The 226613-nt window shown below is 64.3% G+C and carries 195 protein-coding genes, 3 tRNA genes, 2 other RNA genes, 1 pseudogene and 1 riboswitch; of the genes and pseudogenes, 71 read left to right on the plus strand and 130 right to left on the minus strand.

Annotation, left to right across the window (positions count from 1 at the left end; genetic code table 11):
* Nucleotides 1-46 precede the first annotated feature (46 nt).
* Nucleotides 47-984: pseudogene (gene rihB, locus GT748_RS01245) on the minus strand (ribosylpyrimidine nucleosidase).
* Nucleotides 985-1101: 117 nt separating this feature from the next.
* On the opposite strand from rihB, the gene yeiL reads away from it, so the two are divergent.
* Entirely contained in the window at nt 1102-1785 is a 684-nt protein-coding gene (gene yeiL, locus GT748_RS01250; RefSeq protein WP_021660924.1) for a transcriptional regulator YeiL, read from the plus strand.
* A gap of 190 nt (nt 1786-1975) precedes the next feature.
* On the opposite strand, the gene GT748_RS01255 is transcribed toward yeiL, so the two are convergent.
* The 4 genes from GT748_RS01255 to GT748_RS01270 form a co-directional block, all read right to left on the minus strand.
* On the minus strand, nt 1976-2389 hold the full coding sequence (locus GT748_RS01255; protein ID WP_021660923.1) for a hypothetical protein: 414 nt from the start codon (nt 2387-2389) through the stop codon (nt 1976-1978).
* Between the two features lie 48 nt (nt 2390-2437).
* On the minus strand, nt 2438-3778 hold the full coding sequence (locus GT748_RS01260) for a glucose-6-phosphate isomerase (RefSeq protein WP_161213293.1): 1341 nt from the start codon (nt 3776-3778) through the stop codon (nt 2438-2440).
* Between the two features lie 100 nt (nt 3779-3878).
* Entirely contained in the window at nt 3879-5096 is a 1218-nt protein-coding gene (locus GT748_RS01265) for a D-alanyl-D-alanine carboxypeptidase family protein (RefSeq protein ID WP_021660921.1), read from the minus strand.
* A gap of 83 nt (nt 5097-5179) precedes the next feature.
* Nucleotides 5180-5410 (minus strand): HPr family phosphocarrier protein, encoded by a 231-nt coding sequence (locus GT748_RS01270; protein ID WP_021660920.1) that lies wholly within the window; start codon nt 5408-5410, stop codon nt 5180-5182.
* Between the two features lie 261 nt (nt 5411-5671).
* On the opposite strand from GT748_RS01270, the gene mtaB reads away from it, so the two are divergent.
* Nucleotides 5672-6961, plus strand: a complete 1290-nt coding sequence (gene mtaB / locus GT748_RS01275) for a tRNA (N(6)-L-threonylcarbamoyladenosine(37)-C(2))-methylthiotransferase MtaB (protein ID WP_021660918.1) — start codon at nt 5672-5674, stop codon at nt 6959-6961.
* A gap of 41 nt (nt 6962-7002) precedes the next feature.
* Here mtaB and GT748_RS01280 read toward each other — a convergent pair whose 3' ends face one another.
* The gene (locus tag GT748_RS01280) at nt 7003-7656 is read right to left on the minus strand and encodes a DUF3298 domain-containing protein (RefSeq protein ID WP_021660917.1); all 654 of its coding nucleotides are present in this window, start codon (nt 7654-7656) and stop codon (nt 7003-7005) included.
* 131 nt (nt 7657-7787) lie between these two features.
* Between GT748_RS01280 and GT748_RS01285 the strand changes: the two genes are divergently transcribed.
* Entirely contained in the window at nt 7788-8504 is a 717-nt protein-coding gene (locus GT748_RS01285; RefSeq protein WP_021660916.1) for a TVP38/TMEM64 family protein, read from the plus strand.
* 495 nt (nt 8505-8999) lie between these two features.
* Here GT748_RS01285 and GT748_RS01290 read toward each other — a convergent pair whose 3' ends face one another.
* Both GT748_RS01290 and GT748_RS01295 read right to left on the minus strand, forming a co-directional pair.
* Nucleotides 9000-9755, minus strand: coding sequence for an SDR family NAD(P)-dependent oxidoreductase (locus tag GT748_RS01290; protein WP_021660915.1), 756 nt, complete (start codon nt 9753-9755; stop codon nt 9000-9002).
* 1 nt (nt 9756) lies between these two features.
* Complete coding sequence (locus GT748_RS01295; protein WP_021660914.1) at nt 9757-10362, minus strand: TetR/AcrR family transcriptional regulator; 606 nt, start codon at nt 10360-10362, stop codon at nt 9757-9759.
* Nucleotides 10363-11637: 1275 nt separating this feature from the next.
* Here GT748_RS01295 and proC point away from each other — a divergent pair.
* A complete protein-coding gene (gene proC, locus GT748_RS01300; RefSeq protein ID WP_021660910.1) occupies nt 11638-12450 on the plus strand; it encodes a pyrroline-5-carboxylate reductase in 813 nt (270 codons plus the stop codon).
* 1235 nt (nt 12451-13685) lie between these two features.
* On the opposite strand, the gene GT748_RS01305 is transcribed toward proC, so the two are convergent.
* The 3 genes from GT748_RS01305 to GT748_RS01315 form a co-directional block, all read right to left on the minus strand.
* Complete coding sequence (locus GT748_RS01305) at nt 13686-14363, minus strand: peptidoglycan-binding domain-containing protein (RefSeq protein ID WP_021660908.1); 678 nt, start codon at nt 14361-14363, stop codon at nt 13686-13688.
* A 144-nt stretch (nt 14364-14507) separates the two neighbouring features.
* Nucleotides 14508-16928: an excinuclease ABC subunit UvrA gene (locus GT748_RS01310; RefSeq protein ID WP_073260927.1), complete on the minus strand. Its 2421-nt coding sequence runs from the start codon at nt 16926-16928 to the stop codon at nt 14508-14510.
* Nucleotides 16925-17422, minus strand: coding sequence for a GNAT family N-acetyltransferase (locus tag GT748_RS01315; protein ID WP_021659850.1), 498 nt, complete (start codon nt 17420-17422; stop codon nt 16925-16927). The genes GT748_RS01310 and GT748_RS01315 overlap by 4 nt, the downstream gene beginning before the upstream one ends.
* 172 nt (nt 17423-17594) lie before the next feature.
* Between GT748_RS01315 and GT748_RS01320 the strand changes: the two genes are divergently transcribed.
* The 3 genes from GT748_RS01320 (at nt 17595) to GT748_RS01330 (ending at nt 20830) form a co-directional block, all read left to right on the plus strand.
* Nucleotides 17595-18785: a CynX/NimT family MFS transporter gene (locus GT748_RS01320; protein ID WP_021659848.1), complete on the plus strand. Its 1191-nt coding sequence runs from the start codon at nt 17595-17597 to the stop codon at nt 18783-18785.
* A gap of 561 nt (nt 18786-19346) precedes the next feature.
* Nucleotides 19347-19655, plus strand: coding sequence for a PadR family transcriptional regulator (locus GT748_RS01325; protein WP_368033970.1), 309 nt, complete (start codon nt 19347-19349; stop codon nt 19653-19655).
* The gene (locus GT748_RS01330; RefSeq protein WP_073260925.1) at nt 19652-20830 is read left to right on the plus strand and encodes a DUF2812 domain-containing protein; all 1179 of its coding nucleotides are present in this window, start codon (nt 19652-19654) and stop codon (nt 20828-20830) included. Before GT748_RS01325 ends, GT748_RS01330 begins: the two co-directional genes overlap by 4 nt.
* 573 nt (nt 20831-21403) lie before the next feature.
* Here GT748_RS01330 and GT748_RS15325 read toward each other — a convergent pair.
* From GT748_RS15325 to pdxS, 13 genes are all read right to left on the minus strand, one after another.
* Nucleotides 21404-26518, minus strand: a complete 5115-nt coding sequence (locus tag GT748_RS15325) for an EAL domain-containing protein (protein ID WP_243147935.1) — start codon at nt 26516-26518, stop codon at nt 21404-21406.
* 225 nt (nt 26519-26743) lie between these two features.
* The gene (locus tag GT748_RS01345) at nt 26744-28102 is read right to left on the minus strand and encodes an amidohydrolase (protein WP_021658771.1); all 1359 of its coding nucleotides are present in this window, start codon (nt 28100-28102) and stop codon (nt 26744-26746) included.
* A gap of 297 nt (nt 28103-28399) precedes the next feature.
* Nucleotides 28400-28486: transfer RNA gene (locus GT748_RS01350), tRNA-Leu, on the minus strand.
* A gap of 47 nt (nt 28487-28533) precedes the next feature.
* Nucleotides 28534-29121 (minus strand): toprim domain-containing protein, encoded by a 588-nt coding sequence (locus GT748_RS01355; RefSeq protein WP_073260923.1) that lies wholly within the window; start codon nt 29119-29121, stop codon nt 28534-28536.
* A 13-nt stretch (nt 29122-29134) separates the two neighbouring features.
* Nucleotides 29135-30166 carry a DNA polymerase III subunit delta gene (gene holA, locus GT748_RS01360; protein WP_161213292.1) on the minus strand — a complete coding sequence of 344 codons (1032 nt, stop codon included), beginning with the start codon at nt 30164-30166 and terminating at the stop codon, nt 29135-29137.
* A 931-nt stretch (nt 30167-31097) separates the two neighbouring features.
* Entirely contained in the window at nt 31098-32270 is a 1173-nt protein-coding gene (locus GT748_RS01365) for an iron-containing alcohol dehydrogenase (RefSeq protein ID WP_021660287.1), read from the minus strand.
* A gap of 821 nt (nt 32271-33091) precedes the next feature.
* Entirely contained in the window at nt 33092-34615 is a 1524-nt protein-coding gene (locus tag GT748_RS15880; RefSeq protein WP_143161539.1) for a ComEC/Rec2 family competence protein, read from the minus strand.
* Between the two features lie 50 nt (nt 34616-34665).
* Nucleotides 34666-35205: a phosphoribosyltransferase family protein gene (locus GT748_RS01375; protein ID WP_021659837.1), complete on the minus strand. Its 540-nt coding sequence runs from the start codon at nt 35203-35205 to the stop codon at nt 34666-34668.
* Nucleotides 35206-35441: 236 nt separating this feature from the next.
* Entirely contained in the window at nt 35442-36179 is a 738-nt protein-coding gene (locus GT748_RS01380) for a gamma-glutamyl-gamma-aminobutyrate hydrolase family protein (protein WP_021659835.1), read from the minus strand.
* An 836-nt stretch (nt 36180-37015) separates the two neighbouring features.
* Nucleotides 37016-38233 carry a YibE/F family protein gene (locus tag GT748_RS01385; protein ID WP_073260919.1) on the minus strand — a complete coding sequence of 406 codons (1218 nt, stop codon included), beginning with the start codon at nt 38231-38233 and terminating at the stop codon, nt 37016-37018.
* Between the two features lie 995 nt (nt 38234-39228).
* The gene (locus tag GT748_RS01390; protein WP_021659829.1) at nt 39229-41112 is read right to left on the minus strand and encodes a DUF3825 domain-containing protein; all 1884 of its coding nucleotides are present in this window, start codon (nt 41110-41112) and stop codon (nt 39229-39231) included.
* Between the two features lie 430 nt (nt 41113-41542).
* Nucleotides 41543-42118 carry a pyridoxal 5'-phosphate synthase glutaminase subunit PdxT gene (gene pdxT / locus GT748_RS01395; RefSeq protein WP_073260917.1) on the minus strand — a complete coding sequence of 192 codons (576 nt, stop codon included), beginning with the start codon at nt 42116-42118 and terminating at the stop codon, nt 41543-41545.
* Nucleotide 42119: 1 nt separating this feature from the next.
* Complete coding sequence (pdxS, locus tag GT748_RS01400) at nt 42120-42998, minus strand: pyridoxal 5'-phosphate synthase lyase subunit PdxS (RefSeq protein WP_044993025.1); 879 nt, start codon at nt 42996-42998, stop codon at nt 42120-42122.
* 118 nt (nt 42999-43116) lie between these two features.
* On the opposite strand from pdxS, the gene GT748_RS01405 reads away from it, so the two are divergent.
* Both GT748_RS01405 and GT748_RS01410 read left to right on the plus strand, forming a co-directional pair.
* Nucleotides 43117-44484: a PLP-dependent aminotransferase family protein gene (locus GT748_RS01405; RefSeq protein WP_073260915.1), complete on the plus strand. Its 1368-nt coding sequence runs from the start codon at nt 43117-43119 to the stop codon at nt 44482-44484.
* A gap of 64 nt (nt 44485-44548) precedes the next feature.
* The gene (locus GT748_RS01410) at nt 44549-44878 is read left to right on the plus strand and encodes a rhodanese-like domain-containing protein (RefSeq protein WP_021659844.1); all 330 of its coding nucleotides are present in this window, start codon (nt 44549-44551) and stop codon (nt 44876-44878) included.
* A 972-nt stretch (nt 44879-45850) separates the two neighbouring features.
* Here GT748_RS01410 and putP read toward each other — a convergent pair.
* Nucleotides 45851-47344 (minus strand): sodium/proline symporter PutP, encoded by a 1494-nt coding sequence (gene putP / locus GT748_RS01415; RefSeq protein ID WP_021659841.1) that lies wholly within the window; start codon nt 47342-47344, stop codon nt 45851-45853.
* 165 nt (nt 47345-47509) lie between these two features.
* Here putP and GT748_RS01420 point away from each other — a divergent pair, with 165 nt between their 5' ends.
* Nucleotides 47510-47950, plus strand: coding sequence for a GNAT family N-acetyltransferase (locus GT748_RS01420; RefSeq protein WP_021659840.1), 441 nt, complete (start codon nt 47510-47512; stop codon nt 47948-47950).
* A 776-nt stretch (nt 47951-48726) separates the two neighbouring features.
* On the opposite strand, the gene GT748_RS01425 is transcribed toward GT748_RS01420, so the two are convergent.
* The 10 genes from GT748_RS01425 to GT748_RS01470 form a co-directional block, all read right to left on the minus strand.
* Nucleotides 48727-49284 carry a hypothetical protein gene (locus GT748_RS01425; protein ID WP_161213289.1) on the minus strand — a complete coding sequence of 186 codons (558 nt, stop codon included), beginning with the start codon at nt 49282-49284 and terminating at the stop codon, nt 48727-48729.
* Nucleotides 49285-49311: 27 nt separating this feature from the next.
* Nucleotides 49312-51666, minus strand: a complete 2355-nt coding sequence (locus tag GT748_RS01430) for an endonuclease MutS2 (RefSeq protein WP_161213288.1) — start codon at nt 51664-51666, stop codon at nt 49312-49314.
* A gap of 79 nt (nt 51667-51745) precedes the next feature.
* The gene (gene recO / locus GT748_RS01435) at nt 51746-52495 is read right to left on the minus strand and encodes a DNA repair protein RecO (RefSeq protein ID WP_021659322.1); all 750 of its coding nucleotides are present in this window, start codon (nt 52493-52495) and stop codon (nt 51746-51748) included.
* On the minus strand, nt 52443-52604 hold the full coding sequence (locus GT748_RS01440; RefSeq protein WP_154669079.1) for a hypothetical protein: 162 nt from the start codon (nt 52602-52604) through the stop codon (nt 52443-52445). Before GT748_RS01440 ends, recO begins: the two co-directional genes overlap by 53 nt.
* Nucleotides 52605-52764: 160 nt before the next feature.
* Nucleotides 52765-53676 carry a GTPase Era gene (gene era, locus GT748_RS01445; protein WP_021659323.1) on the minus strand — a complete coding sequence of 304 codons (912 nt, stop codon included), beginning with the start codon at nt 53674-53676 and terminating at the stop codon, nt 52765-52767.
* Nucleotides 53677-53685: 9 nt separating this feature from the next.
* Nucleotides 53686-54171 carry a diacylglycerol kinase family protein gene (locus GT748_RS01450; protein ID WP_205301314.1) on the minus strand — a complete coding sequence of 162 codons (486 nt, stop codon included), beginning with the start codon at nt 54169-54171 and terminating at the stop codon, nt 53686-53688.
* A gap of 2 nt (nt 54172-54173) precedes the next feature.
* A complete protein-coding gene (ybeY, locus tag GT748_RS01455) occupies nt 54174-54674 on the minus strand; it encodes an rRNA maturation RNase YbeY (RefSeq protein WP_044991953.1) in 501 nt (166 codons plus the stop codon).
* Between the two features lie 72 nt (nt 54675-54746).
* Complete coding sequence (locus GT748_RS01460; RefSeq protein ID WP_021658388.1) at nt 54747-55721, minus strand: PhoH family protein; 975 nt, start codon at nt 55719-55721, stop codon at nt 54747-54749.
* Nucleotides 55722-56002: 281 nt separating this feature from the next.
* Nucleotides 56003-57178, minus strand: coding sequence for a sporulation protein YqfD (locus GT748_RS01465; RefSeq protein ID WP_021658387.1), 1176 nt, complete (start codon nt 57176-57178; stop codon nt 56003-56005).
* Between the two features lie 21 nt (nt 57179-57199).
* Nucleotides 57200-57499 carry a YabP/YqfC family sporulation protein gene (locus GT748_RS01470; protein WP_021658386.1) on the minus strand — a complete coding sequence of 100 codons (300 nt, stop codon included), beginning with the start codon at nt 57497-57499 and terminating at the stop codon, nt 57200-57202.
* A 217-nt stretch (nt 57500-57716) separates the two neighbouring features.
* On the opposite strand from GT748_RS01470, the gene GT748_RS01475 reads away from it, so the two are divergent.
* Together GT748_RS01475 and GT748_RS01480 are read left to right on the plus strand one after the other, a co-directional pair.
* A complete protein-coding gene (locus GT748_RS01475) occupies nt 57717-58814 on the plus strand; it encodes a hypothetical protein (protein WP_021658384.1) in 1098 nt (365 codons plus the stop codon).
* 46 nt (nt 58815-58860) lie between these two features.
* Entirely contained in the window at nt 58861-59079 is a 219-nt protein-coding gene (locus GT748_RS01480; RefSeq protein ID WP_161222301.1) for a hypothetical protein, read from the plus strand.
* 1003 nt (nt 59080-60082) lie between these two features.
* Here GT748_RS01480 and GT748_RS01485 read toward each other — a convergent pair.
* Both GT748_RS01485 and GT748_RS01490 read right to left on the minus strand, forming a co-directional pair.
* Nucleotides 60083-60436 (minus strand): hypothetical protein, encoded by a 354-nt coding sequence (locus tag GT748_RS01485; protein ID WP_021658380.1) that lies wholly within the window; start codon nt 60434-60436, stop codon nt 60083-60085.
* Between the two features lie 39 nt (nt 60437-60475).
* A complete protein-coding gene (locus tag GT748_RS01490; protein WP_021658379.1) occupies nt 60476-61309 on the minus strand; it encodes an SGNH/GDSL hydrolase family protein in 834 nt (277 codons plus the stop codon).
* A gap of 140 nt (nt 61310-61449) precedes the next feature.
* Between GT748_RS01490 and GT748_RS01495 the strand changes: the two genes are divergently transcribed.
* Nucleotides 61450-61525 (plus strand) — tRNA-Thr (locus GT748_RS01495).
* 453 nt (nt 61526-61978) lie between these two features.
* Here GT748_RS01495 and GT748_RS01500 read toward each other — a convergent pair.
* The 3 genes from GT748_RS01500 to GT748_RS01510 all read right to left on the minus strand — a co-directional run bounded on the left by GT748_RS01500 (nt 61979) and on the right by GT748_RS01510 (nt 64286).
* Nucleotides 61979-62464 carry a pyridoxamine 5'-phosphate oxidase family protein gene (locus tag GT748_RS01500; protein ID WP_044991939.1) on the minus strand — a complete coding sequence of 162 codons (486 nt, stop codon included), beginning with the start codon at nt 62462-62464 and terminating at the stop codon, nt 61979-61981.
* Nucleotides 62465-62469: 5 nt separating this feature from the next.
* On the minus strand, nt 62470-63582 hold the full coding sequence (locus GT748_RS01505) for a nucleoside 2-deoxyribosyltransferase (RefSeq protein WP_021658377.1): 1113 nt from the start codon (nt 63580-63582) through the stop codon (nt 62470-62472).
* Nucleotides 63583-63746: 164 nt separating this feature from the next.
* Nucleotides 63747-64286, minus strand: a complete 540-nt coding sequence (locus GT748_RS01510; protein ID WP_161222302.1) for a dihydrofolate reductase family protein — start codon at nt 64284-64286, stop codon at nt 63747-63749.
* A gap of 457 nt (nt 64287-64743) precedes the next feature.
* Between GT748_RS01510 and ileS the strand changes: the two genes are divergently transcribed.
* Nucleotides 64744-67857, plus strand: a complete 3114-nt coding sequence (ileS, locus tag GT748_RS01515) for an isoleucine--tRNA ligase (protein ID WP_021658375.1) — start codon at nt 64744-64746, stop codon at nt 67855-67857.
* A gap of 638 nt (nt 67858-68495) precedes the next feature.
* Here ileS and GT748_RS01520 read toward each other — a convergent pair.
* Nucleotides 68496-69269, minus strand: a complete 774-nt coding sequence (locus GT748_RS01520; protein WP_021658371.1) for a type III pantothenate kinase — start codon at nt 69267-69269, stop codon at nt 68496-68498.
* A 250-nt stretch (nt 69270-69519) separates the two neighbouring features.
* Here GT748_RS01520 and GT748_RS01525 point away from each other — a divergent pair, with 250 nt between their 5' ends.
* The 3 genes from GT748_RS01525 (at nt 69520) to GT748_RS01535 (ending at nt 72352) form a co-directional block, all read left to right on the plus strand.
* A complete protein-coding gene (locus GT748_RS01525) occupies nt 69520-70161 on the plus strand; it encodes a hypothetical protein (RefSeq protein ID WP_143161538.1) in 642 nt (213 codons plus the stop codon).
* 288 nt (nt 70162-70449) lie between these two features.
* On the plus strand, nt 70450-70974 hold the full coding sequence (locus GT748_RS01530) for an RNA polymerase sigma factor (RefSeq protein ID WP_021658369.1): 525 nt from the start codon (nt 70450-70452) through the stop codon (nt 70972-70974).
* A complete protein-coding gene (locus tag GT748_RS01535) occupies nt 70967-72352 on the plus strand; it encodes a hypothetical protein (RefSeq protein ID WP_021658368.1) in 1386 nt (461 codons plus the stop codon). The genes GT748_RS01530 and GT748_RS01535 overlap by 8 nt, the downstream gene beginning before the upstream one ends.
* 62 nt (nt 72353-72414) lie before the next feature.
* Here the strand turns inward: GT748_RS01535 and GT748_RS01540 are convergent, their stop codons facing one another.
* From GT748_RS01540 to GT748_RS01600, 13 genes are all read right to left on the minus strand, one after another.
* On the minus strand, nt 72415-73335 hold the full coding sequence (locus GT748_RS01540) for a putative ABC transporter permease (protein WP_161213287.1): 921 nt from the start codon (nt 73333-73335) through the stop codon (nt 72415-72417).
* A gap of 36 nt (nt 73336-73371) precedes the next feature.
* Complete coding sequence (locus GT748_RS01545; RefSeq protein WP_021658366.1) at nt 73372-74691, minus strand: 2-hydroxyacyl-CoA dehydratase; 1320 nt, start codon at nt 74689-74691, stop codon at nt 73372-73374.
* Entirely contained in the window at nt 74678-77629 is a 2952-nt protein-coding gene (locus GT748_RS01550; protein WP_021658365.1) for an acyl-CoA dehydratase activase-related protein, read from the minus strand. The genes GT748_RS01545 and GT748_RS01550 overlap by 14 nt, the downstream gene beginning before the upstream one ends.
* Before the next feature lie 67 nt (nt 77630-77696).
* The gene (locus GT748_RS15650; RefSeq protein WP_052537591.1) at nt 77697-78254 is read right to left on the minus strand and encodes a TetR/AcrR family transcriptional regulator; all 558 of its coding nucleotides are present in this window, start codon (nt 78252-78254) and stop codon (nt 77697-77699) included.
* Between the two features lie 418 nt (nt 78255-78672).
* Nucleotides 78673-80910: a CehA/McbA family metallohydrolase gene (locus GT748_RS01560; RefSeq protein WP_161213286.1), complete on the minus strand. Its 2238-nt coding sequence runs from the start codon at nt 80908-80910 to the stop codon at nt 78673-78675.
* 40 nt (nt 80911-80950) lie between these two features.
* Nucleotides 80951-81868, minus strand: coding sequence for an ABC transporter permease (locus GT748_RS01565; protein WP_021658361.1), 918 nt, complete (start codon nt 81866-81868; stop codon nt 80951-80953).
* Between the two features lie 2 nt (nt 81869-81870).
* Nucleotides 81871-82971 (minus strand): ABC transporter permease, encoded by a 1101-nt coding sequence (locus GT748_RS01570; protein WP_021658360.1) that lies wholly within the window; start codon nt 82969-82971, stop codon nt 81871-81873.
* Nucleotides 82955-84499 carry an ABC transporter ATP-binding protein gene (locus tag GT748_RS01575; protein WP_243147934.1) on the minus strand — a complete coding sequence of 515 codons (1545 nt, stop codon included), beginning with the start codon at nt 84497-84499 and terminating at the stop codon, nt 82955-82957. The genes GT748_RS01570 and GT748_RS01575 overlap by 17 nt, the downstream gene beginning before the upstream one ends.
* A 90-nt stretch (nt 84500-84589) precedes the next feature.
* Nucleotides 84590-85690, minus strand: a complete 1101-nt coding sequence (locus GT748_RS01580; protein WP_021658358.1) for a BMP family ABC transporter substrate-binding protein — start codon at nt 85688-85690, stop codon at nt 84590-84592.
* A gap of 182 nt (nt 85691-85872) precedes the next feature.
* Nucleotides 85873-87300, minus strand: coding sequence for a helix-turn-helix domain-containing protein (locus GT748_RS01585; RefSeq protein WP_073260909.1), 1428 nt, complete (start codon nt 87298-87300; stop codon nt 85873-85875).
* Complete coding sequence (locus GT748_RS01590; protein ID WP_021659298.1) at nt 87297-89120, minus strand: sensor histidine kinase; 1824 nt, start codon at nt 89118-89120, stop codon at nt 87297-87299. The genes GT748_RS01585 and GT748_RS01590 overlap by 4 nt, the downstream gene beginning before the upstream one ends.
* Before the next feature lie 221 nt (nt 89121-89341).
* On the minus strand, nt 89342-90814 hold the full coding sequence (spoIVA, locus tag GT748_RS01595; protein ID WP_021659300.1) for a stage IV sporulation protein A: 1473 nt from the start codon (nt 90812-90814) through the stop codon (nt 89342-89344).
* A gap of 18 nt (nt 90815-90832) precedes the next feature.
* The gene (locus GT748_RS01600) at nt 90833-92371 is read right to left on the minus strand and encodes a DUF3794 and LysM peptidoglycan-binding domain-containing protein (RefSeq protein WP_021659301.1); all 1539 of its coding nucleotides are present in this window, start codon (nt 92369-92371) and stop codon (nt 90833-90835) included.
* A 329-nt stretch (nt 92372-92700) separates the two neighbouring features.
* On the opposite strand from GT748_RS01600, the gene GT748_RS01605 reads away from it, so the two are divergent.
* Nucleotides 92701-93345, plus strand: coding sequence for a helix-turn-helix transcriptional regulator (locus tag GT748_RS01605; RefSeq protein WP_243147933.1), 645 nt, complete (start codon nt 92701-92703; stop codon nt 93343-93345).
* A gap of 120 nt (nt 93346-93465) precedes the next feature.
* Here GT748_RS01605 and GT748_RS01610 read toward each other — a convergent pair whose 3' ends face one another.
* From GT748_RS01610 to GT748_RS01625, 4 genes are all read right to left on the minus strand, one after another.
* Nucleotides 93466-94578, minus strand: a complete 1113-nt coding sequence (locus GT748_RS01610) for a nucleoside 2-deoxyribosyltransferase (protein ID WP_044992445.1) — start codon at nt 94576-94578, stop codon at nt 93466-93468.
* A gap of 1330 nt (nt 94579-95908) precedes the next feature.
* Complete coding sequence (gene tsf / locus GT748_RS01615) at nt 95909-96817, minus strand: translation elongation factor Ts (protein WP_021659305.1); 909 nt, start codon at nt 96815-96817, stop codon at nt 95909-95911.
* A gap of 110 nt (nt 96818-96927) precedes the next feature.
* A complete protein-coding gene (gene rpsB / locus GT748_RS01620) occupies nt 96928-97653 on the minus strand; it encodes a 30S ribosomal protein S2 (RefSeq protein WP_044992446.1) in 726 nt (241 codons plus the stop codon).
* 143 nt (nt 97654-97796) lie between these two features.
* The gene (locus GT748_RS01625) at nt 97797-98087 is read right to left on the minus strand and encodes a YlmC/YmxH family sporulation protein (RefSeq protein ID WP_021659307.1); all 291 of its coding nucleotides are present in this window, start codon (nt 98085-98087) and stop codon (nt 97797-97799) included.
* A gap of 292 nt (nt 98088-98379) precedes the next feature.
* On the opposite strand from GT748_RS01625, the gene sdaAB reads away from it, so the two are divergent.
* The 4 genes from sdaAB (at nt 98380) to sigG (ending at nt 102788) form a co-directional block, all read left to right on the plus strand.
* On the plus strand, nt 98380-99051 hold the full coding sequence (gene sdaAB, locus GT748_RS01630; RefSeq protein WP_021659309.1) for an L-serine ammonia-lyase, iron-sulfur-dependent subunit beta: 672 nt from the start codon (nt 98380-98382) through the stop codon (nt 99049-99051).
* Between the two features lie 15 nt (nt 99052-99066).
* Nucleotides 99067-99939: an L-serine ammonia-lyase, iron-sulfur-dependent, subunit alpha gene (gene sdaAA / locus GT748_RS01635; protein WP_021659310.1), complete on the plus strand. Its 873-nt coding sequence runs from the start codon at nt 99067-99069 to the stop codon at nt 99937-99939.
* A 111-nt stretch (nt 99940-100050) separates the two neighbouring features.
* A complete protein-coding gene (locus GT748_RS01640) occupies nt 100051-101847 on the plus strand; it encodes a glycerophosphodiester phosphodiesterase family protein (RefSeq protein ID WP_073260907.1) in 1797 nt (598 codons plus the stop codon).
* A 167-nt stretch (nt 101848-102014) separates the two neighbouring features.
* Nucleotides 102015-102788: an RNA polymerase sporulation sigma factor SigG gene (gene sigG / locus GT748_RS01645; protein WP_044992518.1), complete on the plus strand. Its 774-nt coding sequence runs from the start codon at nt 102015-102017 to the stop codon at nt 102786-102788.
* Nucleotides 102789-102861: 73 nt separating this feature from the next.
* On the opposite strand, the gene GT748_RS15655 is transcribed toward sigG, so the two are convergent.
* From GT748_RS15655 to GT748_RS01660, 3 genes are read right to left on the minus strand one after another with little or no spacing between them, the layout of a single operon-like run.
* The gene (locus GT748_RS15655) at nt 102862-103350 is read right to left on the minus strand and encodes a hypothetical protein (protein WP_021659328.1); all 489 of its coding nucleotides are present in this window, start codon (nt 103348-103350) and stop codon (nt 102862-102864) included.
* A 16-nt stretch (nt 103351-103366) separates the two neighbouring features.
* Entirely contained in the window at nt 103367-103840 is a 474-nt protein-coding gene (locus GT748_RS01655) for a threonine/serine exporter family protein (RefSeq protein ID WP_242861774.1), read from the minus strand.
* The gene (locus GT748_RS01660) at nt 103837-104622 is read right to left on the minus strand and encodes a threonine/serine exporter family protein (RefSeq protein ID WP_021659330.1); all 786 of its coding nucleotides are present in this window, start codon (nt 104620-104622) and stop codon (nt 103837-103839) included. Before GT748_RS01660 ends, GT748_RS01655 begins: the two co-directional genes overlap by 4 nt.
* 291 nt (nt 104623-104913) lie before the next feature.
* On the opposite strand from GT748_RS01660, the gene GT748_RS01665 reads away from it, so the two are divergent.
* Entirely contained in the window at nt 104914-105987 is a 1074-nt protein-coding gene (locus tag GT748_RS01665) for a 6-phosphofructokinase (RefSeq protein ID WP_044992470.1), read from the plus strand.
* Nucleotides 105988-106271: 284 nt separating this feature from the next.
* Nucleotides 106272-106964, plus strand: coding sequence for a hypothetical protein (locus GT748_RS01670; protein ID WP_044992472.1), 693 nt, complete (start codon nt 106272-106274; stop codon nt 106962-106964).
* A 186-nt stretch (nt 106965-107150) separates the two neighbouring features.
* Here GT748_RS01670 and GT748_RS01675 read toward each other — a convergent pair whose 3' ends face one another.
* The 3 genes from GT748_RS01675 to htpG form a co-directional block, all read right to left on the minus strand.
* Nucleotides 107151-107537: a VOC family protein gene (locus tag GT748_RS01675; protein ID WP_021659334.1), complete on the minus strand. Its 387-nt coding sequence runs from the start codon at nt 107535-107537 to the stop codon at nt 107151-107153.
* Nucleotides 107534-108001 carry a pyridoxamine 5'-phosphate oxidase family protein gene (locus GT748_RS01680; protein WP_021659335.1) on the minus strand — a complete coding sequence of 156 codons (468 nt, stop codon included), beginning with the start codon at nt 107999-108001 and terminating at the stop codon, nt 107534-107536. The genes GT748_RS01675 and GT748_RS01680 overlap by 4 nt, the downstream gene beginning before the upstream one ends.
* 199 nt (nt 108002-108200) lie before the next feature.
* The gene (htpG, locus tag GT748_RS01685) at nt 108201-110108 is read right to left on the minus strand and encodes a molecular chaperone HtpG (protein WP_044992474.1); all 1908 of its coding nucleotides are present in this window, start codon (nt 110106-110108) and stop codon (nt 108201-108203) included.
* A gap of 203 nt (nt 110109-110311) precedes the next feature.
* Between htpG and GT748_RS01690 the strand changes: the two genes are divergently transcribed.
* Nucleotides 110312-110557, plus strand: coding sequence for a hypothetical protein (locus GT748_RS01690; protein ID WP_044992476.1), 246 nt, complete (start codon nt 110312-110314; stop codon nt 110555-110557).
* Nucleotides 110558-111112: 555 nt separating this feature from the next.
* Here the strand turns inward: GT748_RS01690 and GT748_RS01695 are convergent.
* The 4 genes from GT748_RS01695 to GT748_RS01710 form a co-directional block, all read right to left on the minus strand.
* Complete coding sequence (locus GT748_RS01695) at nt 111113-111322, minus strand: DUF6514 family protein (protein ID WP_021659338.1); 210 nt, start codon at nt 111320-111322, stop codon at nt 111113-111115.
* Between the two features lie 131 nt (nt 111323-111453).
* Nucleotides 111454-112812, minus strand: a complete 1359-nt coding sequence (locus GT748_RS01700; RefSeq protein ID WP_044992478.1) for an ATP-binding protein — start codon at nt 112810-112812, stop codon at nt 111454-111456.
* A gap of 535 nt (nt 112813-113347) precedes the next feature.
* On the minus strand, nt 113348-114163 hold the full coding sequence (locus GT748_RS01705; RefSeq protein ID WP_021659341.1) for a sporulation initiation factor Spo0A C-terminal domain-containing protein: 816 nt from the start codon (nt 114161-114163) through the stop codon (nt 113348-113350).
* A gap of 1053 nt (nt 114164-115216) precedes the next feature.
* Nucleotides 115217-116026, minus strand: coding sequence for a sporulation initiation factor Spo0A C-terminal domain-containing protein (locus GT748_RS01710; RefSeq protein ID WP_021659344.1), 810 nt, complete (start codon nt 116024-116026; stop codon nt 115217-115219).
* A gap of 261 nt (nt 116027-116287) precedes the next feature.
* Here GT748_RS01710 and GT748_RS01715 point away from each other — a divergent pair, with 261 nt between their 5' ends.
* Together GT748_RS01715 and GT748_RS01720 are read left to right on the plus strand one after the other, a co-directional pair.
* On the plus strand, nt 116288-117283 hold the full coding sequence (locus GT748_RS01715) for an adenosine deaminase family protein (RefSeq protein ID WP_021659346.1): 996 nt from the start codon (nt 116288-116290) through the stop codon (nt 117281-117283).
* 44 nt (nt 117284-117327) lie between these two features.
* Nucleotides 117328-118608 carry a metal-dependent hydrolase family protein gene (locus GT748_RS01720; protein WP_021659347.1) on the plus strand — a complete coding sequence of 427 codons (1281 nt, stop codon included), beginning with the start codon at nt 117328-117330 and terminating at the stop codon, nt 118606-118608.
* 164 nt (nt 118609-118772) lie between these two features.
* On the opposite strand, the gene GT748_RS01725 is transcribed toward GT748_RS01720, so the two are convergent.
* Nucleotides 118773-119210, minus strand: coding sequence for a ferritin-like domain-containing protein (locus GT748_RS01725; protein ID WP_021659348.1), 438 nt, complete (start codon nt 119208-119210; stop codon nt 118773-118775).
* A gap of 107 nt (nt 119211-119317) precedes the next feature.
* On the opposite strand from GT748_RS01725, the gene GT748_RS01730 reads away from it, so the two are divergent.
* Nucleotides 119318-119869 (plus strand): shikimate kinase, encoded by a 552-nt coding sequence (locus GT748_RS01730; protein WP_044992485.1) that lies wholly within the window; start codon nt 119318-119320, stop codon nt 119867-119869.
* Between the two features lie 984 nt (nt 119870-120853).
* Complete coding sequence (locus tag GT748_RS01735; protein ID WP_044992488.1) at nt 120854-121258, plus strand: GNAT family N-acetyltransferase; 405 nt, start codon at nt 120854-120856, stop codon at nt 121256-121258.
* Between the two features lie 60 nt (nt 121259-121318).
* On the opposite strand, the gene GT748_RS01740 is transcribed toward GT748_RS01735, so the two are convergent.
* Complete coding sequence (locus tag GT748_RS01740; protein WP_021659354.1) at nt 121319-123025, minus strand: DEAD/DEAH box helicase; 1707 nt, start codon at nt 123023-123025, stop codon at nt 121319-121321.
* A 327-nt stretch (nt 123026-123352) separates the two neighbouring features.
* The gene (locus GT748_RS01745; protein WP_021659356.1) at nt 123353-124465 is read right to left on the minus strand and encodes an FtsW/RodA/SpoVE family cell cycle protein; all 1113 of its coding nucleotides are present in this window, start codon (nt 124463-124465) and stop codon (nt 123353-123355) included.
* Nucleotides 124466-124696: 231 nt separating this feature from the next.
* Between GT748_RS01745 and GT748_RS01750 the strand changes: the two genes are divergently transcribed.
* The 6 genes from GT748_RS01750 to GT748_RS01775 all read left to right on the plus strand — a co-directional run bounded on the left by GT748_RS01750 (nt 124697) and on the right by GT748_RS01775 (nt 131942).
* A complete protein-coding gene (locus GT748_RS01750) occupies nt 124697-126364 on the plus strand; it encodes a formate--tetrahydrofolate ligase (RefSeq protein WP_021659358.1) in 1668 nt (555 codons plus the stop codon).
* A 16-nt stretch (nt 126365-126380) separates the two neighbouring features.
* Entirely contained in the window at nt 126381-126824 is a 444-nt protein-coding gene (gene tsaE, locus GT748_RS01755; protein WP_021659359.1) for a tRNA (adenosine(37)-N6)-threonylcarbamoyltransferase complex ATPase subunit type 1 TsaE, read from the plus strand.
* Nucleotides 126824-127537: a tRNA (adenosine(37)-N6)-threonylcarbamoyltransferase complex dimerization subunit type 1 TsaB gene (gene tsaB, locus GT748_RS01760; protein ID WP_021659360.1), complete on the plus strand. Its 714-nt coding sequence runs from the start codon at nt 126824-126826 to the stop codon at nt 127535-127537. The genes tsaE and tsaB overlap by 1 nt, the downstream gene beginning before the upstream one ends.
* 2 nt (nt 127538-127539) lie before the next feature.
* A complete protein-coding gene (rpiB, locus tag GT748_RS01765) occupies nt 127540-127980 on the plus strand; it encodes a ribose 5-phosphate isomerase B (protein WP_021659361.1) in 441 nt (146 codons plus the stop codon).
* Nucleotides 127981-128112: 132 nt separating this feature from the next.
* Nucleotides 128113-128745 (plus strand): uracil phosphoribosyltransferase, encoded by a 633-nt coding sequence (gene upp / locus GT748_RS01770; protein WP_021659362.1) that lies wholly within the window; start codon nt 128113-128115, stop codon nt 128743-128745.
* A gap of 725 nt (nt 128746-129470) precedes the next feature.
* Nucleotides 129471-131942, plus strand: a complete 2472-nt coding sequence (locus GT748_RS01775; protein ID WP_021659365.1) for an InlB B-repeat-containing protein — start codon at nt 129471-129473, stop codon at nt 131940-131942.
* Nucleotides 131943-132909: 967 nt separating this feature from the next.
* On the opposite strand, the gene GT748_RS01780 is transcribed toward GT748_RS01775, so the two are convergent.
* Entirely contained in the window at nt 132910-133236 is a 327-nt protein-coding gene (locus tag GT748_RS01780; RefSeq protein ID WP_021659367.1) for a helix-turn-helix domain-containing protein, read from the minus strand.
* Nucleotides 133237-133431: 195 nt separating this feature from the next.
* Between GT748_RS01780 and GT748_RS01785 the strand changes: the two genes are divergently transcribed.
* Entirely contained in the window at nt 133432-133677 is a 246-nt protein-coding gene (locus GT748_RS01785) for a hypothetical protein (protein WP_021659368.1), read from the plus strand.
* Between the two features lie 189 nt (nt 133678-133866).
* Nucleotides 133867-134415: a GNAT family N-acetyltransferase gene (locus GT748_RS01790; protein ID WP_021659369.1), complete on the plus strand. Its 549-nt coding sequence runs from the start codon at nt 133867-133869 to the stop codon at nt 134413-134415.
* 82 nt (nt 134416-134497) lie between these two features.
* Here the strand turns inward: GT748_RS01790 and GT748_RS01795 are convergent, their stop codons facing one another.
* Nucleotides 134498-135955: a GntR family transcriptional regulator gene (locus GT748_RS01795; protein ID WP_044992496.1), complete on the minus strand. Its 1458-nt coding sequence runs from the start codon at nt 135953-135955 to the stop codon at nt 134498-134500.
* A 219-nt stretch (nt 135956-136174) separates the two neighbouring features.
* On the opposite strand from GT748_RS01795, the gene GT748_RS15885 reads away from it, so the two are divergent.
* Entirely contained in the window at nt 136175-138382 is a 2208-nt protein-coding gene (locus GT748_RS15885; RefSeq protein ID WP_021659371.1) for a bifunctional diguanylate cyclase/phosphodiesterase, read from the plus strand.
* A gap of 62 nt (nt 138383-138444) precedes the next feature.
* On the opposite strand, the gene GT748_RS01805 is transcribed toward GT748_RS15885, so the two are convergent.
* Together GT748_RS01805 and GT748_RS01810 are read right to left on the minus strand one after the other, a co-directional pair.
* A complete protein-coding gene (locus GT748_RS01805; protein WP_021659372.1) occupies nt 138445-139902 on the minus strand; it encodes a nicotinate phosphoribosyltransferase in 1458 nt (485 codons plus the stop codon).
* A gap of 188 nt (nt 139903-140090) precedes the next feature.
* Entirely contained in the window at nt 140091-140789 is a 699-nt protein-coding gene (locus tag GT748_RS01810) for a peptidoglycan recognition protein family protein (protein WP_161213285.1), read from the minus strand.
* Nucleotides 140790-140995: 206 nt separating this feature from the next.
* On the opposite strand from GT748_RS01810, the gene GT748_RS01815 reads away from it, so the two are divergent.
* The 4 genes from GT748_RS01815 (at nt 140996) to GT748_RS01830 (ending at nt 145345) form a co-directional block, all read left to right on the plus strand.
* A complete protein-coding gene (locus GT748_RS01815; protein WP_021659375.1) occupies nt 140996-141979 on the plus strand; it encodes a nucleoside hydrolase in 984 nt (327 codons plus the stop codon).
* A gap of 197 nt (nt 141980-142176) precedes the next feature.
* Entirely contained in the window at nt 142177-142767 is a 591-nt protein-coding gene (locus tag GT748_RS01820) for a recombinase family protein (protein WP_021659376.1), read from the plus strand.
* Between the two features lie 232 nt (nt 142768-142999).
* On the plus strand, nt 143000-143254 hold the full coding sequence (locus GT748_RS01825) for a hypothetical protein (RefSeq protein ID WP_021659378.1): 255 nt from the start codon (nt 143000-143002) through the stop codon (nt 143252-143254).
* 900 nt (nt 143255-144154) lie between these two features.
* Nucleotides 144155-145345, plus strand: a complete 1191-nt coding sequence (locus tag GT748_RS01830) for a cation diffusion facilitator family transporter (RefSeq protein WP_021659380.1) — start codon at nt 144155-144157, stop codon at nt 145343-145345.
* A gap of 116 nt (nt 145346-145461) precedes the next feature.
* Here the strand turns inward: GT748_RS01830 and GT748_RS01835 are convergent, their stop codons facing one another.
* Nucleotides 145462-146361, minus strand: coding sequence for an EamA family transporter (locus tag GT748_RS01835; RefSeq protein WP_161213284.1), 900 nt, complete (start codon nt 146359-146361; stop codon nt 145462-145464).
* Between the two features lie 335 nt (nt 146362-146696).
* Here GT748_RS01835 and GT748_RS01840 point away from each other — a divergent pair, with 335 nt between their 5' ends.
* Together GT748_RS01840 and GT748_RS01845 are read left to right on the plus strand one after the other, a co-directional pair.
* Nucleotides 146697-146909, plus strand: a complete 213-nt coding sequence (locus tag GT748_RS01840; RefSeq protein WP_044992523.1) for a hypothetical protein — start codon at nt 146697-146699, stop codon at nt 146907-146909.
* Between the two features lie 81 nt (nt 146910-146990).
* Nucleotides 146991-147383 carry a pyridoxamine 5'-phosphate oxidase family protein gene (locus tag GT748_RS01845; RefSeq protein ID WP_021659384.1) on the plus strand — a complete coding sequence of 131 codons (393 nt, stop codon included), beginning with the start codon at nt 146991-146993 and terminating at the stop codon, nt 147381-147383.
* 64 nt (nt 147384-147447) lie between these two features.
* Here the strand turns inward: GT748_RS01845 and GT748_RS01850 are convergent, their stop codons facing one another.
* Nucleotides 147448-147795, minus strand: a complete 348-nt coding sequence (locus GT748_RS01850) for an ASCH domain-containing protein (RefSeq protein ID WP_021659385.1) — start codon at nt 147793-147795, stop codon at nt 147448-147450.
* 62 nt (nt 147796-147857) lie between these two features.
* Entirely contained in the window at nt 147858-148313 is a 456-nt protein-coding gene (locus GT748_RS01855) for a 3D domain-containing protein (protein ID WP_052537641.1), read from the minus strand.
* 224 nt (nt 148314-148537) lie between these two features.
* On the opposite strand from GT748_RS01855, the gene GT748_RS01860 reads away from it, so the two are divergent.
* Entirely contained in the window at nt 148538-148960 is a 423-nt protein-coding gene (locus tag GT748_RS01860) for an Hsp20/alpha crystallin family protein (RefSeq protein ID WP_161222303.1), read from the plus strand.
* 62 nt (nt 148961-149022) lie between these two features.
* Here GT748_RS01860 and GT748_RS01865 read toward each other — a convergent pair whose 3' ends face one another.
* Nucleotides 149023-149601, minus strand: a complete 579-nt coding sequence (locus GT748_RS01865; protein WP_052537642.1) for a rubrerythrin family protein — start codon at nt 149599-149601, stop codon at nt 149023-149025.
* A gap of 144 nt (nt 149602-149745) precedes the next feature.
* Here GT748_RS01865 and GT748_RS15125 point away from each other — a divergent pair, with 144 nt between their 5' ends.
* The gene (locus GT748_RS15125) at nt 149746-149892 is read left to right on the plus strand and encodes a hypothetical protein (RefSeq protein ID WP_185916121.1); all 147 of its coding nucleotides are present in this window, start codon (nt 149746-149748) and stop codon (nt 149890-149892) included.
* 72 nt (nt 149893-149964) lie between these two features.
* Here the strand turns inward: GT748_RS15125 and GT748_RS01870 are convergent, their stop codons facing one another.
* Nucleotides 149965-150558 carry an RICIN domain-containing protein gene (locus GT748_RS01870; RefSeq protein ID WP_021659391.1) on the minus strand — a complete coding sequence of 198 codons (594 nt, stop codon included), beginning with the start codon at nt 150556-150558 and terminating at the stop codon, nt 149965-149967.
* Nucleotides 150559-150953: 395 nt separating this feature from the next.
* Here GT748_RS01870 and GT748_RS01875 point away from each other — a divergent pair, with 395 nt between their 5' ends.
* Nucleotides 150954-152324 carry an MATE family efflux transporter gene (locus tag GT748_RS01875; protein WP_044992503.1) on the plus strand — a complete coding sequence of 457 codons (1371 nt, stop codon included), beginning with the start codon at nt 150954-150956 and terminating at the stop codon, nt 152322-152324.
* A gap of 35 nt (nt 152325-152359) precedes the next feature.
* Here the strand turns inward: GT748_RS01875 and GT748_RS01880 are convergent, their stop codons facing one another.
* Nucleotides 152360-153106 (minus strand): YaaA family protein, encoded by a 747-nt coding sequence (locus tag GT748_RS01880; RefSeq protein WP_021659394.1) that lies wholly within the window; start codon nt 153104-153106, stop codon nt 152360-152362.
* A gap of 76 nt (nt 153107-153182) precedes the next feature.
* The gene (locus GT748_RS01885; RefSeq protein WP_021659395.1) at nt 153183-153539 is read right to left on the minus strand and encodes a helix-turn-helix domain-containing protein; all 357 of its coding nucleotides are present in this window, start codon (nt 153537-153539) and stop codon (nt 153183-153185) included.
* Nucleotides 153540-154040: 501 nt separating this feature from the next.
* On the opposite strand from GT748_RS01885, the gene mgtA reads away from it, so the two are divergent.
* Entirely contained in the window at nt 154041-156689 is a 2649-nt protein-coding gene (mgtA, locus tag GT748_RS01890) for a magnesium-translocating P-type ATPase (protein WP_021659396.1), read from the plus strand.
* Between the two features lie 87 nt (nt 156690-156776).
* Here the strand turns inward: mgtA and GT748_RS01895 are convergent, their stop codons facing one another.
* From GT748_RS01895 to GT748_RS02010, 24 genes are all read right to left on the minus strand, one after another.
* Entirely contained in the window at nt 156777-157952 is a 1176-nt protein-coding gene (locus tag GT748_RS01895; protein WP_044992505.1) for a metal-dependent hydrolase family protein, read from the minus strand.
* A gap of 516 nt (nt 157953-158468) precedes the next feature.
* Nucleotides 158469-159224: an ABC transporter ATP-binding protein gene (locus tag GT748_RS01900; RefSeq protein WP_021659399.1), complete on the minus strand. Its 756-nt coding sequence runs from the start codon at nt 159222-159224 to the stop codon at nt 158469-158471.
* A gap of 11 nt (nt 159225-159235) precedes the next feature.
* On the minus strand, nt 159236-160237 hold the full coding sequence (locus GT748_RS01905; protein ID WP_021659400.1) for an ABC transporter substrate-binding protein: 1002 nt from the start codon (nt 160235-160237) through the stop codon (nt 159236-159238).
* A gap of 21 nt (nt 160238-160258) precedes the next feature.
* Nucleotides 160259-161029, minus strand: coding sequence for an ABC transporter permease (locus GT748_RS01910; protein ID WP_044992507.1), 771 nt, complete (start codon nt 161027-161029; stop codon nt 160259-160261).
* Nucleotides 160998-161306 carry a thiamine-binding protein gene (locus GT748_RS01915; RefSeq protein WP_021659402.1) on the minus strand — a complete coding sequence of 103 codons (309 nt, stop codon included), beginning with the start codon at nt 161304-161306 and terminating at the stop codon, nt 160998-161000. Before GT748_RS01915 ends, GT748_RS01910 begins: the two co-directional genes overlap by 32 nt.
* Nucleotides 161307-161380: 74 nt before the next feature.
* Nucleotides 161381-161490, minus strand: a riboswitch (TPP riboswitch).
* A gap of 71 nt (nt 161491-161561) precedes the next feature.
* Nucleotides 161562-162284: an amino acid ABC transporter ATP-binding protein gene (locus GT748_RS01920; RefSeq protein ID WP_073260905.1), complete on the minus strand. Its 723-nt coding sequence runs from the start codon at nt 162282-162284 to the stop codon at nt 161562-161564.
* Complete coding sequence (locus GT748_RS01925) at nt 162271-162945, minus strand: amino acid ABC transporter permease (RefSeq protein ID WP_044992508.1); 675 nt, start codon at nt 162943-162945, stop codon at nt 162271-162273. The genes GT748_RS01920 and GT748_RS01925 overlap by 14 nt, the downstream gene beginning before the upstream one ends.
* A 141-nt stretch (nt 162946-163086) precedes the next feature.
* Nucleotides 163087-163962 carry a transporter substrate-binding domain-containing protein gene (locus tag GT748_RS01930; protein ID WP_021659407.1) on the minus strand — a complete coding sequence of 292 codons (876 nt, stop codon included), beginning with the start codon at nt 163960-163962 and terminating at the stop codon, nt 163087-163089.
* Between the two features lie 189 nt (nt 163963-164151).
* Nucleotides 164152-165729 carry a citramalate synthase gene (gene cimA / locus GT748_RS01935; protein ID WP_073260903.1) on the minus strand — a complete coding sequence of 526 codons (1578 nt, stop codon included), beginning with the start codon at nt 165727-165729 and terminating at the stop codon, nt 164152-164154.
* Between the two features lie 183 nt (nt 165730-165912).
* Complete coding sequence (locus GT748_RS01940) at nt 165913-167091, minus strand: AI-2E family transporter (RefSeq protein WP_021659410.1); 1179 nt, start codon at nt 167089-167091, stop codon at nt 165913-165915.
* A gap of 151 nt (nt 167092-167242) precedes the next feature.
* On the minus strand, nt 167243-167563 hold the full coding sequence (gene trxA, locus GT748_RS01945) for a thioredoxin (RefSeq protein ID WP_044992510.1): 321 nt from the start codon (nt 167561-167563) through the stop codon (nt 167243-167245).
* 25 nt (nt 167564-167588) lie between these two features.
* Nucleotides 167589-168899, minus strand: a complete 1311-nt coding sequence (locus GT748_RS01950) for a redoxin family protein (protein ID WP_021659413.1) — start codon at nt 168897-168899, stop codon at nt 167589-167591.
* 41 nt (nt 168900-168940) lie between these two features.
* Entirely contained in the window at nt 168941-170314 is a 1374-nt protein-coding gene (locus tag GT748_RS01955) for an FAD-dependent oxidoreductase (protein WP_021659414.1), read from the minus strand.
* A gap of 106 nt (nt 170315-170420) precedes the next feature.
* Nucleotides 170421-170840: an RrF2 family transcriptional regulator gene (locus tag GT748_RS01960; RefSeq protein WP_021659415.1), complete on the minus strand. Its 420-nt coding sequence runs from the start codon at nt 170838-170840 to the stop codon at nt 170421-170423.
* A gap of 3 nt (nt 170841-170843) precedes the next feature.
* Nucleotides 170844-171266, minus strand: a complete 423-nt coding sequence (locus GT748_RS01965; RefSeq protein ID WP_021659416.1) for a rhodanese-like domain-containing protein — start codon at nt 171264-171266, stop codon at nt 170844-170846.
* A 569-nt stretch (nt 171267-171835) separates the two neighbouring features.
* A complete protein-coding gene (locus GT748_RS01970) occupies nt 171836-174175 on the minus strand; it encodes a hypothetical protein (RefSeq protein WP_021659418.1) in 2340 nt (779 codons plus the stop codon).
* 398 nt (nt 174176-174573) lie between these two features.
* Nucleotides 174574-174922, minus strand: a transfer-messenger RNA (tmRNA) gene (gene ssrA / locus GT748_RS01975).
* Nucleotides 174923-174965: 43 nt separating this feature from the next.
* Entirely contained in the window at nt 174966-175433 is a 468-nt protein-coding gene (gene smpB, locus GT748_RS01980; protein ID WP_021659421.1) for an SsrA-binding protein SmpB, read from the minus strand.
* A gap of 95 nt (nt 175434-175528) precedes the next feature.
* Nucleotides 175529-176128, minus strand: a complete 600-nt coding sequence (gene recR / locus GT748_RS01985) for a recombination mediator RecR (RefSeq protein ID WP_021659422.1) — start codon at nt 176126-176128, stop codon at nt 175529-175531.
* Nucleotides 176129-176131: 3 nt separating this feature from the next.
* The gene (locus GT748_RS01990) at nt 176132-176479 is read right to left on the minus strand and encodes a YbaB/EbfC family nucleoid-associated protein (protein WP_044992516.1); all 348 of its coding nucleotides are present in this window, start codon (nt 176477-176479) and stop codon (nt 176132-176134) included.
* A 49-nt stretch (nt 176480-176528) separates the two neighbouring features.
* Entirely contained in the window at nt 176529-178223 is a 1695-nt protein-coding gene (gene dnaX, locus GT748_RS01995; RefSeq protein WP_161213283.1) for a DNA polymerase III subunit gamma/tau, read from the minus strand.
* Between the two features lie 51 nt (nt 178224-178274).
* Nucleotides 178275-178374, minus strand: an RNA gene (gene ffs / locus GT748_RS02000) — signal recognition particle sRNA small type.
* A gap of 566 nt (nt 178375-178940) precedes the next feature.
* On the minus strand, nt 178941-179630 hold the full coding sequence (locus tag GT748_RS02005) for a response regulator (protein WP_021658408.1): 690 nt from the start codon (nt 179628-179630) through the stop codon (nt 178941-178943).
* A complete protein-coding gene (locus GT748_RS02010) occupies nt 179606-181153 on the minus strand; it encodes a DUF4118 domain-containing protein (RefSeq protein WP_021658407.1) in 1548 nt (515 codons plus the stop codon). The genes GT748_RS02005 and GT748_RS02010 overlap by 25 nt, the downstream gene beginning before the upstream one ends.
* Before the next feature lie 165 nt (nt 181154-181318).
* On the opposite strand from GT748_RS02010, the gene GT748_RS02015 reads away from it, so the two are divergent.
* The 3 genes from GT748_RS02015 (at nt 181319) to GT748_RS02025 (ending at nt 184444) form a co-directional block, all read left to right on the plus strand.
* On the plus strand, nt 181319-181843 hold the full coding sequence (locus tag GT748_RS02015) for a hypothetical protein (protein WP_021658406.1): 525 nt from the start codon (nt 181319-181321) through the stop codon (nt 181841-181843).
* Nucleotides 181844-182022: 179 nt separating this feature from the next.
* Nucleotides 182023-182691, plus strand: coding sequence for an orotate phosphoribosyltransferase (gene pyrE, locus GT748_RS02020; protein WP_044991961.1), 669 nt, complete (start codon nt 182023-182025; stop codon nt 182689-182691).
* A 253-nt stretch (nt 182692-182944) separates the two neighbouring features.
* Entirely contained in the window at nt 182945-184444 is a 1500-nt protein-coding gene (locus GT748_RS02025; protein WP_161213282.1) for a putative bifunctional diguanylate cyclase/phosphodiesterase, read from the plus strand.
* A gap of 47 nt (nt 184445-184491) precedes the next feature.
* Here the strand turns inward: GT748_RS02025 and GT748_RS02030 are convergent, their stop codons facing one another.
* Nucleotides 184492-184692: a hypothetical protein gene (locus GT748_RS02030; RefSeq protein ID WP_021658401.1), complete on the minus strand. Its 201-nt coding sequence runs from the start codon at nt 184690-184692 to the stop codon at nt 184492-184494.
* Nucleotides 184693-184972: 280 nt separating this feature from the next.
* On the opposite strand from GT748_RS02030, the gene GT748_RS02035 reads away from it, so the two are divergent.
* From GT748_RS02035 to GT748_RS02045, 3 genes are all read left to right on the plus strand, one after another.
* Complete coding sequence (locus tag GT748_RS02035) at nt 184973-186577, plus strand: MBL fold metallo-hydrolase RNA specificity domain-containing protein (RefSeq protein ID WP_021658399.1); 1605 nt, start codon at nt 184973-184975, stop codon at nt 186575-186577.
* Between the two features lie 94 nt (nt 186578-186671).
* A tRNA-Leu gene (locus tag GT748_RS02040) sits at nt 186672-186758 on the plus strand.
* A 135-nt stretch (nt 186759-186893) separates the two neighbouring features.
* Nucleotides 186894-187205: a helix-turn-helix domain-containing protein gene (locus GT748_RS02045; RefSeq protein WP_021658398.1), complete on the plus strand. Its 312-nt coding sequence runs from the start codon at nt 186894-186896 to the stop codon at nt 187203-187205.
* Nucleotides 187206-187326: 121 nt separating this feature from the next.
* On the opposite strand, the gene GT748_RS02050 is transcribed toward GT748_RS02045, so the two are convergent.
* From GT748_RS02050 to GT748_RS02065, 5 genes are all read right to left on the minus strand, one after another.
* Nucleotides 187327-187605, minus strand: a complete 279-nt coding sequence (locus tag GT748_RS02050) for a hypothetical protein (RefSeq protein ID WP_021658397.1) — start codon at nt 187603-187605, stop codon at nt 187327-187329.
* A gap of 354 nt (nt 187606-187959) precedes the next feature.
* Nucleotides 187960-188100 carry an OadG-related small transporter subunit gene (locus tag GT748_RS15130; RefSeq protein WP_021658326.1) on the minus strand — a complete coding sequence of 47 codons (141 nt, stop codon included), beginning with the start codon at nt 188098-188100 and terminating at the stop codon, nt 187960-187962.
* Between the two features lie 12 nt (nt 188101-188112).
* Nucleotides 188113-189237, minus strand: a complete 1125-nt coding sequence (locus GT748_RS02055; RefSeq protein ID WP_021658325.1) for a sodium ion-translocating decarboxylase subunit beta — start codon at nt 189235-189237, stop codon at nt 188113-188115.
* A gap of 271 nt (nt 189238-189508) precedes the next feature.
* The gene (locus tag GT748_RS02060) at nt 189509-189823 is read right to left on the minus strand and encodes a hypothetical protein (RefSeq protein ID WP_021658323.1); all 315 of its coding nucleotides are present in this window, start codon (nt 189821-189823) and stop codon (nt 189509-189511) included.
* Nucleotides 189824-190047: 224 nt separating this feature from the next.
* On the minus strand, nt 190048-191379 hold the full coding sequence (locus GT748_RS02065) for a hemolysin family protein (protein WP_021658322.1): 1332 nt from the start codon (nt 191377-191379) through the stop codon (nt 190048-190050).
* A 448-nt stretch (nt 191380-191827) separates the two neighbouring features.
* Between GT748_RS02065 and GT748_RS02070 the strand changes: the two genes are divergently transcribed.
* Both GT748_RS02070 and GT748_RS02075 read left to right on the plus strand, forming a co-directional pair.
* Nucleotides 191828-192667, plus strand: coding sequence for a DUF368 domain-containing protein (locus GT748_RS02070; RefSeq protein ID WP_021658319.1), 840 nt, complete (start codon nt 191828-191830; stop codon nt 192665-192667).
* An 88-nt stretch (nt 192668-192755) separates the two neighbouring features.
* Nucleotides 192756-193208, plus strand: a complete 453-nt coding sequence (locus GT748_RS02075; protein WP_021658318.1) for a hypothetical protein — start codon at nt 192756-192758, stop codon at nt 193206-193208.
* An 87-nt stretch (nt 193209-193295) separates the two neighbouring features.
* Here GT748_RS02075 and GT748_RS02080 read toward each other — a convergent pair whose 3' ends face one another.
* A complete protein-coding gene (locus GT748_RS02080) occupies nt 193296-193841 on the minus strand; it encodes a zinc-ribbon domain-containing protein (RefSeq protein WP_143161561.1) in 546 nt (181 codons plus the stop codon).
* A gap of 211 nt (nt 193842-194052) precedes the next feature.
* On the opposite strand from GT748_RS02080, the gene GT748_RS02085 reads away from it, so the two are divergent.
* The 6 genes from GT748_RS02085 to GT748_RS02110 all read left to right on the plus strand — a co-directional run bounded on the left by GT748_RS02085 (nt 194053) and on the right by GT748_RS02110 (nt 199886).
* Nucleotides 194053-195654 carry an ABC-F family ATP-binding cassette domain-containing protein gene (locus GT748_RS02085; RefSeq protein WP_044992459.1) on the plus strand — a complete coding sequence of 534 codons (1602 nt, stop codon included), beginning with the start codon at nt 194053-194055 and terminating at the stop codon, nt 195652-195654.
* Between the two features lie 163 nt (nt 195655-195817).
* A complete protein-coding gene (locus GT748_RS15890) occupies nt 195818-196111 on the plus strand; it encodes a helix-turn-helix domain-containing protein (protein ID WP_044992456.1) in 294 nt (97 codons plus the stop codon).
* Nucleotides 196112-196165: 54 nt separating this feature from the next.
* Nucleotides 196166-196465 (plus strand): helix-turn-helix domain-containing protein, encoded by a 300-nt coding sequence (locus GT748_RS02095; RefSeq protein ID WP_021659317.1) that lies wholly within the window; start codon nt 196166-196168, stop codon nt 196463-196465.
* 194 nt (nt 196466-196659) lie between these two features.
* Complete coding sequence (locus GT748_RS02100) at nt 196660-197607, plus strand: D-alanyl-D-alanine carboxypeptidase family protein (RefSeq protein ID WP_021659318.1); 948 nt, start codon at nt 196660-196662, stop codon at nt 197605-197607.
* A 58-nt stretch (nt 197608-197665) separates the two neighbouring features.
* Complete coding sequence (locus GT748_RS02105; protein WP_073260974.1) at nt 197666-199183, plus strand: NAD(P)H-hydrate dehydratase; 1518 nt, start codon at nt 197666-197668, stop codon at nt 199181-199183.
* A 31-nt stretch (nt 199184-199214) separates the two neighbouring features.
* Complete coding sequence (locus tag GT748_RS02110) at nt 199215-199886, plus strand: hypothetical protein (protein ID WP_073260976.1); 672 nt, start codon at nt 199215-199217, stop codon at nt 199884-199886.
* Nucleotides 199887-199949: 63 nt separating this feature from the next.
* Here GT748_RS02110 and GT748_RS02115 read toward each other — a convergent pair whose 3' ends face one another.
* Nucleotides 199950-201080, minus strand: coding sequence for a PfkB family carbohydrate kinase (locus GT748_RS02115; protein ID WP_161213280.1), 1131 nt, complete (start codon nt 201078-201080; stop codon nt 199950-199952).
* 125 nt (nt 201081-201205) lie between these two features.
* The gene (locus GT748_RS02120) at nt 201206-202933 is read right to left on the minus strand and encodes a B12-binding domain-containing radical SAM protein (RefSeq protein ID WP_161222304.1); all 1728 of its coding nucleotides are present in this window, start codon (nt 202931-202933) and stop codon (nt 201206-201208) included.
* Nucleotides 202934-203208: 275 nt separating this feature from the next.
* On the opposite strand from GT748_RS02120, the gene GT748_RS02125 reads away from it, so the two are divergent.
* Entirely contained in the window at nt 203209-203751 is a 543-nt protein-coding gene (locus GT748_RS02125; protein WP_161213279.1) for an NADH peroxidase, read from the plus strand.
* Between the two features lie 169 nt (nt 203752-203920).
* Here GT748_RS02125 and GT748_RS02130 read toward each other — a convergent pair whose 3' ends face one another.
* The 4 genes from GT748_RS02130 to GT748_RS02145 all read right to left on the minus strand — a co-directional run bounded on the left by GT748_RS02130 (nt 203921) and on the right by GT748_RS02145 (nt 205806).
* Nucleotides 203921-204274, minus strand: a complete 354-nt coding sequence (locus GT748_RS02130) for a helix-turn-helix domain-containing protein (protein WP_073260978.1) — start codon at nt 204272-204274, stop codon at nt 203921-203923.
* Nucleotides 204267-204617: a helix-turn-helix domain-containing protein gene (locus GT748_RS02135; protein ID WP_021659313.1), complete on the minus strand. Its 351-nt coding sequence runs from the start codon at nt 204615-204617 to the stop codon at nt 204267-204269. Before GT748_RS02135 ends, GT748_RS02130 begins: the two co-directional genes overlap by 8 nt.
* 495 nt (nt 204618-205112) lie before the next feature.
* Nucleotides 205113-205466 carry a helix-turn-helix domain-containing protein gene (locus tag GT748_RS02140; RefSeq protein WP_073260982.1) on the minus strand — a complete coding sequence of 118 codons (354 nt, stop codon included), beginning with the start codon at nt 205464-205466 and terminating at the stop codon, nt 205113-205115.
* Nucleotides 205459-205806, minus strand: coding sequence for a helix-turn-helix domain-containing protein (locus GT748_RS02145; RefSeq protein WP_021658519.1), 348 nt, complete (start codon nt 205804-205806; stop codon nt 205459-205461). Before GT748_RS02145 ends, GT748_RS02140 begins: the two co-directional genes overlap by 8 nt.
* 165 nt (nt 205807-205971) lie before the next feature.
* Here GT748_RS02145 and GT748_RS02150 point away from each other — a divergent pair, with 165 nt between their 5' ends.
* The 3 genes from GT748_RS02150 to GT748_RS02160 all read left to right on the plus strand — a co-directional run bounded on the left by GT748_RS02150 (nt 205972) and on the right by GT748_RS02160 (nt 209496).
* Nucleotides 205972-206661 (plus strand): hypothetical protein, encoded by a 690-nt coding sequence (locus tag GT748_RS02150; RefSeq protein WP_161213278.1) that lies wholly within the window; start codon nt 205972-205974, stop codon nt 206659-206661.
* A gap of 119 nt (nt 206662-206780) precedes the next feature.
* Nucleotides 206781-208058 (plus strand): DNA polymerase IV, encoded by a 1278-nt coding sequence (gene dinB / locus GT748_RS02155; protein ID WP_021658521.1) that lies wholly within the window; start codon nt 206781-206783, stop codon nt 208056-208058.
* Between the two features lie 223 nt (nt 208059-208281).
* Nucleotides 208282-209496, plus strand: coding sequence for a CPBP family glutamic-type intramembrane protease (locus GT748_RS02160; protein WP_021658522.1), 1215 nt, complete (start codon nt 208282-208284; stop codon nt 209494-209496).
* Between the two features lie 152 nt (nt 209497-209648).
* Here GT748_RS02160 and GT748_RS02165 read toward each other — a convergent pair whose 3' ends face one another.
* Complete coding sequence (locus GT748_RS02165; RefSeq protein WP_021658523.1) at nt 209649-209837, minus strand: DUF6440 family protein; 189 nt, start codon at nt 209835-209837, stop codon at nt 209649-209651.
* A 641-nt stretch (nt 209838-210478) separates the two neighbouring features.
* Here GT748_RS02165 and GT748_RS02170 point away from each other — a divergent pair.
* Nucleotides 210479-211897 carry a spore germination protein gene (locus GT748_RS02170; protein WP_161213276.1) on the plus strand — a complete coding sequence of 473 codons (1419 nt, stop codon included), beginning with the start codon at nt 210479-210481 and terminating at the stop codon, nt 211895-211897.
* A gap of 168 nt (nt 211898-212065) precedes the next feature.
* Nucleotides 212066-212944, plus strand: a complete 879-nt coding sequence (locus GT748_RS02175; RefSeq protein ID WP_021658526.1) for an AraC family transcriptional regulator — start codon at nt 212066-212068, stop codon at nt 212942-212944.
* A gap of 51 nt (nt 212945-212995) precedes the next feature.
* On the opposite strand, the gene GT748_RS02180 is transcribed toward GT748_RS02175, so the two are convergent.
* The 4 genes from GT748_RS02180 to GT748_RS02195 all read right to left on the minus strand — a co-directional run bounded on the left by GT748_RS02180 (nt 212996) and on the right by GT748_RS02195 (nt 216758).
* Nucleotides 212996-214249: a CCA tRNA nucleotidyltransferase gene (locus GT748_RS02180; protein WP_021658527.1), complete on the minus strand. Its 1254-nt coding sequence runs from the start codon at nt 214247-214249 to the stop codon at nt 212996-212998.
* A gap of 25 nt (nt 214250-214274) precedes the next feature.
* On the minus strand, nt 214275-215030 hold the full coding sequence (locus GT748_RS02185; protein WP_021658528.1) for an exodeoxyribonuclease III: 756 nt from the start codon (nt 215028-215030) through the stop codon (nt 214275-214277).
* Between the two features lie 308 nt (nt 215031-215338).
* Nucleotides 215339-216043 (minus strand): DUF4190 domain-containing protein, encoded by a 705-nt coding sequence (locus GT748_RS02190; protein WP_073260984.1) that lies wholly within the window; start codon nt 216041-216043, stop codon nt 215339-215341.
* Nucleotides 216044-216191: 148 nt separating this feature from the next.
* Nucleotides 216192-216758: a PduL/EutD family phosphate acyltransferase gene (locus GT748_RS02195; RefSeq protein ID WP_021658625.1), complete on the minus strand. Its 567-nt coding sequence runs from the start codon at nt 216756-216758 to the stop codon at nt 216192-216194.
* 360 nt (nt 216759-217118) lie between these two features.
* Here GT748_RS02195 and GT748_RS02200 point away from each other — a divergent pair, with 360 nt between their 5' ends.
* Both GT748_RS02200 and GT748_RS02205 read left to right on the plus strand, forming a co-directional pair.
* Nucleotides 217119-218213: a hypothetical protein gene (locus tag GT748_RS02200; protein ID WP_059004888.1), complete on the plus strand. Its 1095-nt coding sequence runs from the start codon at nt 217119-217121 to the stop codon at nt 218211-218213.
* Nucleotides 218214-218313: 100 nt separating this feature from the next.
* On the plus strand, nt 218314-218556 hold the full coding sequence (locus GT748_RS02205) for a hypothetical protein (protein WP_021658437.1): 243 nt from the start codon (nt 218314-218316) through the stop codon (nt 218554-218556).
* Between the two features lie 63 nt (nt 218557-218619).
* Here the strand turns inward: GT748_RS02205 and GT748_RS02210 are convergent, their stop codons facing one another.
* The 6 genes from GT748_RS02210 to GT748_RS02235 form a co-directional block, all read right to left on the minus strand.
* Nucleotides 218620-219762: a M20/M25/M40 family metallo-hydrolase gene (locus GT748_RS02210; RefSeq protein WP_021658438.1), complete on the minus strand. Its 1143-nt coding sequence runs from the start codon at nt 219760-219762 to the stop codon at nt 218620-218622.
* 169 nt (nt 219763-219931) lie between these two features.
* The gene (locus tag GT748_RS02215) at nt 219932-220123 is read right to left on the minus strand and encodes a hypothetical protein (RefSeq protein WP_021658439.1); all 192 of its coding nucleotides are present in this window, start codon (nt 220121-220123) and stop codon (nt 219932-219934) included.
* A 335-nt stretch (nt 220124-220458) separates the two neighbouring features.
* A complete protein-coding gene (locus GT748_RS02220) occupies nt 220459-221670 on the minus strand; it encodes a metal-dependent hydrolase family protein (protein ID WP_059004885.1) in 1212 nt (403 codons plus the stop codon).
* 50 nt (nt 221671-221720) lie between these two features.
* Nucleotides 221721-222935: a metal-dependent hydrolase family protein gene (locus GT748_RS02225; RefSeq protein WP_052537598.1), complete on the minus strand. Its 1215-nt coding sequence runs from the start codon at nt 222933-222935 to the stop codon at nt 221721-221723.
* A 136-nt stretch (nt 222936-223071) separates the two neighbouring features.
* Nucleotides 223072-224292: a metal-dependent hydrolase family protein gene (locus GT748_RS02230; protein WP_073260986.1), complete on the minus strand. Its 1221-nt coding sequence runs from the start codon at nt 224290-224292 to the stop codon at nt 223072-223074.
* 233 nt (nt 224293-224525) lie between these two features.
* Nucleotides 224526-225734: a hypothetical protein gene (locus tag GT748_RS02235; RefSeq protein WP_021658442.1), complete on the minus strand. Its 1209-nt coding sequence runs from the start codon at nt 225732-225734 to the stop codon at nt 224526-224528.
* Between the two features lie 314 nt (nt 225735-226048).
* On the opposite strand from GT748_RS02235, the gene GT748_RS02240 reads away from it, so the two are divergent.
* Nucleotides 226049-226510, plus strand: coding sequence for a GtrA family protein (locus tag GT748_RS02240; RefSeq protein WP_021658444.1), 462 nt, complete (start codon nt 226049-226051; stop codon nt 226508-226510).
* Nucleotides 226511-226613 lie beyond the last annotated feature (103 nt).

The following is a 226613-nucleotide window of genomic DNA, read 5'->3' on the forward strand; positions in this document are numbered from 1 at the left end:
GGGGGGGGGGTTGGGGGGGCCCCCCCCGGGGCGGGGAGGGAGGAGCTTAGTTGTACCGGGCCACGCAGTCGGCCACCAGGTCCCAGAAGCGGCCGCCGTCCAGGGTGATGCCCACCTGGCAGTTGGCGGGCTTGCCGGTGGTGCCGAAGTAGTCGCAGACGGTGCGGCCGTAGCTGGGGCCGCCGCTCCGGTCCACCTCCACATACATCTCCTTGAGGGTGAAGATGGTGGGGTCGATGAAGTAGGCCACACAGGTGACATCGTGCACCGGGCCCCCGTCCAGGCCGTAGGCCTCGTGCTGGGTCTTCCAGGTGAAGCGCATGATGTCGCCGAAGAGCCGGCCGCCCACGTTGTCAAACCCCTCCATCCGCTCAATGACGTCCATGGTGCAGGCGGTCTGGTTGGTCAGGTCCAGCCCCATCATCACGATGGGCACCCCGGAGGAGAACACCACGTGGGCGGCCTCGGGGTCGGCGTAGATGTTGAACTCGGCGGCGGGGGTGGTGTTGCCCAGCCCGTAAGCCCCGCCCATGAGGACGATGCGCTGGATCTTTTGCAGGATGCGGGGCTCGCTGCGGATGGCCACCGCGATGTTGGTGAGGGGCCCCACCGGCACCAGGGCAATGTCCCCGTCGGAGGCCAGCAGGGTGTCGATGAGGTAGCGCACCGCCGGGGTCTTTTCCGCCTGCCGGGTGAGGGGGCGAACACCGGGCCGTCCAACCCGCTCTCGCCGTGGATGTTGGCCGCCACCACCTGCTCGCGCACCAGGGGGCGGGGCATCCCCGCGTAGACCGGGACATCGAGCCCCAGGTGCTGGCAGAGGTGTAAGGCGTTGGGCAGGGTCTTCTCCAGCGTCTGGTTGCCCGCCACCACCGTGACCCCCAACAGTTCGATGGCCGGGTGCCGAGCCGCCACCATCAGGGCAATGGCGTCGTCGTGACCGGGGTCGCAGTCCAAAATGATTTTCTGTCGCATCATCAACATTCCTTCCTCTCTCGTCGGGCGCGGCCTGGCGGCTGCGCGGCTCTCTTTACAGTTGTAGTGTAGCAGTCCCCGCGCTATACTGGGTATGAGATTTCTCACATCAAGGAGGGATGCCCTGTGGTCTTGGTCGACGACCAGCCCCTGCTGGACCGTTTTTTGCGCCAGTCCGACTTTTTGGACTGCTTCTCCTTCCCCGCCCAACAGTATGCCCGGCTCTACCACCTGGAAGCCGGGGAGTACATCGTCGAGGAGGGGGTCCAGCCCGCCTTCCTCTACTACCTGGTCGCCGGGCGGGCCAAACTCTACATGACCCTGCCAAACGGCAAGGTCTCGCTCATCGACTTCTTTCGCGCCCCCTGCTTTGTGGGGGAGATGGAACTCATCGGGGTGCAGCGCAGTTCCCGGGCGGTGCAGGCCCTCTGCGGCTGCTACTGCCTGGCCCTGCCGGTCGAGGAGTGCCGGGAGCGGCTGTTGGGCGACCCCCGGTTTTTGCGGCGTCTCTGCGTCTATTTGGGGGGCAAGAATGTCCGCACCGTCCTCTCCCTCTCCCAAAACAAGGGCTTTCCTCTGGAAAACCGGCTGGCCCACTTTCTGCTGTTGGCCGCGCCGGACGGCTGGTACGCCGAAAAGCACACCCACGCCGCCGAATACCTGGGGGTCAGCTACCGCCACCTGCTCTACGTGTTGGCCGATTTCGTGTCCAGGGGGTACCTGAAAAAAGAGGGGGGCGGCTATCTGCTGACCGACCGGGCGGCGCTGGTCTCGTTGGCCCAGGGCCTTGAGCCGCCGGAGGGCGGGTAAGCGCCAGAAAGCCGGCGCGCCGGGACCACCGGTCGATTTTTCCTTTTATCCGTTTGATCTTTTGCTCTTTTGCTCAGACCCCTCTCGGGCGGGCGCCTCTCCCCCTCTCTCCAGCGCAGAAAAGAGCCCGCCCGGCGCGCATTTCGACGCGGCCCGGGCGGGCTCTGAAAGGGGTCTTATAAAACGGAGGTCACAGGTACTTTTTCATGTTCTCGGGGAGCGTGTTCTCGTCAGCGGAGACGGTGAAGACCAGGTTCACGTCCTTGATCTCGGCCACGCCGGAGAGTTTGTCGAACATGGCGCCCAGCCCCTCCAAGTCCTTCTCGGGGCCGCCCACCTTGAGGATGGAATCCACAAAGACATGGGTGATGTCGTAGTTGCCGGCCATCAGGCCCAGGATGAAGCCGTAGAAGATATCAAAACCGCAGATGCCGTAGGCGTCCATGTCCACCAGGCGGACATTGGAGTCCACATCGTACCGGAGTTTCAGGGTTTTGTCCAAGCATACCACATTTCCAGCTGAAGTTTTTGCTGCGTCGTTGATCTGCTCAAGGAGTTTTTTGGTCTTGCCCGAGCCTCTGCTGCCAACAATGAGTTTTATCATAGTGGTGTACCTCCTATATTTTGGTCCCGCCCCGGAATGGGGTGGGGACTATTCCTGAATTTCTTTGACCAGCTCTTCCCGCAGGTCCTCGTAGCCGGGTTTGCCCAGCAGGGCGAACATGTTCTTCTTGTAGCTCTCCACCCCGGGCTGGTCGAAGGGGTTGACCCCCAACAGGTAGCCGGAGATGGCGCAGGCCTTCTCCAAGAAGTAGACCAGGTAGCCAAAGGAGCGGGCGTCCATCTTGTCGATTTGGAGGACCACATTGGGGACGCCGCCCTTGACGTGGGCGAGGATGGTGCCCTGCATGGCCTTTTTGTTGACGTTGGACATGTTCTGCCCCGAGAGGAAGTTCAGCCCGTCGAGGTTTTCGGGGTCCTCGGGGATGAAGAAGTCGCTCTTGGGTTCGGCGAAGTCGATGACCGTCTCAAACAGCTGCCGCCGCCCGTCCTGGATGTACTGACCCAGGGAGTGCAGGTCGGTGGAGAAGATGACGCTGGAGGGGTAGAGGGCCTTGTGGTCCTTGCCCTCGCTCTCGCCGTAGAGCTGTTTGAACCACTCGTTCATCTGCCCGTAGGAGGGCTCGTAGCTGGCCATGATCTCGACCGAGTAGCCCTTGTTGTAGAGGATGTTGCGGATCGCCGCGTACTTGTAGCAGTCGTTTTTCGCAAGGTTGGGGTCGGTAAAGGCGTCCTGCGCCTCTTTGGCGCCGGCCATCACCGCGTCGATGTCGCAGCCCGCCACGGCGATGGGGAGCAGCCCCACCGGGGTGAGCACCGAGTAGCGGCCGCCCACGTCGTCGGGGATGACGAAGGTCTCGTAGCCGTTGCGGTCGGAGAGCTCTTTGAGGGTGCCGCGGGCCTTGTCGGTGGTGGAGTAGATGCGCTCCTTCGCGCCCTCGGGACCGTAGCGCTTTTCGAGCAGCTCTTTAAAGACCCGGAAGGCCAGGGCCGGCTCGGTGGTGGTGCCGGACTTGGAGATGACGTTGACCGAGAAGTCGACCCCCTCGCAGATGGCGAGGATGTCGTTTAAGTAGCTGGGCGAGATGGTGTTGCCCACAAAGTAGATCTGCGGGGTGTCCTTCGCCAGGGCGTTGTAGTTGTTGCTCCCAATGTACTCGATGGCGGCGCGGGCCCCCAGGTAGGAGCCGCCGATGCCGATGACCACCAGCACCTTGGACTGCTGCTGGATCTTCTTGGCAGCGGCCTTGATCCTCTCGAACTCGGCCTTGTCGTAGTTGGTGGGCAGGTCGACCCAGCCCAGGAAGTCGTTGCCCAGACCGGATTTTTCGTGGAGGGTCTGGTGGGCGGCGCAGACCAGGTGCTGCATCCCCTCGTACTCCTCCGGGCGGATAAAGTTTGCCAGGTAGTTGGTATTGCATTTCACTGCCATTTTACTTCCCCCTTATTGGTTGATTCGATTGTAATATATCTAAGCAATACTGTCAAGTATGCTTGTATGCAAAAGATATTTTTTGTAAAAAACCGCCAAATCAGCGCATCACAAATAAGTATTTCAGCAGAATTTGGTAGCCGGTCAAAAAGTCCATCTTGGCCACCGGGGCGGCGGCGGTGACCGGGTATTCGCCGATTTTTTCGCCGTCCAGCGAGAGTTCCACCACCCCCAGTTTCTGCCCTTCCTCCACCGGGGCGGTGACGTCCTCGGCGATCTGCACCGCCTGCACGATCTTGGCCCCGCTGCCCTTTTTCACCAAAAAGGTGCCGTCGCTGCCGTAGCGCAGGGGCACTTCGCCGGTGACCCCGCCCTTGACCTTCAGGGTGGTGGGGGCGGTTTCGGGCAGTTGCAGGGTGGCCATCTCGTAGTTGGCGAAGCCGTAGTCCAGCAGGGCCTTGGCGCCGTTGAAGCGGTCGTTGGAGGTGGGGCAGCCCATCACCACCGCCACCAGGGAGAGGCCGCCCCGCTCGGCCGCGGCCGAGAGGCAGCTGCCCGCCCCGTCGGTGGTGCCGGTCTTGAGGCCCACGCAGCCGTCGTAAAAGCGCACCAGCTTGTTGGTGTTGACCAGTTGGGTCGCCCCGCCCCGCAGGGAGTCCATCCAGACGGTGCTGTACTTTTTGATGTCCGGGTGCTTGAGGAGCTCACAGCTCATGATGGCGATGTCCCGGGCGGTGGAGACGTGGCCCACCGCGTCGAGGCCGTTGGGGTTTTCAAAGTGGGTGTTCGCCATCCCCAGTTCCTGGGCCCGCTGGTTCATCAGGGCCACAAAGGCCTCGGGAGAGCCGGCCACGTATTCGCCCAGGGCGGCGGCCGCGTCGTTGGCCGAGGAGATGGCGGTGGCCTTGATGAGGTCGTTCACGCTCATCTGCTCGCCGGGTTCCAGCCAGATCTGGCTGCCCCCCATCTTGCAGGCGTAGTCGCTGGCGCTGACCATGTCGTCGTAGCCGAACTTGCCGGCGTCGATGGCCTCCATCACCAAAAGGAGGGTCATCACCTTGGTGATGGACGCCGGGGGCATCGGCTCGTCGGCGGACTGCTCGTAGAGCACCTGCCCAGTGCTCTGCTCCAGCAAGATGGCCGACTTGGCGTTGATGTTGATGGCCCCTTCCGGCGCGGGGGAGGCGGCGACCACGGGCTGTTCGCCCCCCTCCCCCAGCAGGTCAAAATTGGTGGTGGTCACATCTTCGTATGCAAAGGCCGGCGCCGCGCTCAACAGCAGCGCCGCCGACACCAGGGCGGCTGCCAGTTTCTTCATTCCCTATCACCTCTTGCCAATGGATATGAGGCGAGGGGATGAAAAAGTCGCTTATAAACAGAAAAAATCGCCGCAAGGCGATTTTATTCCACAATGAATTGACGGATGTCGTCCAAGACCTCCGGGCAGTGGTCGCAGTCGATGGTCAGCAGCAGGGGCTTCGAGAGGTCCTGGCTGAAAATGCCGATGATGGACTTGGCGTTCACCCGGTTTTCAGGCTCTCCAATGGTGGCGGTCGCGTCGTATTTGGACAGGCTGTGGATAAAGCTCTTGATGTCGTCAGCCCTTTTGAAAAACACCTTTACTTGTGTCATCGTCTCGCTGCCTCCTTACTTCTTTCATCCATTATATACTACCCCCCTCCTTTTCGCAACCGACTTTGTTGTTTTCAGCTGCATTTTTATGTATAATAATAAGAACTGTTTTTTGGGCAGTTTGCAAAAGCCGCCCCCTCTTTTCGCCCCGGTGCGACCCCCTTCGACCGGGGGCGGCTGCAAGAAAAATGTAAGAAATCCGCTCGCTGTTTTGACCAAAAGAGCGGTTAGACTAATGACAAGGGAAAGTTGGTAGAGCAGATGAGAGTTTCCTTTTACACCCTGGGCTGCAAGGTCAACCAGTACGAGACCCAGGCCATTGCCGCCCAGTTTCAAAAGGCCGGCTTCGAGCTGGCCGGGCCGGAGGAAAAGGCCGATGTCTTTGTGGTCAACTCCTGCACGGTGACGGCCACCGGCGACAAGAAGACCCGCAACCGGCTGGCCCGCTTCCGCCGGGAAAACCCCGACGCGGTGGTGGTGCTCACCGGCTGTTTCCCCCAGGCCTTTCCCGAAAAGGCCAAGGCCCTGCCCGGCATCGATGTGGTCACCGGCGCGGGGAACAAAAACCGGCTCGTCGAGTTGACGCTGCGGGCCATCAGCGAGAAAAGCCGCATCGTCGAGATCGCCGAGCACACCCCCGGCGAGGGCTTTGAGGAGATGCAGGTGCAGGACTTTGGGGAGCACACCCGCGCCTTTGTCAAAATCCAGGACGGGTGCGACCACTACTGCTCCTACTGCATCATCCCCACCGCCCGGGGGCGGGTGCGCTCCAAACCGCTGGAGGCCATCCGCCGCGAGCTGTCGGTGCTGGCCCAAAACGGGTACCGGGAGGTGGTGCTGGTGGGCATCAACCTCCCCTGCTACGGCAAGGACCTGGGGCTGCGCCTCATCGACGCCGCCGAGTGCGCCTGCTCGGTGGAGGGCATCGAGCGGGTGCGGCTGGGCTCCCTCGAGCCGGAGCTGCTCACCGACGAGGACATGATGCGCCTGGCCGCCCAGCCCAAGTTCTGCCCCCAGTTTCACCTCTCGCTCCAGAGCGGGTGCGACGCCATCCTGCGGCAGATGAACCGCCACTACACCACTGAGGAGTACCTGGAGATCGTCCGCTTCATCCGCAACCACTTTGAAAACCCCTCCATCACCACCGACATCATCGTCGGCTTCCCCGGCGAGAGCGAGGAGCACTTCTTGCAGTCCCTGGCCTTTGTCAGAGAGGTGGGCTTTGCCCGGGTGCACTGTTTCCCCTACTCCCGGAGAGAGGGCACCCGGGCGGCCGCGCTGCCCGGCCAACTGCCCGCCCGGGTGAAGGAGGAGCGAAACCGCCGCCTGGCCGCCGAGGCCGAGCGCTGCAAGGCCGCCTTTTTAAAGGAACAGGTGGGCCGCACCGAGGAGGTGCTGCTGGAGCGGCAGCGGGAGAACGGCTCCTTCGAGGGCTACACCAAAAACTACACCCCGGTGCGCATCAAGGGCGAGGGACTCGCAACCGGCCAGATCGTTCTCTGCCGGCTGGACTGCTGCAGCGAGGAGCACTGCCTGGGCTGCGCGATCTAGGGCAAAAAAATGGACAGCCCCCAGGCTGTCCACCGTCGCACCTATCGGTATTCTTCTTTCAGCAGCCCCTGCAGGCGCTCGAGGGGGATGTTCACCTCGTGCTCCTGCCGCTGCATGGATTCCTGTTCCCCCGTCTTGCAGAGGACGACAAGCTGGGTATCGGTGAGGTAGAAGGGCTGGTCGCCCTCCAGTCCGGCCGGGTGGTCGAGTTGCCGTTCCATTTCATTTTTCACTATGCTCAGATAGTCACTTGAATCGGTAAACAAGTCGCCAAGGGCCAGGCGCTCGCCTGTGGTGAGGCTGTACACAGCCCCCGTCGCGTCGCTGTATACGGGCTGCCCCTCTACCGAGAAGCTGCGCGCACAGCGCACGCTGACAAATGCCGGGGTCTGCCGGGTGATCGTTTGGGTGTAGCTGCCTTCAGCCCGCTGGTCGGTGTAGGCCAGGGTATTGGCCTGGGCGTTGACCGACGCCAGGTTGTCAAAGGCCGCGTATTGGAGTTCGCTGTTGATTTTGCGGGCGGTCTCCTCCCCCACTTCCTCCCCCACCGAGACGGTGGTGGTTTTATAGGTGAGGTTGTAGTCCTCCAATCGGTCCTCCTGGCCGGGGGCGAAATACTCCGCCCGGGCGGTCCTGGGGACGATGAAGGCCAGCGCCAGCGCCGCCACGGCGCAAATTGCAAACCATTTTTTCATTCGGGACACCTCCCGCCGGGTGCGACGGTAGTATTGTCCCCCCAGGGTTCGGCAAAAACCCCTCAACTTTTTGGCTGGGCTGGCGAAGGCTGGCTGGCCGCCCCACAAATTCCAATTAAAGAAGGATCGGTATGAAAGAGACGACCAAAAACAGGGTGAATTCCCGCCACTTCAAAATCGCCGCGGTGCTGGTGGTGCTGGCCCTCTGCGGGCTGGCCCTCTGGGCCTTTGCCCCGGTGCTGGGGATGCTGGGCAAACCCGACGCCAGCGAGCTCATCCGCGAGTACATCGACGGCTTCGGCCCGGCCGGGGTCTTTGTCTTCCTGGCCATCCAAGTTTTGCAGATCGTGGTGGCCTTCATCCCCGGCGAGCCCATCGAGGTGCTGGCGGGGATGATGTACGGCACCGTCCCCGGGCTGCTGATGTGCATGCTGGGCTGCTTTATAGGCTCCATCTTGGTCTTCTTTTTGGTCAAGTGGCTGGGGCGGGACTTCGTGCACAACTTCTTCTCCGAGGAAAAGCTGCACAAACTAAAATTTTTGAACGACAAAAACAGCTTTGAAAAGCTGACCTTCCTCCTCTTCTTCATCCCCGGCACTCCCAAGGACATCCTCACCTATGTGGCCGGGCTGACCCCCATCCACCCGCTGCGGTTCTTCATCATCTCCTCCATCGCCCGCATCCCCTCCATCGTCACCTCGACCCTGGCGGGCTCCCTCCTCATCAAGGGACAGGCGGGCAACTCCATCATCGCCTTTGCGGTGGCGGGGGCGCTCTCCCTCATCGGCATCTTCATCTACAACCAAATCGTCAAGCGCTACAACGCCAAGCGGGAAAAACAGTCCTAAAACACAGAGGGCGCCCAGCGGACAGGCTCCGCCGGGCGCTCTTTTTTTGGTCATCTGAGAAAACGCCCGGCTGTGCTGGGGGCGCAGAAGGGCTTTCGCGATGCGTGAGAAAGGGAACTCCCGTTTGACACTGCAAAAGTGCGGTCTGCCAAAGGAAACCCAGTTGCAGACCGGCAGGCAGGAAGAGAACAGGTGGGCCCATTCACGGGCGGCAAGCAAAGATCCCCTCGCCGCTGGCAGGCCGGGCCAACGCCTTGGGGCATGGCCAGTATCGCGGGACGTTGCCCCCATATATGGGCTCCCCCATTCCGCTGGTGGACTCCTGTTGCCGCACAATAAAAACCGAAACGGCCCTGCCCGCCCCTCGCCGCCGGGACGGTGACCGGGGCGGACGGCAAAAAATTGGTCTCTGCGGCCGCAGCCCGGTGGTGGGCCACACGGCCGAAAAAGGGCTGCCTGGCGGCTCTTTTTTATTTCCCGGGAAAGAGGGGCAGCCTACTCCCCCTGCTCTGCGGCGCGGCGGAGCATCCGGTCCATCATCGCCCCCATCTTCAAAGGGAAGAGGTAGCACAGCCGCACCTGAAACTGCTGCGCCGGGGAGTGGCAGATGACGAAGCTCCGCTTCCCCAGCCGCCGGGCCAGCCCCTTCCCCACCGCTTCGGGGGCGGCGAAGAAGGCCTTGGGCACCGGCAAGGGGGCGGCGGAACGGGTGTCGGTCAGGGGCGGGTGGAGCAGGTGCATCCCCACGCCCCGCCCCGCCAGCTCGATGCGCAGGCACTTGGCCAGCGCCTCGATGGCCCCCTTGGAGGAGGCGTAGGGCGCGATCCCCCCAAAGCCGGTGACCCCCACCCCCGAACTGGTGAAGTAGAGGGCGCCCCCCGTCCGCTCCAAGTGGGGCAGGGCGCTTTTTGCCAGGTGGAGGGCGCCGAAGTAGTTGACCGCCAGCACCGCCCGATAGGTCTCCTCGCCGGTCTCCCCGGCGGGGGCAAAGGTGCAGAGGCAGGCGTTGTGCACCGCCCCGTCCAGCCCGCCCAGCAGCCGGGCCGCCTCGTCCACCGAGCGCGCCACCTCTTCCTCCTGGGAGACGTCGCAGAGGAGGGGCCACAGCCGGCCGGGAAAGCGGGCCGCCAGGGGGGCGAGGCCGTCCAGTTCCCGGTCGAGCACCGCCACGGCGTGCCCCCCTTCCAGCAGCCCCTCGGTCAGATAGTAGCCGATGCCCCGGTTGCCCCCGGTCACGATGTAGTTGCCCATTTCAGCAAGCTCCCCTTTCCATGGCGGCCAACTGCCGCCCCACCGCCGCCCCGAAGGCGGCCTTTTTCTCCTCGGTCAGCTCCCCCGAGAGGAGGTAGCGCTGGGTGTAAAAAAAGATGGGCGCGTAGTAGCGCACCGCCAGATCGGCCGCCGACCCGCCCGCCAGCAGCCCTAGCCGCTGCAACTGGGCGAAGGCCGCCTCCTGGATGCGCAGGGGGCGGTCGAAGAGCCACTCCCGGTAGAGGCGGCGCAGTTCGCCGTCGTGATGCTGCTCGATGGCCAACAGCCGCAGCACCCGGTTGCAAAAGGGGTCCATCAAATACCCCTCAAAGAAGCGGCGGGAGACCCCCTCCATCGAGACAGGGGCGGCGATCCCCTCCCCCAGGGCGGCAAAAAGGGTCTCGGTGAGCCCGTCGCCCTGCTCCTCAAACCGGGCGAGGATCGCCTGTAAGATGGCCCGCTTGTCGGCGAAGTGGTAGTAGACGGTGCCCTCCTTGATCCCCACCGCCCCGCAGATGTCGCGGATGGACACAGCCAGGTACCCCCGCTGGGCGAACTGCTCCAGCGCAGCCTGCAGGATGCGCTCCCCCGTCTTTTCCCGTTCCATGAGATCCCTCCTCTAACAGTCGTTCGATTCAGTTTATCAAACGACTGTTCAAATGTCAAGGGGCCTCCCCTCTTTCCTGCCGGGCGGGCGGACAGGGACAGGGAAAAGAGGGATGGAGAGAAGGTGGAGAGAAATAGGCGGGTGCAGGGGTGGAGAGGAAAATTGGGCAGACAGGGGCGAAGGGAAAAGGCAGACGGAGAAAGGCAGATGGGCAAACCATAGAGAACGGCGGGTGACAGGGGAAAGAAAAAGCGGACAGACAGAGGTGGAAAAAAGTGTGCAGACAGAGGCCAGAGGGAAAGAAGGGCGGACGAAAGCGGGGGAGAAAGACGGACGGCGAGAGGCGAAGGAAAAAACAGGCGGAGAGAAATCGGCGAAAAGGCAGGCTGCCAGAACACATAGAAAACGGCGGGCGACAGAGGTGGAAAGGAGAAGCGGACAGAGAGAGGTAGGGGAAAGACAGGCGGACAGAGGCGGAGGGAAAAGTAGGTGGAGAAGAAGCCGGAGAAAAAGATAGACGGACAGAACGTGTAGAAAACGGCGGGCGACAGCGGTGGAAAGGAGAAGCGGGCGGACAGAGGCAGGGTGTGCCGACAGAGCCCAGAGAGAACGGTGAGCACCAGAGGTGGAAAGGCAAAGGGGGGCAGGCGAAAGTGGAGAGAAAGACGAACAGGAGGGCGGACAGAGACAAGGGGAAAACAGGCCGACAGAGGCAAAGGGGGGAAACAGATGGAGGCGCAAAGAGGGCGACAGGCACAGAGGGCCGCCTCTGGCCAACAGCTGTTCCACCCCTCCCCCGCCGATGTCAAATCTCCTCCCCCACCGCCCCCAAAGCAGTGGGAAAACAAGCTGGCCGGGCCAAGAGCCGTCCCGGCAAAAAATCCTCCCATTTTTTTCTCGTCTGCCTTGACATTCCTCCCTGCAAATGCTATATTGAGAGCACAGAGTTAGTTAGTGCTAACCTCCAATCTCCCCTCCTCTGGGTGCTCTGCCGGCGGGAAGGGCGATTGCACGGCAGCTCTGGGCAGGCGTTCCCACACACGCCTGCGTGCAAAGTGTCAACCGGCCTTTGTGTTTCATTCCTCATGTTTCTTACCGGTCAGAAGCGGCGGCCCGCCGAGGGCCGCCGCTTCTGGCTGTTTTGCCGCCCGGCAAATTTGTCCCGGGGCGAGCGCCGCCCTTGTATTGCGCCCCAAATCCGTGTATCATTTGAACAGAGCTTCTGCGGCTGCGGGCCCCGTCCCCGGCCGCCCACAGAGAAAGGGAGAATGTGTGATGAAAACCATCGGATTCATCGGCGCCGGCAACATGGCCGAGGCCATTGTCAAGGGGATCGACCGCACCAAATTCCTGCCCCCGCAACAGATCGGGGTCACCGACGTGAACGTGCAGCGGCTGGAGCACTTTGCCGCCATGGGGCACCGCGCCTTTGCCGACTGCCGGGAGCTGGTGGCCTTTGCCGACTACCTGGTGCTCTCGGTCAAGCCCCAGCAGATGGCCGACGTGCTGGCCGAAGCGGCCCCCGCCCTGCGGGAGGGGACGGCGGTCATCTCCATCGCGGCGGGCATCTCCGCCGACTACATCCGCCGGGCGCTGGGACGGCCCGAGCTGGTGGTGATCCCGGTGATGCCCAACACCCCCCTGCTGATTGCCGAGGGGGCCACCGCCGTGGGGCGGGAGGAGGACACCCCCGCCGAGCAGCTGGCGTTTGTCAAGCAGATCTTCGCCGCCAGCGGCAAGGTGTGGGAGCTGCCGGCCGACAAGCTCAGCGAGGTGATCCCGGCCAACTCCAGCTCCCCCGCCTTCATCTACTACTACGCCAAGCTCTTCTGCGATCAGATCAGCCAGTACGGGCTGGAGCGGGAGATGGTCAAGGAGATGTTCTGTCAGACCCTGATCGGCGCGGCGCGGATGATGCTGGAGAGCGGCGAAGACATCGACGACCTCATCGCCAAAGTCTGCTCCAAGGGGGGCACCACCATCGCCGGCATCGAGGGCTTTCAGGCCAAGGGGCTAGACGCGGCGGTGGCCTACGGCATTCAGCGCTGCATCGAGCGCGCCCATGAGCTGGGGCAGGCCAACGGCTGACCCACTACCCCGACCGCCTCTCTCCCCTGCAAATTGGGATGTGAAAGGGCCGCCTCTGCCAGGGGGATGCGACGGAAAAATTTGACATCCGGCTGGCAGGGGCGGTTTTGTTGGAACGCTGCCCTTCGGCCAGGCAGTGCGCCGGGCGTCGGCCTGGGCGAGCGGGCTCCCCGACATGTCTTTGGCGCGGGAAGGCGGCGGGACAGCGTTCGCCAGACACCCGGTGACAAGGCAATCACACCTGTTGCGGTGGAGACTGTTGGGAAGGGGCCTTTCCCCACCCCGGCAGTTGTTTTGGCGGCTGCTGTCGGGGGGAAGGGCAACGTTTCATGCGCGTCCCCTCCCCTTCCCTGGGCTGAAGTGGGAAGGCGGCTGCGCGAAGGAAAGGGAAGAGGGCTGGGCGGCGAGTGCCCGGCTCTTTTTCTGTGGCAAGGTCGTCTCCCCTTGCGCGGCGGGTGCGAAGGGCAAGCAGACAGAAAACGCCCGGGCCCTTCGCACCGGGAAAACGCCAAAATCAGGGCGAAAAAAGGGTCGCTCAAGGGGTAGGCGGACAGGGCGGTTGACAGCAGATTGGGGAAGTTGTATGGTAAAGACAATTAAACAGTCTCCTTTTTTGGAGATGTTTGCTGTCTCCTCCTCGCGTAGGGGGAGTGGATTGAAATATGGAGCGGATGTATCAGAGGGGCTTTTGCCGGGTCTCCTCCTCGCGTAGGGGGAGTGGATTGAAATTGGCCCTGGATGGCCCCGCCGGTGTCTTGCACCGTCTCCCTCTCACGCAGGGGGAGTGGATTGAAATGAGCTTGACCGTCGTCGCACAGGCCGCGACCCCCGTCTCCCCCTCGCGTGGGGGGAATGGTTTGAAATCAGAGGTTGCTGTTGGCAACCAGAGTAGGGGTGTAGTCTCTCCTCGCTCGTGGGAGTGGGCATTGGCTAAAACCCGCTGCCTTGCGGCCCTCTACTCCCGGCTTTCAAGTCCTCTTCTGTCTTGAAAAAGTGGGTGGCAATCGGGCTCTCGGTGGCGCGCCCCTCCCCGCACAAGAAGGGCAACTCGCATCGCGGCTTTGGCCTCGGCGCTTTTGACGGTTTCGTCTTCCCCCTCCCGAGGAGCGATCCCGAGCTGCCGCTCCAAGGCCGGTGGGCGGTGCCGCGACCCCCACCATCGAAAACACCCACCAAACCCAAAGAGAGAGGGGAAACAAGCCGTTTCCCCTCTCTCTTTTTGTCGGCAGCCGGCCCTAGTCCACCACGCCGGGGGTGCGGCCGATGCCCACCACCTCGCTGACCAGGCGGCGCCAGGTGGCACAGCCGACGATGCCGTCGGCACTCAGCCCGTTGCGCCGCTGATAGTTCACCACGGCGGTGCGGGTGTTCTGGCCAAAGTAGCCGTCCAGCGAGCCCGCCCGGTAGCCCAGGGCGTTGAGGGCGTCCTGCAGCACCAGCACATAGGTGCCCGCGCTGCCCACCCGCTGCAGGGGGTAGCCCGCCGAGCAGGCCGGCGGGTTGGTGCGCTTGTCAAAGTGCACCCAGCTGGGGGTCATGCTCAGCGGCTCGACATAGACCCAGACCCCCAGGGACTGGGCCAGGTTGTGCAGCCACCGCCGGCAGGTGCTGCCCAGGTTCTGCCCCACGTCAAAGGAGACGCCGGCGTAGTGCTGGCTCTGCTGGCCGTGGCCGCCCTCCCAGATGCGCTTGAAGGCGTAGCCCACGTAGATCCCCTGCCCCCAGGAGCGGCGGGTGGCGTTCCAGGACTCCATGGCGGCGGTGTTGGTCCAGAGGGTGTTGGAGCGGGAGGAGCCCCGAAACTCCTTGACCAACAGGGTGCGCCCGTAGGAGTAGGGCATGGGGTCGTTTTCACCCCGATTGTAGGTCTCCATCCGGTTGGAGCCCACGTTGTATACCAAAATTCTAGCCATATCAATCACCTGTACCTTGTTTTGTGAAGTGGAGGATGCTCATCACCAGTCTATGTTTCCCTCCCCCAGGGGTGATTGCAGGCGAGAAAAGAGCAGGCGACGGGGTTTTCCCCGCCGCCTGCTCTCCTGTTCCCAGCCGCGTCTCTATTTGCTTGTCGGCAGTTTCATCCCCTGCAAAAAGGGGGCCAGATGCCGCCCGGTGAGGGAGGCGGGGGTCCGGGCCACCTCCTCCGGCGTGCCGGCCGCCACCAGCCGGCCCCCCTCCTCCCCGCCTCCGGGGCCCAGGTCGATGACCCAGTCGCAGGCGGCGATGAACTGCAGATCGTGCTCCACCACCACGGCGGTGGAGCCCCCCTCCACCAGCCGGGTCAACAGGCGCAAAAAGCCGTCCACGTCGGCCGGGTGCAGCCCGGCGGTGGGCTCGTCGATCAGGTAGAGGGCCTGCTCCCCCCGCCCCTCCCAGAGCTGACAGGCCAGTTTCAGCCGCTGGCACTCCCCGCCCGAGAGGGCGCTGGACGGCTGTCCCAGGGGCAGGTAGCCCAGCCCCGCCTCGGAGAGGAGCCCCAGGGGCCCGGCGACGGCGGGCAGGTCGGCAAAGAGGGCCGCCCCCTCGTCCACCGACAGCTCCAGCACCTGGCTGATGTCCTTCCCCCGGCAGCGCACCGCCAGCACCGGCGGCGAAAACCGCCGCCCCCCGCAGACCGGGCAGGGCAGTTGCAGGTCCTCAAAGAAGAGGAGGTTGCTGCTCACCTCCCCCAGCCCCTGGCAGTGCTCGCACCGGCCCCCGGGACTGTTGAAGGAGAAGTCCGCCGCCGTCAGCCCCGCCTCCCGCGCCGCGGGCTGGGCGGCAAAGAGGTCCCGGATGGGGGCGAACACCCCCGAATAGGTGGCCGCGCAGGAGCGGCGGGAGCGGGCCAAAGGCTCCTGCCCCACCGCCACCACCCGCCCGGGGCGCGGTCCCGACAGACGGCCCGCGGAGGCGTCCCCCTCCAGCGCCGCTTGCAGCGAGGCAAAGACCAGGCTGGTCTTCCCCGAGCCGGAGACCCCGGTCACCGCCGTGAGGCAGCCCAGGGGGAAATCCACCGTCAGCCCCCGCAGGTTGTGGCTGGTCGCCCCGGAGAGCCGCAGCGCCCCCGCGGGAGTGCGCCGGGCGGGTGGGGGACTGTGGGCGGCCCGCAGCCAGCGGCCGGTGGGGGAGCCCTCGATCCCCCGCAGCCGCTCCAGGGGGCCCGCGCCGCAGAGCCGCCCGCCCCGCCGCCCGGCCCCGGGCCCCAGGTCGATGACCCAGTCGGCGGCGGCCATCACCTCCAGATCGTGCTCGATGACCAGGACGGTGTTCCCCCGGTCCCGCAGCTCCCGCAGGGCGGCGATGAGACCGGCCGTATCCGCTGGGTGCAGCCCGGCGGTGGGCTCGTCCAGGATGTAGAGGATGCCGGTGATCTCGGCGGCCAGGCGGACGCGCTGGCTCTCGCCCCCCGAGAGGGTGGCGGAGGGCCTCTCCAGGGTCAGGTAGCCCAGCCCCAGCCGCTCGAGCCGCCCCAGCTTGGTCCCCAGATCCCGCAGGTAGGGGGCGGCCAGGGCCCGCTCGGGGCCTTCCAGTTGGCCGCCGAGCGCTGCCAGCCACCCGGCCAGCCGGGCCAGGGAGAGGCCCGCCAACTGGGGCAGCCGCATCCCCCCCAAGGTGGCGCGGCGGGGGGCCGATTTCAGCCGCTCGCCGCCGCAGGCCGGGCAGGTCTGGCGGGTGAAGTACCCCTCCAGCCGGGAGGCGGCCCCCTTCTTTTCGGCGTAGCGCCGCCAGAGGTTGGGGAGCACCCCCTCAAAATCGCCCCCCTTCCCGTCCCCCTCCAAGAGGAGGGCCCGCTGCCGGGGGGTGTAGGCGGAGAGGGGGGTCCCCTCCTTCAGGGGGATGTGCAGGCGCTGGGCCGCCCGGCCAAATCGCTGGGCCTGGTACTCGCCGTAGCGCCCCTCCCAGGGGACCACCGCCCCCTCTTCCAGGGCGCGGTCCTCCCGCAGCAGCCGCCCCAGGTCGGGCTGCAGCGAGACCCCCAGCCCCCGGCAGCCCTCGCAGGCCCCCGCCTCGGTGTTGTGGGAGTAGTCGCTGCGCCCCAACAGCCGCACCCGCCGGCCGCAGTGGGGGCAGAGGAGGTGACTGTGGTACTCGTCCCCCACCCGCTCCACCTCCTGGGGGTAGAGGGCCGGGCGGATGGTCCGGCCGCAGTGGGGACAGGGCTGGCAGGCCAGCTTTTCAAAGAGCATCCGCAGGTCGGTGTAGATGCCGGTGGCCGTCCCCAGGGTGGAGCGGGGCCCGGCGGTGCCGGTGCGGGGGGCGATGAGCACCGCCGGGCAGAGCCCGCTCACCCGCTCCACCCCCGGCTTGGCGATCCCCTGAAGGGCCATGGCCTCCAGGTACTGGCGCTGGCACTCCCGGTGGAGCAGATCGACGGCCAAAGTCGATTTGCCCGAACCCGAAGGCCCAGTGAGGACCACCAGCTTCTCCCGCGGGATGTCCAGGGAGAGGTTTTGCAGGTTCCCCTCGGTGGCGTTCAAGATGGAGATCGGCCTCATTCCCTCTCCCCCCTTCCCTGCGGGGGGAACTTCTCCATCCGCACGCAGCCCCCCTCGTCCACCTGCATGGCCCCGCCCTTGAAGCGGTAGCCCATCTTCTGGTAGAAGGGCCAGGCGGTGAGGGAGGCGGGCACCTCCACCCGCTGGGCGCGCAGAAAGTAGCCGTCCCCCTCCAGCGCCCGGACGATCGCCCGCCCCACCCCGCGGCCCTGTGCCTCCGGGGAGATAAAGACGGTGAGGAGGATGCTCTCCCGCACACTACCCCAGTAGGGGGCCACGGTGCCGCAGCCCACCGGTTGCCCGCCCAGACAGGCCACATAGCTGTGCCCCTGGCGGGCTCTCTCCCGCAGGGTGTCGGGGCCCAGGCCGGCGGCCATCTCCTCGATGCGCGCAGGGGGGTAGTCCCGGGCGTTGACCTCCCGCAGGGCCCGCAGGATCAGCCGGTGCACTGCCGGCAGGTCCTCCTCCCGAAACCGTCTCACGTCGATTTCCATCTCTCTCCTCCTCTCCCCTCTTGGGGGTGTGTTGTCCCATCTTACCGCCTGGCGGCGGGGATGGCAAGGCGGGCAGAGAAATTTTTGCCGTTTTTTTGCCCAGGCTGTCCCCCCGGGGGCTGCTCTGTGCTAAAATGAGGAGGATGTGTATAGAAAAAGGAGCGGATCTCTCTTGAACGACAAGCGCAAACAGAGCCTGCTGGTCCTGGGCATCGTCTTCATCGCCTGCAACCTGCGCGCCCCCATCACCTCGGTGGGGCCGCTGGTGCCCACCATCCAGGGGGACACCGGCCTCTCGGGCACCTGGACGGGGATGATCACCACCCTGCCCCTGCTCTGCTTCGGGTTGGTCTCCCCCTTTGTCAGCCGCCTCGGCCGCCGGTTCGGCGGGCCTCAGGCCGTCTTTGGGGGGATGGTGGCCACCGTGGCCGGGCTGGTCATCCGCTCCTACTGCGGGGTCTGGGGGCTCTACCTGGGCACCCTCCTCATCGGCTCGGGCATCGCGGTGAGCAACGTGCTGATCCCCAGCATCATCAAGGAGGACTTCCCCACCCGCGCGGGCACCATGATGAGCGTCTACACCACCGCCATGTCGGTCTTTGCCGCCGCGGGCTCGGGGGTCAGCGTCCCCCTGGCCGCCGGGCTGGGGCTGGGCTGGAAAAACGCCCTGGCCTCGCTGCTGGTGCTGGCGGTGCCCGCCACCCTCCTCTGGCTGCCCCAGCTAAAGGGGGGCGCGGACAGGCAGGGCGGCGGCGGGGGCGACCTCTTCCGGCAGATGCTCCGCGACCCCCTGGCCTGGAAGATCACCCTCTGCATGGGCAGCCAGTCCCTCCTCTTCTACGCCGTCATCGCCTGGCTGCCCTCCATCCTCCTGGGGCGGGGGGTGACGGTGGAGCAGTCGGGCGGGCTGCTGACGGCCATGCAGCTGGTGGGGCTGCCCGCAGCCTTCTTCATCCCCCTGCTGGCCGACCGGCGGCGGGACCAGCGGCGGATCGCCGACACCGTCACCGCCCTCTTTGCGGTGGGCTTTTTGGGGCTCTGCTTCGGGCGGGGGCTCTGGGTGCTGACCCCCTGCCTGCTCTGCCTGGGGTTTGCCCAGACCGCCTCCCTCAGCCTGGCCCTCTCCTTCTTCGTCTGCCGCTGCCGGGGCGGGGAGGAGACCGCCGCCATCTCGGGGATGGCCCAGTCGGCGGGCTACCTCCTCTCGGCGGTGGGGCCGCTGCTCTTCGGCGCCCTGTTCGACTGGACCGGCTCCTGGGTGGCGCCGCTGGTCTTTTACGGCGGGGTCATCCTCCTCTACGCCTACACCGCCCACCAGTCCAGCAAAGACGTCTACCTGCTGGACGGGGATGTTGAACGGTAGACTCTTCCAAGGGACAGACAGGCTGGGATACAGCCTGTCTGTCCCTTTTTTTGGGGGGGACTGGCGGGGCGGGCGTTCGCCCGGGAATGGCTGGAAAGGACCGGAGAGGGCACGGGGCCTCTCGACAGCTCCCCCTTCGGATGGCCGCCGTCGGGGAGCGCCCGCGCAGAGAAAACCGGCGGTCCGGGAGTGGGCGCGTCCTCTTTCGGGCGACATCCCCGCCTGTTCCCCTGAAAAGGGAACGCCGAACCGGAATAGAGGCCGCCCGCGCGCAGTCGGAAAAGGTGGAAAGGGGCGCTGGGGAGCCGCGCCCCCGCCTTGCCCTGCCTGCCAAGCAGGGGAAAAGATGGGCCCCGCATCCCCGCGGCAAAAAAATGGGGGACAGGGGAGATTTTCGCGCCCTCTGCCCTCCCCTCCTTGCAGGGCGTCGGGGAGGCGAAGGGGCGTTTCCCCTCTTCTCCCCGGACCGGCCCCTCCCTATTGCCAGCAGCGGCGATCTGTGCCATTATTCTGTCAGACGATATATCGCGTCGCATAATAGTTGGAGAGGAGGGGAGCGCGGTGGCCGAGACACAGCCCATGAGCGAGGCCATGTACTACGCCCTGCTGGCCCTGACCGAGCCGGGCCACGGCTACGCCGTCATGCAGCGGGTGCGCGCCCTCTCGGGCGGGCGGTTGGAGATGGGTCCAGGCACCCTTTACGGGCTGCTGGCGCGGATGAAAAAGGAGGGGCTCATCGCCCTGACCGCCGAGGGGGCGCGGCGAAAGGTCTACGCCCTGACCCCCGCCGGACGCCGGGCCCTGCTGGGCGAGTACCGGCGGCTCAAACAGATGGTGGAGGGCGGAGCGAGATTGGAGGGGTACCAGTGAAGAGGCGATACCGGTTTCACCCCGGGGACTACGCCCTGGGGGAAAATGAGCAGTTTTACACCGAGATGGCGGCCCGCGGCTGGCTGTTGGAGAGGCGGGGGGCCTGGCTGAGCCGCTTTCGCCGGGGGGAGCCCGCCCGGCTGCGCTACCGGGTGGAGCTCTCCTGCCCCGGGGTCTTTGACGAGAGCAGCGAGCTACCCGAGGAGCAGCGGTCCCTCTACGAGGCCTGCGGCTGGCGCTTTGTGAGCCGGGGCGGGCTGGTGAACGTCTTTTGCGCCCCCGAGGGCAGCGGCGCGCCCGAATTTTACAGCGACCCCCGCCAGCAGGCCGACACCCTGAAGGCCCTGCGGCGAAACTACCTCTTGGGCTGGCTGCCCTTTCTGCTGTTGGCCGCCCTGCAACTGGCGGTGGGGGCCGCCCTCTTCGGCGGCGCCGGCAGCGCCCTAGGCCGGTGGGCGGTCTCCCTGCGGCTGGCCTGGGTGACCGAAACCGCCCTGGTGGCGGCCTTCGCCCTCTTTTTGCTGCGGGAACTGACCGCCCTGCTCTACGGCGAGGTGCGCACCGGCCTTCTCTACCGGCGGCTGCGCCGGGGGATCCCCCTGGACCACGCGCCGGGCAGGCGGCAGCGGCTCTACCGGGCCGTTCGCGGGGCGCTGCTGGCCGGCTGCGCCGCCTTTGCCTGCCTGGCCGCCGTCCAGTGGGCGTCCGGCCGCCCCGCCCCTCTGCCCCAGACCCCCCGGGGGCCCTATCTGCTGCTGGGCGACCTGGGCCACCGGGGGGAGCGCACCACCCTGCCGGTAAAGGGGGGCGAGAGCACCCTCTCCCACACCCGCTCCCTGCAAGCCGAGCAGTGGCGGACCCGCGAATTTTTACGGGAGGGGGAGCAGAGCCCCTGGCTCTACCAGCAGGTCTACCGCCTGGGGAGCGAGCGGGAGGCCCGGGCCCTCCTCCCCCTGCTGCTGGCCGAAGCGCCCCTTGCCCGGGACCCCAGCGCCTTTGCCGCGGTGCAGGCCCCCGGCTTTGACGAGGCCTACTGCGCCGGGGCCGAGTGCGCCGCCCGGCGGGGGAACACCGTCTACTTCATCACCTACAGCGGTCTCATGGACCACCCCGAGCAGGGGGAGGCGCTCTGGCAGGCCCTGGCCCAGCGGGAGGCCGCCTGGCGGGAGGGATAGGGCGAAACCGGGCGGAGCCGCCCGCTCGAAAAGGGCGCTGCCCGGGAAGGCGCGCCTGGGGGGATGGCGGCCCGCCCCCCTGCCAAAACGGCAAGGGCTTTGGCAGAGGGGGGTGCGACGCCCCCGGTGCGGCGGAGGGAAGCGGATTTTCTCCCCCCCCCTTTCCTCTCTCGGCGAGGGCCCGCCCTGTCCCCTCTCTCGGGAAAGGGAGGCCCCTTCCCCCACAGCGGCGGAGGGCGAAACCGGGCGGTCGGCAGATTTCGGCTGGCAGACCTTGCCCCCTCCCCCTCTCTTTGACAGAGGAAAGGGCGGTCTCCCCCTTTTGATGGGGACATCGGGCGAAACCGAAAGGGGCGCAGCCAGCTACATCTCCCCCCTTTGGCCGGGAAATCGGAAACACCACAAGCGCCCCCGAGGAGCAGCGATCTGCTCTCGAGGGCGCTTGTTTGCCGCCGGTCCTGGGCGGGGGCGGTTCGACAGGGTGGCGTGGGCGGCTTTTGCCGCGGCGCATTTCAAGTCTTCATCTGCACGGGGTGTAGCCGGGCCGAGTTGTGCGAACGGGGCGGTCCGCCGTCACCCGGCACTCTCCGGGGCCCCGTCCAGCTCCCCGCGGGGGGTGGGGGGCATCCCCTTCCCCGCCAGCTCATAGCGGACCGACTTCATGTCCGAGTGGTACTTGTAAAAGGCGTTCTTCCCGCCCATCTTGGCGCTGAAGAGGGCCATGTCCGCCTTTTGGTAGAGCTCGTCAAAGGTGCGCCCCTGCTCGGGCGCCATGGCAAAGCCCGCCGAGATGGAGAAGACGATGGTGTGATCCTGGGCCTTGTAGCTGACCACCATCGAGCGGACGACGGCGTCCAGCTTGCGGATCACGTCCTCCTCCCGGATGTTCTTGCACAGCACCAAAAACTCGTCGCCCCCCACCCGGCAGAGGATGTCCTCCCCCCGGAAAAAGCCCCGCAGCCGCTCGGCGTTCTGGGCGATCATCGAGTCGCCGTAGGCGTGGCCGAAGACGTCGTTGGCCAGCTTGAAGTTGTCCAAATCAAACATCAGCAGCGCCGCCGACTCCTCCCGCTGGGCGGCCAGGTACTCCTCGATCTTGGGGATGGCGGCCCGCCGGTTGTAGAGGCCGGTCAGGGCGTCGATCTCGGCCAGTTGGGTCAGCTTGAGCTCCTGCCGCTTCTGCCGGTCGATGTCCATGACGAAGAGGTAGGCGAAGACGTCGGGCGAACCCTCCAGCTCGGCCAGGTGGACCATCAGCCGCATCCAGTTGGCCTGGCCCCGGTAGAGGCGCTGGTAGTCCATGCTGGCCAACTGCTGGCCCTGGCGGTAGCACTCCAGCAGCCGCTCCCGGTCGCAGAAGGCGGCGAACTCCTTGCGGAAGGAGGGGAGCACCAACTGCCGGCCCACGTGGTCCAGCAGCTCTTCAAAGCAACTGCCGCCGCGGTAGCCGGTGTCCGTCCGCCAGGCCCGGCCGTCCTTCCCCACCGAGACGGTGTTTTGCTGCAAGTTGGCGCGGAAGTCGTAGACCGCCTGCCCCCGCAGCAGCTCGAGGATCTTGCGGTCCTCCCTGCTCTTGAGGGACTCGTTTTTCTCCCGGGTGATGTCCCGGTAGTAGCCCACGGCCCGCGCCGGGCGGCCCTCCCCGTCGCAGATGGTCTCGCCGGCGGTGTGCAGCCAGCACAGTTCGCCGTCGGCCCCGGTGACGGGGAACTCGCAGGCAAAGCGCTCCCGGTCGCGCCCGCCCTCAAAGGATCGCAGGTAGGCGGCGATGCGCTCCCGGTGCCCCTCGGGCAGGCCGGGGTGGGCCAGAAGCCGCCCGGCAAAGCCCGCTACCCGCTGGTCCTCCCCCGCCACCGGGCGGCCCAAGATCCGCTCGATCACCGCCCGGCCGCAGGTGGTGGAGAAGGTGAGGGCGCCGGTGCGCAGGTCCCAGTCCCAACTGTCGATGCCCGCCTGGCGGAGGATGCTCGAGAGCTTCTGACCGGCCAGCCAGAGCTCCCGCTCCTTCTCCTTGACGGTGGTCACGTCCCGGTTGGTGCAGAGGTAGGTGACCTCCCCCTCCCCCTGCTCGATGCAGCGGCCGTCCAGGGAGACCCAGGCCCGCCGGCCGCTGGGAAGGTCGAGCCTCGCCACCTGGTGGAACTCGCCGCGGGCGGCCACCGCCGCCACCATCTCCCCCCGCAGCCGCTGCCAGTCGCCGGGGGCCAGGTAGCCCTCGTACCGGCGGGTGCGCAGCATCTCCTCGAACTGGCCGGGCCGACCGCCCAGGTCGCGAAAGAGGCCGTCGGCGATCACCCGGACGCGCTCCCTCTCGCCGCGCACCTTGAGCAGGAAGATGTTCTCCGGAGTGTGGGCCATCAGCAGCCGCATCTTGTCCCGCAGCTCCACCGTCTCGGTGATGTCGACGACCATCCCCTGGAAAAAGCGCTTGCCCTCGTACTCCATGTACCGGCTCTGGTCGATGACCCAGCGGTAGCCGTCCTTGCCGCACATCCGGTACTCCATGGAGCGGCCCATCCCCTCGCGCTGGAGGTTGTCGCCCCCCATCTGCACCAGGGCGCGGTCGTCGGGGTGGACCATCTCCAAAAACTGGTTGTCAAAGCGCTCGCCGATCTCCTCCCGGGTGAAGCCGAACATCTCCAAGAACTGGTCGCTGATGTAGAGAAAGCTGTACCCGGGGTCGTCGTCGCAGCGGTGGTAGGCCCCCGGCAGGGCGTGGTTGAGGAAGTCCAGCTCCCGGTTTTGCTCCAGCAAAAAGGCGTTGCGCTCGGCCAGCCGCTGCTGGGCGGCCATGGTCTGGGAGATGTCGGTGCAGGCGCTGACGATGGCCAGGCGGCCGTCCTCCGCCTCGATGACCCGGCCCTTGTCCAGGGTCCAGAACCAACTGCCGTCCTTGCGGGGCATCCGGTAGGTGGTGGTGTATTCCAGCCCCGGGTAGTAGCGGGGGCCGATGTCCCGGGTCACCGCCGCCAGGTCGTCGGGGTGGATGGTGTTTTGCACCCGGTGGCCGATGGCAGCGGCGAACTCGTCGTAGCTGTCGTAGCCCAGCAGCCGCACCATCTCCCGGTTGGCGAAGTAGAGGGGGAACCCCTCCTCGCAGTAGCCGCCGATCATCCCCCCGGGGCTCATCTGGGCAAAGATGGAGGCGGCGGCGCGGCGGTTCTCCTCCGCCAGCTGCATGAAGGACTCGTCGTTCTCGGCCACCCCCACCACCGCCGAGAGGGCCTGCTGGGAGGAGGCCAGCTGCTCCTCCTGGCGCTTTTGCTCGCTGACATCGCTCACCGAGCCGTAGTAGAGCCGGTGGCCCAACTGCTCGCGCAGAAAGAAGGTGCGCAGGTGCAGCCAGATGGTGTCCCCCTCCTCGGTGAGGTAGCGAAAGTCGCCCTCGGCCCCGTTCAGGGGGCTGGCGTGGGCGCGGCGAAAGATGTCCAGCGCCACCTCCCGGTCCTCGCTGTATACGCTCTCCATGGTGCGGCCGCGGCGCTCCTCCATCCCCTCGGGGGTGGTGCCGGTGACCCGGTAGTACTGCTCGTTGACCTGCATCGGCTCCACCTGGTCGCCGCAGACGTCGTAGAAGGCGATGCCCCCCAGGATGTTGTTGAGGAGGATCTCGCTGAAGAGGTTTTCGTTGAGCAACTCCCTAATCTGCAACATCCCCATCCGCTTGGTGTGGATGCCCCGGTAGTCGAAGTTGCCCTCGTCGGCCAGCAGGGCCTCCGCCTCGGCGATGGGCATGGGGCGGGCGAAGTGGTAGCCCTGGCCGTACTGGCAGCCGATCTCCAGCAGGAATCCCGCCTGCTCGGGGGTCTCCACCCCCTCGGCCACCACCCGCAGCCCCATCAGCCGCGCCATCCCGACAATGGCTTCCAGGATGCCCGAGCCCTTGCCCGCGCTCTGCTCGCGCATCTCCAAAAACTTCATGTCGATCTTGAGGACGTCCACATTCACGTCCTTGAGCATGTTCAGGGAGGAGTAGCCCGAGCCGAAGTCGTCCATCAGCACGGTGAAGCCCGCCTGCCGCAGCCGGGACACCGCCTCGGTGATGATGTCAAACTCCTCGGCGTAGGCGCTCTCGGTGATCTCGATGGCGATGAGGTGGGGGTCCAGCCGGTAGCGCTCGACGAGCTGCTGAAAGCAGGCCGCCACGTCCATGGTGTAGAGGTCCACCCGGGAGACGTTGACCGAGACCGGCACCGGCCGAAAGCCCCGGTCGAGCCACTCCCGCATCTTGGCGCAGACCCCCTCCCAGAGGGGGCGGTCCAGGTTGGCGATAAAGCCGTTTTTCTCCATCAGGGGGAGGAAGGCGCCCGGCGCCACCAGCCCCCGCTGGGGGTGCTGCCAGCGCACCAGCGACTCGAAGCCGACGATCTTGCCGGTCTTCATGTTGCACTTGGGCTGCAGGTAGAAGGTGAACTCCCCCCGCTCCAGCCCCCGCTGCACCTCGGAGAGGAGGTGGTGCTCCTCCTCCATCTGCCGCATCATCCCCGCGCCGTAGCGGCAGAGGCGGCGGGCGTAGTTGCCCTTGACCGAGGCCAGGGCCAGGGCGGCCCGGTCGTACAGGGTGCGCACCGGCAGGGCGGGGTCCTCCACCCCGCAGACGCCGAAGGCCGGCAGGAACCCGGCGTTGCCCCCCCGGCTGCGGGCCACCTCGGAGACCCGGGTCTCCAGCTCGTCCAGCGCCTCGGGCGCGTCGGGCAGCAGCAGGCAGAAGTCGTCGTCCCCCATGTAGCCGGCGATCCCCCCGCGGTCCGTGGCCAGGGCCCGCAGGCAGGCGGCCACCGCCGCCAGGAAGTCGTCTCCGACGGACCGGCCGTGCCACTCGTTGAAGAGCTTGAAGTGCTCGATGTCCACTGCCACCACGCAGAGGGGGGACCCGCTGCCGGCGGCCACCGCCCCGTCCGCCGCGGCGAAGAAGGCGGCCCGGTTGTAGAGCCCGGTAAGGGGGTCGACGACGGCGGGGGCGAGGGCGGCCGTGGCCTCCTCCAGCTCCCTTCGCTTTTGGCTGTCGATGTCCTGCACAAAGCAGAGGACGATCTGCCCCTCCCCCGCGGCGCGGCGGAGGGGGACCACCGTCTGCAGCACCCAGCGCCAGCCGCCGTCGGTGCAGTGCTTGCGAAACTCCCCTTTTATGGAGCCCTCGCCCGCCAGCCGCTCCAACAGGTCCTCCAGCGACCAGAAGCGCAGGAAGGCGGCCCGGTCATCGGGGTGGACCATCCCCTCGGAGGCCTCCCCTACCAGGTGGGTCAGCCGCCCTTCCAGGGCGGGGAGGAGGTACTTGTCCCCCTCGTGGTAGAGGATGCGGTAGCGGTCCTCCCCCAAGTCCAGCTCGAACAGCTCGTCGTAGACCGAGAGGCTGGTGAGGCCGTAGAAGAGGCCCTTGTTGTCCTCCTGGATCTCCCGGGCAAGGACGATGTCGCACTCCCCTTTGCCGGGCCACTCCAGCTTGCCGGTGCTGACCTCGACCCAGCGGCGCAGCCACTTGTTGTAAAAGACGGTCCCCTCGCCCTGCCCGCCGTGCAGGGGGCAGCCGGGGCAGGGCCCCTCCTCCCGGCAGAGGGCGCGGTAGCAGGACTGCCCCAGCCGCAGTTCGGGAAAGATCTCCCCCAGCGCCCGGTTGAAGTGGACGATCCGGTGGTCCCTGTCGATCACGTAGATGGCGGTCTCGCTGCCGCCCGTTTGTCTGTCCATATTGCCCCATCCCGATCCTGCCCGCCGCGGCAGGGGATCGCTTTTCTTTTTGTATACAATTTATTATACGACCTCTGTCCGGGATGGTCAACCGGCCCCCCTCTCAAAAAGGGGGAAAAAAGAAAAGGGGCGGAGAACGGCCCCCCTCCTCCCACCCGGCAAAAAAGCGCCCCGGCCGGATGCGGCCAGGGCGCTCTCTTTTTGCGCAGAGGGGGTTGGGGGGAACTAGTCCTCCAGCAGGGGCAGGGGGTCCATCTCCATCTCGATGGTGCCCAGCATGCTCTCCATGTACTCCACATAGCTCTCGCGGTCGAGCTTGGGCTGGTAGATCTCCATCAGGTGCCGGGCGCCGGCGGCGTCGCCCTTGAGCAGGTGGTAGGCGGTGAGGGCGAAGAGCTTGGCGGGCAGGATGTAGGCGATCTCCTCGTCCACCACCTCGACGTTGTTGTTGTGCAGCTGGCCGGTGAGGCCGGTGGTGTAAAACTGGATCAGGGGCATGATGGCCGACACGTCGCCAAAGTCGGTGGAGCCGGTGATGTGCTCGCTGGCCGGGACCTCTTTGACCCGCAGGGGCCTGTCCTCCCCCACGGCGTCGAGGGCGGCCTGCAGAGCCGACACGTCGGGGCAGGGCTGGGTGGAGAAGTAGCCGGGCAGGGTCTCGATCTCCAGCCCGCAGCCGGTGGCCAGGGCCCCGGCCTTGAAGGAGCGGTCGACCTTGGCGTTGGCGTCCTTCACCGCCTCCATGGTCTTGGCGCGCACGCAGTACTCCAGCACCACGTCGTCGGCGATGATGTTGACCGCGTCGCCGCCCTGGAGGTAGTAGCCGTGGCAGCGCACCGTGTCCTCGTCGCGGAAGCTCTCCCGCTGCAGGGCGATGCCGTGCAGGGCCAGCTCGGCGGCGTTGAGGGCGTCGACCCCCTTCTCGGGGAAGCCGGCGGCGTGGGCCTTGCGGCCCTTGAACTTGACGGTCTTGTTGACAAAGACGTTGGAGGAGCAGTTCATGATGATGGCGTCGTGCTCGGCGTCGGTGTCGCTGTGGTGGCCCAGGGCCACGTCGATGTCCTCAAAGGCGCCGATGCGGATGAGCTCGCACTTGCCGCCGCCGTAGCGGGCCTTGCCCTCTTTGCGCAGACCGTTTTTGTAGTCGATGTCCACAAACTCCTCCGACGGGGTGGACATGAAGACCACGTTGCCGTCGAGGGCCTCTTTGACCTCGGGCACGCTCAGGGCCAGGGCCGCGCCGATGGTGGCGGTCAGCTGGGCGTGGTGGCCGCAGCAGTGGGCGGCGCCGGTCTCGGGGTTGGTGTCCTTGTGGTTGGCGATGGGCAGGGCGTCCAGCTCGCCGATGACGGCCACGGTGGGGCCGGCGGTGCCCTTGGGCTTCAAATAGCCCTTGGCCCCGGTGATGGCCAGACCCTCGTCCACCTCCATCCCCAGGTTTTTGAGCAGCTCGTTGAACTTGCCGGCGGTGCGGAACTCCCGGTACCCCAGCTCGGCGTGATGCCAAATATCCCGGCCAAAGGCCACGATCTGCTCGCGGTTTTGGTCGATGGTTTCGATGATCTTCTTCTCGATTTGATCCAATGAAATTACACCCCTTCAGTCACATAGTCTGACAAAATAACCGTTGTCGCCCCCTATTATACCGCCCGGCCGCCGCCCTTGAAAAGAGCAGCGGCGGGAGTTCGGCACTTTGGCACAACAAAGCAGTAAAATTCTGGGGTGATTGCATAAAACATTCGGCAGCAATACTTACAAAACCCGACCAAATGCGGCAACCGCGGAGCTGCAGAAAAAATCCTTTTTCTAAAATCAAGCCGCCAAAAGGCATTGGACAAAAGAAAAAACCTGGAGCACAAATTGGCTCCAGGCTCTGCCCAGTGGTGCCGCTGACGAGACTTGAACTCGTACGGAGTCTCCCCCGAGGGATTTTAAGTCCCTTGTGTCTGCCGGTTCCACCACAGCGGCATGCCTCTCTGGCAGCTTTTTCAGTATATCCGCCGGGGCTGCGTTTGTCAAGGCCGCCCCAGCTCCTCCGCCAGGGCCGCCAACTCCTCCCGGGTACAGAGGTCGTTGACCGCCCCCAAAAGCCCCTTGGGGGAGAGGTTTTCCGGCAGGTCCAGCCGCGCAAGCAGCGCCCCCCGCCGCGCCGCGCTGTCAGCACCCCCCACCAGCCCCCAGTTGTAGAGGTCCAGCCGGGTGATCTCCCGGGGGCGGGGCGCCCCGTCCGCCAGGGCGCCGGCGGTCTGCAGCGCCCGCAGCAGCACCTCCCCCGGCACCCCCTCGACCCCCAGCTTCCCCTCTTTGGAGGGGCGGGCCTTCCGCCGCTCCTTGCCGTAGATGTCGGGGATGTAGGCGTCCACCACGTCGCAGCCGGCCAGGTAGTTTTTCAGGTAGCTGCGGATCTGAAACCCCGCCACATCGCTGTCGGTGAGGATCACCGCCCCCTTCTGTCGCGCCAGGGTGCGGATCTCCCGCTTCTTCCCCTCGTTGTGAAAGAGGGAGAACCCCCCGCAGGGGATGATGGTCCCCTCCACCAGGTTGGACAGCTTGATCTTGTCGTAGCGGCCCTCCACCACGATCACCCGCTCACAGCGAACCATCCCGCTCCCCCCTCTAGCGCGCCCGCAGCAGCAGGCTGATCTGCACCAGCAGCCGCTGCAAGACCACGGTGGCGTCGGCGCCGGAGGACTTGAGGGCCAAGTCGGCCTCCAGCAGCTCCTCCAATATCTTCACCACCTGCCCGTACTTCAGGCTGCGGCTGTTCTGCACCGCCTGCTTGACCCGAAAGTCCCCCGGCCGGTAGCCAAAGGTCTTTTCGATCTGCGAGGTGGCCAGCCGGTCGGCCTGGCCGCACTTGACCTTGTACATGTCGCAGAAGTTGGTGGCCAGGGCCGCCACAATGGTGATGGGCTCCTCCCGGGCGTCCAGCAGGTCCCCCAGCAGGTGGAGCGCCCGGCGCACATCGCCCCGGATCAAAGCCCGCGCCATCTCAAAGGAGGTGCGCTCCACCGTGGGGGCGGTGAAGCGGTCGATGTCCTCCCGCCGCACCGTCTCCCCCAGCCGGTAGCTGCCCAGCTTCTTCAGCTCGTTTTGCACCTTCAACAGGTCGCCGCCGCAGTGCTCCACCAGATAGGCCACGTCCCGCTCGGCGATCGCAATGCCCTCCTCCCGGGCGAGGGCCGCCGCCAGCTTGGCGCAGGAGGCCGCGTCCGGCTTGTTGACATCCACCAGCGCCCCCTTGGCGTCGGCCAGCTTGCGCAGCTTCTGGGCCTTGGCCCGCTTGACCTTGTAGCTCTCCTTGACAAACTTCTCCTGGGCGATGAGCACCGTCTCCAGGGAGAGGTAGTCGGCCATCTCCCCCAGCCGCTTGATCTGGGCCTCGCTCATCCCCTCGGGGGAGAGCCCGCTGATCACCAGCACCTTGGGCGGGGTAAAGGAGACGGTCACCACCTCGTCGCCCAGGGCGTCGAAGTCCAGCTCGTCCCCGTCCAGGCGGACGACCTGTTCCTCCCCCGCGCCCAGCGCCTCCAGCAGCTGTGCGGTGAAGCGCTCCATCAGGTAGCGCTGGTCGCCGAAAAAGTAGATGAGCCCCCCCAGGGGCCCGCCCTTTACCGCCTTGGCAAAGTTGGTGGCCGTGTACTTCAAGCTCGCCTCTCCCCTCTCGCCGGGCCGCCCCGTGGCCGCCCGCATCTCTAGTCATTATAGCAAACCGCCGCCCCTTTTTCCATAGGCAATCCACAGCCCTCCTCGCCAGAGGGCGCTTGGCCCTAACTGCCCTCCCCCCAGCCGCCACCGACACCGTCCCCCCGCCGCCGAGCTCCCCGCCGCGGCCGCGCCGGAGCGGCGCTCTCCCCGTCCATCCCCGACAGACCTTTTCCCTGTGACGGCACAGTGCCTGGCCCCCCGCGCGCAGCCGGCCAAGAGTCCGCCCGGCAGCCCCTCCCCTCCGCCCAAACGCTCTCCCATCGGGCAAAAGGGCAGCGCCTCGGCCGCCGCCCGGGCAGAGCCTCCCGCCAGAGAGAGGGCCAAGCTCCCCATCATACCGCCGGCCAAAAGGGCGTTCGCACCCCTCTCCACCCGCCGAGCGAAGCGCCCCCTCAAAAGGAGCGCAAAAATCCCCGGGAAACCCGGCGGAGAACCCGGCCGCCGAAACAGCCGTTTCCTTCCACCCCTCCGTGCAGCGGCGAAGGAGCGGCCGGAAGAGGGGCCCGCACAAGCCCAGACAGCCTCCGCCGGCACGGACCGAGACCGGTCCCGCCAGAGCACCGCCTGCAAAAGAGAGCGGCCCGCCGACGCGCCCTCCTTCCGCCCGGTGCAGCGGCAGAAGGGGTCCCCTCCGCCAGACGCCCCAACCGGCCGCAAAAGCAAAAAGGACATGAGGCCGAGGGACTTCCCCACTCGCCTCCACCAGACAGTCCCCTCGTCCCCAGCCCATTCTCCGCCACCCCGGCGCAGCAGCGGGTCACACCCCTCCGTCCCCGCCACAAGCCCCCCTTGCCCCTCTGAGCCCGCGAAGGGACCAAAAAGGGGCGGGGCAAAGGGACTGTTCCTTCCTTTGCCCCGCCCCCTGCGCGCCTCACAGGCAGGCCCGGTAGATCTCCAGCACGTCGGCCGCGTCCAGGGGAACGACCCCCTCCTGCAGCGCCGGGGCGGCGGCCCGCTCCGCCAGCTCCCCCAACTGTCCCCCGGCGGCGCCCAGCTCCCCCAGCCGCTCGGGCAGACCCAGCACCTGGGTGAAAAAGCGCTGGGTCTCGTCGATGGCCCGGCGGGCCAACTCCTCCTTCGGCAGCTCCCTGTTCAGCCGCCAGACCTGCACGCCGTACTCGGCAAACTTCTCCAGGGTGGTCGCCCGCAGCACATAGCCCATCCAGGCCGGGGCCAAAACCGACAGCACCGCCCCCCAGGGGGCGTCGAACCGGTCACAGAGCTGCCGTCCCATGCCGTGCACCTCCCAGGGGAGCTTGCGGCCCCAGCCGGGCAGCTCGCTGACGGCCAGCCCCAGGGCCCAGAGCAGGTCGCCGCAGGCCCCCTCCTCCCCCCGCAGGGCGCCGCCCGCGCAGTGGATACAGGTCTTGAGGATGCCCTCAGCCAACCGCCGCTGCAGATAGGCCCCCTCCCCCGGGGCAAGGTAGAGTTCCAGCCCCCGGCAGAAGAGACCGGCGATCTCCTCCGCCACCTGCCCCCGGTCGCCGGTGTAGGCAAAGACCGGGTCCAGGGCGAGGAGCCGGGGCAGCGGTCCGGGCGAGCCCACCGGGGCAAAACCCGGCAGCGCCCCCTCCCTGCCGGAGGAGGCCAGTGTAAAGACGGCGAAGAGGGGGAGGGCCGGCTCCCCGCCCTCTCCCCGCCTGCCGAAGCGGCCCGCCGCCGCAATGGCCTGGGCGCACTGCAGGGTGCGGGCCCCGCCCACGGCGAGGATGCCGTCGAGCCGGTATCTCTGGTAGATGTCGATCCCCCGGGCCACCACCCGACTGCCGCCGGACGGGTCCTCTCCGCCCGCCAGGGACGACGGCCCCAGCGCGTCCCGCGCAAACGGCGGCCCCTCTCCCTCGGCCAGATCCATCTCGGTCCAGTGAAAGCCGTGGGCCCAGAGGGTCTCGTAGACCAAATCGTGCAGCCGCCCGCCGATCACCCGCCCGTCGTAGAGCACCATCAGCTTGTCCAGGTGCCCGCGCACCGCCCCGATGGCCCGGTCAAAGACCTGGGGACCGCTGATGAACTCGGTGTCGACCCGGCCGCAAAACTGTGTCATATCGTTTCCTCCCCTCGCCGTGCGGCACCCTTTTGCCGCCGTCTCTCCCTTTCCCCTATTGTAGCGGCCGGGGAGAGATTTGAAAAGAGTATGTAAAAAATTCCCACGCCCTTTCCGCCCTCCGCACAGCTTTGCCAGCCCGCCTACATCCCCGGGGAGGGGGGCGTCACTCCCCTTGACCAGCCGCGCCACCCCAGCGGGAGGCAGCCCTCCCCATGAAAGCTTCCCCCCCTCACTGGAAAGGGCAGCGCGCCACCTCTGGGCTGTCCCCCATCAAAGCCATTGCAGGGGCACACCAGCCCAATTACAGCACCGCTCCTGCCGGAGATACCTTCCCCTTGACCGGCCGCGTCGCCCCAGCGGGGGACGGCCCTCCCCATAAAAGCCTCTCAAACCCCAACTGTGGGGGGCAGCGCACCACCTCTGAGCTGTCCCCCATCAAAGCCATTGCAAGGGCACACCAGCCCAATTACAGCACCGCTCCCGCCGGAGATGCCGCCCCCCTTGACCGGCCGCGTCGCCCCAGCGGGAGGCAGCCCTCCCCATGAAAGCTTCTCCCCTCCTCACTGGAAAGAGCAGCGCGCCACCTCTGGGCTGTCCCCCATCAAAGCCATGCGCAGTCGGAGCTGCCGCCCATCCCCTCAACAACCCGACCCGAACCGGTCCTCCCCTGCTGCAATAACGGCGCCTCCCCCCTCGACCAGACATCCCCGTCTCTTGACACGCGCTCCTCATCCGCAAAAAGAGGGGGCACAGCCCCCTCTCCCGCACCGCCAAAACCTGCGCCCGCCCACCAGAGGCAAAGCTCGCCGCTCCCCTTCTCACCCCGCCAGCAGCCAGCCCCCCAGGGCGCAGAGCGCCGCCCCCGCCGCCAGCCAGCGCAGCCGGTGGACCCGCTCGGGCAGCTGCAGGCAGATGGCCCCCCACAGGCAGGCCGCCCCCAGCCCGTACCAGACGCCTGGCCCCCGCAGGGGGAGCACCAGCCAGTCCCACCGGGCCAGCAGGTGGGCCGCCGCCGCCATGGCCCGGGCGCAGAGCCCAGCCAGAACGGCAAAGGGGTAGCCCAGCGCCTGTCCCCAGGGGCCGGGCAACAGCCCCAGCAGGCCGCAGAGGGCGCCCCCCAGCACCGTGGGCCCCGCCAAGGGCAGGCAGAGCAGGTTGCCGGCAAAGGCCAGCAGGGACAGCTCGCCAAAGGAGAGGGCCAACAGCGGCCCGGTGCAGCCCAGCACCACCCCGGTCTGGCAGAGGCTGGTCACCAGCGGCCCCCGCTCCCCCACCGCCCTGCGCACCCGGGGCAGGGCCAGCACCAGCGCACAGGTGGAGCCAAAGGAGAGCAGCAGCCGCAGGTCGGCCACCGCCAAGGGGTCCCCCAGGGTCAGCACCAGCCCACACACCCCCATGGCGGTGGGGCCGTCCACCGTCCGGCGGCAGAGAAAGGCCCCCGCCCCGTAGCAGCAGAGCACCACCGCCCGGCAGATGGAGGGGGAAAACCCCACCAGCGCCCCATAGAGGAGGGCCAAAACCACCCCCGCCAGCACCGCCCCCCGCTTGGAGCCCCCCAGCAGCCGCACCAGCCCTGCGCCCATGGCCGCGCAGAGCCCCAGGTGCAGCCCCGAGAGGGCCAGCAGGTGGGCCACCCCCGCCGTCTGAAAATCCCCCCGCACCCCCTCCGAAAGGGCGGCGCGCTCCCCCCAGCTCATGGCTGCCACCAGCTCCCCCGCCTGGGAGGGCAACTGCCGCCGGACCGAAGCGGCCAGCCGCTGCCGCCAGCGCTCCAGGGCGGCGGCCGGGCTGTCCCGGTGCCCCAAAAAGAGGAGGTGCTCCTCGCTCAACAGTTCGGCCGAGAGGTAGATGCCCCGGGGCGTCAAGCTGTCCCAGCCCCCGGCCGGGCGGTCGGGGAGCCCAAACCGGGCGGTACAGACCGCCTGGTCCCCCACCTGCAGATCCGCCGTCCCCCAGACGAGCACCTCCACCAAAAAGGGGAAATCGGGCGCCCCCTCGGCGGTGGTGGAGCCCACCCGGGCCACAAAGCGGGTCGCCCCGCTGGCCTGCCGGGGGGCTTCGGTCACCTCCAGCACCGTCTCCCCCAGCTGCCCGGCCAGCCGCCGGACCGGCTCCACCCGGGCGGCGCAGACCCAGGCGTTGGCCGCCACCGCCGCGGCCGCCGCCAGGCAGAGGAGGGCCGACGGCAGCGCCCGCCGCCGCGCCAGCAGCAAAAGCAGCAGCCCGACCGCCGCCGATCCCGCCGCCAGCACCCCCTTGGCCAGCGGGGAAAGGGGCAAAAAATAAGCGGCCTCCAGAGACAAAAACCAGCCAAAGCCGATCGTCCCCAGAGGCCGCTTCACCAACTGCCCCACCTCGTTAGTGGGCGGGCCGCAGCCCGCCGCAGTCTGTCCTATTTTTCAAAAACGGGAAGTTTGTCCAAAAAGATGATGTCGTCGCGGTTGGCGGCATCGCCCTCGGCCAGCACGGTGGCCTTGCCGACGATGTTGCCGCCGGCCTCGTTGACCAGCACTTCCATGGCGCGCAGGGAGTCGCCGCCGCTGATGACGTCGTCCACGATCAGGATGCGCTTGCCCTTGAGCACGTCGGCGTCGGCCTTGTCCAGGTAGAGGTCCTGCACCTTGGCGGTGGTGATGGACTTGACGCTCACGTGGATGGGGTCGGTCATGTAGAGCTTGGTCATCTTGCGGGCCGGGTAGTAATTCTTGCCGCTCTGGCGGGACATCTCGTACGCCAGAGGGATGCCCTTGGCCTCGGCGGTGACGATGTAGTCGAATTCCGGCACGATCTTCAGCAGCTCTCTGGCGCAGGCGATGGTGATCTCCACGTCGGAAAACATGACGAAGGCCGCAATGGACAGGTGGTCGTCCACCTTGCAGATGGGCAGCTGCCGCTTGCACCCGGCGATCTCGATCGGATAGAACTTTTCCATGCTAAACTCCCTTTACACCGCTTCGGCGGCCCGCCCCCGCAGGGGCCGCACCCGCCGAAACTTTTTTTGGGCCGGGCCTCTCCCGGTCCCCCGTTTTGCCCCCCTCGCGCCCCTGCGAAGGGGCAAAAGGGAACGCCGGCCGCCCCCGGGGGGACAGCCGTCCTCGGCTATTATAGCACAACTTCCCCCGCAATAAAGGGGAAACGCCAAAAAAGGGGCGAAAAATTTTGCCCCGCCTACTCCTGTTCCCCGCCGCCGCAGGTCTCGACCAGCAGCCGGAAGACAGCCAACATGTCCCCCCGGGTGGCGGAGAGCATCTCCGGGTGAAACTGCAACCCCAGGGCAAAGGAGCCGCCCTGGCGCTCGATGGCCTCCACCACCCCGTCCTTGGCGGTGGCGGCGGTGAGAAAGCCCTCGGCCACCCGGTCGATGGCCTGGTGGTGCAGCGAGTTGACCTGCGCCGTCTCCCCCAAAATGGGGGCCAGCACCGACTGGCTGTCCACGCTCACCGTGTGGCTGGCCTGGATGGGGTGGCTGGGCTGCAGGTGCTGCACGAAGGAGGAGGAGAGGCTGGGCAGGTCCTGGTGGAGGGTGCCGCCGCAGACCACGTTGAGGATCTGGCAGCCCCGGCAGATGCCCAGGATGGGCAGTTCCGCCTGCAGCGCCAGCTTGCAGACATACATGTCAAAGCGGTCGCGCCGGTCGGAGACGGCGGTGAGGTTTTGGTGGGGTTCCTGCCCGTAGAGCAGGGGGTTCACGTCGTGCCCGCCGGTGAGCACCACCCCGTCGCAGAGCTCCAGCTGGGCCTGCACCACCGCCCGGTCGCCGGTGATGGGAAGCAGGATCGGCACACCCCCCGCCCGCTGGACGGCGGCGATGTACTCCTCGTGCACATAGTCGCTGCTGCAGCCGAAGAACACCGGATCGTCGTGCACGGTGGTGCCCGCGGTGATGCCGATCACTGGTTTTTTCATACGAATCACTACCTTTTACATATTGGCGCTTTGCCTGCAATCAGTATACCAAAAAACACAAAAAACAGCCAGTGCCCAGGCTCATTTTCTACCATTGTATCAGTTTTTTCCCCCGTTCAGGTGCAGATTGCCGGACGGTCCCTCTCCAGCCTATATAAAGCTATTTGCCTTTACAGCATTTGCCGTCCATTCCTCAGCCGTCCCCAGGGACAAATCCCCCTCTCTTCCCTCCAAAAGGCCCTGCCGCTCCCATCCCAGCCATTTTCCTCCGCTCAGGCAGGCCGTGTCCAGAAGGCAGCGCCTTCATCCACTCCTATCCCAGCCGTCTTTCCCCACCCAAGCGGGCCGTGTCCGGAAGGACAGCGCCGCCATCCGCTCCCATCCCAGCCGTCTCCCCGCCCAGGCAGTCCGTGTCCAGAAGGGCAGCGCCAACGCTGCTCCCGACCCGGCCGTCTCCCCGCCCAGGCAGGCCGTGTCCGAAAGAACAGCGCCGACGCCACTCCCGCCCCGGCCGTCTCCCCCGCCCAGACGGGCCGTGTCCGGAAGGGCAGCGCCGCCACCCGCTCCCATCCCAGCCGCCTCCCCGCCTAAGCGGGCCGTGTCCGGAAGGGCAGCGCCGCCATCCGCTCCCAGCATCCACCCCCTTCTCCTCAAAGGCGCTTTTCCCCGCGCCTCCCCCCTTGCCGGCTAGCCCCCTGAAAAAGAAGGAGGGGCGACGGTCCCGGTGCCCTCTGCACCAGAGCCGCCGCCCCTTGGCCGCTTCTCCCGTTTGGCCCCGCCCGCGCCGCAACAGCCTGTCCGCCGGGGCGCGCCGGAACATGTAAAGTCTATCCCCTTTATAGATTGGGCAGGTCCTCCCAACTGGGCTTCCGGGGCGCCTCCTCGGCTTTATGGGGACCGTCCTCCCCCTCGCCTCCCCGGTGGCCGTAGAGCAGCCCGCAGATCAGGGAGGTGGCGGGGATGGTCAGGAGGATGCCGAAGCTGCCCACCAGCGCCTGCAAGATCTCCACCACGATCATCTCCCGGTTGAGGATGTAGAGCAGGGAGTCGTTGTAGGCAAAGAGGAGGAGCACCACCGACAGGGAGCTGCCGATGTAGGCCAGCACCAGGGTGTTGGCCATGGTGCCCAGAATGTCCCGCCCGATGGTGTAGCCCGAGCGCACCAGGCTGTGAAAACTCGAGTTGGGCAGCTTCCGCTTGATTTCGTAGAGGGAGGCGGCGATGTCCACCGCCACGTCCATGATGGCCCCCACCGCGCCGATGATGATGGCCCCAAAGATGATGGCCTTCAGATCCAGCGGCTTCTCCCCGTTGAGGTACATCAAAAACATCGAGTTCTCGTCCACCATCCCCGTCAGGCGGATGATCTTGTCCATCCCAAAGGTCAGCAGTCCGGTGATCAGCACCCCCGCCGCGCAGCCCAGCCCGGCGGCCAGACTCTTGCGACCCGGCCCGTTGACGATGAGCAGGGTCATCACTACGATGAAGGCGCAGACCAAAATGGCCCAGAGGTAGACGTTTTGACCCGAGAGGATGGCGGGCACAAAGACCGCGAAGATGGCGGCGATGGTAAAGCCCAGGGAGAGGATGGTGTTGACCCCCTTGGCCCGCCCAAAGGCAAAGAGCACCAGGCAGAACACCACCCCCAGCCAAATCAGGGCGTCGCTGCGCACCCGCTCGGCCCAGATCCAGTCGGTGTCGGCCTGCTCGTCGGGGTTGTGGGTCAGCAGCACCTTGTCCCCCGCCTGCACCTGGTCGGGCTGCCCGCCCATGAGGGGGTCGAGCTGCTGCTTGGCAAAAAGCACCTGCCCCTTGCGCGCCCCGGCGAGCACCTCCCCTTTAAAGTAGGTGCTGTCCTGGGTGGTCTGGGTGATCCCGTCGATGACCACCTGGCTGGGCACCCGGGCGGTGATCTCCACCACCCGCACCTTCACCGTCTCGGCGGCGGTCCCATCGCCCTGCAGCGCCAGGCCCTCGGTGGCGATCTTGTTGCCGCCCCAGAGCAGCAGTACCGAGCAGAGCACCGTCAACAGGTAAATCAGTTTCTGCTTCACGCGTCCGTCCTCCCTCTCTTCCGCCCGCCCCGTGGCGGGCAATATTGTACCAGTATACCGTCCCGCCGCCGCCCTCGTCAACCGCCGGGCAATGTCAAATTTCCCCGCCGGGCAGCAAAAAAGGGGGTCATTTTGCCCCCTCTCCCGCCGCCATCTAGGGGGCGGGCCGCCGTCCCGCCCACACACACGACTGCCGCAAGCGGGTGTCCCCCTACTCCCCGTCCAGGCAGCTCTCCCCCTCGCTGAAATGCCGGAACGGCGGCCTCCACCGCCCGTTTCCAAATGGCAAAGGACCGGCAGTGCGCGCGGCCCCCACTGCGAGGGCGGGCCCCTGTGGGAAAACGCCACAGCAAGCCGGGAGAGGGGCCTCAAAAGGGCGCTCTCCCCCTTCCCGTCCCCCCTCATTCCTCCCGGCAGTAGGAGGGGGAAGACCGGCAAAGCGATGCGCCCATCTCCCAGGCAAACGGCCCTCTGCGGGGAATATCTCCCCCACAGACGGCGTCCGCAGAGGCGCAGAGAGGGCCCGGCCGCCGTCCCCTTCCGGCCACCGGACCCGACCGGGCTTCCTTTCAGAGGAACCGCTCCAGGGCGCAGCCGCCCCGCTCCCCCCGAACACTGCCGCAAGCGCCCCCCTCAACGGCGCGCCACCGCACCCGGCGGCAAACAGCAGCCCGCGCCAGACAAAGCGCCTCCTCCGCGAGAATTCCCCGCAGAAGGGCCGGGGAGCCGCCTCCCCAAAGCCCTCTTTGCCTTTCTAGGAAAATCTCCCCCGCATCCAACGCGCCTCATCTCTCCCGAACACTGCCGCAATCGCCCCCCTCAACAGCGCGCCGCCCGCACCCGGCGGCAAACAGCAGCCCGCGCCAGATAAGCGCCTCCTCCGCGGGAACACCCCGCAGAAGGGCCGGGGCACCGCCCCTCAAAAGCTCTCTTTGCCTTCCCCCGCAGTCAGCCACCCCGGCGGGCCATCCGCCCGCGCCGGCCTCTCTGCCGGCCTAGTCCTCCTCCCCTGCGGCCGCGGCGGCGCTGGTGTCCAGCCAGTCGCTGTCGGGCCGGCAGAGGAGCCGGGCGTCGATGTAGGCCTCCCGCAGGGGGAGGATGGTCTGCCCCTGGTAGTTGCCCGACTGGGTCAGCTCCACCACCAGCGCCACGTCCACCCGGTCGTCGTGCAGCAGGGCCAGGGGGAGCATCAAACTCATCACATTGCGGGTGGGGAAGAAGCAGGGCAGGGCGGTCTTGAAGTTCCACCGCACCCGCTTCTTGGCCAGTTCCACCGCCTCGTCCACCCGACTGCAGATGCGGCGAAAGTGCTTGTCGCCGCCGTCCAAAAAGGCCCGCAGCCGGTCGTAAAGGGCCTTTTGCTCCCCGGGGCGGCCCTCCCGCAGCCCGCCAAGCACCGGGCGCATCTCCCCGCTGTCGTAGAGCACCTCCTCCAAAAAGTCCAGGGGAAGGCGGTTGACGTTGTCCACAATGATGTGGTGGCGGTCGAGGATCAGCTCCCGCTCCAGGTCGTAGAGCAGGTCCTCCTTGCGGCGGAAGTAGCTGGCCGCCTGGGGCAGGGGATTGAAGCTGTCCACCAGCCGCTTGCCCGCCCCCCGCGAACCGGCGGTACAGAAGCAGTCAAAGGCCCAGGGGGTCTTTTCCGGTTGGGCGTTGGGGAGGAAACAGGCGTAGATCTCCTCGTAGGTGTGGTCCACCAGCCCGGTGTTGAAGGCCGCGAACTCCCGCCGCCCCTCCCGCTCGAGGATGCAGACCTTCCCCTCCTGCTTGAGGCGGTAGAAGGTGTACTTGATGTAGCGCACCAAAATGGAGTAGTCGTCGGCGTTGTCCCGCGAAAAGCTCCAGCGCTCGGGCAGGGCCATCTGGGCCAGGGTGCGCAGGAATTCGGTCATGTTCCCCAGGTAGGCGAACTTGCCCAGCTCGTCCCCGGGGCGGCTGTTGTCCCGGTCGTAGCCCACCCAGTTGACATACCAGCCGTAGCTGCCGCCGGGGCTGGCCTCTTTGAAGGAGGCGACCACCCCTTCGCCGGTGGTGCCGGTGAGGGTGGTGTCGAAAAACCAGGCGTCCCCCCGGCGCTCGATCCGGTCGTCCCGGTAGGCCGCCCGGTACCCCTCCATCAACTGGGCGGTCTGCTGGTGGCTCAAATAGCCGCCCCGCAGGCCGGTGAGCAGGTAGTTGGCGTTCTGCACCGCCGCCTTGGTGAGGAAGATGTTCCCCTCCATCCCCTCGGGAATGGGGCGCTCTCCCCCGCCGCTCGGGGGTGTCTCCTCGGGGGCGGGCGCAGGCTCCTTCGGCCCGGCAGGGGTCGCCGGCGCGCCCTGCGCCCCCTCCCCCTCGTACCGGGGACAGGGGCGCAGCACCACCTCCACCACCGGCGGGTCGAACTCCTCCCGGGTCAGCAGCTGGGCAAACTCCTCCAACTGCTCAAAGGCGGTCTTCATCTTGTACACCCCTAAGCTGACCTTGGTGTACCCGGCGGCAATCAAATCGCTGCTGGCCTGGGCCAGGGGGATGGGCTCCCCAAAGGGGTGCAGCCCCGTCAGCAGCCGGTAGATTTCCCCCCGCACCTCTTCCGAGAGGGCGGCCGCCTCGGGCCGCAGCTCCCCGCCGATGCGGTATTTCAGGTAACAGGGCCGGTCCCGGGCCGGGTTGCTGTTTTTCACCAGCAAGATCTCCACCCCGCCGTCCAGGGAAAAGCCGAGGCCCTCCCCCTCCCGCCGCAGGGTGCCGTCCGCCCGGGCGCCCTCGTAGGCCGCACAGAGCCGCTCGAAGAGGGTCTCCTCCTCGACCTGTAACCGCTTTGCCAGGGAGTGGACCACCCCCCGGTCGATCAGTTCTTCCAGTGGGCAGTCCTCCCACCGCATCTCCTCGCCGTCCATCCATCTGCTCCTTTGCCGCAAAATCGGCCGCCCTCCGGCGGCGCTCAAACTGGTCTTATTGTACCATCATCCGCCGGCAGTGACAAGGCACAGCCCGTCCCGGCAGGGGGCGGGATAGAAGCCCTTTTCCCAGCAAGCCGTCCCCCGCAGACCCGCACCCGCCGCCCTATTCGGTGACCTCTCCCCCCAAAGCACCCCCTCCGCCCAGGGCGTTGGAAGAAGGCCCTCCGCGCCGCAACCGCCCCTCGTCCAGCCCCCGCGCCAGTCCCCGCGCGCCCCCGCGCGCCCCGCAAAAATTGCCTGCCCCCTCCCCGCGCAGACACCCACATCGCCGCTCTCCCCATCTGCCAGACTGCCCCTTCCCCCAAACCAGGCAAAAAAAGAGGGGCGCGCCGCCCGCAGGCAGTGCGTTCCCCTTCCCGTTTCCCCCTCACAGCGAGAGGAAATAGCGATAAAAATCCAGGTCTCCAGTTAGTTCCGGGTGAAAGGCGGTGGCCAGCAGCCGCCCCTGGCGGGCCGCCGCGATCTGTCCCCGCACCCGGCAGAGCACCTGGGCCCGCGGCCCCACCCGCTCGATCCAGGGGGCGCGGATGAAGACCAGCGCCCGCTCCTCGGGCCCCACCTCGGCGATCGCCTGGCGGGCGGTAAAGCTGTCCAACTGGCTGCCAAAGGCGTTTCGCCGCACGGCGATGTCCATCGCCCCCAGGTGGGGGTCCTCCCCCACCACCTCGCCGGCCAGGAGGATGGCCCCGGCGCAGGTGCCCCAGGCGGGCATCCCCTCCGCCAGCCGGCCCTTCAGCGGCTCCCAGAGACCGGCGCGCCGCAGCAGCCGGCTCTGGGCGGTGCTCTCCCCGCCGGGCAGGATCAGCGCCTCGGCCCGCGCCAGGTCGGCCGGGGTCTTCACCGGCAGGGGCCGCACCCCCTCCAGCCGCTCCAGGCAGGCCAGGTGCTCGGCAAAGGAGCCCTGCAGGGCCAGCACCCCGACGGTCCTCTCTCCCCCCGCCATCCTACCAGCCCCGATTCTCCATCCGCTGGCTCTCGGGGATCTGGGAGATCTCCACGCCGCGGATGGCCTCCCCCAGATCGCGGGACACCTCGGCGATGATCTTGGGGTCGTTATAGTAGGTGGTGGCGGTGACGATGGCCTTGGCCCGCCGCTCCGGGTTCTCCGAGCGGAAGATGCCCGAGCCCACGAACACCCCCTCGCTGCCCAGCACCATCATCAGGGCCGCGTCGGCCGGGGTGGCCACCCCGCCGGCGGCAAAGTTGACCACCGGCAGCCGCCCCTCTTCGGCCACCTGGCAGACCAGCTCGTAGGGCGCGCCGATCTCCTTGGCAAAACTCATCCGCTCCTCTTTCGGCAGGGAGCACAGCCGGGCGATCTCCTCGCTCATGCAGCGCTGGTGGCGCACCGCCTCGACGATGTTGCCGGTGCCCGCCTCCCCCTTGGTGCGGATCATGGCCGCCCCCTCGCCGATGCGGCGCAGGGCCTCCCCCAGGTTGCGGGCACCACAGACAAAGGGCACCGCAAAGGCCCGCTTGTCCAGGTGGAAGCGGTCGTCCGCCGGGGTGAGCACCTCGCTCTCGTCGATGAAGTCGATCTTCATGGCCTCCAGCACCCGGGCCTCCACAATGTGGCCGATGCGGGCCTTGGCCATCACCGGGATGGAGACGGCCGCCTGGATCTCGGCGATCATCTTGGGGTCGCTCATCCGGGCCACGCCCCCCTCCCGGCGGATGTCCGAGGGTACCCGCTCCAGGGCCATCACCGCCACCGCGCCCGCCTCCTGGGCGATCTCCGCCTCCCGGGGGTTGGTCACGTCCATGATCACCCCGCCCTTGAGCATCTGGGCCAGGTTCCGGTTCATCTGTTCGCGCTCTGTCATCTCACGCTCTCCTCTCGTCACCCCAAGCGGGGGTTGCATTTGGTATGGGGTCATTGTACAATCATACTGTTCCCTTGAAAATATACAATTTTATTATTTTTAGTAAGGACAGTTGCAGATGGAGAGTTTTGTTTTCGCAGTGGACCGCGCCAAGCCGGAGCCCCTCTACGCCCAGCTCACCGGGGCGGTGCGGCGGGCGGTGGCGGCTGGGCAGCTCCCCGCCGGGGCGCAGCTCCCCTCGATCCGCGCCCTCAGCGCCAGCTTGGAGGTCAGCAAGACCACGGTGGAGAGCGCCTACGCCCAGCTCCTGGCCGAGGGCTATATCGCCAGCCGCCCGGGCAGCGGCTACACCGTCTCCCCCCTGGGGGCGGTGCCCCCCCTCCACCCGTCCGGATCCGCCGGGCCCGCCGCCGTCCCCGCCTCCCCCGTGCGCTACGACTTTGCCGCCAGCGCGGTGGACGCCTCCCTCTTTGACCGCCGCCTCTGGAAGCGCTACCTGGGCCGGGCGCTGGAGACCCAGGCCGCCATGACCAGCTACGGCGACAGCCAGGGGGAACCCGCCCTCCGCCGGGCCCTCTGCGAGTACACCCGCCGCTCCCGCGGGGCCGTCTGCACCCCCGAAAGCCTGGTGGTGGGGGCCGGGGTGCAGAGCCTGCTGCAGATTTTTTGCACCCTGCTGGGGCGGGACGGGCGGCCCATCGGGGTGGAGCACCCGGGCTTTTTGCAGGCCGAACAGGTCTTTTTCGACCACGGCTTCCCCGCCGAGCCCTTCTCCCTGGAAAAGCTCCTCGTCCGCCGGGAGAGCCCCTACCCCGCCATCTACCTGAACCCCTCCTCCCCCTACCGGGGCCGCCCCCTCGCCGCCGGGGAGAAGCTCCGCCTCCTGGCCTGGTGCCAGCAGACCGGCACCTACCTGTTGGAGGACGACTACAACGGCGAGTTCCGCTACGCCAAACAGCCGGTGCCCGCCCTGCAGGGGCTGGCCGAGAACGACCGGGTGGTCTACCTGGGCTCCTTCTCCCGGCTGCTGCTCCCCTCCATCCGCATCAGCTACATGGCCCTGCCCCAGCCTCTGCTGGCGCGCTACCTCCCCCTCAAGGGCCGCTACAACCCCAGTTGCTCCACCCTGGAGCAGTTGGCCCTGGCAGGGCTGATCGCCGACGGCCACCTGGCCCGCCAAATTGGGCGGATGCGCCGCCTCTACGCCGAGAAGAGCCGGCTGCTGCGCCAGTGCCTCGCCGCCTCCTTCGGCCCCCTCTGCCGCCCTGGCAGCTTTGCCAGCGCTCTCCAGCTCACCGCCCGGCTGGAACTGGAGGAGAGCGCCGCCTCCCTCTGCCGCCGGGCCCTGGCCGCCGGGGTCAAGCTGCGCCCGGTGCCCCCCCTGACCCCGGGGGAGCGCCCCCAGGTGCTCTTCTCCATCTCCGCCATCCCGCGGGAGGAGATCGCCCCAGCGGTGGAGACCCTGCGGGCCTGTTGGCTGCCCTGAACGGTCCCCTTTTTCCCCCTCTCTCATAGGATGGGGGCAGCCATAGGAGAGAGGAGGCGTATACATGCCGCAACAAGAATTGTTTCAGGACATCACCCCCCAGGCGGCCCGGGCCCTGATGCAGGCCCACCCCGAGGCGGTGATCCTCGACGTGCGGGGCCCGCAGGAGTACCGCTCCCGGCACATCCCCGGGGCCCTCAACCTGCCCCTGGAAAAACTGGTGGAGCAGGCCCCCGCCCTGCTGCCCAACAAAGACGCCCTGCTGTTGGTCTACTGCCAGATCGGGGTGCGCAGCCTGCGGGCCAGCGCCCTGCTGGCCGGTCTGGGCTACCGCCGGGTCTGCCACTTCGGCGGGATCGAGAGCTGGCCCTACGACACGGTGTCCGGCAGTTAGGGCCCGCCGTCACCCCCCTCTGCACAGGAAACGCCCCCGGATAGACGGCCGCTTGCCGCCTGTCCGGGGGCGTCTCTTGCCGCCCGGCGCGCGCCCGGGCAGCATACTCCCCGCGCCCGGCCAACACATCCCCGCCTGTGCCCCTTGTCCCTCGCGCCCCCATGAAAACCCTGGCACGGCGGGCAAGTCCCCTTTCAAGACCCAGCCCCCGCATCAGAAAAACATCCGCTTTCCCCACAACCCGACCGGCAGAGAAAAGGGGGGGCCCAACCGCCGTCTGTTCCCCGCACCTCTCTGCGGCAAAGGGACAAAAAAGGCCGCCCGACCACCGGGCGGGCTCTTCCCCGAAAAACCTCCTGCCCACTCGGGCCCTGTGGACAAATATCCCCCATTGGCAGCGACTGGACTCCTCTTCCAACCAGCACCGATTTTCTGCACCGTCTGCGACAAACCGGCCGAAAGAAGCCCCCCGGCGGCAAAACAGCTTCCCCTACGCCAAACCACATCCCTGTCCGTGTTCTGTGACCAAGTGCCCGCCCAACCCGGTGGCAGTGGCTCCTTTCCCCACCAGCACCAATTCCCCACGCCTGTGGCAAATCAACTGCAAGCGACCACCTGACCACAGAACAGCCTCTCCTGCGCAAAGCCGCTCACCCGCCGGGACACACTGCTAAGCCCCCGTCCAACCGGCAGCAGAAGAACCTCTCTCCGCCCAGCGCCGGTCCCTCACAGCCTATCCGCGGCCACCCGGCAAAGGCTCGACCGCCCGACCACCGGGCATCCCCTTTCCCGCACCCCCACTCCACCCAAATCACCCGGCTGCTTTTCCTCCCCCTCCCCCAGCAGATCCCCCGCCGCAGGGGGCCAGAGACCCGTCCCTTCCCTTCCCGACCGGCGCCCCCTCCTCCCCAACCCAACAAAGAGAGCCAGCCCCCGCAGGGACTGGCTCTCTTTCATTTTGATTCCAATCGTCTACCGCGCCTTGGCGGCCCGCTCAAAGAGGTCGGTCACCTCTCTGCCCGGGGCCTTGTCGCAGAGGGAGACGACCAATACCAGCGCCAGGGCCAGGAAGAACCCGGGGATCAGCGAGTAGAGGCCGGTGGCCTTGCAGACCGGCAGGTTCTCCCACAGCAGCACCACGGCGCCGCCCGAGACCATCCCGGCGATGGCGCCCTTGAGGGTCATCCGCTTCCAGAAGAGGGAGAGCAGAATCACCGGCCCAAAGGCCGCGCCAAACCCGGCCCAGGCGTAGGAGACCAGCCCCATCACCGAGCTGGTGGGGTCCAGCGCCAGCAGGTAGGCCAGCACCGACACGGCGATGACCGCCCCCCGGCTGACCCACATCAGCTCCTTGTCGCTGGCCTGGGGGCGCAGCAGGGGCTTGTAAAAGTCGTTGGAGACCGCCGAGGCGGTGACCAGCAGCTGGCTGTCGGCGGTGCTCATCACCGCCGCGAGGATGGCCGAGAGCAGCACCCCCGCCAGCAGCCCCGGGGCCAGCCGGCCCACCATCTGCATGAAGATGACCTCGGCCGCCGCGCTGTCGGCGTAGACGATCCCCTCCTGGGTCAGGTAGACATATCCCACCATGCCGATGACCACCGCCGCCGTCAGGGAGATGACCACCCAGATCATGGCGATGAGGCGGGAGCGCTTGATGAGGGAGCGGCTCTTGATGGCCATGAAGCGGGTGAGGATGTGGGGCATCCCGAAGTAGCCCAGCCCCCAGGCCAGGCTGGAGATGATGGCCGTGAAGGAGAGGGCCCCCTGGGGGCTGTTGAAGAAGCTGGTGAAACTCCCCCCGGCGATGGAGGTCAGGGTGGAGAGGGAGAAGTCGGGCACGTTCATCACCGCCAGCACCGGCACCAGCACAATGGCGCAGAACATGAGGATGCCCTGGATCAGGTCGGTCCAGCAGACGGCCAAAAAGCCCCCCAAGAAGGTGTAGGCGATGATGATGAGCGCGCCGATGGTGAGGGCGGCCACATAGCTGTCCATCCCCAGCACGTACATAAAGAGTTTGGCCCCGGCGTTAAAGGCCGACGCAGTGTAGACCAGGAAGAAGACGAAGATGATGACCGCGCAGCACAGCCGCAGCACCTTGGACTTGCTCATGAAGCGGTTTTCCAGGTACTCGGGGATGGTGATGGCGTCGCCCGACAGCTCGGTAAAGCTGCGCAGCCGCCCGGCCACCACCTTCCAGTTGAGGTAGGTGCCCAGCCCCAGGCCGATGGCGATCCAGGAGGCCGAGAGCCCCGAGATGTAGGCCGCCGCGGGCAGCCCCATGAGCAGCCACCCGCTCATGTCCGAGGCCTGGGCGCTGATGGCGGTGACCCAGCTCCCCAGGCCCCGTCCGCCCAAAAAGTAGTCGGACAGGTTGTTTGATTTGTTGAAAAAGAACACCCCGATCCCCACCATCAACAGCAGGTAGAGAACGAAGGTGATCAGTGTGGTGACACTGACTTCCACAGAAAAATCCCCCTCTTTTCAGATCGTTGCCGCGCCCGGACCCGAGGGCCCGGCGCAGAGATATTTGTATTATACCTTTTTTTGGACCCAACCGCAATGTTCGATTTGGAATATTGTAAAACCTGTGGTATAATAGCGGTCGAATGCCGAAAAGGAGGGCAAAAAATGAATATACGAGACTTCGCCCATGCAGATCGAGACACATTTCTCACCCTCTCGCGGGCCTTCTACCACACCGACGCCACCGATCACGACATCCCCGACGCCTACCGGGAGAAGACCTTTGCGCTGGCGGTGGAGAAAAGCCCCTATGTGCGGGGCCTGCTGCTGGAGGAGGGGGGCGCCCCCGCGGGCTACGCCCTGCTCTCCCTCTCCCACACCTGCGAGTACGGCGGCCTGTTGGTGCTGCTGGAAGAACTCTACGTCGACCCGGCCTTTCAGGGCAGGGGGCTCGGCCGGGCCTTCTTCGACTGGCTCTTCACCGAGTACCGCGAGGCGGCGGCCTTCCGGCTGGATGTGACCGCCGAGAACGAGGGGGCCATCCGCCTCTACGGGCGGCAGGGCTTTCAGTTCCTCCCCTACCGCTGCATGGTCAAACCCAACTGACTTTCCCTTTCCAAAGCGCCAAAAGCGGCGGTCAGCCCACCCGGGCCGGCCGCCGCTTTCTCTATCTGTCCACCCCAGCGGCGGCGGGCCTTTTGGAGGCGCAAAACGCCGCGGGCCATCGCCACCCCAGCGGCCGACAGGGCACCGCCCCTCCCTCTTCAGCAGCCTGCAGGTGGAAAAAGTCTGCCCGCACCCGCATTTTCAAGTGCAGTCCCCTTGGCTCCGCCCCCGGCAGCTCCAAAGGGGCTTCTTCTCCCCCCCGACCCAATTGAAGCCACCGGCCAACCCGCCAGTGTGCGCCACCCCTAAAAGGAGGCCATGCGGGCCTTGCCCCCGAGGGCATCGATCGCACCCCGCCCGCCGCCACCAGCCAACCAGCAAGCTGGGCCGCCCTCTCTTGCGCCTTTCTCGCCCTTCCTCTCACTCCCCCTCCGGCAGAGCCGGGGGACAGGGCGCCAACGGGACAGCTGCGACCGCTCACACATCCGCTCGCCCGCTCCGGCCGCGTAAGGGCCCGGCGCCGGCAGGCAGGCGAAGACCCGCCGAAATTTCACTTCCCCTGCACTTGCACTGCCTGCCCTGTAGCCTGTAAAAGGGAGCGTTCTTGTGACATCCCCTTTGGGTCGCCCCTCCGCCGCTGGCAGTCCGCTCCGCTCAATGCCGCAGCAAACGCCTCTTTTGAGACATCTCCCCCGGCGGCTCCCGCCGGCAAAATAAAAAAGAGGGCCCGGCGCCCCCCGCGCCGGGCCCTCCCTCTATTTTTTGCTCCCCTCGGCCTACTGCCGGCTCTCCCCCTCTTTGCGCCGGCCGACCAGGCGGTGGAGCCACTCCAGCACCGCCGAAGGGCTCGCCTGGCCGCCCAGCTTCTGCTGGCAGTGGTCGGCCAGCAGGGAGAGGAGGGCGAAGATGGCCGCCGAGAAGAAAAACCCCAGGGCCAGCCCCTCCATCACCTGCATCAGGGGGGCCATCCGCAGGGTGGCCTCCTGCAGGACGGTGTCGCTGAAGGCCACCTGCACCGTCCCCCGGCTGGCAAAGAAGCGCAGCAGGTAGCAGACGGCCGCCAACAGGGTGAAGACGGCGGTGGCCAGCCGCAGGCTCACCGTCCAGCGCTGCAGGCGGCGGATCTCCTTTTGCACCGGGTCGCCGTAGAGGGTGTAGCAGTAGGCCGCCAGGCAGACCGGCTGCCCCATCTTCCGGCGGATGCGCCAGTCCCGCATCCCGGCGGCCCGCTTCTCCTCGATCTCGCGGCGCAGGTCCGCCTCGATGAGGGCCTTGTCCCCCTCGGGCAGGTCGATTTTCTTGAGGGTCTTTTGCAGATAGGTGTCCATCTTCACCGGCGATTCCTCCCTTTTTCGAGCCCTTTATTTGAGGGTGGCAATGGTGACCCCCGCCTCCCCCTCGCCAAAGGTGCCCAGCCGAAACCCGGCCACGTTCTTGTGCCGCTTGAGGTAGCTGTGGATGCCGGCGCGCAGGGCCCCGGTCCCCTTGCCGTGGATGATGGAGATCTGCTCCATCCCCGAGAGGACGGCCCGGTCGATGAAGCCGTCCAGCTCCATCACCGCCTCGTCCACGCTCTGGCCCCGCAGGTCGATCTCCAGGGCCGCGCGGCGGGTCTTCTGACTGCTGCCCGCCACCCGGCGGGCGCTGCGCTCGCCGCTCTTGGGCATCTTCTTGCCCGAGAGGCGAACGTCCTTCATCTTCACCCGGGTCTTGATGGCCCCGGTCTGGATGGTCACGTCCTCGCCCTTGATCTCCACCACCTCGGCGGGGGTGTTCATCTCCCGCAGGGTGACCACGTCCCCCACCTTCAGGGGGCGGGGCAGGGTGTAGTGGTCGTCCACCTGGGGCTGGCTGCCGGCCACGTCGTAGAGTTTGTCTACCCGGTTGCGCACCGCGCCGGGGGTGAGGGCGGCGTCCTTCTTGCGGTTTCGCTCCTTGATCTCGGCGATGACCGCCTCCGCCTCCCGCTTGGTCTGCTCAATGACCCGCTGGGCGGCGATGTGGGCCTCCTCCGCCTCCTGCTTGGCCGCTTTGAGCTGGCGGTAGAGCTCCTTCTCGGCGTACTCCTGCTGACGCTTCTGCTTGGCGGCGTACTGCTCGGCCCGCTCCAACTGGCGGGTGAGCTCGCTGCGCTTCTGCTCCAGGCTCTCGATGACGTCCTCGAACTTGATGTCGTCCTTTTGAATGTAGCCCCGCGCCGCGTCCAGCACCATCCTGCTCATCCCCAGCTTGCCGGCGATGGCAAAGGCGTTGGAGCGCCCCGGCACCCCCACGATGAGGCGGTAGGTGGGCCGCAGGCTCTCCACGTCGAACTCGCAGCTGGCGTTCTCCACCCGCGGCTCCTTCAGGGCGTACATCTTCAGCTCCGCGTAGTGGGTTGAGGCGGCGGTGCGGCAGCGGGCCGCGCGCAGGTGTTCCAGCACGGCGATGGCCAGGGCCGCCCCCTCGGTGGGGTCGGTCCCCGCCCCCAGCTCGTCCAGCAGCACCAGGGAGCCCCGGCCCGCCTCCTTGAGCAGCCCGATGATGTTGACCATGTGGGAGGAGAAGGTGGACAGGCTCTGCTCGATGGACTGCTCGTCGCCGATGTCGGCGTAGACGTGGGCGAAGTAGTCCACCCGGCTCCCCTTCTTGGCGGGGATGAGCAGCCCGCTCTTGGCCATGAGGGCAAAGAGCCCCAGGGTCTTGAGACAGACGGTCTTGCCGCCGGTGTTGGGCCCGGTGATGACCAGGGTGTCGAAGTCCCGCCCCAGGGAGATGTCGATGGGCACCACGTCCCCGGCGGCGATCAGGGGGTGGCGGGCCCCCCGCAGGTCGATCTGCTGCTCGTCCCCCATCTCGGGGGCGGTGCAGTCCAGGGCCTTGGCCAGCTTGGCCTTGGCCAGCAGCAGGTCGATGGCGGCCAGCAGGTCGTAGTCGGCCAGCAGGTCGGCCTTGCAGGAGACCACCAGCTCGGTGAGCTCCTGGAGGATGCGCTCGATCTCCTCCTGCTCCTTGCCCCGCAGCATCCGCACCTCGTTGTTCAGGTCCACCACCGCCATCGGCTCCACAAAAAGAGTGGCCCCGCTCTGGGAGGCGTCGTGCACCAGCCCGGGCACCTGGGTGCGAAACTCGCTCTTGACCGGCAGCACAAACCGCCCGTCCCGCATGGTGACCAGGGCCTCCTGGAGGTATTTCTGCTGGGAGGAGGAGCGGAGGATGTCCTCCAGCTTCTCCCGCGCCCGGTTCTGGGCCCGCAGGATCCCCCGGCGGATGGAGTGCAGCTCCGGGCTGGCCGAGTCGGCCAGCTCCTCCTCGTTCAAGATGGCGTCCCCCAGGCGGCGGTAGATGCCGTCGTGAAAGGTCAGGTAGGCAAAGTAGGGGTCCAGCAGCCCGCTGCCCACCTGGCGGCTGTTCTGGTACCAGTCCTGCACGGTGCGGCAGGCGCCCAGCAGTTTACGCACCCCCAAAAGCTCCTTGATGGAGAGCACCCCGCCCTTGTCCGCCCGGGTCAGGGGCCGGGAGAGGTCGCTCATCCGCCCCACCCCGGGGTCGCCGTAGCGCAGCAGCAGGGTGTACATCTCGTCAGTGCGCGCCAGCGCCTCCCTGGCCTCGTCGGCCGAGGGGCAGAGCAGGTCCTCAAAGGAGAGGGTCTCGTTTTTCTCGCAAAAGGTCTTTTTTTGCAGCTGGAGCAAAATCTTGTCGAACTCCAGCGTCTTGTAGTGTTTTTCCGCGTTCAATGGTCGTATCCTCACTGTGGCGCGGCGGCGGGCAGCGCTCTGCCCTGCCGCCGGTGGGTGGTCCTCGCAGGCGGCCCCCTCACAGGGACTTCAAAAAGTCCAGCGCCTGAAAGCCCCCCTCGGTCTGGCAGAGCAGGTACTGCTCGGCCAGCCGGGCCAGGGCCGCCCCGGTCTCGGGCTCGACGCGAAAGTTGAAGAGGGCCGAAAAATCGCTGTAGATGATGTGGCGCATGGCCGCCAGCAGCCCTGGGGAAAGGGGGACATACCGCCCCCCGTCGCCGGGCTGGGCGCAGTCGCGGCAGAGGAGGTTGCCGTTTTGGGGGGAGAAGAGCATCCCCCCGGCGCACTCGTACCCGCCGCAGCGGCAGCAGCCCACCAAATCGGGCATGTAGCCGCTCATGGCCAGCAGCCGCAGCTCAAACAGGGCCTTGAGCAGCAGCCGGTCGCGCTTTTTGGCGTCCAAAAAGTGCAGGGTGTTCAAAAGCAGCCGCAGGTGGCCCGAGAGGTCGGGCTCGTCGGGGCTCAGGCGGCGGATGAGCTCCAAAAAGTAGACGGCGGTGGAGAGGTCCACCACGTCCTTTCGCAGGTTCCAAAACTGGTTGAGGACCTTGGCGTCCTCGATTATGTACATCGCCTTTCCCTCGTAGAGGGAAAAGCTGGAATAGGTCAGCAGTCCGGTGGCGCTGACGAGCTTGCTCTTGACCCGCATGGCCCCCTTGGCCGAGGCCGAGACGATGCCCGCCCGGTCGGTGAGCAGGTGGACGATCTTGTCCGCCTCACCGACCTGCACTTCGCGGATCACGATCCCGCACATCTGTATATAGGCCATTTTCGACCTCCCCGGTGCGCTCCTTGGCCTGCCGGTAGCGCAGATAGTCCCCCACGCTGCCGGTCATCTCAAACTGGGCCCAGAGCTGCTGGCTCTCGTCGGTATACACGGCGACTCCCCCTTTTTTTGACCTCTGCAAAACTAGCATCGGCCCCTGGGGGGGAGATTAGTCCTGTCAAAAACAGGTTCGCCGTTTTGGCGGAAAACCGGCGGCCGCCGGGGGTGATTTTTGGCGGCCCCCGGCCGCTGCCCTGCGCCCAAAAGGGCTTTTATTCGACCTTGAGGCCGAAGTTTTGGATCAGCCGGTCCTTGTTTCGCCAGTCCTCTTTCACCTTGACCCAGCACTGCAAGTTGACCTGGCAGCCCAAAAAGGCCTCGATGTCCTGGCGGGACTGGGTGAGGATCTTTTTGAGCATCGAGCCGCCCTTGCCGATGAGCATCCCCTTGTGGTTGGGCCGCTCGCAGTAGAGGGTGCAGTCGATGTCCACCAGATCCTTTTTGCCCTCCCGCTCGGCAAACTTCTCAACCACCACCGCGGTGCCGTGGGGGATCTCCTGGGCGGTGTTGCGCAGGATCTTCTCCCGCACGATCTCGGCCACGATCACCCGCTCGGGCTGGTCGGTAAAGGCGTCGTCGGGGAAGAAGTGGGGGCTCTCGGAGGCGTATCCCTCCAGGGCGCGCACCAGCTCCTCCACCCCGTCGTTTTGAAGGGCGGAGGTGTAAAACACCTCGGCAAAGGGGTATTTCTCGGTGAACTGGGCGGTGCGCAGCAGCAGGGACTCCTTGTTTGACACCGTGTCCACCTTGTTGACGCAGAGGATCGCCGGCGCCCCCGACTGGCGGATGCTGGCCAGCAAGCTCTCCTCGGCGGCGCCGATGGGGCCCTCGGGCTCCACCACCAGCACCTGCACGTCCACGTCGCCGATGGACTGGGTCACCGCCCGGTTCATCTGCTCGCTGAGCTTGGTCTTGCCCTTGTGCAGCCCCGGGGTGTCGATGAAGACCAGCTGGGTCGCCCCCCGGGTGAGCACCCCGGTGATGCGGGTGCGGGTGGTCTGGGGCTTGTCCGAGACGATGGCCACCTTCTCCCCCACCACGGCGTTGAGAAGGGAGGACTTGCCCACGTTGGGCCTGCCCACCAGGCTGACAAAGACCGATTTGCTGATTGGTTGTTCCGTCATATTTTCTCCTTAAAAATGGGTTTTATCGTCTTTTCTTTTCCCGCCGCAGAGGACAAAGAGCCCCAGCGCGGCGAGGAGGGCCAGGGCCGCCCCGGCCCCCAGCGGGGTGGCGATCGCCGCCCCGAGGGCGCGAAGCCCCGCCGGGTCGGCAAAGAGGCAGACCCCCGCGCCCGCGGCAAAAACCGCGCAGGCCAGCACCCCGCCCGCCGCCGCGTCCTTGACCCAGCCGATGGCGCGGTCCCTGTCCGGGCAGACCCGGTCGCAGAGCCGCTCGACAGCGGTGTTGAGGAGCTCGGCCCCCCAGACCAGCCCGCAGGCCAGGAAGAGGAGGGCCCAGTCCCCCCGGTCAAAGGGGTAGAAGGGGGCCAGGGAGAAGACCAGCGCGGTGGCCGCCAGGTGGATGCGCAGGTTGCGCTCGGCCCGCAGGGCCCGCCAGAGCCCGCGGCCGGCGCAGGCGAAGCTGCGGCCCAGGGCCGCCGGGCGGTGGGGGCGCAAGATCACTCCTCGCTGACGTAGCTGGCGTCCCGGGGCAGGCCCAGTTGCAGCATGATGGCCTCTTCCTTCTCCCGCATCCGCACCTGCTCCATCCCACCGGCCACGTGGTCGTAGCCCAGGATGTGCAGCATCGAGTGGACGGTGAGGAAGGCGATCTCCCGCTGCAGGGAGTGGCCGTAGATCTCGGCTTGCAGCACCGCCTTCTCGGCCGAGATCACCACGTCGCCCAGCACGTAGGCGCCGGTCTCCCGGTTCTTGTCGAACTTGCCGTTTTCCCCCAGGGGAAAGGAGAGGACGTCGGTGGAGATGTCCTTGCCCCGGTACTCGGCGTTGAGCTCCTGGATCTGCTCGTTGTCCACAAAGGTGACGCTCACCTCGGCGGGCCCCGCAAATTTCTCGGCGGTCAAAACGGCGTTGCAGGCCCGGCGGACCAGCAGCCGCAGCCCGGAGGGCAGTTTGACCTTCTTCTGGCGGTTGGTGATGGATACCTTTACGAGAGCCATGTTCATTCTCCTTCGCTTATTTTGTCGTCCTGTCACAGAACCTCTCGCCGGGGAGGGCCCGGCCGGGAGGGACTACTCCTCTTTTTCCTCGGGGGTGCGGCGGTAATACGCCTCGTAGGCGCGGATGATCTCCATCACCAGGCGGTGGCGGACCACGTCCTTCTCGGTGAAGTAGATCTGCTCGATCCCCTTGATGCCCTTGACGATGTCGGCCGAGACCACCAGGCCGCTCTTTTTCTTCTCCGGCAGGTCGATCTGGGTGACGTCGCCGGTGACCACTGCCTTGGAGCCCGCTCCCAGCCGGGTGAGGAACATCTTCATCTGCTCGGGGGTGGTGTTCTGCGCCTCGTCGAGGATGATGAAGGAGTCGTTGAGGGTGCGCCCCCGCATATAGGCCAGGGGCGCCACCTCGATGCTCCCCCGCTCCTGGTACTTGTAAAAGCTCTCGGCGCCCAGCATTTCAAAGAGGGCGTCGTAGAGGGGCCGCAGGTAGGGGTCGACCTTGGTCTGCAGGTCGCCGGGGAGAAAGCCCAGCTTCTCCCCCGCCTCCACCGCTGGGCGGGTGAGGATGATCTTGCTCACGTCGCCGGCCTTGAAGGCCTTTACGGCCATGGCCACCGCCAGGTAGGTCTTGCCGGTGCCCGCCGGGCCGATGCCGAAGACGATGCTGTTTTTGGCGATGGCCTCGACGTATTTCTTCTGGCCGAAGGTCTTGGCCTTCACCGGCTTGCCCTTGGCCGTCAGGCAGACCACCCCCGGCTGGGCCTGGGGGGGCGCCTCGTCTAGGCCGCCGCCCACCATCTCCAGGGTGTAGCCCACGTTCTGTTCGTCCAGCGGGGTGCCGCTTTTCAGGATGAGCAGCAGGTTTTCCACCGCCTTTTGGGCCAGGTGGGCCTGCTCTCTCTCCCCGGTGATGTGCAGGGCCCCGTCCCGGGCGGTGAGTTTGACCAAAAAGCGCCCCTCGATGCGGCGGGCGTTCTCGTCCAGGTTGCCGAAGAGGGCCGCCAGCTGGACCGGGTCGAGGTTTTCCAGTACGATGTCTTCCATTCAAAACTTCCTTTTTTTCAACGCTGTCTGCGGCGAGGGGAATGGGCGCGCCGCCGCCCCGGGCCCAAAAGAGAGGCGCCCGACACAAGGGAGATTGGGCTCCTTTGCCGCCAAATAGCCCTCTCACGGGCGGATTTTAGAAAATATGGCATAAAAACTGAACGTTTTGTTTGAAATTCTAATAATTGTTCACATATTCCTAGCACATTATATCACACAATTGGGGGTTATAACAGGTTTTTTCTGAAATTTTCAGAAAAAATTCCAAATTTCGTCCCCCGCTACCGCTGCACCGCCTGTTCCTGGGCGATGTCCTGCTCGCAGGTGAGGGTGAAGGTGGCGCGAAAGGCGCCGTCCCCCATCTCGCCGCCGGTCTGGCGGATCTGCACCTCCTTGCCCTGGTAGTGGCTGTCGGCGTACTCCTGGGCGCGGGCCTGGGCCTGCCCGAGGGCCTCCTCCTCGCCCAGTTCCCGGCTGCCCACCTCCACCGGGGTGATGCGCTGGGTGTGCCAGGTGATGGGCAGGGTCAGCCCGAAGAGGGAGAGCTCCTGCCGCTCCACCTCCGAGAGGTAGTCCCCCTCCAACTTGCCGGGGAAAAACAGGGGCACCTTGAAGCCCAAGATCTCCAGCACATGGCGGTTTTTGACCTTCCCCACCGGGGTCTTGACCAGCTCGGTGAGGGGGATCTCAAAGGTGATCTCCTCCTCGGTCTCGGCAAAGACCTGGCCCTGGCTGTGCTTGAAGAGGGCCTTGCCCCAGCGGTCCTCGTAGACCCCGGTGACCAGCAGCTGCCCCTCGGTGACGTACTCCCCCACCTTGACGGTGGCGTTCCCCTCCAGCGCCAGCACCCGGGTGATGCGGCCCTTCTTGGCGGCCACCAGGTTGCAGGGCTGCGAGGCGTCCACCACCGGCAGCTTCTCCCTGACCTCCTTGACCTCCACCACCACGGTGGTGCCCATGTTGCTGATGGAGATGCTCGAGAGGCCGGGCAGCAGCACCATGGTGCGCTCCTCGGCCGACTTGAGGTCGATCTTTTTGATGTTGGCCCCCCGCTTGATCCCCGACTCGGCCACCGCCTGCACGATCTGCTCGCTGCTCACCGCCTCGTTGCCCACCACCTCGATGGTCCAGCACAGCCGGGACATCCACCCCAGAAAGAGGCAGAAGAGGAGGATGCCCAGCACCACCCCCACCCGCTTGCGGTAGCGGTGCAGCCAGAAGGGGGCGCCCCGCTTCTCCTGCACCCGGATGCGCACCCCGGTGGCCCGGGCCAGCCGGTGCATCCGCTTGTAGTCCCCCGCCACGGTGTAGCAGTCAAAGCCGTCCTCCCGCTTCTGGGTGCCCCAGAGGCGCAGGCCGTTTTTGTAGACCAAATTGATGAACCGCTCGCTGAAGATCCCCCGCAGGGTGAACCGGACCGTCCCCAGCAGCCAGCGGATAAATCGAACCAGATACAACCTTCTCTCTCCCCTCTCTTCTCACCGCAGGTACTCGATGCTGACAAACACCCCCTCCACCACCGCGTCGGAGTCGTTCATGCACTTGAGGCTCAGGTCCTCCCCCTCAAATTTCACCGACATCTTCCCCAGGTTGAGGACGATGACGTTCTCGTCGTATTCCAGCACCCCTTTGCAGCCCTCCACCACCGCTTCGGTGTTGCCCAGTATCTCGATGCGGCTGTCGGTCAGGTGGGCGCTCTGGGCCAGTTTCTGTGTATCCACAAGCAGGCGAAAGGGCTTTTTCTCGGCCTTTTTGCCCGCGGGTCTGCGTCTGTTCATGTCGATCCCCTCCCCCTCATATATATTGACAGGCTGCGGCTTTTATTATTGCCCCCCGCCGCCCCCCGCAAAGAGGGGGAGGCGGGGGCGGCCGCAGGGGCGAAAGGAGGGCGGCATCCCCCCTCCCCTTCGCCCCGCCAAAAAAGGCCCTTCCCCGCCCCCTGGGGCGGCGGGGGCAGACACACGAAAAACGAAAAAAGATAAAGGAGCGGATCGAATGGAGCGGATCAAAGCGGGGGCGAGGGACCTCTGGCAGGGCAGCCTCTGTATCCTCCTGCTGTGGGGCATCCTCTTTCGGGGCAGCTACGCCAAGGACGGCATCCTGCGGGGGCTCACCTCCTGCTATCAGGTCATCATCCCCGCCCTCTTCCCCTTTCTGGTGGTCTCCCACCTCATCATGGGCTCCCGCCTCTCCCTGGCGCTGGAGTCCCTCTTCTCCCCCGTCAGCCGCTTCCTCTTTCGCAGCGGTCGGCAGGGCGGGGCCATCTTCTCCATGGCCATGATCGGCGGCTTTCCGGTGGGGCCCAAGCTGCTGCGGGGGGCGGTGGACCGAGGGGAACTGGACCGGGAGGAGGCCCGGCGGCTGGCCCTCTTCTGCGTGGCCCCGGCCCCGGCCTTCGTCATCACCGGGGTCGGGGGCGGGATGTTTCACAGCATGCAGTTGGGGGCGGTCCTCTACCTCTGCTCGGTGCTGGGGGCCGTCCTCACCGGGACCCTCCTCTCCCGCCGGGGGTCCAAAAAAGGGGGGAAGGGGCGCGCCCCCGCCTCCACCCATCAGCCCCGCCGGTTCGAGCCCTTTTCGGCGGTCTTTGTGCAGGCGGTGAGCAGCTCGGTGCAGTCGCTGCTCTCCATCTGCGGCTATGTCATCCTCTTTTCGGCCCTGCTGCAACTGCTGGGCGGCTGTCTCCCCCTGCCCGACGGGGGGAAGGCCCTCCTCTCCGGGCTCCTCGAAATCACCAGCGGCTGCCTCATCGCCGCCGCCCTGCCGGGGCGGCTGGGGCCCTATCTGGCGGCCTTCTTCCTGGGGTTTTGCGGCCTCTCGGCGGTCTGCCAGATGCAGTTTTGCCTGGGCGACCTCGCCTCCATCGGCAAGCTGCTGGGGGCGCGGCTGCTCTGTGGGGGGCTGGTGTTGGGGCTCTTCTCCCTCTTCTTTGAGCTCCTCCCCTCCCCGGCGGCGGACGTCTTTTTCTCCTCCACCCCGCCCCGGCTGGACGGGACGGTCAACGCCCCCCTCACCTCGGTTTTGCTGCTGCTGTTCTGCCTGGCGGCCCTCTTCACCCTCTCCCGCAAGAGCCGGGTGCTGCTGGACAAATAGGCCCCCCCTTGTTACAATAGGTAAAAAGACGAGAGGGGGGAGCGCCGTGTTTCGGCCCAAACTGTTTGGAAAGAAGATCGAGCCCAACTGCATCTACTGCCAGCACGGCAAGGCCGCGCCGGGGGAACAGATGATCCTCTGCATCAAAAAAGGGGTGGTCTCCCCCTACTACTCCTGCAAAAAATTCCTCTACGACCCCCTCAAAAGGGAGCCGCGTCCCCGGCCGCCCCAGCCCCGCTTCTCGCCCGAGGACTTCTCCCTCTAGGTCCGCCCCCGCCCCCATCACGCCGACGGCTCCGCCCCCACCGGGCGCGGGCCGTTTTTTTGTCCCACCGCCGCAGACACGGTCGGGAAGCGGCGCTCCTATCCTCCCTTTTCGTCCTCCCCCCAAATCCCTCCCCCCTGAAAGAGATTGCTCCCCAATCCTGCCGGTGACAAGGACCCGCTTGGAAAATCGCCGCAAAACCGCCCCAAAAAGGGCGCGGACCGCCGTCGAGCGCCGGGAGCAAAAGCCCGCAGACCTCCCCGCAAACAGCAGGCGCCTTTCCCCGCCCGCAGCGCTCCGGGCAGAGAGGGTAGGGAAAGGCAGGGCAAATCCCCCACCCCAAAACGACGGGGCGGGGGACGGCGAGAGGCGCAGGACAGCCCCCGCTCAAAGGGATGTCTCCCCACCGAACCACCCTTTGGATCGCGGGCAGAATGGCTTCCAAAAGAACAGGCGGGGCAAGACAGAGGGGACCGCTCCCGCCGCTTGCCGCCCACCAGTAAGAAGCAGCCAGCCGGCCATCTTCCCCCCTCTGCCCACCAAAAGGCCATAGCGCGAAAAAAGCAGCGATGAATGGGCCGTCCCCCTGGGGCAAAAAGGTGCACCCCCCGCCCTCTTTTCCCCTTCCCATACAAAAGAACACACGGTCGGGAGAACACTGTCGGATAGCCTCCCTCTGCGCCAGAGATGACACTTTCGTCCCCGCCCGTTCCCTCTTTCCCACGGCAAAAGGTCTGCACAGGCGGCCCCTTCCGCGCATTGGCGAGACCGTTCACCCCTCCCTTTTTCCTTCTCCCAGGCAAAGAGAAGCGCTGTCGAGAGAATGTCGATGGGCAGGCACATCCCTCTTCCTCAAAAGAGCACTCCTCCTCTGCCCGCCCCCCTTTCCCCCAGGCAAAAAAGCCACCAGAGAAAAACCGAGCGCCGCCCTCCCTCTCTCCCACGCGCAAAAAGCCCCCGGCCACAGGAGGGCCGAGGGCAAATTTTTAAAACTGTTGGCGCGCTAGAGGGAGATGGTGTCCAAAATCAAAATCAGTGCCAGGATCACCGAAAAGCCGATGCCCAGGATCAGGTGGGCGTTGCGGGTGCGCTTGGAGAGGATGGCTTGAGACAGCAGGGCGATCAGCCCGCAGGCCAGCGCCAGGGCCACCACCATCAAAATCAAATACCACTGCATCGGCCGCAGCGCTCCCACCAGGCGGGACAGGCGGGTGGAAAACGCCATCCCCAACAGGTGGGCGGCGGGGACGATGACGATGGGGATCACCGGCAGGGCGTAGTTGTTGCGGCCGGTGCGCACCTCGATCACGCAGATGGCGCAGACGATAATGATGATGGACCAACATTCAAAGGTCATGGCGATTCCCCTCTCAAACAGGTGTTTCGGTCTGCCGGCTCATCCGGCTGTGTGGGTGAAGATGTAGTCGGCCCAGGCGTCGGCCGCCCCGTCGGCCAGGGTGAGGGAACCGTCCCGCAGCCCCACGGCATAGGCCCCTGAAAGCACCTGGGCGCTGTCCAGCAGATAGACCTCTTTTTCGGCGCAGAGGGCGCTCAGTTGGCGGTTGTACTCCTCCACCTTGGTGTTTTGGTAGTTGGGGTGATCCCCCTGGGTGGCGGCGTCGAAATAGGGCAGGGTCGAGAGGACGATGGTCGCCTTGGGGTGCTGCTGGCGCAGCCGGTCGACAAAGTCGCCCAGGGATTTGACCATGTCCTCGGCCGAGAGCCAGGAGACCCCGTTGGCCCCCACCAGCAGGTAGATCTTGCCCGGATCGGCCGCCTTGATGGCCGCCAGGGCGGTGGCGTCCTCCGCCCCCCCGGAAGAAAAGAGCCGCCCCGACTGGAGCAGGGTGGGGTTGAGCCGCTCGGAGGAGAGGAAGGTGCCGTTTCCCCCAAAGGCCCCCGCCCCGGCCAGTTGGGCGGTGAGTCCGTCGCCCACAAAGACCGCATCTTTAAAGTAGCGGGCCCGCTGGGCGTCCCGCAGGGGGAGCAGGGGGGCAAACCCCTCCTCTCCCCCCACGGCGGTGGAAGCGCTGGAGCTGCCGTCCTGCCGGTAGGCGTTGGCCTCGCCCTGTTTGGGGTTTTTCTGCCCCTCCCCCCGAGGCCAGAGAAGGGCGGCCAGGCAGACACAGAGAAACGCCCCCAAAGAGAGGACCAGCGCGCGCCGGGCGCGCCCACCCTTGGGGACGATATGCACTTGAGGGGTCGAAAAGAGCTTGGATCGTCTGCGCATGGGGCCCTCCACTCAACTGGAAATGGTTGGTCTGACATGCTTATTATATACGATTGCTCTCCATTTTTAAACCCCTGCCCCTTGACGAAAGCAAAAAAATACGCGATAATAGAGAGCGCCGACTTCGGCCGGCAAACGACGCTACTGTGGCTCAGTTGGTAGAGCAGCGCACTCGTAATGCGCAGGCCGCCGGTTCGAGTCCGGCCAGTAGCTCCAGCGGCAAGCTGCCGCACCCAAGTCGCACACCTCACTTTGTGGGGTGTGTTTTCTTTTGCACCTGCGCCGGAACAGACATCTATTTGTCCGCGCTTCCCAGCAGGCTGGGCCTGCACCCAAGACGCGCACCTCACTTTGTGGGGTGCGCTTTGCTTTGCACCCATGTTTTGGTTTGGCAGCCTTTTGTCCACGCTCCCCGGCGGCCAGCCACCGCTCCCAAGGTACACCTCCCTTCTGTGGGGTGCGTCTTGTTTTCCGCCCACCATCTATTGCTCGGTAGTACAAATCCATGTCGGAACAAGAGCCGCTCTGCTCCGACTTCTTTGTTCCTCCAGTCAAAACAGGACACGTTCTTCCGCCTTTGCGCAGGAGCGCGCTCACGCTGTGACAACCACCACTGTTTAATAGAAAAAAAGGAGCAACTCTTGCCGCTCCTTTTCTCCATTTATCGCCTCAGCGCCCTTCCACCAGCTCGATGGCTTCCTTCCCGCTCAGCCGCTCGATGCGCAGTTCCACCGCGCAGACCTGGTCGAAGAGCCGCTCGATCTCCCGCCGGCGGCCCTCCGGCTGCTGGGGGGAGTACTTGGCCGCCAGCCGTTCCAGGGCGGCCCGCTTCTCCCCCTCCTCCCGCAGCACCCGCGCCCTGCCAAAGGCGATGGCGCTGCGAAAATAGGTGGTGTACTCCTGGGGCACCACCCGGTCCTGGTCGATGACGCAGAAGGAGACCCGCTCCTCCCTGGCAATGGCGTCCAGCTTCTGCCCGACCGGGGCGCAGTGAAAGTAGATCCGCTCCCCGTCAAAGACATAGCTCAGGGGCACGGCATAGGGGTAGCCGTCCTCCCCCGCCACCGCCAGCACCCCGGAGGTCCCCCGGCGCAAAACAGCCTCACAGCCCTCTCTGGAAAGGGCCTGCCGCTGTCGGCGCATCTCTCGGGCCACCCCGTCTACTCCCCTCTCTTCAGCCGCTCGGTATCCTCTTCCACCTTCAGGATGGCGTCTTTAAAGCCGCCCACCACCACCGTCATGTTGGAGGCGATGATAGAGGCCAGGGGCTGGCCGCAGTTCTCCACCCGGTACCCCTCGATGTCCCGGTAGATGCCGTCCTCCCCCAGGTTGCAGGGCACCTTTTCTATGAGCTCCCGCCCGTCCGAGAGGAAGCAGTAGCAGCGGTAGCCCAGGCCAAAGCTCATCCCGCTCTCGAAGACGGTGCCGCTGTCGGGCTCGTGGCCGTGATAGGGGTTGAGGTTGGCGATGACCATGTTGCTGTTGCGGATGTGCAGCTGGTCGCGGTCAAAGTAGAAGGCCGAGCGGGTGTAGACGTCGCTCATGTCCTCGGGCTCCTTAAGGCCGGGCGCCTCGTCGGGGGGGAAGATGCCCTCCACCCCGTGGTCCAGAGCAAAGGCCTTCATCCGGTCGCCCACCTCCCTGGCGTTTAAAAGGAAGCACTCGAACCCGGCCAGGTAGGCCCGGGGCAGCTCCCCCAGGGGCCAGGTGGACTTGGCGCGCAGGTCCTGCCGGGGGACGATGCGCTGGCCGCGGTCCTTGGCCTCTTCGATCAAGTCCATGACAATGGTCTTGAGGCAGGCCTCAAAATCGCCCTCCACGATCTTTGAGGGGACCATGTACATCAGGTTGCCGGCGGTGTGGGCGGTGGCGTAGCCCATCCCATGCTCGTCGAGGATCTTCCCGTCGGGACAGAGCTGGCCCACCGGGTAGCGGTGGATCACGTCCCGCCGGTCGCGGGTGAAGCTGTATAGTTTTTTGCCCCGGGCAAAGCCGACCCCCAGCTCAAAGATGGTGCCGCTCTCCGGCTCGCCGCCGCGAAAGAAGTTCACGTCCCCCACCACGATGTCGCAGTCGTCCAGGTAGTCGGGGGTGAGCTTGCGCAGGGGCTGCTTGCCGGTGGCCGGGTCGCAGTCGTCAAAGCCCATCTTCTCCTTGATGTTGGTGACCTCAAAGCCGTATTCCTCGGCCAGGTATTTCATGGTGAGCAGCTGGTGCTCGCCCCCGGGGTAAAAGCACTGGGGGCCGGTGATGTACAGGCGGGGTCTTCTCATAAAAAATGCCTCCCTTGTTTTCGTCCGCCCGCCGCGGCGGGCCGTCTCGTCGTCCAGTCCCAGAGTAACAGCCCGGCTGTCCCCCTGTCAATTGACGGCCCCGCCAATATCAAAACGGTTTTTTCGACAGAGTGCCGAAATGGGGCCCCATTTTTTGTCATCCCCTATAAAAGAGCTGCCTCTCCCCGCCGCTCGTACACCAGGTCGACGATCCCGTTGTACCGTTCGGCCGACACCAGCCGCAGCGGGCGCTCGCCCCCCAGCCCGCCAAAGAGAGAAAGCCCCACCCCCAGCAAGCTCGGCAGCACCGAGAGGTGGTAGCGGTCGATGCAGTCCGCCGCCGCCAACCGGCGGGCCAGCTCCGCTCCGCCGCAGACCCAGATGTCCCCCTCCCTCCCGCCGCCGCTCGATCGGCCGGTCCGGGGGGCCGTCGACAAAGGTCGCCTCTCCCCGCTTTGCCGGCGGGTGAGCACGAAGGACTCCTTCTCCGGGTAGGGCCACCGCCCGGGGGAGAGCTCCTCCGCGATTTGGCGGTGGGTGCGGCCCCCCCCTCGCCACTGCGCCCACCCCTCTGTAAAAATCGGGGTCGCTGTCCCTGCACCCGGGCTGCGACCCGTCCCCGCCATCCAGCCCGCCCCTCCGGCCCGGTCGGCGATAGACCCGTCCAAGCGCATGCCGGTGTAGAGGACCGCCCGTCTGTTCACGTCGTCTCCCCCTTTTTTGGCCCCTGTGGGCCCCCGTTTCATGGATTTTAGCCATCCAAACAAAAAATCACCGCCTTTTTCCCCTTTTTTCACAAAAGGGGTTTGACGTTTTTGCCCCGCTGTATTACAATGTAGGAGAAATAGCCAAAGACGATGATAGAGACAGTACGTTTGAAACAAACGCCACAGCGAGCCGGGGGGAGTGGGAGCCCGGCGCCAGTCGTTTCTCTCGGAACATCCCTCTAGAGTTGCAAGCTGAAAGGGCGACCGAGTAGGCTTCGCCGGTTTTCCGCCGTTATCGGGAACGCATATGTTGGTATGTTGCAATAGGTGGTACAGCGAAGCGCATTCGGCCTTCGTCCTGTTTTGCAGGGCGGGGGCTTTTTTGTCGGTTTGCGCGTTTCCATAGATTCACCTTTCGCAGCGCACGAAAGAAAGCATTGGAGGTTTTGGAAAGATGTACAACAAGGTGCCCACAGATCTCAACTTTGTGGAGCGGGAGAAGGACGTCGAGCAGTTCTGGGAAAGAGAACACATCTTTGAAAAGAGCATCGACAGCCGCAAGGAGGGCGAGACCTACACCTTCTACGACGGCCCCCCCACCGCCAACGGCAAGCCCCACATCGGCCACGTGCTGACCCGGGTCATCAAGGACATGATCCCCCGCTACCGCACCATGAAGGGCTACATGGTCCCCCGCAAGGCCGGCTGGGACACCCACGGCCTGCCGGTGGAGCTGGAGGTGGAAAAGGAGCTGGGCCTGGACGGCAAGGAGCAGATCGAGGAGTACGGCCTCGAGCCCTTCCTCAAGCGCTGCAAGGAGAGCGTCTGGAAGTACAAGGGGATGTGGGAGGACTTCTCCGCCACCGTCGGCTTCTGGGCCGACATGGAGCACCCCTACGTCACCTACGACAACAACTTCATCGAGTCCGAGTGGTGGGCCCTCAAGCAGATTTGGGAGAAGGGGCTGCTCTACAAGGGCTTCAAGATCGTCCCCTACTGCCCCCGCTGCGGCACCCCCCTCTCCTCCCACGAGGTGGCCCAGGGCTACAAAGACGTGAAGGAGCGCTCGGCCATCGCCAAGTTCAAGGCCAAGGGGGAGGACGCCTATATCCTGGCCTGGACCACCACCCCCTGGACCCTCCCCTCCAACGTGGCCCTCTGCGTCCACCCCGACGAGGACTACGTCAAGGTGGAGAGCGGGGGGGAGCGCTACTACCTGGCCGCCGCCCTCTGCGAGAGCGTGCTGGGCGAGCAGGGCTACACCGTGCTCGAGCACTTCACCGGCCGGGAGCTGGAGTACAAGGAGTACGAGCCCCTCTTTGATTTTGTGCAGCCCAAAGAGAAGTGCTGGTACGTCACCTGTGACGGCTACGTCACCCTCACCGACGGCACCGGCATCGTCCACATCGCCCCCGCCTTCGGCGAGGACGACGCCAACGTGGGCCGCAAGTACGGCCTGCCCTTTGTGCAGCTGGTGGACGGCAAGGGCCAGATGACCAAGGAGACCCTCTGGGCGGGGATGTTCTGCAAGGACGCCGACAAAGAGGTCCTCAAAAACCTGGAGGAGCGGGGCCTTCTCTTCTCCGCCCCCACCTTTGAGCACAGCTATCCCCACTGCTGGCGCTGCGACACCCCTCTCATCTACTACGCCCGCGACTCCTGGTTCATCAAGATGACCGCCGTCAAGGACGACTTGATCCGCAACAACGACACCATCAACTGGATCCCCGAGTCCATCGGCAAGGGCCGCTTCGGCGACTGGCTGGAAAACGTGCAGGACTGGGGCATCAGCCGCAACCGCTACTGGGGCACCCCCCTCAACATCTGGGAGTGCGAGTGCGGCCACCGGCACGCCGTCGGCAGCATCGAGGAGCTGCGGAGTCTCTCCCCCAACTGCCCGGAGGACATCGAGCTGCACCGCCCCTATATCGACGCGGTCACCATCACCTGCCCCCACTGCGGCAAGCAGATGAAGCGGGTGCCCGAGGTCATCGACTGCTGGTTCGACTCCGGCTCCATGCCCTTTGCCCAGCACCACTACCCGTTTGAGAACAAGGAGCTGTTCGAGCAGCAGTTCCCCGCCGACTTCATCTCCGAGGCGGTGGACCAGACCCGCGGGTGGTTCTACTCCCTGCTGGCCATCTCCACCCTGGTGTTCAACAAGGCCCCCTACAAAAACGTCATCGTCCTGGGCCATGTGCAGGATGAAAACGGCCAGAAGATGTCCAAGTCCAAGGGCAACGCGGTGGACCCCTTCGACGCGCTGGAGACCTACGGGGCCGACGCCATCCGCTGGTACTTCTACGCAAACTCCGCCCCCTGGCTGCCCAACCGCTTCCACGGCAAGGCCGTGCGGGAGGGACAGCGCAAGTTCATGGGCACCCTCTGGAACACCTACGCCTTCTTCGTCCTCTACGCCGACATCGACCGGTTCGACCCCACCCAGCACAAGCTGGAGCCCGAAAAGCTCTCGGTGATGGACCGCTGGCTGCTCTCCAAACTCAACACCATGATCCGCACCGTGGACGAGAGCCTGCAAAACTACCGCATCCCCGAGGCCGCCCGCGCCCTGCAGGAGTTTGTGGACGACATGAGCAACTGGTATGTCCGCCGCAGCAGGGAGCGCTTCTGGGCCGTGGGGATGGGGCAGGACAAGGTGAACGCCTACATGACCCTCTACACCGCCCTGGTGAACTGCTGCAAGGCGGCCGCCCCCATGGTCCCCTTCATCACCGAGGAGATCTACCAAAACCTGGTGCGCACCGTGGACCGCTCGGCCCCCGAAAGCATCCACCTCTGCGACTTCCCGGCGGTGGACGGCTCCCTCATCGACAGCGAGTTGGAGCGCAACATGGACCTGGTGCTGCAGATCGTGGTGCTGGGCCGCTCGGCCCGCAACGGCGCCGCCATCAAAAACCGGCAGCCCCTGCAAAACATGTTCGTGCAGGCCCCGGCCGCGCTGGAGGAGTACTACCGCCAGATCGTGGAGGAGGAGCTCAACTTGAAGGCCGTCACCTTTGTGGAGGACGCCAGCCGTTTCACCTCCTACACCTTCAAGCCCCAGCTCAAGACCCTGGGCCCCAAATACGGCAAGAAGCTGGGCGAGATCCGCACCGCCCTGGCCGGGCTGGACGGCTCCGCCGCCAAGGCCGAGCTGGACGCCAATGGCGAGCTGAAGCTGGCCCTGGCCGACGGAGAGGTCGCCCTCACCGCCGATGACCTGCTCATCGAGACCAAGCAGACCGAGGGCTTTTATACCGTGCAGGACGGCGGCATCACCGTGGCCATCGACACCGCCCTCACCCCCGCACTCATCGAGGAGGGGTATGTGAGAGAGCTGGTGAGCAAGCTGCAGACCATGCGCAAAGAGGCCGACTTCAACGTGATGGACCACATCACCGTCACCCTGAAGGGCAGCGAGAAGCTGGCCGACATCGCCCGCAAAAACTGGGACGAGATCGCCTCCGACGTGCTGGCCGACGGCTTTGCCTGCGGCGAGCCCGAGGGGTACGCCAAGTCCTGGGACATCAACGGCGAGGCGGTGGAATTGGGCGTGAAGCGGGTCTAGTCCCCTTCCCCCACCCACCTTGCCACCGAGAGAGGGGCGCTGCCTGCGGGCGGCGCCCCTCTTCCCGTCTCAGCCCTCTCCCCCCCGGACAATGTGGGAGAGGGGGCCTTCGCCGCCATGCGTCTCGCCCGCCTTCCCCTCTGCCCGCTCGAAAGGACTTCGGGCGGCCGCTTCGGCCGCGCGAGGGGGTCTCCCATTTCTTTGTCCCCGCCCATCCCCCCTCGCCCAGCGCCTTCTATCCTCGCTCTTTCCCCTGCCTCTGCCCCGGCAGCCGCCTTCCCCGGCCACCGCCCGCCGACGCGCGGGTGAAGACGGGATATTCGGCAGCGGTCAGACCGTCTCGGGGATGGTCCCCCCTCCCCTCGCTCACAGCGCCTTCAAAAGGTCAGCCGGAGGCATCTCCCCGGCGGCCTGGCCAGCAGCAATTTATCACCGGGCAGGTCCTCGGGCACCTTCGGCGCCATTGCGGCGGGGAGATGACCGGCGCCCCCTCTTCCTGCCCGGGCGTTCTGCATCCTGGGGGGCAAACCGCCCTTCTGGCAGATGGCCCCACCGCCCGGCCCTCACATCGGCACCAACCAAAAAAGGCGCTGCGGACAAATCTCCGCAGCGCCTTTTTGCTCGGCAGGCAGGGCCTTCTACGCCCCCGCCTTCCGGCGGTCGTAGAGGACCTTGATGCCGTCGAGGATCAGGGTCTTGTCGATGGCGGTGAACCCCCGGTAGGCCTGGCTCACCGTTTTGGCCAGCCCGCCGGTGGCCACCACCCGGGCCTTCTGCCCCAACTGTTCCTCCAACTTCTGGACGATGTTGTCCACCGCGCCGGCATAGCCGTAGATGATGCCGCTCTGCATGCTGGCGACGGTGGAGGTGCCGATGGCCTGCTCGGGGGGGACGATCTCCACCCGGGGCAGCTTGGCCGCCCGCTCCACCAGGGCGTCCATCGAGACCTTGAGCCCGGGGAAGATGGCCCCCCCCAGGTAGGCCCCGTCGGAAGTGACCACGTCGAAGGTGGTGGCGGTGCCGAAATCCACCACGATGAGGGGGCCGCCGTATTTGTGGTAGGCGGCCACCGCGGTCACCAGCCGGTCGGCCCCCACCTCGCCAGGGTTGCCGTAGCGGTTATCGATCTCCACCGGCAGGTTCTCCCCCACCAGCAGGGGGGGCTTGTCGAAGTACTTTTTGATGGAGTTGATGACGGTGTAGTTGAGCTGGGGGACCACCGAGCTGATGACGATGTCCTCCACCCGGTGCCGGTCGAGCCCCCGCAGGAAGAAAAACTGGGTCACAAAGAGGCCCAGCTCGTCGGAGGTGACGGCCTTGTTGGTGGAGAGGCGGAAGGTGTGCGCCAACTTCTCCCCCTCGAAGATGCCAAACTCCATGTTGGTGTTGCCGATGTCCACGACCAAGAGCATACGTCAGATCCCCCTGCTGTTTCGGTGTTGAAAGCCCTTTTAGTGTACGGCAAAACCGGCTGTCCGTCAAGAAAAAAGAGGGGGCTGGGCCACCCCCTTCCCCGCCGCGTCCGTCGTCCTGTACAGATTGTAACTGGATTGTATCCATTTTTTAACCACTTGTTACCTTTTGCCCCCTTTTTGTGGTGCTATAATGAAGATAAAGGAAGGGCCCGGCCTTTTGGCCCCCTTTGCGAAAGGAGTGATGGAGGTGACGCGCAGACACCAAACCGTTTGGAGGAGCGGGCTGGCCGCCGCCCTGGCGGCCTGGATGGCCCTGGCCCTGACCGGCTGCGGCCAAAAGGAAGTCACCGGCAAACTGGACGAGACCGCCAAGGACGCCGGCAGCGCTCAGGTGCGCATCGACGGGGCGGAGATCGCCTTCAAGAGCACCATCCTGCTGGAGGTGCAGGAGCAGGGGTACGACCTCTCCACCTCCCCCGACTTCACCCAGCCCCTGAGCGAAGAGGACCGGATGGATGCCGGCGGCGCCCTGCTGCCGGTCTACATGGGCAGGGACGGCCAGGTGGTGGCCCGGCTGGGCTGCGCCAACACCGGCAACGGCGAACTGCCCACCCTGGAAGCGCGGGTCAAGAGCTTTGAGGTCTTTTACGGCCCCTGTCCCGCCGACGTAGAGGCGCCGCAGAACGCCAAACCCCGGGTGGCGATCGGCGGGGTCGACTTCACCGGGCAGGATGCCGAGGAGGTGGCGTCCCTGCTGGAAGAAAAGGCCGGCTCCGTGACCAGCGGAGAGGGCCCATCCCCCAGCCAGTACACCGTTGGCGGGTGTATGTACACCTTCTCCTTTACCGCCGGCGGGGCGGTCAACCGGGTCTGGGTGCAGGGCCTCTAGTTTCCCCGCCGCACGGGCGGGCGCTCCAAGCGAGAGCGCCCGCCCTCTTTTTCCCCCTTCCCCCTTGCCTTTGCCCTCCCCCTTGCCTTTGCCCTCCCCCTTTCCTTTGCCTTCTCCCTTTCCTTCGCCCTCTCCCTTGCCCTCGCTCTCGCCCCTGCCCTCACCCTTGCCCTCGCCCCCTTTTCTGCAAAAAAATACAGCGCCGCCGTAACGATCCCCCTCTCCCGGCGGTACTATTGGGTGAAAAGGCCTTTTTAAAACAAAAAAACAGAAGGAGGGCCCTGCGAGATGGATACCAGTCAAGCCCTGTGCGAGCAGGCCCAGCAGCACCAGCGCTTTTTCCGGCAGTACCAGCGCCTGGCCTACACGGTGGCCCTGCGCATCCTAAAGGACGCCAGGGACGCCGAAGAGGTGGCCAGCGACGCCATGGCCCGGGTCCTGCGCGCGCCCGAAAAGTACGACAGCAGCCGGGGCAGCATGAAGAGCTATGTGGCCCTCATCGCCCGCAGCCAGGCGCTGGGCCGCCTTGCCGCCCGCAGGGACGAGGTGCCGGTGGCCGCGCCGGAGGGGCCGTCCGCCCCCGACTGGGCCGCCTCGCTGGAACTGCGCGAGCGGCTGAACGGGGCGGTGCTGGCCCTGAACGAGCCGGAGAAGCAGCTGTTTGCCATGCGCTTTGTCTACGGCTACTCCACCCGGGAGATGGCCCGTTTCTTCGGCATCAGCCAGAACGCCGTCACCACCCGGGTATCGCGGCTGCGGGACAAACTGAAACCACTGTTGGAGGAACGAGAGGGGGAGCACACCCATGAATGAAGAGAGATTTGACAGACGGCTGGCCGACCTGCTGGACGAGGAGACCCTCCTCGCCGTCAGCGGCAGCCTGTTTGACGCAAAGCCGCCCCGGCGGCGGGTCTGGCGCAGGGGCGCGGCCGTTGCCGCCGCCTTTGTGCTGCTGTTGGGGGCCGTCAACTACCAGAGCGTGGTGGCCTTTGCGCAGCGGGCCTACCGCTACTTTGTCTCCGGCGAGAGCTGGGTGATGGAGACCCCGCCGGCAAGCTACCGCCTCTGCGTCGACCCGGTGGAGGCGCCCGACGGCAGCGGCGGCACCTACCGGCTGCTCCAGGCGGTGCAGAAGGAGGACGGCACCCTCTGGCTCTCCCTGGAACACCTGCCGTCCAGAGAGGTAAAAGCCGAACTCAGCGAGGGGGCGGAGGACGTCTGGAACCAGTACCTGACCACCCTCAAGGCCACCCTGCAAGTCGGGGAAACATCTTACCCCCTCACCTACCTGCCGGAACACCTGGGGGCCTCCAGTCCCCACCGGTCCGGGGAGGAGGACGCGCTGACAAACTTCACCGTCTCCTTTGCCTTCTCCTGCAAGGTGGAGGGAGAGGCGGACGAGATCGCCCTGCAAATTGGGGACAGCCGGTTGCGCACCGCCCTGCAGCCCGCCGTCGCCGTGAGCGCCGAGGAGATCTCCTACGAGGGGAGCGACAAGCTCTCCTTCCAACTGATGCAGTTGACCGAAAAGGGGGACGCCATTGCCCTGATCCCGACTGTCAAGGGGCTGTCGGCGGAAACCTGCTCGGTAAACTTTGGCATCACCTGGTTCTCGGTGGAGGACAGCGAGGGCAACCGAGTGGACAGCACGGCCTACGCCCGCCCCCTGATCGGGGACGACGGCGCCTTCCTCTACCGGCCCGAAGAGCCGCTGGCCGAGGGGGCGCGCGTCCACACATTCTCCTTCAACAGCCTCGACCTGTACATCGGCCGGGAAATGCCGTCCCGCTCCCCCGAGGAGCTGCCCACCAAAGAGGACTGCCTGGAGATCGCGATCCCCGCCGAGGGAAAGGCGGCCACGGTGAACAAGACCTTTGACCTCTGCGGCGTGCCGGTGACGGTAGAGCAGATCCAGCAGAACGACACGGGCCATATCCAGGTGACCCTCTCCACCGACACCCCCTACGGCGACATCCGCAGCCTCTGCGCCTTTGACCTGGGGGAGGAGGGCAAGTTGCCGGAAGACGGGGCCCCCTACTACGCCTGCTTCTTCGATGACAGCCAATCCCATCTGGGCAAGGGGCACATCGACCTCACTTTCAACGCAAACGAGTGCGGCGACAGCCTCTTCCTCTATCTAAACAGCGCTGTCATCCGCAGCCCCGGCGGCGGGACCTACACCCCCCAGTGACCCCTGTCCGCACACAAGAGAGGGCCCCCGGCCAAATTGGCCGGGGGCCCTCTTTTCTCTCTCTAGTCGTCGTCCCGGTGGGCGGAGACCCGCTTTTCAATGTCCTCCTTGAGGCGCTGGGCGCCCTCTTCGGTGCGCTGCTGCAGCCCTTCCAGCCAGCTCTCCCAGGTCGAGCGGTGGGCGCGCAGGCTCTCCTTGATCTGCTGCAGGTGGCTCTCATAGCGGGTGGAGCGCATGTTGGGGAAGGCCTTGGTCAGCCGCCGCTGAAAGAGGCGGTGGCGCTGGGACTCCTCCCTGTACTTTTGCAGCAGCTCCCTCACCCGCAGGCGGGCGTCGTCGGCCTTGGCGGAGTGGGCCTCCTCCAGCAGCCGGTCGAGGCGGGCCTTGATCCCCTCGCCGTTGTACCAGCCGGCGGCGTCCAGCCGTGCCTTCATCTCCTCGGCCAGGGCGTTGAGGGCCTGCAACTGCCGGTTGATGCCCAGGGCGGCGCGGACCGACACGATCAGGTCGGCGGCAAAGACCGCCAGCAGCACCAGGGTGACCGTCAGCTTGGCCCAGGGGGGGATGCGGTCAAACAGCCGCTCCACCGCCGGGTGCAGCAGGTAGAGCATGGCCACCGCCATCACCCCGAAGAGGAGGGAGTTGCGCAGACAGACCCGGCCGTTCAGGTTGAACCGGCGCGCCGAGTAGTCCCACCACTTGGCGGAGAAGAGCTTCTCCATCACATAGCTGGTCAGGTATTCCAGGGCGCTGGTGAGCACCATCCCCAGCACAAAGACCGCCACCGGGCTCTGCTGCACCGGCCGCAGCAGCAGCACGACGCCCAGGGCCCCAAAGCCGTAGATGGGGCAGACCGGCCCGTTGAGAAAGCCCCTGTCCGCCAGCTTGCGCTGGCCGATGGAGCAGTAGACCGTCTCGCAGAGCCAGCCCACAAAGCTGTAAAAAACCAGGTATAAAAACCAGGTGCAAAGGGTGGTGACCATCTTCACTCGCCGCCTTTTTATTGGATTGGGTCCCTGCTAAAGGGTGACTGTCTCCCGCTGGGTCTCCCCCTCCGGCGCGGCCGGGGCCTTCTCCCCCTCGGACGAGAGGCCGAACTCCTCGGCCAGCCGGGCGTTGGAGAGCATCAGCTTGAGGCGGTTTTCCTGGTTGACCGAGGTGGCGCTGGGGTCGTAGTCTACCGCCACGATGTTGGCCTGGGGGTAGCGGTCCTTGATTTTGCGCATCATCCCCTTGGCGACGATGTGGTTGGGCAGGCAGAACAGGGGCTGGGTGCAGACGATGTTGTCCACCCCGCTGTGGATGTGCTCCACCATCTCGCTGGTGAGCAGCCACCCCTCCCCCATCTTGGCGCCGGTGCCGATGACCCCGTCCACCAGGTGTTTGAGTTCGCTGAAGCTGGTGGGGGCCCGGAACTCGCCGTGTTTGGCGATGGCCCGGATCATCTTGTTCTGCCAGCGCTGGAAGTAGCGCAGCAAAAAGGCGTTGACCGCCCGGTGCTTGAAGGCCTTGCCGTAGAGGTCGTTGTCGATGATGTTGTTTTGGATGCAGTACATGCAGAAGTCCAGCAGCCCGGAGAGGACCGGCTCGGCCCCCTCGTCGATGAGAAACTGCTCCAGGTTGTTGTTGCCCAGGGGGGCGTACTTCATATAAATTTCGCCGACGATCCCCACCTTGATCTTCTTCTCCCGGTGGCGCTGAATGGCGGAGAAGTCGTCCAGGATGGCCCGGTAGTTTTTCTGCACCTGCAAAAAGGCCTTTGACTCAAACTGCTCGCAGAGGGCGTCGGTCCAGCGCTCCACCACCGCGTCGGTGCTGCCCTTGATGATCTCGTAGGGCTTGCACTGGTTTTTCAGCCACATGAGCATGTCGCCGTAGATGATGGCGTACATGGCCTGCACCAGCATGCCGGGGGTGAAGGTGAAACCGGGCTGCTTTTCCAGGTTGGAGAAGTTCAGCGAGATCACCGGCACATAGCCGTAACCCGACTGGCGCAGGGCCTTGCGCAGCAGCGAAAGGTAGTTGGACGCCCGGCACCCGCCCCCGGTCTGGGTGATGAGGAGGGCGGTCTTGTGGGGGTCGTACGCGCCGCTCTTGAGGGCGGAAATCAACTGGCCGATGACCAGCAGCGCGGGGTAACAGGTGTCGTTGTGAACGTTTTTGAGCCCCTCATCCACGATTTGGCGGCCGATGGTGGTGAGGATCTTCACCTTGTAGCCATTTCTGATGAGGATCTTTTCGAGCATCCGAAAGTGGATGGGCAGCATGCCGGGGATGAGGATGGTGTAGTTTTCGCGCATCTCCGGCGTAAAGACGGGGGGTTTTTCAATTGGCGGCATGTTGCTGTCTCTCCCTTTCCTCCATGGCCGCCAACAGGCTGCGAATGCGAATTTTGATGGCGCCCAGGTTGTCTACTTCGTCGATTTTGATTTGGGTGTATATCTTGCCGCACCCGCGGAGGATGTCGCGCATCTCGTCGGTGGTGATGGCGTCGAGGCCGCAGCCGAAACTCACCAACTGGATGAGCTCGGTGTTCTCGGCCTGCCCCGCATAGCGGGCGGCGTTGTACATTCTGGCGTGGTAGGTCCACTGGTTGAGGACGGTGCGCTTTTCATACCCTGTCATCCAGGAGACCCCGTCCTCGGTGACCACCACAAACCCCAGCGAGCGCAGCAGCTTGTTGATGCCGTGGCCTATTTCCGGGTCGATGTGGTAGGGCCGCCCGGCCAGGATCACCGTCTTGCAGCCGTGCTCCTTGGCGTAGGCCAGGGCGCGCGCCCCCTCCTCCTTCACCTCGCGGCGGTAGTCGGCGTAGGCCTGGTAGGCCCGCTCGGCGGCGCGGGACACCTCGCCCCGGCGCAGGGCAAAGCCGTACTCGTTTAAGTAGCCGGTGATCTTCTTCTCAAAGACCTTGCGGTCGTTGAGGCTGATGTAGGGGTAGATGAACTGGCAGCCCTCCAGGTCCATGTTGCCCTTGACCACCTCGGGGTAGTAGGCCACCACCGGGCAGTTGTAGCAGTTGTCGGAGATCTCCTCGTTGAAGTTGTAGCTCAAACAGGGGTAGAAGATGGTCTGCACCCCCTGCTCCAGCAGCAGCTTGATGTGGCCGTGCACCAGCTTGGCCGGGTAGCAGACGGTGTCGGAGGGGATGGTGTTCTGCCCCTTGAGGTAGACGGCCTTGCTGGAGCGGCCCGACACCACCACCCGGAAGCCCAGTTCGGTGAAGAAGGCGTGCCAGAAGGGCAGGTTTTCGTACATGTTCAGGGCCAGGGGCAGGCCGATGTCCCCCCGGGGGCCCGGCTCGCTGGGCAGATGGGTGAGCTTTTCGTACTTCCACTCCACCATGTCGGGCAGCTCGCCGCCCCCGGCCTTGCCGGTCACCGGGCGCTCGCAGCGGTTGCCGGCGATGTGGCGGGAGCCGTCGCCAAAGGTGTTGACCGTCAGGTTGCAGTGGTTGGTGCAGAGCCCGCAGTTGACCGCCTTGGACTGGTGGGTGAAGGCCGCCAGTTCGGCGGCGGTGAGGACCCGGCTCTCCCCCTCCGGCTGGAGGGAGCGGGCGTAGAGGGCCGCGCCAAAGGCGCCCATCAGCCCGGCGATGGCCGGGCGCACCACCGGGTGGCCCAGCTCCATCTCAAAGCTGCGCAGCACCGAATCGTTGAGGAAGGTGCCGCCCTGCACCACCACGTTCTTGCCGATGTCGTCGGCACTGCGGGCGCGAATGACCTTGTAGAGGGCGTTTTTCACCACGCTGACGGCCAGCCCGGCGGAGATGTCCCCCACCGTGGCCCCGTTTTTCTGGGCCTGCTTGACCGAGGAGTTCATGAACACGGTGCAGCGGGTGCCCAGGTCCACCGGGTGCTCGGCCAGGAGGCCCAGCTTGGCGAACTCGTCGATGGGGTAGCCCAGGGACTTGGCAAAGGTCTCGATGAAGGAGCCGCAGCCCGAGGAGCAGGCTTCGTTGAGGACGATGTTGTCGATGGCGTTGTCCTTGATTTGAAAGCACTTCATGTCCTGCCCGCCGATGTCGATAATGAAGTCCACCTGGGGCTGAAAGTGCTTGGCCGCGGTGAAGTGGGCCATGGTCTCCACCAGGCCGAAGTCCAGGTGGAAGGCGCTTTTGATCAGGTCCTCCCCGTAGCCGGTGACGGCGCTGCCGACGATCTTCACCCGCTCCCCCGACTGGGCCCTGATCTGCTCCAACTGCTCCTTGACGGCGGAGATGGGGTTGCCCAGGTTGTTGACGTAGTGGCTGTACAGGATGTTGCACGCCCCGTCGATGAGCACCATCTTGGTGGTGGTGCTGCCGGCGTCGACCCCCAGCCAGGCCGGGCCGCTGTAATCCGCCAGCGGTCGCTGGGGGACGTCGTTCTGGGCGTGGCGGGCGCAAAACTGGTCGTACTCCGCCCGGTCGCGAAAGAGGGGGGCAAGCCCCTGGGGGGCGTGGGTGATCTCGAGGACGTGGCGGAAGGTGCCGAGCAGCTCCTCATAGTCGTGCTCCTCGTTGAGGCCGCCGGCGTAACAGGCGGCCCCCAGGGCCACGAAGTAGGGGGCCAGGGGGTGGAAGTTGGCCGAGCGCTCGTCCAGCTCCAACGTCTCGATGAAGCGGGCCTGCAGCCCCTTGAGGAAGGAGAGGGGCCCGCCCAAAAAGAGGACATTCCCCTCGATGGCGCGGCCCTGGGCCAGCCCGGCGATGGTCTGGTCCACCACCGCCTGAAAGATGCTGGCGGCGATGTTTTCCTTGTCGGCCCCCTGGTTGATGAGGGGCTGGATGTCGGTCTTGGCAAACACCCCGCAGCGGGAGGCGATGGGGTAGATCTTTTTGTGGCGCAGGCTCAATTCGTCAAGGGTGGCCAGGTCCACGTCCAGGAGGGTGGCCATCTGGTCGATGAAGGCGCCGGTGCCCCCGGCACAGGTGGAGTTCATCCGCTCCTCTAAAGCGCCCTTCAAAAAGATGATCTTCGCGTCCTCCCCGCCCAGCTCGATGACCACGTCGGTCTGGGGGACAAAGCGCTTGACCGCGCCGGCGGTGGCGTACACCTCCTGCACGAAGTCGAGGCCGCTCTCCTTGGCGACCCCCAGGCCGGCCGAACCGGTGACCGCCACCTTGACCCGGTGGCCCCGCAGCAGTTCGCCCAGCTCCTCTATCTTTTGCAGCGCCAGTTCCCGCACCCGGGAGAGGTGGCGCTCATAGCTCTTGTATACGATTTCGTCTCGGTCGTCCAGGACCACCGCCTTGATGGTGGTGGAGCCCACGTCCAGTCCCAGTTTGTAGCTCATCCCGTTCTCCTTTTTTCTGCCTTTCCCCTATTTTCTCGGTTCGGCCCCGTCGGGGCGCAAGATCCCACTATCTGTATATGCCGGCCACCGTCTGCAAAAGAAGGGGTTTGATGACCTCGATGGAGGCCGGCTGCCCCTCGATGATGGAGCGGTAACAGGCGGTGATCAAAAAGTCCAGCATCACCGTGAGCCGGTTGCGCGACTGCTCCTCGCTCTCCCCCGGCAGGGACAAAAGCCCTTCCAGCGGGTCCAGCAGCTCCCCGTGGAGCAGACAGGTCCCCTGCCCGCCCCTGGCGATAAAGCGGAGGACCGGCGGATTTTCGGCGTAAAAGTCGATGAGGCACTCGCAGAAGCGGGCGGCCGCGGCGGGGCGGTCGGCACAGCCGGCGCGGCGGGTGCGCTCGATGGCCCGGCAGAGGGTCTCGCCCCCCTTTTCGGCCACCACCTTGTCCACCAGGGCCTGCTTGTCCTTGAAGTAGAGGTAAAAGGTGCCCTTGGCCACACAGGCGGCCCGGGCGATCTCGCCGACGCTGGTCTGGGCCACCCCCTTTTGCAGAAAAAGGGCGGTGGCCGCCTCCTCGATGCGGGCGCGCTTTTGGTCCCGCGGGACCTCTGCCACACTCATCGCCATCCCTCCCCCCGTCCGAAAATTTTGTATAGATGACCCAATTTACAGAGTTTGCTTTGTATAACACCATCAATCATAGACCTTTGCTGACCGGCGGTCAACCGTTCTTGTCGAAACGGGCGGAAGTTTGACAGTACCCCCCAATTTCTCACCCCACAGCGACGCGGAATTTGGCGAGTTTTCAAGGCCGATTTCAGAAAGATGTAAGAATTGCCACGCCCCCCTTTCCAGATGTTGAAAGGGGGGGAAATCCCTCCCAGACAGGGGCCGAAAAAGAAAGCCGGCCGGTCCCGCAGCAAGGGCTGCAGGGCCGGCCGGCTCCCCAGGAAAGAGGAGGCTGCCATGCGGGGATCCCCCGCTCCCGGGCGGGGCGGCGGCCCCGTGGCGATGGGGCCGCCTGAAAAAGGGGAAGGGCTTACTGGACGTCCACCCAGATGGGGGAGCTCCAGGCCTGGTGCTGGTCTTTCTGGGTGACGCGCAGGTAGTAGAAGTGGGTGCCGGAGGTCAGGTCCTCGTCGGCCCAGGTGAAGCGGCAGCGGTTGCCCGAGACGGCGGGGGTGTAGACCTCCCCGTTGTCCTTGACCACCTCGACCCGCTCCAGCTCCCCGGTGCCCAGCACGTCCACCTCGAGGGTGGCCTTGCCGCCGGGCAGGGCGGTGATCTCGCTGCCCATACGGGCGCCGTTCACCTTGCAGGAGAGGAGGATGCCCGCGCCGGTGGTGGCGTAGGTGAAGCGGTTGTAGATGGCGTCAAAGAGGGTCTCGCGGGTGAGGCCGGGGACGAAGGCAGCCACGATGCCCCCCTCCACCCCGTGCTCGAGCTGGTGGGAGTCGCTGCCGGCGGTGAAGCCCAGCCGGTAGCCGCGGGCCAGGGCGTCCTGCACGTACTTGCCCTTCTGGCGGGGGTTGTTCTTGGTGTAGATGGACTCGGTGCCGTCCTTTTCAAAGGGGGCGTGGCGGGAGAAGATCTCCACCGCCCGCTGCACCTCGGGGTCGTGGAAGGCCCAGTCGGTGGCGGCGCTGACGGCCGACCAGATGGCGGCCGGGTGGTGGGGGATGCAGAGGGCCCCGTACTTTTTGATGCTGGCAAAGAGCCGGTCGGGGGTCATCCCCTCGGGGTCACAGGCGCGGAAGAGCTCCCCCTCGCCGGTGCGGTAGTAGACGTTTTTGTGGCCGAAGTCGTAGTGCAGCTCGTTGGAGGTCCACTCGTAGGCCAGCAGGGTGGTGAGCTCGCCGTCCTTGTTGAACTCGTTGGCCGAGGTGCGCATGTACTCCCACTCCGACTCGGTGATGACATCGGGGAACATGTCGTGGTCGGTGAGGGCGGTGAAGTCCAGCTTGGGCACGGCCTTGGCGTAGTTGTAGTACTGATCGATCTGGCCCGAGGCGTCGGACATCCCGCTCTGGCCGTGGATGTCGCCGAACTTCAGGTCCAGCCCCAGGTAGCCGTTCTCGTCCAGCCAGCGGCGCTTCTCGCCCTCGTCGATGCGGTCGAGGGCCTTGTCGCCGGGGATGGGTTTGGTGAAGTTGTCGATCACCTTTTCGATGTCGCTGTCGTCGTGGCCCTGCAGCTCCGCCAGGGTGGCGGAGAGGAACTTGATGGAGGAGTAGCGCTCCTGGTGGCCGTTGCCCGCCGAGTGCTGGTAGAGGATGAAGATGTTGTCCTCCTCATCCACGCAGGTGCGGGGGCGGATCGGGCAGTTGGAGGCCTCGTCCCGCACCATGGCCACCGGCACCGACCAGCTGCCGTCCTCCTGCCGCCAGCGCATGAGGAAGCAGCGCATGCTCAGGGCCTGGGCCAGCAGCTGGGTGCCCTTGCGGTTGCGGCAGAGGGAGGCGGAGGCAAACCAGACCCGCATGTGGGAGAGCTGCCGGCAGTCGGCGGCGATCCTGCCGCCCACCAGGGTCAGGTCACAGGTGTAGTAGTTGGTCTCCCCCTTGGGGCCGACCCCGTGCCAGACCACGGTGGCCCCGCTGTCGGTGGCCACGGCGGTGGCGTCGGAGGCCCAGTCGGGGGCGTTGGAGATCACCGCCTCCTCCCCCCAGGCGCCGCCGGCGTAGGCCCGGGCGACCTGCAGGTACTGGCTGCCGTCAAAGACGTCGTAGGCCAGGTAGAGCACCCCGTCGCCGCCAAAGGCCACGGCCGGGCGGTAGGCCTGCTCGCTGGAGGAGACCCGCCAGGTCTCGGCGGCGGCGCTGCCGTCAAAGCGCAGGCAGCAGATGTGGCTGTCGCCGTGCTGCTGCTCGCACCAGGCCACGTAGAGGTTTTGGCCGTCGTCGGTGACCGAGGGGTAGAAGGCGCCGCTGGAGCGGGAGAGGAGGATGGGCTCCCCCAGCTCCTCGCCGAAGGCGCGGGCCAGCAGCTTCCAGTTGCCGGCGGCGGACTCGGACCAGATGATCCAGACCGTCCCGTTGAGGACGTAGAGCCGGGGGCGGAAGGCCTGCCCCTCCCCCGAGACCACCGCCTGGGAGAGGATCTCCCCCTTGCGGGAGAGGAAGGCGGCCACGATGTCGTCGTGCTTGTTGTGGTAGCGCTGCCAGCAGGCGGCCAGGCGGCCGTCGGGGAGGACCGCCAGGTCGGGGTACTGGCAGCTGGTGGTTTCGATGTCGGTCAGTTCGGTGATCCACTCCATAAAATCGGTGAGATAGGCCATTGTAAAACACGCTCCTTTGCAGGTGTGGGGTGGATGTTCTCTATTCTTCGGGCAGCTTGCCGGTGCCGGCAGGGCCCTTGACGTGCTTGATGCCGAAGGTCAGCACCAGGATGGTGACGATATAGGGCATCATCTGCACCAGTTGGGAGGGGACGTCGAAGGCCTGCTGCAAGTTGATCTGCAGCGCGTCGGCAAAGCCGAAGAGGAGGGCGGCGAGGACGGTACCCACCGGGGTGTACTTGCCCAGGGCCATCATCACCAGGACGATGAAGCCCCGCCCGGCGGTCATCTCCTGTACGAACATGTTCAGCTGGTCCAGCGAGAGGTAGGCCCCCGCCAGCCCGGCACAGCCGCCGCAGATGAGCATGGCGGTGTACTTGTACCCCCGCACCGGGATGCCCAGGGTGTTGGCGGCGGTGGGGTTTTCGCCCACCATCCGCAGCCGCAGGCCGAAGGGGGTGTGAAAGACCACGTACTGGGTGATGACCAGCAGCACCAGGGCGATGTAGAAGTTGATGGAGAGGGAGGAGAAGATGGTCCCCACCACCGGGATGTCCGCCAGGAGGGGCACCCGCACCGCCTGGGTGAGGCTGGCCACCTGGGGGGAGTTGCCGCTGGATTTCCAGACCACCTCCATCAGCACGGTGGTGATGGCCCCCATGAAGAGGTTGAGCCCCACCCCGGCGATGACCTGGTTGAGCCGGAAGCGGACGGTGAGCAGCCCGAAGAGGAGCCCCACGGCCGCGCCGCAGACCATACCGGTGAGAAAGCCCAGCAGCACGTTGCCGGTGAAGTAGGAGGTAAAGACGCCGCCGAAGGCGCCGAAGAGCATCATGCTCTCCACCCCCATGGCCATCATCCCGCTGCGGGAGGCGTAGACCGCGCCCATCCCGGCGATGAGCAGGGGGATGGACATCCGCAGGGTGGAGACGATGAGAGAGACTACACTAAATCCCATGGTCAATTCGCCTCCTTTTTCTCTGCCGCCTTGGCGGGCTCGGTTTCCGGTTTCTTGGAGCGGGTCTTAACGACCTGGAAGAGGGCGGGCATGGCCACGAAGATGACCACCAGCGCCTGGATCATGTCCGCGAATTCGGGGCGGATGCGCTGGGTCATGTTCAGCACCATGGCCCCGGCGCGCAGGGCGCCGAAGACCAGGGCCGAGACCCCCACCATCAGGGGGTTGCCGGAGGCCAGGGAGGAGACGGCGATGCCGTTGAAGCCGTATCCGGGGGAGAAGCCCTCGATGTAGCGGCCGTTGACCCCCAGCACCATGCTGACCCCGGCCATGGCCGCCAGGCCGCCGCTGATGAACATGGTGAGCATGGTGGTGCGGGCGATGTTGATCCCCGCCGTCTCGGAGGCCAGCCGCCCCCGGCCCACCGCCCGGATCTCATAGCCGGGCTTGGTGCGGTCGAGGAAGAAGTGCACCAGCACCGAGAGGGTGACGGCGATGAAAAGGGCCGCCGTCAGGCCCCGGTTTTTCACCAGCTTGGTGAACTGGGCGGTCTCCAGCACCGGGGCGGTGGCCACGTTGATCTCGCCCTCGGGCCGCAGGGGGCCGTTTGCAAGGTAGCTCATGAGGAGGGTGGCCACGTAGTTGAGCATCAGGGTGACGATGTACTCGTTGGCCCCGAACTTGGCCTTTAGCAGCCCGGCGATCAGGCCGTAGAGCCCGCCGGCGAGCACCCCCACCAGGATGGCCAGGGGGAGGTGGACGAACTTGGGCAGCCCCAGGTCCCAGGCGCCGGCCACCGCCGCGCCCATGGCCCCAAAGAGCATCTGCCCCTCCATCCCCAGGTTGACCAGCCCCGCCTTTGCCGCAAAGAGGTAGGAGAGGCCGGTGAACATCAGGGGGGTGGTCTGGATCAGGGTGTTGATGAAGGCCGACATACTCCCCACCGAGCCCTTGAGGATGGCCCCGTAGGCCCCCAGGGGGTTGGCGCCGGTGAGCAGCAGGATGACCGCCCCCAAAATCAGGGCGATGAGCAGGGCCCCCACCGACTGGATGGCCGTGTTGGCCGAGTGGGCCAACTTTGACTTGTTAAGCGGTTTTCCCATCTGCCAGCACCTCCTCTCCGTCCATTTTGCCGCTGAGCATGTACATGCCGATCTCCTGTTCGCTGAGGGTGTCCGCCGGGGTCTCGGTGACGATCTCCCCCTCGTAGAGGACGGCCAGGGTGTCCGACAGGCGGCGCACCTCGTCCAGATCCGCCGAGATGAGGAGGATGGCGGCCCCCGCGTCCCGCAGGTTTAAAAGCACCTCGTGGATGTACTCCATGGCGCCGATGTCCACCCCGCGGGTGGGCTGGGCGACGATGATGACCTGGGGGTTTTCTTCAAACACCCGGCCGATGATGACCTTTTGCTGGTTGCCGCCGGAGAGGGCGCTGATGAGGGCCTTCTCGCTGGGGGCCTTGATGCGGTAGTCTTTGATGACCTTGCGGGAGAACTCGGTGATGTCGTTCATCTTGAGGAAGAAGCGCCCGGCGAAGCGGTCGCTCCACTGGTAGCCCAAAATCAGGTTCTCGCGGATGTTCAGGTCCTTGATGAGGCCCCGGGCCAGCCGGTCCTCAGGGACGTGGCCCACCCCCTTTTGCAGAAAGTGCAGGGGGCCGCCGGTCAGGGGTTCGCCCCGCAGCAGCACCTGGCCGCTCTCGGGGGTGCGCAGGCCGGTGAGGGCCTCGATGAGCTCGGTCTGGCCGTTGCCCTCGACCCCGGCGATGCCCAAAATCTCGCCGGCGCGGATGCGCAGGTCGATGTTCTTGAGCACCGGGCCGTGCCGGTCGGAACAGCAGAGGTCTTTGACCTCCAGCACCGTCTCGCCGAACTGCTGGGCACGGCGGGTGCTGTCCAGCTCGATGTCCCGCCCCACCATCCACTTGGCCAGCAGGTCGGTGGAGCACTCGGCGATGGGGACGTCGGCCTTGACCATCTTCCCGTCGCGCATCACCGACGCGGCGTCGGAGATGGCGATGGCCTCTTTGAGCTTGTGGGTGATGATGATGACCGTCTTGCCCAGCGAGCGCATCCGGTCGATGACCTTGAAGAGCTCGTCCACCTCCTGCGGGGTGAGGACGGCGGTGGGCTCGTCGAGGATGAGGATCTGCGCCCCCCGGTAGAGGGCCTTGATGATCTCCACCCGCTGCTGCTCCCCCACCGAAAGGTCCCCCACCCGCTTGCCGGCGTCGATCTTGAAGCCGTATTCACGGATGATCTCGTTGACCGCGGCGATGGCCTTTTTGCGGTTGAAGTTCCACCAGGACTGGCGCTCCTCCCCCACCACCACGTTTTCGGCCACCGTGAGCACCGGGGTCAGCTGAAAGTGCTGGTGGACCATGCCGATGCCGGCGGCGATGGCGTCGCCCGGCTTTTTGAAGTTGACCGGCTTGCCGCCGATGGCGATCTCCCCCCCGTTTTTGGAGGTCATGCCGTAAAGGATCTTCATCAGGGTGGTCTTGCCCGCCCCGTTTTCTCCCACCAGGGCGTGGACCTCGCCCCGACGGACCCGGAAGCTCACGTCGTCGACGGCGAGCACCAGGGGGTACTGTTTGGTGATGTGGGTCATTTCAATGTCGTACTGGCACAACCCTCGCTCACTCCCTCTCTCTCACACAGATCGGGGCCGCGCGGTACTCGCGCCGCCGCAGCCCCGTCTGCTCAATCAGGTGTCAAATTCTCACTTGGCGGGCTGATAGACGTTCTGCTTCAGCCAGTTTTCCAGCTCGGACTTCTGGCCCGGAGGGACCAGTTTCCCCTCTTCCATCTGCTTTTTGATGGCGTCGACCTGGTCGATGATCTCCTGGGGGACCTTGACGTTGGAGCCCTCGGTGGTGTAGCCGGTGCCGCCGCCGATGATGCCGATCTCGTGGATGCCCGGCTCCCAGGTGCCGTCGATGAGCTTTTTCACTTCGTTGTAGGAGATGTTGCGCACGTCCTTGAGGGAGGTGGCGACGATGTGGTCGGGCTCGACATCGTTCTGGTTGGAGCCCACGCCGAAGGCGTAGCGGTTGGCCTCGACCGCGGCGTTGAAGACGCCCAGGCCGGAGCCGCCGGCGATGTGCTGGATGAAGTCGGCGCCCTTGTCGTACATGGTCAGGGCCATCTCCTTGGCCTTGCCGGGGTCGGTGAAGGAGCCGATGGTGGCCTGCAGGACGGTGGCGTTGGGGTTGGTGTAGCGGACCCCCGCCTCAAAGCCCACGGTGCCCTCTACCAGGGCGGGCTGCTCGGAGCCCAGCAGGCAGCCGACCACGCTCTTGTCCTTGTTGGCCAGGGGCATGTCGCTGTTGGTGGCAAGCCCCGCCAGGCAGCCGCAGAGGAAGGTCTGCTGGGGCCAGATGGTGGCGATGGAATTGACGTTGGGCAGCTCCACATTGCCGTCGAGCCAGCTGAACTTCTGGTCGGGGAACTCGGCCGCGACCTTGGTGATGCCGTCTTTCTGGTCGACACCGGCCAGGAAGATTAGGTCGTACTCGCCGCTCTCGGCGTACATCCGCTGCACCTGGTCGTAGTCGCTCTTGGAGGCGGGGGAGGCGTAGTCCAGGGTGATCCCCAGCTCCTCCTGGGCCTTTACCAGCCCTTCATAGGACATGTCGTTCATGTTCTTGTCGCCCAGGCCGTTGGGGCCGATGACCAGCCCGACCTTGATGTTCTTGCCGGGTTTGTCGCTGCCGCTGCTGCTGTCTCCCTTGTCGTCTCCCCCGCCGCAGGCGGTGAGGGAAAGGGTCATGGCGCCGGCCAGCAGGAGGGCCAACAGCCGCTTTTTGCCTTCTCGTTTCATTCCTTCTCGCTCCTTTTGTTTGGTTTTTGGGGGTGCTCTGTCCCCCGCCGTTTTTTGCCTGTCTCTATTGTAGGATTTTGTCGCTTCCCCTGTCGATGGAGGATTTTGCCACCAAAGCATAAAAAATTGACAGATTCTCGAAGGGAAGAATCTGTCAGCTTGTACGATTTTGACATTCTGTTTTAATTTTGACCTGCCGGCGGGGCGGCCCGCCGCTCCTGCTCCGGGGAGAGACCCATGTGCTTTTTGTAGAGGCGGGAGAAGTAGCTGGCGTTTTCATACCCCACCTGCCGGGCCACCTCGGCCATCTTCAAGTCGGTGGTGCAGATGAGTTCCCTGGCCCGGGTGAGGCGGTAGGTGGTGAGATAGGTGCCGTAGCTGACCCCCGTCTTTTGCTTGAAGAGGCGGCAGAAGTACTCGGGCGAGAGGTGGACGCTGCCGGCCAGCTTGGTCAGGGAGAGGGCGCTGTCGCCGTAGTGGCGCTCGATGTAGCGCACGGCGGTGTCGATGGCGGGGACGTCCCGCTCCCCCTGCCGCTCCTCCACGGCGGCGAGCATCTCCTCCATCTGGGCGCGAAAGTCCTCCAGCGAGCGCACCGGCTTGCCCACCCGGCGGGCGTCGGGCTCGATCTCCCGCAGCTCCTGCAGGTAGCGGTCCTCCATCTGCGCCAGCAACCGGTGGCAGTTTTTGCGCACCCAGTCCACCCGGGTGGGATCGGCCTGGGCACAGCGGGTGAGGAACTGGGACAGGTCGCCCCGGATGGCGGAGACCCCCCCGTAGGCGATCTCGGTGGAGAGGCGCTTGCGCAGGGCGTGCAGGGCGCCGCTCAACTGGGGCGGCTCCTGACAGTCACCCCAGCGGTAGAGGCCGGGGCGACCGCTGAGAAAGGCGGTGTTCAGCGAGCCGACGGCCTCCTGCAGGGCGGCCTGCAATCCCTCCACCCCGGCGTGGGGGGCCGAGAGCCCGACGGCAAAGGGGGGCTCCCACCCGGGAAACCCGGCCGCCCCCGCGGGGAGGAGGGCCTCCCAGCAGTCGCCCCAGAGGACGGGGGTCAGGGGGGTGTCGGGGAGCCGCCGCTGCAGCACCGCCCCCCGGTCCGCCCCCCGCACCGCCACCGCCCGGTAGCGCCCGGGCCTGTCCGCCCCCAGGCGGCGTGCCAGGGCGGGCCAATCCACCCCCTCCGGCTCCTCGATGCGCTCGACCTCCCCCGCCCCGGCGGGCTGGGGGGCGGCGGTGAAGAACCCCTTCTGGATGTCCGCCAGGGTCTGGGCCACCTTCTCGGCGGTGATCTCACTCTTGAGCAGGTAGTCGTAGACCCCCAGCCCCACCGCCCGCTGGGCAAAGGTGAACTCGGCGTGGTTGGTGAGGATGACAAAGACGGTGCGGGGGAACCGCTCCTTGGCCTGCTCGATGTGGCCGATGCCGTCGAGCCCGGGCATCTTGATGTCGGCAAAGACCACGTCCGGCGGGTCCTTTTCCATCTTCTCCAGGGCTTCCAGCCCGCCGGCGGCGGTCTCGACCTGGGCCTTCAGTCCGGGAATCTTCTGGGTGAGCACGTAGGCGAACCAGTCGCGGATGGGCGCCTCGTCGTCGGCAATCAAAATCTTCACGCGGGTCCCTCCCCCTCTTCGATGTGATAGAGCACGCTGGTCCCCAGCCCCTTTTGGGAGCGGACCTTCAAATAGCTGCCGCTGCCGTAGACCAGTTCCAGCCGGCTGTGGATGTTGGCGATGCCCACGCTGTCGTCCATCTTGATGGAGAAGCTCTTGATGCGCTGCAGCCGCTCCTTGTCGATGCCCTGGCCGTTGTCGGTGACGGTGATGCGGAGCACCCCCGCCCGGTAGCGGGCCCGCACCCGGATCTTGCAGGGCGGGCCGCCGGTCTGCAGGTTGTGGTAGACGGCGTTTTCGATGGTGGGCTGGAGGATGAAGGAGGGGATCTGCCGCGCCCCCGCCGCCGGGTCGATGTCGTAGGCGATGGAGAAGCTGTCCGGATAGCGGTAGCGGAGGATCTCGGCGTAATTTTGGATCTGCTCCACCTCCTCCGCCAGGGTGACTTGCTTGTCGGTCTTGTCGGTGATGTAGCGCATCATCTTCACAAAGCGGATGAGCATCTCCTCGGCCTCGTCGTTTCTGCCCATGGCCACCATAAAGCGGACCGAGGAGAGGGTGTTGTAGATGAAGTGGGGGTTGATCTGGGCCTGCAAAAAGTCCAGTTCGGCCTTGCGCTTGAGCCGCTCCCCCTCCTTGATGGACCGGATCAGGGACTGGGTCTTGGCGGCCATGTTGTTGAAGGAGGAGGCCAGCCGTCCCAGTTCATCCCCCCGCTCCACCGGGGTGCGCACCGCCAACTCTCCCCGGGAGAAGCGATCCATCGCCCCCTCCAGGGCGAGGATGGGGCCGGTCATCCAGCGGGTGAAGAGAAGATCGGCCAGGGCCACCAGCAGGACGATGGCCCCCAGCAGCAAGATGGCGTAAAAGCGGAGGGCGCGCACCGGCTGCACCAGTTCCGAGAGGGGGGTCAGCTCGACAAAGGTAAAGTCGGTGCCCTCCACCGGGGTGCGCACCACCATCACCTGCTCTCCCGAGGAGGCGGTGGCCACGCTGTACCCCCCCTCCTTGGAGAGTTCACTCCGCCAGTCCCCCACCTGCTGGATGGGCTGGCCGATATCGGGCTTGTACCAGCTGGAGAGGACGGCATCACTCTTGTCCACCAGATAGGCCTGTCGGTGCTGGCTGCGGGCCGAGCCCATGGACTCGGCGTACTTGGCCTCGCTGATCTTAAAAAAAGTGATCCCCACCGGCTTGCCGGTGATGTGGTCCTTGACCAGCCGCGCCTTGATGATGTAGTAGCGAAAGACCCCACTGCCCTGTTCGTCCCGGTAGGTGCTGCTGGTGACAATGGCGCCGTCTGCCTCTAGCACCTGCCTGTACCAGCTCTGCCCCTTCAGGTCTTGCTGCGAGTAGCGGTCGGAGGCGAGGGTGTTCAGGGACATGCCGTTAAAGCCCACCACATAGGCGTTGATGGCGTACCCGTAGCCCCCCGAGGCGTAGGTGAGGGAGGAGTAGGGATCGGCGGCGGCCGTGCCGGTGGACTGGGCGCTCCAGCGGTCCAGCAATTTGATGCGGGCCTCCCGCTGGCTGGTTTCGTCCACCTGCTCCGCCGGGGTCTCCAGGGCGGCGATGATGGCGCTGTCCTCGGCCAAGCCGTGAAGGAGCCGGTCGGTGGAGAGGCTGTAACTGGCCACCGCCTGGGCCAGTTGGGAGGAGGCGGCCCGCTGCATCTCAAAGAGGTTTTGCTCCAATGCCTGCTGGGCGTTGCCAAAAAGGGCCCAGACCGCCAGCGCCACCACCGAGACCGGCAGACAGAACACCAGCAGAAAGACCTTGTACTTGATACTCAGCCCCTGCCTGTTGTACTTCCTCGCCAAACTCGACACCCCCCGACAAAAAACTACAACTTTATCATACTGTCCCGGCGGTGGGGTTGTCAATCGAGCTCTTTGGTCAAAATCCATTTCTTTTGCGGGGGCAGAGAAAAGACGTCCCCTCCCCCCTGCGCCGGCGGCCGGGCAAAAAGAGAGGGCGCCGGGGCGGTCTACCCGCGCCCGGCGCCCTCACGGCCACCCGTTTTTCACGTCCCTGGGGCCCTCTAGATGATGATGCAGATGAGCCCCGAGCAGCCCTCGTTGATGACCCGCTCCACCGTCTCCTGGATTTTGGTGCGGGCGTCCATGGGCATCCGGTAGAGCTTGTTGTGCAGCCCCTCGTTGACCAGGTCGTGCAGGCTCTTGCCGAAGATGTTCGACTCCCAGATCTTGCCCGGGCTCTCCTCGAACTCCTTGAGCAGGTACATCACCAGCTCCTCCGACTGCTTCTCGCTGCCGACGATGGGCGAGACCTCGGTGGTGATGTTGGCCTTCATCATGTGGATGGAGGGGGCCGACGCCTTGAGGCGGACCCCGTAGCGACCGCCCTGTTTGACGATCTCCGGCTCCTCCAGCGAGAGCTCGTCGATGGTGGGCATGACGATGCCGTAGCCGGTGGCCTCCACCTCGGCCATGGCGTCCTTGATCTTGTCGTACTCGGCCTTGGCCTTGGCCAGGGAGACGATGCAGGGCATCAAATCGGACTCGTCGTTTAGGTCCAGCCCGGTGTTCTCGGCGATGATTTTGTAAAAGAGATCGCTCTCCAGGCCGATGTTCAGGCTGGCCGCACCGGTGCCCAGGTCGATGGACTTGACGTTGACGTTGGAGATCTGGGGGCAGTCGTAGAGCTTTTGGGCCGTCTCGTCGATTTGGGAGATGCGGTCCACCTCGCCGAAGAGCTCGGTGATCTTGCCGAAGACCGCCGACTTGAGCCAGTGGTCCTTTTCCAGGGTGTTGATCCAGCGGGGCATCTGGATGGAGATCTCCTTGACCGGGAACTCGTGCAGCAGCCCCTTGAGGACGCCGGTGATGTCGGCGGCCGACAGCTCCAGGCAGTTGAGGGGGAGCACCGGCACCTGGTGGCGCTCCTGCAGGTAGTCGCGCAGGTGGAGGGTGCGCTCGTCCCCCGGGTGGGCCGAGTTGAGGATGACCACAAAGGGTTTGCCCAGCTCCTTGAGCTCCTTGATGACCCGGGTCTCGGCCTCGGCGTAGTCCTCGCGGGGGATCTCGCAGATGGAGCCGTCGGTGGTCACCACCACCCCCACGGTGGCGTGCTCCTGAATGACCTTTTCGGTGCCGATCTCGGCGGCCTTCTCAAAGGGCATGGGGGTGTCCGACCAGGGGGAGTCCACCAGCCGGGAGCCCTCGCCGTCGGTGTAGCCGATGCTCGACTGCACCACAAAGCCCACGCTGTCCACCATCCGCACCTTGAAGTGGGAGCCGCCGTCCAGCAGCACCTCCACCGGCTCCTCGGGGATGAACTTGGGCTCGGTGGTCATGATCATCTTGCCGGCCGCCGACTGGGGCAGTTCGTCCACCGCCCGCTGGCGGATGGCGTCGTCGCCGATGTTGGGGATGACCATGGTCTCCATCATCCGCTTGATGAAGGTGGATTTGCCGGTGCGCACCGGGCCCACCACCCCCACGTAGATGCAACCCCCTGTGCGGCGGGCGATGTCTTGATAGATGTCGTTCATTTTTTTACCCCCACTTTCCTATTCGGACACGATCGGGATGAGCAGCGTCCGCTTTTCGGGCACGGTGTCTCCCTCCAGGCTGTTTTCCTGCACGATTCCCTCCACCGAGGTGTTGTAGCGCTTGGCGATCTGCCAGACGTCCTCTCCCCTGTCGCAGTAGTAGATGGTGAGGGCGATGTTCTTGTCGGTCTCCTTGGGCGACTCCTCGTCCACCGACAGGTCCTCCACCACGTTGCCGGTAAAGGTGGAGGTGAGCACCGCCTCCCCCTCTAAATCAAAGCGGAGTTCGGCCCCGCCGTCCGGGGCGAGGGAGGCGCTGCTGCCGGTCAGCTTGATGGTCAGGTCGGCCGTCTGGTTCTGGCCGTCCCCGGGGGCGGGGATGCGGGTCTCGAAGTCCACGTTCTTCTCAGAGAAGTGGAGGGTCCCCTCCCCGTCGGCCCCAATGACGGTGGCCTTGACGTTGCCGGCGGCCACCAGCACCCCCTCCTCCATCTTCTGGGTGAGGAGGTTGACCTCCCCCCAGACGTCGTAGACGGTGGTCAGGGCCGGGCCGTCCAGCTTGACCTGGCGGGTGACGGTGAAGGCCTGCTTGGGGAGGACGGACACCGAACTGGCGGTGAAGGGCCGGGTCTTGTACTCGCTCTCAAAGGTGGTGGAGAAGAGGTCGCGGATGGTCTCGATCTCCTCTTGCCGGTAGCAGACCACCGAGGCCTCGCAGACCATCTGGGTGGAGAGGACGGTGTTCTCCCCCTCGATGTTCTGTTTGAGCTCCGCCTTGCAGTCCAAGACCGCCGCCCGCACCGAGAAGGCCATGTCGGCACTGCAGTTCTCGATGTCCACGATCTGGCTGACGGGGATGGTGTAGTCGGCGCTCTCCACCTGGTTGTTCTGCAGCAGGTAGCTGACGTGGTTGCGGCACTCGCCCTTGAGGATGACCTTGCCGGTGATGACCTTGTAGTCGTCGATGGAGAGGTAGCTGTCCACCCCCAACACCGCCTCCGGCGGGCTGGAGAGGGCCAGGTCGGTCTCGTCCTCTAGGCTGAAGGCCTTCTGCCCCGAGGCGGCGGGGACGGTGGCGGAGAAGCGCTCCTTCTTCATCTGCACCCCCATGCCGCTGACGTCCGAGAGGACGGTCTGCTCGGCCTTCCCCACCGCCTTGACGCGGATGGAGACCGAGCTGCGCACCGAGATGGCGCGGGGGTTGGTGGCCCGGCAGTTGATGTACTCGCCCTTGACGGCGGTCTCCACCAGCGCGTCCTCCACCGCCACCTTGGCGTCGATCTGTTTGGTGAAGGGGATGGACTGCTCGAAGCTGTAGAGCTTTGCGCCGTCCTCCGAGGTGTAGAGCAGGTGGAAGTGGACGTAGCCGTCGAGGATGATCTTCTGGTCCGCCCTCTGCTTGGAGACGATGTGGGGGGTGCCCATGCACTTGACGATCCGGACAATTTCGGCCAGATAGTCGGGCAGGATGAACTCGCTCTCCACGGTCTGTTCAAATGTTTTATCCAATATCACTTGGCTGAGCTGGTAGGAACGGGTGGCCTTTTTGAGCTCCATAGCGAAAAACCTCCTAAAGTCAATGCTTTACTTCCATTCTATTGGGCGGCTTGGCCGGATATGCCAGCGCGGCCGGGGCGGGGCGGCTTTTTTTGCGGGGGGCAGGAAAAGGGCGGGCCGGCCCATCCCCTATGCCCAGATCAAAGCGCGCAGAGGAGGGCTCCCCCTGTCGGGCAACTGCGAGTTGCCCTCTCCCCCCAAAACGAAACCTGGCGTTTGTGGAAGCCCTCTCGCGCGGTGTGGTATACTGGGCGCATCAAAGAGAGAAGGAGGAAAGGGAGATGCATTTTGGCCAGAATTTGCAGCTTTTGAGGAAGATCAGAAGCGGGATGACACAGGAGGAACTGGCGGAAAAAATCGGGGTCAGCAGACAGACTGTCTCCAAATGGGAGCTAAACGCTGCCTATCCCGAAATCGAAAAGGTGATTGAGCTGTGCGCCCTGTTTTCCTGCTCGATGGACCAGCTGATCCGGGAGGACATGGGGGTGATCGACGAGTCCTATTCAGATATCCGCTGCGAGTGGGTGGAGTCGTTTCGGTATCTTCAATACGCGGTTGTCAGCGCCGACCCGGAGGGGGACGCCATCGGCCATGTGACCCGCTGGGCGGAGGAGATAAAGATAGAGGCACCCCGAATCATCGGCTGGGATTTCCCCACTGTGTCACAGGAACAGATCAACCTGTTTCACATGCACGGCTACGCCGCGGCGCTCATTTTGGAGGACGGGATCGCGCTCTGTGAGGAGGGGATGGAAATTGTCTCGCAGCCGAGGCAGCAGTATGTCGCGCTCACCATCAGGCAGCCGTTTACGTCTCCCTTCCACCTGATTCCCAACGCATTTAAGGTCCTGCTCACCTACATGAAGGCCAACGGAATCAAAGCGAGGTATGACAAAGCCGTACTCTCCTGTTTTGAGCGGGTATATACCGCCGACGGGGTGGAGTACATGGACGTCTATGTGGCGCGGGAGTAGTCGCCGCGGCTGATCGGCCCCAAAAGAGAAAAGAGCATCTCCCCCGGTTCGCACCGGATGAGATGCTCTTTTTCTTTTTGTAAATGTCTCCACCCTGTCGGGAAAAACCGAGGGGGAAAACTACTTGTTCAGCTCTTCCATCACCTGGTCGATGATCTCTTCAAACTTGCCGCCGTAGACGGGCATCGAACCGGAGAACATCAGGTTGACCGGGTAGTTGAAGTTTTCCACGTCGTTGCCGTAGATATCGCGGTTGTCCTTGTCCTCGCCGTAGTGGGCGATGCGCTGGCGCATCCAGGTGGCGTCGTGCATGTAGGCAAAGCACTTTTTGCCCAGCTGCCAGGCCATGCCGCACTCAAAGGCCACATCGCTGTTGGGCTCAAAGCCGTGGTAGTCGCTCAGGTCGGCGATGATGATGTCGCAGTTGCGCACGTGCTGCTGCCAGCGGTCAAAGAGGTTATAGGCCTTGGTGTAGGGGTCGTCGGACTCCACTTCGGCCACGCCGGGGGCGGCGTCGAGGGGGGTGATGGCCACCAGGCCCCGCTCCTCGCAGAGCTTCTTCATGGCGGCGTACTTCTCGGCGGCGTCGGGATCGTACCGCTCGGGCCCGGCCAGGTAGACGACCGGCTTGTCGCCCTTTTCCAGGGTGACCTCAGCGCTGTGGTCCACGGCGGGGGTCTGGCGTTTGGCCTTGTGCTTGCGCTCCTCGTCCAGGTCGGTGCGCAGGGCCTTCAGGCAATCGGTGTACTTGCCTTCGACGATTTTGCAGGAGCCGACGATGCAGGGGGCAAAGGGGATGTCCATGTGGGGGAGGACCCGGCCGTCCAGGTCGTAGACCTTGCCGTCCTCCTTCAGGGCCGCTCTCTGGTACTTGTGCACCACCGGGCGCAGGTCCCGGGTGTAGGCGTAGCAGCGCAGGCCGCGGGCATAGGCCATGCCGATCTCGTAGATGGTGCCGCCGTCGGGCTCGGTGCCGCGGAAGGACTCCAAATCGGCGAGGATGGCGGTGGAGACGGCCATGCTGTCGGCGCAGTTTTGGAAGATGGAACGGGCGTTGTCGCGGGGCTCGGTGTCCGACCAATCGAGCTTTTTGTCGTTGGGCAGGGCCACCTGGAAGCCGTAGAACTCGGACTCTTTGCGCATGGCCGCCAGGAAGTTGGAGCCGCCGGTGTAGAAGCACTCGGGGCCGGCGATGTAGAGGCTCTCGTCGGGGTATTGGCTGTACTGATGCATACTTTTTTCCTCCTTAAAAAGAGCGGCGGAACCAAATTCCACCGCGATGGGCAAGGGGTGTCTGGGACATGTTTTTCCTATTTTCAGAGTAAAGCAAAGGGCGGGGCTTGTCAATACAAAAGCCCTCGTCGCAGCGCACAAAAAACCGGGCGAAATTTTTACGGCAAACGGTTGCAGGGCGGCGCGCACTCCCTATCCCCTCTGAAGCTATCCCTTAAACTGCGAAAAGACAATCCCCTGCGCGGCCAGCCCGCGCCGCCCCTCTTGAACAGGCCGCTCCTCACTGCGGCGCTTGAAGCGGGTGTCTTACCTTACCTTGCCCCGCATCCCCCCTCCCCCGCGATTTTGCAGCCGGCGAAACCCGCGCGGAGGGCGCCCCTATATGTCTGACCGCACCCCTTCTCGTGCCGATTTTGATTTGTGCTCCCCATAGGCGGCGAGGACGATGCGGGGATGGGTCCTGACGACATCACGGCCATTCACACACCCGCCTGGGGGAGAGCGGGATGGCCTTCGCGCCAATTTGGCTGTTTGGCAACTTTCGATTTACACCTCCATGTGGGGACGCCGTCCTGCAGCCCGGCGCGCTTTCCATTTTCGGCATGTTGACCCACGCACCTGCTTGGGGGGATATCTTCTGAAGTCGGGACCTGACTGTGGCCGCAACCACTTTGGTTCATGTCTCCCCGCGTGGGCGCGAGACCAGACCTCTCGGTGGGACAGGCCTTTATCACCTGCCCGACCTCACGTCTCCCCGCGCGGGGGCGAGACCAGGCCAGCGCTCCAGCGGCCCCCCGCCGGGCGGATTTCAATCCACTCGCCCTGTGTGAGGGGACGACACGACACGCTCTAGAACTGCGGGATCGCCCCTGCATTTCGATCCATCCTCCCGCGCAGGGGACGACTCCAGAACAGACTCGACAAAATGGGGAAAATCAGGCGTTTCCCCCATGTTCCCACGCGAGGGAGGGCCCAGGGGTGCTTCAGCGTCCGTCAATCCTCGCAGCATTTCAATCCACGTCCCCGCGCGAGGTGCGACGGCAACCGCGAGCTCCTTGGCCTCGCCGCGGCAGTCATTCAACCTCCAGCGCCTGCACGGGGTGCGACCATTGCCCACCAAACCGCCCTCTCTTTATCAATCTATTTCGATTCACGCACCCGCGGGGGGTGCGACCCGACGCGGTTTCTCCACCAGAAGGGCGGCGGCCGCATTTGGATCCGCGCTCAGCAGCACCCCATCCGCCCGGCCCCTCTCCCCCGTCCGCGCCCCGGCGCGCAAAGAGGGCCCGGGGCAGATTGCCCCGGGCCCTCTTGAAACGGTCGGTCCCGCTTATTTCACCATCTTGGCGACTTCGGAAGCCAGATCGTCCTCTCTCTTCTCGATGCCCTCGCCCTTTTCAAAGCGGGCGAACTTGACGATGGAGATGTTGCCGCCCAGCTCTTTTGCCACCTGGGCGGTGTACTTGGCGACGGTCAGGTCCTGGTCCTTGACAAAGGGCTGTTCCAGCAGGCAGACCTCTTTGTAGTACTTGTTGATGCGGCCGTTGACCATCTTGTCGACGATGGCCTCGGGTTTGCCCTCGTTGAGAGCCTGCGCCCGGAGGATCTCCTTCTCCTTCTCGATCTCGTCGGAGGGGACCTCGTCCTTGGAGACATAGGTGGGGTTGGCCGCGGCAATCTGCATGGCCACGTCCTTGCCGTAGGCGGCAAAGCCCTCTTTCCCGGCCACGTCGGTGTCGAAGAGCACCATGACGCCGTGGGTGCCGCCACCGTGGATGTAGGTGACGACCTCGCCCTCAAAGCGGGCGAAGCGGCGGACGATCAGGTTCTCGCCGATGGTGAGGATCTTGTCGCGCAGCAGGGCCTCGACGGTGTCCTCGCTGCCGGCGGCTTTGCAGGCCAGCAGGGCGGCCACGTCGGCGGGGGCCTCTTTGATGACGGTCTTGGCGCAGGTGTCCACGAAGTCCTTGAAGTCGGCGTTCTTGGCCACGAAGTCGGTCTCGCTGTTGACCTCGACCAGGGCGCCCACCTTGGCGGCCTCGTCGACATAGGCGTAGACCAACCCGTCGGCGGCGACCCGGCTGGATTTCTTGGCGGCGGCGGCCAGACCCTTTTCGCGCAGCAGCTCGACGGCCTTCTCCATGTCGCCGTCGGCCTCGGTGAGGGCCTTCTTGCAGTCCATCATGCCGCAGCCGGTCTTCTCGCGCAGCTCTTTTACGTCTTTTGCAGTAAATGCCATTGTACTTCCTCCTATATGCGAATGATTAAATATGCCTGTTTGTGGGGCGAATATATCGCACAAATGCCCGTGCAACCTGCGCGGGCATTTTTCGGCGTATGGGGGGCTGATTACTCAGCGGCTTCCTCGGCCTCGGCGGCCTCTTCCATCTGCTCGCCCTGACGGCCTTCCAGGTAGGCGTTGGCCATGGCGCCGGAAATCAGTTTCACCGCGCGGATGGCGTCGTCGTTGCCGGGGATGATATAGTCGATGTCGTCGGGGTCGCAGTTGGTGTCGACGATGGCGACGATGGGGATGTGCAGCTTCTTGGCCTCGGCCACGGCGATCTTCTCCTTGCGGGGATCGACGATGAACAGGGCGCCGGGCAGCCGGTCCATGGTCTTGACGCCGCCCAGGAACTTCTCCAGCTTCTCGATCTCGAGGTTGAGCTTGGTGACCTCTTTCTTGGGCAGCAGGTCGAAGGTGCCGTCCTCTTTCATTTTATTGAGCTGGTACAGCCGGTCGATGCGCTTGCGGATGGTGCGGAAGTTGGTCAGCATGCCGCCCAGCCAACGGGCGTTGACATAGTGGCAGCCCGCGCGGGTGGCCTCGTCCTTCACAGACTCCTGGGCCTGCTTCTTGGTGCCGACAAACAGGACGGACTTGCCCTCTTCGGCGACACTGCGGACAAAGTTGTAGGCGTCGTCGAGCTTTTTGACGGTCTTCTGCAGGTCGATGATGTAGATGCCGTTTCTCTCGGTGAAGATGTAGGGAGCCATTTTGGGGTTCCATCTTCTGGTCTGGTGGCCGAAGTGAACGCCGGCCTCCAAAAGCTGTTTCATAGATACTACTGCCATGATTTCTTTCCTCCTAGGTTTTGTTTCCTCCGCCGGGTTTATGGCGCGGTCTCACGGGGTCGTTCCCCGCAACCTTCCGCACAGGCCCGGCGTGTGTTTTACCGGAGTATTATAGCATACCCTCCGGCAGGTGACAAGCCCATCTAGCCAAAAAATTTGTCCAGCAGGGCCCCTTTTTTTTTGCGGATCTCGGGCTTTTCCAGGTAGTCCACCAGCACGGTGTCTTTGCCGATGGTCTGGATCTCCTCCCACTTGATCACGATGTCGGGCTCCCGGCCCAACAGGCCGAAGAACTTCAGTTTGCCGAAGAGGACGATGGCGGTGATCTGGGCGCTCTCGCCGTCAAACTCCAGATCGCACACCTCGCCCAGTTTGACCCCGTCTTTAATGTTGACCACGTCCTTGTCTCGCAGATCGTAAAAACTGCTCACCATCGCCGGTCTCCTCCTCCCCCGCGCAAACCGTCTCGGTGCGCGGTCTCTCCCCACAGTGTATGCCCCTCCGCGCCCGCTCTATTCGACAAAGCCCGTCCCCTTCCTGCAAAAAAGACAGCATCCGAGGTTGTCCGCGCGCTATGAACAGTTTTTGGGGGCCCTTTTTGGCGGGTGGGCAATTGACTTTCCCGCGCCCTTTGCCCCATAATAAAGGTGGTTTCCGGGCGCGTCGGGCGCCCCTTTTTTGCGGCGGGCGGACCGGCCCGCCAGACATGAGAAAGGCGGTATCTCTATGAGTTCTTCCTCCTCCAGCCTCTTTGACGTGCTGGGGCCGGTGATGATCGGCCCCTCCAGTTCGCACACGGCGGGGGCCCTGCGCATCGGCCGGGCCGCCGGCATGCTCTGTCAGCACATCCGCAAGGCGGTGTTCTACCTGCACGGCTCCTTTGCCCAGACCTACAAGGGCCACGGCTCCGACCGGGCCCTGGCCGCCGGCATCCTGGGGATGCAGACCTACGACCCCGACATCAAAAACGCCCTGGACATCTGCGAGAGCCGGGGGATCGCCGTGGAATTCGTCCCCAGCGACCTGGGCGAGGTGCACCCCAACACCGTCAAGGTCGTCCTCACCGACGACCAGGGGGTGGAGCACAGTCTCACCGGCTGTTCGGTGGGCGGCGGCGAGGTGCGGATCGTGGACATCGGCGGCTTTGCCACCAGCATCTCGGGCGAGTACGCGGCCATCGTCACCAAGCACCAGGACAAGGTGGGGGTCATCAAAAACGTGGTCTCGGCCATCTCCGACGCGGGGATCAACATCGTCTCCATCAACCTCTCCCGCAGCCAGAAGGGCAAGCTGGCCACCGCCATCATCGAGGTGGACAGCCCGGTGGACGAAGAGATCATCCAGCGCATCCGCGCCATCGACAAGATGGTGGACGTGCTGGCCATCAAGAGTTTTTAAGGGAGGGCGCGAGCGATGTTCAAATACGGCTTTGAATTGGCCGACCACTGCCAGAAAAATGACCTGCGCATCTGCGACGTGGCCGTCAGCCACGAGATGCAGGTGGGCGAGTGCAGCCGGGAAGAGGTCTTCAAGCGGCTGAAAAAGCGGCGCAACGTCATGTACTCCGCCTGCCACTCCACCCTGCACAACCCCGTGCCCTCGGTCAGCGGGCTCACCGGGGGGGACGCCAGCCGTCTCTACCGGTACAGCGGCGAGGGCTCCCCCCTGAGCGGGGACACGGTGGCCCGGGCCATGAGTTACGCCCTCTCCTGCTTTGAGGTCAACACCTCCATGGGCCCCATCGTGGCCTGCCCCACCGCCGGCAGCTGCGGCATCGTCCCCGGCGCCCTCTTCGCCGCCGCCGAGACGCTGGACGCGAGCGAGGAGGCCCTGCTGGAGAGCTTTGCCACCGCCGCCTACATCGGGATGATCATCTCCAAAAACGCCACCGTCTCGGGGGCCGAGGGGGGCTGCCAGGCCGAGTGCGGCTCCGCCTCCGCCATGGCGGCCGCCGCCCTCGCCGAGATGCAGGGCGGCAGCCCCCAGCAGTGCCTGGACGCGGCGGCCATCGCCCTGAAAAACGTGATGGGCCTGGTCTGCGACCCGGTGGCCGGCCTGGTGGAGATCCCCTGCGCCAAGCGCAACGCCTCAGGGGTGGCCAACGCCCTCCTCTCGGCCGACCTGGTGATGGCGGGGATCCGCTCCATGATCCCCTTTGACGAGGTGGTCAGCGCCATGTACAAGGTGGGGCGGATGCTCCCCGAGGCCCTGCGGGAGACCGCCAAGGGCGGCGTCGCCACCACCCCCACCGGCCTGCGCTACAAAAAGCAGGTGTTCGGGGAGTAGGCCAATCAAAAAGCGGGGACCCGGCGAGGGGTTCCCCGGGCCTTTTTGCAAGCCCCCCCTTTGTCCGCTTGCGCCCAGGGGGGCACCGCCGCACGAGAGGAGGGGTATCGCTTGAGAGAACGCTCGTCCGCTGCCCGCACCGTCGCCGGCACCGCCCTGACCGCTCTGCGGAGAAACGGGCTTTCCCTGCTGCTGTTCGAGCTGGCCTACAAATTTCTCTTCTCCGCCGTGATGGACGGGGCCCAGGACCTCCTGGCCCTGGCCATGGAGCGGTGCGGCCTGTCCTACCTGACCCCCGCCACTGCCGTCACCCTGCTGCGGGACCCGCTGTCGGTGGCCCTGATCCTGCTCTTTATCTGCCTGCTCTTCTACTCCGTGCTGGTGGAGATAACGGCCCTGATCCTCTGCTGTCAGCGCAGCTTGCAGGGGGAGCGGGTGGGGCCCTTTGCCCTGCTGCGGGCGGCGTTGGCCCGGGCCACCCGGCTGCTGCGGCCCCGAAACGCCCCTCTCCTCTTTTTGCTGTTGGTGCTGGTCCCCGTGGTGGCCCCCACCTTCACCTCGACTGCGCTGCACAACTTCCAGATCCCCTCCTTTATCCTCGACTTCATCCGCGGACGGACCGCCCTCTACCTGCTCTACCTGGGGCTTTTGGCCCTGCTGTGCTGGCTGCTCTTGCGCTGGCTCCTGGTGCTGCCGGAGATGGTGCTCACCGGCCGTTCCTTTCGGGAGGCGCGGATCCGCAGTTGCGCCCTGTTGGCGGGGCGCAAGGGCCGGGTGTTGGGGGCGGGCCTCCTCTGGGGGGCGGCCGTCCTGCTGCTGGCCGGGCTCTGCTATCTGGGGAGCACCCTGGTGCTGTTGGGGGGCGTGAAGCTCCTGCACCAGGGCTCCCTGTCCACCTTCTGGTACCAGTTTCTCCGCCTGGACGCCTCGCTGCGCACCCTTTTTGCCATCGGCGGGGCAGCCTGTTCCTCTGCCCTGGTGACGGCCCTTCGCACCCGGCTGCTGGGGGAGGTCCCCGCCCCGCCACCCCCGCCACGCCGGCGGCGGCTGCCCCGCGCGGCCGGCGCTCTGGCCCTCGGCTACCTGCTGCTCATCTTTCACGTGGAGAGCACCGTCAACCTCTGGCGCGACCCCCTGGCCCCCGCCCCGGTGCAGGTGGTCGCCCACCGGGCCGGCGCCCTCTATGCGCCGGAAAACACCCTCGCTGCCCTGGACCAGGCCATTGAGAGCGGAGCCAACGCAGCGGAAATCGACGTGCAGCAGACCGCCGACGGGGCGCTGATCGTCCTGCACGACACCAATTTCAAGCGGGTCGCCGGGGTGGACAGGAACACCTGGGAGGTCACCTTGGAGGAGGTGCGCAGCTACGACGCGGGCAGCGCCTTCTCGGAAGACTTTGCCGGGGAGGGCGTCCCCACCCTGGAGGAGATGCTCCAGCGCGCAGACGGGAAGATCGGCCTGATGATCGAACTGAAGTCCACCGGCCACGAGCGGGGGCTGGAGAGGGCCGCCGTAGACCTGCTCCGTCAATACGACGCCTTCAAAAGCTGCACCATCGCCTCGATGGACTACTCCATCCTCGAGCGGGTAAAGGCGTACGACGAGCGGGTCCAGACCGTCTACATCCTCCCTGCCGCCTACGGCGATCTGGCGGAGATGACAGCCGCCGACGCCTTCAGCGTGGAGGCCACCTTTGTGACCGGCATGCTCTCCGCCACCCTGCAATACGCCCAAAAGCCCCTCTACGCCTGGACGGTCAATGACAGCGGCGAGATCGACCGCCTCTTGGACCTGGAAATCAGCGGGGTGATCACCGACGACCCCTACCTGGCCCGCTACACCATTGCCGCCGGCGGCCGCTCCTGGTGGGTCAGCGCCTTGGCCGAGCGATTTCTCGACGGCGGCTGACCGCCCGCCCCCTAGCCACAGCGGCCCCGCTTTTATATTGACAAAAAGCGGGGCCGCTGTGGCGTTTTCCACCCTGTCAACCTTTCCCAACCCGTCCCGGCGCATGGGGGCGGGTTTGCGGGCCCATACTGTCACTGTACGTAAAGAGAAAAGGGCGTGTGGGCATTTTGTACAGTGGCAAAGTGGAAATCTGCGGGGTCAACACCGCGCAGTTAAAGGTCCTCAAGGAGGCGGAAAACCAAGAGCTGATCCGCCGCTATCGGGAGAGCGGCTCTCGATCGGCCCGGGAACAGTTGATTTCGGGCAACCTGCGGCTGGTGCTCAGCGTCATCAAGCGCTTCTCCAGCCGGGGGGAGAACCTGGACGACCTCTTTCAGGTGGGCTGCATCGGGCTGATCAAGGCCATCGACAACTTCGACACCAGCCATCAGGTGCGCTTTTCCACCTATGCGGTGCCGATGATCATCGGCGAGATCCGCCGTTACCTGCGGGACAACAACCCCATTCGGGTCTCCCGCTCGCTGCGGGATGTGGCCTACAAGGCCATGAAGGCCAAGGAGGCCTTTATCGCGGAACACCGGCGGGAGCCCACCACCACCGAGTTGGCGGCCGCCCTGGGGATGGAGGTCAGCGACGTGGTCATCGCCCTGGAGGCCATCGTCGACCCGGTCTCCCTCTACGAGCCCATGTATCAGGACGGGGGGGACATGCTCTTCGTCATCGACCAGGTGGGCGATTACAGCGACGCCACCGACTGGCAGAGCGAGATCTCGATGCGCTCGGCCATTCAGGCCCTGAGCGAGCGGGAGAAGAAAATCATCTCGCTGCGGTTTTTGGGGGGCAAGACCCAGATGGAGGTGGCCGAGGAGATCGGCATCTCCCAGGCGCAGATCTCGCGGCTGGAAAAGGCCGCCCTGGAAAAAATCAAAAAAGAATTGTAGGGACACGGACCGCAAAGGGGCGGGGAAGCTGTTTGGCTTCCCCGCCCCTTTTTCTGTTTCACATCCGACCTCATCAGCGGCCCCGGGTGGCGCGGTGGCTCTTCTTGCGGGCAATGTGGGCGTAACTGCCCAAAAAGCAGAGGAGTGCTCCGCTCTGCACCAGCGGGAGAAAGAGGGCCCGCCAGCCGCCCGCTCCCAAAGGCAGGAGGGCGCAGCCCCCCAGCAGGCAGAAGGCCGCCCCCATCCCCTGTAGCCAGCGGTGGGCACGGGGGTGCCCCGCCAGCACCAGCAGGGAAAAGAGGAGGTATCCCCCCAGCGCCAGGGCCCCCAGTATCGCCGGCGCCCCGGCCAAGAGGCCGCCCAGGGCCGACCCCTCTCCCCAGGTGGCGGCCAGCCCCTCCGTCCAGCGGCAGAGAGCCCCTTCCCCGGCGCAGAAGAGCAGCCAAAGGGCCGCGATATAGAGGACTGAAAGGGCGGCAAAAGCAGGCCCCACCCGCCGTTTGGGGGCGGCCTTTTGGGGCTGTGCCCCCCGCCGGGGCATCCGGTAAATCAACTGCTGCACCCGCTCTCCCCCCTCTCTAGCGGGACTGGGCCGGCCGGCCCCGCCTCCGCCGCCACCCCCGCCAAAACGAGGTGGTCAGCCGCGCCACCGAGGAGACCAGGGCGATGCCCGCCACAATGGCCCCGGCGATCTTGCAGGTCTCCAGCCCGGTCTGCAAAAAGCGGGCGGTGTCCCCCGCCATCCCGTACTCCATGGTGTAGTAGATTTTGCTGCCCGGCACCAGGGGGAGGAAGGAGACCACCAGATAGATGGTCACCGGCGACTTGTGCAGCCGCGCCATCCCCTCGGAATAGAGGGCGATGGCCACCGTGGCCACAAAGTAGCAGAGGGTGTCGTCCATCCCCGCCCCGGTGCACAACAGGTAGACAAACCAGCTCAAAGTGGCCCCCAGGGCCGCCAAGACGAGGTTTTTCCCCCGCAGGTTGAAAATCACCCCAAAGCCCAAACAGGCGATGAAGACGTACAGGCACTGCAGATAGCTCCCGTTCACGCCGCCACCCCCAATAGAGGCCGCAATACGGCCAGCGAGACCGAGACCCCCACCGCGATCCCCGCCCCGATGAGGATGGCCTCGGTCAACTTGATCATCCCGGCGATGCAGTCGCCGGCCATGAAATCGCGCATGGCGTTGGTGAACACGATCCCCGGCACCAGGGTCATGAGCATCCCGATGATGATGGCGTCCGGGTGCAGGGCGGGAAAGGCCAGGGCCAACAGGTGGGCCGAGGCGGCCCCGAAGAGGGCGCAGACCAGGTTGCTGAAAAAGGCGTTGCCCCGCAGCCGCCGCATCCCCTCGGCCAGGAGTTTGAGCGGCGCCCCCACGAGGAAGGCGCAGGCCGCATCCCAGGGCGAGCCGCCGAAAAAGAGGGCAAAGGCGCAGGCCGCCACCCCGTAACTCACCACCTGCCAGAGCAGGGGGTAGGTGGGGCGGGCCCGCAGCTCGTCCAGCTCCCGCCGGATCTCGGCGCAGCCGGGCCGGTCGCGGCAGATGCGGCGGCAGAGGGCGTTCAGCCGGTCCACCTTGTCCAGGTCGGTGGCCCGGTCAAAGATCCGCTTGCTCTGGGTGTGGGCGCTGCCGTCCGCCAGCCGCAGGGTGAGAATGACGTGGGAGGGGATGGCAAACACATCGGCCCCCGCCAAACCGTAGGCCGCGCCGATGTACTGAAGCGACTCCTCCACCCGATAGACCTCGGCCCCGTAGGCCAATAGGCCGCCGGATATTTCCAACAGCAGCTCTGTGAACTGGGGCATCTCCCCCTCGGTCAACTGCATGTGCTCTCCCCCTTGCCGCGCCTGCGCGCACCATCTGAACACTGGTTATACCATATTTTTGGCAGACAAGCAAGAAAAATGACGCGCCCCTTCTCTGCCGTGCCCCGCCCCTGTGGGAAACGGCGACAAAGCCCCCCGCCCGATTTTGTGAAAACCCCACAAAGCCCCTCTTTGACCGGCCGCAACCGGGTATTTTCGTTGCCTTTTGGGAAAAATTGCCCTATACTGGACTTACAGTAAACTGCGCCCGGCGGGCCGGGAGAGCCGGGCGGACGGAAAGGGGCAAGGAACGTGAAACGAATCGGCATGCTCACCTCTGGCGGGGATTGCCAGGGGCTCAACGCCGCCCTGCGCGGGGTCGCCAAGACCCTGTACGAGGAGTACGGCGAAGAGGTGGAGATCTACGGCATCCGCGACGGCTACCGCGGCCTGATCGAGGGCGACTACCACCTGATGAAACCCTCCGACTTCTCGGGTATCCTGGTGCAGGGGGGCACCATCCTAGGCACCTCCCGCCAGCCCTTCAAGCGGATGCGGGTGGTGGAGAACGACGTGGACAAGGTCGCCCGCATGAAAGAGACCTATAAAAAGATGAAGCTGGACTGCCTGGTCATCCTGGGCGGCAACGGCACCCACAAGAGCGCCAACCTCCTCTCGGAGGAGGGGCTCAACGTGGTCACCCTGCCCAAGACCATCGACAACGACCTCTGGGGCACCGAGATGACCTTTGGCTTTCACAGCGCCATGGAGATCGCCACCAACGTGCTCGACTGCATCCACACCACCGCCACCTCCCACGGGCGGGTCTTCATCGTCGAGGTCATGGGCCACAAGGTGGGCTGGCTGACCCTCTACGCGGGGATCGCCGGCGGGGCCGACGTCATCTTGCTGCCCGAAATTCCATACAGCGTGGACAAAATCGCCAAGGTCATCGAGCGGCGCAACCAGGCGGGCAAGCGCTTTTCCATCCTCGCGGTGGCCGAGGGCGCCCTCTCCAAGGAGGAGGCCAAGCTCTCGAAGAAGGAGTTCAAGGCCGCCCGCGCCCAGATGAGCGACCCCTCCGTCTCCTACCGGCTGGCGCGGGAACTGGAAGAGCGCACCGGGCAGGAGATCCGGGTCACCATCCCCGGCCACTTCCAGCGCGGCGGCAGCCCCTGCGCCTACGACAAGGTGCTCTCGACCCGCTTCGGCGCGGCGGCGGGTCGACTGATCATTGAAAAGAAGTACGGCAACATGGTGGGGCTGCAAGACGGCAAGGTGGTGCCGGTCCCCCTGAGCGAGGTGGCCGGCAAGCTCAAGACCGTGCCGGTGGACTGCGAGGAGATTTCCGCCGCCAGGGCCCTGGGCATCAGCTTCGGCGACTAGACAGGCAAAGCCAATCGGGCGGGGCGGACCGGCAGGTCCCCCCGCCCTTTTTCTCGGGGACGGCACGATCGAGGTCGGATGCGCTTGCCATTTCATCTATCCGCACCGACCCCTTTTCCCAAACCGCGCATCCCGCGGCGCCTTCGAGGCGCCCTTCCCCTTCCCGCCCTCCCCCACCGGGAAAATTTACAAAATCCCAGTGGATTTTCCCCTTTTCCCTGCTATACTAGATGGGAAATACCGCCGCTTGGCGGCCGAAACTCACACGAAAAGGTTGGGATTTTTTGCTCAAACGCGAACAGACCTTCGCCCTCGTCAACCGCATCTTTGTGTCGGCGATCGTGGCGCTGCACCTGGGGTTTGCCTTTACCTACCTGCTGCGCGACGGGGACAGCTACCTCTTTCAAAAGTCGCTGCTGGGGCTGCCGCTGCTCCTGCTGCCCACCCTCGTCTTTCGCCTCTTCCGGCTCAAAACCTGCCACCAGCTCAACTTCTGGGCCTACCTGTTCATCTTTTTGGCCCACACCATCGGCATCACCATCACCCACTACAACATCCCCTACTACGACAAGGCCATGCACACCCTGTCGGGGGTGTTCGTCGCCTTTCTCGCCCTCTGCTGCTTCTACTTTTTCAAGCCCGGGCGGGCAATCGACCGAAAGGACGGGCCGCTGTGCTGTCTTTTCGTCTTCGCGGTGAGCATGGCGGTGGCGGGCCTGTGGGAGATCGGCGAGTACACCGTCAGCTGCATCGACGGCTCTGACCCGCAGCTTGTTCTCAGCACCGGGGTGGGCGACACCATGCAGGACATGATCGTCTGCATGGTCGGCACCCTGCTCTTTGTGGGGGTGTTGGCCCACTGGTACCTGCGCCGCGACAACCGCCGTTCCGGCCCCTTGATGGGGGCCTTCGACACCTTTTATCAGTACAATCTGGCCCCCCGTCGGGCGGCCGGTCAAGGGGGTGAAAAAGAATGAGAAAGGGACTTTCAGTGGTGGCCTTTGTGCTGGGCATCTGCACCGCCCTGTGCGGCATCGGCGTCACCGTGTTGGGCGCCGTCGGCATGGGGAGCCGCAGAAGATAGGGCAAAACCGCAGGAGAGCGGGCGGGGACCGAATGCAGCTTCGGTCCCCGCCCGCTCTCTCTTTTGCAGGGGGCTTTTTTTACACAAACAGGCACCAGCGAACGCCGTAGCGGTCGATGAGGTCGGCCATCAGGGGGCTGTACTCGCAGGGCCCCAGGGGGATGAGGAGGGTCGCCCCCTCCCGCAGGGTGTCGTAGGCCCTTGTGACCCGCTCCTCCCCGCCTTCGCCGTAGTCGAGGCAAAACTGCATCACATTGCCGGTGATTGCCTCCTCCCCCGCAATGGCATAGGCGGAATTGCGCTCCGCCACCGCCAACACCTGGCCCTCAAAGGCCAGTTCCGAGTGGTAATAGGTGCCGTCCCCGTTTTGATAGCTGCTGATCAACTCCGCGTCAAAGGCCCTTTGATAAAAGGGCACGGCCTCGTCGCTCCCCTTGACATACACCTGCATCATTGCGCGCTTCATCTCTTCGATCCCCTCTCTTTGGCCGCCCGAGCGGCTGCAAAATCAATGTCGTAGCGGGTCCCGTGGCTCATCAGCACCCCGCTGTCCAGCCGGATGCACAGGATACAACTGTTGGGGTCGCCCTCGTCCAGATGCCCGTTTTGGTACCAGTCCGCAAAGACACGGCACAGCCGGGCGGCCAGCGCCGCATTCTCCTCCCTGCCCAGCCAGCCCAGGTTTTCCCCCCTGCCGCGGGCGGTGAACCACTCGCCGCAGACGGCAACGGCGGGGTCTCTCTCGATTTGGCGCACCTTGCCGGAGAGGGCATGGGTAATTACATAAAAGGCCCCGTCCTCGTAATAGGCGTTGACCAGCCGCACCGCGGGGCCCCCCTCCCCCACCGTCGCCAGGGAGAGGACGGTGTCCCGCCCAAAGCGGTCCTCCATCACCTCTCGGGCCGCCTGGGGAAAATGATCGGCCATCATCCCTCTCTCCCCTCTCTGCGGACCCCCTTGCGGGCTGTCCTTGTGGGGTGGAGCACACAATGCACCACACAACCGCCCCGCTTCACAGGTCCCGCCCCCTTCTCTTTTGGCCCATGGTAACACAAAGGCGGCGGAAAAGCAATTGGCCGGGCAGGCCCTGTGGGCGCTGTCCGGCCAATCGGCTCTCTTCTATTATAAGTTACAGCAGTTCACAGACCAAATCGGTGTAGGCGGTGGGGTTTTCCACCGGGAACCCGGCAATCAGGGAGGCCTGCTCGTAGAGCAGCAGCGCCAGCTTTTCGGCGCGCTCTCGGTCGCCCTTGTAGGCCGCCTCCAACTTGGCAAAGACGGGGTGGCTGGCCCCCAGCTCCAGCACCCGCTGGGCCTTGGGCGCCTCGTCCATCTTCATCTGGGCGAAGTACTTCTCCATCTCCAGGGTGACGCCGCCCTCGCTGGTGAGGCTCACCGGATGGCTGCCCAGTTTGGGGGAGATGCGCACGTCGCTGACCTTGTCCTTGAGCGCCTCTTTGAGGAAGTCCAGCAGCTCGCCGTGGGCCTTGGTCTCCTCCTCGGCGGCCTTCTTCTCCTCCTCGCTGACGGTGTCGGCGTCGCTGACGCTCTTGAGCTCGTGCCCGTCCTGCTCGTGGAGGACCTGCATCACAAACTCGTCCACCTCGTCGGTGAGGTAGAGCACCTCCCACCCCTTGTCCCGCACATACTCGGTCTGGGGCAGGTTGGCGGCCTTCTCCACCGAGTCGGCGCAGGCGTAGTAGATGTGCTCCTGCCCCTCCTTCATCCGGGAGACGTACTCTTTGAGGGTGACCGGCTTGCCCTCGGTGGAGGAGTAGAACAGCAGCAGGTCGGCCAGCAGGTCCTTGTGGGCGCCGTACTCGCCCACCACCCCGTATTTGAGTTGCAGGCCGAACTGGGCGAAGAAGGCCTCGTACTTCTCCCGGTCCTCCTCCATCAGCTTGGACAGTTCCCGCTTGATTTTCTTCTCCAAGCTCTGGGCAATGGTGCGCACCTGGCGGTCCTGTTGCAGCATTTCCCGGGAAATGTTCAGCGAGATGTCCTGGCTGTCCACCACCCCCTGCACAAAGCGGAAGTGCTCGGGCAGCAAGTCGGCGCACTTCTCCATGATGAGCACCCCGCTGGAATAGAGCTGCAGCCCCTTCTCATAGTCGGCCGAATAGTAGTTGTAGGGGGTGCGGGCGGGGATGAAGAGCAGCGCCTCGTAGGAGGCGGTCAGCCCCTCGGCGCTGACGCGGATGCTCTTGAGCGGGTCCTGGTAGTCGCCGAACTTCTCCTTGTAAAAGGCGGCGTAGTCCTCCTCGCCGACCTCGCCCTTGGGCTTGTGCCAGATGGGGACCATGCTGTTGAGGGTCTCGTCCTCCTCGTAACTCTCGTAGGCCGGGGCCTGGTCGTCGGCCTCCTCCCCCTCGGGCTTTTCCACCGGGCGGGTCTTGTGGCAGAGCATCTTGATGGGCCAGCGGATGTAGTCGGAGTACTTTTTCACCAACTGGCGCAGGCGGTACTCCTCCAAAAACTCGCCGAACTGCTCGTCCTCGGTGTCGGGCTTCAGGTGCATGATGACGTCGGTTCCGGGGGCGGAGCGCTCGCACTCGGCGATGGTGTAGCCGTCGGCGCCGGAGGACTGCCACTTGTAGCCGGTCTCCTCGCCGTAGGCGCGGGAGATGACGGTGACCTTGTCGCTGACGATAAAGGCCGAGTAGAAGCCCACGCCGAACTGGCCGATGATGTCGGTGTCGTCGGCCCCCTCCTGCCCCGCGATGTCCTGCTTGAACTGCAGCGAGCCGCTGCGGGCGATGGTGCCCAGGTTTTCCTCCAGGGACTTTTTGTCCATGCCGACGCCGTTGTCGGACACGGTGAGGGTGCGCCCCTCCCTGTCGGGGGTGATGCGGATCTCAAAATCCCCCCGGGATAGGCCGACCCCCTCGTCGGTCAGGCTGCGGTAGCACAGCTTGTCAATCGCGTCGGACGCGTTGGAGACGAGCTCCCGCAGAAAGATTTCCCGGTTGGAGTAGATGGAGTGGATCATCAAGTCGAGGAGCCGTTTGGACTCGGCCTTAAACTGTTTTTTCGCCATGGTCTCAATCACCTCTCGCAAAATTAGCACTCCTTGTATACGAGTGCTAAAAACAGGATAGCGCACAACCGCCGGCAAATCAATGTACAAATTGTGAACATTTTCGCGGAGGGGGGAAAACGCGGCGGCCGCCCTTGCATTTTTTCCAGCGCTGTGCTAGTGTGAAGGCACCCGGTCGAGGGCGCAGGGCCGCCGGGAGGACGATGAAGAAGGAGGGAGCCATCGTGTACTGTCCCCGCTGTGGGAGCGAGCACGTCACCGTGCAAGCCGTCAACCACACCACCATCAAGAACCGGGGGTGCATCGGCTGGTTTTTCTGGATTTTGCTGGCCATCTGCACCTTTGGACTGATCCTCATCATCCCCGCGGTGACCAACCAAAAGGTCAAAAACACGGTGCACACCGAGGCGGTCTGCCAAAACTGCGGCAACCGCTGGTTCGTGCGATAACAGAGAAAACAAAAGGCCCGGAAGGGGGGATTCCCCCCCCCCTTTCCGGGCCTCTTTTTTTTGGGGGGGGAACCCCCTGCCGCCGCACACCGCTGCCTTTCCGGCGCGCGGGGACGGAGAGGCGCGCGGGGACAGCGAGGCGCGAGGGGGCGGAGAGGCGCGCGGGAAACGACCTTGCAAATATGCCCACTCCTCCCCCTCCCCATCTGGACGGCAGCGTCCCTGCGCCGCCCGGCAACAGGGGATGGCGGACAAAATGGCTGCTGTAAAGGAGGGGGCAGAGAGGGACGGCTTTGTGTGGCCTACACCCAAAGGGCCCTTGGGCAGAGGGCCAACGCCAAAGCGGACGTACAGGAGGGATGCGGCCCCTTTATCCCCCAAAAGGCAAGGACCCGGGAAGAGGGAGGATGAGCCCCTCTTCTCGGGTCCTTTTTGCCTGCGCCAATGGGTATCTGGTTAGGGCCCATCAGCACACTGCAAACGAATAAAAGGCAGGGAATCGCTTGTTTTTTGCGCCCTTTGTGCGCGTTTTCTCACAGAGAGCGTTCCCTTCTGTCAGAGGGGCAAGCCGTAAGAATCCTCCACGATGTCATACAGGTGGCACTCGCTCACCTCCAGGCGGCTACACCGCTCTGCCAACGCTTCGACCTTTTCGCGATCAAGGGAAATGTCGCTGATTTCCACTGTCTCTCCCGTCAGGCCGTAGGTGGTGCGGGTGATGCCCTCTATACAAATTTCCGTCTGGTTAACCGTGTAGGTCTTCATATCGATTGCACTTCCTCTTTCATTTTTGGAGAAGGGGTCGCTTGCCCCCTTCCCCCGTCGTCAGTGACCGCCCGGTTTTTTGCCGAAGGGCGGGCCGCTAGGCCGAGGTGCGCCCGGGTGGTGAGACGCGCCTATTTGGTTGTCAGGGCTGCTCCACCCCTGTTCTTTTTTTGAGAACGCTTCTCCGGGAGGGTGACCCGGACACACTTGGTAAACTCGGGGTCGTCCTCCAACTTTACCACTTCAAAGTCTCCACCGTAGTCGTCGAGAAGCTTGACGGTATCCGCCAATCCAAATCCATGGTCTTTGCCCTTGGTGGTGTTGCCGAGTTCTCCCAGTGCCGCCAAGATGTGCGGCGGAAAATCGGGGCCGTTGTCATAGACGCAGATTTCGTAATCTCCACACTCGTTGAAACCGAGATAGACCTCTACCGCGCCGTGACCATTGGCAGCAGCGCCCGCCGCGCGGATGGCATTTCTCGAGAGGTCGCCAATCAGGCGGACCACTTCGCGCAGCTTCATAAAGTGAAGCAAGGACTCGACCCTCGTAAAGACGACGACCCGATAAAGGACATGCTCTTTGGCTGCCATCGCCGCATGGTTTTTCAAGGTGTTGTTGAGGGTGGAGATGCCGGTGTCCGGCGGCTCGTAGCCGTTGATGATGCGGTCACGGATCTCCTCCGCCTTCTCGTTGGCCAACTGCAAGACCTCGGCCTCGTCGGGTGCGAAACTCTCGGCGAGTTCGACATCGTATTCAGCGAGCGCCATTCTCATTTTGACAAGGCTCACCGCAACAGATGGGAGAATATCTTTCTCCTTGTGGTCCCTGTGCACGGCTTCGCGGCGTCTAACTTCCTTATCCACCTCTGCCTCTATCACCTCTCTCACTCTGACAGTCGCAATCACCAAAATAAGAATAGAGAACGCCATTATGATAACTTCTGCATATTTCGCCAATAGGTCGTGGTCAACTTTTACAATGGCAGCCATTGCAAATAGAATTGCAGTAATACCAGTAGAAAGAATTTCTTTGCGTTTGGACAATGGCTTCAGCACAGCTTTGGGAAAGTTGGATTTTCCTACAGCTATAGCCAAAATTACTTGCAAAACCGACGTGCACACAGCAACCGAAACTTTATGATAATCGGATTGGATGAAAAACATCACTGTCATCACAATAGCACCTAGTAAAGAACTTGCGAACAGCAAAACTGCGTAGATGTCAAAGATGCAGAAAAGCGATTTCATAATTGCTTTGTGTTTGGAAAGGGAATGGTAAACGCTTATGACTGCAATCAATACCAACGCTATCATCGGCGACAACGAGAAGTTGCCAATTACAGATATTGTCAGGGCAGATGATACTGCTATAACAGTTGTCTCAACTGCTCTTTTCCGTTTTGAAATGATTATTCCTTCGAGTCTGTAATAGAGTAAGTTTGTCAATGCGAAAATAGTTATGAATTTGATTAGCAGTAAAATATTCAGCATGATTTTTCTCTCCTTATACAAAAAATTTTAGAGGACATCATGCCTATCATAGCGAACTTGTACACAAAAAAGGGGATTACCTCATCCCCTTTTCCGTCGCACAAAGCAAATCTAGTTCCACCATTTGATCCAGTCCAAGAACGCTTCCAACCAGCTCACAGTCACGCCCTCCCTTCTTCCGTAGTCGCTTGGAGACTCTCCACGCGCAATCTATCACGGTTAGAAGGGAGCCGACCTCGAGATTGGTCGTCCATTTCTGTCGTCAAGTGTCGATACATGATGAAAGCTGAAAAAATAAAAAACGGGAAATGGCTTGATTGTAAACTTTTTATTAATTATACACCGGCGAACTTTCTGTCGAAAGATTCTCGGCCGGCAGACGGGATTTTATAACCTGAAACGAGTATTTTCATCCAAACAAACACAAGGGGCTGTGGAGAGAGATGATTCTCCCCGCAGCCCCTTGTGCCTGTTAAAGCCTATTGAAAAATATGTTTTTCTGCTCTTTTTTTTAATTCCCCCAAATGCTGCCCAATCAGTGCCGCTCTCGCAGCCGGGCGACAAACGCATCCAAAAATTGGGCATTTGTCGGAATGGCGCCGCTGGCCTTCACCAGGTGGGGAAAGCGAACGCCGGTCTGCTCAAAGTTGGCGGGCATCCAGGCAATTTTGATGGCGTTGCGGATATTGTGCTCCACACTGTGCCACTTGCAGCCCACCTGTTTGCCCACGTTTGGATAGAGGTCTTTGGTAAAGAGCTGCTTGCCGTCCCCCTTGTACTGGTAGTGATAGAGGGTGGCCCAGGCCGTGCACTGGGCGGCCATCAGCCCGCGGCGCAGACCCATGCACTCCAACTCGCGGAAAATCTCGTCGAGCAGCCGCTCCTCAAAGGATTCTTCCTCCCCCGGGCAGGGCATGACCGACGGGCCGCCGCTCTGCTGCCGCAGCCGCCGACCGCGCAGAAAGCGGCCCATTCGCTTGACCGTGCCGATGACCTGCTCAGGGCCATAGTTTTGCAGCCGCTTCTCGTAGATGATGCCGACATAGTTGTGCAGGTAGGCCTGGGTGCTCTTGTCGGTGACCTTGGTCGTCACTATGACATAGGGGTTGTGGGGCTGCTCCGGCGCGGCGAGGGCGGGGGCCAGGTCCAGCCCGCAGCCCTCCCCCTCGCCCAATTCCAAATCCAGTATCACCACGTCGGGGCGGTAGCGGCCGTTCCACTTGAGCGCCTCGGCGGCGCTGCCGGTGATCCCCACCAAATCGATTTCCTCCTGCCCGCGCAGGTACTCGACAAAGGCGTTTTGCTCCTCCAGTTCGTCCTCCACGATCATAAGCCTTGTCTTATTTTCCATCGTTTCCTCTCTCCGTTTCCTGTTTTTCCTCTCTTATAGCGCCCCGCAGGGCGAATTTGAAACTGGTGAATCAATGCTCCCCCTCTCCGTCAGCCCCAAACCGCGGGGGAAAGCGCCCATATCCCACCTCCTATCCGCACCAGCCAGCATGCAGGGGGCGGATACCGGGTATTTTCCCGGCGGCCCTGCGTATCTATGTAGACAGCCGGGATGGATGGGCGGGCCAAACACCCCACAAAGAGGGGGGCTGTGCAGCTATCGCCCGGAGGGTACGGCAGGGCACACCCTTTCTCGGGACGGTCGGCGGCGTTTCCCCTGCCTACCATCCGGGGGAACAGCAGACAGGGCGTTCCCCGTTTCTGCCCTCCCCCTCACCGAGGCGAGGGGGAGGGGCAGACGGAACGCTCGCGCCTCATCTCTCGCCCTGCCACGGCTTTCTTCTGCCCCCGAGCGTCGGCTGTTTTCCCCCCCCCCGCGTGTCCATGGGGGAAGGGGGAGCGATAGGGGAAGACGACACACCTCCCCTCCGCGAAAGACTGTTTCCCATACCCGCGTCCGAGAAGAGAGCGAGTAGGCCCCCCCCTTTTGGGCGGAATCACCCCTCTTTCCTCCCCAAAGGTTTTTCTCCTGAACAAGCTGTAAAAGGGCCTGTGGAGGACAAATAGGGGGGAATCGGCGATAGCAGGATGTATATCTCCCATCTGCCCTCTTTTTGCCACCCGCGCCCGAGAAGGGGAGCGAGTAGGGCCCCCTTTTTGGCGAAATCGCCCCTCTTTCCTCTCCAAAGGGTTTCTCCTGAACAAGCTGTAAAAGGGCCTGTGGAGGGCAAATAGGGGACACTGGCGATGGCTGGGCGCTCCCCTCTCGGGCAGTGACCGCATCCCCCTTTCTCCCCATGTGTTTACAGGGACAATTCACAGTGCGCTTTATCCCCCAGTGGATGGCTTTTCCCCGCCGCCATCGTTCGCGTCTATCATACCCCTACCAAGTGGGAGGGATAGACATCCAGCAGATGACAGAGGGCATATTTTTTCTCCACCAAACAGCATTTTTTTACTGCGCGTGCTTGCGCCGCATCCGCACCACAAAGGCCTCGATCAGCTCGCTATTGGTGGGGAGTTTGCCGCTCTTTTTGACCAAGAGGGGGAAGCGCGCGTAAACCAGGTCAAGGCGCTCGTTCCTCACATCCCACGCCTTTTCGATGGCGGAGCGGATGTTGCGCTCCACATTGTCGGGCTCGCAGTGCAGCTCTTTCGCCACCATGGGATAGAGCTCCTTGCCGAGGGAGAGCGGCTCCCTGTGCTGCAACTGGTAGTACACCGCCCACACCAGACAGCGGCAGTTCTTCCGCCTGCGGCAGAGGCCCATGTCCTCCATCTCGGCGCACAACTCCTCGATCAGCCGCTCCCGGCGCAATTTGGCCGCCTCCTTTTCGGCGGCCGCCTCGCCCGAGCGGCCCAGGCGGCGGCCCTTGAGAAAGCTCCCCATCCGCTTGACGCCGCGCAGCACCTGGTCGGGGCCGTAGCGCTCGATATTCTTGTCGTAGATAAAGCCGACCCCGGCATCCCGCAGCATATCGAGGGTGTGGCGGTTTTCTGTCCGGGTGGTCACCAGGACGTAGGGAGAATAGGGCCGGCTCGGGTCGGTGAGGGCGGGCGTCAGGCTCAGGCCGTCGCCCTCCTGCAACTCCAAGTCGAGGATCACCACGTCGGGCCGGTAACTGTCCACCAGGGCCAAGGCCTCTGTCTCGCTGCCGGTGATGCCCACCAATTCGATTTGGCACTCGTTCTGCAAACACTCCGCAAAAGCCGCCTGCTCTGCGGGTTCGTCCTCTACAATGAGGAGGCTGATCTTGTCGTCCATTGTCCTGTTTCCCCCAATCACATATTCTCTTTTGACCCTGCCCGCGGTCGGGCCGTCGGGCGGGAAATGGCCTGCCGCACAGGGCGGAAGGCGAAAAAACTATGCTGTCAGTTTAGCAATTTCAGAAAATCTTGTCAAAAATAGTGGAAAAATAAGGCATACGCCCTCCAAATGGCTCGTTGACAAAACCACCTGAGGGGGGTAGCATTAACCCAAGACAAACCAATCGACGGGCCCCGCCCGCGCAAGGAGGACGACGAATTGAAAACTGTTCCCAAAATTGAACTGCACCTGCACATCGACGGCTCGGTCCCGCCGGCCACTGCCTGGCAACTAGCCAAGGATCAGGGCCTGCCCGAAGGGGAGCTGACCCTGGAGGAGGTCACCCGGCGGATGGTCATCCAGCCCGGGGAGAACGGCACCGATTTCAAGGAGTTCGACCTGCCCCTGGCGGTGATGCAGACCGCCCCCGCCCTGCGCCAGGTGACGGCCGACCTGATTGCCCGGCTGGCGGGCGAGGGGGTCTGCTACGCCGAACTGCGCTTCGCCCCCCAGCTCCACCGGGAAAAGGGGCTGACCCAGCGCGACGCCATCGAGGCGGTGTTGCAGGGGGTGGCCGACGGAGAGGCCGCCTGCCCGGAAATCGCGGTGGGCATTTTGCTGTGCGCCATGGGAAAATTGGAGCCGGCCGAGGTAAACCGGGATGAAAACCTGGAGACGGTGCGGCTGGCGGCCGAGTTCATCGCCGCGGGCAGCAAGGTGGTGGGGGTCGATCTGGCGGGGTACGAGGAGCACCTGGCCGACTACGCCGACCTCTTCGACCTGGCGCGGGAGCTGGGGGTACCGGCCACCTGCCACTCGGAATTCGAGGTGCCCCAGTGCCTGCCCTTCGGCACCGCCCGCATCGGCCACGGCTACCAGGTGGCCCAGCGGCCCGATTTGGCGGAAATCGTCAAGGCCCGCGGGGTGACGCTGGAGATGTGCCCGGTGAGCAGCATCATCTCCTACGACCTACCCGAGGACGGGCGGCACCCGCTGAAGGTGCTCTACGACCAGGGGGTAAAGGTGACGGTGAACACCGACAACCTGACGGTGCTGGGCACCAGCTTGAAGCGGGAGTACGAGTACTGCCGCCGGATGGGCTTTTGCGACCGGGATCTGATTTTGATGAACATCAACAGCGCCGAGGCGGCCTTCCTGCCGCCGGAGGAGAAGGCGAAACTGGTGGCCCGGCTGCGGGCCTGTTTGGAGGAGTAGGGGCGGACACAGCGTCCCGCCCCAGGAGAGAGGAGTACAGGCAGATGAAATACGCGTACACAGGCGGTATCCTGCTGGACGGCAGCGAGGAGATGGAGCCCCGGACGGGGCTGGTGGTCAAGACCGACGGCGAGAAGATCGCCGCCATCGAGCCGGAGGGGGGCGATCTGGCCGGGTATGAAATGATCGACCTGGCGGGGCAGTACCTGATGCCGGGGCTCATCAACATGCACGTGCACCTGCCGGCCAACGGCAAGCCCAAAAAGAAGCAGCAGGACAACGTGAAGATGGTGAAGCTGATGACCAGCAACGGGCTGATGAAGGCGGTGCTGCGGAAGATGTGCGAGGGCTATGCCCGCACCCAGCTCATGAGCGGGGTGACCACCATCCGCACCATGGGCGGGGTGCTGGACTGCGACAGCGCCATCCGCGACCGCATCGACGCGGGGGAAATCGTGGGGCCCCGCATCCTGGCGGCCAACATGGCGGTCTCGGTGCCGGGGGGGCACATGGCCGGGTCGCTGGCCTACGAGGCCCACAGCGCCGACGAGGCGCGGGACTATGTGGCAAAAATCGCCGCCGAAAAGCCGGACATCATCAAGCTGATGATCACCGGCGGGGTGCTGGACGCCAAGAAGAAGGGCGAGCCGGGAGAGTTGAAGATGCCGCCGGAATACGTGAAGGCCGCCTGCGACGAGGCGCACCGCCACGGCCTGAAGGTGGCCGCCCACGTGGAGAGCCCCGAGGGGGTGCGGGTGGCCCTGGAAAACGGGGTGGACACCATCGAGCACGGGGCCAAGCCGGACGAGGCGATCCTCGCCCTCTTCAAAGAGCGGGGGGCCTGCCAGATCGCGACCCTCTCCCCCGCGCTGCCCTACGCCCTCTTCGACCGGGCGGTGAGCGGGGTGTCGGAGATGGAGCAGTACAACGGCGCGGTGGTCTTTGAGGGGATAGTGGAGTGCGCCCGCGCCTGCCTGAAGGCCGGTATCCCGGTGGGGCTGGGCACCGACACCGGCTGCCCCTACATCACCCACTACGACATGTGGCGGGAAGTGAACTACTTTCACAAGTACTGCGGGGTGTCGAACGCCTTCGCCCTCTCCACCGCCACCAAGAAAAACGCCGAGCTGGCGGGGCTGGGGGACCGGCTGGGCACCCTGGAGCCGGGCAAGTGCGCCGACATGATCGTCACCGCGAAAAACCCGCTGGAGGATCTGACCGCCCTGCGGGAGGTGGCGATGGTGATTGCCCGGGGCAAACCGATCCGCGCCCCCAAGGTGAAGAAGATGCCCCAGGTGGAGGCGGAGCTGGACAAATTCATTTAGCCTTTGCACCCTCTGTCGGGGGGTGAACACCAAAAGAGAGGGGGAAGGCCTGCGGGCCCTCCCCCTCTCTTTTTGCGCCCCGATCAGAGGCCGTACTTCTCGATGAGCTGGCGAAAGATGCACAGGTGCACCTCCTCGTCCTTGACGATGCGCGCCAGCAGTTTTCAGACGCCCTCGTCGCCGATTTGGGCGATGTGGCGGCGGTAATTCCGGATGGCGGCGTACTCGCCGGCCAGGTCGGCGTGGAGGTACTCCCCCAGGCTACCGCCGTACCGCACCTCCGCGGCGCACCAGGGACGGCCCCCGGCGGAGTAGGTCGGGTCGCCCCCCAGGGCGCGGATGGCCCCGGCCAACTTCTCCATGTGCATCATCTCGACAATAGAAATTTTCTCCAGTGCGCGGGAGATGTCGGGGCAGTCCTTGGCGGCGGCGTGGTGATAGATATATTGCAGCGAGGCGGTCAACTCTCCATCGGCCCCGGCGTAGTCCTCTGCCAGGAGGGACGCCCAGCGGCTGTTGGGGGCGCCAATTTCCAGGTCGGGCCAGGGGGACGGGTCGGCAAACCCCTCGGTGTAGTGGATGTCGTCTGTTACGGGTTGCATGAATGGTCCCCTCCTTTCCGGCCAGTCTATGACCGGGGCGGCGGATGTGCTATACTGAAAACAGCACCGGCCGCCCCAGGCGGCCCGGAAATGAGGAGGAGAGGCAGATGGCGAGGGGCATCATCGTATTCGGCTCCCCCGGTTCGGGGACCACCACCCTGGGCCGGGCGGTGGCCGCCCAACTGGGGTTTGCGCACTTTGACTTGGACGACTACCTCTGGCGGTGGGACACCGAGGTGCCCTTCACCCGCACCCGCCCGCGGGAGGAGCGGATCGCCCTGCTGATGGGCGACCTCTCCCAGCACCCCCACTTTGTGATTTCGGGCTCGATGGACAGCTACAACCAGCCCTTTGTGCCCCTGTTTGACCTGGCGGTGCTCAACACCGCCCCGGCCCCGGTGCGGGTGGAGCGGGCCCACCGGCGGGAACTGGCCCTCTTTGGGGCGCGCATCCTGCCCGGGGGCGACATGTTTGAAGAGCACCAGCGCTTCCTCGACAACGTGGCCCGCTACGACAGCGACGGTTCCCCCTGCCTGCGGGTGCACGAGGCGTGGGCGGCCACCCTGCCCTGCCCGGTCCTGCGCACCGACGGCACCGCCCCGGTGGCGGAGAACGCCGCCCAGGTGGTGGGGGAATATCACCTGGCCCTGGTGCTTTAAAAGGGGAACACAGGGGGGAGTTGAGGTGGGTGGAAGGCATTTTTTCTTTCTCTCTGCCTGCGAATGGGTAGATTTTGGGTAGGGAGGGCCTCTTTTCTTGTGTTCTGTGACCGGCGCGCTGGGCAGAGGGGGCGCTTTTTGTCCCTTCTTGCGACTGGCAGATTGAATGCGGGGAAATCCTCTCCCCTCCCGCGACAGGCATATCGGCTGGGGGAGGGAAAGACACTGCTTGCCTCGGGGCGGGTGATGGTCGCCCGGGAAGCGGAGAACCAGCATCGGCTGGCTGCTGGGCTTTTAAAGAGGGAAACACAATAGAGGTCGAAGTGGCCGGGCAGACAAAGCTCCCCTTTCTTTCCTTTTGCAACTGGATATATCGGGAGGAAAAAATTTCTCTCCCCTCCCGCGACTGGCACGTCGGCTAGAGAAGCGAAAGACGCTGCTGACCCCGAAGCGAGTGATAGCGGCTTAGATGGCAGAGAACCACTACCGCCTGGCTCTGCGCCCTTGAAAGGGTAAACACACATGAAAGCCGGTGCGAATAGACAGGCAAAGCTCCCCTTTTTCTATTCCACAACTGACGGTATTGAAGGGAGGGTCCTCCTCAATCCCCCGTGACCGGCACCGACTGGGGGAGGGAAAGACGCTGCTCGCTCTGGGGTGGGTGATGGTCGCCCGGATAGCAGCGGAATCTCGTCTGGCATTGGATATTTAAGAGAAAGGCACATGGAAGCCAGGGTGGACAAACAGGCAAAACTCCCCTTTTTTCCCTTTGCAACTGACATATCGGGAGGAAAAATCTCCCCTCTCCTGAGACCGGCACATCGGTTGGGGGACCAAAAGACGCTGCTGGTGGGGCGGGTGATAACGGTCTGGATGGCAGAGGGAACAAAAGACACTGCCGGCCCCGGAGCAGATGATGGCTGCCCCAAGGGCAGAGAACCGCCGCCTCGCTTGACCCGGGGGCTTTGAAGGAGGACAATGCAGATGGAAATCAGGGTAGCCGGACAGGGAGAACTCCCCTTCCTCTCCTCCCGCGACCGGCACATCGAACGGGGGGAACTGGAGACGCTGCTCTCCCTGGGGCGGGTGATGGTCGCCCGAGAGGGCGGCGAGACCGTCGGCTGGCTGCGGTGGAACCTCTTTTGGGACAACACCCCCTTTTTGAACCTGCTGTTTGTATTGGAGGGGCGCCGGGGCCGCGGGGTCGGAACGGCGCTGCTCGCCCGCTGGGAGGAACAGATGAAAGGGGCAGGGCACCCGCTGGTGCTGACCTCCACCCTCTCCAGCGAGGGGGCGCAGCACTTCTACCGCCGCCGCGGCTACACCGACGCCGGCGCCCTCTTGCTGCCCGGCGAGGCGCTGGAGATTTTCTTTGTCAAAGCGATATAGGGCCGCAACCAAAAAAGAGGCCGGATGCCACTGGTGCATCCGGCCTCTTTGCGATTTGGTTTAGAAGGGTTTCTTGCCCGGCTTGGGGAAGCGGCCGGGGCGGCGGGGGCGGTCCTTGTCGGCCCGGTAGGGGCGGGGTCCGCGGAGGCGGGGGGCTGCAAATTCGCCCTCCTTCGGGGTGTAGGGGAAGGCCTTGACGATCCGCCCGGCGATCTTGGTGCCGTCGATGGCGCGGATGGCCTCCTCCGCCTTGTCGGCGGGCAGTTCCACCACCGTCTTGCGGTCGTAGATCTCGATCTTGCCGATCTCGCGGCCGGTGATGTCGGTGCGCTCGGCGATGGCGCCGACGATGAAGTTGGGGGCGATGTGCTGCTCCCGGCCGATGCTCAGGCCGATGCGCACCCCCGCACCCCGGGGCAGCCGCTCCCCCCGCACGGGGCTCTTGACCATCTGGGGGATGAGGTGTTTTTCCTTGCCGAAGAGCATCTCCAGGGCCATGGCCGCCACCTGGTCCATCGAGAAGCCCTCGTCGCAGAGCTCCTGGGCCATGTCGGCGTAGCGGTAGACCTCGGCGGCGCGCAGCTTCTGCAACATCTTCTCAAAGGCGCGGGCGCGGCGGGTCTCGGCGATCTCCTCCGGGGTGGGGATGGGGCGGGGCTCGATGGTGGAGCGGGTCTGGCGGGCGATGTCCCGCAGCTGCCAGACCTGTTTGCGGCCCGAGACCAGGGTGAAGGCCCTGCCCTCTTTCCCGGCGCGGCCGGTGCGGCCGATGCGGTGGACGTAGTACTCGCTGTTCTGGGGGATGTCGTAGTTGAGCACCATGTCCAGGTCGTCCACGTCGATGCCGCGGGCGGCCACATCGGTGGCCACCAAAAGGGCGGTCTTGCGGCGCTTGAACCCGTCCATCACCTGGGTGCGCTGGCTCTGCTTCATGTCGCCGTGCAGGCCGGCGGCGGAGAAGCCGTGGTCGTTCAGGTAGGCGGTGAGCTCGTCGACCATGCTCTTGGTGTTGCAAAAGACGATGGCCGACTTGGGGGCGTAGGCCCGCAAAACCAGATTGAGGGCGTCCATCTTGCGGCCCATGGGCACCTCGAACGAGGCCTGCTCGATGGCGTCGATGGTCACCTGCTGGCGGTTGATCTGCACCATCTCGGGCTCTCTTTGGTACTGCTTGGTGATGGCGAGGATGGCCGGGGGCATGGTGGCCGAGAAGAGGACGGTCTGGCGCTCCTCCGGCGCAAAGGAGAGGATGGTCTCGATGTCCTCCCGAAAGCCCATGTTGAGCATCTCGTCCGCCTCGTCGAGGATCACCAGCTTGAGGGTGTCCAGTTTGAGGGTCTTGCGGCGGATGTGGTCCATCACCCGGCCGGGGGTGCCGATGACGAAGTTGGCGCCCTGGCCCAGGCGGGCGATCTGCCGGTCGATGGGCGCGCCGCCGTAGACGGCCACCGTCTTGACCCCACTGCGGTATTTGGAGAGCTTCTGCACCTCCTCGGCGGCCTGCATGGCCAGCTCGCGGGTGGGGCAGAGCAGCAGCACCTGCACCTGGTGGCGGCTGTCGAGCTTTTCGATCATCTCGATGGCGGGGATGGTAAAGGCCGCGGTCTTGCCGGTGCCGGTCTGGGAGCGGCCGATGACATCCTTCCCCTCGCGGATGAGGGGGATGGTGCCGCTCTGGATGTCGGTGGCGGTGGTGAAGCCCATCTCCTCCACGGCGCGGAGGAGTTCGGGGGTGAGGCCCAGTTGGTCAAAGGGGATCTCGTTCATGTGGTTCCTTTCTGCTGGCGGGCGGGGCAGTTCCCCTGCTCGCCGGTCTGGGGCGGGGGCCGCAAAGGGGCCCGCCACCCGCTTGGTCTTACACCACATCCCCACCTGGCAGCGCGGCGGCAAAGCCGCCAAATGCCCACAAAAAGAGCGCCGACACGGCCCGTGTCGGCGCTCTGCGAAGGGGGCGCTGCGGCCCCCGCTCACATCCCTTTTTCGGTACGAACGTGGTTGATTGCTGATACCAGCATAGCACAGCTTTAGGCGATTTGTCAAAACTTTTCTTTAAAATTCTGACAGCTTGTACAAAGGCCGTCGAACCCTGTCGGCTTAGGAAAAGATCTCTTGCTTGTTGTTCATATAGACGCTGAGCACCAGCCCGATGGCCATGTAGAGCATGATGACCGAGGTGCCGCCGGCCGAGAGAAACGGCAGGGTGAGGCCGATGACCGGCATGATCCCCAGGCACATGCCGATGTTGGCGAGGATCTGAAAGAGGAGGATGGCGAAGATCCCCACGCAGAGGAAGTAGCCCAGCCGGTCGGCGCTGCGGCCGGCGGTGGCCAGCACCTTGCCGGTGACCGCCAGCAGCACCGCGATCACCAGCAGGCAGCCGACAAAGCCCAGGGTCTGCCCGATGTAGGAGAAGATGAAGTCGTTGCGGGCGTAGGGCACCTCCCGCGGGACGACGTTTGAGAAGAGCCCGGTGCCAAAGGTCTGCCCGGTGCCGATGGCGATGAGCCCCTGGGACTGCTGGTAGCCGATGTTCTTGGCGTCAGCCGACAGGTCGGCCAGGATGAGAAATCGCTGTTTCTGGTTCTCGCTCATGACGAAGTTCCAGAGGATGGGGATGCCCACCCCCGCGGCCACAAAGCCGGCCGCCACATAACGCCAGGAGATGCCTGCGGAAAAGAGCATGGCCAAAAAAATCACCACAAAGGAGAGGGCGGTGCCGTCGTCCCCCTGCAGCACCACCAGCCCCACCGGGGCGATCCCGTGCAGGCAGAGCAGGAGGACGTTTTTGTACTGGTTGATGTTCTCCCCCACCGACTCCAGGTGCATCCCGAAGGTGAAGATGAAGGAGAGCTTGAGCAGCTCGGTGGGCTGCAGGGTCATGCCAAAGGGCAGGGGCAGCCAGGCCTTGTCGTCGGCGCCGGGGTTTTGGATGCCGAAGATAAAGGTGGCCAGCACCAGTCCCACACAGAGGACGACGTGCCACTTCCAAAAGGTGGCGCCGATGTGGTAGTCCATCTTGGAGATGATGATGGCCATGACAATGCCGATGCCGGTGGCCAGGGACTGGGTGATGACCACCTTGCTGGTGATGAAGCCGTAAAACATCTGCGAGCAGAGGGTGATCACAGACATGGCGCTGCAGGCGATGCAGAGCAGCCAGAGTATTTTGTCGGTGTCCTTGATGTACTGGTGGACCGAGCGAATCACTTTTTTCAAAGCAGGGCTCCTTTATATTGAAAGACGGTGCGGAGAGGGCGGTCAAATTGCCGGGCACACCCCGGCGGGAGCTACAAAAAGAGGGCGGCCCAAGCCGTGGCCGCTATTTGGTATATTGTATACTACTGCGCCGTTTTATTCAAGGCGGAATTGTGGTATACTTTATGAAGATTTGCCGCCCTGCCGGTGGGAGCCGGGCGGGTGAGAAGGGGGAAACGCACTGTGAAAAGCGACATCGAGATCGCCCTGGAATGCGAGATGAAGCCCATTGTCCGGCTGGCCGGGGAACTGGGCATCAAGGAGGAGGAGCTGGAGCCCTACGGCCACTACAAGGCCAAGTTGGGCCAACCCCTGATCGACCGGCTGCGCGACCGGCCCGACGGCAAGCTGGTGCTGGTGACCGCCATCAACCCCACCCCCGCGGGGGAGGGAAAGACCACCACCACCGTGGGGCTGGGCGAGGCCATGCAGAAGCTGGGCAAAAACTGCGTCATCGCCCTGCGGGAACCCTCTCTGGGCCCGGTGTTCGGGGTGAAGGGCGGGGCCGCCGGGGGCGGCTATGCCCAGGTGGTGCCGATGGAGGACATCAACCTCCACTTCACCGGCGACATGCACGCCATCACCGCGGCCAACAACCTGATTTGCGCGGCGGTGGACAACCACATTCAGCAGGGCAACCCCCTGGGGATCGACCCCCGGCGCATCACCTTCAAGCGGGCCATGGACATGAACGACCGCGCCCTGCGAAACATCGTGGTGGGGCTGGGCGGCCCTCTGTCGGGGGTGCCCCGGCAGGACGGGTTCCTCATCTCGGTGGCCAGCGAGATCATGGCCATCCTCTGCCTGGCCGACGACCTGAAGGATCTGAAAGAGCGCATCGGCCGGATCCTGGTGGGCTACACCTACGAAAAAGAGCCGGTGTACGTGCGGGACCTGGAAATCAGCGGCGCGGTGACCTGCCTGCTCAAAGACGCCATCAACCCCAACCTGGTGCAGACGCTGGAGGGCAGCCCCGCCATCCTCCACGGAGGGCCCTTTGCCAACATCGCCCACGGCTGCAACTCGGTGCGGGCCACCCGCCTGGCCCTCAAACTGGGGGACTACTGCATCACCGAGGCGGGCTTTGGCTCCGACCTGGGGGCCGAGAAGTTTTTGGACATCAAGTGTCGGGCCGCGGGCCTCGCCCCCAGCGCCATCGTGGTGGTGGCCACGGTGCGGGCCCTCAAGTACAACGGCGGGGTGAAAAAGGGCGATCTGGCCCTGGAAGACCCGGGCGCGGTGCGGGCGGGGCTGCCCAACTTGCAGGCCCACCTGGAAAACATGCGCAAGTACGGGGTGCCGGTGGTGGCGGCCATCAACCACTTTGCCGGCGACTTTGACAGCGAGGTGGCCGAGGTGGCCCGCTGTCTCGACGAGATGGGGGTGCCCTACGCCCTGTCGGACGTCTTCTCTCAGGGCGGCGCGGGCGGGGTGGAGCTGGCACAGCTGGTCTGCCGGGCCTGCGAGGAGCCGGGGCGGTTTGCCCCCCTCTACGACGCGGCCCTCCCCATTGAGGAGAAGATCGGCGCCATCGCCCGGGAAATCTACGGCGCCGCCGGGGTGGAGTACACCTCCGCCGCCCGGCAGCAGATGCGCCAGATCGAGCAGCTGGGGCGGGACGACCTGCCCGTCTGCATCGCCAAGACCCAGTACTCCCTCTCGGACGACCCCAAAAAACTGGGTCGGCCCCGGGGCTTCACCCTGCAGGTCAAAGAGGTGCGCCTCTCCTCGGGGGCGGGGTTCCTGGTGGCCCTGGCGGGGGACATCATGACCATGCCCGGGCTGCCGCCGCGGCCCGCGGCCTGCCAAATCGACATCGACGAGGACGGCCGGATCACCGGCCTGTTTTAAGGAGGGAAGCGCACAGATGACATCCTACCTTTCCCACAGCGTGGCCGAGACCGAGGCCTTTGCCGCCCGGCTGGCCGCCCACCTCCGCCCGGGGGACGTGGTGGCCTACCGGGGCGGGATGGGGGCTGGCAAGACCGCCTTCACCCGGGGGCTGGCCGCCGGGCTGGGGGTGCGCGGGGAGATCAGTTCCCCCACCTTTGCCATCGTCAACGAGTACCGGGGGCCGGTCAACCTCTACCACTTTGACATGTACCGGGTGCTGGACATCGACGACGTGGAGACCACCGGCTTTTTTGACTACCTGGAGCGGGGGGACAGCATCCTGGCGGTGGAGTGGAGCGAGAACGTGGAGGCCATTCTCCCCCCGGAGACCATCACCGTGACCATCGAGCCGGAGGGCGAGGACTGCCGGCGGATCACGGTGGAAAACCTGCAAATCGACAAGAGGAGGGAGAGCTGATGCGGATCTTAGGGCTGGACTGTTCGGCCAAATCCACCTCCTGCGCGGTGGTGGAGGAGGGGGTCATCCTGGCCGAGAGCTTTGTCAATACCAAACTGACCCACAGCGAGACCCTGCTGCCCATGATCGACGGGATGCTCCAGGCGGCCAAGATCGACCTGGGGTCGGTCGATCTGCTGGCGGTGACCCACGGGCCGGGCAGCTTCACCGGGCTGCGCATCGGCGCGGCGGCCATCAAGGGCCTCTGCGCCGGGGCCGGGCTGCCCTGCGTGGGGGTCTCCACCCTGGAGGCGACCGCCTACAACCTGGCCCATGAGCGGGGCTATGTGGTCCCCTGCATGGACGCCCGGCGAAACCAGGTCTACACCGCCACCTTTTTTGCCGACGGCAGCGGCGCGCTGAAGCGGGTGAGCGAGGACGAGGCGGTGGCCGCCGAGGAGGCGCTGCGGTTTTGCAGTGATGAAAAAATGCCCATTTTCCTACTTGGAGACGGCGGCCGGATGTGCTATACTATTCACAATGGAAACGTGCGGGTGCGCCTGGCGCCCCCCCACCTGCTCTCCACCAGGGGAAGCGCCGTGGCCGCCTGTGCCGCCGCGCCGGAAAACCGGCGGCGGGCGGGGGACGGGGCGGCGCTGGCCCTACACTACATACGCCTCTCCCAGGCCCAGCGCGAGCGGCAGGAGCGGCAAAAATCAAACGGAGGAATGTGAATATGTTAGCCATCGGTTGCGATCACGGCGGATACGCCCTGAAAGAAGAAGTCAAAAAGCATTTGGACGAGCGCGGCATCGAGTACATCGACTGCGGCTGCAACGGGGAGAGCGTGGACTACCCGGTGATCGCCAGCGAGACCTGCGCCCACATCACCTCCGGCGAGTGCGAGAGGGGCCTGCTGTTCTGCGGTACCGGCATCGGCATTTCCATTGCCGCCAACAAGACCCCCGGCATCCGGGCGGCCTGCTGCTCCGACTACTACAGCGCCAAGTACACCCGCATGCACAACGACGCCAACGTGCTGTGCATGGGGGGACGGGTCATTTCCTCTGGCCTGGCCTGCGAACTGGTGGACGTGTTTCTCGACACCGCCTATGAGGGCGGCCGCCACCAGCGCCGGGTCGACATGCTCACCGAGCTGGACAAGAAAAAACAATAGGCCCTGAGAGGGTGGGAAGGCGGAGGCTGCTGACAGCCCCCCTTTCCCACCCTCCCTTTGCACCGACGCACATCCGGCGGCCGGGCAGCCCCCGCAAGCCGCCTCTGGGATAAATACAAGGAGGATCTTCAAATGGCAAAAGAACCGTTCATCATGGACCACCCCCTGATCCAGCACAAGATTTCCCTGCTGCGGGACAAGAACACCAGCACCAAGGAGTTTCGCGAGCTCATCAGCGAGATCGCCATGCTCATGTGTTACGAGGCCACCCGCGACCTGCCCCTGAAGGCCGTGGAGATCGAGACCCCCATTGCCACCGCCAAGGCCCACATCATCGCCGGGCGGAAAATCGCCTTTGTCCCCATTCTCCGGGCCGGCCTGGGGATGGTTGACGGCATCCTCAACATGGTCCCCTCGGCCAAGATCGGCCACGTGGGCCTCTACCGCGACCCCGAGACCCTCAAGCCGGTGGAGTACTACTGCAAGATGCCCACCGACATCAGCGAGCGGGACGTGATCGTCCTCGACCCGATGCTGGCCACCGGCGGCTCGGCCATCGACGCCATCAACCTGGTGAAGAAGTACGGCCCCCGCTCGGTCAAGTTTATGTGCGTCATCGCCGCGCCGGAAGGGCTTGCCGCCCTGCAGGAGGCCCACCCCGACGTGGAGATCTACGTGGGCGCCCTGGACGAGCGCCTCAACGAAAACAGCTACATCGTCCCCGGCCTCGGCGACGCCGGCGACCGGATTTTTGGCACCAAGTAAGGTTTTTCAGCAAGGTGGACGCCCCCTCTGACCTCGTCGGAGGGGGTGTCCCTTTTTGCCCCGAAAACCCGCCCCAAAAGGCGGCGGTGGGCGCCTCTCCCCTTCTCCTGCCGGCGGGTCCCATTCCACCGTCCGACATCTCCTCCTCCGCTGCTCTGCCTGCCCTCTTTCGCCTCCCGGCCTGCCCTCTGTGCCGCCTGGCGCGTCCCCTCCATCTCTCGGTCCCCCCCTCCTCTGCCCAGTGAGTTCCCTTGCCGCTCGGCATTTTCTCTTCCTCCTCTCGATGTGTCCCCTTCTGCCAACCGATGTGCCCTCTGCCGCCACTCATCATGTCCTCTACCGCTGCCTGGCGCGCTCTCTATCTCCGCTCATCGTGTCCTCTACCGCTGCCTGGCGTGTCCCCTCCATCTCTCGGTCCCCCCTCCTCCGCCCAGTGAGTTCCCTTGCCGCTCGGCATTTTCTCTTCCTCCTCTCGACGTGTCCCCTTCTGCCAACCGATGTGCCCTCTGCCGCCACTCATCATGTCTCTGTCGCCACCCAGCGCGCTCTCTATCTCCGCTCGTCGTGTCCTCTGCCGCTGCCCGGCGTGCCTCCCTCTGTCCCCTGTCGAAAAGGTTTGACAAAAAGTTGTCACAAGGCATATAATAAAGTCACAAATATATACAAGGAAAAATGTGCGTGACCGCACAGAAAGAGGCAGGTTTCTCTGCCGCGAGGTAACTGCTGTGAACAAGCGATTGGGTTGCTGGGCCCTCTCCCTGCTGCTGGCTGTCGCCATGCTGGCCGCCGTCCCCTTTGCCCAGGGGACGAGTGTCCTACACATCGGGGCGGGGGGCGATTTCCCCACTGTGGGCGAGGCCTTCGCCTCCCTCGGCGAAAACACGGGGGATTTGACCCTGCTGCTGAGTGAGGACTTGGGGGAAGAGGGGGACCTGGTGGTCCCCGCCGACCGGGGGATCACCTCCCTCACCCTGGACAGCGGCGACGGGCAAAACCACACCCTGGGGGCATACCGCTTCTTTGCCAACGGCGTTCCCCTGACGGTCAACCGCGCCAAGGTCCGCTACCTCTACGGCGGCGGGCTCGACCGCACCGTCCCCTCCACCGAGGTCACGGTGCGCGGCGGCAGCATCGGCTGGCTGCTGGGCGGGGGAACGGCAGACCAGCCCGGGGGCGAGGCCCGGGTCACCGGCCAGGCCGCCGTCACCTTTGACCATGCCGACACCGTCTTTCACAGCGACGACTACCTCTGGGGCGGCGGCTATGCCAATGCGCAGGGGGTGGACGTGTCGGTGGGCTCGGTCAAGATCGAGATCCTCGACACCGACCTGCCGGAGCGGGAGATCATGGGCGGCGGGATGGCGTCGGACAGAAACTGCAACGCCGACGCCGGCCAGGTCTCCATCACCATTCGAGGCTCCACCCTCCACGGGGACGTCTACGGCGGCGGCCACTGCGACACGGCCACCGCCTCGGCCCGCTCCCAAAACACCTCGGTCACCATTGTCGACAGCGACTTCCCCCTCTACAACGGGGACTACGGCGGCAACATCCTCGGTGGCGGCTTTCTCTTCAACGGGGGCGGCTCGGTGGACATCTCCGGCACCGCCAAACTGGACATCCGAAACAGCACCATCACCGCCGCCATCGGCGGGCCCCTGGGCCTCTCCAGCAAGAGCGTCTCGGCGGGCAACACCTCGGTCACCCTGCAGCACTGCACCGTCCGCCAACTGGTGAGCGGCGGCTGTTACAGCGGCGACGGGATAGCGGCGGTGCAGTGCGAAAATGCCGACGTGCGCATCGTCGACGGCATCACCTTCCCCGACGGGGGCGCCATCTACGCCCAGGGCTATGTGGAGGAGAAGGGCACCGCCGTGGCCACCGGGCGCGCCTCCCTCTCCATCGAGGGGGCCGCCGTCTCTGTCGACGCCATCTCCGGCGTCACCGATTTGACCCTGTCCGCCCCCCTCACCGTCGGTCAGAGCTGGGAGCCCGCCCCCTCCGGGGCGGCGACAGTCACCCTCAAGGGCGGCTGGGCCGACGGGGACGCGGCCATCAGCTATCAGGGCGACGCGCCGCAGCAGGGCTGGTTTGCCTTTACTGAAGAGGGCCCGGCCGACTACCGGCCGGGCGGGGAGGCCATCTGGGCCGTGCACGCCCCCGACCTGCACCTCACCACCCAGGTCGTGGGGGAGGGGACCCTCTCCCCCGCCGGGGCGCAGACGGTGGGCTGGAACCAGTCCATCACCTACACCGCCCAGCCCGCCGACGGGTGGGCGCTGCAATCGGTCACCGCCGGCGGCGAGCCGGTGCCTTTCGAGGGGGACCGCTTCTCCCTCTTCCAGCTGCGCGCCGACACCCAGCTGGTGGTCACCTTTGCCAAGCAGCCCCTGGATTTAAAGGACACCGGCACCGAAGTGCAGCTTTACTGCCCGCCCGCAGCCATCCCTGAAGGGGTCTCCCCCTCGGCGGTGACCCTGCAGGCCGAACGGCTGCAAGAGGGGGCGGACGACTGGCAGCTGGTGCAGAGCGCCCTCGACGAGGTGGCCGAACAGTACACCGCCTTTGACATCTCCCTCCTCTGCGACGGCAGCAAAATCCAGCCGTCGGGCAAGGTGTCGGTGCGCATCCCCATCCCCGACGGGTACGACGCCGACCGCCTGGTGGTCTACCGAGTCGAACCCACCGGCGCGCGGGTCCCCTACCCCGTTGAGGTCAAAGATGGGTTTGCCTGTTTTGAGACCGACCACTTCAGCTACTATGTGCTGGCCCAAAAGGCGGAGGAGACCCCTCCCGCCAAAGGCGCCCTTCTCTTTGAGCAGCCCACCAACGGGCGGCTCACCGCCGCCGCTGACGGCCAGCAGGTGGAGAGCGGTGCCTCCCTCCCCGAGGGGACGGTGGTGCTTTTCACCGCCCTGCCCGCTGCCGGCTACCAGTTGGAGAGCTGGCAGCTTGACGGACAGACCCTGGCGGGGGAAGACGGCCTGCAACTGCGGGTGACGGTGGGAAAGGAAGGGGCCCGGGTGGCGGTGACCTTTCAGGCGCGCGAACAGCAGCCGACGCCTGCCCCCACTCCTCCCACCCCCTCTGCCGGCGGCGGGAGCCCCTATACCGGGGACAGCACGCCCCTGCCCCTCCTCACCGCCCTTCTGCTGGCGGGCGGCGCGGCGGCCGTCCTGCGGCGTCGCCGCCAATAAATCCCTGACCTGATTGCCCGACTGCTCGGCCACTGTGTAAGGCGAGCCCTTGCCCCCCCACACAGCCCCTCCACTCCCCCTTTTCTCGGCAGGGGGATGGAGGGGCTGTTGCCTTGTGACGGCGCCAATCGCCCCCTCTCTCGGCTGTTCAGACGCTCTGCCACTGCGCAAAGTAGGCTTCCTGCCGCCCCACAATCCCTGCCCTTCCCCGCCCTTTTCTCCGCGGGGACAGGTGGCGCGACGGTCGCCTTATAACGGGCGCTGCCAACGGTCTCCACGTTCGGTCATCCAGCTACCCGGCCACAGTGTGAAGCAGGCCCTTCTCTACCGGGCAATCCCCTGTCCCGTCCTTTCTCCAGCAGGGGTGGGCGATGAGACAGCCGGCTTGCAGTGGCGCTATCATCGGGTCATCAGTTCAGCCATTCAACTGTCCAAGCGCAGTGTGGGGCGGGTCCATCCCCCCATACAGCCCCTGTCCCTCCCCGTCTTTCCCCAAGTGGGGGCAGGCGGCGCGGCGGTCGCCTTGTAACGGCGCTGCCAGCGATTCTCTCGCCCGGCCATTCAGTCGTCCAGGCGCAGTGTGGGGCGAGTCCATCTCCTCATACAGCCCCTGCCCTTCCCCGTCTTTCCCCAAGTGGGGGCAGGCGACGCGGCGGTCGCCTTGTAACGGTGCTGCCAGCGGCCCTCTCGCCCAGCCATTCAGTTGTCCAGGCGCAGTGTGAGACAAGCCCATCACCTCCCGCATGACCTCTCCCCTTTCCAGGCGAGGCGGGCGGTGCGGCGTCGATTTGTAGCGGCGCTGCCAATCGTTCCCTCGCCCGGTCGTCCGACTGCCCGGCCACTGCGCGAGGCGGGTCCATCTTCCCCCTGGGCACCTCCCGCCTTTTTCTCCCTCCTCCCCGGCGGCAGGCCACAAAAAGCCCCTCTCCCCCACAGCGGGTCGGAGAGAGGCTTTTTCTTTGCCCTGTCATTTTTGGAGGATGTAGAAGATGTACTGCTCCACCTCCGCCAACTGGCGGCGGGAACAGCTCCGGATGAGGGAGGCCACCTCCTCCGCCCGCCCGGGATAGGAAAAAGCCAGAGAATCGCCCAACAGCAGGTCCGGCGGCACCTGCAGGCAGTTGCTGATCTTGACAAAGGTCTGAAGTGTGGGGATGGAGTGGGCGCACTCGATGTTGCTGATGTGTTTCTGGGTCAACTCCACCAGGTTGGCCAGCTCCTCCTGGGTCAGTCCCCGCCGCTTTCTGAAATAGCGGATGCGCCTGCCGAGGCCGGCGTAATCTACCTTCTCCACCTTATCACTCCTTCTTTAACAGGGTATCGAAATGGCGGCGAGTTGTTAACCCAATTGCAAAAGAGATACTCTTTACAATTACTAAAACTTGTGATTTAATAGTGGTATATACTTTTTAGAGTGGATAAAATCGCATTTTTTTACAGGGCAATTGTTCCTGTTTTGGAAAAAACACCTTGAAGGAGGCGTTGGTAAATGGCGTCGATGGGGCTTTTGGACACCGCTGCGGAGTTTTGCGGCACCTACCTGTCTGAACTGCGGCGAGGTACCACCAGGCAGCAGGTCATTCCCTACCTGCTGCAAATCCCGGACGACCGCTATCCCCTCGACGAGTGGAACGACGCCCTTGCCTACTTGTTGGGGGCGGCGGAGCCATGCTCCAGTGTGGCGGCCGCCAAAGACCTGTTGGCGGCTTCCCTTCGCCAGCCGCCCCACCACTGATTTGCCAAAAGCGCCCCTGCCCGCCGCCGGTCGCCCGCAGGGGCGCCTTTTTTGTCCGGCAAAAACAGCGGACCGACTGAGAGCGGCCCCCCTGTCCCTTCGGCACGTTGCGCTCTCGCGACGCCCGATAGGGGCAGTTTGGCCGCACCTATGGCCCACTATTTTCTTTTTTTAGGGAGGTAGAAAACCATGCTCATCACCCCGCAGACGATTTTCCTGAAAGACGGCCGGGAGTGTCTGTTGCGCTCCCCCCAGGCGGAGGACGCCGAGGCCGTGTTGACCCACCTTCGCCAGACGTCGGCGGAGACCAGCTTCATGGCCCGCTACCCCGACGAGATCACCCAGACCACCGCGGAGGAGGCCGCCCTCCTGCGGCGGCAGGCAGAGGACCCCCTCGCCTTGATGGCGGCCGCCTTTGTGGGGGGCGAACTGGCCGCCAACGCCGGTCTCGCCCCCGTCGCCCGGCTGGACAAGTACCGTCACCGGGCGGAGTTCGGCATCTCGGTCAAGGAGGCGTTTTGGGGGCAGGGCATCGGCTCTGCCCTGCTGCCGGTCATCATTGCAGCCGCCCGCGCCGCCGGCTACCTGCAGATCGAGCTGGAGGTGGTGGCCGAAAACCGGCGGGCCGCCGCCCTGTACGAGCGCTTTGGCTTTCAGAGTTACGGCCTGCGGGAGCGGTCCTTTCGCTTTCGCGACGGCAGCTTCTGCGCCGAAAAGCTGATGATTTTACAGCTTTGAGCGACAGGGCAAATGAGAAATGAAAAATGAAAAATGAAAAAAGAGAGGTGGCCGACGCCGCCTCTCTTTTTTTGCCGCCGCTTTAGGGCAGGGCGATCTCGGCGGCGCCTGAAAGGCCCGCCTCGACGAACCGCTGCCAGGCCCGCTCGAAAATCAAGCGATAACAGTCTGTCAGCTTCTGGACAAACATCGCCTCCTCGCCCGCCTGCAGGGCGTTTGCCGCCTCGACACAGATGTGAAAGACGGCCCGTATGTTTCGCTGGGCCCGCCGCCCCTGCAGGTAGAACAGGAAAGCCCCCCGCTGGAGCAGCCGGTTGGTCTGTTCTACGATCTGCCGCAGAGAGGCCAGGGGGATGGCCTCGATGACGGCGGCAATCAGGGGGGTGAGGGGGCTCTCCCCTCCCCCTTTGGCCGCCTGGACCACCCGCTGGGCCACCCCCCTTTCCATGTGGGGAAAGGCCAGATGGGCCACCCGGGGCAACACCAGCACCATGAACTGCATCCCCTGCAGGTAGAGGAGGGCATCCCGCCGGTTGCCCGCCTGACAGACGCTCTCCTCGCTCAGCTGCATCCGCCCCAGGGTGACCTGGGTGCCCCGGCCGTTGTACACCTCCACCAGTCCCAACTGGCGCAGCATCTCCAGCGCCTGGCGGAGGGTGGAGAGGGAGACGCCGTAGCGCTGTGCCAAAGCGGCCGCCGGGGGCAGAAAACTGCCGTCGGGATAGACCCCGGCGCGGATGCCGTCCAGCAGGTCCCGCCCAATTTCGGTGTAGGTGCAGACCCGCCCCTTCTCCGCATCCCAGCGAAAGGCGCTGGCGGGGTCCTCCTCCACCTGGGGGTGGTCGGCTGCCAGGGTCTGCAGATACCGCTCCACCTGCAAGCCGACGTTTCGGTACATCTGGCCAAAGCACTGCTCCACCCGCTCCGGCGGCCCCTCCGCCAGGGCGGCAAGGGCGGTGGAAAATCCCGCCGGATTTTGGCGAATGGCCTCTAAATAGGGATTTTGATACCCCTCAAAGACCGGCACCTGGGTGTACAACTCCATGCTGGAATAGAGCTCGCCCAAAAGGGGGCTGCCGCACCGGGAGAGCAGCCGGTGCAGCGCCGCGGAGGAGGCCCGCCAGTTCTCTTTGGGGGAGGCGGTGCCCACCTTCTGGTAGCCCCGCTGCAACTGCCGCAGCATCCGCTCGCCGCTGCAGCGCGCCCCAAAGGAAAAGATGGGCGGGGTCAGGATAGCCAGCGTCTGGTACATCTCCATCACCGAGGAGCGCCGCGCCAACAGGGCGCGGATGGCCCGCTGGTTTTCCCGACTGACGTCCTCCCTGTAGATCACCACCGCGCAGCGCCGCTCCTCAGTCTTGATGTACCCCTCTTCGCGCAGGGCGGCGAGCACGTCCCGCACCGTGCGGATGCCCACGCGGTAGCGCTCGCAGAGTTTTTTGGCCGACGGCAGCGACTCCCCGCAGCGGATGCGGCCGGTCTCGATCTCCCCCACAAGCGCCCCGTGCAGGTAGGCAAACAGCGTCATTTTTTCGTTCACAGCCCCTTCCCCCCTCCCTCTGCATTTCCCTCCTAGTATAGCACAAAAAAGGCCTTAGCTATATGGATACGTGTACAAATATGACCTTGTTTTATAACCCCCCATTTGCTAGAATGGTAAAAACGGCTTTATCATTCTGTATACGTACACAAAAAGGTTTGTCATTTTTTCCGGCTTTTAAGAGCCGTCTGCCATTCTGCATCCGAGAGGAGGAGCGCTGTGCAGGGACAGAAGAAACACCTCTCACAGGAGGTGCGCCGGTGGGTGCTGGTCGCGATGGCCGCCCTCTTGGTGGGGATCGGGGCGGTCGCCGTCTGGAACGCGGTGGCATTGCGGCAGGCGGTCGACCGCCGCACCCAGCAATATCTGACGGACGTCTCCAACCAGTCCGCCCAGCTCATCCGCGCGCGCATCGACGGCACCATGGGTCAACTCGTCCTCACCGCCGAGGACTTGGCGGCGGGCGTCCTCTCCCCCGAAGGGCTGCACGCCCGCGCCTCATTTGCAAAATTTGACGAATTGGCCGTGGTCGGTCCCGCGGGTGAAAACCCCTTCACCGAAGACTATTCCGTTGATTTGGGCGAACTGCCCGCCTTTCAGTCGGCACTCAACGGCGCGCGCGTCTTCTGCCCCCTCCCGGGAAAGGATGGGTTTCTCTACCTGGTCCCCCTCGCCCGCGACGGGCAGGTCACGGGGGTGTTGGCGGGCGTCAAATCGAGTGAGAAGATGCGCGCCATCATCGACAACGACTGCTTTGACGGGCAGGGGAGCACCTGCGTCCTCGACAGCGATGGGGCCATCCTCGTCTCCCCCACCCAGCGGCCCTTTTCCGCCTTCATCGCCGCCACCCAGTACTCCGAGACGGAGGGGTGGGCGCAGGAGATGCAGGAGGGCCTGCGGCAGGGCCGGGCGGGCAATGTCCTCCTCCCCACCGCCGACGGGGAGGAGATCTGGCTGGACTACCGGCCCATCGGCGACTACGGGCTGTATGTGGCCACCCTCATCCCCCGCGACCTCATCGCCGCCGACGTCGACCTCTCCACCCGGCGGACCATCGGCTTTGCCGTGGGCGCCGCCGTCCTGCTGGCGCTGTTGAGCGCGGGCGGGATCATCTACCAGAACTGGACCCGCGCCCAGATGAGGCGGGTCGCCTTTTCGGACCCGGTCACCGGGGGATACAACAACGCCCGCTTCCTCTGGGAGGGGGAGCGGCTCGTCCGCCAGCGCCCGGCGGAAGGCTGGGCAGTGATCGCCCTGAACCTGAAGGACTTTCGCCTGGTCAACGAGGTCAAGGGCGAGGAAAATGGCGACGACCTCCTCCGCCGGGTGCACCGCACCCTTCTGCAGCAGCTGGGCGAGGGCGAGTTGGCGGCCCGCGGCGAGGGGGACACCTTCTACCTGCTGGCGCACGGCCCCCAGGAACGGCTGGCTGCCAGGATGGAGGACCTCTCCACCCGGCTGGGGGACATCGACACCGCCGTGGGCCGCCTGCGGGTGAGCCAGGGCGGCTGTCCCGTCGACCCCGCCGACCCCGATTTGGGGGCTGCCGAGCGCCGGGCAAATCTGGCCCGCAGGACCGTGGCCGAGGAATACCCCAGCAGCGCCGCCCTCTTTGACGGCTCATTTGCTGTCCGCCAGGAGGAGGAAATCGAGCGCCTGAAGGAGTTGGAACAGGCCTTTGCCAGGGAGGAGTTCTGCATCTACCTGCAGCCCAAATACCGGCAGCGGGACGGCCATGCCGAGGTGGCTGGGGCCGAGGCCCTGGTGCGCTGGGTCCACCCTGGGCGGGGGTTGGTCCCCCCGGGCGAATTCATCCCCCTCTGCGAGCGCACCGGGCTGATCCGCCAGTTGGACCTGCTGGTCTTTGAAAAGGTCTGCCTGCTGCTCAAAAGGTGGGCGGAACAGGGGCTGGCAGAGGTGCCGGTATCGGTCAACGTCTCCCGCCAGCACATGAAGACCGCCCACTTTTTGGACAGCTACCGCGACATCCTGCAGCGCACCGGTGTCGACGCCCACCGGCTGGAATTGGAGCTGACGGAAAACGTCCTCTTCACCACCCGGGAGATCGGGGAGGCGCGGGACCTGATCGAGCGCATCCACCAGTTGGGGATGCACTGCTCGCTGGACGACTTCGGGGCGGGCTACTCCTCCCTGGGGCTGCTCAAGGACCTACCGGTGGACACCCTCAAGCTGGACCGGCAGTTCTTCGCCGACAGCCTGCACTCCCCCCGCTCCCAGGCGGTGGTCCGCTCCATCCTCTCTCTGGCCAGGGCACTGGAGATCGAATCGGTGGCCGAGGGGATCGAGGAAGAGGGGCAGGCGGCCTTCCTCTGGGAGGCGGGCTGCGACCTGATCCAGGGATACCTCTACGCCCCGCCCCTGCCGACGGCGGCCTTCGAGTCGCTTCTCCCCCCTGCGAACAACTAAAAAAGGGCCCGCCGGAGCAACCTGCTCCGACGGGCCCTTTTCATCTGCCATGCGCCCTTTATTTAGAAGGTGTTGACCTTTTCAAGCAGGTCGCGCTTCATCCGCCACAGGCTGGGGGAGAGATCGACATAGTAGCGGTGGGGGTTTTCAAACCGCTTGACCTCTTCCCAGAGGTGGTCCACCTGTTCCAGACAGTAGTTTTGCAGCTGCTGCAGGGAGAGGGGGGTGTAGAGGGACCTGCCCTCGGCAAAGACCTGCTCCAGCACCGGCACCGCGTAGACGTTTTCGAGGGTCTGCTTTTTCCAGGTGGCGTTGGGGTCGAAGATGGTGATGGGCTTCGAGGTGTCCACCTCCTCGCCGAACTCGGTCACATAGTCGGCGATGGCCTGGTGGGTGTCCTTGTCAAAAAAGCGCCAGACCTGCTTGAAGCCGGGGTTGGTGATCTTCTCCACCGTCTCGGAGATCTTGATTTTGGGGATGTAGTGCTCCCCCTCCTGAATGGCCACCAGCTTGTAGACCCCGCCGAACACCGGGTCGGACTTGCTGGTGATGAGGTTCTCCCCCACCCCAAAGGAATCCACCTTGGCCCCCTGGGTGATCAGGTCGCGGATGATGTACTCGTCCAGCGAGTTGCTGGCCACGATCTTGCAGTCGGTGAGACCGGCCTCGTCGAGCATCTTGCGGGCTTTTTTCGAGAGGTAGGCGATGTCGCCCGAGTCGATGCGGATGCCCGCCGGCCGGTAGCCCCGGGGGATGACCACCTCGTTAAAGACCTTGATGGCGTTGGGGATGCCCGACTTGATGACGTTGTAGGTGTCCACCAGCAGGGTGCAGCTGTCGGGGTAGATCTCGGCGTAGGTCTTGAACGCCTCGTACTCCGAGTCGAACATCTGCACCCAGCTGTGGGCCATGGTGCCGGTGGCGGGGATGTGGTAGTCCCGGTCGGCAATGGTGCAGGCGGTGGCGGCGCAGCCGCCGATGTAGGCCGCCCGCGCCCCCAGGATGGCGCCGTCGTAGCTCTGGGCGCGGCGGGAGCCAAACTCCATCACCGGCCGCCCGGCGGCGGCCCGCACCACCCGGTTTGCCTTGGTGGCCAGCAGGGACTGGTGGTTGACCGTCAGCAGGACCATGGTCTCCACCAGCTGGGCCTGGATCACCGGGCCCCGCACAATGACCACCGGCTCGCCGGGGAAGACCGGCTCCCCCTCCTTGGCGGCCCAGACGTCGCAGGTGAAGCGAAAGTGCAGCAGGTAGTCGAGGAAGGCCTCGCTGAAGATGTGCTTGCCCCGCAGGTAGTCCACGTCCTCCTGGGTGAAGCGGAGGTTGTTCATGTACTCCACCAGCTGCTCCAGCCCGGCGAAGATGGCGTAGCCGCCCCCGTCGGGGATCTTGCGGAAGAACATGTCAAAGACGCCGATCTTGTCGTCCATCCCGCTCTCCAGGTAGCCGTTGGACATGGTCAGCTCGTAAAAGTCGGTGAGCATGGTCAAATTGCGCTCGTTTTGCAGATCCAGACCCATTTTGCGGTCCTCTCCTTTTTTTGGCCGCCCGGCTCATCCACCCCCGGCAGCCACTCTCATATTTTACCATCTCTCCCCCAAAACGGGGGAAGTGGGCGGCCGCTCTCGGCAGATTGCACAGAAGCCCTTTTCATCCCTCAAACGCGCAGCCGCTTTTCTGTTTATTATAGCACAGAGGGCGGGGGTTGTCATCCCGCCCGATAGCCCTCCACCTTCTGCAAAAAGGCCTCCCAGCCGCCGGTGTCCCGCATGATCTGGGGGCAGTTTTTCTCCATGAAATCGTGGTGCTGCTTGATGTTTTCGAGCCCCAGCCCGTAGTAGTCCAGCAGGTAGGCGGTGAGCTTGGCGGCATTGTCCACCGCCCGGTCGTAGTCGCCGTCGTCGTTGACGCAGATCTCCACCCCGATGCCGCACTGGTTTCCCCCGCCGGCAGTCAGCTTGTCGCCGGCGTGCCAGCCCACCTCGTCGTCGGGCAGGTGGTGATAGATCTGGTGGTCGTCCACCGTGTAGTGCCAGGAGAGGGTGCTCTCCACCGATTTTTTCTGTATGTACTCGCTGTGGCGCTGGGCGTCCGCCCCGTCTGAGTGGTTGGCCGTCTCGTGGATGACCACCCACTTGATTTCCCGCTTGATGCCCGGCCGCCCGGCGTTCCCCGCGGGGATGAACTCCTCGGTCACCGGGATGCCGGCGATGGTCTGGGCCCGAGAGGGTTCCACCGGCTGCCGGTACCGGCAGCGCGAGAGGATGAGCAGCCCCCCCAACAGCACCGCCAGCAGCCCAAAGAGGATGGGGCGCAGGGGGAGGTGCCTGTCCCGCCCGCGCGGACGGGGGCGGGGGACCTTTTTCAGCGGCGGCCTTCGCCGAACGGTAGATGGCGGCAATTTCACACTTCCTCTCTCAGCGCTCTCATTTACTAGAGTATACACCATCTCCCGAAAAAATTCTTGACGGCTTTCTTTCGATTTGCCTGCCAACAGCTTCCTTTTTTTGGAAGACATTTGTCCTTGGCAAAGGGCCAATTTGGCGCTACACTGGTAAAAAAAGAGCGGGGGGCCCGCGCGCCGGCCGCCCTGCCACTGGAGGAATCGAGCCAATGGACAAGAGAAAAGTGATTTTAGATGTGGACACCGGCAGCGACGACGCCGTCGCCATCATGACCGCCCTGCTCTCCCCCGAGTTGGAGGTGCTGGGCATCTGCACCGTCAACGGCAACCGCTGCATCGAGATGACCACCGAAAACACCCTGCGGGTGGTGGAGTACCTGGGCAGCGACGTGCCGGTCTTCAAGGGCTGTCACCTGCCCCTGGTCAGCTCCCTGACCCCCGGCCGCCGGCCCCACATGCCCTTCACCGGCCAGGAGGACCCGGAGGAGAACGTCCACAGCGACTACCTGGACTACCTGCCCGCCGCCACCATCCAGCCCCAGCGGCAAAACGCTGTCAGCTGGCTGGTGGACACCCTGATGGCCTCGGACGGGGACATCACCCTGATCCCGGTGGGGCCGCTGACCAACATCGCTGCCGCCATCCGCATCCAGCCCGAGATCGTGGAGAAGATCGGGGAGATCGTCATCATGGGCGGCGCCTATGAGTACGGCAACATCACCCCCGCCGCCGAGTTCAACATCTGGATCGACCCGGAGGCCGCCAAGATCGTGCTGGACTGCGGCGCCAAGATCACCCTGGTGCCCCTGGACGCCACCCACCGCGCCTGCATCTCCCTGGGCGAATGCGACCAGCTCGACGCCATGAACACCCGCGCCTCCAAGGCCACCTCGGAATTTGCCCGCTACCGCATCAAGGGCTACCGGGTCTTTCAGCCCATGGAGCAGGACGACTGGGGTCCCATCCACGACGCCCTGGCCGTGGCCGCGGTCATCGACCCCACCGTCCTCAAAGACGTCCGCCAGCTCTATGTGGACGTGGACTTCTCCGGCGGCTTTGCCGACGGCATGACCATCTGCGATGTGAACACCCGCGACAAAAAGGCCCGCAAGAACTGCGCAGTCGCCCTGAACGCCGACCGGGAGAAGTTTGTCTCCCTGGTGATGCGCGCCATGGAGCGCTCGCCCAAATAGCGCCTCCCGTTAAAAATCGCCTCTCCGCACTGCCGGAGGGGCGATTTTTTTACCTAAAATTTTCCTTTTATTGCGGGGCGGTGGAAAAGCCTTCGCGGTTTTCACAAATCGTGAAACTTGTCGAAAAAAGGGGGCTGTACAGCGTCTATCTCCTGTATGATGCTTAAGGGAAGACTATCTACTAGGAGGTAATAAAAATGAGTACGTTCGCCTATGTGCGGGTCTCCTCCCGCGACCAAAACGAAGACCGGCAGCTGATCGCCATGCAGGAGTTCGGCGTGCCGAAGACCCACATCTACACCGACAAACAGAGCGGCAAGGACTTTGACCGCCCCAGTTACCAGCGGCTGATGCGCCGCCTCAAGCCCGGCGATCTCTTGGTGATCAAGTCCATCGACCGGCTGGGGCGCAACTACGACGAGATCATCCAGCAGTGGCGGGAGATCACCAAGCGAAAGCAGGTGGACATCGCCGTGCTGGACATGCCCCTGCTCAACACCCGGCAGGGCGACCGGGACCTGACCGGCGTCTTCATCTCCGACTTGGTGTTGCAGATCCTCTCCTACGTGGCCCAGACCGAGCGGGAGAACATCCGCCAGCGGCAGCGGGAGGGCATCGACGCGGCCAAGCGAAAGGGGGTCGCCTTCGGCCGGCCGCGAAAGCCCATCCCCCCCGACTTCCCCCTGCTCAAACGGCAGTGGCAGGGCGGCTCCATCAGCTCCCGCGAGGCGGCCAAGCGCCTTGGCGTCTCGCAGGACACCTTCCTTCGCTGGACCCGGGAACACTGAAGAGAGGCGGCTGATTGGAAATCTTTATGAAAAGAAATGGTAGACTTTACCTTTCGCGCTGCAACCGGCTACGCCCGCCTGTGCTGCGGAAAAAAGCTCCTGAAATCGAGCCTAAAAAAGGCCAACTTTTACAGGAAAACGTGCCTTTTGATGCGCCTTTTACACATTCCCTATTATACCGGCAGCGAAAGAAATTGTCTGCTATATCGAGCAGAAGAGGGAGGGGACGACTTTGCCAAAAGACCTGTTGGAAGAGCTGGCCGACAGCCTTCACTGCACCTATCTGTCCGACCTGCGCCGGGCAGACCTGCGGGCGTTTCTGCCGGAGGCCGTTGCGCGAGTGTCCGCCCACACCTACCCCCTGCGGGAGTGGAACGACGCCGTTGCCTACCTTTTTGGGGAGGATGTGGAGCCCTTTGACGACTCCGAGCAGGCCAAGGCCTTTTTGCAACGGCCCTCTTCTCCCCCGCCCAAGACACAGTGCTAAATGGCCGCGCAAAAGTTCCCGGACGAGGGCCGTCCGGGACTTTTTTAGTGGGGGCAACTGCCCCGCGATCGGGCAAAGGCGTCCACTCACAGAGGGCTCTCCCCGTCGGAAGGGCCCCCTTTCCCTCTTTTGCCGCTGCGTCCCTGGCCGCGGCGAAGACAGGGCCATCCCCCGCACCGGCCCGCCCCCAAACCCAGCGCCGTGTAGGCCCCGCACAGGGTACAGCGGGAGGTCCAGGTGGAAGGCCCTGGGGAACGACCCGCGGGCTTTCCATCCGCCCACCTGCACAGGGGGCGGCTAGAGGGCACTGACGGCCAGAGGGGCAGCCAGCCGATTTCCAATCTGCGCACCAATGCGGGGTCCGGCTCGGATGCCACCTGCCGATGTCCGTCTCCGCCTATTCCAAATCGCACGCCTGGACGGGGTGCGGTGGGACACTGTCTGCGCCATCCGCACCGCATGCGGGATTTGATTTCCCCTCTGTGCGGGGACTTTTGGCCGCCCGGCGGCGCTGGGGTGGCGCGAAAATGTCCATCCCCATCCCCCTGTGGGGGCGACCGGGACTTGATGGCCGCTGCATTTTTCGGTCCCCGTCCCCCGCATGGGGGGCGGCTTTGCCGTCGCAGCGGCCAGATATGTGCCCACCCCTTCCGTCTCCCACCGGCGGCCATCGGGTCGCGCCCCCCTGCCCGAAAGCAGCCCCCCCTCTCGCCCCCGGCAGGGCGGCGAGCCGGGGAAGACGGGCAGACGTGTCCCTCGAGAGGAACACCTTGTTTTCTGCCGCCGGATGCGGTAGAATAGATGGGTATTTTTATCACCGGCACCAAAGCGCACAAAGGGGATACGGGGGATGCCTTCCCTGCCTTTTTGGCGCCAATTTTTTAGAAAGGGGGCAGTGATATGGCCTCTCTGCTGGTCAAGGCCTTTGTGCGAGACTGCGAACAGGTGGGGGATACCCGGGTCCGGGCCCGCTACGGCACCCTCTCCGGCGCGGTGGGCATCGCTGCCAATGTCCTGCTCTTTGCCGCCAAGTTGGCGGTGGGCACCCTGGCGGGAAGCGTCTCCATCGTGGCGGACGCGGTGAACAACCTCTCCGACGCGGGCAGCTCCATCATCAGCCTGCTGGGCTTCAAAATTTCCGAAAAACCGGCGGACCGGGACCACCCCTTCGGCCACGGCCGCACCGAGTATGTGGCCGGGCTCATCATCGCCTTTTTGATCTTGCTGCTGGGCTTTGAACTGGGGCGCACCTCGCTGGACAAGGTCCTCCACCCCTCCCCGGTGGAGACCTCGGCGGTGACGCTGGCGGTGCTGGCCGGCTCCATCGCCTGCAAGGTGTGGCTGTGGTCCTTCAACCGGCGCATCGGCAAGGCCATCTCCTCCTCCACCATCCTCGCCACCGCCCAGGACAGCCTCAACGACGTGGTCGCCACCTCGGCGGTGCTGGCGGCGTCGGTGGTCTCCCTGCTGACCCCCCTGAACCTGGACGGGTACATGGGGCTGGCGGTGGCGGCCTTCATCCTCTTTTCCGGGTACGGGGTGGCCAAGGACACCCTGAACCCCCTGTTGGGGCAGGCCCCCGACAGCGCCCTGGTGGGCGAGATCTCCCGCAAGGTCCTCTCCCACCCGCAGGTGCTGGGCATCCACGACCTGATGGTGCACAACTACGGGCCGGGGCGGATCTTCGCCTCCCTCCACGCCGAGGTGGACAGCTCCGCCGACATCCTGCAGAGCCACGACCTCATCGACAACATCGAAAAGGACCTGGCCCAGGAGATGGGGATACAGATGATCATCCACATGGACCCCATCGTCACCAACAACGACACCGTCAACGCCCTGCGGCAGACGGCGCTGGAGTGTGTGCAGCGCGTCCGCTCCGACTTGAGCATCCACGATTTTCGCGCGGTGCTGGGCGAGACCCACAGCAACCTGATCTTCGACGTGATGGTGCCGGTGGACTGCCCGGTGAAAAACCACGACCTCTGCACCCAGATCGAGGCGCAGCTGCGGGAAGTGGACCCCCGCTACAACGCCGTCATCACGGTGGACCGGGGGTACCAGGTGGACTACGGCGAGCGCCACGGGTGAGCCCCCGAAAACAGCCCTCTGACCGAGAAAAACCCCCCGGCGGGATTTCCTTCCCGCCGGGGGCTTTTGATTCGCTGTGCCGCCATTTTGAGGGGACTGGAGGCACGCACAGGCAATCAGGCGTCGAAGAAGCCGAGGATCGCCATCCCCACCCCCGCCATGGCGATGAGGGCATAGTGTTTGGCCGTGAGTTTTTCCTTGAGGAAGAGCCGGCTCCAGACCACGCTGAGCAGGCAGTAGCTGCTGATGACCGGCGCGGCGATGATGGGGTTGGCGCCGATGGCAAAGACGTAGAAGTACTGCCCCACCGTCTCGCAGAGGGCGGCGGCCATCTTGGGCTTTTCGTCCCAGACCACCAGCTTCTGCTTCTTGATGAGCACCACGTAGACAAAGGCGCAGATGGCCAGGAAGAGGAAGGTGAACTCATAGGCCATGTTGGCCTGCTCCTCGGCGATCACGGTGTCCAGCAGCAGGGCGTCGGCAAAGGTGCCCAGGCCGTCGATGACGCAGTAGAGGATGGGGAAGAGGACGGCGATGATGCTGCGGGTGTACTTTTTATCCGGCGAGAGGGCCGCCTCCCGCCGCAGCTGGTCGTCCCGCCGCTTTTCGAGCAGACTCAAGAGGAAGACCGCCAGGCAGATGAGAAAGACGGCGAAGAACTGAATGCCGTTCATGGTCTGCTTTAGAAAGACAAAGCAGAGGAGGGCCGCCACCGCCCCGGAGGAGTTGCAGATGGGGCTGGAGATGGACAGCTCGATGTAGCGCAGCCCCACATAGCCGAAGATCATGGCCAGAATGTAGAGGAAGCTGGCGGGCAGGTAGGTGATGATGTCCCGCGGCGAAAAGGGGGTGCCGGTGATGAGGAGGTAGATGGCGTGGGTGCCCATCACCAGCCCCACAGCCATCACCATCTTCCAGTGGCTGTACTTGTCAGAGGGCTTGGAGCCCATTTTGCTAAAGAGGTCGGAGCCGCTCCACCCGAGCAGCGCCAACATAGAAAACCAAAACCAGGTCATTGTATCCAATCATCCTTTTGCACAATTTGCCGCCGATGGAAACGGCCGGTCGCTGCGAAAGGGGCGGTCGCTCACCGCAGCGCGGCGGCTCCCTGCGGGGGCGGCCTGCGGGGAAAGCGGTGGGCAATGCTGTCCCAGCAGCCCACGTGGGGGCAAAACGAAACGGGTTTCACAGTGCATTGTCCTTTCTGCGCGGCCCGCGGGCCCGCCTGGTCTTTTGCAATCACGCAAAGCGGTTTATTGTATCACGGCGGGGTGCGCCCCGTCAAGGTGGGGGCATAAAAAGGCCGCTTGGGGCCCATACTCCCCCTAAATCAAAAGGAGGCGTTATGCAGATGTCTGAAATCAAGAGAAACACCGACCCCCTCGCCGAACTGCCCGAGGGGCTGGGGATGGCCCTGGCCCGCAACTTCCCCGCCATGGAGCGCTTTGGCTCCCTGCCGGAGGCGGCCAAGCGCCAGATCGTCGAGCACACCCACCAAATTGGCTCCAAGCAGGAGATGGCCGCCTTTGTCCAGCAGATCGCCGAGGGAAAAACCGGCTTTTAAGGGCCCTTGCCAAAACCGCCCAAACCGTGTACCATAGGGGTGTGGCAGAGATTGCCAACACAAAATTTGGGAGGTCTTTCTATGCGTGAAATCGTCTCTTTTCTGCAAGATGCCGGCGCTTTCTTCCTGGCCACCGACGACGGCGGCCAGCCCCGGGTGCGGCCCTTCGGCTCGGTGATGGAGTTTGAGGGAAAGCTGTTTTTCTGCACCGAGAACACCAAAGCCGTGTACCGCCAGTTGGCGGCCAATCCCAAATGCGAGATCTGCGCCCTCAAGGGGGAGGAGTGGCTGCGCCTGTGCGGAAAGGCCGTCTTTGTAGACGACAAGGCCGCCAAAGAGGCCATGTTTGCCGCCGACCCCGCCCTGGACGCCATCTACGGCACCCCCGAAAACCCCGAGTACGTGGTCTTTTATCTGGACGGGCTGACCGCCCTGCTCTACCCCGAGGAGGGGGAGCCCACCAAACTGCTGTAAACGTTCACAGAGAAAAAAGCAGAGCCGCCCCCAGCGGGCGCCTCTGCTTTTTTTGTGTTTACCCTTACAGCCGCTCCAGCAGCCGCATCTTGATGGCCACCACCCCGGCCGCATCTTCCTGCGCGGGGGTGTAGTACTGGTAGATGCCCGCCATCTTCTTCTCCAAGCTGTCCGCCGGGCCGCAGCGGCCGTAGTCCAGGTCGGAAAAGAGGGCGCGAAAGGTGGGGTAGCGCAGCAGCCCCTCCACCCGCACCACCAGCCGGCGGCTGCGGTCGGCAAAGTCGGTGAATACGATTTCGTCCCCCAGCTGCAGATCCCAGGTCTCCCGGTCGTACAGCCGCAGCTCAAACTCCTTTGAGCCGTTTAAAATATTCCCAAACGCCTTGGGGTTGATGTCCAGTTGGCGGCGCATCGCGCGTCCCCCTCTTCTCTTTTTTTCAAAGCATACCACAACTGGCAGGCTTTGAAAAGGGGTCACTGCACCAGCCAGACCCGGCGGTGCTGCACCCCGAACGAGAGGGCATCGCTGTGCCGGCCCACCGCCAGGTCGATCTTCTGGCCGCGGATGGCGCTGCCGGTGTCCTGCGCCTTGCGAAAGCCGATCCCCTCAATGTAGAGGGTGGAGCCCAGGGGGATGACTTCGGGGTCCACCGCCACCGTCACCCCCGCGCAGACCGGGTCGCCGCTGCGGGTGGTGTCCGAGCCGCCGCAGATGTGCGCATAGCGCTCGGTACAGTAGGCGCAGAGGGTGAATTCCCCCAGCTCCTCCGCCGCAAAGGGGGCGGTGAGACCCCCCTCCTCCATCGCGGGGAGATGGGCGGAGACGGCCGCGCAGGGGCGGGCGGTCAGCGCGCCCCCCGCCCCGCTGCCGCCAGTGAGGAGGAAGGGGGAGAAAGCGCAGAACAGCAGGGCCACAAACCGTCGTTTCACAGTGCGCGCACCTCTTTTTCAAGTTTTAGCACTCTATTAATTTGATTGCCAATCATTTTAAAATTGTTCATATTTCATCCCTTGATTTGTCACAAATGCGCAGTATACTGCAGTTGTAAGGAAGAGAAAGAGGGGATTTCCAATGGGACACAACCGAATGTGACCCCGCAAATGGAGTCCGAAAACCCGTTCACAGCAGAGAATGAGAAATGGAGGAATCGACAATGTTTGAACTCATGCCTTTTGGGACCATCCGCAACAACCCGTTCCACGAGCTGGACAAATTGGAAAAACAGCTGTTTGGCGATTTCGGCAGCGACTTTTCCCAGTTTCGCACCGACATCATCGAAAAGCCGGACAAATACGTTTTGAAAGCCGACCTGCCGGGGTTTGAGAAAAAGGACATCAAGGTGGACCTCAAGGGCGACACCCTGACCATCACCGCCCAGCACGACGAGTCCAAGGAGGACCGCCACGGCAACTACCTGCGGCGGGAGCGCAGAAGCGGCTCCTACACCAGGAGTTTCAGCGTCGCCGGCATCCAGGCCGACGGCATCGACGCCGAGTACAAGAGCGGGGTGCTGACCGTCACCCTGCCCAAAGCGCCCACCATCACTCCCCCGTCCCACCAAATCGAGATCCGCTAATACTCCCGCAAAGGGGCCGCGCCGCCGGGCGCGGCCCCTTTTTTCTCCCCCGTCTAAGTCAGTCAGCCCTCTCCCCCGCCGGAGCGCGCAAATCCCCCCTGTCCGCCGCCGCAGAGGGGGCAGTTTTGGGGCGGGGCGCAGTCGTAGGCGGGGAAGCCGCAGCGCTGGCAGCGCCAGCCGCGCGCCTCCCGTGCCCGCAGGAGGGTCCCCCCCTCGACCTGGGCCGCCAGCTGCCCAAAGCGGTCTCCGTGGGTCTTCTCCACCGAGGAGACCGCCAGAAAGAGGGCCGCCGCCTGCAAAAAGCCCTCGTCCCGGGCAATTTGGGAGAGGGCGGCGTAGAGCTCCCACTCCCGATACTCGTCCTCCTGCGCGTCCCGCAGAGAGGCGCCCAGGTCGCCGCCGTGCACCGGGTAGGCGGCGGTGAACTCGATCTGGCTGCCCGCCAACGGGGCCAGCAGCCGGTAAAAGGCGCGGGCGTGGGCCTCCTCCTCTTTTGCCGTCTGGCGAAAGGCCCGGCAGACGGTCAGGCAGCCCTCCCTCTCGGCCCCGTCGGCCACCAGCAGATAGCGGGTGCGGGCCTGGCACTCGCCGGCAAAGGCGCGCATCAAATGTTCTTTTGTCTTGCTGTCTTGCAGCTTCAAAAGGGAAGCCCCCTCTCGTTTTGCTGCCTTGAGTATGGCAATTTTTTGCAGGGGGTATGCACAAAGAGAAAAGCCGACGGAATAACCCGGCGGCCGACGGCGCAGACTAGCAGTACAGCGCCATTTGACAAGGAGGATTTGGAGATGAACGAGTTTACCGCACACCTGAGCGAGGACAGCTACTTTGCCGGGCTGCCCAAACTGATCCAGGAGACCATCAAGCAGACGGGGGTCGAGTTTTCCTCGCAGGAGGAGCTGCGCCAGTACGCAGAGAAGCTGATGGACCGCTAGGCGCGTCCACTGCACAAAAAAGGCGGGGAGGCCCAATGGGCCTCCCCGCCTTTTGTCGCGGTGTGAAAAGTGCTACTTCTCTTCGGTTTTGGGGGCCGCCTTTTTGGCGGCAGGCTTCTTGGCAGCCGGTTTCTTGGCCGGTGCCTTCTTGGCGGCGGGCTTTTTGGCGGCCGTCTTGGAAGCGGTCTTGGAGGTGCGGGTCACCGTCTTTTTGGCCGGGGTCACGTCGGTGATCAGCCAGGCCTGGTTGTCGCCGGCCACGTCGTCCCAGATCTGCAGCTGGGCGCCGTCGCACTTGGCCATATCGACGATGTCGAGGCACTTGCCGGTCTGCTTGGATTTGATGCGCACCAGGTTCTCGCCGATCTCCTCTAAAAACCAGAGCTGGTTGTCGCCGCCGGCGAACTCCCACTGGTGCAGGCGGGTGCCGTTGTCGGTGCCGCCCATCTCCACGTCCAGGCACTTGCCGGTGCCCTTGTTGAGGATCTTGTAAAAGCGCCCCTCTTTTTTAAACTGCCACTGCTGCTCCTTGGCGGCACCCGCCTCGGCCAGGTAGATGGCCTCGCGGCCCTCGCCGGCGGCCTCGATCACTTTGGTGCTGTCTTTGGCGGAAATGGTGTAGACCTTGGTGGCGGTCAGTTTTAAGCTTGTCTCTTTTGCAGGCATGGTGTTGGCTCCTTCTCTCCAAATAGTCGTCTCATTTATAAACCGGCGGCAGGGATCGTCGACAAAACAATACTATGTATAAAGGCAAGACTGCCGGTGATATCGTGTACTCAGTATACCATTTTTTGAAAAAAAGGCAAATTTTTCGCTTTGTAAAGCGGTTTTTTCCCCCTTTGCTCCCGGTTTTTCGGGCGCAAAGGGGGGCGAAGCCCGTCGATAGGGGCTGGCTTTCTCCACCTCTTTCCCAAAAACTCTGTACCTGTCCCCCCGCAATTGGACAGATGCACAGTTTTTCCCAAAATCCCCCTGCCGTCTTGACCTGGCGCCAAAAAGGAATACCATAGAGGAGTTGTCAAAAACCGGTTCTCCCGAACCGTCAAGAAAGGACGATCGCCGTGACCCGCGACATGACCCAGGGCAGCCCCATCCGCCTGCTGCTCACCTTCTCTTTTCCCCTCCTCATCGGAAACTTGTTTCAACAGTTTTACAACATGGCCGACACCATCATCGTGGGGCGCACCCTGGGGGTGAACGCGCTGGCCGCGGTGGGGGCCACTGGCTCCATCATGTTCTTGGTGCTGGGGTTTGCCCAGGGCCTGGCCGGGGGGCTGGCGGTCATCACCGCCCAGCGCTTCGGCGCGCAGGACGCCGCGGGGGTCCGCCGCTCCTTCACCTCCTCTATCCTCCTCAGCGCCGGGTTCACCCTGCTGCTCACCGCCGTCAGCCTGCTGGCCGCCCGCCCCCTGCTGGAGGGGATGAATACCCCCGCCGACATCATTGACGACGCCTACCGCTACCTGTCGGTGATCTTCACCGGCATCTTCGCCTCCCTCTTCTTCAACCTCCTCTCCAGCGTCATCCGGGCCCTGGGGGACAGCCGCACCCCGCTGCTCTTCCTCATCATCGCCTCGGTCTGCAACGTGGTGCTGGACATCGTCTTCATCGTCAACTTCGGCATGGGGGTGGCCGGGGCCGCCTGGGCCACCGTCATCGCCCAGGTCCTCTCCGGGCTGCTCTGCCTGCTCTACATCTTCCGGCGCTTTGCCATCCTGCGGCTGCACCGGGAGGACTGGGCCTGGCGCGGCCGCTTTGCCTGGGAGCACCTGCGCATCGCCACCCCCATGGCCTTTCAGTTTTGCATCATCGCCGTGGGCAGCATCGTGGTGCAGGGGGTGCTCAACGGCTTTGGCTCCACCACGGTGGCGGCCTTTACCGCCGCCTCGAAGATCGACCAGCTGGCCACCCAGCCCCTGGCCTCCATCGGGGTGGCCATCGCCACCTTTTCCGCCCAGAACTACGGCGCCGGAAAGTACCGCCGCATCCGGGACGGGGTGCGCAAGTCCACCCTTCTCTCCCTGGCGTTCTCCCTGGCGGGGGCGGGGCTGGTCATCGGCCTGGGGCACCCGCTGGTGCGGCTGTTTGTGGGGGAGGCCGACCCTGCCGTCTTCACCCAGGCCCAGACCTATCTCAACTTGGTCTCCGTCTTCTACTTTTTGCTGGGCTGCGTCTTTGTCTACCGCAACACCATCCAGGGGATGGGGCGGGCCATGGTCCCCATGGTGGCCGGCGTCTTTGAGCTGGTGATGCGGGTGGCCGCCGCCCTGGTGCTGGCCCGGTTCATCGGCTATGCCGGCGTCTGCCTGGCCTCCCCCCTGGCCTGGCTGGGCTCCTGCGCCCTGATCGTCCCCACCTATCTGGCCACCCTGCGCCGCCTCCTCCCCCGGGAGGAGACCTCCTCCGGCGAGGGGACAGCCGACGAGAAATGAAAAAGGGGCTGGACCCGCGTGGATCCAGCCCCTTTTTACAGCCCCTTGGCAAAGGTGTAGGTCCGCTCCCCCGACAGCCGGGGCAAGAACTGGTAGCCGTCCTCACAGAAATCCCGAACAGCGCGCGGGTCTGTCACCCGCTGCTTGACCAGGTAGCGCGCCATCCGCCCCCGGGCCATCTTCGCCTCGGTGGGGAGGCACTTGAGCTCCCGCCCCCGGCGCACCAAAAACCGGCAGGTGATCCACTCCTCCCCACCGCCCAGGTGGGGGGCAATGGCGCGGGCATACTCCCCCGACGCCAGGTTGAGCACCGGCCCGCCCCCCTCAAAGAGGGCCTTCGCCAGCCGGTCGCCCCAGTGGGCGTAAAGGTCGCGGCTCTCCCCCACCGCCAGCTTGCAGCCCATCTCCAGCCGATAGGGGGCCACCCCGTCGCAGGGGGCCAGCAGGCCGTAGAGGCCGCTGCCGATGCGCAGGCAGGCGTCGGCAAAGGCCAGCTCCTCTCCTGTAAAGTCCTCGGGGGCCATGCACTTGTACTGCAGCCCCACATAGGCGTAGAGGGCGGGGGCCAGGGGCCGCTCCACCCCAAACTCCTGGTAGAGGGAAAAGGCCTGCAGTCCTAGCTTGGGGCTGATTTTCATCAAACTCTCCAGTTGCCAGGGGGCCAGCTCCCGCAACTGTCCCACCAGCCGCGCGGCGTCGGCGGCAAAGCGGGGGGCGCGCAGGACCGCGTCGGGGCGGGTGTAGGGGCGCATCTGCTTGGCGGGGGACAAAAAGGCCCGCATCGCTCTCCCCTCCTCTCTTCCAATTTTCTTTTAGTGTACCACAGGTCGGCGGCGCATGCCAGTCAAAAGACGGGCTTCAGCGGCCGTTCAGCTCGAGGGCCAGCGCGGCGAGGGCCCCATCCTCCACTGCCCGGGGCGGGAGGTCGGGGAGGCGACAGAGACACTCCCTCACCTGGCGGCAGCGCGCCGCCAGCGCCTGGGCCGCCTGCTCTCCGGCGGGGGGCAAGCAGGGCCGCCCCTCCCGCTGGGCCACCAAATCGTCTGCCGCCAGGGCCTGCAGCATCCGGTCGACGCTGGCCTGGGTGACCCCCAGCCGCCGTGCCAGGTCGGCCGAGCGCTGCTGCCCATCCGCTTTCAAAATGAGCGGGTAGCACAGCCCTGCCGCCGTCGGCTGCGCTCCGTGCCGCCCCTTCGTCCGGGTCCTTGCGGCCATCCTCTCTCCCCTTTCAGCGCGCCGCGCCCGATGGTTAGCGCAGCGCAACTCCGGCTTCAGTTTACCGTTCCCGGCAGCGGTTGTCAACCGCCTTTTTTTCCCGCTCCCGCCCTAAGACAGAGGGTACTTCCCTGCCCCAAATGCCCAAAATTCTGCCCGGGCACACCCCCATCTTCGTGGCAATTGTCCCTTGTTCCCACCCCCTGGCGGCCGTATAATGGGAGGGCCAAACGGGGGCGCCAAGACGGGCGCCCCCATACACTGTGCACATCGGGAGGAGAGAGAGGATGCGCGTTCGAAGGTGGAGGGACAGATCGGCCGGACCCGACTGCCCTCCGGGGCAAATCGCCCTGTGCGCCGCTGCGCGGCCTCTCCCCTCCCGCTTTCGGTAGGGGGCGCGCAGTCCGTCGCCCAGGCGGCAAAAAAAAAGACAGTTTCGTTCGGTCCTGTTCATCCAGCTCTGCATTTTTGGCAACACTGGAATGGAGAGGATGATGCAAGATGTTTCTGCAAAGACACAGCGGCGCCGGTTCCAACCGCGCCATTCAAAAACGCCGAGCCAGCGAGGAGCTGCTGCGCCCTTATGCCCGCTGCACCGGGGAGGAGGCCCTGCAATTGCAGGGCAGCGGCCCCCGCGGCCTCTCGGCCGCTGCCGCCGCCGAGAGGTTGGAGGAGTGCGGCCCCAACCGCATTCGCAGCGAGGCGCGCCACGGCCTTCTCTACCGGCTGGGGCAGGCCTTTATCAACCCCTTTAACCTGGTTTTGCTGCTGGTGGCGGCCATCACCTTTGTCACCGACGTGCTCCTCTCCCAGAGCGGCGACGTCACCACCGTCGTCATCGTGCTGGCTCTGGTGGGGCTGTCGGGCCTAGTCTCCTTTGTGCAGGGCGAGCGCTCGGGCAAGGCCGCAGCCGCCCTGCAGTCGATGATCTCCAACCAGGTCGATGTGGTGCGGGAGGGCGAGACCCGCTCCATCCCCATCGACCAGGTGGTGCCGGGGGACGTGGTCCGCCTCTCGGCGGGGGACATCATCCCCGGGGACGTCCGCTTTCTCGCCGCCAAGGACGCCTTTCTCTCCCAGGCGGCCCTCACCGGGGAATCGGCCCCGGTGGAGAAGTTTGCCCAGCTGCCCGGGGGCGAAAAGGGGGCCCTCACCGACCTGGGGGCCCTGGGCTTTATGGGGTCCAACATGATCAGCGGCAGCGCCACCGCCCTGGTGGTGGCCACCGGGAACGACACCTATTTCGGCTCCATGGCCCAGAGCCTGTCGGGCGACCGGGCCAAGAACAGCTTTGAGCGGGGGGTGGACGGGGTCAGCCGGCTGCTCATCCGCTTCATGTTGGCGATGGTGCCGGTCATCTTTCTAGTAAACGGCTTCACCAAGGGGGACTGGGGCAGCGCCCTCCTCTTCGCCGTCACCATCGCCGTGGGCCTTACCCCCGAAATGCTGCCCATGATCATGACCTCCACCCTGGCCAAGGGGGCGGTGGCCATGTCCAAACACCAGACCATCGTCAAGACCCTCAGCTCGATCCAGACCTTCGGCGAGATGGATGTGCTCTGCACCGACAAGACCGGCACCCTCACCGAGGACCGGATCGTGCTGGAAAAGTACATGGACGTGCGGGGCGGGGACGACCTGCGCATCCTCCGCCACGCCTACCTCAACAGCGCCTTTCAGACCGGGCTCAAAAACCTCATCGACCTGGCCATCATCGGCCGCGCCGGGGAAAACGGCCTCCCCCCGCTGCTGGAGGGCTACACCCGGGTGGACGAGATTCCCTTTGACTTCAGCCGCCGGCGGATGAGCGTGGTGCTGTCCGACGGCAGCGGCAAACGGCAGCTCATCACCAAGGGGGCGGTGGAGGAGGTGCTCTCGATCTGCGCCTTCGCCGAGCTGGACGGGGCCATTTTGCCCCTGACCCCCGACGTGCGGCAGGCGGCCCTCGCCGTCTGCGCCGCCCACAGCGCCGAGGGGCTACGGATGATCGCCGTCGCCCAGAAAAACGAGCTCCCGGCGGCCGAAAACTTCTCGGTGGCCGACGAGCGGGAGATGGTGCTGCTGGGCTTCATCGGCTTTCTCGACCCGCCCAAGGAGAGCAGTAAGGCCGCCGTCGCCGCCCTGCGCCAACACGGGGTGCGCACGGTGGTCCTCACCGGGGACAGCGAGGGGGTGGCCGTCAAGGTCTGCGGCAAGGTGGGCATCGACACCGGCCACCGGCTCACCGGCGCCCAGGTGGAGGAGATGGACGACAGCGCCCTGGGCGAGGCCGTGCAGCGCTGCCAGCTCTTCTCCAAGCTCTCCCCCCTGCAAAAAAGCCGGGTGGTGGAGGCCTTTCAGCGCGCCGGGCACACGGTGGGCTACATGGGCGACGGCATCAACGACGCCCCGGCCATGCGCCAGGCCGACGTGGGCATCTCGGTGGACAGCGCCGTGGACATCGCCAAGGAGACCGCCGACATCATCCTGCTGAAAAAGGACCTGATGGTCTTGGAGGAGGGGGTGCTGGAGGGGCGTCGCACCTTCGGCAACATCGTCAAATACATCAAGATGGCCGCCAGCGGCAACTTTGGCAACATGATTTCGGTGATGGTGGCCAGCCTCTTTCTCCCCTTCCTCCCCCTGCTGCCGGTGCACATCCTCATCCAAAACCTCCTCTGTGACTTCGCCCAATTGGGCATCCCCTTCGACCGGGTGGACGCCTCCTACCTCCGCTCCCCCCGCCGCTGGGAGACCGGCACCATCCAGCGCTTCATGCTGATCATGGGGCCCCTCAGCTCGCTGTTCGACATCGCCCTCTACCTGCTGCTCTGGTTCTGGCTGGGGGCGAATACAGCGGGGCTGGCCCCCCTCTTTCAGTGCGGCTGCTTTGTCTTCGGCACCCTGTCGCAGATCGCGGTGGTGCACATGATCCGCACCGCCCGCATCCCCTTTGTGCAGAGTAGGGCCGCCCTTCCCCTGGCCCTCTCCACCGGGGTGGTGGGGGCCGTGGCCCTCTTTCTGGGCTTTGGGCCGGCGGCTGCGGCCATCGACCTGCGCCCCCTGCCCCTGGCCTTCCTCCCCTGTCTGGCCCTGCTGCTGGGCGGCTACTGTGTGGCCTCCCAGCTGGTCAAGCGGCTCTATGTCAGGCGCTGGGGCGAGTGGCTGTAACCCCTCCCCTCTCCCACGGCAGGCAAAAAAAGGCCTGGAAAACCGTCTGGTTTTCCAGGCCTTTTGGCGCGCTTTATAAAGGGGGCTTTACGCCCGGTAGACGACCTCGCCGTTTTTGATGGTCATCACGCAGTTGAGGGCGGCCTCGATATTTTCCACCGGGTTCTCGGCAAAGACCGCCAGGTGGGCTTTTTTGCCCGGGGCGATGCTGCCCAAGCTGTCCTCCACCGAGCAGAGCTCGGCGGCGTTGATGGTGCCGGTGCGGATGGCCTCCATGGGGGTCATGCCCGCCTTCACCATCAGCACCATCTCGTAAGCGGTCATGGCGTGGCTGTTGAAGGGGGTGCCCGCGTCGGTGCCCAGGGCGATCTTGACCCCGGCCTCGTGGGCGCGGCGGAAGGTGTCCAGGTGGGCCTCCACCGCGTTTTCAGCCTTGCGCACCACGTAGTCGGGGATGCCCGCCTCGGTGCCCTTGACCACGATCCAGTGCACCGCCGCCAGGGTGGGCACGTAGTAGACGCCGTGCTCCTTCATGTAGTCAAAGCACCAGTCGTCCATAAAAAAGCCGTGCTCGATGGAGTCGACCCCCGCCCGCAGGGCGTTTTTGATGCCGGTCATCCCCTGGGCGTGGGTGCAGGTCTTGGCCCCCACCTTGTGGGCCTCCTCAATGGCGGCCCGCAGCTCGTCCTCGCCCAGCTGGGGGGACCCCGGCTCCACCCCTTTGGTCATGACGCCGCCGGTGGCCATCACCTTGACCCAGTCGGCCCCCGCCTTGAGCTGCTCTCTGGCGGCCTTGCGGCAGTCGTCGGGGCCGTCGGCCTCTCGCCCCATGGACCAGCCGTGCCCGCCGGTCATGCAGATGCACTTGCCCGAGACCTGCATGTCCGGGGCGAGGATCTTGCCGGCCTTGGCCTCGTCGCGGATGTCCACGTCGATGTAGTGGATGCCGCCCACATCGCGGATGAAGGTCACCCCTGACTGGATGTGCATCTTCAGCTGCTCCAGGGAGAACATGGTGACCTGGGCGTCGGTCTCGGTGTAAGTGGGGTTGGCCACTGGCGCCAGGTTCATGTGGGTATGGCAGTTGAAGAGCCCTGGCAGGACGGTGGCACCCTTGAGGTCGATCACCTCTGCCCCCTCGGGGACCTGTAAGGCGCCCACCTCTTTGATAAGCCCGTCCTCCACCAGAATGCTGCTGCCGGTGAGGACCGTTCCGGCCTCCACATCCACGATGTTGCCGCCGGTGATAAAGGTCTGTTTCACTTGCAAGATCCTCCTTCTTTTTTCCTTTTTCGATGGGCCTATTATACTCCAATCCCAGCAGATTTTAAAGGTGGAAAGCGGTAAAATTTTCTCTTTTCTCTCCGTCGGCAAAAGGCACTCCTCGCGAGGACCTCTCCTTGTCGCCGGGGCAGAAGCCCACAAAAGAGGAGTGGAGGCGGTGCAGACGATCAAAGCCGCCAGTTGAACGGGTGGGATACATCGGCCCTAAAAGGGCATCATGCGGGTTTCGTTCCGCAAGGGACACCAAAATTGGAGGCCCGGACGACCCGCACCGCCACCGGCAAACCGGTCGTCTGGACGACTATTTTTTGCCATTCATCTCCAAAATCGCCTTGCTCGTTGCGTTTTTCGTACCCTTCCCTCTCGGGAAGCCCGGTGCGAAGGGGCTCTGGCCCTCCCCGGAAAGGGGCCGCCAAAATCGCAATCAAAAACAGCCCGCCATCCGGGCGGGCTGTTGGACGGGCTGTCGATGTGGGAAGGCGAACGGGCTGCCCTTTACTTCCCCTCCACCGACCGGCGGATGAAGTGGAGGATGCGCAGCTTGGTCTCCCGGAACTCGTCGGTGAGGGGGAAGTCGGCGTCCCGCCTGCCACTGCAGTGCACCGGCAGCTCCAACCCAATCTCCCCAGGGGCGCCGGTGAGGATGTAGATGCGGTTGGAAAGGAGGATCGCCTCATCGATGTCGTGGGTGATGAAGAGGGTGGAGGAGCGAACGGCCTCCATCACCTGCAGGTACCAGCTGTGGATCTGCGACTTGGTGATGGCGTCCAGGGCGCCAAAGGGCTCGTCCAGCAGCATCATCTTGCTGGAAAAGAGGTAGGCGCGCAGGAAGGCGGCCCGCTGCCGCATCCCCCCCGAGAGCTGGTTGGGGTACTGGTTTTCGCACCCTGTCAGGCCAAACTGCGCAAAGTAGGGGCGCACCCGCTCCCGGGCCTCCTTGCGCCCCACCCCCTGCAGCCGCAGGGGGACGCAGACGTTTTGCAGCACCGTCTTGAAGGGGAGCAGCAGGTCCTTTTGCTGCATGTAGCTGACCACCCCGGTGCGGCCGGTGATGTCGGTCCCGTCCAGGGTCACCCGGCCGCTGTCGGCCGGCTCCAGCCCGGAGAGGACGTTGAAGAGGGTGGTCTTGCCGATCCCGCTGACCCCCAGCAGGCAGACGATCTCCCCCTCCTCCACCCGCAGGTCGATGTCGCGGATGATGGTGCGCCCGTCATAGGACTTGGTGATTTTTTCGGCGGTAAAAAAAGACATGGCGTTTCCCCTCACTGGGCGGGCAGGTAGTCGTTGGTAAAGCCCTCGGTGCTGATGTCCCTGTCCACCAGGCCCTTCTCCTCCATCCACTTGAAGAAGTTCCCCCAGCGCTCCGGGTCAAAGGTGCCCCAGTGGGGCTTGTCGCCCTGGTACTGGTCGGCCAGCCACTTCTGGCTCTCGACGGCGATCGCCTCGTCGATCTCGGGGGCGTGCTTGACCAGGATCTTGGCGGCGTCCTCCGGGTTTTCCATGGCGTACTGGTACCCCTTGGCGGTGGCGGCCAAAAAGGCCCGGGCCTGGTCGGGGTGCTCCTGCAAAAAGGCGTTGCTGGAGGCCAGAAGGGGGGTGTACTCGTCAAAGACAGGGTTCAGGTCCTTCATGTTCATGTAGTCAAAGTCCATCCCCTTGACCTTGCAGGCGACCCCGTCCCAGGCGTAAAAGATCCAGGCGGCGTCGATGTCGGTGTTCAGGGCGGTGATCAGATCGGTGGCGCTGTTGGGGATCATCTTCACCTTGTCGTAGTCCCCCCCGTCGGCGGACATGATGTCGGTGAGGGTGGCCTTTTCAAAGGGGCTGTCCCAGGCGGCGTAGCGCTTGCCCTCCAGGTCTTTGGGGGAGCGGATGCCGGTCTCCTTCAGGGAGATGATGCCGGAGGTGTTGTGGTCGATGATGGAGGCCACGGCGGTCACCGGCAGCGGGCTGTCCGAGGCGAGGGCGGCGGCGATCTGCTCCTGTACGCTGACGGCGAACTGGGCCTTGCCCCCGGCCAGCAGGGAGAGGGCGCCGTCCTCGGGGGGCTGCTGGATGCGCACCTTGAGCCCCGCCTCCTCGTAATAGCCCTTTTCCAGGGCCACGTACATGCCGGTGTGGTTGGTGTTGGGCACCCAGTCCAGCACCACGGTGATGTCGGTCAGGCCGCTCTCCGCGCCGGAGTCATCCTTTTTGCACCCGCTCAGGGGCAGGGCGCACAGGGTGAGGGCCAGCAGGACAGCCACGCACTTTTTCATCTTCATCTCTTCTTTTCTCCTCGATTTTCAAGACTTCTGTTTTTGGTTGTAGGGCATTGCCTTCTTCTCCGCCCAGCCCACCAGCTTGAGCAGCAGCAGGCTGATGATGCTCACCAAAAAGATGACGGCGAACATCTTGTCAAAGGCATAGGACTTGCGCACCCGGGTCATGTAGACCCCCAGGCCCCCTTCGCCCCCCAGCCACTCGGCCACCACCGCGCCCACAATGGAGTAGGAGGCGGCGATGCGAAAGCCCGAGAAGAAGTGGGGCAGCGCCGAGGGGATCTTCACCTGCCACAGGATCTGCCACTTGGAGGCCCCCATGGAGGTGAAAAGGCGGATCACGTCCCGGTCCACCGCGGCAAAGCCCGAGAGCAGCCCGATGACCGTGGGGAAAAAGCAGACGATGACGATCAGCAGCACCTTGGGGGTGAGGCCGTAGCCAAACCAGAGCACCAGCAGCGGGGCGATGGCGATGGAGGGCACCGTCTGGGTGAGCACCAGCAGCGGGTAGACCGAGCGGTGCAAAAAGAGGAAGCGGTCCATCAGCACCGCCAGCACAAAGGCCAGGGCGGTGCTGCAAAACAGCCCCAGAAAGGACTCCCAGAGGGAGATGCGGGCGTGGTCCATCAAGAGCCCGAAGTCCTTGACAAAGGCCCGCGCCACCGCCCAGGGGGAGGGCAGCATATACCCCGGCAGGACGCCGAAGTAGGAGATGCCGCTCCAAATCGCCAACAGCAGGGCGATGAGGGCAAAGGGGTAGAGTTTACTGGTGATGCTTCGTGACCTTTTTGTCAATGGACCACACCCCCACACTCGGATTGTAGGCGATCTTTACGTAGGAGCTGACCCCCGGCGCGCCGGCGCGGATACAGATCTTCTGGCACTCTTTGACCATCTCCATCAACTGGTCAAAGGGGCCCTCCACCGTGGTCTCAAAGGGGCCCACAAAGACCGGCAGACCGCTGGATTTCAGGTAGGCGATGACCTCGTCCACCACGCGGATGACCTCTTCGCCCTCCACCTTGGGCAGGACCTGGATAGCAATGCTGCACTCCGGTTGTTTTTCACTCATTTTTTCTTCCTCCTTCTCTCATCGCAGCGCAAAAAAGGCTGCACGGGCGCGCACCCGTACAGCCTTGGCAGTCTGTTCCCTTGCTGACAAATCCCTACGCCGGCATTATCCGTACAGGTTCGCGGGTCAGGGCAGGTCACTGCCCAATCTCAGCCGGTTTACGCCAGCCCCCCGTTTGACTATTTGTTTTTGATAGCGACTTCATCATACCCCACCGGTTGGGGTTTGTCAATTTCTTTTTTGCCCCTCCCCCACTCAAAGCACCTTGGAGAGAAAGTCGACGGTGCGGGGGTTTTGGGGGTTGCCGAAGAGCTCCTCCGGGCTGCCCTGCTCCACAATGACCCCGTCGTCCATGAAGAGGATGCGGTCCCCCATCTCTCGGGCAAAGCCCATCTCGTGGGTGACCACCACCATGGTCATCCCCTCCTGGGCCAGTTGCTTCATCACCGCCAGCACCTCCCCCACCATCTCGGGGTCCAGGGCCGAGGTGGGCTCGTCAAAGAGCATCACGTCCGGGTCCATGGCCAGGGCGCGGGCGATGGCCACCCGCTGTTTCTGCCCGCCCGAGAGGGAGTTCGGGTAGCTGTCGGCCTTGTCCGAAAGGCCCACCATCTCCAGCAGTTCCAGCCCCCGCTTCCGGGCGGCTTCCGGCTTCTGGCCCTTGACCTTGATGGGGGCCATGGTCACGTTTTGCAGCACCGTCTTGTGGGGGAAGAGGTTGAACTGCTGAAAGACCATCCCCATCTTCTCCCGCAGTTTGTCCTCGTCAAAGCGCTTGCCGGTGATCTCCTGCCCCTCAAAGACAATGGTTCCCGAGGTGGGCCGCTCCAGCAGGTTGAGGCAGCGCAGGAAGGTGGATTTGCCCGAGCCGGAGGGGCCGATGACCACCACCACCTCGCCCTTTTCCACCGTCTCCGAGATGCCTTTGAGCACCCCGTTTTCGCCGAAGGATTTGTACAGATCTTTAACGGTTATCACTGACTTTGTACCTCCTCTCCACCCAGAGCATCAGCCGCCCCAGGGTAAAGGTCAAAACGAAGTAGAAGGCGGCGGCCACCAGCAGGGGTTCCAGGGGCAGGAAGGTGGCGCCGGAGATGTTTTTCGAGGTGAAGAGCAGCTCCGCCACCCCGATGACCGAGGCCATGGAGGAGTTTTTGATGACCCCCACGAACTCGTTGCCGATGGCCGGCAGGATGTTCTTGACCGCCTGGGGCATCACCACCAGCCACATGGCCTTGCGGCGGCTCATCCCCAGACTGCGGGCGGCCTCCATCTGACCCCGGTCCACCGCCTCGATCCCGGCGCGGACCACCTCGCAGATGTAGACGCTGGCGTTCATGACAATGGCGATCACCGCCGCCTGAAAGGAGGTGAAGTTGAAGCCCAGGGCGATTTTGCTGCCCGAGTAGACGATGATCATCAAAAGCAGCATGGGCACGCAGCGCATCACCTCGATAAAGGCCGATGCGAGGAGGGACAGGGGGCGAATCTTTTTATACCCCAGCCGGGAGGTCTTGAGAAAATAGAGCAGCACCCCCAGCAGGGTGGCAAAGAGGATCGAGACAAGGGAGAGCTTCAAAGTCATCCAGAGGCTGGAAAAATAGCTGGCCTTGTACCCGCTCCAAAAACTGAAATTCACGGTGACATCTTCCTCTCTGGCCCCCTCCCGTCGGGGCGGGGGCCGGTCGCTGACCCGCTTGGTACCGGCCGGGCCTGCCGGGATCCCGACAAAGGAAAACGGGCGGCTTTGCTCGCCCGTTTTGCTCTGCGGTGTGGGGTGCTATTCCTCGCTGCCGGCGTTCTGCGCCGCCAGGGCACAGGCCTCGTCCACCAGCTTCTCCATCTGGCCGTCGGCTTTCAGGCGGGCGATGGTCTTGTTGATTTCGGCCGTCAAACTGTTCTCCCCCTTGGGGATGGCCACGGCGGTGGAGTCCTCGTCGGGATTTTCGCTGGGGAACTCACAGCTCTGGTTGATGACCAGGTCCGGGTTGGAGATGACCATGGTGCGGCAGACCGTGTCGTCGGTGACGATGCCGTCGATCTGCCCGGCCTTGAGGGACATGAGCAGGGTGTTCATGCTGCCGATGTAGGTCACCTGGGTGCCCTGGGGCTCCAAGTTGTTCTGGGCGTACACCTGCTGGGTGGAGGACATCTGAATGCCGATCTTGTTGTCGGCCAACTCGGCCACGCTGTCCATCCCCGCGGTGTTTTTCTTGTTCATCAAGAGGAGATTTTTGCCGGTGTAGTAGGGGTCGGAGAAGTCCACCTGCTGGCGGCGCTTCTCGGTGGTGGCCAGGCCGGAGATCAGCACGTCGCACTGCCCGGCGTTGAGGGCGCTGATGAGCCCTTCAAACTCCATCTCCTTGATTTCCAGCTCGACGCCCAGGTCGCTGGCGATGGCCTTTGCCAGCTCGACGTCAAACCCGGAGACCGTGTCCTTGCCGTCCACGATGGCGTGGAATTCATAGGGGGCGAATTCCGCGTTCATTCCCACAACGATCTTGCCTTTGGCTTTGATCTGGGCCAGCAGGTCCTGCCCCTCTCCCTTGGAGGAGGCGTCGGCCGCCGCTGCGCCGCAGCCGGTAAAGGTGGCCAGCGCCATCAGCGCCGCCAGGGCAATGCCCAACATTTGCTTCACTCGATCCATCTGTTTCATCTGTGATTCCCCCTATTGGTTTTCATCGTGTCGGCGTCTCCGCCTTGTTGCTTCATCATAGTAGCATAGTAGCACGCTAAAGTCAACAAGAAAACAGAGGCGCCCTCTGTTTTTGGCAATTCCACCAGAGGGCGCAAACAATCCCCCAAATTCTGTACATCTTTTCCAGTTTTAGGGGGCGGATGGGGGTCACAGGATGCCGTCGTCCCGGAGGAGTTTGTACTCCAGCGAATCCACCTGGGCGCGCAGGGAGGCGCGGATGATGTCGTGGGAGACCCCCACCGTGGTCCAGACGTTTTCGCCGTCGGTGGACTCGATGAGCACCCGCACCCGGGAGGCCGAGTTGGCGCTCTGCTCCACCACCCGCACCTTGTAGTCGGTCAGCCGCACCCGGGCGATGGCGGGGTAAAACCGGGTCACCGCCTTGCGCACGGCGTTGTCCAGGGCGTTGACCGGGCCCCGCCCCTCGTCGGCGGTCAGCTCGTACTGGTCCCCCACCCGCACCTTGCAGATGGCCGAGGAGGTGCTGAACACCCCCGCCTCCTGTTCGCTGAAGATGCGGTAGAGCTCCAACTTGAAGTGGGGGCGGTGCATCCCCAGGTGCTTGAGGATCAGCACCTGCAAGCTGGCCTCGGCCGACTCGTACTGGTAGCCCCGCAGCTCCCTGGCCTTCACGTCCTCCAACACCTCGGAAATTTCGGGGGCGTCGGGGGGCATGGTGGGGTCGACCTTGCGGATGCTGTGGTAGAGCACCGCCTTCCCCCCCACCTCGCTGATGAGGATGTGGCGCTTGTTTCCCACCAGGTCGGGGGAGATGTGCTCAAAGGTGCGGCTATTCTTGTGCACGGCGTCCACATGCATCCCCGCCTTGTGGGAGAAGGCGCCGCCCCCCACGTAGGGCATGCTGTCGGGCAGGGTGAGGTTGGCCACGTCGGAGATGATGCGGGCGGTCTTGGTCAGGCGGGCCATCTGCTCTTTCTCCACGCAGGGGTGGCCCATCTTCAGTTGCAGGGTGGGGAGCACCGTCGAGAGGTTGGCGTTGCCGCAGCGCTCGCCAAAGCCCACATAGGTGCCCTGCACCATCCGCGCCCCGCCCTCCACCGCCGCCAGACTGGCCGCCACGGCGCAGCCGATGTCGTTGTGGCAGTGGATGCCCACCGGGCAGCCCAGTTCCCGGCAGACCTGCTGGGTCGCCCGGCGGACGTCGCTGGGGAGGGTGGCCCCGTTGGTGTCGCAGAGGACGACCCAGTCGGCCCCGGCGTCCCGGGCGGCGCGAACAGTCTCCATAGCGTAGCGGGGATTTTGGCGGTAGCCGTCGAAGAAGTGCTCGGCGTCGTAGAGGACCTCTTTCCCCTGCCCCTTCAGGTAGGCGACGGTCTCCCCGATCATCCGCAGGTTTTCCTCCAGGGTGGTCTTGAGCACGTCCTTGACGTGGAGGTCCCAGCTCTTGCCGAAGATGCAGACCGCCGGGGTCCCCGCCTCGCAGAGAGCGGCGATCCCCCGGTCCTCCTGCGGGGCGAGAAATTTGCGGCAGGTGGCGCCAAAGGCCACCAGCTTGCTGTGCTCCAGGGGGACCTGCCGCGCCCGCTCAAAAAAGAGCAGGTCCTTGGGCCCGGAGGAGGGGTTCCCCGCCTCGATATAGGGGATCCCCTGCCGGTCCAAGGCCCGCAAGATCTCCACCTTGTCCTCCACCGAAAAGGAGATGTTTTTCCCCTGCGCGCCGTCGCGCATGGTGGAATCCAACAGCCAGACCCGCTCTCTCTCCACTGCAAAACGCCCCTTCTGTCTCGGGCCCGCACGGCCCTTTTGTCAAGGCGCTTTCGGCGCGGCCGCACCGGCCGCAAGCGCCCCTTTCTCTGTTAGTTTACAAGCTGCCCGCCCCCCTGTCAACCGGCGCAAAAAAAGCGGGCCGCTCCCTCTGCAAGGGGGCGGTCCGCGCGGCGGGGGCGGTCACTCGGTCCTCCCCTCGAGAGGGAGGGTCTCGCCCCCCTCCCCCGCGGGGGCGAGGCCCCGGCGCCGCAGCCGCCGGCCGACAAACTCGCCAAAGAGGGTGTAGAGCACCGAGAAGGTGGGCACGGCCAAAAACATCCCCAGGGGGCCGAAGAGGCCGCCGCCCACCACGATGGACAGCATCACCCAGAAGGGGGAGAGGCCGATGGACTGGCCCAGGATGCGGGGGCAGATGAAGTTGCCGTCGATCTGCTGCAGGCAGACGATGAAGAGGACAAACCACAGGCACTTGACCGGGTCGGCGATGAGGATGATGATCCCCGAGGGCACCCCGCCCAAAAAGGGGCCGAACACCGGGATGACATTGGTGCAGCCCACCACCACGCTCACCAGCGGCGCGTAGGGGATTTTGAGCAGGGAGGTGCCGATGAAGCAGAGCACCCCCACCAGCAGCGAGTCGGCAATCTGCCCGGTGAGAAAGCCGCCGAAGGTGCGGTGGGCCAGCGCCCCCACCCGCAGCGCGCCGTCCACCCGCCGCCGCGAAAAGAGGGCGTAGAGGACCCGCTTGCACTGGGAGCAAAACCGCTCTTTGTTGTAGAGCAGGTAGACCGAGGCCACCAGCGCCAGCAGGGCCTTGACCAAAAAGCCCCCCACCGACATCGACCAGCCCAGCAGCCTGGGCAGGGCGGCCTGCAAAAAGTCGATGGCCTTGTCCCAGATCCCCTCCCAGGACTGGAGGATACCGGCGATCCGGTCCGGGCCGATGCCGTATTCGGCCAGCACCCGCTGCAAAAAGGCGCTCCCCTGGTCGATGAGGCTGCCGCTCTGGGCGATGAGACTGCGGATGCTGGCGACGAGCTGTGGGATGAGCAGGGCGACCAGGGCGGCGATCAGCCCCAGAAAGAGCAGGTAGACGATCCCCACCGCCGCAATGCGGCGGGCGCGGGGGCTCTTGACGAAACAGAGCCAGCGCCGCTCAAGCCACCCGAGGGGCTTGGCCAGCAAATAGGCGATGCCAAAGGCCGCCAAAAAGGGGGCCAGCAGCCCCAGCGCCGCCCCCGCGGCCCGCGAGATCTCCCCAAAGTGGGAGAAAAAGGCGTAGAGCAACACCCCCGCCAACACGATGAGCAGGTTGGGCAGTGCTTTGCGGACCAGCCGCCCGGCCTCTCTGTGCTCCATCCCCTCTTCCCCCTCTCTCTTCTCTGCTTATCAGTATACACGGTCCCCCCGTCATCCAGCGCCCTTTTTTCTGAATATTTTATGACTTCTCCACCACAAAAGAGGCGCCCCGCTCCCCCCTGTGGGGGCGCGGGGCACCTCTTTGCGCTGTTCAGCGGTGTTTTTCGATGAGGGCGAGGACCGCCTTTTTATCCTGAAAGCCGACGCTGGTGGCCACCGCCCGGCCGCCTTTGACCAGCAGCAGGGTGGGGATGCTCATCACCTGGTAGCGCACCGCCAGGCCGGGCTGCTCATCCACATTGACCTTGCAGACCTTTATCCCGGCGGGCGGGTCGGCCGCGATCTCGTCGATGATGGGGGAAAACATCCGGCAGGGGCCGCACCAGGGGGCCCAAAAGTCGATGACCGCCAGGCCGTCGTAGCGCTCGACCTCCGCTTCAAAATTGGCTTCTGTCAACACCAGTGGTTCCATTTGCAAACGCATCCTTTCTCATCCCTCAAGACCGGCTGTTGCCGTCGAGGGTCTGCTGTACGATTTGTTCCATCACCGAGCGGGTGAGCATCCCCGGCACATAGCCGAAGAGGTTGCCGTCCCGGTCGATCATATAGGTGGTGGGGAAGGCGGTGACGCCGTATCCGTTAAAGACCTCGCCGGTCTCGTCCATCACCACCGGGTAGTCGTATCCGTTTTTCTGCAGGAAGGAGACGACCTCCTCCCGGCTGACGTCCTGGTTACGAGGGTACTTGGCGCTCTTGGGGTTGGCGACCCCCAGCACCACCACGTCGCTGCTGTTCTCGCCGTACTTTTCATAGAGGGCCTGCACGTCGGGCATCTCCCGCTGGCAGGGGCCGCACCAGGTGGCCCAGAAGTTGAGAAAGACCACCTTGCCCCTGTATTCCGACAGGGTGTGGGTCTTGCCGTTTTGGTCCACCAGGGTGAAGTCGGGAGCGGGGAAGGCGCTGGTCTGCGAGCCGCCCCCCTGGGACTGGCTGCCGCCGGAAGAGGTGCCCCCCTCCCCCGCGTCCGCGGTCGAGGAGGAGGCGCTCTGGGAGGCCCCGTTTTGCTCGGTGCCGCCGGTGCCGATGCCCGAGAGATAGCCGGTGATGCCGTTCATCCAGCCGGTGAACATCATCACCCCCATCAAGATCATCAGCGCGCCCCCCACCTTGACGGTGTAGCGAAGCCCCTTCTGGTGGTGCTTGAAGAAGTTCAGCAGGCTGCTGGTAAAGAGCCCCACCCCCAGAAAGGGGAGGACAAAGCCCAGGGTGTAGACCCCCACCAGCCCAAAGCCCACCAGGGAGGAGCCGGCCGAGGAGGCCATCAGCAGCACCGAGGCCAGGGCCGGGCCCACGCAGGGGGTCCAGGCAAAGCTGAAGGTGAAACCCAGCACCAGGGCCACCAAGGGGCTCATGGCGAAGCGGTCCATCCGAAAGGGGAGGCGGTGCTCCCGGCTCAGCCCCTTGCCGCCGAAAAAGCCCAGTTGGTAGAGGCCGAAGAGGATGACGATCAGCCCGCCGATGCGGGCGAAGAGCGCCCGGTTGCCGCTGAAAAACTTGCCCAGGGCCGTGAAGCCAAAGCCCAGCAGGAAGAAGGCGAAGCTGACCCCCAGCACAAAAAAGAGGGTGTTCAGCAGCACTGTGCTGCGCTTGTAGCGGATCTGCCCGTCGGGGCCGAGCGACTTGGTCCCCCCCGCCAGGTACCCCACGTAGAGGGGCACCAGGGGGAGGACGCAGGGGGAGAAAAAGCTCAACAGCCCCTGCAAAAATACGGTGAAAACCGGCACACCGGTCTCGATGGACAAGCCCATAGAGGACCTCCTTCACTGAAAAGAATCGGCGCTGTTCGCGCTCAGGCGAGGGCGGCAAACAGGTCGTTGAGCGCCTCGCTCATGGTGGGGTGGGTGTAGATGCCGTCGCGCAGGGCGGTGTAGGGCAGGCCCGCGTCCATGGCCAGTTTGATCAGGTTGATCATCTCGTAGGACTCCTCGCAGAAGAGGTGCGCCCCCAAAATCCGGCCGGTCTCCCCGTCCACCACCGCCTTGAGCAGCCCCACCGGGTTTTGCAGCACCTGCGCCTTGGGGATGGCGGCGGCCGCCAACCGGGCAACCTTCACCCGGTAGCCCTTGGCCCGGGCCTCCTCCTCGCTGAGCCCCACCCGAGAGAAGGCGGGGTCGAGAAAGACGCTGTACGGCACGGCGCCGCGGTTTTGGGTGGTGCGGCTGCCGTCCCCCAGCAACTGGGAGCGGACGATCCGGCTGTCGTCCAGGGAGATGTAGGTGAACTGCAGTCCCCCCACCACGTCGCCCATGGCCCAGATGTGGGGGGCGGTGGTGTGCAGCCGCTCGTCCACCTTGACGGCGCCCCGCTCGGTCAGCTCCACCCCCGCCGCGTCGAGGGCGAGCCCCTCCACATTGGGGCGGCGGCCGGTGGCCACCAGCACCGCGTCGGCCTGCAATTCGCGGGGGCCGTCGGGGGTCTCGAGGGCGAGGATCGCCTGGCCCCCCTCCTCCCGCACCTCCTTCACCTGGGTGGAGAGGAGCACCTCCGCCCCCAAGCTCTGCAGCCGCTGCAGGACGGCCTGGGCGATCTCCCCGTCCTCCCGGGGGAGGAAGCGGGCGCCGTCTTGGATCACCGTCACCTGGCTGCCGAAGGAGGTGTAGAGGGAGGCAAACTCCATCCCGATGTACCCGCCGCCGATGATGGCCAGCCGGCGGGGCAGCTCCTCCAAATCCAGCAGTCCCTCGCTCAAATAGACCCTGGGGTTCCCCTGTAAGCCGGGGATCGGGGGGACAAAGGGGTGGGAGCCGGTGTTGAGGAAGATGTTCTCCCCCTCTAGCAGCTGGACCTGCCCCGCCCCGTCGGTCACCTGCACCGCGTGGGGGCCGAGGAAGCTGGCCGCCCCGTCGATGACCTGGACATTGGGGTTGCCCGCCAACTTGTCGTAGTTTTTCTGGCGCAGAGCACCGGTGAGCCGCCGCTTCTCTGCGATGGCCTCCCGGTACCGGGCCGCCTTCTCCGCAAAGCTGCCCCCCTGCACCTTGGAGAGGGCAGCGCTGTGGACCAGCGACTTGGAGGGGATGCACCCCACATTGATGCAGGTGCCCCCGTACATCGCGGGCGAGCGCTCGATCAGGGCAACCTGTTTGCCCGCCGCTCCCAGCGCCCCGGCCAGGGTTTTGCCCCCCTTGCCGAATCCAATCACAATGGCGTCGTACGTTTTCACTGAAAAGACCTCTTTTCCCTTTTGACAGGGCGGGCACACTGGGCGCCCGCCCGCGTGTATCGACCCGGGCCGCGGGGGAAAGGCCTGCGGCCGGGAAAGCCCTGTGTCAGGGCTGCTTGCCGAATATCTTCTGGCCGATGGAGCGGATGGTGATCTTCTCCAGCCGCGCCTTGCAGCACTCGTCCAGTTCGCCGTAGATGTCGTCCATGATCCTGCCCATGCCGGAGGCCACCAGACAGGGCAGGTCGGTGTCCCCGCTGCGCCAGTTGGCCGAGACAAAGCAGCAGTCCAGCGCCTCGCCGATTTGGCGGAGGGTCACCTCGCCCGCGTCCCGGTCAAAGAGGTAGCCGCCGTCGGCCCCCTCCTTTGTCTCCACCAGGCCCGCCTTTTTGAGCTTGGAGAGCACCTTTCGCACCCGGGCAGCGTTGGTGCAGATGTTCTGGGCCAGCTCCTCGCTGGACAGGGTGCCGCCCCGGTGGCTCAAATAAACCAGGGCGTGCACCGCCACATTGAATTCACTGGTCAACCCCTATTCCTCCCCTCTGACGGTCTCGTAGGGCCAGTCGATGATGCCGCCGAAATCGTACACCTGCTGGTACCCCAAGGCCGCCAACTGCTCGGCGGCAGCCTTGCTGCGCACCCCGCTGCGGCAGTAGATGAGCAGCTCCGCACCGGTGTCCGGCAGGGCGGTGGGCCGCTGGCTGCCGATGGTGTCCAGCGGCACCAGCACCGCGCCGGGGATGTGGCTCTCCCCGTACTCCTCGGCAGTGCGCACATCCACCACCGTCGCCCCGCCGGCCTCCATTCGCTCCTTGGCCTCTCGGGGAGAGATCTTGTGGTACTCCCCCACAGCCGTGGAGGAAGCTGTCCCGCCGCCCACCGCACCACAACCGGTGAGGGCGAGTAGCGAGCCCAACAGGGCGGCCGCCAGTGCCCTTCCCTTTTTCTTCATCTCGACTCACCTCAAACTGTAATTTGTTTTGTATCAGTTTCTAACTGTTATTATATCAGTTTCAGTTTGAATTGCAACCCCATTTTTTTGAAAAGGCGAAAAAATTTTAAGGCGTCTCTTCCGTCGCCCTTTTTAGAGGTGCTCCCCTTTCTCTCCCCCTCGCCGCAGGGATGGGGAAAATCTCCCCTCTCCCTGTCCAGTTTCCCACCGCAGCCCCCTTTTCCCTCTGTCACTGCCTCTCCCCAGCCCCTCCTTTTCTCCTTTCTTAATAAAAAGAGGAGGGGGATGCTGCAACCAGCATCCCCTCCCCTCCGGGCTATCGGGTCTCTCTCCCCTTCTTTCCCTCCGCCAGGACAATCAGGGCCATAGCGGACACCGCAGGGGCGGAACCCCCGTCTTCTATCCGGGTGTCGCCGCCAGTTTTCGGGTATCCGCCCTGCCCCCGTCCTCCTTTCCCTATTCACACCTCCGAAAAACACCACTGTTTCCGCCGCACTTTGTGCTGCCTAATCTTTCGGGGTAAGAAAAGGGAAAGGGGGCGCTGCAACCAGCACCCCCTCCCCTCCGGGCTATCGGGTCTCTCTCCCCTTCCTTCTCTCCGCCAGGGCAATCAGGGCCATAGCGGATACCGCGAGGGCAGAGCTCCAATCCTCTATCCTGGTGTCGTCGCTGGTCCGCGGAGTGTCCGTCCCTTTCCCTGGGGGGACAGAGTCTTCCGGCGGCAGCGGCTCTTTGGGCAGGTCCGGTTCCTCCGGCGGCTCCGGCTCTTCGGGCGGCTCCGGCTCCTCCGGTTTCGGCGCGTTTGTTATGACGATGGACAGCTGCCGGTTCTCCCTGTCCCATTTGAGTTCGCTGTAACCGACCTGGTAGGCGTCCCCCTTTTCGACGACGCCGACGGTGAGGCCACCCAAGCTCGCCGGGTCGGGCAGTTGGGCAAAGGAGGCCGTCCACCCGTTCTCCGCGCAGAGCACGACCTCGTCCAGCTGGTAACTGCCGATGGTCAGACAGACCTGCAGCTTTTTGTCCCTGTACTCCCCCTCCGGGATGCCGTCCCACACCTTGGCGACGTTGAGGGTCCACTCGTCCCCCGGGGTGCCGATGACGACCCCGCCGTTGGAGCCGATCCCCCCGCCCCGCGGCGCCTTGTTGCCCCGTATCTCCACCTTTGCCGACGCGCCGGCCAGCTCTTTGGCCGAGTCGGACAGGATGGCCTTCAGGGCGATCCCCTCACTGTTTAACTTGATGTTCTCCATCGGCTCGCCCGGGTCTGCCTCATCGTAGCGGGCGGTGCCGTCGGGGGTCCCCAACACGTTTCCGGCCTCCGGCGTCGTGGAGAGGACGCCGCCGTCCCGGTACCATTTCACCTGTCCGCCGCCCAACACACGGTCGGCCAGGGTGACGGTGTGCTTTTTGTCTGTCTGGGGAACGGCGACAAAGTCGTCCCCCGCCCCTTCTGCTGTGTTCTCAAAGATGGCGCCCCCGTTAGTCACGGCGTTGGTCGCATCCCCCGTGGGGCAAAACCACAGCCCGCCCCCCAAAATAGAGGCCGTGTTGCCGCGGACCACCGCGTCGTAGATGCGCAGCACATAGGGGGTGGAGCCGACATAGACCCCGCCGCCCTGCCGCTGGGCGGTGTTGCCGAGGATCTTGCCCGATTTGATGACAGCGCAGTCGGTGGCGATATAGACTCCCCCGCCGCAGCCGCCATCCTGTATGTCCTTGCGGTAGATCGCCTGGTTCTCGCTGATCGTCCCGCCGTTCACAATCAGTTCCGCCGGGAAAAATCTCTTCCAGTTGTTGTGATCCTGCCCCATCCCCATGGAGTGGTAGAGGTCGTAAGCGGCGATCCCCCCGCCGGTCAGGGCCTGATTTTTGGAGATCGTCCCCCCGTTGATGGTCACCGTCGCCTGGCCGCAGACCATGATCCCCCCGCCGTAGCGGTCCGCCACATTGCCGGAGATCGAGCCGCCGTTCATCGTCATGGTGGCGATGACCCCGGGCTGGATGACGGGGTAGGCGGGTTCCCCCACCATGACGCCGCCATAGTCCCCGTGGTTGTCCGAAATGGAGCCGCCGTTCATCACAAAGGTGGAGTTGCCCTCGGCAGTCACATAGACGGCGGCGCTGTTGAGCTGCCCGCCGGGCTTGGTTTCATTTCGGGAAATCGCCCCGCCGTTCATTGTGAACGACCCGCCGTGGGACACCTTCACCACGCCGCCGGACTGAAAGGTGAACAGGTTTTCTTCCAGCACGCCCCCGTCCATCTGCATCCGCGCGCCCTTCCCGTCGACGACGATGATGCCCCCCAAAAATGTTTTGCTCCCCATGTTGCGGATTGTCCCCGACAAAAGGGTGAACTCGCCGCCGCAATGGACAAAGGCCGCCTCGCCGTCGCGACCGCCCCTGACCGCGCCCTTTCCGTCAAAGCACAGCAGGGCATCGTCTTTCCGGCTTGTGGTTATGCTCAGATGCCCACCCTGTTCGATCAGAAAGACACCGTGGTTGAGAGCATCGTCCACCGAGACCGTCCTCTTTGTCCCGTCGTCGACGAGGACGATATCCTGCCCAGCCTGGACGGCGATCGCCTCGGTGATTGTAAAGTCGCCGGCAATGGCGATGGTCGTCCGGCCCGACGGCGCGTTCAAAATAGCCGCTTTTAGCTCGTCAAAACTCGCCGCGCGAGGGGGGCCTGTCCTTTCCTGCGGCACGGCGCTGTCCTGCGGCTGGCCCTCTTCCGGCCCTTTCTCCTCCCGGGGAAGGATGTCTTCCGCCTGCACGCCCGGCGCGCCATCCTTTCCCTGTTCTGTCCCCTCTTCGCTGGCCAAGCCATAACTTGTGAGCCCAATGGCCGACGCCCCCAGCACAACCGCCAGCAGACCTGCCAATATCCGTCTTTTTCTCATCCTCATTGTATTTTTAAATCCCCCTATCCCCTGTTTTTCTCATCAAAAGATGGTGTTTTTTTAATAAAAAAAGGTACAGGACCCCATTTGGTCCTGCGCCTTCTCACTCTTCTATTGAAAACAGCTTTTCTGTCTGTCTGTCTGTCTGTCTGTCTAAAGTGTAGCAATCTCTAAAAATGGATGTCAACCCCTTTTTAGTTATTTACCAATATTATACATGTTCCCCGCCTGGTTGTCCAGAGAAAACCAGATTCTTTTTATCTGTTTATTGGAAACGGCAGGAAGGAGCTGGATTTGTGGCACCCATCCGCAGTGATTGCCTGCTCTGTTAATAAAGCGGGGTCAAAAGTGGGTTATGCAAAGAGAAAAGCGCACGACAAATGGCTTTGTCATGCGCTTTTATTTGGTGGAGGCGACGAGAATCGAACTCGTGTCCGAAAACCGCTCCCCACGGGCATCTCCGAGTGCAGACCATCTTTTGCATTCCCCGCCCCGCGCGCCGGTGGTCAGGCTCGCGGGCCAAGTATCCTCATATACCTGATACGCTACGAGGCCCTCGCGTATACATGTTCGCCACTAAAATGACACCCGAACGCGGTCCGTGGCCCCCCCGCGCCGGATGAGCGGCACTAGGCCGCTAAAGCGTAATCGTTGTTATCGACGTTTACTTTTAAGGTGCGGATTGTTGAGGCGGTCCCGCACCGCCACTCGCTTCCCGTGCTTCACGATCCCCGTCGAAACCATTGCGCCCCCTCATAAATGCGCCCCTGCGGGCGCCTGGGTGTGCCGGTTTTTATCAGCGGGTGCGCTCTTTGAGCGCCCGGTCGATCTGGCGCTTGGCGTCCCGCTCGGCGGCGGACGCCCGCTTGTCGTGCAGCTTTTTGCCCTTGCACAGGCCCAGCTGCACCTTGACCTTCGACCCCTTAAAGTATACCGAAATGGGGATCAAAGTCAACCCCTCCTGCTTGATTTGGCCCAGCAGGCGGTTGATTTCCCGCCGGTGGAGGAGGAGTTTGCGCTCTCGCACCGGGTCCCGGTTGAAGATGTTTCCCTTTTCATAAGGGCTGATGTGCATCCCCAGCACGTAGACTTCGCCCTTGTAGATGTCGCACCAGCTGTCCTTTAGGTTGACCGCCCCCGCCCGCAGGGACTTGACCTCGGTCCCGGCCAGGGAGATCCCCGCTTCGATGCTCTCTAAAATAAAGTAGTCGTGGCGGGCTTTCTTGTTCTGGGCAATGGTCTTGATGGCCTCTTTGTTTCCCACGGGTCTCCCCTCCTTCTTCGGCCCCCTCTGGGAGAGGGTATGCCGTTTTGCTCCGTTTCATGCGCCCCGCAACAGGGGGCAGAGCTGTTTTTATGTCAGAGTTCGCTGCGCCCCTCCAGCGCCCGGTAGAGGGTCACCTCGTCGGCGTATTCCAGCACCCCGCCCACCGGGATGCCGTAGGCCAGCCGGGTCACCTTGATCCCCAGGGGCTTGATGAGCCGGGAGACATACATGGCGGTGGCCTCCCCCTCCACGGTGGGGGAGGTGGCCATGATGATCTCTTTGACCTCGCTGTTGTTCAGGCGGGCCAGCAGCTCTTTGATGTAGAGTTTGTCCGGCCCGATCCCGTCGATGGGGGAGATGAGCCCCCCCAAAATGTGGTAGGTGCCGAAGTACTCTTTGGTGCGCTCAAAGGCAAAGACGTCCCGCGGGTCCTCCACCACGCAGATGGTGCTCCGGTCCCGCCCCTCGTCGGCGCAGACCGAGCAGACCTCGGTGTCCGACAGGTTCTGGCAGACCTTGCAGCGCTTGATCTCGCGGTGGGCCCGAACGATGGTCTCGGCAAATCTCTGGGCATCCTCGGCGCTCATTCCCAGCACGTAAAACGCCAGCCGCTGCGCCGTCTTGCGGCCGATGCCCGGCAGCTTTTCAAACTGCTCGGACAGTTCGCTGAGGGCGTTGATGTTGTAGGACACGGCCTAGAAGGGCATCCCGGGCAGGCCGGCGGCCCCGCCGGTGACCTCCGCCATCCGGGAGGACGCCTCGTCCTCCACCTTGCGCACCGCCTCGTTGACAGCCGCCATGATCAGGTCCTGCAGCATCTCGATGTCGTCGGGGTCCACCACCTCGGGCTTGATTTCCAGGGCGGTGAGCTCCTTCTTGCCGTTGATGGTGACTTCGATCATCCCGCCGCCGGCCGACACCTTGAACTCGCTCTCCTCGATCTCGTCCTGCACCTGGGCGATCCTCTCCTGCATTTCCTGGGCCTGCTTGATCATCTGGTTCATATTCTTCGGGCCGTAGCCCTGGGGCAGTCTGGCTTTCATGGGCGCTTGCACTCCTTTTTCCATCTCATCGGCTGTCCAAAACAGCCGCCTATTCTTTGATCGTCACGTCGATCCCCTGGGCCTGGGCCCGGGCGATGAGCTGATCCAGCTTCTGGCCGCCCCCCTCTGTGGGCGCGGCCTCGTCCTCCGGCTCCCGGTAGGGGCCGAGGCGGCAGGTCTTGCCGGTCACCTCGCTCACCGCCGCCCGGATGTCCGCCTTGGTGCGGGCGTTCTCCCGCATCATCTTCAAAAAAGTGGCGTTCTCCGAGGCGATGAGCACCAGGTCACCCGACAGGTAGGCCCGGGAGTTTGCCAGGGCCGCGGCGGCCAGCCGGTTGTGGTTGGCCAGGGCGTCGAGCACCTGGGGCCACTCCGGCAGCGGCTGGGGGGCGGCTCCTGCGGCCGGAGCGGCTGCCGCCACCGGCTTTTCGGGAACTGCTTCCGGGATCGGGGGCGCGGCGGGGGCAGGGGCGGCAGGCTCCTGCCAGCCGGCGTCCTCCGCCGGGGGCGGGGCGTCGGGGAGGGGCACCTCCTCTTCCCGCTCCTCCCGCGCCGGTTCTGGGGCGGGGCGGGCGACCGGCTTGGCCTGGGGCACGGCGGCCGGCTTGGCTGCGGACACCCGGACCGCGGTGACCTGCGGGGCTGTCGGCTGATTTGCGGCGGCGGTGATCTCCACCAGCAGCATCTCCATGGCGATGCGGGGGGAGGCGGCCCGCCCCACCGCGTCGGCCCCCTTCATCAGCCGGGCCATCCAGCCCATCATCTCCCCCTGGGGGATGCGGGCAGCCTGCTCGACATAGCGCTGGCGGTCGTCGGGGGGACAGAGGACCAGGGTGTCAAAGTCCTCCATCACCTTGCAGAGCATCAGGTCCCGGCCGTGGCTGAGCAGTTCCTGTGCCAGGCGGCCCATGTCCACCGAGTGGGCGAAGAGGTCGTCGAGCAGGGCGATCGCCCGGCCCAGGTCGCGGTCGAGCAGGCAGTCGAACAGGTCAAAGAGATAGCTCTTGTCGGCCACGCCGCAGAGGTCCTTGACCATCTGCAAGCTCACCCGCTCGCCGGTGGAGGCGCACTTGTCCAGCAGGGAGAGGGCGTCGCGCATCCCGCCGTCGGCCAGTTTGGCCAGCAGGAAGCGGGCGTCGTCGTCCAGCTGCACCCTTTCCCTCTCGGCGATGACCGCCAGCCGTCCGGCGATCTGCTCGGCGGTGATGCGGGCAAAGTCGAAGCGCTGGCAGCGGCTGAGGATGGTCACCGGCAGCTTGTGCAGCTCGGTGGTGGCCAGGATAAAGACCACGTGCTCGGGCGGCTCCTCCATGATCTTGAGCAGGGCGTTGAAGGCGCTGGGGGAGAGCATGTGCACCTCGTCGATGATGTAGACCCGCTTTTTGCAGCGGGTGGGGACGAAGTTCGCCTCCTCCCGCAGGGCGCGGATGTTGTCTACCCCGTTGTTGCTGGCGGCGTCCAGCTCCACCACGTCGGTGATGGAGTCCTCGTCGATGCCGGTGCAGATGTCGCAGACCCCGCAGGGCTGGCCGTCCTTGACGTTGGGGCAGTTGATGGCCTTTGCCAGAATTTTGGAGCAGGTGGTCTTGCCGGTGCCCCGGGAACCGGTAAAGAGGTAGGCGTGGGAGAGTTTCCCCGTCTCCACCTGGTTTTTGAGGGTGGTGACGATGGGCTCCTGCCCGATCACGTCGTCAAAGGTCAAGGGGCGGTATTTGCGGTAGAGAGCGCGGTAGATGGCGGCCACCTCCTTTTTTGAAAATAGCGCAAAAACAGGGCCCGTACACTGTGGTATGCGGACACACAGGTTGATCTGCGGCACACAAGACGACCCGCTTAATGCTGCTCGGTTCCCCGCCTGACATGGTTCACGGCGCCCTGTCGCACAGGACCCGCATATCCGCATACCAGAGTGCGCGTTTGCCCTGTTTCATAACGAGACAATTGTATCATATCCGCCCCCGGGTTGCAAGCAGAAATCCGTTTCCTTTCCCCTGGTGTGGGCGGCGCTTTTCCGCCCCTGCGCGGCGGGGCAAAGCGGTGTTCCCACCTGTGCGACCGGCCCGCGCCAAGGGGGCGGCCCAACACAGAAAAAGAGGTGGAAGGAAAGCGGCGTTTCCTTTCCCCATGGAAACCACTCCGCGACTTGTCTCCTGCCTCCCGGCGGCCGCCCCTTTTTCATGGTCTGCTCACCCCGTTTTGAGGGGGCGAAGGACATCAATATTCAATGGGGCAGCCGCCCAGGTTTTTCCCCATCCGGCGTCCCCTCATATCCGTCCAGTTTTGCCCCGCCCGCCGCATTGTGTGGACGGAATGCGGACACTGAAACTTCGTGGGATGGGGCCCAATGCCCCCCGAAAGCTTCCCTCTACTGACATCTGTCCGGTTTTGCGAAGCAAAATCGCCCACTTAAGTGGGCGAAGGACTGATGTCGAAACTTCGTGGGATGGGGACCCACGAAGTTTTATTCGTCCACAAACCGATACCCCACCCCCACCTCGGTGAGGATGTAGTGGGGGTGGGCGGTGTCCGTCTCGATCTTGCGGCGGATGTTGGCCATGAACACCCGCAGGGACTGGGAGTCCTCGGTGCCGGAATACCCCCAGATCTCCTTGAGGATAAAGCTGTGGGTCAGCACCTTCCCCCGGTGCTCGATGAGCAGCAGCAACAGCTTGTACTCGATGGGGGTCAGGTGCACCTCTTCCCCGTTTACCCGCACCTGCCGCCGGCCAAAGTCCACCGTCAGGTCGCCGGTGGAAAAGACCTCTTCCTGGGGCAGGGCGGCGGGCGGGATGCGCAGCGCCACCCGCACCCGCGCCAGCAGCTCGCCGATGGAGAAGGGCTTGGTCACATAGTCGTTGGCCCCGCCGTCCAGGGCCTGCACCTTCTCCCTCTCCTGGGTGCGGGCGGAAACCACGATCACCGGCACCTGCGAAAAGGAGCGCATCTGGCGCAGCACCTCCAACCCGTCCAGGTCGGGCAGCCCCAAGTCCAGGAGCACCAGGTCGGGCGGGTCGTTCATCACCTGTCCGATCCCCTCGATCCCGGTGGTGACCACCTGGATGTCGTAGCCGCTGGCGCGCAGGGAGATGGAGAGGAAGTTCGAGATGCTCTTGTCGTCCTCGACAATCAAAATACGGCGCTCTGCAAGCATGTTTTGCCCTCCTTGCTCTTTTCCAGCGGCAGCCAAAAGCGGAAGGTAGCGCCGCCGATGTCATTGTTCTCCGCCTCGATCCCCCCGCCGTGGGCCTGCACGATGGACTGGCAGATGGAGAGTCCCAGGCCGATCCCCCGCCGGCTGTCCCCCGGCGAGGTGACGAAACTGTCAAAGAGGTGGGGCAGCAGCTCCGGGGCAACGCCCCCGCCGTCATCGATCACCTCGAAGACCACCCGCTCCCCCTCCCCGCGCACCGCCAGACGGATGGCGGCGCTGTCGGGGGTGTGGGCCACGGCGTTGCCCAGCAGGTTGACCAGCACCTGCACCATCAGCTTGCCGTCCATGGGCGCCAGCAGCAGTTCATCGGGCAGGGAGACTGTCACCGGGCGGGTGTGGGGCAGCCTCGCCAGGCGGGCGGTGGCCTCGGCCACCACGTCGTCCACCACCTCGTTTTTCACCTGCAGCGCCAGCTTGCCGTCCTGAATGCGGGTCATGTTGAGCAGGTTTTCCACCATGCTCTCCAACCAGGCCACATCGCCGGAGATGTCGCCCAACAGCTTCATCGCCGTCTCCCTATCCAGCCGGTCGTAGCTGTGGCGCAAAAACTCGGCCGAGCCGCCGATGCCGGTGAGGGGGGTGCGCAGGTCGTGGGAGACCGCCCGCAACAGGTTGTTGCGCAGCTTCTCCTTTTCGATCTCCACCTGGTTGCGCTGCTGCAGGGCGTAGAGCTGCTCCCGCTCCACCGCCAGGGCCAACTGGCTGATCACCGTGTCGATGAACAGGGTCTCCCCCTCTCCCAAGGGGGTGTTGCCGCAGTACACCTCCACCACCCCCAGGAGGCGGCTGCCGCTTTTAAAGGGGGCATAGCGCCACTGGGAGATGGCGAAATTTTCGGTGCCGCAGCCGCAGGGCGCCCCCTCCTTTAGACACCACCTGGCCAGGGTGTCGTCCCCCACCTCCACCCCGTCCAGGTAGTGGCCGGGCAGGTAGTAGGGCTGGGAGAGGCCCTCGCCCTCTTCGATGAGATAGACCACGCACCGCCTCTGCACCCCCGCGTAGATGCTGGCGATGCCGTGGCAGACCACCTCTTTTAGCCCCGAGAGGTTGAGGAAGCTGCGGCTGATCTCGTAGAGTCGCTGGGTCTGGTCCTCCTTTTTGCGGGCCAGCTGGGCGTGCCTTTGCAGCTGGGAGGTGAGGCTGGCGGCAATGAGGGAGACCAGCAAAAAGAGGATGAGGGTGACGATGTAGCTGGGGTCGGCGATGCGAAAGGTCAGCCGCGGCTGGGTGAAGAGGAAGTTGAAGGCGAAGACGCAGACCAGCGAGGCCACGATCCCCCAGAAAAAGACGCCCGTCTCCACCACGATCACCAACACCCCGGTGAGATAGACCATAGTGATGTTCTCCTGGCGGATGCCGACGCGGTCGAAGAGGGCGGCCACGGCGGTGCAGACAAGCAAAATCAAAACCGTCTGCCCCAGGTGGAGCAAGCGGCCCTTTGCGCGGGCTCGGTCAGGACCCATAACGGCCTCCTTTTGTCGGGAAAAGAAGAATTTTGTAACAGCAGTATAGCATACCTGCCAGCAAAAAGAAAAGCGCTGCCCGCCCGATTGCGCAAACGGGCAAAATGCGCTATACTGAAAAACAGTATTGAGCGAAATGCGATAAAGGACGGTTTGACAGAGAGAATGGACAAAAAGCAGAGACACGCCACCCTGATCCTGGTGGGGATCCTGACCATCGCCTGCGCCCTGTTGGTTCTGGTGCGCTGCGACACCGGCTATAAAAACGACGTGAAAGACGGGGCCTTTATCCTCACCGCCAAGCAGGTCACCGACACCTTCAACGCCAAAGCCGCCGGCAAATTCCCCAACTTCAAGGCCGCCGGTGACGCCACCTATACGGGGGAGGAGATGACCCTCGCCTACACCGCCGAAAAGGAGGGGGGGGTGATCTCGGCCGTCTCCCTGACCGGCAAACTCGACAGCGAGGAGCACATGAAAAACTTTTCCGGCTGTGCCGGCGTCCTGATGGTGGTGATGGACAACAACCTGCGGGAAGAGGAGCTCAGCACCCTCATTGAGGAGTTGGCCTTTGCCAAAGTCGTGGCCGGCGAGGAGGAGATCCACACCCAGTACCGGTACAACCAGCGCGTCTACCGCTTTGACCGCACCGGCGACAGCGCCGTCTTCACCGTCACGGCCCAGAAGTAAAAAAAGAGGAGCAGTGCTCCTCTTTTTTTGTTGGGGCAGCCGAGGCTTCCCTCGGCCGGGGGATTGTGCCGCCCGGCGGGGCTGTGGTATAATTGGGCACAGTAAAGATTGTCCGCGCCGCCGGGCGGTCCCGCACCGGGGCTGTCCGGCGCGCCGGCGACGGGAGGATGTTGGAAGAGATGACCTACAAAGAGGAATTTATCGAGTTCATGGTGCGCTCCGGGGTGCTCACCTTCGGCGATTTCACCACCAAGAGCGGCCGCAAAACCCCCTACTTCATCAACACCGGCAACTACAAGACCGGCTATCAGGCCTCCAAACTGGGGCAGTTTTACGCCGCCTGCCTGCACGACAACCTGGGCGACCAGGTGGACGCCCTCTTCGGCCCCGCCTACAAGGGCATCCCCCTGGCGGTGTCCTGCTCCATCGCCCTCTACGAGCAGTATGGGCAGGACGTGAACTACTGCTTCAACCGCAAGGAGGCCAAGGACCACGGCGAGGGCGGCACCATGGTGGGCTACAAGCTGCAAGACGGCGACCGGGTCGCCATCATTGAGGACGTCATCACCGCCGGCACCGCCATCCGCGAGTGCCTGCCGGTATTGCAGGGCGCCGCCAAGGTGGACATCCGCGCCCTCGTCATCTCGGTGGACCGGATGGAAAAGGGCACCGGCGACAAGTCCGCCATCCAAGAGGTGAAGGAGCAGTACGGCATCGACGCCTACCCCATCGTCACTGTGCGGGAGATCATCTCCTACCTGCACGGCCGGGAGATCGACGGCAAGGTCTACATCGGCGACGAGATGAAGGCCCGGATGGAGGCCTATCTAGAAGAATACGGGATCTGACCGGCCGGGGGCCGGATCGGGGAGGGCGGCGCCGGCCGGCGCAGCCCTCTTTTTTTGCTGGCCCACCGAAAAGAGCGCCTTTTCCATTAAAAATGCCCTCCCCCATCGCCTCCCTCTATTCTTTCTTTACTTCATAAAAAAAAGATGGTAAAGTGAAAGATAGATCAGTGGCGCAGATACCGGCAGCACCCGCAAAACAGCCCCTCTTACCGGGTTTTGTTTCCCCCCTATTTTGAAAGGTGGCGGCTCATCCGTGAAGCGCATCTCCGACAACAAGTTCATCCTCCTCTCCGCCCTGCTCTGTGCGGGGTTCTTCGCCCTCCTGTGGGGCACCGGCGCGGTCCTCTCCCCCCAGGCGTTTTCCCCCCTCAACCTGCTGCTCCTCTTTCTGGGGGCCTTCCTGGCCATCTTGGTGGCGGTCTTCCTCTTTCGCCAGCGCTTCAACCGCCATCTCTACCGGCTGGCCTACGCCGACTTGCTGACCGGGCTCGCCAACACCAACTACTTTGAGGAGGAGGGCGACCGCCGGCGGCGCGCCGCCGCCCCCCACCGCCTCTGTGTCGTCTCCACCGACATCAGCCATTTCAGCACCGTCAACGACAGCTATGGGCGGCAGATGGGGGACGACATCATCCTGCGGGTATCCAAAGCCCTGCAGGAGGCCTTTGGCGAGGAGACGCTGCTGGCCCGGGTCAAGGCCGACCACTTTTTGCTGCTGCTCCCCTTTTCCAGCGAGGAGGAGACCCGCGCCGCCCTGCTGCGATTCGGCGCCCAAAACAGCGACTATTCCGCCGCCAGCCACCACATCAAACTCCGCTTCAATTTCGGGGTCTCCGAGATCGGCGACAGCCAGGTCCCCTTCACCGCCTTTATTGACGCGGCGGAGATCGCCCGCCGCGAGGCCCGCATCCGCCCCGAACCGGTCCTCTTCTTCTCGGGCGAGCTGGAGGAACAGCTGCGCCGAAACAGGGAGATGGAGGACCAGATGGAACAGGCCCTGGCGGACGGGGAATTTGTGGCCTATTACCAGCCCAAATTCAACATGGCCACCGGCGAAATCTGCGGGGCGGAGGCCCTGGTCCGCTGGCAGCGGGGCCCCTCTCACCTCTACTACCCCGACCAGTTCATCCCCCTGTTCGAGCGAAACGGCTTTATCACCGAGGTGGACTTCTGCGTCCTCGACCAGACCTGTGCCCTGCTGCGCCGCCGGCTGGACGGCGGGCTCCCCGTCTTTCCCATCTCGGTCAACCAGTCCCGCCTCCACCTGCAGGAGGAGGGGTACCTGCAGCGGCTGACGGAGATGGTCAAGCGCCACCGGGTGCCCCCCAACCTCATTGAATTGGAGCTCACCGAGACCGCCTTCAACGGGTTGGAGCGCCTTGACGAGCTGGCAAAACAGCTCAAAAAAATCGGCTTTCTCCTCTCTCTCGACGACTTTGGCTCCGGCTACTCCTCCCTCTCCCTGCTGGGGGGATTTCCGCTGGACACCATCAAGCTCGACCGCACCTTTATGGACAGGGCCCTCTCCTCCTCCCGCTCCCAGACCATCGTCCAGAAGGTGGTGGAGCTGGCCCACGAGATGGGGATCTTGGTCATCTGTGAAGGGGTGGAGCTGCCGGAACAGGCCCGTTTCCTCTTGCAGATCGGCTGCCAGCACGCCCAGGGCTACCTCTACGCCCGCCCCATCCCGGCGGATGCGTTTGAGGCCCTCTGCCGGCAAAACGCGCCGGTTGCCCCCGCCGCAGACAGGTGAAAAAAGGCCCCGCCCTCTCTTTGCGAGAGGGCGGGGCCTTTTTTTGGTTACAGCAGTTTCTGCAGGTCTTCGCTCAGGTGGCGCATGTGGGTGATTTCAAACTCCACCGTGCTCTTGAGCATTCCGTTGTAGAGGTTGCCCTCTTTGGCGGGCTGCCGGTCCTCTGCGTACAGCCGGTCCAGGCCCTCCTCCAACACGGCGATCTGCTCGTCCATATAGGCTTTTACCTTTTTCTTGGCATCGCTCATCCTGTGTCCCTCCCTGGTTTTGGGTCGGCGGCCGCCGAAAACAGCCGCCTTCACCCTTCACTTTTCCCCGCCGCCGGGCAGATATGCGCTGGCCGCCATCCTTTGCCCTTTTGCTGCAAAAAGCAGCGTGGTTTTGTAGCGTTTACCAAAACCGCGATCCGTTCACAAAAATTGCGAAAACTGCGCACAGACCGGACATAAAGTGCCTTTACAATGAAAATAGAGGGGGAAGGGGGCGTTTCAGCTCCTTCCATCCCCCCTCAAAAAGGGGGAACGACCTGTGAAATTGACATTTTATGGCGCCGCGCACGAGGTCACCGGCAGCTGTCACTGCATCGAGGTGGGGAACACCCGCCTGCTCGTCGACTGCGGCTTACAGCAGGGGCGGGACGAAAAGGACAACCAGCAACTCCCCTTCGCCGCCGCCAGCATCGACGCGGTGCTGGTCACCCACGCCCACATCGACCACTCCGGCCGGCTGCCCCTGCTGGTGAAGGACGGCTTTCAGGGCAAGATCTACGCCATCGACGCCACCTGCCGCCTCCTCTCCATCATGCTGCGCGACAGCGCCCACATCCAAGAGGTGGACACCCAGTGGGAAAACCGCAAGCGCGGCCGCTCCGGCGACGAGGGGGTGGAGCCCCTCTACACCGTGCAGGACGCGGAGCGGGTCCTGCCCCTGCTGACGCCCTGCCGCTACGGCGAGTTCGTAGAGATCGCCGACGGGGTGCGGGCCCGGTTCCAGGACGCGGGGCACCTGCTGGGCTCCTCCTCCATCGAGCTGTGGGTGCGGGAGGGGCAGGTGGAGAAAAAGCTGGTCTTCTCCGGTGACATCGGCAACACCGACCAGCCCATCATCCGCGACCCCCAATTCCTCACCCAGGCCGACTATGTGGTGATGGAGAGCACCTACGGCGACCGGCTGCACGAGCCCTCCAGCGACTATGTGGCCGACCTGGCCGACATCCTCAACCAGACCTTTGCCAAGGGGGGTAACGTGGTCATCCCCTCCTTTGCCGTGGGGCGCACCCAGGAGCTGCTCTATTTCCTGCGGGAAATCAAGGACCGGCGCCTGGTGGGGGCCAACCCCCACTTCCCCGTCTACGTGGACAGCCCCCTGGCCACCGAGGCCACCCGCATCTACAGCAGCGACCTGCTGCCCTATGCCGACGAGGACACCCTGCAGCTGCTCCACCTGGGCAGCGACCCGCTGGAATTCGAGGGGATGCAGATGTGCGAGAGCAGCGAGGAGTCCAAGGCCCTCAACGCTGACCCCACCCCCAAAGTCATCCTCTCGGCCAGCGGGATGTGCGAGGCCGGGCGGATCCGCCACCACCTCAAACACAACCTCTGGCGGCCCGAGTGCACGGTGGTCTTTGTGGGCTACCAGGCCGAGGGGACGTTGGGGCGCGCCCTGTTGGAGGGCGCCCGCCAGGTCAAGCTCTTTGGCGAGGAGATCGCCGTCAAGGCCCGCATCGTCAACTTTCCCGGCCTCTCGGCCCACGCCGACAAAAACGGTCTGCTGCGCTGGATCGGCGCCTTCTCCCCCGCCCCGGCCCACATCTTCGTGGTCCACGGGGAAAACGGGGTCTGCCAGCAGTTTTGCACCGCGCTGGAGGCACGGGGTCTCTCGGCCCACGCCCCCAACTTCTGTGAGGTGTACGACCTGTCCACCGGGCAGACCGTCAGCGCCGGGGTGCCCTTTGAGCAGCTGCGCCCCAAGGGCGAGCGAAAAAATGGCTCCTCCAACCAGGCCTTCGGCAAATTGCTGGCGGCCGGGACCCGCCTGCTGGACGTGATTGCCCACAACCAGGGCGGCAGCAACAAAGACCTGGGCAGGTTCCGCGACCAAATCATCGCCCTGTGCGAAAAATGGGACCGCTGACCGACCGCGCAAAAAATCTCTCTTTTCCCAGTTGACGAACGGGGAGATAGATGCTATAATACAACCTGTTAAACGGCTTCTGGGCCGTTTACATGCAGATGTGGTGGAACTGGCAGACACGCTACTTTGAGGGGGTAGTGGGCGTAAGCCTGTGTGGGTTCAAATCCCATCGTCTGCACCAAAAAAATCGCTTAGCCGTATGGTTAAGCGATTTTTTTATTGGGTCTCCCACACACCGTACCGTTTTTCCTTCCTGCATTTACCTGTAGATTGGCGCCGCCCCCACCGTTAGACTGTCCTTTAGGGGTGGTCTAACATGTGTTTGGAAAATCGCATCCGCAAAATACGTATACAGAGGGGACTTTCCCTTTGGGAACTGGCCGCCGCGATGGGCACAACCGAGGACGCCCTATCTCGCTGCGAGACCTGCGATATGGGGAGTATAGAGGCCGACAAGGTCCTGGCCGCCGCGAAGGCCCTGGGGGTCTCTCCCCTTTATCTCATGGGGTGGGAAGACCGCCCCAACCACATCTACCGTGTTGACAGGGGAAGCAAAGCGTGCGATCTGTCGAAAAAGGACATTGCATTCCTGATTCAGTTTGCCGCCAAGACGGCCAAAAAGAAGTAGTAAAGCGCCCCGATCTGCCAAAAAGGCAGGTCGGGGCGCCCCTGTTTACACCTCAATTTTATCTTCCCTTTTGCGGTGCAGAGACCCATCTCTGCCGTGTCGCAGACCCCTCTCCAATTGCTCACAAACAATCGGTCTGGTCGGCAATGCTCTCGTCCTTGTATTTTTTGAATTCCTGGGACAGCCAGACCTCGCCGGCAATGTCCAGACCCATTCCGACCAAAGAAATCGTCAGGCCTATTGTGAAGCCAAAAATTTGGTTTGCAAATGCGTCCTGGGTAAACAGCGTCAACAGCACAACCACAAGACCCGCCAGCGATACAATCGTTCCCGATAGAATCAGTTGGTAGCTTGTGCTCTTTTCTCTCTTGCACTTTTTCCGGAATTCTCTCTTGGTCATTGTCCTTCCCTCCACAAAGTGATGGCGCTAGAAAAATTTTACTGGAATTATTATACAATTCCGTTCTCCGCTCTAAAAAGGCCCAAAAGTACAAAAATGGCACTTACAACGGCTTTCACAGAAAGAAAAACGCTGTTTTTGCTGTTGCAAAACTGCGAACGAAATCGTATAATTTCTCCGGCTTCAAGAGCGGAGAAACCTCTTTTGGCAGGATACAGGCCGCATACACCCGCTCGATTGGCTCCATTATAGCACCTATCATACCGAAAGACAACCGCCTTATCCCCCGCCACAAGGGCAAAAAGGGGCCGCGGCACCCCTGCCGCAGCCCCTTTTTTGCGTATTGCCGCTTGGCTACTTGCCCTCTCCCCGCTCGGGAAAGAACTTGCACAGCAGCTTGATACTCAAATAGATCACCAGGATGACGGCAAAGATGCCGCCCATCCCGTAGCCCATGATGGGCAGGGTCGATAAAAATTCGGGAATGTGAAACACAGCGCGCCCTCCTTACTTGGCAATCAGGCTGATGATCAGCCCGCCGGCGATGACCGATGCGATCTGCCCAGCCACGTTGGCCCCAGCCGCATGCATCAGCAGGAAGTTCTGGGGGTCCTCCTTGAGGCCCATCTTGTGAATGACCCGGGCCGACATGGGGAAGGCCGAGATGCCGGCCGCCCCCACCATGGGGTTGACCTTCTTTTTGCAAAAGAGGTTGAGCAGCTTGGCGAAGAGCACGCCCCCCACCGTGTCGAAGATGAAGGCCACCAGCCCCAGCCCCATGATGAGCAGGGTCGCCGGCTGCAGGAAGTACTCGGCCTGCATCTTGGTGGCGATGGTCAGCCCCAAAAGCAGGGTGATCAGGTTGGCCAGCACCTTCTGTGCGGTCTCGGAGAGCATCCCCAGCACCCCGCACTCGCGGATGAGGTTGCCGAACATCAAGAAGCCGATCAGCGAGACCGATTTGGGGGCGATCAGCCCGGCGATGACGGTGATGAGGATGGGGAACAGGATCTTGGTCGTCTTGGAGATGGAGAGGGGGTTGTAGGGCATTTTGATCCGCCGCTCCTTCTGGGTGGTGATCAGGCGGATCACCGGCGGCTGGACAATGGGCACCAGCGCCATGTAGGAGTAGGCCGCCACGATGATGGCCCCCACGTAGTTGGACTCAAAGTAGTTGGCCACAAAGATGGAGGTGGGGCCGTCGGCCGCGCCGATGATGGCGATGGAGGCCGCGTCGTGCAGCTCAAAGCCAAAGAGCGAGGCGATGCTCAGGGTGAAGAAGATGCCGAACTGCGCCGCCGCGCCGAAGAGCAGCATCTTGGGGTTTGACAACAGCGGCCCAAAGTCGATCATGGCACCGATGCCAATAAAGAGCAGCAGGGGGAACAGCTCGTTGGCGATCCCCGCCCGAAAGAGGGTGTCGATGGCCCCCTGCTCCACCCCGCTGCCGGCCACCTGGTCCACCGCGCCCGAGAGGGGCAGGTTCACCAAGATGGCGCCAAACCCCATGGGCAGCAAGAGGGTGGGCTCCATCTCCTTTTTGATGGCCAGCCAAATCAGCAGCCCGCCGATGACCCACATGACGATTTGACCCGGGGTGATGTTGAGAATGTTTTCAAACAAAACTTCCATTGTGCACTCCCATTTCTTCAATCTGCATCTGTACCGCCCAAAACTGTGCAAAAAAAGAGACTTTCACCGTGAAAACCACAGTAAAAGTCTCACTTTTTATAGTATGTGCGGATTTTTTTGCAAAAATCGGAATGTCGCACCATACGACGGCGCAGAGCGCCGCAAGTTACTCCCTTTTGGGCGGTATGTAGTTGTTACCGGATAAGAATACCACATTTGCCCACCCCAATGCAAGGCCCGTCTGTAAAGTCTAGGTAAAATCCCCTCTCTGTCAAAGGGGCCACCGCCTCTCCCGCCGGTCCGAGAGCACCCCCAGCTCCACCGCCAGCACGGCCAGCCAGAGGGCGAGCAAGCCCCCGTCCAGCCCGCAGCGGCGGTGGAGGTAGAGCAGGGCCGACACCCCCGCCAACAGGACGAGAAAGCAGCCGTCCCACCCCTCCAACCGCCTTCCCTCCCCCTTCACGCGGGGGCGCGTTCCAGACAGGCGCAGCGCCAGATAGGCAATGGACACCCCTATCCCCAGCAGGGCCAACCAGTGTACCAGGCACCCGTCGTCCACCGGCCAGCCGGACCAAAACACCTGCACCGATTCATCCCCTCCTCTCCAATCCCTTCTACCAATAGGTGTTCAGAATTGGGCAGAAACGGTCACTTTTCTTTCATTTTCTTCATTTTTGTAGAATTTCCCAATCTATTTCCCCCCAAAACACGCAAAAACGCGACCGATGTTTCTACACCGGTCGCATCGCACCGCAAAAAAGCAAGGAAGCAGACCCTGCTGGGTCCGCCTCCTCACCACTTTTTCCTTTGCTATTGGGCCGCCGCCTCTTCTGCCTGCGGCTCCTCTTTCCAGACCAAGACCCGGTCGATGCGCCGCTCCTCCATCCGCGCCACCCGGGCGCAGTAGCTCCCTCCCAGGGGGAGGACGGTGGCGTCCCCCTGTTGGGGGATATAGCCCAGCTCTTCGATGAGCAGGCCGGCCAGGGTGTCGTACTCGCCCCCGTAGTCCAGCGCAATGCCGAGGATCTCCTCCACCTCTTCCAGTTCAATGGAACCGGCGAAGAGATAGCGGCCGGGCGCCAGCTCCTGGCAGTCGGCCTCTTCCCTGTCGTACTCGTCGGCAATGTCGCCGACGATGTCCTCCAACAGGTCCTCCATGGTGACGATGCCGGCGGTGCCGCCGTACTCGTCCACCACAATGGCCATGTGGACCTTTTCCTTTTGAAAGGTGCGAAGTAGCTTGCTGCAGAGCATGCTCTCGGGCACATAGATGGGGGCGCGCATGCAGTCGGCCGCCTTTTCGACCCGCTTGGAGTCGTCGAGCAGATCCTTTACGTAGAGGATGCCCACCACGTCGTCGGCCGTCTCGTGATAGACCGGGATGCGGGAGTACCCCTCCCGTCTGGCCAGTTCCTTCACGGCGACGATGTCGTCGCTGTCCTCCACCATGCTCACGTCGGTGCGGTGGGTCATCACCTCGCCCACCGTCTTGTCGTCAAAGGCGAAGATGTTCTCGATGAGCTCTTTCTCATCGCCGTCAAACACGCCCTTCTTGGTGCCGGTCTCCACCATCAGAAGGACGTCTTCCGGGGTGATCTCCTCCTCGTCCTCCCCCGGCTTCTGGCCCAGCAGCCGCAAAATGCCGTTGGTGGATTGGGCCAGCAGCCAGACAAAGGGGCGGGCGATGCGGTAAAACAGGGAGATGACCCCCGCCACTCGCAGCGCCACGGCCTGGGCCTTGCGCATGGCGATGCGCTTGGGCACCAACTCGCCAAAGACGATGGTGAAATAGGACAGCAGCAGGGTGATGAGCACCAGGGAGCCGCCCTGCAGGATGGCCCGGTCCACCGGCAGGAAGGACAGGGCGTCCGCCAGCATCCCCGCAAAGTTGTCCGCCGCCACGGCCGAGGCCAGAAAGCCCGAGAGGGTGATCCCCACCTGAATGGTGGAGAGGAAGTTGGAGGGGGTGCGGGTGAGGAAGAGCAACTTCCCCGCCGCTTTGCTCCCCCCGTCGGCGAGTTTTTGCACCTTGGCCTCGTTGACCGAGATGACGGCAATTTCGCTCATGGCAAAAAAGGCGTTGGTGGCGATCAGCACCAACAAAATGGCAATACTGAGAAAAAGACTACTGTCGGAGTCCATATCCGCTCCCTTTCCTTGATGGGTCAAATGGTGTCCGCCCGGTGGGCGGGCGGCCCGTCCGGCCGCCGTCTGCGGCCGCCCCACAGGGAGCGGCCGGGAGAAATGGTACAAGATGATTCTATTATAGCGAAACAGCGGCCAAACGCCAACAATCGGCCGGGCTTCCCCGGCGGTGCGGCGGCAAGGCAGAGAAAGGGAGAGGCCTCTCCCTTTCTCCGGGCGCACCATTCCCGGCCAAATCCACCCCAAAAGGGGAAAAATCGCCTTTGGCCGGCGGCAGCCAGCCGCCCGCGCGCCGCTTGACACAAATTTTACAGGACTCCCCGCCAATCAGCGGCGCCGCCCGGCCCGCGCCCCGCCACCGGGGCGGAAAGACCACCGCGAGCATTGACTTTTGACCCCGTCTTTTTTACACTGGTACAAATTTTTGCAAAATAGGAGCGAGACGATGAAACACACCAAAGAGGGACTTTCCACCCTCCTCTCCGGCCTGGTGGTGGGCAGCAGCATGCTCCTGCCGGGGATGAGCGGGGGGACCATGGCAATCATTCTGGGCATTTACGGCCGGCTCATCCGCGCCATCAGCAGCCTGACCAGAGATAGAGGGGCCAAGCGCCGGCAGAGCCTGCTTTTCCTGCTGGTCTTCTGCCTGGGCTCGGTGGGGGGGATGCTGCTCTTCTCCAAGGCGGTCCTCTACCTGACCGAGCGCTTTGGCGACCCCATGCTCTTCCTCTTCTCGGGGCTGATCCTGGGCAGCCTGCCGGTTTTGTGGCGGCAGGCGGGCATCCGCCGCCCCACCCCCGGCTGTCTCGCCGGGGCCGCCCTCGGCCTGGGGCTGGTCTTTGCCCTGCGGCTGGTGCCGGACGGCCTCTTCGCCGCCGGAGAGGGCTTTTCGATACAGGGGGCCCTGCTCCTCTTTCTGGCAGGGGTGGTGGTGGCCGTGGCCCTGGTGCTGCCGGGCATCAGCGCCTCGCACGTGCTGCTCCTGCTGGGGCTCTACCAGGTGGCCCTCTCGTCGGTCAGCCAGCTCTACCTGCCCTTTCTCCTCCCCCTCGCCCTGGGGCTGGTGGGGGGGATCCTCGCCACCACCTCCCTGCTGGACAGGGCCATGGAGCGGCGGCCCCAGTTCACCTACTCCCTGATCATCGGCTTTGTGCTGGGCTCGGTGGCCGAGGTGTTCCCCGGCTTTTCCGGCGGCTGGGGGACCGCCTTCACCGGCCTTGTCTGCCTGGCGGCCGGGTGCGCCGCCACCCTTCTGCTGGGCCACTTGAGCCGGGCACAGGGGTAGTCACACCATTCGGGCCGGGCGAACATATATTGGGGCGTGACCAGATCGTCACGAGATTTGTTCGTCTGCTTGAAAGGAGTGTCTATCCGTGTACCGTTCCAAATACATCTGCGGGTTCCTGGCCTTTGCCAGCGCAGTGTTGGGCGCCATCTTTGCGGCCCTCTACTATACGGGCATTGCCACCGTCCTGGTGTACGTGGCGCTTGGCTTTACCGCCGTCCTCGCCGCCATCGCCCTGCTTCTGCTGCTGATTTTCGCCCTGCACCGCCCCTGCTGTGACAACTGCGAATTCTCCGACAGCATCTGCGGCTACCTGCCCTGCTTCCTCTTCTCCGCTCTGGGCGCCCTGATCCTCTCCCTCTTCACCGCCATCGTGGCGGTTTCGGGGGCGTCGAGTGTCGCTGCCATCATCCTCCTCTTCTTTGCCAGCGCCTTTGCCTTCATGATGCTGTTTACCCTGGCGGCCATGGTCCATGGGATCATCAAAGCCAACTGCCCCACCTGCGACTGCCACTACAGCTGCAACTGCGAGCGCCACTGACCCCCGACCGACCGGCCGGCACTGCCTGCCGTTGCCGCGCAAAAAGGGACCGGACGACTGTCCGGTCCCTTTGCTTTTTCGCCCGTTCTAGCGGACAAGGTTGCTGATGACGGCGGCGAGGGAGTTGAGGGCGGCCACGCAGATGGCCACCGTGTTGAGGACCTTGCCCACCGTGTCCTTCTCCCCGGTATAGGGGTTTTGCCTGGCCATCACCAGCCCGGGGATGGAGCAGCAGTAGGTGACGATGGGCAGCAAGATGGAAAAGACCAACCCGATGATCCCCAGCGTCAGGGTGGCGGTCTTGTTGCTTTTGTGGGGTCTCGGGATCTGGTAGGGCATCTGCTGGGGCGGCTGGTAGGGGGACTGGCCGCTCTGCTGAGGGGGGATCTGCTGGTAGGGCGGCGGGGGCGAGGGTGGGTACTGGTAGTTTGGCTGATAGTTTTGCGCCTGCTTGCCCGCATAGGGGTCGCCCACATAGGTGGTGGGCGGCGGTGGGGCGTAGGCCGGCCGGTTGGCGGCGGCACTGGGGTCCTGGGGCGGGGTGCTGCCGTCCAGCGCCGCGCCGCAGGTCTGGCAAAAGCGGGCGCCCACCTCTGCGACGGCGCCGCAGGTGGGACAATATCTGGTGTCCATCTCTGAAACCTCCATTTTCAGGCGGCCCTTTCCGCTGAGCGGGCAGGGGCGGCCTGTAGGTGATCCTAATGTATCCAGTATACTGAAAAGCGGCGTGGGGAACAAGTTTTTTTGCCCCCTTTTGGGAATTTTCCCTGTTTTTTTGCGGCAGTATATGGTAGAATGGCAACCGTCGGCGGATGCCGAGGAGTATGCCAACGCGGAGGATTTTATGATTACCGTACAAAATGTCAGCCTGCAGTTCGGCGGGCAGAATCTCTTTAAAAACGTGGACCTGAAGTTCACCCCCGAAAACTGCTACGGCATCATCGGGGCCAACGGGGCGGGGAAATCGACCTTCCTGCGCATCCTCTCGGGGGAGCTGGAGCCCTCCACCGGGGAAATCATCATCCCCCCCGGCACCCGGATGTCGGTGCTGAAGCAAAACCACTTTGCCTACGACGAGTTCACCGTGCTGGACACCGTTTTGCAGGGCAACCCCCGGCTCTTTGAAATCATGAAGCAGAAGGACGAGCTCTACCAAAAGCCCGACTTCTCGGAGGAGGACGGCATCCTCGCCTCCGAACTGGAGGGGGAGTTCGCCGAGCTCAGCGGCTGGGAGGCCGAGACCGAGGCCCAGCAGATCTTGCAGGGGCTGGGTCTGTCGGCCGAGCTGCTCTACGAGGGGATGGCCGGCCTGGCCGAAAAGGTCAAGGTCAAGGTGCTGCTGGCCCAGGCCCTCTTCGGCCGCCCGGACATCATCCTTTTGGACGAGCCCACCAACGGCCTGGACATCGACGCCATCAACTGGCTGGAGGACTTTCTGCTGGACTTTGTGGGCACGGTGATCGTGGTCTCCCACGACCGGCACTTCCTCAACGTGGTCTGCACCCACATGGTGGACGTGGACTACGGCAAAATCAAGATGTACGTGGGCAACTACGAGTTCTGGTATGAGTCCAGCCAGCTGATGCAGCGGCTGTTAAACGACCAAAAGCGCAAGCGGGACGAGAAAATCAAGGACCTGCAGGACTTTATCTCCCGCTTTTCGGCCAACAAGTCCAAGGCCAAACAGGCCACCTCCCGCCGGAAGCTGCTGGACAAGCTGACGGTGGAGGAGATGCCCGCCTCCTCCCGCCGGTACCCCTTTGTGGGCTTTTCCATGGACAGGGAGCCGGGCAAGGAGATCCTGACGGTGGACCGCCTCTCCAAATCGCTGGAGGGGGTGCCCGCCCTGCAGGAGGTCAGTTTCACCGTCAACCGGGGGGACAAAATCGCCTTTGTGGGCGAAAACGACCTGGCCTTCACCGCTCTGTGCAAGGTGCTCACCGAGGAGGAAGAACCCGACGGCGGCAGCTTCAAGTGGGGGGTCTCCACCAGCCGCAGCTACTTCCCCCAGGACAACACCGCCTATTTCGAGGGGGAGGACAAAAACCTGGTGGAGTGGCTGGCCCAGTACTCCCTGGGGGACACCACCGAGACCTACCTGCGGGGCTTTTTGGGGCGGATGCTCTTTTCGGGTGACGATGTGTACAAGCCGGTGAGCGTCCTCTCCGGCGGCGAGAAGGTGCGCTGCATGCTCTCGCGGATGATGCTGGGCGGGGCCAACGTGCTGCTGCTGGACCAGCCCACCAACCACCTGGATCTGGAATCCATCACCGCGGTGCAGAAGGGGCTGCAGAGCTTTGGGGGCATCCTCCTCTTTGCCTCCCACGACTACCAGACGGTGCAGTCGGTGGCCAACCGTATCATCGAGATCCGCCCCGACGGCATTCTTGACCGCCAGGGCAGCTATGAGGAGTTTTTGGAGTACAAAAAAGAGCGGGGGCTCTAAGAGCATCCCGTTTTCCCCAGATAAAACGAGAGGGCGAGGCAGATGCCTCGCCCTCTTTTTTTGCAAAGATTCCCCTTTTCCTGGCTTTTTGACCGGCAAACTCGTATACTGGTGGCAGAGAGTCGCCGCGCTGACATACCGCGGCCAAAAGGAGGGGTACACCGTGGATGAAGTCTTTGACTTTGGGTTGCGCCTGAAGGCGCTGCGCCGGAAGATAAGCCTGTCTCAGCAGGCGCTGGCCCAGCGGCTGGGGGTCAGCAAGGGATCGGTCTACCACTACGAGAGCAACACTCAGACCCCCAGTTTGGAGATGGCCGTGCGGATGGCCGTCCTCTTTCGCGTCTCGCTGGACTACCTGACGGGGCTGGACGACCAGGCCACCATCCGGCTCGACGGCCTGAGTGCCCGGCAGGAGGAGGCGGTCCGCCAGGTCATCGCCTGCTTCCTATCCCCCTAGGGAGGGGCTGTCCGCCCCCCCCCTGCCACAGCGCCCGCGAAGGAGGGACCCACCGTGAACGCAGAGCTGTTTCGCTGCCGACTGGCCGAACTCATCGCACAGAAAGGTGTCTCCGAAGTGCAGATGAGCCGCGATTTGGGAAGGTCAAAGGGGTATGTCCAGTCCCTCACCTCCGGGAGGGCAATGCCCACCATGAAGGTCTTTTTTCAAATTTGCGACTACCTGCGCCTCTCCCCCGCCCAATTTTTCGACGTTCCGGAGGAGGGGGAGCAGGCCGAGATCATCCGGCGGTTTCTGGCCACTGACCGGGCGACCCTCCGCGCCATCGACGAGCTCATCCGGCGAATTTCATAGCGCCTCTTCCCCCGCCGCTTTCGGCGGGGGATTTTTTGTCCCCCGCGCAAGGGTGTTTTTCCTCTGCCGCGACGCCATTTCTTTCTAAACTGCAATGTTTTCTCCATCACTTCTCAAGAAATGCGCTAGAAAGAGTTCAAGCGCCCCCCGCTCTTTTCTGGTTTGATGGAGGGGAGAAAGGAGCTGCATTGCCAATGACAAGACAGGGAAAGAAGAGGAGAGGGAGAGCGCTGCTGGCAGCCGCCGTTTTACTGGCGGCCCTGGGGGGCGGGCTGGCCCTGCGCGCCGTGGGGGGCGACGCACATCCCCACCCCACCCCCGTGCAGAGCGCCCCCCGCTTTGACGACCAGGGGGCGGGCACCCCTCTGGAGCTCTACAGCCCGGTCGCCCTTCTGGTGGAGTGCGGGGGCGGACAGGTGCTGCTCTCCCAGCGGGGGGAGGAGCGCATCTACCCCGCCTCCCTCACCAAAATCATGACGGTCATGCTGGGGATGGAGGCCCTTCCCGACTGGAATGTGACGGTGCGCCTGCCCTCAAACTTTCAGTCCCTCTATGCGGCGAACGCCTCGATGGCCGGGTTCCTCCCCGGCGAGGAGGTGCGGGTGGCGGACCTGTTCTACGGCGCCCTCCTCCCCTCTGGGGCGGACGCCTGCCTGGGCATCGCCACCGCCGTCAGCGGCTCGGAGCCGGCCTTTGTGGAGCGGATGAACCGGCGCGCCCGGGAGCTGGGGATGGAGGGCACCCACTTCGTCAACGCCGACGGGCTGCACCACCCCGACCACTACAGCACCGCGGCGGACATCGCCCTGCTGCTGGACAGCGCCCTGCAAAACCCCGCGTTTTGCCGCGTCTTTACCGCCCACAGCTATACCACCACCCCCAGCATAGCCCACCCCAACGGCCTTTTCCTCACCAGCACCCTGTTTGACGTGGGGATCCCCGCCCAACTGGGGGACGGGGCGATTTTGGGGGGCAAGACCGGCTACACCGAAGAGGCGGGCCTCTGCCTGGCCACCCTGCTGCAAAAGGGGGACAGGCGCTACCTGTTGGTGACGGCGGGGGCGCCCGGCTCCCACCAGAGCGCCCCCTACCACGTGGAGGACGCCCTCAACATCTGCCAAAACGCCCTGCCCGGCGACTGACAACCCCCGCCCCCTTGTGCTATACTGGTACCAAGTTGCCGCACAGGGGGGATTTTTTGTGAAGCTGATCGACACCGCCTCCATGAAAGAGGCGGAGCGCCGCGCCGACGCGGCGGGGCTCTCTTACTACCAGATGATGGAAAACGCCGGGCAGGCGGCCTTCTCGCTGCTTGCAGGGCGATTTTCCCTGCCGGGCAGGCGGGTCTGCCTGCTCTGCGGCAGGGGGAACAACGGGGGCGACGCCCTGGTCATGGCCCGGCTGCTGGCAGGGGCAGGGGCCGAGGTCTGTCTCTACCTCACCGACGGGGCCCCCCGCACCGCCGAGGCAAAACAGGCCCTGCAAAACCTGGCGGGGGCGGTCTCCCCCACCCCACTGGAACAGGTGCCCCAGGGGGAGCGCTTTGACCTGCTGGTGGACGGGGTCTACGGCACCGGCTTCCGGGGGGAGCTGGACCCTTTTCGCCGGGCCCTGTTTGCCTGGGCGCGGGGAGCCGCCCCCTTTGTGCTGGCGCTGGACATCCCCTCCGGGGTGGAGGCGGACACCGGCCTGGTGGCCGGCGGGGCCCTGCGGGCCGACCTGACCGCCGCCTTTGCCGCCGCCAAACAGGCCGCCCTCCTCCGCCCCGGACGGGAGTGGATGGGGGAGTGCGCCGTGCTGGACATCGGCATTGAAAAGGGGGGTCTGGCCGCCCTCACCCGCGCGGTGGAGGAGGCCGACGAGGGATACCTGCGGGCGCAGCTCTCCCCCCTCTCCCCCCTCTCTCACAAGGGGACAAACGGCAGGCTAGCGGCTGTCTGCGGCAGCGACCTCTACCGGGGGGCCGCCGCCCTGGCCGCCGAGGCGGCCCTGCGGACGGGGGTCGGCTACCTGACCCTCTGCTCCACCGAGCGCGTCTGTCAACTGGTCTCCCTCCGCTCGCCGGAGACGGTGCTGCGCCCCCTGTCCGGGGGCGGGGAGGGGCAACTCTGTCCCGGCGACCTACCTGACCTTTGGGCGGGGGTGGAGGGGGCCGACGCCCTGCTCATCGGCCCCGGCCTGGGGCGCAGCGAGGGGGCCGGGGAGCTGGTGGGGGAACTGCTGGGGCGCTTTGCAGGCCCGGTGCTGGTGGACGCCGACGGACTCTACCACCTCGCCCGCCACCCCCAGTGGCTGGCAAAGCGGCGGGGGCCCACCGTGCTCACCCCCCACCTGGGGGAGATGGCCCGCCTCACCGGCGAGAGCGCTGGGGAAATCGGCAAAAACCCGCTGGCCTGCGCCGCCCGCTGGGCCGCCGAGTGGGGGGCGGTGGTGCTGCTCAAGGGGCACAACACCGCCATCGCCGGGCCGGACGGGGCCCTGGCCGTCAACCCCACCGGCGGGGCGGGTCTGGCCAAGGCCGGCAGCGGCGACACCCTCTCGGGCATCCTGGCGGCCCTGCTGGCCCAGGGCACACCCCCCTTTGTGGCGGCGGTCTGTGCCGCCTGGCTCCACGGCCGGGCGGGGGATCTCTGTCAGGCGGGCCGTTCGGCCCGCTCCACCCTCCCCCGGGACCTGCCCGGGCGGCTGGGGGACATCTTCGCCCAGCTGGGCATATAGACTTTTGAGCAGAGAAAAAGGAGAGATCGCTGTGCAAAACGGGATACTCCCCCAAAAGGGCGGCCGGTACGCCCTGCGGGTGGTGGGCAGCTGCGGGGTCTTCACCCCCGACGCGCTGCGGGCGGCGGCCCTGGTGGCCGAGCGCTGCGGCGGCGGGCGGGTGACCGCCACCAGCCGGGGCACCCTGGAAATCGACCGCATCCCCGCCGGGCGGCTGGACGAGGCGGTGGCCCTGGCCGGGGAGCTGGGGCTGAAATGGGGGGGCACCGGCGCCACCGTGCGGGCGGTGACCGCCTGCAAGGGGACCGACTGCCGCCGGGGCGTTTTTGACACCCACCGGCTGGCCCTTCAACTGGACCGGGCCTACTTCGGGACCCCCGCGCCCAAAAAGTTCAAAATCGGGGTCTACGGCTGCCCCAACAGCCTGGGGAAGGCCCGCGGACAGGATGTAGGCATCCTCCCCGCCCCCGGCGAGGCGGGGCGCTTCCTCCTCTTTGTCGGGGGGATGATGGGCCGCCGCCCCCGCCTGGGCGACGAGCTGGGGTCCACGCTGCCGGAAAGCGCCCTGGTGGAGGCGGTGGGGCGGATCCTGGCCTTCTACCGCCGCCACGGCGCGGAGGGGCAGCGGCTGGGCGACCTGCTGGAGGAAGGGGGCGCGCCCCTTTTGGACCGGCTGCGAGCCGAGCTGAAAGAGCTGGCTTAAAAACAAAAGAGGGTCCAGACCCCGGGCTGTCCCCGCGGGTTTGGACCCTCTCTTTTGGCGATCTCACTGTTCCCGGCTCAGCTGCTGCGCCAAGTCCTGTACACTCTTGAGACTGAGGTTGTGGTTGACGGCGCTCTCCCCCTCCAAATTGAGGGCGGCGCAGGCCAGGGCGTGGAAGATGGTGTCCTCTTCCGAATAGTCATAGGCCAGGCCGTAGCAGAGGCCGGAGGTGAAGGCGGTGCCCACCCCCGCGTCGCTCACCGGCTTGATCGGGCGGGCGCGGTAGATCCCCTCGCTGCTGGCGGTGGACAGGGCGGCGCCCCGGGGACCCATGGTGACCACCACCCGCTTGGGCCCCATCCGGCCGATCTGCTTGGCCGCCCGCAGGGCGTCCTCCTCGGTGCTGATGGCGATGCCAGAGAGGTGCTCGGCCTCCGCGCTGTTGAGCTGCAGGGTGGGGATGGCGCCTATCAGGTGGCGGATGGAGGACAGTTTGGCCACCGACCCGGCGTCGACGACGATCTCCTTGCCGGCAAAGGCGGTGAGGAGGTACTCGATGCTCTCCACCGGCAGGCCGCTGCCCACAGACATCACCTTCGCCCCGGCCAGAGCGCCCCAGCGCCCCTCCAAAAAGGCGGGGGTGATGCACTGCTCGATGGTCATGTCCGACAGGCCGAGGGCCATCTCCCCGTCGGGGCTGACGATGCCGATGAAGAGGGCGGAGTTCTCCCCCGGGAGGATGAGACAGCCAGTGACGTCGATGCCCAGGGAGCGGCAGTCGGCGAGGATCTTTTCGCCGAAAACATCTCCGCCGATGGCGGAGATCAGCTTGACCCCCACCCCCAGCCGGGCCAGGTTCTCCGCCAGGTTGCGCGCCTCGCCGCCCGGCTCGAGGCGGATTTTGCCCGCGTTGAAGTTTTGGGGGATCAGGGGGCCGGAGGAGAAGCCGTTGACATCCATGTTGGCGCCGCCGATGACCACGGCGTAGTTGGGCTGTTCGAGGATGTAGCCCCGGCCGATGATCTTCCCCTTTTTGGCCAGGTTGGTCAGGTGGACCGACGCCGCCGAGCGGGTGATGCCCAGCCGCTCGGCCAGCTCTTTGTGGGAGATGGTGGGGTTTTTGCGGAGGATGGTCAGGATCTGCGCCTCGCGCTTGGTGACCCCCGTCTCTCCGCCGGTGGTGTTTAAATGCATGGGCATTTCCCTTCCGGGCCCTGGGGCCCCTTTTTCACTTTCCGATATTAGTATAGAAAAGCCCTTTTGGCCGGTCAAGGAGAGACGGCCCTTTTCAGGGAAATGCCCTGTTTCAGGCGGGGTTTTTAGGCAGTTGTGCCAACAGTCCCCTCCAGGGGGACCACCTGCCAGCGAGCGCCGCCCCAGATATCTCGCCGACGGTAGTCAAAGGCGATGGCCACCGGTCCGGGGGCACCGGTGAGGGGGTGGCGGGCAAACACCTCCAGGTGGGCGGTGCGGGCGATGTGGCCGGGGTGCTCGCCCAGGTAGGAGGGCAGGTAGCGGGCGACCTTCTCCCCGTCCCCAAAGAAGTCTCCGGCGGCGCGGCGGTAGCGGGGGCTCAGGCTGCTGTCGTCAAGGAAGGGCAGCCGCTTGCGGGGCTTTTCGCAGCAGAGCCAGTCCAGCCGCAGGGCCTCCCGCAGCCGCTGTTCGTCGACCCCGGGACGCCCCCTGCCAAAGCGCCAGAGAAAGGCGTGCTTCCCCTCCCGGGAGAGGGCGGGCTCCTCCGCCAGGGCGTCCCCCATCTGGCAGAAGAGGGCGAAGGGGCTGCCCTGGCAGGCGGCCAGGTAGGCGAGCGACGCCCGGTAGCGGCCGCTGTTGGAAAAGGTCTCCAGCGCCTCCTCCGCCCGCTTGAGGGCGCAGATGTCCCCGTAGGAGAGCCAGCGGGTTTTCAACACCTCGTAGGGGGGCAGGTCGGGGCAGAAGACGATGCTGTAGTCCCCCGCCTCCGCCCGCAGGCGGCTGCCGTGGAGGAGTTTGAGGAAGCCCAACTGCAATTGGTGGGGCCCCAGGGCATATACCTGGTCAAAGGAGCGGCCGAAGGTCTCTTTATCTTCAAAGGGGAGCCCAGCGATGAGGTCGAGATGGAGGTGGATGTTCTCCCCCGCCAAAAGCCCCCGCACCGCGCGGGAGATGGCCGCAAAGTCGTGCACCCGCTGCACCGAGGCCACCGTTCGGGGGTTGGTGGACTGCACCCCGATCTCAAACTGAAAGAGGCCGGGGCGGGCGGCGCGCAACAGCTCCGCCTCCTCCGGGCCCAACAGGTCGGCCCCCAGCTCAAAGTGAAAATTGGTCACCCCGTTGTCCCGCTCCATCAGGTGGTGCCAGATGGCCCTGGCCCGCTGCCGGTCGCAGTTGAAGGTGCGGTCGACGAATTTGACCCGCACCACCCGCTGCTCCAAAAAGAAGTCGAGCTCCCGCAAGGTCTGTTCCAGGGGTTTGAAGCGCACCCGCCCCCCGGCCCCCGAGAGGCAGTAGTGGCAGGAAAAGGGGCAGCCCCGGCTGGACTCATAATAGATGTGGCGGTGGGGCGGCAGCTCCCCCTCGCCGTAGACAAAGGGGAGCTCTTCCAAGGGAAGGGGCGGCGCGGGGGGATTGCGGTGGCGGCTCCCCCCCGCGCGGTAGAGGAGGCCGGGGATCTCCCCCTCAGGCCGGCCGGCGGCAAGGAGGGGAAAGGCCCCCTCCCCCTCCCCGCAGAGTACCCCGTCGCACCAGGGGTGCCGCTCCAAAAACTGGGGGTCCCACTCGGCCTCAGGGCCGCCACAGTAAAGGCGCAATTCGGGGCGGACCAGCCGCAGCCGCCGGGCCACCAAGTCGATGAAGGAGAGGTTCCAGATATAGCAGGAAAAGGCCACCCGCTCCCCCGCCAGGTGGGCGATGGCGGCGGTCACCTCGTCGGGCTGCAGGTTGATGTGGTACTCGGCAAAGCCGCAGTCCTTTACGCCTGCACGGCGGGCACAGGCGGCGAGATAGCGCACCGCCAGATTGGTGTGGGTGTACTTGGCGTTGACGGCCACCAACAGGGTGGAAAGCATGGGCGGGGTCCCCCTCATCTCTCTAAAATCGACAGCGGGAGAAGGGCGTCAGGGGTGCCTCTCCCGGCTTTCTCTATTGTACCACTTGCAGGTGCGGAAGTCATGGCTCGCCGTCCCCTGGAAAGACCGTCCAAAACAAAAATGAGAATTGTTATTATTTTTTTCGCAAAATCTATTGACGTAAGTGGATGCTCGTGGTATAGTTAAGCCATGGTAAGAAACCCCAGAAAAACAATCAAAACAACAATTTCATTTTGAAGTAGGAGGAACGAAAAATGTCTAAATTTGTTTGCACCGTCTGCGGTTATGTGTTCGAGGGCGAGGCCGCTCCCGAGAAGTGCCCGGTCTGCGGCGCCCTTGCTGAGAAGTTCAAGAAACAGGCCGAGGGCGAGCTGTCTTACGCCGACGAGCACGTGGTGGGTGTGGCCCAGGGCGCTCCCGAGGAGATCATCGAGGGCCTGCGCCAGAACTTTAACGGCGAGTGCAGCGAAGTCGGGATGTACCTGGCCATGAGCCGGGTGGCCGACCGCGAGGGCTACCCCGAGATCGCCGAGGCCTACAAGAGATACGCCTTTGAGGAGGCCGAGCACGCCGCCAAGTTCGCCGAGCTGCTGGGCGAGGTGCTGACCGACAGCACCAAAAAGAACCTGGAGATGCGGGTGGACGCCGAGCACGGCGCCTGCGAGGGCAAAAAAGAGCTGGCGACCCTGGCCAAGAAGCTGAACCTGGACGCCATCCACGACACCGTGCACGAGATGTGCAAGGATGAGGCCCGCCACGGCCGCGGCTTCGCCGGGTTGCTGAAGAGATTCTTCTAAGCTCCCCCATCGGTTTTTCCTGAACGATTTGCTTTTTCTCTTGAGAGGGAAACGACTGCCTTCCCCGGGCAGTGGTTTCCCTCTTTTTTTGCACCCGCCCCTCTCCGCCAGAGGCGAGAGGGAGAGGAGTGCAAAAAACGGCCGGCGGGGCTTTCCCGCCGGCCGCTATTCACTTTTCGGAAGGGGCGCACTCTTTTGCCTGTTCCAAATCGGTCAGAATGGTGTCGAGGACGTTGCAGACATGGCGGGCCCGGTCCGGCGGCAGCTCCCTGATCGACAGCAGCCGCGAATCGAGGGCAGTCTCGTCCACCGGCCAGGGCTCGTCCCGGAGCAGCTCGTTGGCCGAGCAGCCCAGAACATTGACCAGCTTGACAAAGGTCTCCACGCTGGGGTAGGTTCTGCCCCGAAATATGTCGTGTAGAAAGCCGACACTAACATCTATTTCTTCGGCTAAGGTCTCTGTTTTCATGCCTATCTTTTTACGGGCGTCATTGAGCCGTTTTCCAAACTCTTGCTTATTCATTTGCTGTACTCTCCTTCTGCATGACGCCCTGAAAATACCGTGCAACATCGCGGAGGTATTTCTTTTCCTCCTCGGTCAAATGGTTCATGCGCTCAGAAAGCTCTTTGATTCTAAAAATAACGGCGGTATCCAGAGAATCGCACAAAATCTCTTCGACAGCAACATCTGGATATACTTCTGTCAACTTTACGAAAGTATCGAACTGCGGCCCACCTGTCCCTGCCTCCATCTTGATGACGGTAGGCGCTTTTACACCAAGCGCACGAGCAAGTTCTTTCTGCGTCATGCCGTGTGCTTTTCTAATTCTCTGCAAACGCTTACCCAACAATTTTCTTTTCAACATATAACAGTCCACACTTTACTTTAAATACTATTGATTTATAAAGCGTAGATGAAACAAATCGTCCCTTAAATATATCTATGATTGTTCACTAGTAATATTAATTGTACTTTCTCTGCTTTTTAGCGCAATAATAAAAATTTTGTCGAATGCAGGGAGATTTGCAGATGCCAAACGGATATTGGCATCATCGGGGGCTCTTTCGCGGGAAAAAGCGGAGACGGCATGCGGCCCAGGCGACTGCGGCCGCGGCGGCAAACTTTTTCTGCCGGAAACCTTTCGGCAGCCGCTGTGCTACCTGGACGAGCGCAACAGCCGCTTTCGCGCCCGGCAGCAGGGCTTTGGTCGGGACTGGGCTGCCTTTTGTCGCCAGGTGGAAAACAGGGGGTGCTGACCGGAGCGTACTGCACGCTGTTTTTGCACCCTCCTCTCTCTATTGGGGGCGAAAGGGAGAGGAGCGCAAAAAACGGCCGGCGGGACTTCCCCACCGGCCGCTATTCACTTTTCGGAAGGGGCACACTCTTTTGCCTGTTCCAAATCGGTCAGAATGGTGTCGAGGACGTTGCAGACGTGGCGGGCCCGGTCCGGCGGCAGCTCCCTGATCGACAGCAGCCGCGAATCAAGGGCAGTCTCGTCCACCGGCCAGGGCTCGCCTCGGAGCAGCTCGTTGGCCGAGCAGCCCAGAACATTGACCAGCTTGACAAAGGTCTCCACGCTGGGGTAGGCTTTGCCGGAAAATACACCATTGAGAAAACCGACACTGACGTCTGTCTTTTCGGCCAAAAGCTCCGTTTTTATCCCCGTCTTTTTGCGAATTTTGTTGAGGCGCTCGCCGAATTCCGCCCTAGTCATCTACCTCTCCCTCCTTTTGCATGGCACCGACAAAGTACCGCGCGGCGTCGTACAGATACTCCCTTTCCGCCTCCGGCAAACTGTCTATGCGCGCCGAGATGTCTTTGATTCTGTAAAGGATGCCAACATCCAGAACATCACACAGAATGTCCTCAACTGCGGTATCCGCATAAACCTCTGTCAATTTGATAAAGGTTTCAAATACGGGTACAGTCTTTCCCGTTTCTATCTTCCCAATCGAAGGCACTGACAGCTCTATTATTTTTGAAAGTTCTTTCTGTGTGAGGCCGTGTACTTTCCTCATTTTGCGAAGCCGTTTGCCCAATAAACTTTTCAACATATTGCAATCCACACTTTACATTAAATACTATTGACTTATAAAGCGTAGGTGAAACAAACTGTCTCTTAAATATATCTATAGTTATTCACTCGTAATATTAGTTGTATTTTCTCTGCTTTTTTGCTATAATAATAAAAAATTTGTCGAATGCAGGGGGATTTGCAGATGTTGAAAGGATATTGGCGTCACCGGGGGTCCTTCCGCGGGAAAAAGCGGAGGCGGCATGCGGCCCAGGCGACCGCGGCCGAGGCAGCAGACTTTTTTCTGCCGGAAACCTTCCGGCAGCCGCTGTGCTACCTGGACGAGCACGATGCCTGCTTTCGCGCCCGGCGGCAGGGCTTTGGCCGGGACTGGGCCGCCTTTCGCCGCCAGGTGGAAAAACAGGGGGTGCTGACCGGGGCGTACTGCGCGCTGTTTGAAAAGCGGCTGGCCCACCTCTGCTACCTGTACAGCGCCGGGGCCATTCTGGCGGGGATGCAGGAAGTGGTCGCCTTTGGGGTGGAGGGGGTGGCGCTGGCCCCGTTTGCAGACGACGAGGGCGGGCGGGCCGCCCTGCACGATGCCATTTTGTGGAAGGCGGGCTCCCTGGACCGGGAGGCGCTGGCCTGCTGGCCGGTTGCGGAGGCCGATTTTTGCGCCGTGCTCACCCCACAGGCGCGCAAGGCGTACCAAGGGCTGAAAAAGGTGCTGACCAGTTGTTTTCGCAGTTGGCTGCCCGTCTGCTTTATCGCGGGGTTTGAGGTGCTTTTGGCCGACCAGCAGCACCCGGTGGGAGCGGCGCTGGTAGACCAGGTAGAGCGGATCTACCGCCTGCTGGGACTGGCGCGGGAGGCGGACCGCCACTGGGAATTTTGAACGCAGTCGAACAGGGGGCAGGACAGCCCCCTATTTTTTACGGGCAAAACCGGCGCGCTTGTGGTATCATAAGGGATGAAAAAGGGCGGCGAACCGCCCGGGGAAAGGGGGCGCGCCGGATGGACGACCGGGTCATCTTGCACTGCGACTGCAACGGCTTTTACGCCTCGGTGGAGTGCGCCCTCAACCCGGCCTACCGATCGGTGCCGATGGCCGTCTGCGGCGACCCGGAGAGCCGCCACGGGGTCATTCTGGCCAAAAACGAGCTGGCCAAGGCCTTTGGCGTGCAGACGGCGGAGACGGTGTGGCAGGCCCGGCGAAAGTGCCCGGAGCTGGTGCTGGCGCCGGCCCACCACAAAAAGTACCGGGAATTTTCAGAGGCGGTCAACGCCATCTACTGCCAGTACACCGATTTGGTGGAGCCCTTCTCCATCGACGAGTCGTGGCTGGACGTGACCGGCAGCCGGACCCTCTTTGGCAGCGGGGTGCAGATTGCCAACGAGCTGCGCCGCCGGGTGAAAAAGGAGACCGACCTGACCATCTCGGTGGGGGTGAGCTTCAACAAAATCTTTGCCAAGTTGGGCAGCGACTACAAAAAGCCGGACGCCACCACCCTCATCACCCGGGAGAACTACCGGCAGATCCTCTGGCCGCTGTCGGTGGGCTCGATGATCTACGTGGGAAAGGTGGCGGCGGAAAAGCTCTCCCGCGCGGGGATCGACACCATCGGCCAGTTGGCCCAGGCCGACGAGGCCCTGATCGAGCGGCTGCTGGGGAAGGCCGGCATGGCGGTGCAGCTGTATGCCCGGGGCGAGGACGAGGAGCCGGTGCGCCCTGCCGGGGCCGAGCGGGAGGTCAAGAGCGTGGGCAACGGCATCACCTTCCGCCGCAACCTGGAGGGGGAGGAGGACGTGCGCGCCGGGCTGCTGATGCTCTGCGACACGGTGGCGGCCCGGCTGCGCCGCTACGGCCTTTGCTGCCAGACGGTGCAGGTGCAGATCAAGTCGCCCCAGTTCAAGGTGATTTCCCGCCAGCGGCAGTTGGAGCGGGGCACCGACCTCTCGCGGGAGCTGTTTGCCGCCTCCATGGAGCTGGTGCGGCAGAACTGGGACCTGCGCGCCCCCATCCGGATGCTGACGGTGACCGCCGCCGGTCTGGGCGGGAAGGACAGCGGGGAGCAGCTCTCCCTCTTTGCCGACCAGGCGGTCCTGGCCCAGCGGGAGAAGCAGCGCCAGCTGGAAACGGCTATGGACAGGGTGCGCTCCAAATACGGGGAGAGGGCGCTCTCCTTTGCCTCCCTGCTAAAGACCGACATCGTCAGCAAGAGCCAGGGCGAAAAGCTGCGCGTCGAGGGGAGCGAAGGGCCCGACTCCCCCGCCGGTCCCCCCGAACAATAGCGGGGCCCGCCAAAAAAAGTTTACAAAATCCCCCCTTCGTCCCCTGGCGCGCAGGGTCCGCCGAGGCCCATCACAAGCCCCTTTCAGGCCGTTTTTCAAGACTTTCCCCATCTTCTGGACTTGTTCACATTTGGGTGTTACAATAGGGGACAAATGCCAAAACCGCCCGCAAAAGGGCGTTTTCTCACAACTTTATTTTCCGCAACAAAGGTGGTCGTAACTGATGGAAGAAACCAACTTCACCCCACAGCCCCCCCTCTCCCCCCAGCCGGGAGAACCGTCCGGCGCGCCGGATGCGGCGGAGCACCCCTCCCCCGCCCCGGCCTTTGACCGCCCCGAAGGGGCCGCCGACTTCACTCCTCCCCCCGCCGCAGGGGGCGAAACACCCCCTGTGCCGCCGGTCGCCCCCCCTCTCTCCCCCGTAAAACAGGCCAAAAAGGCGCTGCGGCGCTGTTCCAACCGCAACAGCCTGCTGCTGCTCTTGCTGGTGGTCGGCACCAACCTGGTGGCCCTGGGGGTGCTGATGGCGATGAAGCTGCTGGGGGTGCGGATGAGCACCACCGCCTTCGACACCGTGGCCAACCTGATCTCCTACGGCTCGCTCTACCTGGTGATGGCCCCCCTGCTGCTCATCGGCAACGCCGGTCAGCCCCACAAGGTGCGCACCTACTTTACAAAGCCCAAGGCCAGCGGCAAGGAGATCGCCAAGTGGACCCTCATCGGGGTGGGGCTCACCTACGGCATCAGCTATGTCTTCAACTTTCTCTTCACCATCATCCAACTGCTGTTCGGGGTGGAGCTCGCGGCCCCCAGCCTGGTGACCGACACCGGCTTTGCCAACGCCCTCATCTCCTTCTTCTTCATGGCTCTGGCCGCCCCGCTGATGGAGGAGCTGATTTTCCGGGGGACCCTGCTCTGCCACACCCTGCCCTTTGGCAGTTGGTTTGCCATTGTGGTGGTGGGCGTCTCCTTTGGCCTGACCCACATGAACTACCAGCAGCTGTTCTACGCCATCATGATGGGGATCGCCGCCGGGTTTGTGGTGGTCAAGGCCCAGTCCATCTGGCCGGCCTTGGGGATCCACCTCTCCATCAACCTCATCGGCGCCACCCAGTCCATCCTGGCCGGGCACATCGACCTGTCGGTGCTCACCGGCGGGGGCAGCAGCCGCTATGTCATGACCTACCTCCTCTCCAAGCTGCCCTACCTGCTGCCGATCCTGCTCCTCTCCCTCCTCTGTCTGGCGGCGGCGGTGAGCGGGTTTGTCCTCTTCGTCATCGAGGCGGTCAACCACAAGGACACCTTCCGCCTGGAAAACCCCTGCACCGTCCTCACCCCGGCACAGAAGGCGGCGACCTACCTGTCGGCCCCCGGCACCATCCTCACCCTGGCGGTGATGCTCGGCATGACCGTCTGCAACGCCCTGGGCGTTTTGTGAGCGACCGCGCTCCTGAACCGCTCCAATAAAAACGGATAAGAGACACAGTACCCCCCGACGCAGTTTGTTTTTCTGCGTCGGGGGGTACTGTTTTGAAGGGGCGAAGACACCTATATGCCCAAGCGCTGTTGCCGGAGAGCGGAACAATGCCATCAGTCCGAAAAGGGGATGGGGCTGATCACCGGTTTGCCGTAGCGGTCCAGCAGCGGGGTGAGCCCGCCGGAGTACCCCTCTTGGTGAAAGAGGTAGTTGACCCCCGTCACCCGGTCCACCCAGATTTGGGTGACGCTCATGGTGCCCTGCTTGTAGACAACGATAAAGCGGTCGCTGGGTTTTGCCATCTCTCATCCACTCCTTTTCCGCCCGCCTGTAAGGGGGCTTTTTCAGTGTACGGCAAACGGGGAGTGGCTGTCAACAGGAGAAGGGGCAGCGCCCCTCTCTGCGCCCCGTCGCCGAGATGAGCCCCCGTGGCCCCCTTGCAACAAAGAGGGCGATATGGTACGGTGGTGAAAAGAGCGATGCGCTTTTGGATGAGAAGGCGCACTCGATAAATCGCGACTTGTGGAGGCAATAATGTATAAGGAAGATTGTCCGTGCAAAAAGAAGAATTGTGAACGGCACGGTGATTGCGATGCTTGCAGAGCTTATCACGCAGAGTCCAAGTGAAAGCGCCCGTGTGAGCGAGAGAAAAAATCACTTTTTTCTTTGCTGAAGAAGAGAAACGATTGAACCAGTAAGATTTTAGCTTATATAGGTCAGCTTAATGCGACTTATTGGGCACAAGGCGGCCCAGTGGCCTTGGAAAAGTCGGTCGACTTTCCATTTGGACCCCAGACAGGATCCCGCAAAGAGAGGCCGCCCCGCAGAGGGAGGCGACCCCTCTTTTTTTGCAGCGCGGCCCCACCGGCACAGGGCGAAAAGAGGGCGCAGAAAAAAATGGGTTAAACAGCCGCGTTTGGGGAACACTGATGGGGAAATCGAGGTGATCGTTTTGAAGCGTGAGGAAATTGCCCGCCTGCTCCCCCTGAAAGAGAGTTTCGACCTGCTGGAAAAGCCGGTGGTCATCGGCGACCGGCAGTGCTCGGTCTTTTTTTTAGACGGGTTCATGAAGGACGACCTCTTCCAGCGCATCCTGCAGTTTTTCTTCTCCATCACCCCAGAGCAGATGGACGCCCTGGAGGACCTGGAGGACTTCTGCCGCCGCTTTCTCCCCTACACCGAATACGCGGTGACCGAGCGCCCGGAGGAGGCCGCCCAGGCGGTGTTGTCGGGCCCCTCCGTCCTGGTGATCGAGGGATTTGCCGGGGCGGTGGTGATGGACACCCGCACCTACCCCAACCGGGGCATCGACGAGCCGGAGAAGGACAAGGTGCTGCGGGGTTCGCGGGACGGGTTCTCCGAGACGGTGGTCTTCAACACCGCCCTCATCCGCCGGCGCATCCGCGACCCGCGGCTGACCTTTGAGATGCTGTCGGTGGGCGAGTCCTCCAAGACCGACGTGGCCCTGGGCTATATCGACGGGGTGGCCGACCCCAAGCTGGTGGGGGAGCTGCGGGAGAAAATCAAGGCCCTCACCCCCAAAAACATGGTCATCAACCAGCAAAACCTGGTGGAGCTGCTGCTGAAAAAGCCCTCCATCAACCCCTTTCCCAAGGTGCGCAACACCGAGCGGCCGGACGTGGCCGCCGCCCAGTTGGTGGAGGGGCGGGTGGTGCTGATCGTGGACAACTGCCCCACCGCCATCATCCTGCCCACCTGGCTGGCCGACTTCTCGCAGGAGGCGGACGACTTCTACTTCCCGCCCCTGGTGGGGTGGTACATGAAGCTGATCCGGATCGCCACCTCCCTGCTGACCATGCTGGTGACCCCCCTCTGGCTGGTGCTGCTGCACTATCAGGACGCCCTGCCGCCCCTCCTCTCCTTTCTCAAGGTGCAAAACGACACCGGCATCCCTCTGATTTTGCAGCTGCTCCTCATCGAGTTCGCCATCGACGGGCTGCGGCTGGCCTCGGTCAACACCCCCACGGCGCTGGCCAGTTCCCTGAGCATTGTGGGGGGGCTGATTTTGGGGGACTTTGCGGTGCAGTCGGGGGTGGTGGTGCCCCAGGTCATCTTCTACATGGCCTTTGTGGCCATCGCCACCTTCTCCCAGCCCAGCATCGAGCTGGGGTATTCCATCAAGTTCTGCCGGATGCTGTTGCTGATCGGGGCCTGGGCAGGGGGGCTCTGGGGCTTTTTGCCGGTTCTGGTCTTCTGTCTCTGGCTGGCCTACGCCAACCCCACCATCACCGGGAACCGGTACTTCTACCCGGTGCTCCCCTTCTCGCTGCGGGGGTTCATCGCCCTGTTCAAGCGAAAGTTCTCCCGCAACAGCGAAGACGTGCCCCACATGGGAAAATAAAGGGCGTATTCACGGGCCGGCGCACCATCGCGCCGGCCCTTTTTTGCCACACGGCGGCCAGGTGTGGTAGAGTGGGAGAGGGGATCGCCTGACACCCCGGCGCAGGGAAAGTCAAGACCCCGGCGCTGCCAAGGGGTATCATGGTCTCATGCGGAAGGGAGTGGAGAGATGAACTGGATCACCGGGATACAGCGGGCCATCGACTATGTGGAGGAACACCTCACCGAACCGGTGGACTACGAGGAGGTGGCCAAACAGGCGCTGTCCTCCAGCTTTCACTTTCAGCGGGTGTTCGCCATCCTCTGCGGCTTCACCCTGGGGGAGTACATCCGCTGGCGGCGGCTCTCCCTGGCGGGGAGCGAGTTGGTCGGCACCGGCCGGCGGGTGCTGGACATCGCCCTGAAATACGGCTACGATACCCCCGAGAGCTTTGCCCGGGCCTTCACCCGCTTTCACGGGGTGACCCCCTCTCAGGCCAAGGCCGGTGGCGCCGTTCTCAAGACCTTCTCCCCCCTCTCCGTAAAATTGATTTTAGACGGAGGAACGACCATGGACTATCGCATTGTAAAGCAGGGCCCCTTTCAGATGATCGCCAAAAAGAAGCGGGTGCCGCGGGGGGAGGAGACCACCGCGGCCGAGATTTCGGCATTCTGGCGGCGGTGCGGCGCAGACGGCACCATCCCCGCCCTCTGCCGCTACACCGACCAGAAAAGCCCCTTCGGCCAGCGGCTGCTGGGGGCCAGTTTCGGCGAGGACGCGGCCGACCGAGATTTTCCCTACGGCATCGGCGGGGTCTACAACGGCGCCCCCATCGCCGAGGCGGACTTTACGCTGGAGGACATCCCCGCTCACACCTATGTGGTCTTCCCCTGTACCGGGGCCATGCCCGACGCATTTCAAGCCCTCTACCGCCGGATCTACAGCGAGTTCTTCCCCGCCAGCGAGTACCAGCCCTGCGGAGGGCCCGACTTCGAGGCCTACCCGTCCGACCAGGTGGACTCCCCCGACTACTGCTGCGAGATCTGGGTCGCCGTGGAGAAAAAGTAGAGACAGCAAAAAGAGAGGCGCCGCTCGATGCAGCGCCTCCCTTTTTTGCGCTTATGGGAGGAGGGCCTCCTCTTTCAGCAGCGCTCGGGCCAGGCGTTCCAGCGACGCCCGGGTGTTGGCGGCGCGCCCGGCCCAGACCCCCTCCAACAAAGCCCGCTGCAACCGGCCCACCTGGGGGCCCGGCACGGCCCCCAGGGCCAGCAGGTCGCCGCCGGAAAGGGCCAGCTCCCGAACGGTGAGACAGACCCCCCGCTCCAACAAGGACAGCAGTCCGCCGGTGAGCTGTTCGGCCGTCTCCTCGGAGAGGCGGCCTGTGGCCCGCCAGAGGGCGACCTGGCGGAGGGCCCCCTCCCGCCCCCTATCCGCCAAAAGTCGGCAGAGGGCGGGCGTTTCCCGGGGAATGGGGGCGTGGGCGGCGGCGACCAGGGCCGTCACCTCTCCGGCGGTGCGGCGGTCGGGGCGCAGGCGGGCAAGCAGCGCTTCGGCGCGGCCGACGGCCCCCTCTTCCGGCCCGGCCAGACAGAGGAGGGCCAGGCGGAGGGGGAAGTCGGCCGGGGCGGCCTCGACCGCTTCGGCGGCGGCCAGCCAACCGTCCTCCTCCCCCCCAGCGGGGCAAAGGGCGGGGGCAGCGGCCCAGAAAAGGGGGCCGAACCGGGCTAACAGCGCCCCCGCCCCGGGACAGGGGAGGAACCGCCGCCACTCGGCCAGCACCCGCTCCCCCGAAACGCCGGACAGCAGCCCGGCCGCCGCGTCCATGGCGGCGGCGGTGGCGGGGTGGATGGCAAAGCCGAGCTGGGCGGCAAAGCGGACCGCCCGCAGCAGCCGCAGGGCGTCTTCCTCAAAGCGGCGGGCAGGTCCGCCCACACAGCGGATGAGGCGGCTTTGCAGGTCTGCCCGCCCGCCAAAGGGGTCGCAGAGCCCCCGCCGGGGGGAGTAGGCCAGGGCGTTGACGGTGAAGTCCCGGCGCGCCAGGTCCTCCTCGACGCGGTCGGAAAAGGCGACCGTGTCGGGGTGGCGGTGGTCGCGGTAGGGCCCGTCGAGGCGAAAGGTGGTCACCTCCACGGCCTCCCCCTGCCAAAAGAGGGTCACCGTGCCGTGGGCAATGCCGGTGGGAACGGGGTGGCAGTCGCCAAAGAGGGCGAGCACCTGTTCGGGCCGGGCGGCGGTGGTCACGTCCCAGTCGTGGGGCGGGCGGCCAAGAAGGCTGTCACGGACACAGCCCCCCACCGCATAGGCGGGAAAGCCCGCCGCCTCCAGCCGCCCGAGGATGGCCGCGGCGGCGGGGGACAGGGCGATCTTCTCCATGGTCAGCCCTCCCTTTTTGGCCTGTTCAGAGGTCGATTTCCAGCGATACGGGGCAGTGGTCGCTGCCGAAGATGTCGCTGTGGATGGTGCAGTCTTTCACCGCCCCGGCGATGCGCGCAGAGACCAAGAAGTAGTCGATGCGCCACCCGGCGTTGTTCTTGCGGGCGTTGAAGCGGTAGCTCCACCAGCTGTAAGCGCCGGTCAGGTCGGGGTTGCGGGCGCGAAAGACATCGGTAAACCCGCTGTCGAGAAGGGCGCCGAACTTCTCCCGCTCCTGGTCGGAGAACCCGGCGTTCCCCCGGTTGCTCTTGGGGTTTTTCAGGTCGATCTCCTGGTGGGCGACGTTCATGTCGCCGCAGACGATGACCGGCTTCTTCTCGTCCAGAGCGTGCAGATAGGCGCGAAAATCGTCCTCAAACTGCATGCGGTAGTCGATGCGGGCCAGCTTCTCTTTGGAGTTGGGGGTGTAGACGTTGACCAGGTAGAACTGGGGGTATTCCAGGGTGAGGACCCGGCCCTCGGTGCCGTGGGTGTCGATGCCGATGTCCCGGGTGAAGGACAGGGGTTCGGTGCGGGCGAAGACGGCGGTGCCGGAATAGCCCTTTTTGAGGGCGCTGTTCCAGTACTGGGCATAGCCCGGGGTCTCTATCGGGACCTGTCCCTCCTGCATCTTGGTCTCTTGGATGCAGAACAGGTCGGCGTCGGCCGCCGCAAAAAAATCAAAAAAGCCCTTGGTGATACAGGCGCGCAGGCCGTTGACGTTCCAGGTGACAAGTTTCAAAGGGGGTTCCCTCCTCGTTTTTTTGTAGTGGATGGGCGGCTTTCCGCCCGCGGCTGCGGTTTTACAGGCGCGGCTGCGGTCTTAACCGGTGGGGCGGCGGACAGGGAAAGACAGCCTGACCGGCCGTCCCGCCGCCGCAGCCGCGCAGCGGGCCCTGGCCATGGAGCGGGGCGCAAACGGCGTCTGCACATCTGCCCGGCCATCCCCGGTATCACCGCCACTTCGTGGCTATTATACCACGAAAAAGGGCGCTCCAACAGCGGGAGCGCCCTTTTTTGGCGGGAAATAGGCCGCGGCCAAACGGGAGACTAGGCGGCCAGCAACACGATGTTCAAAATCCAGCCCACAGCGCCCAGGGCGGCGCCGATGATGCTCAGCACCAGGCCGAAGATGGCCATCACCTTGGAGGTGGACTTGATGCCGGTGATCCCGGCGGTGATGCCCACGATCCCCAGGACAATGCCCAGCAGGGCCGAGAAGTACCAGGAGACGGGGATGGAGAGGATGCCCATCACCAGGGCCAGCACCGCCTTGCTGGTGGGGTTGTGAACGGCCACCGGCACCGGGGTGGGCTGGGCGGCGGCCGCCTGCTGTGGCACACCCTGGGGGACGCCTGCCGGGGGGACCGCAGCGCCCTGAACGGCAGCGGCGGGGGCGCCTTGGGGCACCGCGTCGGCGGGGGTGACCTGGTTGAGCAGGCCGATGAGGGTATCCACCCGCTTTTTCAAGTTGGCCTTGGGCAGGGCGCCCATAAAGCCGTCCAGCCCCATCTCCCCCGCGTAGACGCCGGGGAGGATGGCGTATTTCAGCCAGGCCTCGATGTGGACCTTGCCCCCGCCGTAGACCAGCTTGACAAACTGGGGCGCGGTCATCATGCCGACGCCCTTCTTCCAGACGATCTCACCCTTGACATTGGCCACCTCGAACCCCTCTTTCAAAAAGAAGTCCTCCGAGATGAACTTGATCATGTCGTCGGGTTTGTTGCACGCAAATTCCGCAATAAATCTGCTCACAGTCGCATATCCTCCTCAAAAATTTATCTTCCACAGCGAAAAGACGCTGTCGACAGCTCGTTATTTCTTTGACATATAGGAGTAAAAAAGAGGCCATTCCGGCAGGGTCGCCTGTGGGCGGAATGGCTCTTTTTTTCGGATAAAACGCCTACTTGACGAACTCGCCCTCGCGGGGGTTCCCGGCGGCGTTGGCCTCGTCGGTATCGATGTGCATGGCGGTGGCGAACTTGTCGCTGACGCGGATCACCACGTCGCCGAAGATGAGGGAGCGCTCAGGGGTGTCGACCTTGACCTGGACGATCTCCTTGTCGGAAACACCGTAGGCGGCGGCGTCCTCGGGGGTCATATGTACATGGCGCTTGGCGACGATGACGCCCTCGCTCAGCTCGACCTCACCCGCGGGGCCCACCAGTTTGCAGGGGGCGCTGCCGGCCACGTCGCCGGACTCCCGCACCGGAGCGGCGACGCCCAGCTTGCGGGCCTCGGTGGCCGAGACCTCGATCTGGGTGGCCGAACGGGTGGGACCCAAAATCGAGACGTGGGGCAGGGTGCCCTTGGGGCCCACCACGTCGACCCGCTCCTCGCAGGCGAACTGGCCGGGCTGAGACAGGTCCTTTTTGGGGGTCAGCTTGGCGCCCTTGCCAAACAGCGTTTCCAGGTCGGCCTCGGTCACGTGAACGTGGCGGGCAGACATCTCCACCAGGAATTTTTTCATCGTGCAATCCTCCCAATTGACTGCCGGGGCGCACCCGGCGAAATAGCTGTGACATCCGCCCGGCGGGCGGCGGCAAAAAGCGACGGTCCCCCGCTTTCAAAAGGGGGCGGCAGTCGCCTCTACACTCTATTTTATTGTATCACAATCCGCCGGCTTTGCAACGGAAAAAGAGGGATTTTTTCGGGAAAGGGCAGAGGTGGATCGGTGTCAAAAAAGGCCGGGGAGGAATAGAATGCCCTACCATTTCCCTGCGGCAAAATGAGCGGCCGCTCCGGCGGCGCTTTTTCCCCTGCCCTCCTTCCGGCGAGAGGGGCGGGGCGCGCCGCCGACCTTCCCTCGCCGGAGAAAAGGGGTTTTGACATGATGGATCACAAGGGAAAGCGGCTGGACTTCTTTTTGGCCGCCAACAGCCCGGTGGGCTTTGCCAGCTATTTTGGCGCCCTGGACGGGGGCGACCCGGCCTTTACCACCTACATACTGGGCGGCTGCCCGGGCTGCGGCAAGTCTACCCTGCTGCGCCGGGTGGGGGAGGCCCTGCTCGACCGGGGGGAGACGGTGGAGTTCATCCACTGCGCCTCCGACCCGGGCTCCTACGACGCCGTGCTCTGCCCCGGGCTGCACCTGGGGGTGGTGGACGGCACCCCGCCCCACGGGATGGTCCCCCGCTACCCCGCCCTCGCAGAGCAGTTTGTCGACCTCTACCGCTTCACCGACCCGGCGGCGATCGCCCCCCACCGGGAGGAGATCACCGCCCGGCTGGACGAGAGCGCCCGGCTACAGCGGCGCTCCGGCCGCTTTCTCTCGGCGGCGGCCTCGCTGCTGCGGGACAACAGCGCCGTGGTGACCCCCTGTCTCGACCTGCCCAAGCTGGAGCGGTACGCCCTCTCCACCGCCAAGCGGCTGCTGCCCCCGCTGGACAAGAAGGGGCGGACCTTTGACCGCTTCCTCTCCCACCTGACGCCCTCCGGGCCCCAGCCCCTCTGCGAGACGGCGGCGGGATTTGGCCGGGTGATTTTGCTGGAGGACAGCTACCAGACGGCGGCCCCCCTCTTTTTGGAGCGGATGGCCAAGATCGCCCTGGCCGCCGGGTACGACGTCTACGCCTGCTACTCCCCCCTCTCCCCCTACGACAAGCTGGAGCACCTGGTCCTGCCCGAGGCGGACCTCTGTCTCGTCAGCGAGCCGCGGCAAAACGCCTACGCCCAGGCGCTGCCCACCCCCTTCCGCCACGTGTACAGCCGCCGCTTCACCGACCTGGACGCCCTCTACCCCTACCGCAACCGCCTCTCCTTCAACAAAAAGGCGGCCAAAGAGCTGGTGCGGGAGGCCGCCCGCCTCTGCGCCGAGGCCCAGGAGGCTCACCGCCAGGCCGAGGCCCTCTACGCCCTGGGCACCGACCGCGCCGGAGTCGACGCCCTGGCGGGGCTTTTGGTGGAGAAGCTGACCGCCCGCTAGGAGCCGACCAAATCCCAGCGGCGACAAAAAGGGGCGCATATCGCGCCGGAGGGCGGTCTATAATGCAACTATACCGCTATCCGAAGGAAGGGGGCGCAATATGGCACGTCCAAAGAAGGCGCGAAACTTCGACGAAGAGCTGATGAAGGTCGAGGCCCAGATCACCCGGCACAAGAACACCATTGTGGAGCTGGAGGAGACCCGCAAGCAGATCGTCCGCGAAAAGCAGCAATCAGAGCTCAGCGCTGTCTATCAGACCATCTCCGACTCGGGGATGTCCATCGACCAGGTCATCTCCCTCATCCGGCAGCAGTCGGGCGAGGGCGAGAGCCGGGCCAGTTGAGCGCAGACAGCAAAAAAAGAGGGCCGACCCCGATTGGGGCCGGCCCTCTCTCCGTCTTCAAAATCAACCGTGGAAGTAGGAGAGCACCAGCGACCCGGCGATCTTCATGCCGGTGGGCAGGCTCTCCAAGTCGATCCACTCGCCCCGGGTGTGGGCGCCGCCCCCGGTACAGACCCCGAAACAGGCGGCGGGGATTCCCTGGGAGAGGGGGATGTTGCAGTCGGTGGAGGAGGCCAGCATCTCGACGCGCTTGCCGGTAAACTGCTCGATGGCGTCGAGGCAGCGGCCCTCCAGCTCCCGCTGGGCGGCGGGGTCCACATCGCCGGTACAGGGGCGCTCGCCCAGCAACTCGACCTCCACCTCGATGCCCATGGCGCGGTAGCACTCGACCGTCTTTTCAAAGAAGTTCTGCATGAAGGCCAGATCCTCCCGGCAGTCGGAGCGAAACTCGTAGAGCATCTCGGCGTTCTGGGCGATGGTGTTCACCGAGGTGCCGCCGGAAATGGTCCCCACATTGTAGGTGGTGCGCCCGCCGGTGGGGGCTTTGACGGTGTAGAGGGTGTCGATCATCGAGGCCAGGCAGGCGATGGCGTTGCGATTGCCAAAGTTGCCGTAGGAGTGGCCGCCCTCGGTCTTGATCTCGACCCGGTAGCGCTGCGAGCCCACCGCGCCGTTGCAGAGCATCAGGTAGTAGCCGTCAAAGGAGACCACCTGGCGGATGCGCCCGGCGTAGTCCTTTGCCAGCTGGCGGGAACCCTTGAGGTTGCCCAGCCCCTCCTCACAGGAGTTGGCCACAAAGAGAACGCCGCAGTCGGCCTGCAGTCCCTGGCGGGTGACATAGGCCGCCAGCATCATCAGCACGGCCAGGTTGGCGGTGTCGTCCCCCACGCCGGGGCAGTACATCTTGCCGCCCTCATAGCGGGGGGCAAAGGGCTCCAGATCGGGGAAGACGGTATCGGTGTGGGCCATGAAGATCATCACTTCGCCCTCCGGCTTGCAGCCGTAGGGGTAGACCACATTGAGGGCCTCGTCTATGTACACCCCCTGCGCGCCGTGCGCTTCAAACCAGCGCTTGCAGAAGTCGGCCCGGGCCCCTTCGTTGTGGGAGGGGGCGGGGATGGCGCAGAGGTCGGCGATCAGGTCGATCAAGGCCTGGCGGTTTTCCTCTACATAGTCGAGGAAGGTCTGGGGCAATTTTTCCAGCATGACAGGTTCCCTCTTTCTTCAAGTAGCTTTGCAGGCCGCCCGCTGCACGGCAGCAGCGGCTGCGGTTGCCCCCATTATACCACGATTTGGAGAGGGTGGGCCGAAGGGAGAGAAAAAAGATTTGCTCCTCTCCCCCGCTCGCCGTTCGGCGGGTGGGGGTATGTACTCTCTAGAGGCGGGGGCTGCTGGTCTGAAAGTCGGCGATGATGCGAAAGACCGGCTGGTTGGCGGGGACCGTTCCCCCCGCCTTGCGGTAACCGGCCATGTAGGCGTCCCGCACCAAGTTGAAGAGGATCCCCTCAAACTCGTCGTACTTTAGGCTGTCAATAAATTGTCCAAAATCCTTTTCAAAAGCATCCATTTTTTTCTCCTTTCGAGGGGGTGTCTCGCATTCCCCTCTGGTTTGACAGAGCTTGTGCTGTCTGCGACGTTTCCCGTCCCGATGTGACTGGTTTAGCTTCATTATAGGGCTGGAAAACGGCGCAGATTGTCGATTTTGGAGGGATGGACGCATCTTTACAACTTTGAAACAAATGGCTTTATGATGCGGATGGTCTCGTTTTTACAGGGGCTCTACCCCCTGTATTCTTTCGACAGGGTTCCCCATTACAAAGAGGAGAAAAAGCAGACCTTAAAAGGCGCCGCCCCACCCTTTTGCAGGGTGGAGGCGGCGCCCCGATGACATTTGGCAGGTGTCTAGTTTTTGTAGACCTTGCCGTCTTTCATGATAAAGGTGACCGCTTTGAGGGCGGTGATGTCGGCCAGGGGGTCGCTGTCCACAGCCACCACGTCGGCCAGCAGACCCTCTTTGAGGGCGCCCACCCGGTCCTCCCAGCGGATGAGCTGGGCGGCCCACTTGGTGGCCGAGAGGATGGCGTCGCCCGGGTCCATCCCCTGTTTCACCATCAGCTCAAACTCCAGCGCCTGGCTGCCGTGGGTGGCAAAGGGGGTGCCGGTGTCGGTGCCGAAGGCGATCTTGATGCCCATCTTGTAGGCGCGGGCAAAGGTGGCGAAGTGGGTCTCCATCACCTTTCCGCACTTTTCCACCAGGGGGGCGGGAATGCCCATCTGGGTGCCGTTTTTCATGATGTGCCAGGGGGCCTGCAGGGTGGGGACCAGCCAGGTGCCGTTTTCCAGCATCAGGTCATGGGCCTCCTGGTCGGCCATGGTGCCGTGCTCGATCGAGGTGATGCCGGCGCGCACCGCCATCTTGATCCCCTCGGCCCCGTGGGTGTGGGCGGAGGTGATGCGACCCTTGACCTTGGCCTCGTCGATGACGGCCTTCATCTCCTCAAAGGTCAGCTCGGGGGCACCCGGGTCGTCGCCGAAGGAGAGGACGCCGCCGGTGGCCATCAACTTGATTTGGTCGGCGCCGTATTTGAAGTCCTTGCGGGCGGCCTTGCGGCCCTCGTCGGGGCTGTCAATGATGAAGCCCATGCTGGTGTCGCCGGTGATGTAGGGGTTGAAGCTGCTGTCGGCGTGGCCGCCGGTGGTGCCGATGGGGATGCCGGAGCAGAACATTCTCGGGCCGTCGATCTTGCCGGCGTTGATGGCGTCGCGCACGGCGATGTCGGTGAAGAAGACCGACCCCTCGTCGCGGATGGTGGTGAAGCCGGCCATCAGGTCGGACTGGGCGTTGCAGATGGCGGTGATGGTGGAGTCGCCGATGGTCTGTTTGCTCATGTAGTCGGTGGCGGGCTCCCCGTTCATGTTCACGTGGACGTGGCAGTCAATGAGGCCGGGCAGGACGTATTTGTCCGACAGGTCGACCACCTCGTACCCCTCCTTCAGGGGGGCGCCGGTGGACAGGGCCTCGATCTTGTTGCCGTCGATGTAGAGGTCGACCCCCTCGACGAATTGCTTGGTGGCGGTGTCAAACAGGTGGCCGCAGCGCAGGACTTGTTTCATCTTACCATTCTCCTTTATCGTATCTCGTTTCGGTGGGCTGTCTGCGGGGGCTATCCCTTGCAGACCTGGCCGCCCTTCATGACGAAGGAGCAGTCGCTCACCGCTTCTATGTGTTCCAGCAGGTTTTGGTCAAAGGCGGCGAAATCGGCGAATTTGCCGGCCTCCACGGTGCCCACCCGGTCGGACCAGCGCATCAGCTCGGCGTTGACCTTGGTGGCTGCCAGCAGGGCCTGGGCGGGGGTAAAGCCGTAGCGGACCATCAGCACCAGCTCATAGGTCTGCTCTCCATGGTGGTTGAAGAAGGTGCCGGCGTCGGTGCCGAAGCCGATTTTGACCCCCTTCTCCCGGCATTTAGCCAGATTTCTCTGGTGGTTTTCCAGGCAGCGGGCCGATTTCTCCACCGCCGAGGCGGGGATGCCGGCGTCGGTGCCGTACTCGACAATGCGGTCGCCGGCGATGATGGTGGGGACCAGGTAGGTGCCGTGGGCGGCCATCAGGTCGATGCACTCGTCGTCCATCAGCATCCCGTGCTCGATGGTGGCCACCCCGGCGCGGATGGCGTTTTTGATCCCCTGGGCGCCGTGGGCGTGGGCCGAGGAGAGCTTGCCCCGGCTGTTGGCGATGTCGAGCATGGCCTTCATCTCCTCAAAGGAGAGTTCGGGCGCGCCCGGCTCCCCCGGGGAACCCACCCCGCCGGTGGCCATGATCTTGAGCTGGTCGGCGCCATACTTGAACATCAGCCGGGCGGCCTTGCGGGCCTCGTCGGGGCCGTCAATGACATAGCCGTACTCGTGCATCCCGGTGATATAGGGGTTGAACCAGGAGTCGGCATGGCCGCCGGTGGAGCCGATGCAGAGCCCGGAGCAGAGCATCCGCGGCCCCACCACCTTGCCGGCGTTGATGCCGTCGCGCAGGGCGATGTCGGCAAAGCCGTAGGAGCCCATGTCCCGCAGGGAGGTAAAGCCCGCCATCAAATCGCTGCGGGCATTGCAGAGGGAGCGGATGGTGCAGGCCCCCACCGTCTCGGAGATCATCTGCTCCATAAAGTTGAGTTCACCGTCGATGTTGGTGTGGACGTGGGCGTCGATGAGGCCGGGGGTGACAAATTTGTCCGACAGGTCGATGACCTGGTAGTCCTCCCCCCCAAACTGGGCGCGGGGCATCACCGCCTCGATGGTCTCGCCGTCGATCAAAACGGCCTGGTCGCGGAGCACCTCTTCCCCGGTGGCGGGAAAGAGCTGACCGCAAAAGAGCACTTTTTTCATGGAATCCCTCCCTCTCTGTTCGCCAAAATCGCGCAGGCAAGCCATTTGTTGAGAATTGCAGTTTAAAGCACGAAAGCGAATAAAGCAACGATAAGTGGCTGCTCACACAGCCACTTATCAGATTATACCAGTATTTTTAGCCCTTGTAAACCACGCCGTCCTTCATGACAAAGGAGCAGTGGTTCATGATTTCGATGTTGTCGAAGGGGCTCTCGTCAAAGGCCACCACGTCGGCCAGCTTGCCGGCCTCGATGGTGCCGACCTTGTCGCCCCACTTCATCAGCTCGGCGTTGGTGCGGGTGGCGGCAATCAGGCACTCGGCCACCGGGAACTTGCCGTACTCGGTCATCAGCCCAAACTCGCGGGTCTGCTCGCCGTGCCGGTTGTAGTAGGTGCCGGCGTCGGTGCCAAAGCAGATCTTCACGCCCTTGGCGCGGCATTTCTCCAGGTTTTTGCCGTGGTTCTCCAGGCAGCGCTGGGCCTTGCCCACCGCCTCGGCCGGCAGGCCGTTCTCAACGCCCATGGCGACGATCCGCTCGGCGGCGATGATGGTGGGGACCAGATAGGTGCCGTGCTCGACCATCATGTCCATGCACTCCTCGTCCATCAGCATCCCGTGCTCGATGGAGGTGATGCCGGCGCGGATGGCGATTTTGATGCCCTCGGCCCCGTGGGCGTGGGCGGTGGAGATCTTGCCGCGAGAGTTGGGCACATCGAGGATGGCCTTCATCTCTTCGTAGGTGAACTCGGGGGCGCCGGGCTCGTCGCCGATGGACATGACGCCGCCGGTGGCCATGACCTTGATCTGGTCAGCGCCGTATTTCAGGGTGTAGCGGGCGGCCTTGCGGCCGGCGTCGGGGCTGTCGATGACCTGGCCCATGCTGTGCTGCCCGGTGATGTAGGGGTTGTAGTGGGAGTCACAGTGGCCGCCGGTGGTGCCGATGGGGATGCCGGAGACGAACATTCTGGGGCCGGTGATCTTGCCGGCGTTGATGGCGTCGCGCACGGCGATGTCGGCAAAACCGTAGGAGCCCTCGTCCCGCACGGTGGTGAAGCCCGCCATCAGGTCGGACTGGGCGTTTTTCATGCTGTCGATGGTCATGTCGCCGATGGTCTTTTTGCCCATGTCGTCCATGCAGGTGACTTCGCCGTTCATGAGGGTGTGCAGATGGGCGTCGATCAGGCCGGGCATGACGAACTTATCGGACAGGTCGATGACCTCGCAGCCGTCGCAGTTGCACCCGGAGATGGGGCCGACCGACTCGATTTTATTGCCGTCGATGACGATGGCGATGTTCTCCAGGACCTTGTCGTCCACCGCACTGAAAAACTTGCCGCATTTGATCACTTTTTTCACAATCATCCACTCCTTTTTTATTTGAGGGGCCGCCTGTCGAAAAGCCGGCGGGCAGCACGTCTGTACAGCGTTGTATTTCCAGGGCGCTTTAACGGTTTAAAGCGTCCCCTTTCTGCAAGTGAACCGCCTGCCAAAGCAGACGGTCAACTCGCAAAACCTTCTTTCCAAACTCACAAGACGCAATTTTTCCCAACAGAAACCGCTTCTGTGAATGCGCTCTCCCCGCTCCTCGCTTAGGAGAAGATGAAGGGGGAGATGATGCTGGCAAAGACCACCGAGGCAATGGTGACGGTGGTGAAGCCGCCGACGAGCATTTTGGGCAGGATCACGGCGGAGACAGCAGCCTTCTGCTCGTCGCTGGCGTCCAGACCGGCGACAACCTCGTCGGTGATGACCTGGGTGCCGGGGTAGCCGATGAGGGCGGTCATGCCGATGGCGATGGAGACCAGGGGGCTGTAGCCCAGCAGTTTGCCCATGATGATGGCGAAGATGCCGATGCCGACGGCGCCGATGACCAGGGTGCCGACCAGGGGCAGGATCATGTCGAGGAAGGCAGCCGGGGTGACCGAGGTGAAGGAGCCGGGCAGGACCGCCAGCAGGGCGATGCTGAAGAAGCCGTAGGCACCGGCCTTGGTCAAGGCGTTCTTGTTCAGGAAGCCGATCTCACAGAAGATGATGCCGAAGAGGAGGTAGGCCACGTTGGGGTTGAGGATGTAGTTGACCGGGTTGGAGCCGGGGATGACGGTCAGCATGGCCACAACGTAGGCGATAAAGGCAACGATGCCCAGTTTGGCGATAATGGAAGTGGGGGTGTTGAGGAACTTGGGCCCCTCGGGCAGGAAGCAAAGGTTGATCTTCTTTTTCTTGCCGGTGGAAGCGCTCTCGGAGACAATGCCGTTTTTGACCATCTTGCCCGCCTCTTTCTTCAGGCAGAAGGAGGCAATGGGCATACCGACGAACATCTGGAAGGCCACGACCAGCATGGCGAACCCGCCCAGAGCGGGCTTGCCGGCGGCGACGGCGGCGTCATTGGTGATGATGCCGGCAATCACCCCGCCCGCGATGGGGGAGGCGGCGCTGAGGGCGTACTCTTTGCCGAAGAGCCAGGTGGAGATGGTGAAGCTGACCAGGGCCAGGCCCACCAGGCCAACCAGAGCGATGACAACCGTCTTCCACTCTCTCAGCAGGGACTCCAGGTCGAGGATGGTGCCCAGGTTGACCAGCAGCACGGCGATGCCGAAAGCACTCATCATGCCGGGCAGGGTGCTATCCGCAACCGAAGTGGCCGGGATAATGCCGGTCCAGAACCCTACGAGGTAGACAAAGCACCCCACGATAATAGCGGATATCAATCCTTTTGTTTTCTCTGCCACGATGTCGCCGAGGGCGAAGACGACCACGAAGACGACAAACGAGAACAGCGGTGTCCAAATTGTTGTCATCAGATTTCCTCCTAAATCGAATTTGACGAAGGCTGTTGGGGGCCCCGTCGATTTGATACACATTATAGCACGGCCCCAGAGGCTTGTCACCGGGTCGGTCACAGTTTTGTAACATTTTTTATTTTAGCGGTGAAAAGTGGTGAAACGAATAGTGAATTTGGCCAAATTGTAAACAAAAAACCATACAAGATATGCAATGAATGGGAAATTCCACCCCCTCTTGCCTTCCCCTTTTCTCCATTTGGGTGTAAAATGGGACAGAAAGAGCGCAGATATGCCCGTATTTGCCACCCATTTGAGAGGGGGGAGAGCGGTTGCTCCACTGGATCCGTGCCCTGGTCGGCGACATCGTCAAAAACTGGCGGCAATTTGCCCACTATGTGTTCTGGGGGGCCATTACCGCCTTTCTAAATCTCTGCCTTTTCTTCGTCCTGGCCAACTGGTGCGGCTGGAACTATGCCGTCGCCAATGTGGCCGCTTGGGTGGTCTATGTAGTGGCGGCCTACTTCTCCAACCGCTGGTTTGTCTTCCGCCAGCGCGGGGGCGGGGCGCGGGCTGTCTGGCGGGGCCTGCGGGACTTTGCCGGCTGTCGGCTGGGCACCTGTGTGCTGGAGACCGCCATCATGGCGCTGCTTGTCTCAGGGCTGGGACTTCCCCAAAACCCGGTAAAGATCGGGGCTTCCGCCCTCTCGGCCACCATCAACTACATTGTCAGCCGGTTCTGGATTTTCGGCAAGGTGAAAAAAGAGGCCAGGAAGTACACCGGGGAGAGGTGAACGGCCCCGCCGGGGAAAGTCGCCCTTTTGTCGCACCAAAAACCAAGGGGGCTTTGCTAAAATTGCCCCACAAATAATTAGAAAGAGAAGGGGGGGCGCTGCG

The sequence above is a fragment of the Bittarella massiliensis (ex Durand et al. 2017) genome (genome assembly GCF_009876955.1).
In the GTDB taxonomy this organism is placed as follows: domain Bacteria; phylum Bacillota; class Clostridia; order Oscillospirales; family Ruminococcaceae; genus Bittarella; species Bittarella massiliensis.

Excerpts from the sequence above, each read along its gene's own strand:
- GT748_RS01255 (WP_021660923.1), bottom strand. The coding sequence starts at position 2,389 with ATGATAAAACTCATTGTTGGCAGCAGAGGCTCGGGCAAGACCAAAAAA.
- GT748_RS01260 (WP_161213293.1), bottom strand. The coding sequence starts at position 3,778 with ATGGCAGTGAAATGCAATACCAACTACCTGGCAAACTTTATCCGCCCG.
- GT748_RS01265 (WP_021660921.1), bottom strand. The coding sequence starts at position 5,096 with ATGAAGAAACTGGCAGCCGCCCTGGTGTCGGCGGCGCTGCTGTTGAGC.
- GT748_RS01270 (WP_021660920.1), bottom strand. The coding sequence starts at position 5,410 with ATGACACAAGTAAAGGTGTTTTTCAAAAGGGCTGACGACATCAAGAGC.
- mtaB (WP_021660918.1), top strand. The coding sequence starts at position 5,672 with ATGAGAGTTTCCTTTTACACCCTGGGCTGCAAGGTCAACCAGTACGAG.
- GT748_RS01280 (WP_021660917.1), bottom strand. The coding sequence starts at position 7,656 with ATGAAAAAATGGTTTGCAATTTGCGCCGTGGCGGCGCTGGCGCTGGCC.
- GT748_RS01285 (WP_021660916.1), top strand. The coding sequence starts at position 7,788 with ATGAAAGAGACGACCAAAAACAGGGTGAATTCCCGCCACTTCAAAATC.
- GT748_RS01290 (WP_021660915.1), bottom strand. The coding sequence starts at position 9,755 with ATGGGCAACTACATCGTGACCGGGGGCAACCGGGGCATCGGCTACTAT.
- GT748_RS01295 (WP_021660914.1), bottom strand. The coding sequence starts at position 10,362 with ATGGAACGGGAAAAGACGGGGGAGCGCATCCTGCAGGCTGCGCTGGAG.
- proC (WP_021660910.1), top strand. The coding sequence starts at position 11,638 with ATGAAAACCATCGGATTCATCGGCGCCGGCAACATGGCCGAGGCCATT.
- GT748_RS01305 (WP_021660908.1), bottom strand. The coding sequence starts at position 14,363 with ATGGCTAGAATTTTGGTATACAACGTGGGCTCCAACCGGATGGAGACC.
- GT748_RS01310 (WP_073260927.1), bottom strand. The coding sequence starts at position 16,928 with ATGAGGCCGATCTCCATCTTGAACGCCACCGAGGGGAACCTGCAAAAC.
- GT748_RS01315 (WP_021659850.1), bottom strand. The coding sequence starts at position 17,422 with ATGGAAATCGACGTGAGACGGTTTCGGGAGGAGGACCTGCCGGCAGTG.
- GT748_RS15325 (WP_243147935.1), bottom strand. The coding sequence starts at position 26,518 with ATGGACAGACAAACGGGCGGCAGCGAGACCGCCATCTACGTGATCGAC.
- GT748_RS01355 (WP_073260923.1), bottom strand. The coding sequence starts at position 29,121 with ATGGTTCGCTGTGAGCGGGTGATCGTGGTGGAGGGCCGCTACGACAAG.
- GT748_RS01365 (WP_021660287.1), bottom strand. The coding sequence starts at position 32,270 with ATGACACAGTTTTGCGGCCGGGTCGACACCGAGTTCATCAGCGGTCCC.
- GT748_RS01375 (WP_021659837.1), bottom strand. The coding sequence starts at position 35,205 with ATGGAAAAGTTCTATCCGATCGAGATCGCCGGGTGCAAGCGGCAGCTG.
- GT748_RS01380 (WP_021659835.1), bottom strand. The coding sequence starts at position 36,179 with ATGAAAAAACCAGTGATCGGCATCACCGCGGGCACCACCGTGCACGAC.
- GT748_RS01390 (WP_021659829.1), bottom strand. The coding sequence starts at position 41,112 with ATGGACGGCGAGGAGATGCGGTGGGAGGACTGCCCACTGGAAGAACTG.
- pdxT (WP_073260917.1), bottom strand. The coding sequence starts at position 42,118 with ATGGCGGGGGGAGAGAGGACCGTCGGGGTGCTGGCCCTGCAGGGCTCC.
- pdxS (WP_044993025.1), bottom strand. The coding sequence starts at position 42,998 with ATGACAGAGCGCGAACAGATGAACCGGAACCTGGCCCAGATGCTCAAG.
- GT748_RS01405 (WP_073260915.1), top strand. The coding sequence starts at position 43,117 with ATGGAGAGTTTTGTTTTCGCAGTGGACCGCGCCAAGCCGGAGCCCCTC.
- GT748_RS01410 (WP_021659844.1), top strand. The coding sequence starts at position 44,549 with ATGCCGCAACAAGAATTGTTTCAGGACATCACCCCCCAGGCGGCCCGG.
- GT748_RS01420 (WP_021659840.1), top strand. The coding sequence starts at position 47,510 with ATGAATATACGAGACTTCGCCCATGCAGATCGAGACACATTTCTCACC.
- recO (WP_021659322.1), bottom strand. The coding sequence starts at position 52,495 with ATGGCCTATATACAGATGTGCGGGATCGTGATCCGCGAAGTGCAGGTC.
- era (WP_021659323.1), bottom strand. The coding sequence starts at position 53,676 with ATGACGGAACAACCAATCAGCAAATCGGTCTTTGTCAGCCTGGTGGGC.
- ybeY (WP_044991953.1), bottom strand. The coding sequence starts at position 54,674 with ATGGCTCTCGTAAAGGTATCCATCACCAACCGCCAGAAGAAGGTCAAA.
- GT748_RS01460 (WP_021658388.1), bottom strand. The coding sequence starts at position 55,721 with ATGGAAGACATCGTACTGGAAAACCTCGACCCGGTCCAGCTGGCGGCC.
- GT748_RS01470 (WP_021658386.1), bottom strand. The coding sequence starts at position 57,499 with ATGAACAGACGCAGACCCGCGGGCAAAAAGGCCGAGAAAAAGCCCTTT.
- GT748_RS01475 (WP_021658384.1), top strand. The coding sequence starts at position 57,717 with ATGGAGCGGATCAAAGCGGGGGCGAGGGACCTCTGGCAGGGCAGCCTC.
- GT748_RS01485 (WP_021658380.1), bottom strand. The coding sequence starts at position 60,436 with ATGACCTTTGAATGTTGGTCCATCATCATTATCGTCTGCGCCATCTGC.
- GT748_RS01490 (WP_021658379.1), bottom strand. The coding sequence starts at position 61,309 with ATGCGCAGACGATCCAAGCTCTTTTCGACCCCTCAAGTGCATATCGTC.
- GT748_RS01505 (WP_021658377.1), bottom strand. The coding sequence starts at position 63,582 with ATGAGAAGACCCCGCCTGTACATCACCGGCCCCCAGTGCTTTTACCCC.
- ileS (WP_021658375.1), top strand. The coding sequence starts at position 64,744 with ATGTACAACAAGGTGCCCACAGATCTCAACTTTGTGGAGCGGGAGAAG.
- GT748_RS01520 (WP_021658371.1), bottom strand. The coding sequence starts at position 69,269 with ATGCTCTTGGTCGTGGACATCGGCAACACCAACATGGAGTTTGGCATC.
- GT748_RS01530 (WP_021658369.1), top strand. The coding sequence starts at position 70,450 with ATGGATACCAGTCAAGCCCTGTGCGAGCAGGCCCAGCAGCACCAGCGC.
- GT748_RS01535 (WP_021658368.1), top strand. The coding sequence starts at position 70,967 with ATGAATGAAGAGAGATTTGACAGACGGCTGGCCGACCTGCTGGACGAG.
- GT748_RS01540 (WP_161213287.1), bottom strand. The coding sequence starts at position 73,335 with ATGGTCACCACCCTTTGCACCTGGTTTTTATACCTGGTTTTTTACAGC.
- GT748_RS01545 (WP_021658366.1), bottom strand. The coding sequence starts at position 74,691 with ATGCCGCCAATTGAAAAACCCCCCGTCTTTACGCCGGAGATGCGCGAA.
- GT748_RS01550 (WP_021658365.1), bottom strand. The coding sequence starts at position 77,629 with ATGAGCTACAAACTGGGACTGGACGTGGGCTCCACCACCATCAAGGCG.
- GT748_RS15650 (WP_052537591.1), bottom strand. The coding sequence starts at position 78,254 with ATGAGTGTGGCAGAGGTCCCGCGGGACCAAAAGCGCGCCCGCATCGAG.
- GT748_RS01560 (WP_161213286.1), bottom strand. The coding sequence starts at position 80,910 with ATGGCCTATCTCACCGATTTTATGGAGTGGATCACCGAACTGACCGAC.
- GT748_RS01565 (WP_021658361.1), bottom strand. The coding sequence starts at position 81,868 with ATGGGATTTAGTGTAGTCTCTCTCATCGTCTCCACCCTGCGGATGTCC.
- GT748_RS01570 (WP_021658360.1), bottom strand. The coding sequence starts at position 82,971 with ATGGGAAAACCGCTTAACAAGTCAAAGTTGGCCCACTCGGCCAACACG.
- GT748_RS01580 (WP_021658358.1), bottom strand. The coding sequence starts at position 85,690 with ATGAAACGAGAAGGCAAAAAGCGGCTGTTGGCCCTCCTGCTGGCCGGC.
- spoIVA (WP_021659300.1), bottom strand. The coding sequence starts at position 90,814 with ATGAACGACATCTATCAAGACATCGCCCGCCGCACAGGGGGTTGCATC.
- GT748_RS01600 (WP_021659301.1), bottom strand. The coding sequence starts at position 92,371 with ATGGAGCTCAAAAAGGCCACCCGTTCCTACCAGCTCAGCCAAGTGATA.
- GT748_RS01605 (WP_243147933.1), top strand. The coding sequence starts at position 92,701 with ATGACACAGGAGGAACTGGCGGAAAAAATCGGGGTCAGCAGACAGACT.
- GT748_RS01610 (WP_044992445.1), bottom strand. The coding sequence starts at position 94,578 with ATGCATCAGTACAGCCAATACCCCGACGAGAGCCTCTACATCGCCGGC.
- tsf (WP_021659305.1), bottom strand. The coding sequence starts at position 96,817 with ATGGCATTTACTGCAAAAGACGTAAAAGAGCTGCGCGAGAAGACCGGC.
- rpsB (WP_044992446.1), bottom strand. The coding sequence starts at position 97,653 with ATGGCAGTAGTATCTATGAAACAGCTTTTGGAGGCCGGCGTTCACTTC.
- GT748_RS01625 (WP_021659307.1), bottom strand. The coding sequence starts at position 98,087 with ATGGTGAGCAGTTTTTACGATCTGCGAGACAAGGACGTGGTCAACATT.
- sdaAB (WP_021659309.1), top strand. The coding sequence starts at position 98,380 with ATGAGTTCTTCCTCCTCCAGCCTCTTTGACGTGCTGGGGCCGGTGATG.
- sdaAA (WP_021659310.1), top strand. The coding sequence starts at position 99,067 with ATGTTCAAATACGGCTTTGAATTGGCCGACCACTGCCAGAAAAATGAC.
- GT748_RS01660 (WP_021659330.1), bottom strand. The coding sequence starts at position 104,622 with ATGCAGTTGACCGAGGGGGAGATGCCCCAGTTCACAGAGCTGCTGTTG.
- GT748_RS01675 (WP_021659334.1), bottom strand. The coding sequence starts at position 107,537 with ATGAAGCGCGCAATGATGCAGGTGTATGTCAAGGGGAGCGACGAGGCC.
- GT748_RS01680 (WP_021659335.1), bottom strand. The coding sequence starts at position 108,001 with ATGATGGCCGATCATTTTCCCCAGGCGGCCCGAGAGGTGATGGAGGAC.
- htpG (WP_044992474.1), bottom strand. The coding sequence starts at position 110,108 with ATGGCGAAAAAACAGTTTAAGGCCGAGTCCAAACGGCTCCTCGACTTG.
- GT748_RS01690 (WP_044992476.1), top strand. The coding sequence starts at position 110,312 with ATGAAGAAGGAGGGAGCCATCGTGTACTGTCCCCGCTGTGGGAGCGAG.
- GT748_RS01695 (WP_021659338.1), bottom strand. The coding sequence starts at position 111,322 with ATGAAGACCTACACGGTTAACCAGACGGAAATTTGTATAGAGGGCATC.
- GT748_RS01700 (WP_044992478.1), bottom strand. The coding sequence starts at position 112,812 with ATGCTGAATATTTTACTGCTAATCAAATTCATAACTATTTTCGCATTG.
- GT748_RS01705 (WP_021659341.1), bottom strand. The coding sequence starts at position 114,163 with ATGGAAAATAAGACAAGGCTTATGATCGTGGAGGACGAACTGGAGGAG.
- GT748_RS01710 (WP_021659344.1), bottom strand. The coding sequence starts at position 116,026 with ATGGACGACAAGATCAGCCTCCTCATTGTAGAGGACGAACCCGCAGAG.
- GT748_RS01720 (WP_021659347.1), top strand. The coding sequence starts at position 117,328 with ATGAAATACGCGTACACAGGCGGTATCCTGCTGGACGGCAGCGAGGAG.
- GT748_RS01725 (WP_021659348.1), bottom strand. The coding sequence starts at position 119,210 with ATGCAACCCGTAACAGACGACATCCACTACACCGAGGGGTTTGCCGAC.
- GT748_RS01730 (WP_044992485.1), top strand. The coding sequence starts at position 119,318 with ATGGCGAGGGGCATCATCGTATTCGGCTCCCCCGGTTCGGGGACCACC.
- GT748_RS01735 (WP_044992488.1), top strand. The coding sequence starts at position 120,854 with ATGGAAATCAGGGTAGCCGGACAGGGAGAACTCCCCTTCCTCTCCTCC.
- GT748_RS01740 (WP_021659354.1), bottom strand. The coding sequence starts at position 123,025 with ATGAACGAGATCCCCTTTGACCAACTGGGCCTCACCCCCGAACTCCTC.
- tsaE (WP_021659359.1), top strand. The coding sequence starts at position 126,381 with ATGACATCCTACCTTTCCCACAGCGTGGCCGAGACCGAGGCCTTTGCC.
- tsaB (WP_021659360.1), top strand. The coding sequence starts at position 126,824 with ATGCGGATCTTAGGGCTGGACTGTTCGGCCAAATCCACCTCCTGCGCG.
- rpiB (WP_021659361.1), top strand. The coding sequence starts at position 127,540 with ATGTTAGCCATCGGTTGCGATCACGGCGGATACGCCCTGAAAGAAGAA.
- upp (WP_021659362.1), top strand. The coding sequence starts at position 128,113 with ATGGCAAAAGAACCGTTCATCATGGACCACCCCCTGATCCAGCACAAG.
- GT748_RS01785 (WP_021659368.1), top strand. The coding sequence starts at position 133,432 with ATGGCGTCGATGGGGCTTTTGGACACCGCTGCGGAGTTTTGCGGCACC.
- GT748_RS01790 (WP_021659369.1), top strand. The coding sequence starts at position 133,867 with ATGCTCATCACCCCGCAGACGATTTTCCTGAAAGACGGCCGGGAGTGT.
- GT748_RS01805 (WP_021659372.1), bottom strand. The coding sequence starts at position 139,902 with ATGGGTCTGGATCTGCAAAACGAGCGCAATTTGACCATGCTCACCGAC.
- GT748_RS01815 (WP_021659375.1), top strand. The coding sequence starts at position 140,996 with ATGGACAAGAGAAAAGTGATTTTAGATGTGGACACCGGCAGCGACGAC.
- GT748_RS01820 (WP_021659376.1), top strand. The coding sequence starts at position 142,177 with ATGAGTACGTTCGCCTATGTGCGGGTCTCCTCCCGCGACCAAAACGAA.
- GT748_RS01830 (WP_021659380.1), top strand. The coding sequence starts at position 144,155 with ATGGCCTCTCTGCTGGTCAAGGCCTTTGTGCGAGACTGCGAACAGGTG.
- GT748_RS01835 (WP_161213284.1), bottom strand. The coding sequence starts at position 146,361 with ATGACCTGGTTTTGGTTTTCTATGTTGGCGCTGCTCGGGTGGAGCGGC.
- GT748_RS01840 (WP_044992523.1), top strand. The coding sequence starts at position 146,697 with ATGTCTGAAATCAAGAGAAACACCGACCCCCTCGCCGAACTGCCCGAG.
- GT748_RS01845 (WP_021659384.1), top strand. The coding sequence starts at position 146,991 with ATGCGTGAAATCGTCTCTTTTCTGCAAGATGCCGGCGCTTTCTTCCTG.
- GT748_RS01850 (WP_021659385.1), bottom strand. The coding sequence starts at position 147,795 with ATGCGCCGCCAACTGGACATCAACCCCAAGGCGTTTGGGAATATTTTA.
- GT748_RS01860 (WP_161222303.1), top strand. The coding sequence starts at position 148,538 with ATGTTTGAACTCATGCCTTTTGGGACCATCCGCAACAACCCGTTCCAC.
- GT748_RS15125 (WP_185916121.1), top strand. The coding sequence starts at position 149,746 with ATGAACGAGTTTACCGCACACCTGAGCGAGGACAGCTACTTTGCCGGG.
- GT748_RS01870 (WP_021659391.1), bottom strand. The coding sequence starts at position 150,558 with ATGCCTGCAAAAGAGACAAGCTTAAAACTGACCGCCACCAAGGTCTAC.
- GT748_RS01880 (WP_021659394.1), bottom strand. The coding sequence starts at position 153,106 with ATGCGGGCCTTTTTGTCCCCCGCCAAGCAGATGCGCCCCTACACCCGC.
- GT748_RS01885 (WP_021659395.1), bottom strand. The coding sequence starts at position 153,539 with ATGGCCGCAAGGACCCGGACGAAGGGGCGGCACGGAGCGCAGCCGACG.
- mgtA (WP_021659396.1), top strand. The coding sequence starts at position 154,041 with ATGTTTCTGCAAAGACACAGCGGCGCCGGTTCCAACCGCGCCATTCAA.
- GT748_RS01900 (WP_021659399.1), bottom strand. The coding sequence starts at position 159,224 with ATGTCTTTTTTTACCGCCGAAAAAATCACCAAGTCCTATGACGGGCGC.
- GT748_RS01905 (WP_021659400.1), bottom strand. The coding sequence starts at position 160,237 with ATGAAGATGAAAAAGTGCGTGGCTGTCCTGCTGGCCCTCACCCTGTGC.
- GT748_RS01915 (WP_021659402.1), bottom strand. The coding sequence starts at position 161,306 with ATGAGTGAAAAACAACCGGAGTGCAGCATTGCTATCCAGGTCCTGCCC.
- GT748_RS01930 (WP_021659407.1), bottom strand. The coding sequence starts at position 163,962 with ATGAAACAGATGGATCGAGTGAAGCAAATGTTGGGCATTGCCCTGGCG.
- GT748_RS01940 (WP_021659410.1), bottom strand. The coding sequence starts at position 167,091 with ATGGAGCACAGAGAGGCCGGGCGGCTGGTCCGCAAAGCACTGCCCAAC.
- trxA (WP_044992510.1), bottom strand. The coding sequence starts at position 167,563 with ATGGAACCACTGGTGTTGACAGAAGCCAATTTTGAAGCGGAGGTCGAG.
- GT748_RS01950 (WP_021659413.1), bottom strand. The coding sequence starts at position 168,899 with ATGGGCTTGTCCATCGAGACCGGTGTGCCGGTTTTCACCGTATTTTTG.
- GT748_RS01965 (WP_021659416.1), bottom strand. The coding sequence starts at position 171,266 with ATGAAGAAAAAGGGAAGGGCACTGGCGGCCGCCCTGTTGGGCTCGCTA.
- GT748_RS01970 (WP_021659418.1), bottom strand. The coding sequence starts at position 174,175 with ATGAGGATGAGAAAAAGACGGATATTGGCAGGTCTGCTGGCGGTTGTG.
- GT748_RS01990 (WP_044992516.1), bottom strand. The coding sequence starts at position 176,479 with ATGAAAGCCAGACTGCCCCAGGGCTACGGCCCGAAGAATATGAACCAG.
- GT748_RS02005 (WP_021658408.1), bottom strand. The coding sequence starts at position 179,630 with ATGCTTGCAGAGCGCCGTATTTTGATTGTCGAGGACGACAAGAGCATC.
- GT748_RS02010 (WP_021658407.1), bottom strand. The coding sequence starts at position 181,153 with ATGGGTCCTGACCGAGCCCGCGCAAAGGGCCGCTTGCTCCACCTGGGG.
- GT748_RS02015 (WP_021658406.1), top strand. The coding sequence starts at position 181,319 with ATGGACAAAAAGCAGAGACACGCCACCCTGATCCTGGTGGGGATCCTG.
- pyrE (WP_044991961.1), top strand. The coding sequence starts at position 182,023 with ATGACCTACAAAGAGGAATTTATCGAGTTCATGGTGCGCTCCGGGGTG.
- GT748_RS02030 (WP_021658401.1), bottom strand. The coding sequence starts at position 184,692 with ATGAGCGATGCCAAGAAAAAGGTAAAAGCCTATATGGACGAGCAGATC.
- GT748_RS02045 (WP_021658398.1), top strand. The coding sequence starts at position 186,894 with ATGTGTTTGGAAAATCGCATCCGCAAAATACGTATACAGAGGGGACTT.
- GT748_RS02050 (WP_021658397.1), bottom strand. The coding sequence starts at position 187,605 with ATGACCAAGAGAGAATTCCGGAAAAAGTGCAAGAGAGAAAAGAGCACA.
- GT748_RS02055 (WP_021658325.1), bottom strand. The coding sequence starts at position 189,237 with ATGGAAGTTTTGTTTGAAAACATTCTCAACATCACCCCGGGTCAAATC.
- GT748_RS02065 (WP_021658322.1), bottom strand. The coding sequence starts at position 191,379 with ATGGACTCCGACAGTAGTCTTTTTCTCAGTATTGCCATTTTGTTGGTG.
- GT748_RS02070 (WP_021658319.1), top strand. The coding sequence starts at position 191,828 with ATGAAACACACCAAAGAGGGACTTTCCACCCTCCTCTCCGGCCTGGTG.
- GT748_RS02080 (WP_143161561.1), bottom strand. The coding sequence starts at position 193,841 with ATGGACACCAGATATTGTCCCACCTGCGGCGCCGTCGCAGAGGTGGGC.
- GT748_RS02085 (WP_044992459.1), top strand. The coding sequence starts at position 194,053 with ATGATTACCGTACAAAATGTCAGCCTGCAGTTCGGCGGGCAGAATCTC.
- GT748_RS02100 (WP_021659318.1), top strand. The coding sequence starts at position 196,660 with ATGACAAGACAGGGAAAGAAGAGGAGAGGGAGAGCGCTGCTGGCAGCC.
- GT748_RS02115 (WP_161213280.1), bottom strand. The coding sequence starts at position 201,080 with ATGCATTTAAACACCACCGGCGGAGAGACGGGGGTCACCAAGCGCGAG.
- GT748_RS02120 (WP_161222304.1), bottom strand. The coding sequence starts at position 202,933 with ATGCTTTCCACCCTGTTGGTGGCCGTCAACGCCAAGTACACCCACACC.
- GT748_RS02125 (WP_161213279.1), top strand. The coding sequence starts at position 203,209 with ATGTCTAAATTTGTTTGCACCGTCTGCGGTTATGTGTTCGAGGGCGAG.
- GT748_RS02130 (WP_073260978.1), bottom strand. The coding sequence starts at position 204,274 with ATGAATAAGCAAGAGTTTGGAAAACGGCTCAATGACGCCCGTAAAAAG.
- GT748_RS02135 (WP_021659313.1), bottom strand. The coding sequence starts at position 204,617 with ATGTTGAAAAGAAAATTGTTGGGTAAGCGTTTGCAGAGAATTAGAAAA.
- GT748_RS02140 (WP_073260982.1), bottom strand. The coding sequence starts at position 205,466 with ATGACTAGGGCGGAATTCGGCGAGCGCCTCAACAAAATTCGCAAAAAG.
- GT748_RS02145 (WP_021658519.1), bottom strand. The coding sequence starts at position 205,806 with ATGTTGAAAAGTTTATTGGGCAAACGGCTTCGCAAAATGAGGAAAGTA.
- GT748_RS02150 (WP_161213278.1), top strand. The coding sequence starts at position 205,972 with ATGTTGAAAGGATATTGGCGTCACCGGGGGTCCTTCCGCGGGAAAAAG.
- dinB (WP_021658521.1), top strand. The coding sequence starts at position 206,781 with ATGGACGACCGGGTCATCTTGCACTGCGACTGCAACGGCTTTTACGCC.
- GT748_RS02160 (WP_021658522.1), top strand. The coding sequence starts at position 208,282 with ATGGAAGAAACCAACTTCACCCCACAGCCCCCCCTCTCCCCCCAGCCG.
- GT748_RS02165 (WP_021658523.1), bottom strand. The coding sequence starts at position 209,837 with ATGGCAAAACCCAGCGACCGCTTTATCGTTGTCTACAAGCAGGGCACC.
- GT748_RS02175 (WP_021658526.1), top strand. The coding sequence starts at position 212,066 with ATGAACTGGATCACCGGGATACAGCGGGCCATCGACTATGTGGAGGAA.
- GT748_RS02180 (WP_021658527.1), bottom strand. The coding sequence starts at position 214,249 with ATGGAGAAGATCGCCCTGTCCCCCGCCGCCGCGGCCATCCTCGGGCGG.
- GT748_RS02195 (WP_021658625.1), bottom strand. The coding sequence starts at position 216,758 with ATGAAAAAATTCCTGGTGGAGATGTCTGCCCGCCACGTTCACGTGACC.
- GT748_RS02200 (WP_059004888.1), top strand. The coding sequence starts at position 217,119 with ATGATGGATCACAAGGGAAAGCGGCTGGACTTCTTTTTGGCCGCCAAC.
- GT748_RS02205 (WP_021658437.1), top strand. The coding sequence starts at position 218,314 with ATGGCACGTCCAAAGAAGGCGCGAAACTTCGACGAAGAGCTGATGAAG.
- GT748_RS02210 (WP_021658438.1), bottom strand. The coding sequence starts at position 219,762 with ATGCTGGAAAAATTGCCCCAGACCTTCCTCGACTATGTAGAGGAAAAC.
- GT748_RS02215 (WP_021658439.1), bottom strand. The coding sequence starts at position 220,123 with ATGGATGCTTTTGAAAAGGATTTTGGACAATTTATTGACAGCCTAAAG.
- GT748_RS02220 (WP_059004885.1), bottom strand. The coding sequence starts at position 221,670 with ATGAAACAAGTCCTGCGCTGCGGCCACCTGTTTGACACCGCCACCAAG.
- GT748_RS02225 (WP_052537598.1), bottom strand. The coding sequence starts at position 222,935 with ATGAAAAAAGTGCTCTTTTGCGGTCAGCTCTTTCCCGCCACCGGGGAA.
- GT748_RS02235 (WP_021658442.1), bottom strand. The coding sequence starts at position 225,734 with ATGACAACAATTTGGACACCGCTGTTCTCGTTTGTCGTCTTCGTGGTC.